General features: G+C 69.3%; 210 protein-coding genes, 5 tRNA genes and 1 riboswitch (2 of these 216 cut by a window edge). Of the genes, 135 read left to right on the top strand and 80 right to left on the bottom strand.

Translation table 11 applies throughout. The annotated features are described in order from the left end of the window. Both Q0937_RS01865 and Q0937_RS01860 read right to left on the bottom strand, forming a co-directional pair. A protein-coding gene (locus Q0937_RS01865) for a response regulator transcription factor (protein ID WP_299299153.1) crosses the window boundary here: on the bottom strand, positions 1-609 show its 5' portion. Its footprint begins 75 nt before the window's first position; 609 of the gene's 684 nt are visible here — the first part of the coding sequence; the start codon lies at positions 607-609; the stop codon falls past the left edge of the window. Continuing rightward, a complete protein-coding gene (locus Q0937_RS01860; RefSeq protein WP_299299151.1) occupies positions 591-1,724 on the bottom strand; it encodes a histidine kinase in 1,134 nt (377 codons plus the stop codon). Before Q0937_RS01860 ends, Q0937_RS01865 begins: the two co-directional genes overlap by 19 nt. A 199-nt stretch (positions 1,725-1,923) precedes the next feature. Between Q0937_RS01860 and Q0937_RS01855 the strand changes: the two genes are divergently transcribed. The 4 genes from Q0937_RS01855 to Q0937_RS01840 all read left to right on the top strand — a co-directional run bounded on the left by Q0937_RS01855 (position 1,924) and on the right by Q0937_RS01840 (position 5,739). Beyond that, positions 1,924-2,928 carry an ABC transporter ATP-binding protein gene (locus Q0937_RS01855; protein WP_299299149.1) on the top strand — a complete coding sequence of 335 codons (1,005 nt, stop codon included), beginning with the start codon at positions 1,924-1,926 and terminating at the stop codon, positions 2,926-2,928. A 92-nt stretch (positions 2,929-3,020) separates the two neighbouring features. Then, positions 3,021-3,755, top strand: a complete 735-nt coding sequence (locus tag Q0937_RS01850) for an ABC transporter permease (RefSeq protein ID WP_299299116.1) — start codon at positions 3,021-3,023, stop codon at positions 3,753-3,755. Between the two features lie 160 nt (positions 3,756-3,915). After that, the gene (locus tag Q0937_RS01845; protein ID WP_299299115.1) at positions 3,916-5,547 is read left to right on the top strand and encodes an alpha/beta hydrolase; all 1,632 of its coding nucleotides are present in this window, start codon (positions 3,916-3,918) and stop codon (positions 5,545-5,547) included. Between the two features lie 119 nt (positions 5,548-5,666). Beyond that, positions 5,667-5,739 (top strand) — tRNA-Thr (locus Q0937_RS01840). 56 nt (positions 5,740-5,795) lie between these two features. Here the strand turns inward: Q0937_RS01840 and Q0937_RS01835 are convergent. Further along, positions 5,796-6,533 carry an SDR family oxidoreductase gene (locus Q0937_RS01835; protein WP_299299113.1) on the bottom strand — a complete coding sequence of 246 codons (738 nt, stop codon included), beginning with the start codon at positions 6,531-6,533 and terminating at the stop codon, positions 5,796-5,798. A gap of 160 nt (positions 6,534-6,693) precedes the next feature. Here Q0937_RS01835 and Q0937_RS01830 point away from each other — a divergent pair, with 160 nt between their 5' ends. From Q0937_RS01830 to Q0937_RS01820, 3 genes are all read left to right on the top strand, one after another. Continuing rightward, positions 6,694-7,467, top strand: a complete 774-nt coding sequence (locus Q0937_RS01830) for an SDR family NAD(P)-dependent oxidoreductase (RefSeq protein ID WP_299299111.1) — start codon at positions 6,694-6,696, stop codon at positions 7,465-7,467. Between the two features lie 168 nt (positions 7,468-7,635). After that, entirely contained in the window at positions 7,636-8,103 is a 468-nt protein-coding gene (locus Q0937_RS01825) for a Fur family transcriptional regulator (RefSeq protein WP_299299109.1), read from the top strand. Positions 8,104-8,196: 93 nt separating this feature from the next. Further along, complete coding sequence (locus Q0937_RS01820; protein WP_299299107.1) at positions 8,197-9,690, top strand: catalase; 1,494 nt, start codon at positions 8,197-8,199, stop codon at positions 9,688-9,690. 281 nt (positions 9,691-9,971) lie between these two features. Here the strand turns inward: Q0937_RS01820 and Q0937_RS01815 are convergent, their stop codons facing one another. Next, positions 9,972-10,355 carry a universal stress protein gene (locus Q0937_RS01815; protein ID WP_299299105.1) on the bottom strand — a complete coding sequence of 128 codons (384 nt, stop codon included), beginning with the start codon at positions 10,353-10,355 and terminating at the stop codon, positions 9,972-9,974. Between the two features lie 188 nt (positions 10,356-10,543). Then, entirely contained in the window at positions 10,544-11,185 is a 642-nt protein-coding gene (locus Q0937_RS01810) for a 1-acyl-sn-glycerol-3-phosphate acyltransferase (RefSeq protein ID WP_299299103.1), read from the bottom strand. A gap of 266 nt (positions 11,186-11,451) precedes the next feature. Here Q0937_RS01810 and Q0937_RS01805 point away from each other — a divergent pair, with 266 nt between their 5' ends. The 4 genes from Q0937_RS01805 to nrdE all read left to right on the top strand — a co-directional run bounded on the left by Q0937_RS01805 (position 11,452) and on the right by nrdE (position 16,454). Continuing rightward, on the top strand, positions 11,452-12,975 hold the full coding sequence (locus Q0937_RS01805; protein ID WP_299299101.1) for a Gfo/Idh/MocA family protein: 1,524 nt from the start codon (positions 11,452-11,454) through the stop codon (positions 12,973-12,975). 667 nt (positions 12,976-13,642) lie between these two features. Beyond that, positions 13,643-13,897: a glutaredoxin-like protein NrdH gene (gene nrdH / locus Q0937_RS01800; RefSeq protein ID WP_299299100.1), complete on the top strand. Its 255-nt coding sequence runs from the start codon at positions 13,643-13,645 to the stop codon at positions 13,895-13,897. A gap of 20 nt (positions 13,898-13,917) precedes the next feature. Further along, a complete protein-coding gene (nrdI, locus tag Q0937_RS01795) occupies positions 13,918-14,316 on the top strand; it encodes a class Ib ribonucleoside-diphosphate reductase assembly flavoprotein NrdI (RefSeq protein ID WP_299299098.1) in 399 nt (132 codons plus the stop codon). A gap of 5 nt (positions 14,317-14,321) precedes the next feature. Next, on the top strand, positions 14,322-16,454 hold the full coding sequence (gene nrdE / locus Q0937_RS01790) for a class 1b ribonucleoside-diphosphate reductase subunit alpha (protein ID WP_299299628.1): 2,133 nt from the start codon (positions 14,322-14,324) through the stop codon (positions 16,452-16,454). A 103-nt stretch (positions 16,455-16,557) separates the two neighbouring features. Here the strand turns inward: nrdE and Q0937_RS01785 are convergent, their stop codons facing one another. Genes Q0937_RS01785 through Q0937_RS01775 form a run of 3 tightly spaced genes read right to left on the bottom strand, consistent with a single transcriptional unit; the run spans position 16,558 to position 17,912 of the window. Continuing rightward, positions 16,558-17,265, bottom strand: coding sequence for a hypothetical protein (locus Q0937_RS01785; RefSeq protein WP_299299096.1), 708 nt, complete (start codon positions 17,263-17,265; stop codon positions 16,558-16,560). After that, positions 17,266-17,580 (bottom strand): permease prefix domain 1-containing protein, encoded by a 315-nt coding sequence (locus Q0937_RS01780; protein ID WP_299299094.1) that lies wholly within the window; start codon positions 17,578-17,580, stop codon positions 17,266-17,268. Continuing rightward, on the bottom strand, positions 17,577-17,912 hold the full coding sequence (locus Q0937_RS01775) for a PadR family transcriptional regulator (protein WP_299299093.1): 336 nt from the start codon (positions 17,910-17,912) through the stop codon (positions 17,577-17,579). The genes Q0937_RS01780 and Q0937_RS01775 overlap by 4 nt, the downstream gene beginning before the upstream one ends. 353 nt (positions 17,913-18,265) lie before the next feature. Here Q0937_RS01775 and Q0937_RS01770 point away from each other — a divergent pair, with 353 nt between their 5' ends. The 5 genes from Q0937_RS01770 (at position 18,266) to Q0937_RS01750 (ending at position 24,182) form a co-directional block, all read left to right on the top strand. Beyond that, entirely contained in the window at positions 18,266-20,137 is a 1,872-nt protein-coding gene (locus tag Q0937_RS01770; protein WP_299299091.1) for a ribonucleoside triphosphate reductase, read from the top strand. Then, positions 20,134-20,898: an anaerobic ribonucleoside-triphosphate reductase activating protein gene (locus Q0937_RS01765; RefSeq protein WP_299299089.1), complete on the top strand. Its 765-nt coding sequence runs from the start codon at positions 20,134-20,136 to the stop codon at positions 20,896-20,898. Before Q0937_RS01770 ends, Q0937_RS01765 begins: the two co-directional genes overlap by 4 nt. Positions 20,899-21,037: 139 nt before the next feature. Then, positions 21,038-22,450, top strand: a complete 1,413-nt coding sequence (locus Q0937_RS01760) for a GntP family permease (protein WP_299299087.1) — start codon at positions 21,038-21,040, stop codon at positions 22,448-22,450. 154 nt (positions 22,451-22,604) lie between these two features. Then, positions 22,605-23,573, top strand: coding sequence for a class 1b ribonucleoside-diphosphate reductase subunit beta (nrdF, locus tag Q0937_RS01755; RefSeq protein ID WP_299299085.1), 969 nt, complete (start codon positions 22,605-22,607; stop codon positions 23,571-23,573). Positions 23,574-23,666: 93 nt separating this feature from the next. Beyond that, the gene (locus Q0937_RS01750; protein WP_299299083.1) at positions 23,667-24,182 is read left to right on the top strand and encodes a 4'-phosphopantetheinyl transferase superfamily protein; all 516 of its coding nucleotides are present in this window, start codon (positions 23,667-23,669) and stop codon (positions 24,180-24,182) included. Positions 24,183-24,239: 57 nt separating this feature from the next. On the opposite strand, the gene Q0937_RS01745 is transcribed toward Q0937_RS01750, so the two are convergent. Next, positions 24,240-25,565, bottom strand: a complete 1,326-nt coding sequence (locus Q0937_RS01745; protein ID WP_299299081.1) for a M1 family metallopeptidase — start codon at positions 25,563-25,565, stop codon at positions 24,240-24,242. Next, positions 25,562-29,479: a Pls/PosA family non-ribosomal peptide synthetase gene (locus Q0937_RS01740; protein WP_299299079.1), complete on the bottom strand. Its 3,918-nt coding sequence runs from the start codon at positions 29,477-29,479 to the stop codon at positions 25,562-25,564. The genes Q0937_RS01745 and Q0937_RS01740 overlap by 4 nt, the downstream gene beginning before the upstream one ends. A gap of 211 nt (positions 29,480-29,690) precedes the next feature. On the opposite strand from Q0937_RS01740, the gene Q0937_RS01735 reads away from it, so the two are divergent. Continuing rightward, positions 29,691-29,975, top strand: a complete 285-nt coding sequence (locus Q0937_RS01735; protein ID WP_299299077.1) for a GlsB/YeaQ/YmgE family stress response membrane protein — start codon at positions 29,691-29,693, stop codon at positions 29,973-29,975. A gap of 133 nt (positions 29,976-30,108) precedes the next feature. Here the strand turns inward: Q0937_RS01735 and Q0937_RS01730 are convergent, their stop codons facing one another. After that, a complete protein-coding gene (locus Q0937_RS01730; protein WP_299299075.1) occupies positions 30,109-30,762 on the bottom strand; it encodes a YigZ family protein in 654 nt (217 codons plus the stop codon). A 98-nt stretch (positions 30,763-30,860) separates the two neighbouring features. On the opposite strand from Q0937_RS01730, the gene Q0937_RS01725 reads away from it, so the two are divergent. Together Q0937_RS01725 and Q0937_RS01720 are read left to right on the top strand one after the other, a co-directional pair. Further along, complete coding sequence (locus Q0937_RS01725; RefSeq protein ID WP_299299073.1) at positions 30,861-31,535, top strand: hypothetical protein; 675 nt, start codon at positions 30,861-30,863, stop codon at positions 31,533-31,535. Next, positions 31,532-31,900: a hypothetical protein gene (locus Q0937_RS01720; RefSeq protein WP_299299071.1), complete on the top strand. Its 369-nt coding sequence runs from the start codon at positions 31,532-31,534 to the stop codon at positions 31,898-31,900. The genes Q0937_RS01725 and Q0937_RS01720 overlap by 4 nt, the downstream gene beginning before the upstream one ends. Before the next feature lie 119 nt (positions 31,901-32,019). Here Q0937_RS01720 and Q0937_RS01715 read toward each other — a convergent pair whose 3' ends face one another. From Q0937_RS01715 to ectA, 3 genes are all read right to left on the bottom strand, one after another. Further along, positions 32,020-32,412 carry an ectoine synthase gene (locus tag Q0937_RS01715; RefSeq protein ID WP_299299069.1) on the bottom strand — a complete coding sequence of 131 codons (393 nt, stop codon included), beginning with the start codon at positions 32,410-32,412 and terminating at the stop codon, positions 32,020-32,022. Between the two features lie 114 nt (positions 32,413-32,526). After that, complete coding sequence (ectB, locus tag Q0937_RS01710) at positions 32,527-33,846, bottom strand: diaminobutyrate--2-oxoglutarate transaminase (RefSeq protein WP_299299068.1); 1,320 nt, start codon at positions 33,844-33,846, stop codon at positions 32,527-32,529. Between the two features lie 93 nt (positions 33,847-33,939). After that, positions 33,940-34,479 carry a diaminobutyrate acetyltransferase gene (gene ectA / locus Q0937_RS01705; protein WP_299299066.1) on the bottom strand — a complete coding sequence of 180 codons (540 nt, stop codon included), beginning with the start codon at positions 34,477-34,479 and terminating at the stop codon, positions 33,940-33,942. 353 nt (positions 34,480-34,832) lie between these two features. On the opposite strand from ectA, the gene Q0937_RS01700 reads away from it, so the two are divergent. The 4 genes from Q0937_RS01700 (at position 34,833) to Q0937_RS01685 (ending at position 37,547) form a co-directional block, all read left to right on the top strand. Beyond that, positions 34,833-36,341, top strand: coding sequence for a sodium:alanine symporter family protein (locus Q0937_RS01700; protein WP_299299064.1), 1,509 nt, complete (start codon positions 34,833-34,835; stop codon positions 36,339-36,341). A 128-nt stretch (positions 36,342-36,469) separates the two neighbouring features. After that, positions 36,470-36,541: transfer RNA gene (locus Q0937_RS01695), tRNA-Lys, on the top strand. A gap of 174 nt (positions 36,542-36,715) precedes the next feature. Beyond that, entirely contained in the window at positions 36,716-37,081 is a 366-nt protein-coding gene (locus tag Q0937_RS01690; RefSeq protein ID WP_299299062.1) for a hypothetical protein, read from the top strand. Positions 37,082-37,232: 151 nt separating this feature from the next. Beyond that, on the top strand, positions 37,233-37,547 hold the full coding sequence (locus tag Q0937_RS01685; protein WP_299299060.1) for a hypothetical protein: 315 nt from the start codon (positions 37,233-37,235) through the stop codon (positions 37,545-37,547). 70 nt (positions 37,548-37,617) lie between these two features. Here Q0937_RS01685 and Q0937_RS01680 read toward each other — a convergent pair whose 3' ends face one another. From Q0937_RS01680 to Q0937_RS01630, 11 genes are all read right to left on the bottom strand, one after another. Then, positions 37,618-38,013: a hypothetical protein gene (locus tag Q0937_RS01680; protein WP_299299058.1), complete on the bottom strand. Its 396-nt coding sequence runs from the start codon at positions 38,011-38,013 to the stop codon at positions 37,618-37,620. A 155-nt stretch (positions 38,014-38,168) separates the two neighbouring features. Further along, the gene (locus Q0937_RS01675; protein ID WP_299299057.1) at positions 38,169-38,810 is read right to left on the bottom strand and encodes a metallophosphoesterase family protein; all 642 of its coding nucleotides are present in this window, start codon (positions 38,808-38,810) and stop codon (positions 38,169-38,171) included. Continuing rightward, the gene (locus Q0937_RS01670) at positions 38,800-39,552 is read right to left on the bottom strand and encodes a hypothetical protein (RefSeq protein ID WP_299299055.1); all 753 of its coding nucleotides are present in this window, start codon (positions 39,550-39,552) and stop codon (positions 38,800-38,802) included. Before Q0937_RS01670 ends, Q0937_RS01675 begins: the two co-directional genes overlap by 11 nt. A gap of 2 nt (positions 39,553-39,554) precedes the next feature. Further along, positions 39,555-40,064, bottom strand: coding sequence for an HD domain-containing protein (locus Q0937_RS01665; protein ID WP_299299053.1), 510 nt, complete (start codon positions 40,062-40,064; stop codon positions 39,555-39,557). Then, positions 40,022-40,519: a hypothetical protein gene (locus Q0937_RS01660; protein ID WP_299299051.1), complete on the bottom strand. Its 498-nt coding sequence runs from the start codon at positions 40,517-40,519 to the stop codon at positions 40,022-40,024. Before Q0937_RS01660 ends, Q0937_RS01665 begins: the two co-directional genes overlap by 43 nt. Positions 40,520-40,607: 88 nt before the next feature. After that, positions 40,608-41,768, bottom strand: a complete 1,161-nt coding sequence (locus Q0937_RS01655; protein ID WP_299299049.1) for a tyrosine-type recombinase/integrase — start codon at positions 41,766-41,768, stop codon at positions 40,608-40,610. Next, a complete protein-coding gene (locus Q0937_RS01650) occupies positions 41,765-41,950 on the bottom strand; it encodes a helix-turn-helix domain-containing protein (RefSeq protein ID WP_053917083.1) in 186 nt (61 codons plus the stop codon). Before Q0937_RS01650 ends, Q0937_RS01655 begins: the two co-directional genes overlap by 4 nt. Next, a complete protein-coding gene (locus Q0937_RS01645; protein ID WP_363323182.1) occupies positions 41,925-43,043 on the bottom strand; it encodes a replication initiator in 1,119 nt (372 codons plus the stop codon). The genes Q0937_RS01650 and Q0937_RS01645 overlap by 26 nt, the downstream gene beginning before the upstream one ends. Beyond that, complete coding sequence (locus Q0937_RS01640; protein ID WP_299299042.1) at positions 43,028-43,399, bottom strand: replication initiator; 372 nt, start codon at positions 43,397-43,399, stop codon at positions 43,028-43,030. Before Q0937_RS01640 ends, Q0937_RS01645 begins: the two co-directional genes overlap by 16 nt. After that, complete coding sequence (locus Q0937_RS01635; RefSeq protein ID WP_299299040.1) at positions 43,396-44,835, bottom strand: FtsK/SpoIIIE domain-containing protein; 1,440 nt, start codon at positions 44,833-44,835, stop codon at positions 43,396-43,398. The genes Q0937_RS01640 and Q0937_RS01635 overlap by 4 nt, the downstream gene beginning before the upstream one ends. Before the next feature lie 107 nt (positions 44,836-44,942). Beyond that, positions 44,943-45,362, bottom strand: a complete 420-nt coding sequence (locus tag Q0937_RS01630; protein WP_299299038.1) for a plasmid replication, integration and excision activator — start codon at positions 45,360-45,362, stop codon at positions 44,943-44,945. Positions 45,363-45,510: 148 nt separating this feature from the next. On the opposite strand from Q0937_RS01630, the gene Q0937_RS01625 reads away from it, so the two are divergent. After that, entirely contained in the window at positions 45,511-46,263 is a 753-nt protein-coding gene (locus Q0937_RS01625) for a GntR family transcriptional regulator (RefSeq protein ID WP_299299036.1), read from the top strand. A 174-nt stretch (positions 46,264-46,437) separates the two neighbouring features. On the opposite strand, the gene Q0937_RS01620 is transcribed toward Q0937_RS01625, so the two are convergent. The 4 genes from Q0937_RS01620 to Q0937_RS01605 all read right to left on the bottom strand — a co-directional run bounded on the left by Q0937_RS01620 (position 46,438) and on the right by Q0937_RS01605 (position 50,794). Then, positions 46,438-48,468: an ATP-binding protein gene (locus Q0937_RS01620; RefSeq protein WP_299299034.1), complete on the bottom strand. Its 2,031-nt coding sequence runs from the start codon at positions 48,466-48,468 to the stop codon at positions 46,438-46,440. 168 nt (positions 48,469-48,636) lie between these two features. Then, entirely contained in the window at positions 48,637-49,575 is a 939-nt protein-coding gene (locus Q0937_RS01615; protein WP_299299032.1) for a hypothetical protein, read from the bottom strand. Positions 49,576-49,661: 86 nt separating this feature from the next. After that, entirely contained in the window at positions 49,662-50,339 is a 678-nt protein-coding gene (locus Q0937_RS01610) for a hypothetical protein (protein WP_299299031.1), read from the bottom strand. Continuing rightward, positions 50,336-50,794, bottom strand: coding sequence for a hypothetical protein (locus Q0937_RS01605; RefSeq protein WP_299299029.1), 459 nt, complete (start codon positions 50,792-50,794; stop codon positions 50,336-50,338). Before Q0937_RS01605 ends, Q0937_RS01610 begins: the two co-directional genes overlap by 4 nt. A gap of 206 nt (positions 50,795-51,000) precedes the next feature. On the opposite strand from Q0937_RS01605, the gene Q0937_RS01600 reads away from it, so the two are divergent. From Q0937_RS01600 to Q0937_RS01585, 4 genes are all read left to right on the top strand, one after another. Then, positions 51,001-51,073: transfer RNA gene (locus Q0937_RS01600), tRNA-Lys, on the top strand. Positions 51,074-51,525: 452 nt separating this feature from the next. Further along, the gene (locus tag Q0937_RS01595) at positions 51,526-52,263 is read left to right on the top strand and encodes a GAF and ANTAR domain-containing protein (protein WP_299299027.1); all 738 of its coding nucleotides are present in this window, start codon (positions 51,526-51,528) and stop codon (positions 52,261-52,263) included. A gap of 274 nt (positions 52,264-52,537) precedes the next feature. Continuing rightward, the gene (locus Q0937_RS01590; protein WP_299299026.1) at positions 52,538-52,729 is read left to right on the top strand and encodes a hypothetical protein; all 192 of its coding nucleotides are present in this window, start codon (positions 52,538-52,540) and stop codon (positions 52,727-52,729) included. Positions 52,730-52,853: 124 nt separating this feature from the next. Beyond that, positions 52,854-54,233: an MFS transporter gene (locus Q0937_RS01585; protein WP_299299024.1), complete on the top strand. Its 1,380-nt coding sequence runs from the start codon at positions 52,854-52,856 to the stop codon at positions 54,231-54,233. On the opposite strand, the gene Q0937_RS01580 is transcribed toward Q0937_RS01585, so the two are convergent. The 7 genes from Q0937_RS01580 to Q0937_RS01550 form a co-directional block, all read right to left on the bottom strand. Beyond that, positions 54,151-55,002 carry an SDR family oxidoreductase gene (locus tag Q0937_RS01580; RefSeq protein WP_299299022.1) on the bottom strand — a complete coding sequence of 284 codons (852 nt, stop codon included), beginning with the start codon at positions 55,000-55,002 and terminating at the stop codon, positions 54,151-54,153. The genes Q0937_RS01585 and Q0937_RS01580 overlap by 83 nt on opposite strands. Before the next feature lie 95 nt (positions 55,003-55,097). After that, positions 55,098-55,922 (bottom strand): hypothetical protein, encoded by an 825-nt coding sequence (locus Q0937_RS01575; RefSeq protein WP_299299020.1) that lies wholly within the window; start codon positions 55,920-55,922, stop codon positions 55,098-55,100. Next, entirely contained in the window at positions 55,919-56,635 is a 717-nt protein-coding gene (locus tag Q0937_RS01570) for an ABC transporter ATP-binding protein (protein WP_299299018.1), read from the bottom strand. Before Q0937_RS01570 ends, Q0937_RS01575 begins: the two co-directional genes overlap by 4 nt. 1 nt (position 56,636) lies before the next feature. Further along, positions 56,637-57,035 (bottom strand): GntR family transcriptional regulator, encoded by a 399-nt coding sequence (locus Q0937_RS01565; protein ID WP_299299016.1) that lies wholly within the window; start codon positions 57,033-57,035, stop codon positions 56,637-56,639. A 185-nt stretch (positions 57,036-57,220) separates the two neighbouring features. Next, on the bottom strand, positions 57,221-57,682 hold the full coding sequence (locus Q0937_RS01560; RefSeq protein ID WP_299299014.1) for a VOC family protein: 462 nt from the start codon (positions 57,680-57,682) through the stop codon (positions 57,221-57,223). Positions 57,683-57,916: 234 nt separating this feature from the next. Continuing rightward, positions 57,917-58,042, bottom strand: coding sequence for a hypothetical protein (locus tag Q0937_RS01555; RefSeq protein WP_299299012.1), 126 nt, complete (start codon positions 58,040-58,042; stop codon positions 57,917-57,919). Positions 58,043-58,185: 143 nt separating this feature from the next. Next, the gene (locus tag Q0937_RS01550) at positions 58,186-58,599 is read right to left on the bottom strand and encodes a cupin domain-containing protein (protein ID WP_299299010.1); all 414 of its coding nucleotides are present in this window, start codon (positions 58,597-58,599) and stop codon (positions 58,186-58,188) included. 347 nt (positions 58,600-58,946) lie between these two features. Between Q0937_RS01550 and Q0937_RS01545 the strand changes: the two genes are divergently transcribed. After that, positions 58,947-61,172 (top strand): Dabb family protein, encoded by a 2,226-nt coding sequence (locus Q0937_RS01545; RefSeq protein WP_299299008.1) that lies wholly within the window; start codon positions 58,947-58,949, stop codon positions 61,170-61,172. A 135-nt stretch (positions 61,173-61,307) separates the two neighbouring features. Here Q0937_RS01545 and Q0937_RS01540 read toward each other — a convergent pair whose 3' ends face one another. From Q0937_RS01540 to Q0937_RS01525, 4 genes are all read right to left on the bottom strand, one after another. Then, positions 61,308-63,035, bottom strand: coding sequence for a glycoside hydrolase family 13 protein (locus Q0937_RS01540; RefSeq protein ID WP_299299006.1), 1,728 nt, complete (start codon positions 63,033-63,035; stop codon positions 61,308-61,310). A gap of 57 nt (positions 63,036-63,092) precedes the next feature. Beyond that, complete coding sequence (locus Q0937_RS01535; protein WP_299299004.1) at positions 63,093-64,025, bottom strand: carbohydrate ABC transporter permease; 933 nt, start codon at positions 64,023-64,025, stop codon at positions 63,093-63,095. Beyond that, on the bottom strand, positions 64,025-64,957 hold the full coding sequence (locus Q0937_RS01530) for a carbohydrate ABC transporter permease (protein ID WP_299299003.1): 933 nt from the start codon (positions 64,955-64,957) through the stop codon (positions 64,025-64,027). The genes Q0937_RS01535 and Q0937_RS01530 overlap by 1 nt, the downstream gene beginning before the upstream one ends. A 76-nt stretch (positions 64,958-65,033) precedes the next feature. Then, positions 65,034-66,308 (bottom strand): ABC transporter substrate-binding protein, encoded by a 1,275-nt coding sequence (locus Q0937_RS01525; RefSeq protein WP_299299001.1) that lies wholly within the window; start codon positions 66,306-66,308, stop codon positions 65,034-65,036. Between the two features lie 117 nt (positions 66,309-66,425). On the opposite strand from Q0937_RS01525, the gene Q0937_RS01520 reads away from it, so the two are divergent. Together Q0937_RS01520 and Q0937_RS01515 are read left to right on the top strand one after the other, a co-directional pair. Next, on the top strand, positions 66,426-67,688 hold the full coding sequence (locus Q0937_RS01520; RefSeq protein WP_299298998.1) for an ROK family protein: 1,263 nt from the start codon (positions 66,426-66,428) through the stop codon (positions 67,686-67,688). A 71-nt stretch (positions 67,689-67,759) separates the two neighbouring features. Then, a complete protein-coding gene (locus tag Q0937_RS01515) occupies positions 67,760-68,866 on the top strand; it encodes a Gfo/Idh/MocA family protein (RefSeq protein WP_299298996.1) in 1,107 nt (368 codons plus the stop codon). Between the two features lie 71 nt (positions 68,867-68,937). Here the strand turns inward: Q0937_RS01515 and Q0937_RS01510 are convergent, their stop codons facing one another. Continuing rightward, entirely contained in the window at positions 68,938-69,687 is a 750-nt protein-coding gene (locus tag Q0937_RS01510; protein WP_299298995.1) for a dienelactone hydrolase family protein, read from the bottom strand. A 146-nt stretch (positions 69,688-69,833) separates the two neighbouring features. Between Q0937_RS01510 and Q0937_RS01505 the strand changes: the two genes are divergently transcribed. Next, positions 69,834-71,537, top strand: coding sequence for an AMP-binding protein (locus Q0937_RS01505; protein WP_299298993.1), 1,704 nt, complete (start codon positions 69,834-69,836; stop codon positions 71,535-71,537). A gap of 27 nt (positions 71,538-71,564) precedes the next feature. On the opposite strand, the gene Q0937_RS01500 is transcribed toward Q0937_RS01505, so the two are convergent. The 4 genes from Q0937_RS01500 to Q0937_RS01485 form a co-directional block, all read right to left on the bottom strand. Further along, positions 71,565-72,779, bottom strand: coding sequence for a calcium:proton antiporter (locus tag Q0937_RS01500; protein WP_299298991.1), 1,215 nt, complete (start codon positions 72,777-72,779; stop codon positions 71,565-71,567). A 165-nt stretch (positions 72,780-72,944) separates the two neighbouring features. Next, the gene (locus Q0937_RS01495; RefSeq protein WP_299298989.1) at positions 72,945-73,340 is read right to left on the bottom strand and encodes a hypothetical protein; all 396 of its coding nucleotides are present in this window, start codon (positions 73,338-73,340) and stop codon (positions 72,945-72,947) included. Between the two features lie 78 nt (positions 73,341-73,418). Continuing rightward, complete coding sequence (locus tag Q0937_RS01490; protein WP_299298987.1) at positions 73,419-73,571, bottom strand: hypothetical protein; 153 nt, start codon at positions 73,569-73,571, stop codon at positions 73,419-73,421. Further along, positions 73,568-73,867, bottom strand: coding sequence for a hypothetical protein (locus tag Q0937_RS01485; protein WP_299298985.1), 300 nt, complete (start codon positions 73,865-73,867; stop codon positions 73,568-73,570). The genes Q0937_RS01490 and Q0937_RS01485 overlap by 4 nt, the downstream gene beginning before the upstream one ends. A gap of 189 nt (positions 73,868-74,056) precedes the next feature. On the opposite strand from Q0937_RS01485, the gene Q0937_RS01480 reads away from it, so the two are divergent. Next, entirely contained in the window at positions 74,057-75,499 is a 1,443-nt protein-coding gene (locus Q0937_RS01480) for a SulP family inorganic anion transporter (protein ID WP_299299626.1), read from the top strand. Positions 75,500-75,530: 31 nt separating this feature from the next. Here the strand turns inward: Q0937_RS01480 and Q0937_RS01475 are convergent, their stop codons facing one another. From Q0937_RS01475 to Q0937_RS01460, 4 genes are all read right to left on the bottom strand, one after another. Beyond that, the gene (locus tag Q0937_RS01475; RefSeq protein ID WP_299298983.1) at positions 75,531-77,576 is read right to left on the bottom strand and encodes a prolyl oligopeptidase family serine peptidase; all 2,046 of its coding nucleotides are present in this window, start codon (positions 77,574-77,576) and stop codon (positions 75,531-75,533) included. Between the two features lie 42 nt (positions 77,577-77,618). Then, positions 77,619-78,524: an NADP-dependent oxidoreductase gene (locus Q0937_RS01470; protein WP_299298981.1), complete on the bottom strand. Its 906-nt coding sequence runs from the start codon at positions 78,522-78,524 to the stop codon at positions 77,619-77,621. A gap of 87 nt (positions 78,525-78,611) precedes the next feature. After that, the gene (locus Q0937_RS01465) at positions 78,612-80,612 is read right to left on the bottom strand and encodes a cation-translocating P-type ATPase (RefSeq protein WP_299298979.1); all 2,001 of its coding nucleotides are present in this window, start codon (positions 80,610-80,612) and stop codon (positions 78,612-78,614) included. Positions 80,613-80,701: 89 nt separating this feature from the next. Next, the gene (locus Q0937_RS01460) at positions 80,702-80,941 is read right to left on the bottom strand and encodes a heavy-metal-associated domain-containing protein (RefSeq protein WP_299298977.1); all 240 of its coding nucleotides are present in this window, start codon (positions 80,939-80,941) and stop codon (positions 80,702-80,704) included. Between the two features lie 152 nt (positions 80,942-81,093). Between Q0937_RS01460 and Q0937_RS01455 the strand changes: the two genes are divergently transcribed. Next, on the top strand, positions 81,094-81,879 hold the full coding sequence (locus Q0937_RS01455; protein ID WP_299298975.1) for a Crp/Fnr family transcriptional regulator: 786 nt from the start codon (positions 81,094-81,096) through the stop codon (positions 81,877-81,879). 53 nt (positions 81,880-81,932) lie between these two features. Here the strand turns inward: Q0937_RS01455 and Q0937_RS01450 are convergent. Next, positions 81,933-82,005, bottom strand: a tRNA-Arg gene (locus Q0937_RS01450). Positions 82,006-82,078: 73 nt separating this feature from the next. On the opposite strand from Q0937_RS01450, the gene Q0937_RS01445 reads away from it, so the two are divergent. Together Q0937_RS01445 and Q0937_RS01440 are read left to right on the top strand one after the other, a co-directional pair. Next, positions 82,079-83,512 carry a nitrilase-related carbon-nitrogen hydrolase gene (locus Q0937_RS01445; RefSeq protein WP_299298973.1) on the top strand — a complete coding sequence of 478 codons (1,434 nt, stop codon included), beginning with the start codon at positions 82,079-82,081 and terminating at the stop codon, positions 83,510-83,512. Between the two features lie 73 nt (positions 83,513-83,585). Then, the gene (locus Q0937_RS01440; protein WP_299298971.1) at positions 83,586-84,329 is read left to right on the top strand and encodes a copper resistance CopC family protein; all 744 of its coding nucleotides are present in this window, start codon (positions 83,586-83,588) and stop codon (positions 84,327-84,329) included. Between the two features lie 104 nt (positions 84,330-84,433). Here Q0937_RS01440 and Q0937_RS01435 read toward each other — a convergent pair whose 3' ends face one another. Further along, positions 84,434-84,631, bottom strand: a complete 198-nt coding sequence (locus Q0937_RS01435; RefSeq protein ID WP_299298969.1) for an antitoxin — start codon at positions 84,629-84,631, stop codon at positions 84,434-84,436. A 162-nt stretch (positions 84,632-84,793) separates the two neighbouring features. On the opposite strand from Q0937_RS01435, the gene Q0937_RS01430 reads away from it, so the two are divergent. The 4 genes from Q0937_RS01430 to proC all read left to right on the top strand — a co-directional run bounded on the left by Q0937_RS01430 (position 84,794) and on the right by proC (position 91,723). Next, complete coding sequence (locus tag Q0937_RS01430) at positions 84,794-85,651, top strand: DeoR/GlpR family DNA-binding transcription regulator (protein ID WP_299298967.1); 858 nt, start codon at positions 84,794-84,796, stop codon at positions 85,649-85,651. A 258-nt stretch (positions 85,652-85,909) separates the two neighbouring features. Continuing rightward, positions 85,910-90,427: a DUF4011 domain-containing protein gene (locus Q0937_RS01425; RefSeq protein WP_299298965.1), complete on the top strand. Its 4,518-nt coding sequence runs from the start codon at positions 85,910-85,912 to the stop codon at positions 90,425-90,427. Further along, positions 90,424-90,741: a hypothetical protein gene (locus Q0937_RS01420; protein WP_299298963.1), complete on the top strand. Its 318-nt coding sequence runs from the start codon at positions 90,424-90,426 to the stop codon at positions 90,739-90,741. Before Q0937_RS01425 ends, Q0937_RS01420 begins: the two co-directional genes overlap by 4 nt. Before the next feature lie 115 nt (positions 90,742-90,856). Next, positions 90,857-91,723 (top strand): pyrroline-5-carboxylate reductase, encoded by an 867-nt coding sequence (gene proC, locus Q0937_RS01415; protein ID WP_299298961.1) that lies wholly within the window; start codon positions 90,857-90,859, stop codon positions 91,721-91,723. A 6-nt stretch (positions 91,724-91,729) separates the two neighbouring features. Here proC and Q0937_RS01410 read toward each other — a convergent pair whose 3' ends face one another. Next, a complete protein-coding gene (locus Q0937_RS01410) occupies positions 91,730-92,395 on the bottom strand; it encodes a TrkA family potassium uptake protein (protein WP_299298959.1) in 666 nt (221 codons plus the stop codon). A 124-nt stretch (positions 92,396-92,519) separates the two neighbouring features. Beyond that, complete coding sequence (locus tag Q0937_RS01405; protein ID WP_299298957.1) at positions 92,520-93,935, bottom strand: TrkH family potassium uptake protein; 1,416 nt, start codon at positions 93,933-93,935, stop codon at positions 92,520-92,522. A 102-nt stretch (positions 93,936-94,037) separates the two neighbouring features. Here Q0937_RS01405 and Q0937_RS01400 point away from each other — a divergent pair, with 102 nt between their 5' ends. The 4 genes from Q0937_RS01400 (at position 94,038) to Q0937_RS01385 (ending at position 99,110) form a co-directional block, all read left to right on the top strand. Then, positions 94,038-95,315 carry an acetoin utilization protein AcuC gene (locus Q0937_RS01400; protein WP_299298955.1) on the top strand — a complete coding sequence of 426 codons (1,278 nt, stop codon included), beginning with the start codon at positions 94,038-94,040 and terminating at the stop codon, positions 95,313-95,315. Between the two features lie 101 nt (positions 95,316-95,416). Continuing rightward, positions 95,417-97,171, top strand: coding sequence for a dynamin family protein (locus Q0937_RS01395; RefSeq protein ID WP_299298953.1), 1,755 nt, complete (start codon positions 95,417-95,419; stop codon positions 97,169-97,171). Continuing rightward, positions 97,168-98,868 carry a GTPase family protein gene (locus Q0937_RS01390; RefSeq protein ID WP_299298951.1) on the top strand — a complete coding sequence of 567 codons (1,701 nt, stop codon included), beginning with the start codon at positions 97,168-97,170 and terminating at the stop codon, positions 98,866-98,868. The genes Q0937_RS01395 and Q0937_RS01390 overlap by 4 nt, the downstream gene beginning before the upstream one ends. Before the next feature lie 143 nt (positions 98,869-99,011). Continuing rightward, positions 99,012-99,110, top strand: a complete 99-nt coding sequence (locus Q0937_RS01385; protein ID WP_019174583.1) for a 30S ribosomal protein bS22 — start codon at positions 99,012-99,014, stop codon at positions 99,108-99,110. Positions 99,111-99,228: 118 nt separating this feature from the next. On the opposite strand, the gene Q0937_RS01380 is transcribed toward Q0937_RS01385, so the two are convergent. Both Q0937_RS01380 and Q0937_RS01375 read right to left on the bottom strand, forming a co-directional pair. After that, positions 99,229-99,534 (bottom strand): glutaredoxin family protein, encoded by a 306-nt coding sequence (locus tag Q0937_RS01380; RefSeq protein ID WP_299298936.1) that lies wholly within the window; start codon positions 99,532-99,534, stop codon positions 99,229-99,231. A 148-nt stretch (positions 99,535-99,682) separates the two neighbouring features. Then, complete coding sequence (locus tag Q0937_RS01375) at positions 99,683-100,213, bottom strand: YceI family protein (protein WP_299298935.1); 531 nt, start codon at positions 100,211-100,213, stop codon at positions 99,683-99,685. A 125-nt stretch (positions 100,214-100,338) separates the two neighbouring features. On the opposite strand from Q0937_RS01375, the gene Q0937_RS01370 reads away from it, so the two are divergent. From Q0937_RS01370 to ccsB, 6 genes are all read left to right on the top strand, one after another. Then, on the top strand, positions 100,339-100,887 hold the full coding sequence (locus tag Q0937_RS01370; protein WP_299298934.1) for a MarR family winged helix-turn-helix transcriptional regulator: 549 nt from the start codon (positions 100,339-100,341) through the stop codon (positions 100,885-100,887). 77 nt (positions 100,888-100,964) lie between these two features. Then, positions 100,965-101,612, top strand: a complete 648-nt coding sequence (locus Q0937_RS01365; protein WP_299298932.1) for a histidine phosphatase family protein — start codon at positions 100,965-100,967, stop codon at positions 101,610-101,612. Then, positions 101,609-102,232, top strand: a complete 624-nt coding sequence (locus Q0937_RS01360; protein ID WP_299298930.1) for a TlpA disulfide reductase family protein — start codon at positions 101,609-101,611, stop codon at positions 102,230-102,232. The genes Q0937_RS01365 and Q0937_RS01360 overlap by 4 nt, the downstream gene beginning before the upstream one ends. Then, on the top strand, positions 102,229-103,035 hold the full coding sequence (locus tag Q0937_RS01355) for a cytochrome c biogenesis CcdA family protein (protein ID WP_299298928.1): 807 nt from the start codon (positions 102,229-102,231) through the stop codon (positions 103,033-103,035). The genes Q0937_RS01360 and Q0937_RS01355 overlap by 4 nt, the downstream gene beginning before the upstream one ends. Further along, positions 103,035-104,786: a cytochrome c biogenesis protein ResB gene (locus Q0937_RS01350; RefSeq protein WP_299298926.1), complete on the top strand. Its 1,752-nt coding sequence runs from the start codon at positions 103,035-103,037 to the stop codon at positions 104,784-104,786. Before Q0937_RS01355 ends, Q0937_RS01350 begins: the two co-directional genes overlap by 1 nt. After that, a complete protein-coding gene (gene ccsB, locus Q0937_RS01345; RefSeq protein WP_299298924.1) occupies positions 104,783-105,853 on the top strand; it encodes a c-type cytochrome biogenesis protein CcsB in 1,071 nt (356 codons plus the stop codon). Before Q0937_RS01350 ends, ccsB begins: the two co-directional genes overlap by 4 nt. A gap of 185 nt (positions 105,854-106,038) precedes the next feature. On the opposite strand, the gene Q0937_RS01340 is transcribed toward ccsB, so the two are convergent. Then, positions 106,039-106,431: a PLD nuclease N-terminal domain-containing protein gene (locus Q0937_RS01340; RefSeq protein ID WP_299298922.1), complete on the bottom strand. Its 393-nt coding sequence runs from the start codon at positions 106,429-106,431 to the stop codon at positions 106,039-106,041. Positions 106,432-106,537: 106 nt separating this feature from the next. On the opposite strand from Q0937_RS01340, the gene Q0937_RS01335 reads away from it, so the two are divergent. Next, positions 106,538-106,963 (top strand): DUF4229 domain-containing protein, encoded by a 426-nt coding sequence (locus Q0937_RS01335; RefSeq protein WP_299298921.1) that lies wholly within the window; start codon positions 106,538-106,540, stop codon positions 106,961-106,963. Here Q0937_RS01335 and Q0937_RS01330 read toward each other — a convergent pair. The 4 genes from Q0937_RS01330 to Q0937_RS01315 all read right to left on the bottom strand — a co-directional run bounded on the left by Q0937_RS01330 (position 106,944) and on the right by Q0937_RS01315 (position 110,914). Then, positions 106,944-107,840, bottom strand: coding sequence for a 1,4-dihydroxy-2-naphthoate polyprenyltransferase (locus Q0937_RS01330; RefSeq protein ID WP_299298919.1), 897 nt, complete (start codon positions 107,838-107,840; stop codon positions 106,944-106,946). The two genes, Q0937_RS01335 and Q0937_RS01330, sit on opposite strands and share 20 nt — an antisense overlap. Before the next feature lie 122 nt (positions 107,841-107,962). Further along, positions 107,963-109,321 (bottom strand): AMP-binding protein, encoded by a 1,359-nt coding sequence (locus Q0937_RS01325; RefSeq protein WP_299298917.1) that lies wholly within the window; start codon positions 109,319-109,321, stop codon positions 107,963-107,965. 16 nt (positions 109,322-109,337) lie between these two features. Beyond that, positions 109,338-110,333 (bottom strand): 1,4-dihydroxy-2-naphthoyl-CoA synthase, encoded by a 996-nt coding sequence (locus Q0937_RS01320; protein WP_299298915.1) that lies wholly within the window; start codon positions 110,331-110,333, stop codon positions 109,338-109,340. Continuing rightward, a complete protein-coding gene (locus tag Q0937_RS01315) occupies positions 110,330-110,914 on the bottom strand; it encodes a GNAT family N-acetyltransferase (RefSeq protein WP_299298913.1) in 585 nt (194 codons plus the stop codon). The genes Q0937_RS01320 and Q0937_RS01315 overlap by 4 nt, the downstream gene beginning before the upstream one ends. A gap of 54 nt (positions 110,915-110,968) precedes the next feature. Between Q0937_RS01315 and Q0937_RS01310 the strand changes: the two genes are divergently transcribed. The 3 genes from Q0937_RS01310 (at position 110,969) to Q0937_RS01300 (ending at position 115,541) form a co-directional block, all read left to right on the top strand. Continuing rightward, positions 110,969-111,946, top strand: a complete 978-nt coding sequence (locus Q0937_RS01310) for an o-succinylbenzoate synthase (protein ID WP_299298911.1) — start codon at positions 110,969-110,971, stop codon at positions 111,944-111,946. A gap of 275 nt (positions 111,947-112,221) precedes the next feature. After that, positions 112,222-114,048, top strand: coding sequence for a 2-succinyl-5-enolpyruvyl-6-hydroxy-3-cyclohexene-1-carboxylic-acid synthase (gene menD, locus Q0937_RS01305; protein ID WP_299298909.1), 1,827 nt, complete (start codon positions 112,222-112,224; stop codon positions 114,046-114,048). Positions 114,049-114,368: 320 nt separating this feature from the next. Then, entirely contained in the window at positions 114,369-115,541 is a 1,173-nt protein-coding gene (locus Q0937_RS01300) for a S1C family serine protease (protein WP_299298907.1), read from the top strand. A gap of 27 nt (positions 115,542-115,568) precedes the next feature. Here the strand turns inward: Q0937_RS01300 and Q0937_RS01295 are convergent, their stop codons facing one another. Then, positions 115,569-116,858, bottom strand: a complete 1,290-nt coding sequence (locus tag Q0937_RS01295) for an isochorismate synthase MenF (protein ID WP_299298905.1) — start codon at positions 116,856-116,858, stop codon at positions 115,569-115,571. A 175-nt stretch (positions 116,859-117,033) separates the two neighbouring features. Here Q0937_RS01295 and Q0937_RS01290 point away from each other — a divergent pair, with 175 nt between their 5' ends. After that, positions 117,034-118,518, top strand: a complete 1,485-nt coding sequence (locus Q0937_RS01290) for a DUF6350 family protein (RefSeq protein ID WP_299298903.1) — start codon at positions 117,034-117,036, stop codon at positions 118,516-118,518. Here Q0937_RS01290 and Q0937_RS01285 read toward each other — a convergent pair. After that, entirely contained in the window at positions 118,496-118,912 is a 417-nt protein-coding gene (locus tag Q0937_RS01285) for a hypothetical protein (RefSeq protein WP_299298901.1), read from the bottom strand. The genes Q0937_RS01290 and Q0937_RS01285 overlap by 23 nt on opposite strands. A gap of 162 nt (positions 118,913-119,074) precedes the next feature. On the opposite strand from Q0937_RS01285, the gene purN reads away from it, so the two are divergent. From purN to ppk2, 3 genes are all read left to right on the top strand, one after another. Next, a complete protein-coding gene (purN, locus tag Q0937_RS01280; protein WP_299298899.1) occupies positions 119,075-119,647 on the top strand; it encodes a phosphoribosylglycinamide formyltransferase in 573 nt (190 codons plus the stop codon). A 135-nt stretch (positions 119,648-119,782) separates the two neighbouring features. After that, positions 119,783-121,471, top strand: a complete 1,689-nt coding sequence (gene purH, locus Q0937_RS01275; protein WP_299298897.1) for a bifunctional phosphoribosylaminoimidazolecarboxamide formyltransferase/IMP cyclohydrolase — start codon at positions 119,783-119,785, stop codon at positions 121,469-121,471. A gap of 102 nt (positions 121,472-121,573) precedes the next feature. Next, entirely contained in the window at positions 121,574-122,479 is a 906-nt protein-coding gene (gene ppk2, locus Q0937_RS01270) for a polyphosphate kinase 2 (protein WP_299298895.1), read from the top strand. Between the two features lie 146 nt (positions 122,480-122,625). Here ppk2 and Q0937_RS01265 read toward each other — a convergent pair whose 3' ends face one another. Continuing rightward, positions 122,626-124,140: an aspartate ammonia-lyase gene (locus Q0937_RS01265; RefSeq protein WP_299298893.1), complete on the bottom strand. Its 1,515-nt coding sequence runs from the start codon at positions 124,138-124,140 to the stop codon at positions 122,626-122,628. 126 nt (positions 124,141-124,266) lie between these two features. On the opposite strand from Q0937_RS01265, the gene Q0937_RS01260 reads away from it, so the two are divergent. The 4 genes from Q0937_RS01260 to galK all read left to right on the top strand — a co-directional run bounded on the left by Q0937_RS01260 (position 124,267) and on the right by galK (position 128,653). Next, a complete protein-coding gene (locus Q0937_RS01260) occupies positions 124,267-124,557 on the top strand; it encodes a DUF3017 domain-containing protein (RefSeq protein ID WP_299298891.1) in 291 nt (96 codons plus the stop codon). 152 nt (positions 124,558-124,709) lie between these two features. After that, positions 124,710-126,206, top strand: a complete 1,497-nt coding sequence (locus Q0937_RS01255) for a threonine/serine exporter ThrE family protein (RefSeq protein WP_299298889.1) — start codon at positions 124,710-124,712, stop codon at positions 126,204-126,206. Continuing rightward, positions 126,203-127,288 carry a beta-propeller fold lactonase family protein gene (locus tag Q0937_RS01250; RefSeq protein ID WP_299298887.1) on the top strand — a complete coding sequence of 362 codons (1,086 nt, stop codon included), beginning with the start codon at positions 126,203-126,205 and terminating at the stop codon, positions 127,286-127,288. Before Q0937_RS01255 ends, Q0937_RS01250 begins: the two co-directional genes overlap by 4 nt. A gap of 111 nt (positions 127,289-127,399) precedes the next feature. Beyond that, positions 127,400-128,653, top strand: coding sequence for a galactokinase (galK, locus tag Q0937_RS01245; RefSeq protein WP_299298884.1), 1,254 nt, complete (start codon positions 127,400-127,402; stop codon positions 128,651-128,653). A 103-nt stretch (positions 128,654-128,756) separates the two neighbouring features. Here galK and Q0937_RS01240 read toward each other — a convergent pair whose 3' ends face one another. Next, positions 128,757-129,803: an adenosine deaminase gene (locus Q0937_RS01240; RefSeq protein WP_299298881.1), complete on the bottom strand. Its 1,047-nt coding sequence runs from the start codon at positions 129,801-129,803 to the stop codon at positions 128,757-128,759. Then, a complete protein-coding gene (locus tag Q0937_RS01235; RefSeq protein WP_299298878.1) occupies positions 129,800-131,044 on the bottom strand; it encodes a pyridoxal phosphate-dependent aminotransferase in 1,245 nt (414 codons plus the stop codon). Before Q0937_RS01235 ends, Q0937_RS01240 begins: the two co-directional genes overlap by 4 nt. A 208-nt stretch (positions 131,045-131,252) precedes the next feature. Here Q0937_RS01235 and Q0937_RS01230 point away from each other — a divergent pair. The 15 genes from Q0937_RS01230 to tuf all read left to right on the top strand — a co-directional run bounded on the left by Q0937_RS01230 (position 131,253) and on the right by tuf (position 156,192). Further along, positions 131,253-131,325, top strand: a tRNA-Trp gene (locus Q0937_RS01230). Positions 131,326-131,388: 63 nt separating this feature from the next. Next, positions 131,389-131,655, top strand: a complete 267-nt coding sequence (gene secE / locus Q0937_RS01225; protein ID WP_299298875.1) for a preprotein translocase subunit SecE — start codon at positions 131,389-131,391, stop codon at positions 131,653-131,655. A gap of 76 nt (positions 131,656-131,731) precedes the next feature. Then, positions 131,732-132,658: a transcription termination/antitermination protein NusG gene (nusG, locus tag Q0937_RS01220; protein ID WP_299298872.1), complete on the top strand. Its 927-nt coding sequence runs from the start codon at positions 131,732-131,734 to the stop codon at positions 132,656-132,658. 182 nt (positions 132,659-132,840) lie between these two features. Next, positions 132,841-133,272: a 50S ribosomal protein L11 gene (rplK, locus tag Q0937_RS01215; RefSeq protein WP_299298869.1), complete on the top strand. Its 432-nt coding sequence runs from the start codon at positions 132,841-132,843 to the stop codon at positions 133,270-133,272. Between the two features lie 5 nt (positions 133,273-133,277). Next, positions 133,278-133,997: a 50S ribosomal protein L1 gene (gene rplA / locus Q0937_RS01210; protein WP_299298866.1), complete on the top strand. Its 720-nt coding sequence runs from the start codon at positions 133,278-133,280 to the stop codon at positions 133,995-133,997. A gap of 642 nt (positions 133,998-134,639) precedes the next feature. Beyond that, positions 134,640-135,155 carry a 50S ribosomal protein L10 gene (gene rplJ, locus Q0937_RS01205; RefSeq protein WP_299298863.1) on the top strand — a complete coding sequence of 172 codons (516 nt, stop codon included), beginning with the start codon at positions 134,640-134,642 and terminating at the stop codon, positions 135,153-135,155. Between the two features lie 142 nt (positions 135,156-135,297). Continuing rightward, positions 135,298-135,684 (top strand): 50S ribosomal protein L7/L12, encoded by a 387-nt coding sequence (gene rplL / locus Q0937_RS01200; RefSeq protein ID WP_299298860.1) that lies wholly within the window; start codon positions 135,298-135,300, stop codon positions 135,682-135,684. A 306-nt stretch (positions 135,685-135,990) separates the two neighbouring features. Further along, positions 135,991-141,237: a S8 family serine peptidase gene (locus Q0937_RS01195; protein WP_299298857.1), complete on the top strand. Its 5,247-nt coding sequence runs from the start codon at positions 135,991-135,993 to the stop codon at positions 141,235-141,237. Positions 141,238-141,825: 588 nt separating this feature from the next. Continuing rightward, entirely contained in the window at positions 141,826-145,314 is a 3,489-nt protein-coding gene (gene rpoB / locus Q0937_RS01190) for a DNA-directed RNA polymerase subunit beta (RefSeq protein ID WP_299298854.1), read from the top strand. A gap of 114 nt (positions 145,315-145,428) precedes the next feature. Then, positions 145,429-149,313: a DNA-directed RNA polymerase subunit beta' gene (locus tag Q0937_RS01185; protein ID WP_299298851.1), complete on the top strand. Its 3,885-nt coding sequence runs from the start codon at positions 145,429-145,431 to the stop codon at positions 149,311-149,313. A gap of 475 nt (positions 149,314-149,788) precedes the next feature. Next, complete coding sequence (locus tag Q0937_RS01180) at positions 149,789-151,087, top strand: resuscitation-promoting factor (RefSeq protein ID WP_299298848.1); 1,299 nt, start codon at positions 149,789-149,791, stop codon at positions 151,085-151,087. 703 nt (positions 151,088-151,790) lie between these two features. Next, on the top strand, positions 151,791-152,165 hold the full coding sequence (gene rpsL, locus Q0937_RS01175; RefSeq protein ID WP_299298845.1) for a 30S ribosomal protein S12: 375 nt from the start codon (positions 151,791-151,793) through the stop codon (positions 152,163-152,165). Then, the gene (gene rpsG / locus Q0937_RS01170) at positions 152,165-152,635 is read left to right on the top strand and encodes a 30S ribosomal protein S7 (RefSeq protein WP_299298842.1); all 471 of its coding nucleotides are present in this window, start codon (positions 152,165-152,167) and stop codon (positions 152,633-152,635) included. Before rpsL ends, rpsG begins: the two co-directional genes overlap by 1 nt. A gap of 90 nt (positions 152,636-152,725) precedes the next feature. Beyond that, complete coding sequence (gene fusA, locus Q0937_RS01165) at positions 152,726-154,873, top strand: elongation factor G (RefSeq protein ID WP_299298839.1); 2,148 nt, start codon at positions 152,726-152,728, stop codon at positions 154,871-154,873. A gap of 131 nt (positions 154,874-155,004) precedes the next feature. Further along, positions 155,005-156,192 (top strand): elongation factor Tu, encoded by a 1,188-nt coding sequence (gene tuf / locus Q0937_RS01160; RefSeq protein WP_299298836.1) that lies wholly within the window; start codon positions 155,005-155,007, stop codon positions 156,190-156,192. Positions 156,193-156,469: 277 nt separating this feature from the next. Here tuf and Q0937_RS01155 read toward each other — a convergent pair whose 3' ends face one another. After that, positions 156,470-157,420, bottom strand: a complete 951-nt coding sequence (locus Q0937_RS01155; RefSeq protein ID WP_299298833.1) for a general stress protein — start codon at positions 157,418-157,420, stop codon at positions 156,470-156,472. A 235-nt stretch (positions 157,421-157,655) separates the two neighbouring features. Here Q0937_RS01155 and ngcE point away from each other — a divergent pair, with 235 nt between their 5' ends. The 14 genes from ngcE (at position 157,656) to rpsQ (ending at position 167,101) form a co-directional block, all read left to right on the top strand. Continuing rightward, complete coding sequence (ngcE, locus tag Q0937_RS01150) at positions 157,656-159,101, top strand: N-acetylglucosamine/diacetylchitobiose ABC transporter substrate-binding protein (RefSeq protein ID WP_299298830.1); 1,446 nt, start codon at positions 157,656-157,658, stop codon at positions 159,099-159,101. After that, positions 159,098-160,129 carry a sugar ABC transporter permease gene (locus Q0937_RS01145; RefSeq protein ID WP_363323179.1) on the top strand — a complete coding sequence of 344 codons (1,032 nt, stop codon included), beginning with the start codon at positions 159,098-159,100 and terminating at the stop codon, positions 160,127-160,129. Before ngcE ends, Q0937_RS01145 begins: the two co-directional genes overlap by 4 nt. Next, the gene (locus Q0937_RS01140) at positions 160,126-161,064 is read left to right on the top strand and encodes a carbohydrate ABC transporter permease (RefSeq protein ID WP_299298827.1); all 939 of its coding nucleotides are present in this window, start codon (positions 160,126-160,128) and stop codon (positions 161,062-161,064) included. Before Q0937_RS01145 ends, Q0937_RS01140 begins: the two co-directional genes overlap by 4 nt. A 339-nt stretch (positions 161,065-161,403) precedes the next feature. Beyond that, positions 161,404-161,712, top strand: a complete 309-nt coding sequence (rpsJ, locus tag Q0937_RS01135) for a 30S ribosomal protein S10 (RefSeq protein ID WP_137770124.1) — start codon at positions 161,404-161,406, stop codon at positions 161,710-161,712. 11 nt (positions 161,713-161,723) lie between these two features. Next, positions 161,724-162,404: a 50S ribosomal protein L3 gene (gene rplC, locus Q0937_RS01130; protein ID WP_299298820.1), complete on the top strand. Its 681-nt coding sequence runs from the start codon at positions 161,724-161,726 to the stop codon at positions 162,402-162,404. A gap of 5 nt (positions 162,405-162,409) precedes the next feature. Next, the gene (gene rplD, locus Q0937_RS01125; protein ID WP_299298817.1) at positions 162,410-163,342 is read left to right on the top strand and encodes a 50S ribosomal protein L4; all 933 of its coding nucleotides are present in this window, start codon (positions 162,410-162,412) and stop codon (positions 163,340-163,342) included. Further along, on the top strand, positions 163,339-163,641 hold the full coding sequence (gene rplW, locus Q0937_RS01120; protein WP_299298814.1) for a 50S ribosomal protein L23: 303 nt from the start codon (positions 163,339-163,341) through the stop codon (positions 163,639-163,641). The genes rplD and rplW overlap by 4 nt, the downstream gene beginning before the upstream one ends. Positions 163,642-163,687: 46 nt before the next feature. Further along, entirely contained in the window at positions 163,688-164,524 is an 837-nt protein-coding gene (gene rplB, locus Q0937_RS01115; protein ID WP_299298811.1) for a 50S ribosomal protein L2, read from the top strand. 18 nt (positions 164,525-164,542) lie between these two features. After that, on the top strand, positions 164,543-164,824 hold the full coding sequence (rpsS, locus tag Q0937_RS01110; protein WP_299298807.1) for a 30S ribosomal protein S19: 282 nt from the start codon (positions 164,543-164,545) through the stop codon (positions 164,822-164,824). 53 nt (positions 164,825-164,877) lie between these two features. Beyond that, positions 164,878-165,231 (top strand): 50S ribosomal protein L22, encoded by a 354-nt coding sequence (rplV, locus tag Q0937_RS01105; RefSeq protein ID WP_299298804.1) that lies wholly within the window; start codon positions 164,878-164,880, stop codon positions 165,229-165,231. A 10-nt stretch (positions 165,232-165,241) separates the two neighbouring features. Then, on the top strand, positions 165,242-166,096 hold the full coding sequence (gene rpsC / locus Q0937_RS01100) for a 30S ribosomal protein S3 (protein ID WP_299298801.1): 855 nt from the start codon (positions 165,242-165,244) through the stop codon (positions 166,094-166,096). A gap of 5 nt (positions 166,097-166,101) precedes the next feature. Further along, complete coding sequence (gene rplP / locus Q0937_RS01095) at positions 166,102-166,521, top strand: 50S ribosomal protein L16 (protein ID WP_299298798.1); 420 nt, start codon at positions 166,102-166,104, stop codon at positions 166,519-166,521. After that, a complete protein-coding gene (rpmC, locus tag Q0937_RS01090; protein ID WP_299298795.1) occupies positions 166,521-166,754 on the top strand; it encodes a 50S ribosomal protein L29 in 234 nt (77 codons plus the stop codon). The genes rplP and rpmC overlap by 1 nt, the downstream gene beginning before the upstream one ends. A gap of 20 nt (positions 166,755-166,774) precedes the next feature. Further along, the gene (gene rpsQ, locus Q0937_RS01085; protein WP_299298792.1) at positions 166,775-167,101 is read left to right on the top strand and encodes a 30S ribosomal protein S17; all 327 of its coding nucleotides are present in this window, start codon (positions 166,775-166,777) and stop codon (positions 167,099-167,101) included. Between the two features lie 314 nt (positions 167,102-167,415). On the opposite strand, the gene Q0937_RS01080 is transcribed toward rpsQ, so the two are convergent. Beyond that, on the bottom strand, positions 167,416-167,826 hold the full coding sequence (locus Q0937_RS01080) for a hypothetical protein (protein WP_299298789.1): 411 nt from the start codon (positions 167,824-167,826) through the stop codon (positions 167,416-167,418). A 464-nt stretch (positions 167,827-168,290) separates the two neighbouring features. On the opposite strand from Q0937_RS01080, the gene rplN reads away from it, so the two are divergent. The 20 genes from rplN to Q0937_RS00980 all read left to right on the top strand — a co-directional run bounded on the left by rplN (position 168,291) and on the right by Q0937_RS00980 (position 181,763). After that, complete coding sequence (gene rplN / locus Q0937_RS01075; protein ID WP_096798618.1) at positions 168,291-168,659, top strand: 50S ribosomal protein L14; 369 nt, start codon at positions 168,291-168,293, stop codon at positions 168,657-168,659. Position 168,660: 1 nt separating this feature from the next. Next, the gene (gene rplX / locus Q0937_RS01070; protein WP_299298779.1) at positions 168,661-169,047 is read left to right on the top strand and encodes a 50S ribosomal protein L24; all 387 of its coding nucleotides are present in this window, start codon (positions 168,661-168,663) and stop codon (positions 169,045-169,047) included. Position 169,048: 1 nt separating this feature from the next. Continuing rightward, positions 169,049-169,618: a 50S ribosomal protein L5 gene (rplE, locus tag Q0937_RS01065; protein ID WP_299298776.1), complete on the top strand. Its 570-nt coding sequence runs from the start codon at positions 169,049-169,051 to the stop codon at positions 169,616-169,618. Between the two features lies 1 nt (position 169,619). Then, positions 169,620-169,805, top strand: coding sequence for a type Z 30S ribosomal protein S14 (locus tag Q0937_RS01060; protein WP_193103395.1), 186 nt, complete (start codon positions 169,620-169,622; stop codon positions 169,803-169,805). A 72-nt stretch (positions 169,806-169,877) separates the two neighbouring features. Next, complete coding sequence (gene rpsH / locus Q0937_RS01055; protein WP_299298766.1) at positions 169,878-170,276, top strand: 30S ribosomal protein S8; 399 nt, start codon at positions 169,878-169,880, stop codon at positions 170,274-170,276. A 22-nt stretch (positions 170,277-170,298) separates the two neighbouring features. Beyond that, entirely contained in the window at positions 170,299-170,841 is a 543-nt protein-coding gene (gene rplF, locus Q0937_RS01050; protein WP_299298763.1) for a 50S ribosomal protein L6, read from the top strand. 2 nt (positions 170,842-170,843) lie between these two features. Further along, positions 170,844-171,230 (top strand): 50S ribosomal protein L18, encoded by a 387-nt coding sequence (gene rplR, locus Q0937_RS01045; RefSeq protein WP_299298760.1) that lies wholly within the window; start codon positions 170,844-170,846, stop codon positions 171,228-171,230. A 37-nt stretch (positions 171,231-171,267) separates the two neighbouring features. Beyond that, the gene (gene rpsE / locus Q0937_RS01040; RefSeq protein ID WP_299298757.1) at positions 171,268-171,957 is read left to right on the top strand and encodes a 30S ribosomal protein S5; all 690 of its coding nucleotides are present in this window, start codon (positions 171,268-171,270) and stop codon (positions 171,955-171,957) included. Beyond that, complete coding sequence (rpmD, locus tag Q0937_RS01035) at positions 171,954-172,136, top strand: 50S ribosomal protein L30 (RefSeq protein WP_299299622.1); 183 nt, start codon at positions 171,954-171,956, stop codon at positions 172,134-172,136. The genes rpsE and rpmD overlap by 4 nt, the downstream gene beginning before the upstream one ends. Before the next feature lies 1 nt (position 172,137). Continuing rightward, complete coding sequence (rplO, locus tag Q0937_RS01030) at positions 172,138-172,596, top strand: 50S ribosomal protein L15 (RefSeq protein WP_299298754.1); 459 nt, start codon at positions 172,138-172,140, stop codon at positions 172,594-172,596. Positions 172,597-172,749: 153 nt separating this feature from the next. Beyond that, positions 172,750-174,054: a preprotein translocase subunit SecY gene (gene secY, locus Q0937_RS01025; protein WP_299298751.1), complete on the top strand. Its 1,305-nt coding sequence runs from the start codon at positions 172,750-172,752 to the stop codon at positions 174,052-174,054. Then, entirely contained in the window at positions 174,051-174,656 is a 606-nt protein-coding gene (locus tag Q0937_RS01020) for an adenylate kinase (protein WP_299298748.1), read from the top strand. The genes secY and Q0937_RS01020 overlap by 4 nt, the downstream gene beginning before the upstream one ends. Next, entirely contained in the window at positions 174,653-175,501 is an 849-nt protein-coding gene (gene map / locus Q0937_RS01015) for a type I methionyl aminopeptidase (protein ID WP_299298745.1), read from the top strand. Before Q0937_RS01020 ends, map begins: the two co-directional genes overlap by 4 nt. Before the next feature lie 360 nt (positions 175,502-175,861). After that, positions 175,862-176,083 carry a translation initiation factor IF-1 gene (gene infA / locus Q0937_RS01010; RefSeq protein WP_299298742.1) on the top strand — a complete coding sequence of 74 codons (222 nt, stop codon included), beginning with the start codon at positions 175,862-175,864 and terminating at the stop codon, positions 176,081-176,083. A 22-nt stretch (positions 176,084-176,105) separates the two neighbouring features. Then, positions 176,106-176,219: a 50S ribosomal protein L36 gene (gene rpmJ / locus Q0937_RS01005; RefSeq protein WP_299298739.1), complete on the top strand. Its 114-nt coding sequence runs from the start codon at positions 176,106-176,108 to the stop codon at positions 176,217-176,219. 216 nt (positions 176,220-176,435) lie between these two features. After that, on the top strand, positions 176,436-176,810 hold the full coding sequence (gene rpsM, locus Q0937_RS01000; RefSeq protein ID WP_299298736.1) for a 30S ribosomal protein S13: 375 nt from the start codon (positions 176,436-176,438) through the stop codon (positions 176,808-176,810). Positions 176,811-176,914: 104 nt separating this feature from the next. Continuing rightward, positions 176,915-177,319 (top strand): 30S ribosomal protein S11, encoded by a 405-nt coding sequence (rpsK, locus tag Q0937_RS00995; protein WP_299298733.1) that lies wholly within the window; start codon positions 176,915-176,917, stop codon positions 177,317-177,319. A gap of 155 nt (positions 177,320-177,474) precedes the next feature. Further along, complete coding sequence (locus tag Q0937_RS00990) at positions 177,475-178,470, top strand: DNA-directed RNA polymerase subunit alpha (protein WP_299298730.1); 996 nt, start codon at positions 177,475-177,477, stop codon at positions 178,468-178,470. A gap of 27 nt (positions 178,471-178,497) precedes the next feature. Beyond that, positions 178,498-179,058, top strand: coding sequence for a 50S ribosomal protein L17 (gene rplQ, locus Q0937_RS00985; protein ID WP_299298728.1), 561 nt, complete (start codon positions 178,498-178,500; stop codon positions 179,056-179,058). Positions 179,059-179,369: 311 nt separating this feature from the next. Beyond that, the gene (locus Q0937_RS00980; protein WP_299298725.1) at positions 179,370-181,763 is read left to right on the top strand and encodes a cell wall-binding repeat-containing protein; all 2,394 of its coding nucleotides are present in this window, start codon (positions 179,370-179,372) and stop codon (positions 181,761-181,763) included. Positions 181,764-181,867: 104 nt separating this feature from the next. Here the strand turns inward: Q0937_RS00980 and purL are convergent, their stop codons facing one another. From purL to Q0937_RS00965, 3 genes are all read right to left on the bottom strand, one after another. Beyond that, positions 181,868-184,195, bottom strand: a complete 2,328-nt coding sequence (gene purL, locus Q0937_RS00975) for a phosphoribosylformylglycinamidine synthase subunit PurL (protein ID WP_299299620.1) — start codon at positions 184,193-184,195, stop codon at positions 181,868-181,870. Between the two features lie 141 nt (positions 184,196-184,336). Further along, on the bottom strand, positions 184,337-186,523 hold the full coding sequence (locus tag Q0937_RS00970) for an acyl-CoA dehydrogenase (protein ID WP_299298722.1): 2,187 nt from the start codon (positions 186,521-186,523) through the stop codon (positions 184,337-184,339). Then, the gene (locus tag Q0937_RS00965; RefSeq protein WP_299298719.1) at positions 186,520-187,212 is read right to left on the bottom strand and encodes a TetR/AcrR family transcriptional regulator; all 693 of its coding nucleotides are present in this window, start codon (positions 187,210-187,212) and stop codon (positions 186,520-186,522) included. Before Q0937_RS00965 ends, Q0937_RS00970 begins: the two co-directional genes overlap by 4 nt. A 211-nt stretch (positions 187,213-187,423) precedes the next feature. On the opposite strand from Q0937_RS00965, the gene Q0937_RS00960 reads away from it, so the two are divergent. Genes Q0937_RS00960 through Q0937_RS00950 form a run of 3 tightly spaced genes read left to right on the top strand, consistent with a single transcriptional unit; the run spans position 187,424 to position 191,159 of the window. Further along, positions 187,424-188,746, top strand: a complete 1,323-nt coding sequence (locus Q0937_RS00960) for an acetyl-CoA C-acetyltransferase (RefSeq protein WP_299298717.1) — start codon at positions 187,424-187,426, stop codon at positions 188,744-188,746. Between the two features lie 56 nt (positions 188,747-188,802). Continuing rightward, the gene (locus Q0937_RS00955; RefSeq protein WP_299298715.1) at positions 188,803-190,143 is read left to right on the top strand and encodes a 3-oxoacyl-ACP reductase; all 1,341 of its coding nucleotides are present in this window, start codon (positions 188,803-188,805) and stop codon (positions 190,141-190,143) included. Beyond that, positions 190,140-191,159: a MaoC/PaaZ C-terminal domain-containing protein gene (locus Q0937_RS00950; RefSeq protein WP_299298712.1), complete on the top strand. Its 1,020-nt coding sequence runs from the start codon at positions 190,140-190,142 to the stop codon at positions 191,157-191,159. The genes Q0937_RS00955 and Q0937_RS00950 overlap by 4 nt, the downstream gene beginning before the upstream one ends. A gap of 309 nt (positions 191,160-191,468) precedes the next feature. Here Q0937_RS00950 and Q0937_RS00945 read toward each other — a convergent pair whose 3' ends face one another. Next, positions 191,469-192,461 carry a nucleoside hydrolase gene (locus tag Q0937_RS00945; protein ID WP_299298709.1) on the bottom strand — a complete coding sequence of 331 codons (993 nt, stop codon included), beginning with the start codon at positions 192,459-192,461 and terminating at the stop codon, positions 191,469-191,471. Positions 192,462-192,650: 189 nt separating this feature from the next. On the opposite strand from Q0937_RS00945, the gene Q0937_RS00940 reads away from it, so the two are divergent. Further along, the gene (locus Q0937_RS00940; protein WP_299298706.1) at positions 192,651-193,046 is read left to right on the top strand and encodes an MmcQ/YjbR family DNA-binding protein; all 396 of its coding nucleotides are present in this window, start codon (positions 192,651-192,653) and stop codon (positions 193,044-193,046) included. 34 nt (positions 193,047-193,080) lie between these two features. Further along, positions 193,081-193,890: a MerR family transcriptional regulator gene (locus Q0937_RS00935; protein ID WP_299298703.1), complete on the top strand. Its 810-nt coding sequence runs from the start codon at positions 193,081-193,083 to the stop codon at positions 193,888-193,890. A gap of 111 nt (positions 193,891-194,001) precedes the next feature. Here the strand turns inward: Q0937_RS00935 and Q0937_RS00930 are convergent, their stop codons facing one another. Next, complete coding sequence (locus Q0937_RS00930) at positions 194,002-195,117, bottom strand: serine hydrolase (RefSeq protein ID WP_299298701.1); 1,116 nt, start codon at positions 195,115-195,117, stop codon at positions 194,002-194,004. A 112-nt stretch (positions 195,118-195,229) separates the two neighbouring features. Here Q0937_RS00930 and Q0937_RS00925 point away from each other — a divergent pair, with 112 nt between their 5' ends. Next, the gene (locus tag Q0937_RS00925) at positions 195,230-196,306 is read left to right on the top strand and encodes a pirin family protein (protein WP_299298698.1); all 1,077 of its coding nucleotides are present in this window, start codon (positions 195,230-195,232) and stop codon (positions 196,304-196,306) included. A 4-nt stretch (positions 196,307-196,310) separates the two neighbouring features. After that, on the top strand, positions 196,311-197,567 hold the full coding sequence (locus Q0937_RS00920; protein ID WP_299298695.1) for a class I SAM-dependent methyltransferase: 1,257 nt from the start codon (positions 196,311-196,313) through the stop codon (positions 197,565-197,567). A gap of 201 nt (positions 197,568-197,768) precedes the next feature. On the opposite strand, the gene purQ is transcribed toward Q0937_RS00920, so the two are convergent. Both purQ and purS read right to left on the bottom strand, forming a co-directional pair. Continuing rightward, on the bottom strand, positions 197,769-198,494 hold the full coding sequence (gene purQ / locus Q0937_RS00915) for a phosphoribosylformylglycinamidine synthase subunit PurQ (RefSeq protein ID WP_299298693.1): 726 nt from the start codon (positions 198,492-198,494) through the stop codon (positions 197,769-197,771). Next, positions 198,494-198,763 carry a phosphoribosylformylglycinamidine synthase subunit PurS gene (purS, locus tag Q0937_RS00910; RefSeq protein WP_299298690.1) on the bottom strand — a complete coding sequence of 90 codons (270 nt, stop codon included), beginning with the start codon at positions 198,761-198,763 and terminating at the stop codon, positions 198,494-198,496. The genes purQ and purS overlap by 1 nt, the downstream gene beginning before the upstream one ends. Positions 198,764-199,012: 249 nt before the next feature. Between purS and Q0937_RS00905 the strand changes: the two genes are divergently transcribed. The 5 genes from Q0937_RS00905 (at position 199,013) to Q0937_RS00885 (ending at position 204,315) form a co-directional block, all read left to right on the top strand. Beyond that, complete coding sequence (locus tag Q0937_RS00905; RefSeq protein ID WP_299298687.1) at positions 199,013-199,738, top strand: MBL fold metallo-hydrolase; 726 nt, start codon at positions 199,013-199,015, stop codon at positions 199,736-199,738. Position 199,739: 1 nt separating this feature from the next. Beyond that, on the top strand, positions 199,740-200,354 hold the full coding sequence (locus Q0937_RS00900) for a protein-L-isoaspartate O-methyltransferase (RefSeq protein WP_299298639.1): 615 nt from the start codon (positions 199,740-199,742) through the stop codon (positions 200,352-200,354). 122 nt (positions 200,355-200,476) lie between these two features. Then, positions 200,477-200,585, top strand: a riboswitch (TPP riboswitch). A gap of 37 nt (positions 200,586-200,622) precedes the next feature. Beyond that, positions 200,623-201,342, top strand: a complete 720-nt coding sequence (locus tag Q0937_RS00895) for a YkoF family thiamine/hydroxymethylpyrimidine-binding protein (protein WP_299298636.1) — start codon at positions 200,623-200,625, stop codon at positions 201,340-201,342. After that, positions 201,339-201,998, top strand: a complete 660-nt coding sequence (locus Q0937_RS00890) for an ECF transporter S component (RefSeq protein ID WP_299298633.1) — start codon at positions 201,339-201,341, stop codon at positions 201,996-201,998. Before Q0937_RS00895 ends, Q0937_RS00890 begins: the two co-directional genes overlap by 4 nt. Continuing rightward, complete coding sequence (locus tag Q0937_RS00885; RefSeq protein WP_299298630.1) at positions 201,988-204,315, top strand: ATP-binding cassette domain-containing protein; 2,328 nt, start codon at positions 201,988-201,990, stop codon at positions 204,313-204,315. Before Q0937_RS00890 ends, Q0937_RS00885 begins: the two co-directional genes overlap by 11 nt. Before the next feature lie 105 nt (positions 204,316-204,420). Here the strand turns inward: Q0937_RS00885 and Q0937_RS00880 are convergent, their stop codons facing one another. Both Q0937_RS00880 and purD read right to left on the bottom strand, forming a co-directional pair. Next, positions 204,421-205,335: a phosphoribosylaminoimidazolesuccinocarboxamide synthase gene (locus Q0937_RS00880; RefSeq protein WP_299298627.1), complete on the bottom strand. Its 915-nt coding sequence runs from the start codon at positions 205,333-205,335 to the stop codon at positions 204,421-204,423. Then, a complete protein-coding gene (gene purD, locus Q0937_RS00875) occupies positions 205,332-206,708 on the bottom strand; it encodes a phosphoribosylamine--glycine ligase (protein ID WP_299298624.1) in 1,377 nt (458 codons plus the stop codon). The genes Q0937_RS00880 and purD overlap by 4 nt, the downstream gene beginning before the upstream one ends. Positions 206,709-206,896: 188 nt before the next feature. Here purD and truA point away from each other — a divergent pair, with 188 nt between their 5' ends. The 4 genes from truA to Q0937_RS00855 all read left to right on the top strand — a co-directional run bounded on the left by truA (position 206,897) and on the right by Q0937_RS00855 (position 210,575). Further along, positions 206,897-207,901: a tRNA pseudouridine(38-40) synthase TruA gene (truA, locus tag Q0937_RS00870; RefSeq protein ID WP_299298621.1), complete on the top strand. Its 1,005-nt coding sequence runs from the start codon at positions 206,897-206,899 to the stop codon at positions 207,899-207,901. Between the two features lie 257 nt (positions 207,902-208,158). Continuing rightward, positions 208,159-208,602 carry a 50S ribosomal protein L13 gene (gene rplM, locus Q0937_RS00865; protein ID WP_299298618.1) on the top strand — a complete coding sequence of 148 codons (444 nt, stop codon included), beginning with the start codon at positions 208,159-208,161 and terminating at the stop codon, positions 208,600-208,602. A gap of 50 nt (positions 208,603-208,652) precedes the next feature. Next, on the top strand, positions 208,653-209,162 hold the full coding sequence (gene rpsI, locus Q0937_RS00860) for a 30S ribosomal protein S9 (protein ID WP_299298616.1): 510 nt from the start codon (positions 208,653-208,655) through the stop codon (positions 209,160-209,162). A 123-nt stretch (positions 209,163-209,285) separates the two neighbouring features. Next, complete coding sequence (locus Q0937_RS00855; protein WP_299298613.1) at positions 209,286-210,575, top strand: CoA transferase; 1,290 nt, start codon at positions 209,286-209,288, stop codon at positions 210,573-210,575. Between the two features lie 29 nt (positions 210,576-210,604). On the opposite strand, the gene Q0937_RS00850 is transcribed toward Q0937_RS00855, so the two are convergent. Beyond that, the gene (locus Q0937_RS00850; protein ID WP_299298610.1) at positions 210,605-213,931 is read right to left on the bottom strand and encodes a DEAD/DEAH box helicase; all 3,327 of its coding nucleotides are present in this window, start codon (positions 213,929-213,931) and stop codon (positions 210,605-210,607) included. 170 nt (positions 213,932-214,101) lie between these two features. On the opposite strand from Q0937_RS00850, the gene glmM reads away from it, so the two are divergent. Next, the gene (glmM, locus tag Q0937_RS00845; protein ID WP_299298607.1) at positions 214,102-215,448 is read left to right on the top strand and encodes a phosphoglucosamine mutase; all 1,347 of its coding nucleotides are present in this window, start codon (positions 214,102-214,104) and stop codon (positions 215,446-215,448) included. Positions 215,449-215,619: 171 nt separating this feature from the next. Here glmM and coaA read toward each other — a convergent pair whose 3' ends face one another. Further along, on the bottom strand, positions 215,620-216,576 hold the full coding sequence (gene coaA, locus Q0937_RS00840) for a type I pantothenate kinase (RefSeq protein ID WP_299298605.1): 957 nt from the start codon (positions 216,574-216,576) through the stop codon (positions 215,620-215,622). A gap of 236 nt (positions 216,577-216,812) precedes the next feature. Between coaA and glmS the strand changes: the two genes are divergently transcribed. From glmS to Q0937_RS00805, 7 genes are read left to right on the top strand one after another with little or no spacing between them, the layout of a single operon-like run. After that, positions 216,813-218,681, top strand: a complete 1,869-nt coding sequence (glmS, locus tag Q0937_RS00835) for a glutamine--fructose-6-phosphate transaminase (isomerizing) (RefSeq protein ID WP_299298602.1) — start codon at positions 216,813-216,815, stop codon at positions 218,679-218,681. 45 nt (positions 218,682-218,726) lie between these two features. After that, complete coding sequence (locus tag Q0937_RS00830; protein ID WP_299298599.1) at positions 218,727-219,209, top strand: holo-ACP synthase; 483 nt, start codon at positions 218,727-218,729, stop codon at positions 219,207-219,209. Then, on the top strand, positions 219,206-220,771 hold the full coding sequence (locus Q0937_RS00825) for an NAD(P)H-hydrate dehydratase (protein WP_299298596.1): 1,566 nt from the start codon (positions 219,206-219,208) through the stop codon (positions 220,769-220,771). The genes Q0937_RS00830 and Q0937_RS00825 overlap by 4 nt, the downstream gene beginning before the upstream one ends. 13 nt (positions 220,772-220,784) lie before the next feature. Continuing rightward, positions 220,785-221,957 carry an alanine racemase gene (gene alr, locus Q0937_RS00820; protein WP_299298593.1) on the top strand — a complete coding sequence of 391 codons (1,173 nt, stop codon included), beginning with the start codon at positions 220,785-220,787 and terminating at the stop codon, positions 221,955-221,957. Next, positions 221,954-222,541, top strand: coding sequence for a tRNA (adenosine(37)-N6)-threonylcarbamoyltransferase complex ATPase subunit type 1 TsaE (tsaE, locus tag Q0937_RS00815; RefSeq protein WP_299298591.1), 588 nt, complete (start codon positions 221,954-221,956; stop codon positions 222,539-222,541). The genes alr and tsaE overlap by 4 nt, the downstream gene beginning before the upstream one ends. Continuing rightward, on the top strand, positions 222,541-223,260 hold the full coding sequence (gene tsaB, locus Q0937_RS00810) for a tRNA (adenosine(37)-N6)-threonylcarbamoyltransferase complex dimerization subunit type 1 TsaB (protein WP_299298588.1): 720 nt from the start codon (positions 222,541-222,543) through the stop codon (positions 223,258-223,260). Before tsaE ends, tsaB begins: the two co-directional genes overlap by 1 nt. A 1-nt stretch (position 223,261) precedes the next feature. Beyond that, entirely contained in the window at positions 223,262-223,840 is a 579-nt protein-coding gene (locus Q0937_RS00805; RefSeq protein ID WP_299298585.1) for an N-acetyltransferase, read from the top strand. A gap of 39 nt (positions 223,841-223,879) precedes the next feature. Here the strand turns inward: Q0937_RS00805 and Q0937_RS00800 are convergent, their stop codons facing one another. Beyond that, the gene (locus Q0937_RS00800; RefSeq protein WP_299298582.1) at positions 223,880-225,592 is read right to left on the bottom strand and encodes a hypothetical protein; all 1,713 of its coding nucleotides are present in this window, start codon (positions 225,590-225,592) and stop codon (positions 223,880-223,882) included. Next, a protein-coding gene (locus tag Q0937_RS00795; protein WP_299298579.1) for an ABC transporter ATP-binding protein crosses the window boundary here: on the bottom strand, positions 225,577-226,121 show its 3' portion. Its footprint extends 388 nt past the window's final position; 545 of the gene's 933 nt are visible here — the last part of the coding sequence; the start codon falls outside the window, past its right edge; the stop codon is at positions 225,577-225,579. The genes Q0937_RS00800 and Q0937_RS00795 overlap by 16 nt, the downstream gene beginning before the upstream one ends.

Here is a 226,121-nt window from a genome sequence, read left to right as displayed (position 1 = left end):
GTTGAGCTTCGCGAAGATCTTCGAGACATGCGCTTTCACGGTGGCCTCGCTCATGAACAGCCGCATCCCGATCTGGGCGTTGGAGAGGCCTGCGCCGACCGCACCGAGCACCTCGGTCTCGCGTTCGGTGAGCTGGTGGAGTCCCGGGTGCTGCTCCTGGCGCGAGCCCGGGTTGGCGTCGGAGAAGTGCGAGAGCATCCGCCGGGTCACGGTCGGGGAGAGCATGGCCTCGCCGCCGGCGACCACGTGGACCGCACGGGCGAGGTCCTGGGGCGGGGTGTCCTTGAGCAGGAAGCCGCTGGCTCCGGCCTCGAGGGCCTGGAAGACGTACTCATCCATGTCGAAGGTCGTGAGCATGATGATCTTGGGCGGGTTCGGCAGGGCGCTGACCGCGCGGGTCGCGGCGATCCCGTCGAGCTTCGGCATGCGCACGTCCATCAGCAGCACGTCCGGGCGATGCTTCTGCACGAGCGTCACCGCCTCCGCGCCGTCGCTGCCCTGACCCACCACCTCGATGGCCGGGTCAGCGCTCAGGATCATCGCCAGTCCGGCGCGCACCAGGGAGTCGTCGTCGATCAGTCCTACACGAGTCACGTCGCCGTCGGCCACGGGATCACCGCCCTCACTTCGAAGCGTCCGTCGTCGGTGGGGCCCGACGTGATGGTGCCGCCCGCGTGCGTGACGCGGGTTTCGATGCCCGACAGGCCCATGCGGGCCCCGGGCAGATCCGTCGTGAACCCTTTGGGGAGAACATTACTGACCTCGATCACCAGCTCCGTGCCGGGCTCGCCGATCAGCGCCACCCGTGCCTTGGTGTGCAGGGCGTGCTTGTGGATGTTGGTCAGCCCTTCCTGCACCACCCGGTAGGCGGTGCGGGCGAGCTGATCGGGCACCGGATCGTCGATGAAGTCGAAGAGGTCCACGGAGATGCCCGCCTCCTGGGAGGTGACCACCAGGCGCCGCACGTCCTCCCAAGTCGGCTGCGGGGCCAGGGGCGCTTCCTCCCCGTCGCCGCGCAGCACCCCGAGCACCTCCCGCAGCTCCGAGAGCGCCGTCGTGGCGGTCTGCCGGATCAGCCCGGCGGATTGCTGCACCTGGGAGCGCTCGAGGTTCGGGTTCACCTCGAGGGCTCCGGCCTGCAGGGCGACCAGCGAGATCTTGTGGGCGACGATGTCGTGCATTTCGCGGGCGATGCGGGTGCGCTCGGCACGACGGGCCTGCTCCTCGGCGGCTTCGCGACCGGACTCCGCCTGCTCGGCCCGCTGCTGGAGCTGGCTGAGCAGAGCGCGCCGGGCCGAGGTGTACATCCCGGTCGCGACCGAGGCGGCGACGATCAGTGTGCTCACCACCACCCCGGTGATGCCCACGTACAGGCCGGTCCCGACCCAGAAGAGCGAGGGCACAGCTCCTGAGGCCACGGCCAGCACAGCGATCAGCAGGGTCAGCAGCCGATGATGGCTGCGGGTCGCGAAGCAGTAGACGACCACGATCAGCACCGAGAGTGACATCGCTGCGGCGTTCAGCACCAGCAGCACCGGCAGCAGCCAGCGCCAGTGCCGATGGCGCAGCAGCAGGGCACCGCCGAGCACGAGCGTCAGTCCGGAGCGCCACAGCTCGACCGACGAGGTCGCGAGGACCACCCCCGCAATCGCCTCGGCCGCGACGACGGCGAGGAGGAGCGCCTCCTGCCAGCGCTGCCGCCTCGGGGCACCCAGTTCATCCACGCCGCCACTGTAATCGTGCAGCCCTCGACGCCCTGCCTGGACCGGCACCGTCCGCTCGGTCCTCGCCCCAGGTCGGGGGCGGGATCGACGGAGGTCGCCCCCGCCCGGGCCGCAGGCCACCTGCGGCCCGACCTTCGTCGCCGCTCGCCTGGACCCGGGGCGCTGTGCCGGTCGCGGGCTGGGGGAGGACTCTCGTGCCATGAGCACCACGACCCCTCCCGCATCCTCCAGCCCCACTCTCGAGGTGCGCGGCGTGACCAAGCGCTACGGCGAGCGCGCCGCCGTCGACGACCTCAGCTTCGTGTGCCGTCCCGGCAGCGTGACTGGCTTCCTCGGCCCCAACGGCGCCGGCAAGTCCACCACCCTGCGCATCCTCACCGGGCTCGCGCAGGCCGACGCCGGCGAGGCGCTCGTCGGCGGGGAGCCCTACCGTCGGCTCTCCCATCCCGCGCGCACCATCGGGGTGATGCTCGATGCGCGTGCCCTGCATGGCGGTCGCACCGGCCTGGAGACCCTGCGCCTGACCGCCCGCACGGTCGGCATGCCCGCCTCCCGGGCCGACGAGGTGCTCGAGCAGGTGGGCCTCCAGGATGCCGGCGGCAAGCGGGTGGGCGGCTACTCCTACGGCATGCGTCAGCGGCTCGGCATCGGGGTGGCGCTGATCGGTGATCCCTCCGTGCTGGTCCTCGACGAGCCCGCGAACGGCCTGGACCCCGAGGGGATCCGCTGGATGCGCCGACTGCTGCGGTCCTTCGCCGACGCCGGCGGCACGGTGCTGCTCTCGAGCCACCAGCTGCGCGAGGTCGAAGCGACGGTGGACCGCCTGGTGGTCATCTCCCAGGGTCGCCTGGTGCGCGAGGGCACTCTCGAGGAGCTGACCACCGACTCGGGCGCCGGCACCCGCGTCACCGCACTGGATCCGGCCGCGCTCCTGAAGGCCCTGGACAGGCACGGGATCGCCTTCGAGCAGCGGCTCGGCGGCGAGCTCGAGGTGAGCCTCGTCCCCGAGGACATGGGACGCCTGGCGCTGCGGGAGCAGCTGGTCCTGACCTCCTTGGGCGCGACCACCCGGGGCGGGCTCGAGGACCTCTTCTTCGCCCTCACCGGCGGGACCGAGCAGCCCGCTGGCGCGGATCCCGGGAACGCCGTCGCGTTGGTGGCGACCGCCTCGGCCCCCGAACCCGCCCCGGCACCGCTGCGCTGATCCGGTTCCGCCCACCTGCACCGCCCGATCTGCATCGCCCGACCCGCCCCGCATCGACCCGCCCCGCATCGACCCGACTGAGGAGTCACCCCATGAGACCCGCCATCGACCTGCGCAGCTTCCTCGACACCCGTGGAGCCGCCATCCTGCTGACCCTGTCCGTGCTGGCCATCGCCGGCTTCGCCGCCCTCGGCGGGCTGATCCAGCCCGCCGTCATGCCGGGCGGCACCTCCGATGTGGAGTTCACGTTCATCGTCCTCGCCCTCCCGTTGAGTCTGATCATCCCCGTGATCACGGTGATGATGGTGGCGGGGGAGTGGTCCGACAAGTCCATCCAGAACACGCTGCTGCAGCGCCCGGGCCGCCTCGCGGTGCTCACCTCGAAGGTGCTCGCCGCCGCCGTGGTGTTCCTGGTACTGATGGTGCTGTCGATCGCGCTTGCGGCCGCCGCCACCTGGGTGGGCGGGGAGCTGCTCGGAGAGGGCGCGATCTTCTCCAGCATCGACAGGGTGCTGACCACCCAGCTGGCGGTGATGGTGGCAACGCTGCTGTTCTCCCTGGCGATGGCGATCCTGCTGCAGTCCACGGTGATCGGCCTGGTCACCGCGATCGGCGTGCCATTCGTGATCTCCACTGCCGGGGCCCTCGCGATGGTGTTCGGCTCCGAGGTGATCAGCGACCTCATCCGCGCGGTCGACCTGCAGACGGCCGCCGCCCTCCTAGGCGGCGGGGAGGCGACCGCCTTCGAGCTGCTGCCGCTGCTGCTGCTCGTGATCGTTCCGACCGTCTTCGGAATCCGGCGCTGGAACCAGCGCGAGGTGGGCTGAACAGTCAGGGAACAGGAGCTGCGCGGGGCCTAGGATGGCCGGGCCCCGCGCCACCGCGCCACCGCGCCACCGCGCCCCGCACCCGCACTCTGCGCCAGCTGCGCAGTGCGGATCCCCGCCCTCCCCTCCAGCCCGCTTTCCGTACGGACAAGGAACCCGCATGACTCTCGCCGCCCGCCCTCGCCGCCTCTCCCGTCTCGCCGCCGCGGCGGCGGCGACCATCCTGCTGATGGCCGGCTGCACCGGGCCCGACGCAGCACAGGACGACGGTGACGGGGCGAGCGACGGCGGCGGCAGCTCAGCAGCGCCGGGGCCTGCGCCGGACGGGCCTGCGCTCGAGGAGCTCGGCACGTCCGCCGCCGTCGGCCTTCCTGCGGACCCCGCCGAGGATCCCGCCTATGCCGACTACTACGGCCAGGAGATCGAGTGGGGCCCCTGCGAGGACGTCGAGGGACCGGATGTCGAGTGCGGCACGATCGACGTGCCGCTGGTCTGGAACGACCCCGAGGCCGGGGACATCCAGATCGCGGTGGGCCGGATCGCGGCGTCAGGAGAGCGGATCGGTGCCCTGGTCACGAACCCCGGCGGGCCCGGGGGCTCGGGCGTGAACTACCTCGAGAGCATGCCCTACCTGGTCTCGCCCGAGGTGCGCAGCGCCTATGACCTGGTCGGCTTCGATCCGCGCGGGGTCAACCGCTCCGCCGGCATCGAATGCCTCGGCGACGAGGAGACCGACGACTACCTCGCCGCCGGCGGCGGATCCGACCCCGAAGCGGCCGCGCAGCTCGCCGAGGAATGGGGCACCCGGGTCGCCGAGGCGTGCGAGGCGAACTCCGGGGATGTCCTGCCCTATCTCGACACCTATTCCGCCGCCCGCGACATGGACGTGCTGCGTGCGGCGGTCGGCTCCGAGCAGCTCGACTACCTGGGCTACTCCTACGGGACCTACCTCGGCGCCAGCTATGCCGAGCTGTATCCCTCACGGGTGGGTCGCTTCGTGCTGGATGGTGGGGTCGACCCCACGTCGACGAGGAACGAGTTCGCCGCCGGTCAGGCGGAAGGATTCGAGCGGGCCACCGAGGCGTTCCTCGCGGACTGCCTGGAGGCGGGGGAGGGCTGCCCCTTCAAGGGCAGCGAGGAGGACGCCAAGCAGCAGCTGCTCGCCTTCTTCGCCAGCGTGGACTCCCACCCGCTGGACAGCGGGGATCCGCAGCGACCGCTCACCGGAAGCCTTGCGCGCTCGGCCGTGCTGCTGCTGATGTACGACGACGGGCTGTGGAGCTACGGCCGTGACGCGCTCTCCGCCGCGATGAGCGGGGACGGCTCGCTGCTGCTCTCGATCTCCGACATGTCCTCCGAACGCTCCGCGGAGGGCACCTATCGCACCAACGGGACCTACGCGATCACCGCGGTGAACTGCCTGGACCGCCCGGGCATCGCCGAGGAGGAATGGGTCGCACAGGAGGCGGAACGCCTGGCCGAGGAGTTCCCGACCTTCGGCCCGAGCCTCGGGGGGAACGGCTGCGCCCAGTGGCCGGTCCCTCCGCTGCGTGAGCCGGCCCCGATCGCGGCCGCGGGCGCCGACCCGATCGTGGTCATCGGCACCACCGGCGACCCGGCGACCCCGTACCAGTGGTCGCAGAGCCTCGCCGAGCAGCTCGAGAGCGGGGTGCTGCTGACCTTCGAGGGGAACGGGCACACCGCCTACGGACGCTCCGGCGGCTGCATCGAGGAGCAGGTCGACGCCTATCTGCTCGAGGGCACCGTGCCGGAGGACGGGTCGACCTGCTGAGCCCCGCGGGGCCGACGGGGTGGACGTCCGACAGGGTGACACGGATCGCCCTGTCCTGCTTTGCGCGAGGCCCTGCAGGTCACGTACAGTGAACCGGTCCGCCGTGCACCGGTGACGACGCCGCCTTAGCTCAGTCGGTAGAGCGATTCACTCGTAATGAATAGGTCAGGAGTTCGATTCTCCTAGGCGGCTCCGCAGGCAGAAGGGCCCCGTTCCTGTGACACACAGGAACGGGGCCCTTCTGTCGTTCAGGCTGCCGTTCCGGCGGCAGGCTTGGCGGGACTGAGGACGAGCTCGTCGATCACCACATGCGGGGGACTGGTCAGCACGAAGGACACCGCGCGTCCGACGTCCTCGGGGCTGAGCATCACGGCCCGGTCGGCTGCGCCCGGCACCTCGGGTCGCTGGTTCAGGAAGTCGCTGTCGACGTCTCCCGGGCACAGGTGGCAGGCCCGGACGCCGTGCTGGTTCTCCTGAGCGTTCAGGGTCGCCGCGAGCGGTCCGAGCGCTGTCTTCGAGGCGCTGTAGGCCGCGCCGGCATCGGGCGAGAAGCGCCAGGCCGAGTACGAGGAGATCAGCACGATCGTGCCCGCGCCGCGCTCCCGCATCCCGGGCAGCACCGCATCGATCACCGAGACCGGGCCCAGCAGGTTGGTGTCGGTGATGGCCGCGAACTCCTCGAGGTCCTGGTCACGCCAGTAGCGGCGGGGCGAGTTCAGCCCGGCCGACAGCACCAGCGCCTCGATGCTCCCCAGCTCCTCCTCGATCCGCAGGGCCGCCGCCTTCACGGCCGCACGATCAGCGACATCCAGCGGCACCACGAGCGCGGTCCCGCCCGCGGCGCGGATCTCCGCGGCGACCTCCTCGAGCGCCCCGGCGCGCCGACCGGACAGCGCGATTGCTCGTCCGTCCTGCGCCGCGATGAGCGCGGAGGCCCGTCCCATCCCCGATCCCGCGCCGGTCACCCATACGGTGCGTGCATCCATCGCTGCCCTCTCCTCCCGGTCCACTCGGCCCAGCTCCTTGACCATGCCCGGAGCAGGGACGACAGTGGTATCCGATGTCAGTGGACCCGAGATCGGGTCCAGCCCAGCGTAGAGCGCACGCGAGCGTCCGCGCCCGTGAACCCATGATCCGAGGAGAAGCATGCAGATCGACATGTCAGGGCGGGTCGTGCTCGTCACCGGTGCCGCGCGGGGGATCGGCCGCACCATCGCGCAGACCTTCGCCCGCGAGGGAGCGAGCGTGGTGGGACTCGATCTCGACCCGGGCGCCCTCGCCGAGCTACGCGAGGAGGGTCTCGCAGAGACGGTCCTGACCTGTGACATCACCGATCCCGACGCCGTGCGGGCGGCGATCGCGACGATCGAGGAGCAGCACGGCCGGCTCGACGTGCTGGTCAACAACGCCGGCATCAACGCCGAGGGACCGCTGGAGACCTTCGACCCCGCGCTGTGGGATCGGGTCTTCGCCGTCAACGTGCGCGGTGTGCTGAACACCTGCCAGGCGGTCATCCCGATGATGAAGCGGCAGCAGTCGGGGCGGATCATCAACGCCGCGTCGTTCGCGGCGATCATCCCCAGCGTCGAGGCGGCGGCGTATGGCGCCTCCAAGGCCGCCGTGGTGCAGATGACCCGGGTGCTCGCCAGCGAGCTCGGACCCTGGGGGATCACCGTGAACGCCTATGCGCCCGGCATGATCCCGACCGCGATGAACGGATTCTCCGACCTCGACGAGTCCGCAGCAGCCACGAAGCTGGACCAGCTGAGCATCCGCCGCTGGGGGCTGCCGGAGGATGTCGCGAACCTCTGCCTCTTCCTGGCCGGCGACCTCTCCGGCTATATCACCGGCGCACTGCTCGACGTGAGCGGCGGCAAGTTCGCCACCCAGGACCCGGGGGCGGCCCGGCGCATGCCGTGACGGACGCCAGCGACCCGCAGCTCGATCCTGGCGTTCAAGGAATGCTCTGAGGGCTGACCACAGGAGCGAGCGGGACTGAGCGGCGGAAGGGGGCAGGCGAGGGTGCCAGGTCTCTCTGGGCCGAGACGCTTTCTTGAGATAGTCCAGATAGGGGCGTAGGGTGGGGGCATGTCGACCACCGCTCACACCTCCGCCCTCCGGGGCGCGGGCCTGCGCGTGACCGCTCCGCGGCTCGCGACGCTGGCAGCGGTCGAGGCGAACCCGCACGCCGATGCGGAGACGATCGCCCGATCTGTCCGCGAGAGCCTGGGGACCGTGTCCCGTCAGGCGGTCTACGACGTGCTCAACGCCCTCTCCGATGCAGATCTGCTGCGCCGGGTGTCGGTGGGCGGGCGCAGCATGCAGTACGAGCTGCATCGCCACGACAATCACCACCACCTGGTCTGCCGCGAATGCGGTCGGCTCGAGGACATCCCGTGCGCGGTCGGGGAGGCTCCCTGTCTGACTCCGCACGACGCCCACGGCTTCGACATCGAGATCGCGGACGTCGTCTACCGGGGTGTCTGCTCGGAGTGCCGGGCTGCGGCGTCGGCGGCCTCGAGCCCAGCCGCGCCCGCATCGACCCCCGCTCCCTGAACCGGGCCCGTTGAGCCCCGGAAACCCCACCGGGCCCGTATCCGAACTTTTTCTCACAGCTTGTCAGAATCCCCCACCACACAGGAGATGCAGATGACCGACTTCGATCCCACGATCCCGAGCACCACGGAGTCCGGCGCTCCCCGCGAGTCCGATGCGCACTCGCTGAGCATCGGCGCCGACGGCCCCCTGATGCTCCACGACGTCGCCCTGGTCGAGAAGCTCGCCCGCTTCGACCGCGAGCGCGTCCCGGAGCGCAGCCCCCACGCCAAGGGCTCCGGCGCCTTCGGCGAGCTCGAGGTCACCGAGGATGTCTCGAAGTACACCAAGGCGGACCTCTTCCAGCCCGGTCGCAAGACCCCGATGCTGGCCCGCTTCTCCACCGTCGCCGGTGAGCTCGGCTCGCCCGATACCTGGCGCGACGTGCGCGGCTTCGCGCTGAAGTTCTACACGCAGCAGGGCAACTTCGACATCGTCGGCAACAACACGCCGATCTTCTTCCTGCGCGACCCGATGAAGTTCCCGGACTTCATCCACTCCCAGAAGCGCACCCCGGACTCCGGCCTGCGCTCCAACCAGATGCAATGGGACTTCTGGTCCAACTCGCCCGAGTCCGCCCACCAGGTGACCTACCTGATGGGTGAGCGCGGCCTGCCGAGGTCCTGGCGCCACATGAACGGCTACGGCTCGCACACCTACATGTGGGTCAACGAGTCCGGTGAGAAGTTCTGGATCAAGTACCACTTCCACACCGATCAGGGCCTGGAGTTCCTCAGCAACGAGGAGGCCGAGAAGCTCGCCGGTTCCGATTCCGACTATCACCGGCGGGACCTGTTCGACGCGATCAGCCGCGGAGAGCACCCCAGCTGGACCATGTCCGTGCAGGTCATCCCCTACGAGGATGCGAAGACCTACCGGTTCAACATCTTCGACCTCACCAAGACGGTCCCGCACGCGGACTACCCGCTGATCAAGGTCGGCACGTTCACCTTGAACAAGAACCCGCTGAACCACTACGCGCAGATCGAGCAGGCTGCCTTCAGTCCCTCGAACACCGTGCCGGGCACGGGCGTCTCCCCGGACAAGATGCTGCTCGGCCGCGTCTTCTCCTACCCGGACGCGCAGCGTCACCGCATCGGCACCAACTTCAACCAGCTGCCGGTGAACCAGCCGATCGTGCCCGTGAACTCCTACGACAAGGAGGGGCACATGCAGTTCCTGCACAGCGGGGACGCACCGGTGTACGCGCCGAACTCCTACGGTCGCGCCTACCAGGACGAGCAGGGACCCGTCGACAACGGCTGGGAGGCCGACGGAGAGATGGTGCGCGCCGCCTACACCCTGCATGCGGAGGACGGCGACTTCGTCCAGCCCGGCATCCTGGTGCGCGAGGTGTACAACGACGCCCAGCGCGACCAGTTCGTCGGGACCGTCTCCGGTGCGCTGAGCACGGTCGAGGAACCGGTGCTGAGCAAGGCACTCCAGTACTGGAAGAACGTCGACGCCACCATCGGTGAGCGCATCGCGCTGGCCGTGAACACCAGCAAGGGTGACGAGCAGCCGGGCGGGGATCCGCTGAACGCCTGATCCTGATCAGACAGGGCCGGGCCGGGGCACCACGCCCCGGCCCGGCCCTGCTTCGTGGTCCTGCTGTCCGGCTCCTGCCGCTCGCGGGCTCGCAGCCTCGCAGCACGTCACTCAGGCTCGGCCTGTTGTCTGGCTCCTGCCGCTCGCGGGCTCGCGGGCTCGCAGCACGTCGCTCAGGCTCTGTCTGCTGTCGGGCTCCTGCCGCTCGCAGGCTCGCAGCACGTCGCTCAGGCTCTGCCTGCTGTCGGGCTCCTGCCGCTCGCAGGCTCGCAGCACGTCGCTCAGACGACGAGGACCTCGCAGTCGGCGGAGAGCAGGAGCTTCTGGACCGTGAGGCCCAGCAGATGGCGGGCGAGCTCGCGGTGACGGCGCACGCCCAGCACCAGCAGCTCAGCCTTCTCCTCCTCCTGCACCCTCAGCAGCACATCGGCGATGTCGTCGTCGGTGGTCTCCTGGCGGAACTCCACCCGGACATTGGCGCCGCGCATCTGATCGCGGGCGATCTCACGATGCTGCTCGTCGGCGTGGCGGGGATCGTCGCCGACCCCCTCGCGCAGCACGTTGACCACGATCAGCGGCCCACCCCGCTGCTCCGCTTCGTCGCGGGCTGCGGCCAGCGCCTTGAAACCCACCTCAGTGGGGATGAATCCGACGACGACGGCCATCTGCTCTCCTCGGGTGCGGTCCGGGCGGCGGCCGCCTCTCGGTGTGCGCGGCCTGGCCAGATCCTACTTGTCTCAGGACGGTGGGCGGCGGGACTGCGGTGGATCGAGGTCCGGGGACCGGCGAGACCGCGCGGGATGCATGGCGTCGATGCGGAGGGTGATGCGGGGGAGGCCCGGGGTTCCGGTGCCTATGCGCGACGCTGGCCGGAGAGCTTCTGGATCTCGTCCATGATCCGGGCGTTGAGCAGCCGGCGCCGCACGCCCTTGGACGCGGTGGGGTCGATGTCCTCGAGCTGGATCGGGGCGCCGATCCGCACGGTGATGGCGCCGCGGTGGGGAAGCAGGCGGGAGAACATGTGCTGGGTGCCCTTGAGCCCGACGGGGATCACGGGGCAGCCGGACTCGACGGCGAGCCAGGCCGCACCCTGCTTCCCGGGGTGCAGCAGACCGTCCCGGGAGCGGGTGCCCTCGGGATAGATCGCGAAGCCGTCGCCATCGCGGAGGATGCTGAGGCCGGCCTGAAGGGCGCCCTTCCCGGAGGACATGGCCTCGCGATCCACCGGCACCGCCTCGACGGCCTCGAAGAACCAGTGCAGGATGCGCCCGCGGATCCCCTTCTGGGTCCACAGGGTGTCCTTGGCGACGAAGCGGATCTGCCGAGGCAGCACGACGGGCAGCACGAAGCTGTCGATGTTCGCGAGATGGTTGGAGGCGATCACGAAGCCGCCCTCGCGCGGGACGTTCTCGAGCCCGGAGACCCGAGGGTTCCACAGGAGCTTGACGAAGGGCCGCGAGATGCCGCGGGCACCGAAGTAGAAGCGTCGTGCCACCAGATCCTCCTGAGACGTGCTGAGTCGCGTCCTACGATAGACCTGGTCCGACAGCTCCTGCGACGACCACCGCGTGAGCTCTGTCCCTGCTCCTGGCCCTGCGCCGCAGGTCGCGCCGGGGGTGCGGCTCGGCCCGGCATCACCGGGGTGTGGTAGAACAGGCGTGCGCTGCCTGCCGTCCGGGGCGCGCTGTCGGAACGGCCCGGCGCCCGCCGAGGAGCCCGCGGAGCTGCCGCCGACCCCGTCCGAGCCCGAGGAGCCAGTCGATGCCCAAGACCCTGAACATTGCCGTGATCGGCGCCGGAACCATGGCCCAGGCCGTGCACCTTCCGGTGCTGCGCAGGCGGTGGGACCGTTTCACGGTCGCCGCGCTGGTGGACCACTCGCCGCGTCGTCGCCGCGAGTCCTCCGAAGTGTGGGGGATCGAGGAGGACAAGCGCTACGAGACCGTCGCGGATCTGATCTCGGCGGTGCGCGCCAAGACCCTCACGATCGATGCCGCCCTGCTGTCCACCGACGGTCTGCATGTGGAGGACCTGCTGACGCTCATGCGCCGCGGCATCCCGGTGCTGGTGGAGCCCCCGGTGGGCTTCTCCGCCGACGAGGTCGAGCAGGTCGCCGGCTTCGAGCGGATGACGGGTCGGCGCCTGCTGATGATGGCCTATCCGCAGCAGTACGACGACTCCGTGACCCGCATGTCCGAGCACATCCCCGCCAAGGATCTGCGGATGGTGGACCACGAGGTGCTGATGCCCGCGAGCCAGCCGCTGTTCGGCAGCGCCCACGTGACCACGGCCTCGTACGATCTGCCCACCGAGGTGCGCTCGCAGCGTCGCAAGGCCCTCCAGGCCGCGGTCGAAGCCGGAGCGGGTGGCGGCGCCACCCAGCGCGACCGCGACCTCTACGTCAAGGGTCTGCTGACGGGCGTGGCCCATCAGATGGCGGTGATCGAGGCGGCCTACGGCCCGATCGCGCGCCTGGTCGCGGTGCGGCACTGGCCCAAGGGAGTGATCCCCGGATCGATCGAGCTGCTCGGCGAGCTGGACGGCGGGGCCCAGGTGCGCCTGGTGTGGCATTACCTGCCGTTCTCTCCGGAGTACTCCGAGAGCGTGCAGGTGCTCTCCGCGAGGCGGCGGATGCGCGTGGAGCTGCCCGCCCCCTCGCACAGCGACGTCCGTTCGACGGTCTCCCTGCGGGAGAAGAAGTCGGGCGTGGTCCAGGAGACCTCGACCACGGCACCCAAGGGGGCGGTGGAGCTCATGTGGGAGGCCTTCCACGCCTTCGTGGACAAGGGCACGCAGCCGGTCTCGGGTGCTGCCGAGGCGGCTGCCCAGGTGAAGCTGCTGCGCGAGGTGCTCTCGAGCATCGTCGGCGCGGACGGCCGCAGCCTCGAGGCGGACGAGGACGCCGATGACGAGGCACCGGAAGGCGAAGGGCCCGAGCTGGCTGTCGCCGGCGGCGCAGCCGCCGAGGGTGAACCCGAGCTGATCGTGGAGATCACCGATCCCGCAGCGGAGCCTCCGGCGGCCGGCACGGCTGAGGACGATCCGGCGACGGCCGACATCGACGTGGAGTCGAGTGCGCCCGACGAGGTGGCAGAGCCCCTGGCGGACGCGCAGGGCGGGGAGATCGTCGATGTGTGGCGCCTCAGCGAGGATCCGTCGGCCGACGGCACCGCGGCTGACGGTCCTGCGACGGGCATTCCCGCGACGGACGGTCCTGTGACGGACAGTCCTGCGGTCGACGCCCCGACATCGACGGCTCCCACCTCGGAGGGGCCGCGACCCTGACCGCGAACGAGAGCTGAGAACCCCTGCCGCCCACTGGGCCGCGGGGGTTCTCGCATCCGGGGCCAGAACGTCAGCGGGGCCGTCCGGCTGCCGCGGGTGACGACACGCGGAGGCGGAGCGCCCGGACCCGCCGCCGACACGCCGAGCCCGCCGTCTCCACACGCCGAGCCCGTCTCCACGACACGCCGAGCCCGCCGTCACGACACGCCGACGACACGCCCACCTCACCCCTCGGCTCACCCGGGAGCTAGCTCACGTCAGTGCCCTGCGAAGGGCCCCGGGCCGCGGCGTCATCCACCGCGGGAACGGGCTGTCAGCCCCCTCGTCCACACTGCACTGTGCACGCATCCTCGGCTTTCGTGCGTGGCCGCACCGCTCCGTCCCCAACCCTGTCGATCTGTCCACAGTCCATCAACAGTCGATTGTGGATGACAGTGTTGTAACTCAGTACATCTTGTGGTCGTCGCGCCGAGACACCACTAGGTGTAGTGTTGACGTAGTCGCACCGCACCGGGTCTCCGGGAGTCGGGCGGCGCACCGGAAGTCACCGTTGCGCCCCTGATCCACAGTTCCGGAGCGTGGCGGCCTGGTCCTTCGGACCTCCCCCGGACAACCCGTGAAGCTCCAGTCCTGCGCCGCGGCGCGGCGCTCGTGAAAGGCCCCTCCCTTGGACATCACCGTGTACTCGAAGCCCCTCTGCGTCCAGTGCGATGCGACCAAGCGCGCCCTGAACAAGGCGGGCGTCGCCTACGACGTCGTCGACATCACCGAGGATGCCGAGGCGCTGGCGAAGGTCAAGTCGCTGGGCTACGTCCAGGCGCCGGTCGTCATCACCGCGCAGGACCACTGGTCCGGCTTCCGCCCCGACAAGATCAAGACCCTCGTGAGCGCTGGCGCGCAGCGCCAGGCCACCGCCATCTGATCGGGCCCGGAGGCGTCGGCGTGTCGAATCTCGTCTACTTCTCCTCGGTGTCCGGCAACACCAAGCGCTTCGTCGAGAAGCTCGGGATGCCGGCGCGCCGGGTCCCGCTCTATCCCCGGGATGAGCACCTCGTCGTCGACGAGGACTTCGTCCTGGTGGTCCCGACCTACGGAGGGGGCAACGGACACGGTGCCGTCCCCAAGCAGGTCATCAAGTTCCTCAACGACGAACGCAATCGGAAGCACATCCGTGGCGTGATCGGTGCGGGGAACACCAACTTCGGGGAGGCCTACTGCGTGGCCGGCGACATCATCGCCCGCAAGTGCGGGGTCCCCCATATGTACAAGTTCGAACTGTTCGGCACTCCGCGCGATGTGACGCGGGTCCACGACGGATTGGAAGAGTTTTGGCGACACTGACCGAGATCCCCCCGGTCGAGCACAACAGGCGGCTCGACTACCACGCGCTGAACGCGATGCTGAACCTGTACGGACCGGATGGGAAGATCCAGTTCGACAAGGACCGTGAGGCGGCGCGGGAGTACTTCCTGCAGCACGTGAACCCCAACACCGTCTTCTTCCACTCGCTGCGCGAGAAGATGGACTATCTGGTCGAGAACAAGTACTACGAGCCCGAGGTCCTCGAGCAGTACGACTTCTCGTTCATCGAGTCGCTCTCGGAGCAGGCCTTCGCCAAGAAGTTCCGCTTCCCGACCTTCCTCGGTGCCTTCAAGTACTACACCTCGTACACCCTGAAGACGTTCGACGGCGAACGGTACCTCGAGCGCTTCGAGGACCGTGTGGTGATGGTCGCCCTGGGTCTGGCCCGTGGTGACGAGCAGCTCGCCCGTAACCTGGTCGACGAGATCCTCGACGGACGCTTCCAGCCGGCGACCCCCACCTTCCTCAACGCCGGCAAGGCACAGCGCGGAGAGCTCGTCTCCTGCTTCCTGCTGCGCATCGAGGACAACATGGAGTCGATCGGCCGCTCGATCAACTCCGCCCTGCAGCTGTCCAAGCGCGGCGGCGGCGTGGCCCTGCTGCTCTCGAACCTGCGGGAGTACGGTGCGCCGATCAAGCACATCGAGAACCAGTCCAGCGGCGTGATCCCCGTGATGAAGCTGCTCGAGGACTCCTTCTCCTACGCGAACCAGCTCGGAGCCCGCCAGGGCGCCGGTGCGGTGTACCTCAACGCCCACCACCCGGACATCCTGCGGTTCCTGGACACCAAGCGCGAGAACGCCGACGAGAAGATCCGCATCAAGACCCTCTCCCTCGGTGTGGTCATCCCCGACATCACCTTCGAGCTCGCCAAGAAGAACGAGCCGATGTACCTGTTCTCCCCGTATGACGTGGAGCGCGAGTACGGCAAGCCCTTCGCGGACGTCAACGTCTCCGAGGTCTACCGGGAGATGGTCGACAACCCGAACATCTCCAAGAAGAAGATCCAGGCGCGTGACTTCTTCCAGGTCCTGGCGGAGATCCAGTTCGAGTCCGGCTACCCGTACATCATGTTCGAGGACACCGTGAACCGGGCAAACCCCATCGCCGGCAAGGTCACGCACTCCAACCTGTGCTCGGAGATCCTGCAGGTCTCGACCCCGTCGACCATGAACGTGGATCTGACGTACGAGGAGATGGGCCGGGACATCTCCTGCAACCTGGGCTCGCTGAACATCGCCAAGGCGATGGACTCGCCGAACTTCGCCCAGACCATCGAGACGGCCATCCGTGGCCTCACCGCGGTCTCGGACACCTCGGACATCGACTCCGTGCCGACCATCGCCGAGGGCAACCGCAAGTCCCACGCCATCGGCCTGGGACAGATGAACCTGCACGGCTACCTGGCGCGCGAGCGGATCTTCTACGGCTCTGACGAGGGCCTGGACTTCACCAACATGTACTTCTACTCGGTCACGTACCACGCCATCAAGGCGTCGATGCGGATCGCGAAGGAGCGCGGGGTGAAGTTCTACGACTTCGAGAACTCCAAGTACGCCACCGGCGAGTACTTCTCCAAGTACATCGACAAGGCGTGGGAGCCCCGCACGGAGAAGGTGCGGGCGCTGTTCGCCGAGTCCAACGCCCACCTGCCCTCGCAGGAGGACTGGAAGCAGCTGCGTGACGAGGTCGCGGAGCACGGCATGTACAACGCCTACCTGCAGGCCGTCCCGCCGACCGGTTCGATCTCGTACATCAACAACTCCACGAGCTCGATCCACCCCATCGCCTCCCAGATCGAGATCCGCAAGGAGGGGAAGATCGGCCGGGTGTACTACCCCGCCCCCTACCTCACCAACGACAATCTCGAGTACTTCCAGGATGCGTACGAGATCGGCTACGAGAAGATCGTCGACACCTACGCCGAGGCCACCCAGCACGTGGACCAGGGCCTGTCGCTGACGCTGTTCTTCAAGGACACCGCCACCACGCGCGACATCAACAAGGCGCAGATCTACGCCTGGCGCAAGGGCATCAAGACCCTCTACTACATCCGCCTGCGGCAGATGGCGCTCGAGGGCACCGAGGTCGAGGGCTGCGTCAGCTGCATGCTCTGATCTCGTGAGCGGCACCCGCTGAGGTGCCACCACAGACGCCGACGGGCGGGTCTCCCCTGGGGGAGGCCCGCCCGTCGGCGTCGTGGTGAGTGCGGCGCCGGGCTCAGCGGCTCCTGTGCTGCTGCCGGGAGCCCTCGTCCCCGCGCAGCGCGACGCTGAGCCCGGAGAGGGCGCCGTACAGCACCCCGGCCACCGGCCAGATCACCCAGCTGATCCCCCAGTCTCCGGACAGGAAGCTCCACGCCAGATAGATCGCGAACATGACCGGCCAGTAGACCACGGCCACCACGCGGACCACCGGGCTCTCGCTGTGCTCAAGGGAGTTGTCCGCATCCTTCTCCTGGAGCAGCGTGTTGGTCGCGGCGTCGGCCCAGCCCGCACGGGCGATGATCGCAAGGCCCAGCGCCACGATCACCAGCGTCCCGCTCACCCCGTACAGCACGGCGGAGGAGTCTCCGTCGATGAGCAGTGCGGTGAGAAGGGTGGGCAGAGCGCTGAGGATCCACAGGGTGATCGCGACGGCGGCGGCGAGGATCGTGGCACGGCGGCGCTCGCGCCTGACCTCCCGGGCGTAGCTGCGCACCTGCGCGGTGAGGGCGAAGTCCCCTTCGTCGATGTCCTCGAAGTCGCTGAGTCGTGCATCTCGCGCCATCATCAGCAGCAGGCCCAGGCTCACCATCACCAGCACTGCCGTGAGGCCGATGCCGATCGCCCAACCACCAGGCTCACCCTGGGAACCGGGGGTGGCGGCGATGAGCAGCAGCAGCGGCGCCGCGCAGAGCACGAACATGGCCAGGCCGGTGGCGGGCATCTACTGGGAACCGCGCACAGCGCTGACATAGGCGCGGGCGCGATCGAGGTCGAGCGGTGCAGCCGGTGGTGCGGCGGGTGCGGCGGCGGCGCGGCCCAGCTCGGCGTCGATGCCGAGCACCGGGGCGACCTCCTCGAGGGTGCCGAACTCGGCGATCACCTGCCCGACGGCCTGGGACTCGGTGAGGCCGTCCTCGATCAGGCCCTGCTGCTTGTCCTCCATCATGGCGCGCAGCTCAGTCCTGGCCTCCCGCAGGCGGGTGGATGTGGGGTAGGGGGCGAAGAGGGTGTCCAGATAGGAGTCGATGACGTTCACGAGGCGTCCTTTCCTTCCGTGAAGTGGTCCACGAGTGCTCGGGTGCTGCGCCATTCCTCGCGCTTGACGCCGAGCTGGTCGAGGCCGTCGGGGGTGAGCCTGTAGTAGGTGCGCGGCTTGCCGCTGGGGGAGGCGTCCTCATAGCTGTCGAGGAGGCCCTGGGACTGCAGCCGCTTGACCGCGGTGTAGAGGGTGGTCTGTTTGATGACGTACTCGCCGCGGGAGCGACCGGTGATCGTCTTGGAGATCTCGTAGGCGTACGAAGGCTGCGTCTCCAGGATCGCGAGCAGGATCAGATCGATGTGCCCGCGGATGGCGTCGGCTCCGATCACCTCGGCTCCTCTCGTTTTGGGGGTGGTGCGCGGCGGGCCGGTGACGGGTGCGGACGGGTGCACCTCCCCAGACGTCGACGGCAGGCCGGCTCGCCGCGTTACTGCGCATACCGTACTACGGCAGGCGTAGTACGACAAGGGGAGTATGGCGGGTCTTCGGTCGGGACTTCGGTCCCGAAGGGTGTGGTGACGGGGTGGGGAATTCACTAGCCCTTGTGTCGTCGGCGCGTCGCGACCACTAGATGTTGTGGTTCTTTCCTAGCGTGAGCTCACCGCCTTCACCAGCGACCGCCTCCCGGCTCCAGCCCCGAGGTCTCTCCCCGCCCCACCCCTCACCTCTCAGGAGAGAACCCATGACCGCGACCGCACCCACACCCACGTCCCCCGGAGCTTCTGCTGCGTCCCTCCCCGTCGAGGTGCCGGCGCGGCATCTCGTCGACCCCGTCGCGACCGTCACCGAGTACGTGGAGCGCTCGGACTGGCGGGTCAACGCGAATGCGAACCAGGGATACTCCGTGGGCGGGCTGATCCTCAACGCCGCCGGCAAGGTGATGGCCAACCACTGGCTGGATGAGGTCTTCAGCCCGGAGGCCGGCCGTGCCCACCGTGAGGGGGACCTGCACATCCACGACCTCGACATGCTCACCGGCTACTGCGCCGGCTGGTCGCTGCGGGCTCTGCTCGAGGAGGGCTTCAACGGGGTCGCGGGCGCGATCGGCTCGCGCCCGCCACGGCACTTCTCCTCGGCCTGTGGGCAGATCGTGAACTTCCTGGGCACCCTGCAGAACGAATGGGCGGGGGCCCAGGCGTTCAGCTCCTTCGACACCTATATGGCGCCCTTCGTGCGCCTGGACTCGATGTCCTACGAGCAGGTGCGACAGCACATGCAGGAGCTGATCCACAACCTCAACGTCCCCAGCCGCTGGGGCTCCCAGTGCCCCTTCACCAACCTCACCTTCGACTGGACCTGCCCCACGGATCTGTGCGAGCAGCGCCCGCTGATAGGCGGCGAGGTCCAGGACTTCACCTACGGCGAGCTGGGAGCCGAGATGGATCTGATCAACCGCGCCTATCTCGACGTGATGACCGAGGGGGACGCGGACGGCCGCGCCTTCACGTTCCCGATCCCGACCTACAACATCACCGAGGACTTCGACTGGGACTCGGACAACGCCGAGGCGCTGTTCGTGATGACCGCGAAGTACGGGCTGCCCTACTTCCAGAACTTCCTGAACTCGGACCTCGACCCCGGCATGATCCGTTCGATGTGCTGCCGGCTCCAGCTGGATCTGCGCGAGCTGCTCAAGCGCGGCAATGGCCTGTTCGGCTCCGCGGAGCTCACCGGATCGATCGGGGTGGTCACCGTGAACATGGCCCGGCTCGGCCACCTCCACGCCGGGGACGAGCCGGCGCTGATCGCGGCGCTGGACCACCTGCTGGACCTGGGACAGGACACTCTGGAGCGGCGCCGTGCCACCGTGCAGGAGCTGATGGACTCCGGGCTCTACCCGTACACCAAGCGGTACATGGGCCACCTCGGCAACCACTTCTCGACCCTCGGCGTGAACGGCATGAACGAGATGCTCCGGAACTTCACCGGCGACCGCCTCGACCTCATGACGGAGGAGGGGCAGGCGATGTGCCTGCGGATCCTCGATCACGTGCGCGAGCGGATGGTCGAGTTCCAGGAGGCCACCGGGAATCTCTACAACCTCGAGGCGACCCCCGCCGAGGGCGCCACCTACCGCTTCGCGAAGGAGGACCGTGCCCGCTTCCCGGGGATCCTCACCGCGGGCACGGCGCAGAACCCGTATTACACGAACTCCTCGCAGATCCCCGTCGGCGCGACCGAGGATCCCTTCGAGGCGCTCGAGCTGCAGGAGGAGCTGCAGGCGAAGTACACCGGCGGCACCGTGCTGCACCTCTACATGAACGAGGCGATGAGCTCCGCAGAGACCTGCAAGGAGCTGGTGCGACGGGCGCTGACCCGCTTCCGCCTGCCGTATCTCACCGTCACCCCGACCTTCTCGATCTGCCCCACCCACGGGTATCTCTCGGGGGAGCACCTCGAGTGCGGGCGCTGCGGTCAGGTCTGCGAGGTGTGGACGCGGGTGATGGGCTATTTCCGTCCCGTGACGTCCTTCAACATCGGCAAGAAGGGCGAGTACGCCGAGCGCACCTTCTTCACCGAGCAGGCCGCGACGGTGGGGAGCAGCCTCGCGTGAGCACCGCTCAGCTCGGGGCACCGGACCTGCAGATCGCCGGTCTGGTGCCTCTGTCCACCGTTGACTGGCCCGGACGTCTGGTGGCGACCGTGTTCTGCCAGGGCTGTCCCTGGGCCTGCACCTACTGCCACAACAGGGCGATCCTCGATCCCGCGACCCCCGGGAGGGTGGCCTGGTCCCAGCTCGACACCCTGCTCTCCCGCCGCCACGGCCTGCTGGACGCCGTGGTGTTCAGCGGGGGAGAGGCGACCTCTCAGCATGCCCTGGTCCCGGCAGCGGCCCGGGTGCGGGAGGTCGGCTACGCGGTGGGTCTGCACACCGGCGGCGCCTATCCGTCACGGCTGCGCACCCTGCTGGGCCTCGACCGCGACGGGAACCGGGTCTCGGCGCCGCTCGTGGACTGGGTCGGCTTCGATGTGAAGGCCGCTCCCGGCGGCTACGACGCCCTCGTGCGCCGGGGTGGGGCCTGGCGGAAGGCAGAGCAGTCCCTGGGCATGCTGCTGGCCTCCGGTGTCGACCACGAGCTGCGCATGACCGTCACCCCCGCGCTGCAGGCCCAGGTGCCGCAGGTGGTGCGAGCCGTCGCGCGGGCCGGCGGTGGTGCGCTCGTGCTGCAGCGGGCACGACCTGACGGCACCGACGCCGACTTCGCCGCACAGCTGGGACACGTCACCGACTGGGTGGAGCGCTTCGAGCTGACCGCCCGGGCCGCCCTGCGCCGGGGTGAGGTCGAGGGGGTGCTGATCACCACCCGCGCCTGAGCCCTCGCTCGTGCAGGTGCCCTGGCGGGCATCTGCACGAGCGAGGAGGCTCGCCTACGATGTGAAAGCGAGCACCGCTCGACGTCGCCGCTGCACCCCGGGCGCGACACCCTTCCCCTTCCTCCCCAAGGAGTCCCTCATGGATGAGTTGAACCTCGTCATGAACTGGGAGCTCGGCACCGGCGGGCTGCTGATCCTGGCCACCGCCGCCGTCGCCGTGCTGCTGGTCATGATCATGGCGTTCAAGATCCACGCCTTCCTGGCCCTGATGATCACCTCGATCGGCACGGCGCTCATCGCCGGCATCGCCCCCGGCAGCCTCATGGATGCCCTCGGCTTCGGATTCAACTCCACGCTCGGCAACGTGATGCTGCTGGTCGCGCTCGGCGCGATGCTGGGGCGGATGATCGAGACCTCCGGCGGTGCACAGCTGCTCGCCGACCGGATGATCGACCTGGTCGGAGAGAAGCGGGCCGGCCTCGGCCTGTCGCTCGCCAGCCTGCTGATGGGCTTCCCCATCTTCTTCGACGCCGGCCTCGTGGTGATGCTGCCGATCATCTACGCCGTCGCCCGCCGCGTCGGCGGATCATTCCTGGCCATCGCCCTGCCCTCGGCGGTCGCCTTCAGCGCGATGCACATCTTCGCCCCGCCCCACCCCGGCCCGGTGGCCGCCTCCACCATCGTCGGCGCCGACATCGGCCTGGTGATGCTCGTCGGAATCGTGTTCGCCGTGATCATCTGGTACCTGGTCGGCACCCTGCTGGCCCCGCGACTGGGCATGCGCCTGGACGTCCCGATCCCCACGATCCTCGACAGCACGTCGGAGAAGACCGGCTTCGAGTCGAACCCGCGGGTGAGCACGATCATCAGCCTGCTGATCCTGCCTCTGCTGCTGATCCTGCTCAACACCGGGCTGAACACCGTCGGCGCCGCACGTCCCGATTCGGAAGCGTTCCTCGCCGACCCGGTCGTCTCCGGACTGCGCCTGGTGGGTGAGACTCCGGTCGCGCTGCTGATCACCGTGGTGGTCTCGATGTTCGTCCTCGGCTGGGGAGCGGGCAAGAAGGGCAACCTGATCGAGAAGATCACCGACTCCGCCCTGGGGCCGATCTGCTCGGTCGTGCTGGTCACCGGTGCCGGAGGCATGTTCGGCGGTGTGCTGCGCGTGACCGGGATCGGTGATGCGGTCGCCGGATCGCTCAACGACATCGGACTGCCGGTGATCGTGGCCGCCTTCCTGATCGCCCAGATCGTCCGCATCGCCCAGGGCTCGGCCACCGTGGCGCTGACCACGGCGGCATCGCTGATGGTGGGCGTGATCGCCGCCAGCGACTTCTCCCAGCTCCAGATCGTCGCGATCGTGATGGCGATGTCCGCCGGCTCGGTGGGCTTCTCGCACGTCAACGACTCGGGCTTCTGGCTGGTCAGCCGATTCTTCGGGATGGACATGAAGCAGACCCTGTCCACCTGGACCCTGATCCAGGGCGCGATGGCGATCGTCGGCTTCGGCCTGTCGCTGGTGCTCTTCGGCATCGCCTCCGCGATCGCCTGAGATCACGTCACGCCGCACCTCGCCATCGCCACCCCAGAATCCGATGTGGTGTCCCTTCCCACCGATGCCGGGGACTGTCGGGGCCCCGTCAGCGGCTCCCACTGCCTAGACTGGCCGGGACTGAACCCCCGAGATTTCTGACAGTGAGGCTGCGGTGAAAGACCACCTGAACGCGACGATCCAGGCCATCAACTGGAACCGGATCCCCGATCCCAAGGATCAGGAGGTCTGGGACCGCCTGACCGGCAACTTCTGGCTGCCCGAGAAGGTCCCGCTGTCCAACGACATCCAGTCCTGGAGCCGACGTTCCTCCGACGAGCAGACGATGGCCATGCACGTGTTCACGGGGCTGACCCTGCTGGACACGGTGCAGGGCACCGTCGGCGCGATCTCCCTGATCCCGGATGCGGTCACCCCTCACGAGGAAGCGGTGTACACGAACATCGCGTTCATGGAGTCGGTGCACGCGAAGTCCTACAGCCAGATCTTCTCGACCCTCGCCAGCACCAAGCAGATCGACGAGGCCTTCGAGTGGGGCGCGACCAACCCGCAGCTCCAGAAGAAGGCTCAGATCATCATGGGCTACTACGAGGGCGATGATCCGGAGAAGCGGAAGATCGCCTCGGTGCTGCTGGAGTCGTTCCTGTTCTACTCCGGCTTCTACCTGCCGATGCGCTATTCGAGCCACGGCGAGCTGACCAACACCGCCGACATCATCCGCCTGATCATCCGTGACGAAGCAGTCCACGGCTACTACATCGGGTACAAGTACCAGAAGGCCATCGAGAAGTTCTCCGCCGAGCGCAAGGCCGAGCTGAAGGACTACACCTTCTCGCTGCTGCTGGAGCTCTACGAGAACGAAGAGGTCTACACCGAGGATCTCTATGACGCCGTCGGCTGGACCGAGGACGTCAAGGTCTTCCTGCGCTACAACGCCAACAAGGCGCTGATGAACCTCGGCTACGAGGGTCTGTTCCCGCAGGACGCGGTCCAGGTGAACCCGGCGATCCTCTCCGCGCTGTCCCCGAATGCCGACGAGAACCACGACTTCTTCTCCGGCTCGGGCTCCAGCTACGTGATGGGCAAGGCTGTCGAGACCGAGGACGACGACTGGGACTTCTGAGTCCCTCAAAACAGGACGGGCCGGGCGATCACGCCCGGCCCGTCCTGCATGTTGATGTTTCCGAAGGCAGGCGCATTCGCAGGAGGGCGTGGCATGAACGCACAGCTCGACGCCGCCGGGCTCGCCCATCTCCACCGCGCGGAGGAGGATGCGGACGCGATCCTGCGCGACCGCGTCGCCGCCCTGCTCGAGCTCCCGCCGACGGACATCCTGGTGGGCCGCTCCTGCCCGCGCTGCGGCTCCTCCGAGCACGGCCGCCCCTGGGCGCGGGCGCGCGGTCGGCGGGACGAGGTGCCGGTGAGCCTCACCCGCTGCGGGGAGCACCTGATGACGGCAGTGGATGCGCCGGGCACCGGACGGCTCGGCATCGACCTTGAAGCGGTCGCCGCCGTCTCGCGTGGCTGGGACCCCGCGCTGGTGCTGCATCCGAGCGAGCCCGACCCTCACGCCCCGGAGGAGCGGGCCGCGGTCTGGGCCCGCAAGGAGGCGGTGCTCAAGGCGCTCGGAACCGGCCTGGCCACCGAGATGAGTGCGCTCCGCCTGGGCGACTTCGCGGTCAGGGATCTGCGTGCACCGCCCGGCCACGTCGCCGCCCTCGCCCGCCACTGAACGCCCCGACACTGGACGCCCCGACACTGGACGCGCCGGACACCGCGCGCTCCCGCCTCACGCGCTCGCAGGCACCGGGCATGCGGGCAGCTCGGTCTCGAACAGCCACGGCGTCAGCAGTGCGGCGGCCTCTTGACCGGCTGCACGTCGCACGTGCGCGAGGAACATCTCGGTGGTCACGTTGCCGCCGCGGTGCTCCGCGAGCCAGTCGGAGACCAACGCGAAGAAGCGCTCCTCCCCGAGATGCAGGCGCAGAGCATGCACGGTCAGCGCCCCGCGCTTGTAGATGCGGTCATCGAACATCAGGTCCGGGCCCGGGTCGGAGAGCAGCAGATCGTCCTGGGGGAGCTCTGCCAGCAGTGCGTGATGCTTGTCCACCTCGGCCTGCACGCTCGACACGCCTGACTCCTCGGCCCACAGCCACTCGCAGTAGCAGGCGAATCCCTCGTGGAGCCAGATGTCCTGCCAGCGCTGGAGCGTGACCGAGTTGCCGAACCACTGATGGGACAGCTCGTGCGCGATCAGCCGCACGCTCTCCCACTCGGTGTCCACGAAGTTGCTGCCGAAGGTCGAGAGCCCCTGGGACTCCAGCGGTATCTCGAGCTCGTCCGCGGTGATCACCGCGGTGTAGGAGGAGAAGGGGTAGTCCCCGAACAGTCCGGCGAAGAAGGTGAGCATCTCGGGCTGCGCGTCGAACGAGCCCTGGAGATCGGCGGCGCTCAGCTGCGGCGGGGCGATGGTGCGCACCGGCACCGGGGCACCGGCATGCTCGAGCGTCCGGTAGCGGCCGATCTGGACGGTGGCGAGGTAGGTCGCCATCGGCACCGTCTGCTCGTAGGACCAGGTGACGGCGTTGCCCTTGCGGCTCTTGCCCTGCAGCTCCCCGGAGACGGCGACGGTGTAGTCCGGCGGCGCCGAGAGCGCGATCGTGTAGGTCGCCTTGTTGTCGGGGCGGTCGTTGCAGGGGAACCAGGTGGGGGCGCCATGCGGCTGCGCGGCGACGATCACCCCGTCCTCCAGCTCCTCCCAGCCGGCGGACCCGAGGTGCCGGGTGGAGACCGGGCTCGGTGTGCCGGAGTACTTCACCCGCACCGTGAGCTCCGCACCAGGGGCGAGGGGGAGCTTCACCGCGAGCCGTCCGCGCAGGTGGGTGAAGCGCTGCGCACGACCGTCGACGAACACCTTCTGGGGATGCAGGCCGTAGAGGTCCAGGTGGAGAACGTCGGTCTCCTCCAGGACGCGGCAGGACAGGGTCGCGTCCCCCTCCAGCCGATTGCCCTCGACCTTGTAGGCGATCTTCAGGTCGTAGTGGAGCACCTCGAAGCTCTCGTCCCCGTGCCGCGGGACGTACGGATCGCTGCCTGCGTGGAGTGCTGCGCTCATGCGTCGTCCTCGTCTTCCCAGGGGCCGATGGGGTTGCCCGTCCAGCGGGTGCCGGGCGGGACTCGTTCGCCCCGCATCACCAGGGAGACGGGGCCGACGGTCGCGTGCCGGTCGATCGACGCGGCAGGCAGGATCACACCGCCGGGACCCAGGGTCGCACCCTCGCCCAGCGTCACGGTGTCCATGCTCAGCACCCGGTCCTGGAAGAGATGGGTCTGGACCACGCAGCCGCGGTTGATGGTGGCCCCCGCGCCGAGGGTGACGAGGTCCGTCTCCGGAAGCCAGTACGGATCGCACCAGACGCCCGGGCCGATCTTCGCCCCGAGCAGCCGCAGCCACAGGTTCAGAGCCACGGTGCCGGAGGTGACGTTCGCGAACCAGGGCGCGGCGAGCACCTCGGTGAAGGTGTCGGCCAGCTCGGAGCGCCACACGTAGGGCGTGAACAGGGCGTGCTCGCCCGGGCGATGCGTGCCGATGATCAGCCACTTCGCCACGACCGTGATGCCGGCGGCCAGCACTCCGGCCGCGAGCAGCACCGGACCGCCGAGGATCAGCGCGGCCACCACGCCCCAGGTGCCCTGCAGCAGCAGGGCGAACAGCGCCGCGCCGACCGCGACCGGGAGCAGCAGAGCCAGCAGCAGGGGCACGATGCGGCCGGTCTCGACCAGCCCGCGCTGGACCAGCAGCCGGCGCGGCGGATCGTAGGTGAGGGAGGAGTCGTGATCGTCCTCGGTGCGGCGCAGCTTGCGCGGCGGGCTGCCCAACCATGACGTGCCGGCCTTCGCGGTCTTCCGCCGCGGCGCGGCCGAGAGCACCGCGACCAGGGACTGCTTGGGGACCTTGCGTCCGGCGGCGAGCATCCCGGAGTTGCCGACGAAGGCGCGCTTGCCGACCTTCACGTGCTCCACCCGGATCCAGCCGCCGCCCAGCTCGTAGGCGCCCACCAGGGTGTCGTCGGCCAGGAAGGAGTACTCGCCCACCTGCACCAGGGACGGGATCAGCAGCACGGTGGAGACCTCCGCACCCTTGCCCACCTTGGCCCCCAGCAGGCGCAGCCAGAGCGGGGTGAGTGCCCCGGCATAGATCGGGAACAGCCAGGTTCGGGCCTCGTCGAGCAGGCGCAGCGTGCCCCAGATGGACACCCCGGCCGCGGAGCGGACGGGATGGTGGCCAGGCCGGATCGCGAGCGCCATCAGCCTGGTCAGCACCACGACCATCACCATCAGCGCACCGAATCCTGCCAGTGCCGCGAGCGGCAGCCAGGGCAGAGCGGCCAGCACCGCCGCGCCGAAGCTGTCGGTGCCGTGCACGGCCGGCAGCAGCACCGCCGCACCGATCAGCATCGCCACCACCGGCAGCGCGGCGATCAGGAGGGAGAGCGCGGCGAAGCTCAGCAGCCAGAGCGGGCGGCGCCGGGGCGCGTCGGTGGACCAGGGCCCGCGGGCCTTCGCCTGACGCTCGGCGGGGGAACCGGACCAGAACTCGCCGGCCGGCACGGTGCCGAGCACGGCGGAGCCGGGTGCGATCTCCGCCTCCCGCCCGATCGACGCGCCGGGGCCGAGCATGCTGCGGGCGCCGATCCGGGCCCGCTTGCCGATCTGGACCTGTCCGATCCGCAGCCGGTCGCCGTCGATCCAGTAGCCGGCCAGATCGACTTCGGGCTCGATCGAGGCACCGCTGCCGATCTCCAGCATCCCGGTGAGGGGCGGCAGGGTGTGCAGGTCCACGTCCTGGCCGAGGCGTGCCCCGAGCAGACGGGCGTACAGCGGGAACCAGGCGGCACCGGCGAGATTCGTCGCCCCGAGCTCCTCCTGGATCTTCTCCGCCAGCCACAGCCGCAGGTGGACACGGCCGCCGCGGGGATAGCTCCCCGGTCGCACCTCGCGCAGCAGCAGCCGGGCCAGCAGTGCGGCGAGCAGCATCCGGCCGGGCGGCAGCAGCATCACCACGGCCAGCGGGATCACCAGCCACAGCGGGAAGGCGACCAGCCAGGGCAGGTCGGTGAAGGCCGCGCCCACGGTGGAGGCGAGCATCAGCCAGGTGCTCCAGCGCAGCGCCGCGAGCGCCCGCAGCGGCACCAGCGCGAGCAGCTGGGCGATCTGGGTGCGCCGGCGCACGGGCGCGACAGTGCGGTCGCTCGCGACCGTTGATGCGCCCATCCCGTCGAGATGAGCGGCGAGCCCGGCGAGGGTGGAATGGGCGTAGACATCGCCGACGGTGAGCGCGGAATGCTTCTCCCGCAGCCGGCTGACGACCTGCGCGGCGGTGAGCGAGCCACCGCCGAAGTCGAAGAAATCGTCCTTGCCGGAGGTGGCCTCGGCGCCGAGCACCTCGCCCCAGATCTCCGCGATCCAGGCGGCGGTGCCGGACAGCGCCGCCGAGGGCTCGCCGCGGCGGGCGAGCGGCCAGGGCAGCGCGTCGCGGTCGATCTTGCCGGAGGTGCGGGTGGGCAGCTCGTCGACCACGGCGAGACGCGGCACCAGAGCGGCGGGCATCCGCTGGCGCAGCAGGCCCTTCGCGATCTCGGCGTCATAGCCCGCATCGATGGTGAGATAGCCGACCAGGAGCTTGTTCCCGGACTTCGTGGAACGCACGGCCGCGGCGGCACCGATCACGCCGGGCACTCGCAGCAGCTGGTCGTCGATCTCGCCGAGCTCGATGCGGCGCCCGCCGAGCTTGATCTGATCGTCGGCGCGGCCCGCGAACAGCAGCCCCGCGGGGTCATTGCGCACGATGTCGCCGGAGCGGTAGGCGCGATCCCAGCCGAGCGTCGGCATCGCGGCGTACTTCTCGGCATCCTTCTCGGGGTCGAGATAGCGGGCCAGGCCCACCCCGCCGATGATCAGCTCGCCGGACTCTCCCACGGCGACCGGAGTGCCCTCGGCGTCGACGACCGCGAGATCCCAGCCGTCCAACGGCAACCCGATCCGCACCGGATCGGTGCCGTCGAGCAGCGCTCCGCAGGCCACGACGGTCGCCTCGGTGGGACCGTAGGTGTTCCACACCTCGCGGCCGGGGGCCTGCAGGCGGACGGCGAGCTCGGGCGGGCAGGCCTCCCCGCCCATGATCAGCAGCCGCACCTCGGTCAGCGCGCTGTCCGGCCACAGGGAGACCAGGGTGGGCACAGTGGAGACGATGCTGATCCGGTTGGCGGCGAGCCAGGGGCCGACGTCCACGCCCGAGCGGACCAGCGAGCGCGGTGCGGGCACCAGGCAGGCACCGTACGCCCAGGCCAGCCACATCTCCTCGCAGCTGGCGTCGAAGGCGACGGAGAGCCCGGCCATCACCCGGTCTCCGGGAGCGATCGGTGCGTCCTGGAGGAACATCCGCGACTCGGCCTCCACGAAGGCCGCCGCGCCGCGGTGTGAGACCGCGACCCCCTTGGGCTTCCCGGTGGAGCCGGAGGTGAAGATGACCCACGCGTCGTCCCCGGGCTCGACCTCGCGCTGCGGTGCGGGCTCCGTCGTGGCAGCGGGGGCGTCCTCCGCCCGAGCACCGGTGGGAGTGATGACCAGGTCGTTGCCGATCACGGCGACTGAGGCGGACTCTTCGAACACCACGCGGGCGCGCTCGTCGGGATCGTCCGCGTCGACCGGGACATAGGCGGCGCCGGCGACCAGGATGCCGAGGATCGCGACGTACAGATCGGTGGTGCCGGACTTGATCCGCACCCCCACCTTGTCTCCGGGGCCCACCCCGTGCTCGGCGAGTCGGGCGGCGACCTCGGTCGCCGCCTCGTCCAGCTCGGTGTAGGTCAGGGTCTCCAGGCCGCTGTCCACCGCCGGGGCGTCACCGTTGGTGGCGACGACGTGCCGGAAGATCCCCACGAGGGTGTTGGGGGCGGGGGCGCGCTCGCCGGCGAGCAGCTCGGGCAGCAGGGCAGGGGAATCGGTCACCGGACGATCATTCCCCATCGAGGTGACCAGCAGGGGGCCGGGGAGCGACGAACACGGGGGGACTCACTGCGCGAACCCCTCAGCGTCGAGACCCTTAATCGACACGCACGGACCACATGGTCGCTCCTGTGACCTGGACATATGCGCAGCCTCCACGGAAATGCTCGGAATGTGCTCCACAATGGGTGGGCAAGCACCCTTCTCTTCCCCAAAGAATGGACTGACACTCATGGGCCTCATCGGACTCATCATCTCCTGGATCATCATCGGCGCGATCATCGGCCTCCTCGCACGGGCCGTCATGCCTGGCAAGCAGGCCATGAGCCTCGGCATGTCCATCGTGCTCGGCGTCATCGGCGCGATCGTCGGCGGCTTCATCGGTGCACTGCTGGGTGGCGACGGCATCAGCGGCATCATGAGCAACCCCTGGAGCATCGGCACCATCCTGCTGGGCATCGTCGGCGCGATCATCGTCATGGCCATCTACGGCCTCGCGACCAAGGGCCGCGCCTGATCTCCTGACGTGTGCGCCTGAGCGCCACCTCGTCGACGGCGCCATCCCGGGTATCCCGGGGTGGCGCCGTTGTCATGCGTCTGCCCGGCCTCGCAGCCCCCGCGGCGCCCGCTGCGCCCCGCATGCCCAGTGGTCAGAGCGGGACGTCGGCCGCGCGCCGACCCGCGTCCTCGACGGCGCGTCGCCCGGAGGACCAGCGGGCGGTGTCCGCGGTGAGCTCGTCGAAGTCCTCCGGGGCGACCAGCACCGTCAGCAGCGCGCTGCGTGCGGAGTACTGCGTCGGCTCGACCGCAGCGCCCCGGGCGGCGGCCCATATCCGCACGGCGTTCTCCGCGATCCCGACCTCCGCCGGAGGCACCTCGATCTGCGCGACCACCAGCTCGGTGCGGCGCAGCAGGGTCGCCGCCATGACCGCCTGCTCGACGCCGGCGGTGTAGGCGCGCACCAGCCCGCCCGCACCGAGCTTCACCCCGCCGAAGTAGCGGATCACGATTGCGAAGGTGTCCACCAGTCGTGCATGCAGCAGGGACTGCAGCATCGGCATCCCCGCCGTCCCGGCCGGCTCGCCGTCGTCGTTCGAACGGTGCATCTCCGCCCGCTGCGCCGTCTCGCCCAGCACCAGGGCGGTGCAATGGTGGCGCGCATCAGGGTGCTGTGCCCGAGCCGCTCGCAGCAGGGCATCGGCCTGCTCGACCTCCTCGACACGGTGCAGCCGGGTGAGGAATCGGGAGCGCTTCTCGACCAGCTCGGTCTCGACATCGGCGGCGAGGACGAGGGGATCAGGCATGGTGATCAGTCTAGGCGGCGGGGGAGAAGCCTTGCGGAGCTCTGCCGGGCGGGCGATAGCCTGATCCCGTCGCCCCCGAGACCGCCCAGGAGCTCCTCATGACCCAGCCTCCCTCGCAGCAGCCGTCACCCGGCCCGCTGTCCCCCCGGCACGGTGTCCCCGCGCAGGGCGGCATACCCTCCCCGGGCGCGCCCGGACCCCAGGGCTCCGGCCCTCAAGGCGGCTTCTCCGCACGCCAGGGCGGCTCCACCGCCCCGGCCAAGAAGCCATCCAGAGTGCCGAAGGTCCTGATCATCCTCGGCTCGGTGATCCTCGCCCTCAGTGTGATCATCGGCCTGGTGCTGGCGATCATCGGCATCGGCGGCGCTGCGGGCAGTGCGGGGGCGCTCACGCACTTCGACGACGGAGTCGCCCACATGGAGATCGAGGCCGACGAGACGCTCCAGATCTATGTCGAGGAGGGCACGGCCGTACCGAGCTGCACCATCGAGGGCCCCTCCGAGGATGCCGTCGGCGAAGGCAGCTCGCAGAACAGCAGGATCGGCACCGGAGACGCGAACTGGGTCTCGGTGGATTCCTTCACCGCGAACGAGGCCGGCGAGTACTCGATCGACTGCGGCGGCACGCCGATCGCGGTCGGACCTCCCGTCTCGATCGGCGGCATCTTCGCCGGCATCGGAGGGATCTTCCTGGGCATCGGTGGTGGGGCGCTCGGCTTCCTGCTGCTGGCGATCGGTGTGGTCCTGCTGATCATGCGCAGGAGCAGGGCATGAGCACCCAGGATCACGCCGTCCTCCCTTTCCCCCTCGCGGCTGGTGAGTCACTCGTGCGCAGCGGCGGCGCGAACATGCAGCGCGGCGCCGAGACGGCCGGTGGGAAGCTGTTCCTCACGACGGAGCGTCTGGTGTTCGTCGGCCATGCGTTCAACGTCCGGTCGGGTCCCTCGGAGGTGCCGCTCGCGCTGATCGCCGAGGTGGGCACCGCCTGGACGAAGCTGCTCGGGGTGATCCCGCTGATGCCGAACTCGATCGCGGTCACCTTGCGCGACGGCACGGTGCTGAGTTATGTGGTCACCGGTCGCACGTCGTGGATCGAGGCGATCGCGCAGGCCCGTGGCGGGGGAGTGCACGCCGGCTGAACCATCACGCCCGCACGACTGGGCACCGCCCGCACGACGGGGCATCGCCCGCACGACAAAACGGGGCCCGGCAGGATCGATGATCCTGCCGGGCCCCGTCCTCGTGCGAGGCGCTGAGCTCAGGCGTCCTCGGTGATCAGCGGGTACACGCCGTTCTCGTCGTGGACCTCGCGGCCGGTGACCGGCGGGTTGAACACGCACACGCAGCGGATCTCCTTGCGGACCCGCACCTTGTGCTTGTCGTGGTCGTTGAGCAGGTACAGGGTGCCCGGCGCGAGCTGGTGCACCTCACCGGTGGCCAGGTCCTCGATCTCGCCCTCACCATGGGTGATGAAGACGGCCTCGATGTGGTTGGCGTACCAGAAGTAGCTCTCGGTGCCCTCGTAGAGGGTGGTCTCGTGGACGGAGAAGCCCACGCCCTCCTTGGCCAGGATGATGCGCTTGGAGCGCCAGGTGTCCGACTGGATGTCGGCGTCGGTGCCTTCGACCTCGGCGAGCGAGCGAACGAGCATGGTGGTGTCCTTCCGGTGGATGGTCCAGGGGCAGGGGTTCTGCGCCGGCGCGTGGTGCCCGGCGCAGGCCGTCGGCCCGCCCTCAGGTGCAGGCGGGCCGACGGAAGAGCGGTCTCAGGCGGCGAGCGCCTCGTCGACGGCGGACTCGATGATGTCGAGGCCCTTGGCGAGCAGCTCATCGGGGATGGTCAGCGCCGGCAGCAGCTTGACGACCTCGTCGGAGGGGCCGGAGGTCTCCACCAGCAGGCCCTCCTCGAAGGCGCGGGCCGCGATCTTCCCGGCGATCTCACCATCGGGCATCTGCAGGCCGCGGGCGAGGCCGCGACCCTTGACGATCAGCTCATGATCGATGTGCTTGGCGGCGATGCGGTTGAAGCGGCTCTCCACGTAGGCGCCCTTGGCGATGGTCGACTGCTCGAGCTCGTCATCGCTCCAGAACAGATCGATCGCCTTGGTGGCGGTCGCGAAGGCGGGGCCGAAGCCGCGGAAGGTGCCGTTGTGCTCGCCGGGCTCCCAGATGTCGAGCTCGGGCTTGATCAGGGTGAGCGCGAGCGGGTGGCCGTAACCGCTGATCGACTTCGAGAGCGTCACCATGTCCGGCTCGATCCCGGCCTCCTCGAAGCTGAAGAACCCTCCGGTGCGGCCGCAGCCCATCTGGATGTCATCGACGATCAGCAGGATCTCGTGCTTCTTGCACAGCTCGGAGAGGCCGCGCAGCCAGTCCGCGCGGGCGGCGTTGATGCCGCCCTCGCCCTGGACGGTCTCGACGATCACGGCGGCGGGCTTGTTCAGGCCGCTGCCGTCGTCGGTGAGCAGGGCCTCGAGGTACATGAAGTCAGGGACGACCTGGCCGAAGTAGTCGTCGAACGGCATCGGGGTGGCGTGCACCAGGGGGATCCCGGCGCCTCCGCGCTTCATCGAGTTGCCGGTGACGGACAGAGCGCCGAGCGTCATGCCGTGGAAGGCGTTGGTGAAGCTGATGACGGACTCGCGCCCGGTGACCTTGCGGGCCAGCTTCAGCGCGGCTTCGACGGCGTTGGTGCCGCCGGGGCCGGGGAAGGAGACCTTGTAGTCGAGCCCGCGGGGCTTCAGGATCTTCTCATCGAAGGTCTGCAGGAACTCGCGGCGGACGTCGGTGAACATGTCCAGGCCATGCACGACCCGGTCCTCGAGGTAGTGGTCGATGACGACCTTCTTGAGCTCGGGGTGGTTGTGCCCGTAGTTCATCGTGCCGGCACCGGCGAAGAAGTCGATGTACTCGCGGCCGTCCTCACTGGTGAGCACGGAGCCCTTGGCGTGGGTGAACACGGCGGGCCAGCCGCGCGAGTAGCTGCGGACGCCGGACTCGAGCTCAGTCGGGTCGACGGTGGGGGCGCTGACCTCGTCGGTCAGCTCGGGCTTCGCGGTGGTCTCGGTCGGTGCAGTCATGGTCATGACATCTCCCTGGGTGGTGGTTCGATGGTCTGTGGATGGCGCGAGGGCGTACGGAAGCGCCCGCGCCGACGGGTGGTTCGGAGGAGCCCGGGTTCAGGTCCCGGCGTGCAGTCCGCTGATCACATGCAGCAGCTCGGCGCCGTGGCCGGGGTCCGGGAAGTGGGCTTCTGCGAAGAGCGACTCGATCGCGTGCTCGGCGCCATGGCGCTCGGCGAAGGAGGCGAACAGCCGCTGGGACGCGGCGTTGTCCGCCGTGATGGTGGTCTCGAGCGTTGCGACCTGCGGGAGGTCCGCCAGCAGGGCGTCGAGCAGGCGGGCGGCGAGGCGCTGCCCGCGCTGGGACTCGTCCACGGCGATCTGCCAGATGAACAGGGTCTGCGGCGCTGAAGGTCGCAGGTAGCCGAGCACGAACCCGACAGCTTCTCCCTCACGCACCGCCAGGCGGGTGGTCGCCGCGAAGTCGCGGGCCATCAGCAGGTAGGCGTAGGAGGTGTTCAGGTCGAGCGTGCCGCTGTCGCGGGCGATCCGCCACATGGCGGCGCCCTCCTCCGTGGTGGGAGGGCGGAATTCCAGGTCGGAACCCGGTTCGGTCGTCTGCTCGGAGGTGGACGGGTGGTCTGCGCTGTGCGTCATCAACGGGCCCATATCGCCGTCAACGGTATCGAGAGCAGCGACGCTTGGGGAGCCCCCCGGGGGCCTTCGGAGGGGTCTCCCCGGAGTGTCGTGATGCAACTGTAACCGCCCGTCGTCCGGGAATCGGATTGTCGGACAACCGGGTTCTATTCATAGCGACCTGGGACGATGTCGTCTGCCAACAGGGAATTTGCGCGCCCGGAGCGGCGCAGCTGTGGGGTGCGTCACGTGGCCGCGATGCGGGACACACCCTCGCGTACACGTACACGCGCGGGTACGACACTGTCGCCGAGAGTGATCGCGGAGGGTGCAGGCAGGGCCCCTCCGCGAGCCACCTCGCTACTCTCGTGCGCATGAACCCCCTCGAAACACTCAACGAGTTCCTCGGAAATGCTGAGGGCTGGCTCTGGACCTGGGCAGGGATGCCCGTGGTCGTGGTGCTCGGTCTCTACTTCACGATCCGCACCGGTGCGGTGCAGCTGCGGATGATTCCCGCGATGCTCGGCGCCATCACTCAGAAGGCCCAGCGCGAGCCGGTGGGCAGCGGGCGTAAGCGCACCGAACGCACCAAGTCCCTCAGCGCCTTCCAGGCCTTCTCGGTCTCCGCCGCCGCCCGCGTGGGCACCGGGAACATCTCCGGCGTGGCCGGGGCGATCTTCCTCGGCGGGCCAGGTGCGCTGCTGTGGATGTGGATCATGTGCATCGTCGGCGGCGCGGCGAGCTTCATCGAGTCCACCCTCGCGCAGCTGTGGAAGACCCGCTCTGCGGACACCTACAAGGGCGGTCCCGCGTTCTACATCCACCGCGGGCTGGGCAGTCGCGGCTTCGGCGCGTTCTTCGCGATCCTGTTCATCTTCTGCTTCGCCTTCGCGTTCACCTCGCTGCAGGCCAACACCATCGTCGATGCCGTCTCCGGCGCCGTCGCGCTCTACACCGATCCTGAGGGCCTGTCCTGGCTCCCGATCGTGCTGGGCGTGGTGCTCGCGCTGCTCACCGCCGGGATCATCTTCGGCGGCATGCGCCGGGTGGCGTCAGTCGCGCAGAGGATGGTGCCGATCATGGCGCTGATCTACCTGATCATCGGCATCGTCATCGTCGGCATGAACCTCGGCGAGGTGCCCCGGGTGCTGGGCCAGATCGTCACCGAGGCATTCAACCCGCAGGCCGTCATCGGCGGCGGCATCGGTGCCGCCATCGTCAACGGCGTCCAGCGCGGCATGCTCTCCAACGAGGCCGGCATGGGCTCGGTCCCCAACGTCGCCGCCACCGCCTCGGTGAGCCACCCGGTCAAGCAGGGCCTGGTGCAGACCCTCGGCGTCTACTTCGACACCCTGCTGATCTGCTCGATCACCGGGTTCATCGTGCTGGTCTCCTTCCCCGACGTCTCCGTCGGCGGAGAGGGCCTGATGATGGTGCAGGAGTCCTTGGCCTCCAACCTCGGCTCCTGGGCCGCGGTGCTGCTCGCCGTGATCATGTTCCTGCTCGCCTTCACCTCGGTGCTGGGGAACTTCTCCTACGGCGAGGCGAATATGCACTTCCTGACCGCCAAGCGCGGCTGGCATGTTGCCTTCGGCATCGCCGTGGTGGCGCTGGTGTTCCTCGGCTCCGTGATTGCGGTGGACCTCGCCTGGACCATCGCCGGGGTGTCCATGGTGTTCATCGCCCTCATCAACCTGGTGGTGATCGCGATCCTCACGCCCACGGCGGTCACGCTGCTGAAGCACTACAACGCCCAGCGCGCCCAGGGCCTGGACCCCATCTTCCTGGCCTCCGACCTGCCGGAGATCAAGAACGTCGAGGTCTGGGAGGATGTGGACGTCAGCGACTACGTGCGCGAGCGCGAGGCGGCCAGCGCTCGCTGAGCCGTCCGGGGGTTCGCTGCGCCGGTGGTGCACCGCCCGACGCCGGGGAGCTGGGCCACGCCCGGCTCCCCGGCGTCCTCGGCACCGCTCGCGCGCCGCTAAGATGATCTGGCCCGCTCGGCGGGCACGGGCCTGTAGCTCAGTGGTAGAGCATCGGACTTTTAATCCGCGGGTCGTGGGTTCGATCCCCACCGGGCCCACTGCAGGTCAGGTCAGAGAAGTTTCCCCTAGGGGAAAGCCTCCGGATCGGGGTTGACAGCAGCTTTGACAGCAACGCGGCTGTGTGTGCTGCGCTGGACGGGCATGACAGCAGCCGGGTCGAAACGGACCGTTTATGGCGCAAGCTGCAGATTGCACTCGGATAGCCTGGATGGATGACCATCACCATCTCGATCGATTCGCGGAAGCTCGACATCCTCGGCATCATGTCAACCACCGCAGGAGGTCTCGGCGTCGCACTTACGGTCTGGGCGCAGCTGGCGCGGCAAGAGCTGTACTCGTTCTATGTGTTCAACGGGCATGGGACGGCGGACAGCCTCTTGCTGATCCCGTTCATTCCAGGGCTGATCTGCGCGATTCTCGCCCTTTGGCTTGGCGTAGTCAGTCTGCGTCGCCGGTACAACGGGAGAATGTGGGCAATATTGGGCCTCGTGGCGGGCACCATCGCGGTCGCCTTCATGGTGTCTGGCGTACCCGTCGCTTTGTTCCCTGACCCCCGGATCCCCCAGGGGCCCCTGTGAAGTTCAACGCTGCCCGCGCCATACCGCCACCTTGCCCGCGCAACCCCCAGCCGACCGGCGGTGTTGCTTCGACGCTATGACACCTCTATCTGGCAAGACCTTCCAGCCTTCGTCCCCTGTGCTCACATCCTCGAAGCAAGGAGATCTGTAAATGGGTCCCAGCGACCGGCCAGGAGTGGTTTGTCTCTGTGGCTCCCTCCGCTTTCAGGACCTCTTCGAGTCGGAGCGGCGGCGTCTCACCGCGCTTGGGAAGATCGTGCTCGCGCCCGAAGCGATCGATGAAGAACTGACGCCAGCACGACGTGAGGCCCTGGGCGAACTGCATCTACGACGTATCGACATCTCGGACGAGGTTCGAGTGGTGAGCGAAGGTGGATACCTCGGATCGGCGACACGGCGCGAGATCGCCTACGCGAGGGAGAAGGGCAAAAGTGTCAGCTCTACAGACTCTGGCCTCGAGCTCTGATGCAGTCAGACACTCGCCAGTCAGCTCATCGTCAAGGGACAGCTGAGCCGACCGCGACGGGCTAACTGAGCTACGGAACGAAGCGCTCCGGTCCACCCGAGGCCATTGCCGTCGGGATGATCTGGAACGCGTACAGCCCCGCTGACACGCCGACGGCGATCAGCACCAGCAACAGGCCGTTTGTGCGGTATGCCTTGAAACCTACCGGTAGCAGTGCGAGGTGATAGACCGCTCCCACAAAGAGGACCGGCACGACGCCGAGGAACCAGCCCGAGCCGCCGGTGCTCGAGAAGTTTGCATCAGTACCGTTGTACTGACTTGAGTAGGCGGCAGAGATCCAGAGCCATCCGACCACCAGCCCTACGGCCGAGCCGGCGAGCATGACCCAGAAGCTCTCTCGCGACGACTTCAGGGAAGACGCAGAGCGCGGCGGTGCGTCCTGCGGTAGAGGCGCGGCGCGATTCATGCACAGCATGCTCGCATACGCACTCGCGGCGCGGACCTAATCGAGGCAACGGAAGAGCTATCGTCGGCCCGTGCGCTCGCGAGGCACTGACCGCATCGAGGTACTCCGGGGCCAGTGAGCGAGTAGGCATCGCATGATCTGTGGTTCAGCGGGCGTCAAGAGCTCGAGTTGCGTCTCATGAGGCTGAGGATCTCGGCCTCGCTGACCGGCCTCCGCCAGGCGTCCCACCCCACATGAATCTGTCGAGGGAGCTCGGAGTGCACCGCCGCGTGCGAGTGGGTGTGCCCGTGGAGGAGCCATTCGCCGCAAGCCTCGAGTTGCCATGCGATGAATCGGAGGTCCACCTGGCCGGCTGTTCTGTAGGGGAAGTGGGAGAGCATCACCGGGATCCGGCCCGAGTTTCCTCCCGGAACCGTGACCCGCGCTGCCGTGCAGACGTACTCGATCCCGTTGCGCAGCAGCTCTTGCTGAGCGGAGATGGCCCGTTCGCGGAAGTGGGGATGCGCACGGTCATGGTTGCCCAGGACGAGGCGGATGCGACCGTTGAGGCGTCGGAGGAGGCTCGCGATCTCGGTGGTGTGCTTGAGGGTGAGATCGCCGAGGTGCCAGATGACGTCCTCAGCGCTCACCACGCTGTTCCACGAGGCGACGATGTCTTCGTCGTGAGCGCGCACGTGCTCGAGTGTGACGTCGTCCCGGGAATCCGCGCCGGGGGCATGTCCGCGCTGAAGGGCCATCAGTCGGTGGCCGAAGTGGGTATCGGCGGTGAAGAACGTCCTGATGCTGTCAGCACCCATCGCGACCTTCCTTCATCTTCGAGCGTTCCTCGTCCGGGCAGCCGTCCCAGCGGTCGCTGAAGTCCTTGGCGATGGCCAGGGCGACGGGGAGCTCGTAGCTGGCGTCGACGCTCACGTTGACTCGAAGTGCCGCTGTCTCGAGTGCCATCCGGAAGTAGTGACAGACCGTCCGCAGGCCCCACAGCTCCTTCAGGATGGCGGCGATGTCGCTGTGTCTGAGGCGGTGTGGCACCGGTACCGCGACGACCTCTTCGGCGATTGCCATCCGCAGCTCGACGGTGAGCGGGCGATGGCCGCAGTCCGACCACTCGAGGCCTTCGGATTCTTGCTTCCAGACGTCGGCGACGCTCACGTACTCCGGAGAGGGGGCGTCATCGACCAGCGGGAGGCGGCGCCACGCGTCGTCGGCGAGGGGAGGGACTCGCGTGGGGTCGAGACCGAAGTCGGAGCTGGTCCGCTTCTCGGCATCGGGCTGGAGTCGCCGTGAGCGGAGCACCTTCGCTCCAAAGCCCTGGTTCCAGATCGGTCGACTCTGACCGATGCGTTCGTACACTTCCTCAGTCCCGATGCGAACGCGGTCATAGTTCTCGTCGCCGAAGAGGGCGACGGTCCCCGCGAACGGCTCCCGGTGCCACAGCCCGGTGTTGGCCACGTACGCGTACTCCGACACCCCGTCGTCGGCGACGATGATGCCGTTCTCGTCGGGGTGGCGGTCGTGGAAGACGCGGTAGAAGTCGACCATCGTCAGTCGTCGCCGAGCAGCAGCGCCCAGGATTCTGCGTACTTGTCCGCGAGCCGGCTCCTGGTCGTTCCGTCGAGCAGCGCGGCGCGCTTCGGATCGGTGTTGTCGATGAGGTCTGCGGTCTTCACGACTCGAGCCACTGCATGGGCGCGGATGGCCGCGAAGTAGTCGGTTCGTGCGACGTCGGGCATCTTCGTCAGCCGGTCCACCGCCTCGAGCACGAGCTGAGGGAATCCTTGCTCGCGCAGATCCTCGAGGGTCACGTCGGTGTCTTCGACGACGTCATGGAGCCAGGCTGCCGCGATGCACTCGGTGCGCAGATCGGCCGGAGCGATGAGCGCTGCGCGCTCTGCGACGCGACGGGGATGGTCGATGTAGTCCAGGCCAGATTTGTCGGTTTGCCCGGCATGGGCTCGGTGCGCGATGGCTTCGGCGCGGTTGATGGGATCCAGGGGAACCTCCTGAGGTTCTATGTGCGGGGGATCTGGTCGACGTCCCAGGGAGTGATCCACTCGGGCGTGCCGTCGGACCGTTCATTGTGGAGCTGAGCATCGACAACGAGGGAGTGCTCGTCCGTGCCGATGTCAGCGTTGAACTTGGTGATGGACGCAGCGCGGAAGATGAACGATCCGCGAGTGTGGATGCCTCTGCGGGCGAGACGGATGAACTCCCGAGCTTCGTCGACCTTCTGGAAGAAGACTCCCTGAGACGCGCCCTTCAGGGAGCGCCAAGCGGCGATGTAGCCCACCTCAATTTGGCTGTCGTCAGTGTGACGCCGCCTCGGCATCCGATCGACGTACAGGATCGGCCCCGGAAGTCCGGGGGTGGCATAGGTCGGACTCCCGGAGCTGTGCGGCGCTGTGCGGTCCTCGCGCTCCGGGTTGCTGCCAAAGAACGAGTGCTCGGACAAGTCGCTCACGGCGATGGCCCCGAGGACCTCGAGGGAGGGAACGAGCGGGTGTCGCATAGTGATTCTCCTTGTCGATTCAGTCGGTGGAAACGTAAGTGGATCAGCGCGAAAATGCAAGGTGACCTGGGGAATCGTAGTTTCGTACTTACCGAAACTCGTAGTCTCGTAGATTCGTATTCTCGGCTCCGAAGAGCGCGTCCATTCGCTTCGCGGATTCGTCCTGGAGGGCCGGGATGACGTGCGAGTAGGTGTTCATCGTGACTGCGATTGCGGAGTGCCCGAGCAGCTCCATGACCACGCGCGGGGCGACCCCTTCCGCGAGAAGCAGTGAGGCGCAAGTGTGGCGGAGGTCGTGCAGTTTCACCCGGCGCAGCTTGGCCTTCTTCAGCAGTGCCTCGAAGGCGCGGTTCACGTTTCGGGGCTCGATCGCGGTGCCGGCCTGAGAGGTGAACGCGAGCGTTGCCTGGTCAATGGGCAGCCCGAGCGAAGCAAGCTTCTCTCGCTCGGAGGTGCGGTGCCGGATGAGTGCGTCGATGCAGAACCCGGGGAGCACGACGCGACGCCGGGAGGTGTCGGTCTTGGGACTCTTCAGCCGCAGCTCACCCCGTGACCGCTGGAGGGACTGCACGACGTTGAGGTAGCCGTTGTCGAGGTCGATGTCTCCCCAACGCAGTCCCAGCGCCTCGCCGCGACGGAGGCCGAGACCCACGTACAGCGTCCACAGCGCCTCCCAGGAGGTCCCCTGCGCAGTCCGGAGGAGAGTGCGGGCTTCGTCGGGAGTCAGCGGCTCGACGTCCTGCTTCGGAGGGGTCGGAACCACGACGAGCTTCGCGACATTGCGGGGCACCAGATCCTCGCGCATCGCGTGCTGAAGCGCCGACCGCAGGATGGCGTGCATCTGCTTGACGGTGGCAGGGCTCTTCCCTTCGCGAGCCTTGAGCGCGAGGAACGCGCGGACATCCGCTGCCGTGAGCTGGCCGAGCCGCTTTGCCCCCAGCACGGGGACCAGATGATTGCGGATGTACCCCTCGTAGGTCTGGAAGGTCGCAGGACTCAGCCTTGCCTCCTGGACGTCCCGCATCCAGGTCTCGAGGAACGCCTTGACCGTCAGCCGGCCCGGAGTGGCGGCGATGCCGGCTCGAGACTTCTCCTGAAGCGCGGCGAGCTTGTCGTAGGCCTCCTTCCGCGTCTTCCCGTAGACGGCCTTGCGCTTGCGCGTGCCCTCCGGGGTGAGGACATAGGCAGCACCCGTCCACCGACCGTCCTGGCGACGGTAGACGCTGCCCTCTCCGTTCGAGCGGCTCATGCCACGACGGGGGCCGGCTCGAGGTTCTCGACGTACGCGAGAAGATCAGCGGCCTTGATCAGTCGGGAGCGGCCGAGCTTGACGCTGGGCAGCTCACCGCAGCGCATCAGGTCGTACACCCGGGTCTTGGAGACGCTGAGCCGATCAGCGACCTCCTCAGCGGTGAAGCAGAGCTTGTCCATGGTTCTTTCCTTTCTCGTGGGGTTGGCGTGCAGCGCGTCGGGCGTCCTTCCACTCGCGTGCTGCGTCAGCGGCGGATCGGGCGAGTTCGGCATCACCGGGGGTGAGCCAGCCCTGTCCGACGAAGCGGAACTCGTTGAGCACGACGATGTGCTCGGCGGCGTCGAGTGGATCGTCCGTCGACGCTTGGTCTGTGTGTGTCTCGAGCTGCTCACGGTCGCGGTGGTACTTGCGCCGTGCATCGCGGAGCGTGCCGAGGGTGGTCGAGAACCGCCGGGACTTGCTGGCGAAGTGACCGCGGAAGCCGAGGGCGTCGGCCCACTTGCCGAGAAGCGCGTAGGGGCTCGAGAACCCTTCGTGCAGGAGCGCGCGACCGCACAGCTCAAGGCAGGTCTCCCGGAGCTGCTTCAGGTGGCGATTCGGAGTGCCGTCGACAGCGACATCACCGGCTGCCTTCGTCGCGTACTTGGCGAGGTAGCCCGACACCATCTCGGGGGAGACGTCCCCGTCATCGTCGGAGTGGCGCCGGACGGGTCGAGCGTCGACCTGGCGACCGAAGCGGAGCACGCGGGTGCCGTCGGAGCCATCGACCGGAGGAGCATCGACCTCGATGTCGCTCGCAGCCTCGAGGCAGCGCTCGGCGAGCCACGAGGCGGGCACATCGACGGCAGGAGAGGGGAAGGGGTCGTCGTCTGACGGGGCGCCGTCGAGGCGAACGAGGGCGTGCAGGTGGATCGCGCCGCGCTTCTGGTACTCGCCGACCTTGGCGAACTGCACGCGGAGGAGGTCCCGCGAGGCCTTCTCACTCATGCTGAGGTGAGCGGCGACGAGGCGGCGCAGGCGGATCGTGAACCGCCTCCACAGTTCGGGGCAGTGCCACTGCCAGACCGCCTGGCCCTCGTAGTCGTAGCAGTCCGGGCACAGCGCCTGACCGACCTGAGAATCGTCGACGTCGTGGTGCTCCGTGCACCGACGAGGGCGGCCGTGCTCGCACAGTCCCGGCGGCGCGTTGACGGTGCAAGGCCGAGGCTGGGCACCAGGGCGAGTCGAGGAGTGCACGGCGCCGAACGAGGGGGCGGTCAGCGTGAGGAACACCAGCGGGTGCGCGGAGACGCTCTCCGGGACCCCTTGTCCCCGCCGGAGACCCCTGCGGAGAGGAGGTGCCACATGTCGCCCTGGTACTCATGGGAGCACGAGGGGCAGCGGGAGGCACGGCGATTGCCGCAGCGGACGTAGAGGACGCTGTCGGGCGGGCTGCGACTGTCGAAGGTGCTCAGGTGCTGTCCCGACCTGCGATCGAAGGTGCGCGCCTGTCCGAAGAGGCGGACGGGGCGGGAGCAGAATCCCGTCGAGGCGACCTGCTTTGACCAGTCTTCGAAGCCGTCGGAGAGCATTCGCGTGAGTGCAGTGGGCTCTTCCACGTCGAGGGAGTAGAGATCGCTGGCGCTCACGATGCCGTTCCTTCCGTGTCGGGCTTGGTCCGGGTGCGTGCCCGAGAGCTGCGCGGCTTCTCCGTCGGCTCCGGGATCACCACGGGGATCTTCGACGGGGCGGGGAACCGTTCGGCCGCGGCACGGATCAGGTCGTCGTAGACGAAGGCGGCGCGCACGCGGACGGGTTCGGAGCCGTCCTCGGGAACCACGTAGCCGATGCCCGGCGAGGCGAGCGGGATCTTGTGGCAGAGGGCTCCCGAAGCGATAGCGCCGTCACCGAGGACCATGGAGGTCTCCTCCCGATCACGCAGACGAAGCCCGACCATCTGGGTGAACAGGCCACGGTTAGGGATCGTCTCCTTCCGGGGATCCTGGAGGCAGGCGACCACGGTGTAGCCGACGGCACGGCCCTGCGAGCAGAGCAGCGACATTGCGGTGCGGGCTCGGTTCTTGAGGTCGCGGTCTTCGATGTATGACGTGAGCGCGGCGACCTCGTCGATCAGGACGACGACAAGCGGCTCATCGGCACTTGCGATGTGCTGGCGGGTGTTCCCGGCCATCCGCTCGAGGCGAGCGCTCATCGCTTCGACGGCGTCCTCGAGGACCACCACGGCCTCAGCGGGAGTGACCGCATAGCGGGTGAACAGGTCCTTGCCCATGCCCAGCTCGACGCCGCCCTTGAGGTCGATCCCGTGTACCTGTGCTTCGCCGCGTGCGATGGCGGGAGCGAGGCCGATGGTGACGCCCCAGACGAGCGATGCCTTGCCGGAGCCGGAGGAGCCGGCGACGAGGGTGTGGGTGCCCGCGATACGGAGCCGCCAGTCGTCGTCCGTCGTGTCGATCCCCATCCACACCGAGCGACCGTCCCACGGTTCATCGTGGTCGGGGAGCCCTCGGTTCACGGTCTCGGCGAGGGCATTGCCGAAACTGAAGGTGAGGGTGGGGGAGAGTTCTCCGGTCACGCGGAGATGGGTTGCGCCGACGGTGGTTCGCAGCCGATCGGCGACGTCCTGGAAGTCCTCGACGGTCTGTCCAGTGAGGAGCGAGGGGAAGAGAACGAGTTGGTTGCGATCCCAGTGCTTGCTGGCGATCGAGGGAACCCGTGTGTGCTTCTCTCCCGCTCGATCGATGACGACCCTGGAAAGACCGCACTCTTCCATCAGCAGCGGCCAGGTTTCGAGCAGATCCAGCCAGAGCTCGCGGCGCGCGAGCGGGCGGGAGACGGCTCGGTAGTAGGTATCTGAGTAGAACCGGGCCCAGAGCGCGAAGTACAGCGCGATGGCTCCGACGATGGTGAAGGGCTTCCAGCTGCCCAGGATGTCGGCTGCGAGCCAGGTGAACATCGCGACGACGAACCAGAACCGGTGGAACCAGCGCACGTGACCCCATAGAGCGGCAGCGATCCACCGCAGTTCGGCGAGGCCGAAGCGGAAGGCGAGGGAGGCGGTGTGCATTGCTCACGCACCCCCGAACGCCAGCTGCCAGCCGAGCGGGATGACCTGCCAGAGCAGGATCCCGATCGCTGCGACGTTGAGCAGACGCATCGCCTTCCGCTCCATGATCACGCCGCCTCGGTGCTCGAGGTACGGGCGGAGGTCTTGGCCTCGGCGAAGCCCGTGGCCCTCAGCGAGTACGCGATCTTCGGGAAGTTCCCGTTGGTGTCGACGTACGGCGTGAGGGTGAGCCCCTCGAAGGCGACAGCGCGGAAGGGGCCGGTGGTCGGCCCCTTGGGCGGCACCGGCTGGTGGTCGGAGGAGACCTTCACGGTCGCCTCGGCCTGTCCCTTCCGGCTCTCCGGGTCGGGATCGAGCACTCGGACCTGCCAGACACGCTGGCCCGAGATCTTGTCTCGCAGCTGAGGGTCGACCTCGCCGGCCCTCTTCCTGTCGAAGTCATCGGCGGCCACGACCTCGCCGATCATGTACGCACCCTGGGGGAACACGTCCTCCATCTGGACGGGGAACCGAGTCTGGACTGCCATGTCTACTCCTAGTGGTTGAGCATCCTGGGTAGTTATCCCTAGTGATAACTACTGCTCTGAGACTGGCAAGCCGACGGGTCGCTGTCAACTAGGGATAGGATCGAGGTCCCAGTTATCCCTAGGTGAGGTTCGTATGGTCGCCAAGTTCGTGCAGATCGCCGACGAGCTGCGTGCTCGCGTGCGCGATGGGCAGTACGCCGAAGGCGCCGTGCTGCCCCGACAGTCGGAGCTGGCCACTGAGTTCGACGTCAACGTCAACACCGTGTCTGCTGCGCTGAAGCTGCTCGAGCGCGAGGGACTCGTGCAGTCGAGGCGCAGTCAGGGCACGGTCGTGCTGCCTCAGATCCCGCTGCGCAAGGTGGGGATGGATCGCTACTCGCGACGCCGATGGGAGAGTCCCTCAGGCGACGAGGACGGAGCGCCCTACCTTGACGAGCGCGGGTGGCAGCCGGCGGCTCAGTCCACCGAAATCTCGATCGAGCCCGCCACTGAGGAGATGGCTGGCCGGCTAGAGATCGACGAGGGAGAGGACGTCGTTCGGAGAGCGCGGGTGATCCGGGACGCTCGAGGCACCGTTACGCACACCCTCGTGAGCTACTACCCGTATCGCATCGCCAAGGGCACGCTGCTCATGAGTGAAGAGCAGGGGCCAGCAGGACATGGGGGAGCGTTCCGAGTCCTGACTGATCTAGGGCACGAACCGCACAGCATCAACGAGAGGCTGCACGCCCGCTTGCCTGACGGCGACGAGGCCCAGTCGCTCGAGATGGGCATCGGCGAACCGGTAGTCGAGATGCGTCGGCGCACGTACGACGGCGGTGGCGTCCCCATCGAGTACGCGATCGGCCTGCACCGCGCGAGCCGGTTCCAGTGGAACTACACTTTCGACGTTCCGGAGTGACAGTACACAGCCTTGGCCAGTATCGGCGGAAGCGCGACGAAGCGTTAGAGCCCACCAACCTGGACAAGTCGCCCATCGGAAGGTTCGCCGTAGGGCGAACCCGGGATGTAAACGCTCTAGCCAGAGACGGTGAGCTTGTCTACGCGATTGAAGACCCCAAACTCACCCGGCGTTTTAGCCACCTAGCTGCGATGCCACAGAAGCTGACTCAACCGCGCGCGACGGATGGGGAGTCGTTAATTCTTGAATGAACCGCTTCGACTCCTCGCTTTGCGCGTCAAAGACTATTGCCCGAACGAGGTCGACTATCCGAAACAGTTCGCCATTGTCAGCTATTTCTTCGGCAACAAGAACTGAACTTCCGAACAGTCTTGCAAGTCGCCTCTTTGCTCGGCCCTGTGCCCTGTCGCGCTTACCCTTGTCAAGGGCGTCCCATTCGATATTCCCCTCGGTCGCGGAAGCTGCATGGACCGCCTGGGCGCAAAGATCCGGAAGATCGATGTAATCCCATTCTAGCGCGGAATCGAGTCGTGCTAGAAATTCCCTCTCGAAGTTCGCAATGTCCGAGTAAGCGCAAATTACCTCATCTCGAGGGATATAATTCTCCAGCTCGCGCTTGTCGAGCACGTGCACAACGGAATGTTCGTTCGATCCGCGAATTAGTGCAAGCACTTCTTTTTTCAATCCGGCACTCGAGCGCTCTCTATCGCTGTCGACGACATAGACGATTTTGCGGTTCAGTGCTCCGAGCATTTCATCCCAAAGCGTCGCGCTAGCGCCACCTCCGAGGGAAATGAGCGAGGCTTTTCCGTCGCGCTTCATCTGGGAGAATGAGTAAGTGGGGTCGTCGAGCTGCAGGGCCACCTCGTCGCTGAATGCGGTGAAGCTCTCAATGTCGCGGATACCTTCAATTAGTAGGAAGCATCGCACATTATGATCCGAAAGTATTCCGAGAGAGTAGTTTAGCTCGCGAATAAGCCGCGCGCCGTCTTCGTCAGTTCGAGCGTCGATAACCTCGCGAGAAGAAGCGTTTCGTCGGATGTAGCGAATGGACTGAAATGGTACGTCCTTCACCAGGTTCGGGCTATGCGTGGTTATAAGGACCTGTCGATGCTCGTGGGAGGCGAGTTCGGTCAATGCTCCAAGGGTTTCGAGTTGGAGGTCGGCGTGGAGCGCCGTTTCGGGCTCTTCTACAGCCGTTATGATCCCTCGGTGATAACCATTGTTCTCAGAGAATTGTGAATCTTCGGCATTTGCCCGAAAAAAGCTAAAAAGCACCAACCGCCGAGTTCCAGAGCCGCGCTTAGAGAGTGGGATTCCGTTATCGTCAACAAACTCTAGAGCAGAGTATGCCTTAGACCAATTTGGCTTCATGTTGGCGGGAGAAAGTGCATCAGCCAAGTCTGGTGCCACCTCTCCAAGCTTAGCAACTACTTCACCGAGAAGCCTTGAAATTTCTCCGTGCATCGTCGCAGAGAGTTCGTCGAGTGTCTCTTGATGCTGCGAGAGGACATCTTGAATCACGGCTTTAGCTGGATCCTGCGCGAGGTCATCCTTCTCGGTCCCCACTCGATCAGATTTGAATAGCTGGTAGATAGGAAGTGCGAGGTTAAGCTGCTCTCCGACCTTCTTGGCGTCGACTGCCTCCAATGGTACTTGGCGCAATGTAAGTTCAGCACGCCCACTATGGAGTGTGGAGTCCCAGACCGCTTTTCGGTACGCGGAATTGGTTCGCTTATCAGAAACTGTGTCAGAGTCTACTTCGAGACTGTTCGCAACCTTGATCAGGTTAGCTTTACTTAGGGTTATAAGCTCATCGCCAGTATCAAGTTCGGGGTGGTTGGCTATTACGAAAAGCGACGGAGTGCCCGCCTTGGATCGAGTCCACTCTTTCCCGAAGGATAGAAGGCCGTTATCATTCAGTAGGTACTCGTCCGCAAGACTTGTTTCGTACGAAGTGTCCAAGATGAGCTCTTGAGGGAGGGTGTCAAATTCGCAAACGATCCGTATTGGCGACTCACCCCCGATGGAAAAGTCGGACACTTCGGGCTTCGAGTTGCCGAAGTATATGTCCAGCGCCTCCAAGACTGTTGATTTTCCCGCATCATTCTTTCCTACTAGTGCAGTGAAGCTCTCGTCGATGCTTATTGATGTGGGTTCAGCGTATCCGCGGAATCCGCTAATCTCAACATTTCGTAAACGCACGGTGATCTCCGGGGTGGTGGTGTGTGGCGCGGTGGACCAGTCAGATGGAAGCGTGAGAACTTTCCCTACTCCTTCAAGGCGGCTACGCCGCGCGCAAGGAGGGCCGGCCGGTGTCCTCGCTTCGCTGCGAGCCCGGCCGGCTCTCCTTGCCTCACCTACGGAGCGAATCTAGCTTGCCTCAGGTTTCCGCTTTTTGGCATCCTCCAAGGCTTTGTGTGCGAGCTCGTATCTGTCCCGAAGGTCCTTGATTGCCGTCTCAATCACCGCTTCACGTTCTGTCTTCCAGTGTGGTCCGTCTGCGATGTACGCATGTTCGATGCGACGAAGGATATCGTGCGCCATGGAAACGTTAGCCGCGAGCATAAGCTCTCCGCCATCGAGGATTCCTGGTATATAGGTTTCGCTTCGTTTAATCTTGAAACCCCCGTCTAGGAAAATGACGGCAGTGTAATGTTCGTTTCCATGTGCTCGGCTAATCGTCATGTTGAGGTCGACAGGCCCTAAGGTGTCGCCTTCGGCCACCGAGGTCAAGAAGTTTGAACGGTCGAAATCGATGCCTGAACGCAGTTCAGCGGTCCTTGCTGCCGAATCAGTTCCGGAGATGCCCGATATGTGAGTAAGCGTAATCTGTGGGTCGAGTTTGCCTCCCGCTATCGACCGGGACGCGAGCCATAGAAATATGTCGGCATCGGAAAAGCGATGATGGTCACTGTCCATCGAGATGACGTCTCGCCATCGCTTAGCATCCGGGTCTATTATTTTTGCGAGCGACTCCAGCACTCCGCCCTTCTTGTTTAGAAACGCGGGAGTGCGGGTGGATAGCAGGATTGAAAGAGATGTGTCGGAAGTTTTACTGAGGGCGACGTCTATGGCGTTCAGTCGATATGTACTATCGGGGTCCCCGACAATCTCTGAGAGCGCCTCGGAGACCTTATCCCAGAAGTAGAAGCGAGCTATGAGTAGCTCGGGCAACGGTGGCTTGGCGTCCCGTATTTCGGGTGCGCTTTCGGGTGGTTTTGCGCCGTAGGAGCCGAGCTGTACGTTTTCCTCGCTGAGGCTTGCCCACCCGCCAGCCCGTGTCTCGAAATTAGGCTTAACTGAAGTCATTCGGTCGAGAATTTGCTTTAGCGTAAGTCTTGTAGCCGCCGACGCGGAACGCAAGCTGCTGGTAGGCTGATTGAAAATGGGCATACTCAGATCCTTTCGATGTGGAAGGTTTTCGCGTTTGTGTTGACGCGGACAATGGTATTCAGAAGCCGTTCCCCCGTGCGGCTTGGGTGTTCGAAGCGATGCGAAAGTTGGAATCGTGTCTCGCCGGATATGTTACCGGTGAGCTCCCAGGTCACCTGCCCCCAGATCCAGTTTCCTTCGCGCGGCAACGGAATGTTTGCGTTGACATACATTCCGGCCCCATCCTCGTGAGGCTCGATTCGCTGCTCCGAACTCGGCTCGTAGTAGATGATGTCGATCTGTTCAGGGGCCGTCCCGAAAGTAATAGCGAGTCTCGGCTGGTACTTTAGTAGCAGCCGCCTCGCAACCCAGTTTGCGGCAACACTTGTCGCTGCTGGCTGAATGGATAGATCAAACTTTTGAGACAGGTTAGTTCTCTTTTTGTGTCGAGCGACGAGTGCGTTAATTGGTGTATTCTCGCGCTCGTCTCTCCATTCAATGTTTATTCGAGGCATGCCAATGAAAAGATGAGATAGCACCACGATGAGCGTGGCGGCGATAATTGCCGCAACGAGATAGTGAAAGGCCTCCGGCGCCCAGCTAAACATCGCCTCAACCGATGGCTCTATCCATGTAACGGCAAAGATTCCGACGCTTATCTTGATGGATTCGCCGACAATCCGCATGGGGCTGATGTTCATTTTAGCCTCAGTTCGCGCCATGCTTTGGTCATGAACATCTGGGCGCTTGCCGTCGCTTGGGTGGAGACGAAGCCGTTTTTCTTGATGTCAAGTACTGCCCCATCGAGATTGTGGCGAATCTTTATGCCGACAATGGTGAGGTTCGGAAATTCGTCTTCGAGCTGAGCAATAAGCTCGGATTGTCCATAAGAGCGCAAGGTTGCGAGCAGTTCATCGTTGGTTAGCTCTTGATCCTCTGGGGGTAGCAGTCCGAACGAACTGTCGAAGAGTAAGAATGAGAGAACGGAAAATTCATTGGTGATAGCGAACGAAGCGAGGCGAATGAGATCGAGATGCCCGAGGAGCAGCGGTTTGCCAGCCGACGTTTCCGAGTCGCGGGCGTCGCTCCTCTTGACCAGTCTCAGGTCCTCGGTGCGGGCGGCACTGGATGTCACCGTCGCGATCAGTAGGGGCATGGTGACATCATCGCGCATGGTGCAGACGGATGGGTACGTGTTCCGTAACTGAACCGCATCAGGACAGCTTCACGGCTTATCGAGCTTGTCCTCGGTCTGGTGGCGGCTATCAGTAGTCGGCTACCCGCACTTTGACAGCAACCCTGACAGCAACGCGATGGCGTCCGGCAGGCACTATCTGGCGGCGAGAGCGTTTTGACCTGCTTGACCGCGCTCGGCTACGAGCGTTCTGACGGACTTTTAATCCGCGGGTCGAGGGTTCGATCCCCTCCGGGCCCACCCGATGACGGGCAAGCTGACATGACCGGCCTTTCCCCGGTGAGCGCGGGGGATCCTGTCCTGGTCAGCGCTCCGGCCCGGCGGGTGGGGGCGACAACGCGCGGCGACGACAACCTAGCGATCGCCGAGATCCTCGACTCCGTGCGCTCTCACGCGTGCTGAGCATCGTCGCGCCCCACGCTCCGCCGAGAGTGCGGGGACACGTCTGTCGTCTGCTGGCACGACCAATCCAGCCGCCGCCCCGCACCGAACTCCAGGTGCTCCCTCTCTAGCAGCGGGAGGGTACGCCAGCAGCGCCCCCGCCCTCGGCCTGACGGCCGGCGAGCGGGGGTGTTCGGGCGACGGGCTGCTGCGGCGCGGGGCGGGAAGGGCCCGTTCCGCTCAGGTGCGGGGATACAGTGGGACGAACGCGAGCTCGGCGTATGTCCGGACTCCGACTGAGGGGTGGATCTGTGAACTCGACGAACACCACCGGCCCGCACACCGACGAGGACCTGCACGACCTCCTGCTGAACAGCGACGACATCACCACGTTCCTGCAGGAGTTCCTCTCCCTGCTCGCCGACAGGATCCCCGAGAGTGCGCAGCCGCTGTGGTGCGCGGTCAGTCTGCTCCGCAAGAGGAAAGCTGGCACCGCCGCGGCCTCGAGTGTGCAGGCCGAAGCGCTCGACGAACTTCAGAACAGCTTCACCGATGGGCCATGCATGACCGCGATGCGCGAGCACACGGTGATTCGCGTCGGCGATGTGCTGGACGACCCGCGCTGGCCTGACTATCTCCCCGTCGCCGCGGAGCAAGGCGTCCGGTCGGTGCTCGGCATCCCCTTCGAGCTGCATGGAGAGGCCCGGGCCGCCCTGAACGTCTACTCGGCCTCGCCGCACGACTTCACTCCCGAGGTCATCGAGCTGATCCGTCACGAGGTGCTCCAGGGATCGAGCGCCCTGCGTCTTGCGGTGCGTCTGGCCAGGCACCGCGATGCGGAGGAGGATCTGCGCACGGCCATGTCCTCGCGCACCGTGATCAATCTGGCTGCGGGGATCATCATGGGCCAGAACCGGTGCAGCCAGGAGAAGGCGATGGGCATCCTGAGGGACGCGTCGAACCACCGCAACATGAAACTTCGCGACGTCGCCCAGGAAATGGTCTCTCCGCTTGACGGCGCTCACGCCACGACGTACTTCGAGCAGTAGCTCGCTGCGCGGCTGAGGGCGAGCAGCATCGCGCGTGAGCGCAATGGAGGGGGAGCGCGTCGAAGCGCTCCGCTCCCTCGCAGGAGAGCGGAGCGCCCGGGCCGCTGTCGGGGAACCTCCCCTTTGCTGGAGAGGATTTCGACCCTCCGCCCACCCTAGGGAGCGGCTCCGTGCCCAGTCACTGGAAATGACCGTTCGGTCCCGCACGGGATGGCACCCTCGCCTGCCGGTCCCAGGCGCTAGAGTCTCCCCACCGTCGACCGGAGGAGCGAGCATGGACCGCGACAGCCTGATCAGTTATATCCACGCGACGATCGCCAGCGGGGACGCGCAGACCTCGGCGCAGGGGTACGACGTCGACGCGATCGCCGACGACCTCGAAGAGCACGCCGAGGGTGGCGAGATCCAGGAGATCGAGGTGCCGGTGTTCTGGGCGACCGTGAGCAGGCATCAGAAGCTCGCCTGAGCGGTCCTCCGCGCGCTGGTAGGCAGCCTGTCGGAGTGGACGCACCTTCTACGATGCGAGCTGTGTCCCCAGCGGGACGGCGTCGGCGCTGCGCCGCACGGATCAGGGCTCGGCAGGGGAGAGCATGGTGAGAGCATCGGCGGCCGACGGATCGCGGGGGACTGCGGCCGTTCCCCATGACCCGCAGCAGCGCCGCACCCTGGTGGTGCTCGTGCTCGCACAGATCCTCGGCACGATCGCTCTCGGCGTCACCCCCTCGATCGGAATCCTCCTGGCCGGGGAGGTCGCCGACAATGAGGCCTGGGCGGGTCTTGCCCGCACCTCCTCGACCCTGGGCGCCGCGCTGCTCGGGATCCCGTTGGGCAACCTCGCCGCCCGCCGCGGCCGACGCATTGCGCTGACCACCGGCTGGTGGGTCGCGGCCGCGGGCGCCGCGCTGCTGGTCGCGGCGGCGCAAAGGGAGCTCGTCGTCCCGCTGTTCCTGGGGCTCCTGATGACCGGCGCCGGAACCGCCGCGAGCCTGCAGTCCCGCTTCGCCGCGACCGACCTCGCCGCCCCCTCGACCCGCGCCCGCTCCCTCTCCCTGGTGGTGTGGATGGGCGCGATCGGCAACGTGCTGGGCCCGAACCTCGGAATTCCGGGGGAGGCGCTCGGCGCCATGACCGGACTGTCTGTCTACGCCGCGGCATTCCTCCTCGCGGCAGTGGCCTCTCTGCTGGCCGGCACCCTCGTGCTCGTGCTGCTGCGGCCGGATCCGCTGCAGGTCCTCGCCGGTCGGCTGGCGGCGCTCGAGAGCGAGCAGGCCCTGGTGGCCGGTGTCCCGAAGGCCCCCGTCGGCAGTGTCCCCGTCGGCTGCAGCCCCCTCGCCGACGTCCGTGCCGGCCGCGCCGCACGCTTCCGGGCGATGGTCGCCGAGCTCCGCGCGGACCGCCGCGCCCGCACCGCCCTGGTGGCGCTGCTGACCTCGCAGGTCGTGATGGTCTCGCTGATGACGATGACGCCGGTGCACATCGCACACCAGGGCGGCTCGCTCACCCTCGTCGGCCTGACCATCAGCCTTCACGTGGTCGGGATGTACGGCCTCTCCCCGGTGGTGGGGATCCTGGTGGACCGCGCCGGCCACCGCGCCACCGTCGGCCTCGGCATCCTGCTGTTCGCCCTGTCGCTCCTCGCCGCGATCTTCGCCTCCGGGACCACCGGTGGGGTCCTTTTCTGCCTCGTGCTGCTGGGCCTGGGCTGGTCGTTCATGAACGTCGCCGCGTCCGCACTGTTCAGCACGGTGGTCCAGGACCGCTCACGGGCCTCCGCCCAGGGCGGGGCCGACGCCTTGTCGAACCTGCTGGGCGCGATCGTCGCCTTCGCCGCCGGCCCGCTCATGGTCGCCACCAGCTTCTCCGTGCTCGGCATCCTCGCCGCCGTGATCATGGTGCCGGTCGTGCTGCTCGCCCTGAACCCTGCGCACTGGGCGGACTCCGCCCCACGAACCCGTCCATCGAGTGGTTGATGCCCAGCAGATCCAGGCCGCGATCGAACAGCCGCACCGGCAGGATCCGGGCTGCGGGGAGCAGCCGGGCGAGCCACGGGGTGATGATCTGCTCGGTCCCGCGCTCGATCGCCGTGATCGCCCGGCGTGCCACCTCCTGCTCCTTCAGGATCGGCAGCAGACGGGGGAACGTCGTGGCTGCCCCCTCGAACATGCCGGTGTCGATGTAGAAGGGGGCCATCACGAAGGTGCCGACGCCGCGGGAGTCCGTGCGCAGCTCTGCGCGCAGCGATTCGGTGAATCCGATCGCTGCCCACTTGCTCGCGGAGTAGTCCGTCTGCCGGGCGACCCAGGCCAGCCCCGCGGCGCTCGCGATGGTGGCGACGGTCCCGCGATCGCGCTCGAGCATCCCGGGCAGGAAGGCGCGCGTCACCCAGAACAGGGCGAGGGTGTTCAGCGCGAACGTGCGCTCGATGTCCTCATCGCTCGCCTCCAGCAGCCGCTTGCCGGTGACGATGCCGGCGTTGTTGATCACCACATCCTGCGCGCCCGCCTCCAGCGCGGCGGCGGCGACCTGCCCACGGTCGGTGACGTCCACCCGGGCGGCCGACGCGGTGGCGCCCAGGGCGGTGAGCTCGGCGACGACGGCCTCGCTGCGCTCCAGGTCGAGATCCCAGATCGTCACCGCCGCCCCGCGCCGTGCGGCCTCCAGGGCCATGCTGCGGCCGAGCCCCCGAGCGCCGCCGGTGATGAGCACGCGAGCCTCGCGCAGGGGTGTGCCGTGGTACATCGTGGTGCTCCTCGGGACGCGGGGCTGGTGCTCCCGAGCGTAGTCGGAGGGCCACCCCCGGGTCTGGGCGGCCCTCCGTATCATGATCCTCGACCTCACACGAGGCTGACCTTGCTCCTCCAGGAGTGGACGGTGCGCATGAGGCACGCCAGGGTCACCAGCAGGATCACCGGCACGAACCCGATCGGCATTATGTCGTTCGTGCTGGCGGACCCCGCCGCCATCTCGGCGAACACGGACCATTGCACCACCCCGAGCTGCCCGTCGGTCATCCCGATCCCCCAGGGGAGGGCGGCGATCCCGAGGAACGTCAGGACCTGGCTGGCGAGGTAGAGGCCGAGGAAGACCACCACGGGACCTCCGAGGCCGAGCCGGTTCAGCGGAGTCTCGCTGCCCACCGAGGCGGCGAAGAAGTACTGGATCGGCCAGACCAGGATCATGCCCACGAAGAGCACGATGCCGGCGAGCAGGAGCGGGGTCGAGGCGACCGCCGCGCCGGAGCTCCACATCTGCTGGATGATCGAGAAGGGGTTGCGCTCGGCACCCAGCTGCCCGGCGAGCACGGGCCAGGCGGCCAGCAGCAGGCCGACGGATGCCAGCAGGCCGGCGAACGAGATCAGCAGCGCCCACAGCAGCTTGGCCGCATAGATCGTCGGCCCGCGCACGGGGAGGGACTGGGTGAAGTACCCGGTGCGGCTGTAGCTGGACTGCCAGTAGTGGATCGTCAGTGCTATCTGTGCCGCGGGGACCAGAGCGACGAGCGGGACCACCACCATCAGCATCCCGATCAGGGAGATCCCGGGCCAGCCGGTGGCGGTCAGCGCGGTGCCTGCAGCGACCAGCACCAGGACGATCGCGCCGATGGTGCCGAGCAGACCGCGCGTGCGCAGCCATTCGTGCTTCATGAGTGTGGTGATCATCGGTACGTCTCCTTGAAGATGTCATCGAGGCTGGCCCTGTGCGCGGCGCGGAGGTCGTCGGCCTCGCCGGCGAGGACCACGGAGCCGTGCCGCATCATGACCACCGAGTCGAGGATCGGCTCGAGATCGTGGATCAGGTGGGTGGAGATGAGCAGCAGCGAGTCCTCCTCGAGGGTGCCCAGGATCCCGTCGAGGATGATCTGGCGGGCGGCGGGGTCCACGCCGCTGATCGGTTCGTCGAGCAGGAACACCTCGGCCCTGCGGGACATCGCCAGCGCGATCTGGACCTTCTCCCGCATGCCCTTGGACATCGCCTTCAGGCGCATCGACTCGTCGAGCCCGAAGAACCGCAGCAGCTCATGGGCCTTGGCGGCGTCGAAGTCCTCGAAGAAGTCGCTGTACAGATCCACGCAGTAGCGCGCTCGAGCCCCGTCGGGCAGGAAGCTCGTGTCGGGGAGGAAGGAGACCTTCGCCTTCGACGCCGGGCCCGGGACCAGGCCGGCGATCCGTGCCTCTCCCTGGTAGTCGCTGATCACGCCGGCGAGGATCTTCATCAGCGTGGTCTTGCCGCATCCGTTCTCACCCAGCAGGCCGACGATCCGACCTCCGTCGAGCTCGAGATCCAGCGAATCGATCGCGGTGACCTGCCCGAAGGTCTTGGTCAGCCCGCGGGTGGAGATCAGAGGGTGCCGCTTCTGCGCGGGGGTGGTCATCTCAGGCTCCCTCGGTCTGGGGTCTGCCGTTGCTGTCGTGGTCATGGTGCTTCCATCTCTCGGTGAGGAGCTGCTGGGCCTGCGATCGCCCCATGCCGAAGCCTCGGGCGTGCTGGATGAAGTCGTCCGCGGCCTCTTCGGCGAGGTCGGCTCGCAGTCGGTCGATCCGGTCCGTGTCCTCGGTGACGAAGCGGCCGGAGGTGCGTTCGGAGCGGCAGAGCCCCTCGCGCTCGAGCTCGGACAGAGCCCGTTGGATCGTGTTCGGGTTGACGCCGAGTTCGGCGGCGAGTGCCCGCACACCCGGAATCCTGGCTCCCGCGGGCCACTGACCGACGACGATCCGTCGGGAGAATTCCGTGACCAGCTGCATCCAGATCGGGAGTGAGCTGTCGAACTGCATCAGCGACCCCCTGTCTCAATGTATTAGGTGACTAGTACAGTAGTACGGTCGCCGGGCGCGGTCAAGACCCGGATCGGGGGCGTCCAGTCCGGGTGGCATGGTGGCGGCTCAGGCGGCTCAGGCGGCTCAGGCGGCTCAGGTGGCTCGGGCGGCTCAGGTGGCTCGGGCGGTTCGGTCGAGCCGGGTCAGTCGAGGCAGAACTCGTTGCCCTCAGGGTCGGCCATCACGAGGAAGCCGACGCTCGTCGGCGCTTCCGGGTCGTGGCGCTCCAGCCGCGTGGCCCCGAGCGCGACCAGTTGTGCGCTGCGGGCCTCGAGCGCGGCCATCCGCTCGTCCCCGCGCAGCTCGGACGCTGTGCGCACATCGAGATGCAGCCGATTCTTGGCGACCTTGTCCTCCGGAACCTGCTGGAAGAAGATCCGAGGCCTGGCTCCTTCGGGGTCCTCGAGGGCGGAGGCGCTGTTGCGCCGCTCCTCGGGGACGCCGCTCGCTGCCAGGAACTCGTCCCACGCCGCCAGTGGATCGGCACTCGGGGAGAGGTCGACGCCAGGAGGACCCGGGTGCACATAGCCGAGCACCTCCTTCCAGAACAGCGAGAGTGCACGCGGGTCGTGGGCATCGAACGTGATCTGGACGGTGGCGCTCATGGGGGGCTCTCTCGAGGTGTCATTCCGTGGGGTGCTCGGATGGCGGTCGGGTCGGCGGACGCGGCATCGCGCCGCCGTGCCTCCATCGTCCGGCGACGAGCGGACAGCAGCTGTCCGCAGAGTCTGCGGCGGTGACGCGGGGGTCCGGCACCCGGCACAGCAAGCAGGGCACCGGCGATGCCGATGCCCTGTTCACGGGGGAAACTCTGCTCAGACTGACTGAGCACGTGCGGATCAGAGCACGAGCAGCAGGATGATGATGATCAGGAGCAGGGTGGTGAGGCTGATGGGAAGGACGGCCTTGCGCATGGCGATCTCCTTCGGTAGATGAAGCCCGCAGGAGTCTCCGGCGGGGATCACTAACGTAGACGACGGCCTCCCGGAGAGGGTGCTCCGGGTGCTCGCCGGTAGCGCCATGAGGGATGTTCTTGCAGGTCACGACCGGGACGGACCGGATGGTCGACAAATGTTCCCGGTGTGAGATTCGCGGGGGTCGGCAGGGATCAGGCGCCGACGGCGTTAGTCGCGCGGGCGAACTCCGCATCGCTCACCGGCTCGAGCCAGATCACGGTCTCGTCGTTCTCGTCGGCCTCCTGCACCGCGATGTGGGACATCGGTGAGGCGCTGAGCGCGCCGTGCCAGTGCTCCTCCCGCGGGGGGATCCAGATGGTGCGGCCCGGCTCGAGCGTGAGCACCTCCCCGGTGCGGGTGACCACCACCCCGATCCCGTCGGTCCCGTAGAGCGTCTGGCCCACCGGATGCCAGTGCCAGTGGGTCCGGGAGCCCGGAGTGAAATGCACATGGTTCATCGCGGCCCGCGACTCACCGCGTGGGCCGCGGATCGCGTCCATCAGGACCTCGCCGGTGAACGAGGTCTCCGGGCCGGTGGCTGTCGGTGCGCGGTCTAGCTTCTCCATCGGATCCTCCTGCGAATGGGGGAGTGGTGGGGTCTGAGGCCATCAGATACCCGCGCGGCGCGCAGTGCAAGGCCTTGCGGGGTGGAGAGGCGAGAGGGCGGGCTGGTGGGTGGCGAGAATTGCGACCGTTCCTCCACAGTGGCCACTTATCCACATATTCATCCCCAATTGCTCTGGTGCGGTGTCGGTGTTCTCGGCCCCGCCGGACGTGAAGGCATGGGTCGCGCATCGATGCAGGCTGGGAGCCGTCGGGGTCCGAGGGTGTGGTGTTTCTGGGGTGGGATGGAAGTTATCCACATTTCTCGCACGGGGTTTCGATTCCGGGACGGGCCGGGAAGAATGGAGGCATGACGACAGCGAACATCCAGGAGCCCTCGCAGGAGCATCCCGCTCCCGAGGCGCTCCTCGCTGCGCTGCGCGAGACGGGCCCCACGGGCCTCGCGGAGCTGATCGGGGACACCGACTTCCTGCTCTCCGCGCTTGCGGCCACTCCGAGGAAGATGTTCGAGCCCGGTGCGCGGCCGCGCGGTGCGTTTAAGAACCTGCTCGACACGATCCACGACGCGCGCAGCTCGCTCGATGCCCTCGAAGCGCGGGCCGTGGTCGCACTCGCCGAGGCGACCACCCGTGACCAGGTGCAGGCCGCGCGCGATGACGCTGCCCACGAGAACGCCTACCTCCCACCTCTGGATCGGCTCATCCGGCAGGCCGATGCCAGGACCGGACGGGACTTCTCTCTCGCGACCAGGCGTTCGCCGTCGACGACGAAGAGGACCCTGACGTCGGCGCGACGCCTCGTCGGGTCGATGCCCCGCATGCTCCAGGCGCTCGCCGGCGGGAAGATCACGGCCACGGTCGCCTACGCCGCCGCCTCTGCGACAGGCCCGCTCGATGACCGGCAGCGACGCCAGGTCGACGCGAGCCTCTTCGAACGGCTGCCGCGGATGGACGGCGCCGGGGTGAAGCGATGGCAGAAAGCTGTCGCTGAGGCCATCGCTGAGCTCGATCCACATGGCGCTGCCAGCCGGCACCAGAGGGCGCGCAAGGACCGGCACGTGAACTTCACCCCGGGAGAGCACGGCATGGCCACGGTGAGCGCCTATCTGCCCGCCCTCGACGCGAAGCTGGTCCACAGACGACTCTCCCTCGAGGCAGAACGCCGACGGGCCGACGGTGCACGGCAGGGCCACGGCGCCCTGATGGCGGACGCCTTCGTCGACACGCTGCTCGGGCGGGACGGCGGCATGGAGCCGGTGACCCTCGAGCTCGGGATCATGATGACCGACCGTGGGCTGCTCTCCCCGGATCACGGCGACGTCGCCCACATCGAGGGCTACGGTCCGGTTCCGGTCGAGGCCCTGCGAGAAGAGCTGCGCAACGCGCTCGCCGAGCCCGAGAATCCGGCCGAGGACCGCTATGGCCCGGACGGGCCGCAGCTGCGGGTCGTCCTGCGCCGTCTGTTCCTGCATCCCACCACTGGGGAGCTGGTCGCTGTGGAGTCTCGGGCCCGCGAGTTCCCTGCTGCCCTGAAACGCTTCCTGAACTGGCGTGATGGCTCCTGCCGTGCCCCGTACTGCGACGCGCCCCTGCGCCACCACGACCACATCGTGCCGGCGAGCAACGGTGGCCCCACCAGCCTGGACAACGGCCAGGGTGCCTGCGCGTACTGCAACCTCGCCAGGGAAGAGGACACTGCCCGGGTCGAGCGCCTCGAGGATCCGGAGCTCCCCGGCCACGTGGTGGCCTGGACCGGACACGGCGGCACCACGATCATCACCACCGCCCCGCCGCTCGGACCGGTCGCGCCAGTGGATGACAGCCACGTCGACAACCCCGGGAGCAGCGATGAGGATGGGACCCAGGGCCCGGACCAGGAACACACCCTGGGCCAGCATCAGGAAGAGGCCCAGGGCTGGGACCAGGACGAGGCCGGTGAGGTCACCGGCAGTACCGATGTCGCACCGTGCACGGGCACGGAACTGTCGATCACCTGCCGGATACCGAAGGGCGACGTCCCACAGGAGATCGGACATCCCGTCGGACAGCCCAGCGTGGCCGGACCTCCTCGGGGGCACCCGGTCAGGGCCGAACTCTCAGCATGCTCCCCACTGTCGACGGGGACCCGCGCGCCGCGACATCGCGCGCCTCGACTCTGCACGCTTCGACACGGCACGCCTCGACACTGCGCGCCTCCACATCACTCGCCAGGACATCACCGCGTCCCACGCCGCCACCCTCCGGTCCTCTCAGCGGGGGACTCGAACTACTGTGACCGGATGATCCGCCACACCGTCTCCTTCACCCTCGTGCACGCCTCGGACTCCGCAGCAGAGCGGGACTTCCTCACCCGGGCACCTGCACTGCTCCGCGAGATCGACGGAGTCGAGGATTTCGCCGTCTCGCGACAGGTCAGCCCAAAATCGACCTACCGATTCCAGTTCGCGATGACCTTCGCGGATGAGGCGACCTTTGCCGCTTACGACGCGCACCCCGACCACCAGCAGTTCGTCGCGACCCGTTGGCAGAACGAGGTCAGCGCCTTCGAGGAGCTCGACTTCATCGCCTATCCCTGAGGGCTCCTCGCCACCGCGATGGCCGCAACAGAGGGTGCCCCGGACATCGACCGCAGAGGTCGACATCCGGGGCATCGCCGTCGGCTCGGGGAGCAGAGCCTGAGAGGTCAGGGGTCAGGGGTCAGACCCGGAAGATCAGGCTCCCATGCGTCGCAGCCAGACAGTGGTCGCGCCGGGCAGCTGCTGACCACCGGTGCTGACACCACCGGCGCCGCCGTCGTCGGAAGCGAGCGGAGTGCTCGCGAGCAGCACCTCGCCCTCCGGCAGCGCGACCGGTGCGTCACCGAAGTTCGTCACGGACAGCCAGCCGCCGGGACGCTCGAAGGCGAGCACGTCACCGGTGGAGAGCTTCTCGTCCCAGGTCAGCGACTCCTCGCTCTGCAGCTGACTGCGCAGGCGCAGCGCCTCGCGGTACATCTCGAGGGTCGAGCCCGCCACGCCGTCCTCGGCCTCGACCGAGAAGTCCGCGAACCACGCCGGCTGGGGCAGGTGCGCGCCGCCGGTGCCGAAGCCGAACGACTCGCCCTCGCGGGTCCAGGGCAGCGGCACTCGGCAGCCGTCGCGGCCCAGGCCATCGAAGCCGCGGTCCTCCGCGGTGGTGCGCCAGAAGGCAGGATCCTGCCGCTGCGCATCAGGGATCTCGGCGACCTCGTGCAGGCCCAGCTCCTCGCCCTGGTAGAGGTAGGCGCTGCCGGGCAGGGCCAGCTCGAACATCGTCGCCGCACGTGCCCGGCGCAGGCCCAGCTCCTTGTCGATGCCGTCCTCGGGGCCGCCGGCGAGCACCCACTCCGCGCCGTGCTTCACCGCCTGGCCGTTCCGTGGGGGCAGGCCGTAGCGGGTCGCGTGGCGGATCCCGTCGTGGTTGGAGAACACCCAGGTGGTGGACGAGCCCGTCACCGCTGACTGCGCCAGGTTGTCCGTGACGATGTCGCGGAAGTGAGTGGCGTCGAAATCCGCCTCCATCAGGTCGAAGTTGAACGCCTGGCCCAGACCCTCGGGGCTCGCGTACTTCGCACGGCGTTCCGGGGTCTCCACCCAGGCCTCCGCCACGGCGGTGCGTGCTGGGGTGTACTCGTTGAAGACCGCGCGCCACTCGGCGTAGATCTCATGGACCTCATCGCGGTCCCACAGCGGATGGGTGCCGTCCTTGGGCATCGCCTTCAGCTCCGCCCTGCTCGGCAGCACCTCGTCGAGATCCTTGGCCAGGCCGTGCGCCACGTCGATGCGGAAGCCGTCGACCCCGCGGTCCGACCAGAACCGGAGCGTGCGCTTGAAGTCCTCGTGGACCTCGGGGTGCTTCCAGTTGAAGTCGGGCTGCTCGGTGGCGAAGGAGTGCAGGTACCACTGTCCGTCCGGGACCCGGGTCCAGGCCGGACCGCCGAAGATCGAGGTCCAGTCCGCCGGGGGCAGCTCCCCGTTCTCGCCCATGCCGTCACGGAAGATGTACCGCGCCCGGGCGTTCGAACCCTTCGGAGAGGCCAGCGCCTCGCGGAACCACTCGTGGCGGTCCGAGGAATGGTTGGGGACCAGGTCCACGATCAGCTTGATGCCGGCGCCATGGAGCGCGGCGACCATCTCGTCGAACTCCGCCAGGGTGCCGATCTTCGGGTCGACGTCCCGGAAGTCGTCCACGTCGTAGCCGCCGTCGGCCAGTGCCGAGGGGTAGAACGGGCTCAGCCATACGGCGTCGAGTCCGAGCTGCTGCAGGTAAGGGACGCGGGAGATGATCCCGCCCAGGTCGCCGATGCCGTCGCCGTTGCTGTCCGCGAAGGAGCGCGGGTAGATCTGGTAGACGGCCGCCTGGCGCCACCAGTCGGCATCGGCCTGCTGGCCAGCGGAAACGGTCAGAGGAGCAGTGGTCACGTTCGGAGAACCTCCGGGTATCGAGGGTGGTGGGTGAAATTCTGGAGTGAGTGGGGGTTACTTGATGGCGCCCTGGGTCAGGCCGGACATCACCCAGCGCTGTGCGAAAAGGTAGACGATGATAGCCGGTGCCATCGCCATCAGGTAGGAGGCGAAGGCGACGTTGTAGCTGTTGCTGAACTGGGTCTGGAACATGTTCTGCAGCACCGGGATGGTCTGCAGGGTCGGGTCCGAGATGATCAGCGACGGCATCATGAAGTCGTTCCAGGAGGCGATGAAGGCGAAGATGCCCACGGTCGCGCACATCGGCCCCAGCAGCGGCAGGATCAGCTTCCAGAACACCTGCCAGGTGCCGGCGCCGTCCATCCGCATCGACTCCTCCAGCTCGAGCGGGATGGTGCGCAGGAACGCGGTGAACAGCAGTGTGTTGAACGCCAGGGCGAAGGCGATGTGCAGGATCGCGACGCCGAGCGGATTGTCCAGCCCGAGCATGCCGGTCAGCTGGATCTGCGGCAGCGCCACCACCGGGAACGGGATGAACATCGCCGCCAGCAGGTAGAAGAACGACCAGCGGAACAGCCTGTGGTCCCAGTTGCGCACGATCGCGTACGCCGCGAGGGCAGAGATCACGATCTCGCCGATCACCGCGATGGTGGTGATGAAGATCGAGATCGCGAAGCCGCGCGGGAAGTTCGTGAGGTTCCACGCCTCCACGAAGCTCGAGAAGGTCAGCGGATCCGGCAGGCCGAACGCATTGCCGTCGACCGCCTGCTCGGTGGTCTTCAGCGACATGTTCACCGTGACGAACAGCGGCACCAGCACGGCCAGCGCCCCCACCAGGAGCAGCACGGTCACGGGCCAGTTGATGCGCTCGCGTCCTACCTTGCCGCGGCGCCGACGGCGCGCCGGCTGCGTGGTCGCGGAGGAGCGGGAGGGATCGGGGGTGGAGCCGGCAGGGGCCGCAGAGGCAGCAGGAGTCGTGGTGCTCATCAGATGACCGTCCTTCCTCGGGTGATGCGGAGCTGGAGGAGTGCGAGGGCGATCGAGATCAGGAAGAAGACCATCGCATTGGCCATCTGGTAGGCGTAGTCGCCACCCTCGAAGCCGCGGAAGATCGACATCGCCACGGAGCGGGTGGCGACGCCCGGACCGCCGTCGGTCAGGCCCACGATGATGTCGTAGGCGTTGAGATAGTTCTTGAAGCCGAGGATCGTGTTGATGACGATGAACCCGGAGACCAGCGGCAGCGTGATGTGCCGGATGCTCTGCCAGCCGGTCGCCCCATCGATCGATCCCGCTTCGTACACCTCGCCGGGGATGGTGACCAGCCCGGCGATGTAGATGAGCATCGTGCCGGGGATCGACTGCCAGGCGGTGACGATCACGATGGACAGCCAGGCCCAGTCCGGATCGGCGAGGATCGAGGTGGACAGCGCGTCCGAGCCGATCGACTGTCCGATGCCCGGGACGGTGTTCGCGAACAGGTACTGGAACACGAAGGCGATGACGATGCCGGAGATGACCATCGGGATCACGTAGATCGTGCGCAGCACCGCGGTGAAGCGGATCCTCGAGGTCAGCCCGAGCGCCAGCGCGAACGCGATGACGTTCACCAGGATCACGGTGATCAGGGAGAAGCCGAGGGTGAAGGTGTACGACCCCAGGATCCCCTGATCGCGGAACATCGCGATGTAGTTGCGGACGCCGATGAACTCCCAGTCGCCGAAGCCGATGGAGTTGGTGAAGCTGTAGCCGAAGCCCAGCACCGCCGGCAGCGTGACCGCGAGGCTGAACAGGGCGAGTGAGGGGAACAGGAACAGGTAGTAGAGGGGATCGATCCGTCGCTTGTGGTGGACGATCGGGGAGCGGGGCCGGCCGGCGCCGTCCGTGTCGGTGGTGCGAGAGGGTGTCGTCGTCGACATCGACGCTCCTTGCTGGTGGGTCCCTTGCTGGTGGGTCCCTTGCTGGTGAGTACCTTGTGGGTCAGTCATGGCGTGATCACTCCCGGAAGGCCAGGCGGGCCCAGTCGGCATCCAATCGCGCCAGGGTCTGCTCGGCGTCGGCGCCGCCGGCGATCGACTGGATGTAGTTCTGGGCCGGGATCGAGTTCGGGATGAACTGGGAGGCACCCATGTAGAAGCGGCCCTCGTCGTAGTACTGCTGCATCTCCGCGATCCGGTCATCGGTCACCGCCGGAGCGTCCTTGGTGGTGCCGAAGGCGAGGAACTCCGCGTTGTACGGGTCCTGCACCTCGGGCCGCATGAGGTACTGCAGCAGCTCCCGTGCTCCCTCCTGCTCGTTCGCGGCTTCCGGGATCCACAGGGAGAGGTCGATGTTCACGCGGACCTTCAGATCAGCTGGATCGTCGGTCATCGGCAGCGGGAAGGTGCCGAGATCCAGATCGGAGCCGGCCTTCTCGATCTCCCCGAAGGCCCAGGGCCCCTGGAAGTACATGGCCGCTCGTTCCTGGGCCATCGCGGTGTTGCCGTCGCCGTAGGCGCGGCTGGGGGCATCGGAGTTGAAGTAGGGGACCAGCTCCATCATCCGCTGGACGGGTTCGAGCAGGGTGCTCTGGAAGGAGACCTCGGAGTCGGGGCCGACGTCCTCGCCGATCTCGTCCATCTGCTGGTAGAAGCTGCGCACATCGACCATCCCGCCGACGGTGTAGTCGAACAGGCCCTGGGCGATCGTCCAGGGATCCAGGAAGGTCCCGTAGATCGGGATGACGTCCGCCGCCTGGAGCGTCTCGCAGACGGTCAGGAGCTCCTCCCAGGTGGTGGGGACCTCCAGTCCGTGCTCCTCGAAGAGGCGCCGGTTGTAGATCACCGACGCGGCGGTGACCGAATAGGGGAGCACGCTGGTGCGGCCCTCATAGGTGGGATACCAGTCGGCGAGATCGGCGACGTCCTCCCGGATCATCGCGGCCTCGGGCAGGTCGGACAGATCCGAGAGGGCCCCGCGCTCCATGAAGCGGCCCATCTCGAGGTTGTAGTTCAGGCAGCCGAGGTCCGGCGGGCTGTTGCGCACGAAGCTCGCCGAGAGGTTCGTGGCGATGTCGTGCTGGACGGAGAAGCGTTCCTGGGAGGCGGAGAAATCCGCGGCGAGCTGGCCGAAGTACGGGATCGCCTCCGGTTTGGACTGGTAGAGCGTCAGCTGGGAGGAGCCGCTCGCGCTGCCGCAGGCGGCCAGGGCTGCCGCGGAGAGCGCGCCGCCGGCACCTGCCAGCAGGGTTCGTCGGGTGAGGGGCCCGCGCGGGCCGTTCGAGGATGACAACGCCGTCTCCTTCGCGGAAGGGGGCTTCTGAGCCCCGCTGTCTGATGCGGTCATAGATATGACAGGTGTTATATTTACTTTACGACCTATCGAAAGTATGGGGGTGTGGGGCAGACGATGTCAACAGGCCGCGATCGGGGTGCCAGCTCCCCGCAGCTGATGCGCCGCGCCAACCGGCAGGCGCTGATGCAGCACGCCCTGCGGGCGGAGGCCTTCACCGCGGCCGACGCGATGGCCGCGACCGGGCTCACCCGGGCCACGGTGCTCGGTGTCTGCGCCGAGCTCGAGCAGGCGGGGTGGCTCCGCGAGGTCTCCGGCGGCCGTGACGAGGGCGTCGTGCAGCGGGGCCGTCCGGCCCGGCACTATGAGCTGCGTGCCGATGCCGCGGTGCTGATCGGCGTGGATGCAGGTCAGCACACCCTCACCGCGCGCGCGGTGGACCTCCGCGGCCGCGAACTCGCCGCAGTCCGGCGCGCGATCGAAGGCAGCCTCGAGCCCTCCTCGGGGGGTGACGGAGCAGGTGACGAGAGCGCCGGCCGGGCTCGGGTCCAGGCGGTGCGCGGCCTCGTCGAGCAGGTGCTCGAGCAGGCCGGGGCGCAGGATCGGCACCGGCTGCTGACGGTGGTCGGCGTCCCCGCCCCGGTGGACGCCTCCGGTCACTCGCCCCGCGGCGACCAGGGCTATTGGCCCGCCATGAACCCGGGCTTCGTCGATGTGCTGGATGGCAGGGTCCTGGTCGAGAACGACGCGAACCTCGCCGTCCTCGCCGAGCAGGCGCTCGGTGACGCACCCGCAGGGCGCGGGCCCGACCACCTCGCGGCGCTGCTGATGGGTGAGCGCTTCGGTGCCGGACTCATCGTCGACGGACACCTGTTGCGCGGAGCCGACGGCGGGGCCGGGGAGATGCGCTTCCTGGACGGCGTGCTCGGTGACTCGCGCGGGGCCGACGGCGTCGCCGCCCTCGCCCGGCGCTGGACCCTCGAAGCCCTCGCCGCGGAGGAGGCCTCGACCTCGCTCGCGAAGATCCCCCGCGCGGACCTCAGCGCGGTGGACGTCTTCACCGCCGGCCGGGAGGGGGATCTGCTCGCTCAGGGCGTGCTCGACCGGATCGGCGACCGACTCGCCCACATCGCTGCGATCCTCTCCAGCCTGCTCGGTGTCGAGACGGTGGTGGTGGCCGGAGCGATCGCTGAAGCCATCGGCCCGGTGCTCGAGCGCTCCCACCACGTGCTGCCGCAGATCTCCACCCCGCCCTATCCTGCGCTGCGAGCGAGCACGCTGGGCAGGGACGTCGTGGTGTGCGGGGCGATCGAGCTCGCCCTCACCCGACTTCGAGCAGACCCCCTGGATCTGCTCTCCACTGACCGACTGACCGACTGACCGACTGACCGACTGACCGACGGACCAACTCACGAGCCGACCGAATGATCGATCGAAGGGAATCACGCACTATGACCGTTGCAGCACCGGAGGGCGCCCAGCGAAAGCTGCGCGCCGGAGTGATCGGCCTGGGCTGGGCCGGCCAGCAGCATGTGGCCGCCTACGCCGCCGACCCCACCGTCGATCTCGTCGCACTGTCCGCGATGGAGGAGCACCTGCTGGAGCAGTTCGGGCAGGAGCACGATGTTCCCGGCCGCTACCAGGACTGGAAGCAGATGATCGCGGAGGCCGAGCTCGACGTCGTCTCCATCGCCACCCCCACCTTCCTGCACGAGCCGATGGCGGTGCACGCCCTCGAGGCGGGCGTGCATGTGCTCACCGAGAAGCCGATGGCCCAGACCGGCGAGGCCGCCGCCCGCATGGTCGAGGCCGCGGCCCGCGCGGGCCGGGTGCTCGAGGTGTCCTTCAACCACCGCCAGCGCGGGGATGTCGCGGCGCTGAAGGCCGTGGTCGACTCCGGCGTGCTCGGGAACCTCTACTACGCCAAGGCCGGCTGGATCCGTCGCCGGGGCATCCCGGGCCTCGGCACCTGGTTCACCAAGGCGGCGAGCTCGGGCGGCGGCGCGATGATGGACATCGGCATCCACATGCTCGACATGGCCCTGCACCTGATGGGCGAGCCCGAGGTCACCGCGGCATCCGCCGCCACGCACGCCGAGTTCGGCCCGCTGGGCCGCGGGGGCTCCGGCTTCGGCATCTCGCAGGTCGAGGAGGGGGTCCCCTTCGAGGTCGAGGACCTCGCGACCGCCTTCCTGCGCCTGGGCGGCGGGGGCACGATGCTGCTGGAGTCCAGCTGGGCCCAGTGGATCCCGCACGACCTCTGCTACGTCACCCTCTATGGGGCCGACGGCGGCGCGACGATCGAGTGGGGCGGCGATCCCACCCACCCGCACCAGGAGCTGAAGGTCTGGACCGAGGTCGCCGGCATCCCCGCCGAGCTGCAGCCCGTGGTCGGCGAGGACGGCCGGCACGCTGCGGCGATCGCCGAGTTCCTCCAGAAGGTCCAGTCCGGCGACTGGGCCGCGCATGACGGCTCTCTCGCGCTGCGCCGAGCCCGCGTGATCGATGCCTGCTACGCCTCGGCGAAGGCCGGGGCCGAGGTGACTGTCACCGGTTGAGCGCCGCCGAATGCCGAGAGGGGCCGATCGTGACAGCTCACGATCGGCCCCTCATCGCCTGTGGGGTCAGCTCAGCCGCGTGAGGGCAGCCTCTCGGCGAGGAAGCCGACGGTCTGCTGCCACGCGGACTCGGCCGCGTCGGCGTGATGGAGTCCCGGATGGGGATTGTCGAACGCATGACCAGCGCCCTCATGCAGCTCGAAGCGCACCTGCTCACGGGCGCCGCCCATGGTGACCGCCTCGCGGATCTGCTCGACCTGCTCCGCCGGGATGAACGCATCGGCGGTCCCGAAGTGGTGCAGGCTCGGGGCCCCCACCAGGGCGGCGCGTCCCAGCAGCGTCGGCAGGGCGGAGCCGTAGTAGCTGACCAGCACCGACGGCGGGCGCTGCTCCTCGGCGGCGGAAGCGGCCGCGGCGAACGCGAGACCACCGCCGTAGCAGAAGCCGAACAGGCCCACCTGCTCGGAGTCCACGGCGCCGTGCGCACGCAGCGCACCCAGCGCCGCGATCGCGTCGGCCTCTGCGCGCTCCCAGGGCAGCTGCCCGGTCAGCGTGACGCCCTCGGCGAGCCAGGAGTCGAAGTCCTCCCAGTCCTCGAGCCCCACCAGCGGCGGGTCCAGGCGGGCGAACAGCTGCGGAGCGAGCACCGCATAGCCCAATGCGGCGAGGTCCGCGCAGCGCTGCTGCATGTACTCGGACAGGCCGAAGATCTCCTGCAGCACCACGAGGCCGGGCACCGGCTCCTCGAGGCTCTCGGGCAGCCAGAGCAGGCCCGGCAGGTCACCGGCGTCGGTCGGGATCGGAAGCATCGTCGCACTCACGCTGTGACTGTATCCCGCTCCCGAGCGCCGGGGGCGGCAGAACACGAGTCCCACAGGACCACCGCCGGCGACTCGCAGGAAGGTGACTCGCAGGATTCGGGCCTACTCTGATCTCGACCCGCTCCCATCACCGCTGAGGACCGACCATGACCGCTCTCGAGGATGGCTGGACCGCCGCCTACGCCCCTGGGGTGCGCCGCCATCTGGACTATCCCGCCGGTTCCCTGGTCGACGAGTTCGATGCGTTCACGGTGACCTATGCGGAGCAGGCGGCGCTGGACTTCTTCGGCCGACGCACGAGCTATGCCGAGCTCGCCGCCCAGGTGCGGGCCGTGGCCGGGAACCTGCACCGCCTGGGCGTAGGGCCGGGATCGACCGTGGCGCTGCTGATGCCCACCTGCCCCCAGCACGTCGTAGCCTTCTACGCCGCGCTGCGGTGCGGCGCGACCGTCGTCGAGCACAACCCGCTATACCCGGCCCACGAGCTCGCGCCGATGTTCGCCGACCACCGCGCGGAGGTCGCGATCGTGTGGAACGCCGCGGCCGGGACCCTGCAGGAGCTGCCGGAAGAGGTGCGCCCGGGCGCGATCATCGCGGTGGATCTCATCGAGGAGATGCCCCGCGGGAAGCGCGCCCTGCTGCGGCTGCCGCTGAAGAAGGCCCGTGCCTCACGGAACCAGCTCTCCCGGCCCGCGCCGGCCGGCACTCTTCCCTTCTCCGGGCTGCGCCGCGAGGCCGCCCCGGCACCCGCCGCCTCCCGTCCGGCGCGCGAGGACACCGCCTTGCTGCTGTACACCTCGGGCACCACCGGCGCCCCGAAGGGTGTACCGCTCAGTCATGCCAACCTGATCGCCTCCACCACTCAGGCCCGCGAATGGGTCACGCCCCTGGTCCCGGGCAAGGAGGTGTTCATGGCCTGCCTGCCGCTCTTCCATGTGTTCGGCTGTTCGCTGTCGATGAACGCGGGCCTGAGCGTCGGGGCGATGCTGCACCTGATCCCCAAGCCCGAGACCGGACTGATCCTCGATGCGATCAAGCGGCGGCGACCGACGACGATGATCGCGGTGCCACCGCTGTTCGATCGCGTCGTCACCGGCGCGAAGGAGCGGGGCGTCTCGCTCGAGGGGATCCGCACCGGGATCGCTGGAGCGATGCCGCTGCGATCCGAACTCATCGAGGCCTGGGAGACGGCGACCGGTGGCCTGCTGATCGAGGGCTACGGGCTCTCGGAGTGCTCGCCGATCGTCTGCGGCAACCCCGTGGACAGCACCCGCACCCCGGGCTCGATCGGCATCCCCTTCCCCGACACCCAGGTACGCCTGGTCGACCCCGAGGACCTCGGCCGGGATGTGGAGCCCGGTGAGCCGGGGGAGATCCTGGTGCGGGGCCCGCAGGTGTTCTCCGGATATCGCGACCGCCCCGAGGAGACCGCCGAGGCGTTCCATGACGGCTGGTTCCGCACCGGCGACATCGCCCAGGTCGATGAGCGTGGGTTCCTCAGGATCGTCGACCGGCTCAAGGAGATGGTGATCACCGGCGGCTTCAACGTCTACCCCTCCGAGGTCGAGGACGCGATCCGGGGGGAACATGGCATCGAGGACATCGCCGTGGTGGGCCTGGTCGATGGACTGGGCACCGAGGAGGTGGTCGCCGCGATCGTCACGCCCGATGGGCTGCTCCCCGATGTCGAGGACCTGCGCCGTCGGCTCAAGGAACGGCTGACCGCCTACAAGGTGCCGCGCCGCTTCCACGTGGTGACCGAGCTCCCGCGCAACGAGATGGGCAAGGTCCTGCGCCGTGAGGTTCGCGACCGCCTCCAGGAGCTCGACCGTCGGCGCCCCCGGCGCTGAGCGAGGCAGTGCTGAGCAGGGAAGTGCTCAGGAGAAGAGCATGAGGGCGTAGACGCCGAACAGCAGCAGGTGCACCGCGCCATGCACGGCGGTGGTCCGCGGGGCGCTCGCCGAGATCGCGGCGACCGCCAGGGTCACGCCGAGCAGCAGCAGGTTCTTCGGTGATTCCGCGAGCACCACCTCGGTGCCGGTGGCCAGCCCGATCACCAGCACCGTGGGGATGGTGAGCGCGAGGGTCGAGACCAGCGCGCCATGGCACAGGTTCACCACCCGCTGCATCTCCCCGTTCAGCGCCGCCCGCACCGCGGTGATCGATTCCGGGGTGAACACGATCGCCGCGATCAGCACCCCGCCGAGCGCGACCGGGGCCCCGAGCCGCGCCAGGCCGTCATCGAGCAGGCCCGCCATATCGTGCGAGAGCAGCACGATCGGCAGCACGGTCGCGATCAGCACGGCGGCGCGGCCCAGCAGCTCTGAGCGGTGCACGGAGAGGACCTCCCCCAGTGCGGGGCGGTTCCTGGCGCTCTGCTGGGGGGCGGCGGGGTCCGGTCCGGGCGCGGGATCGGGAGTTCCGGCGACGCCGACGGGTCGCTCGACCTCCTGGAACTCACCCGCCTGGGCTCCCACCTGGCGCCAGAGGAAGAAGGCGTACACCGCCATCGTGAGCCCGCCGATCACCAGCGCCTGGCCCGGGGCGTAGCTGCCCCCGTCGCCGATCGTCGCGGGCAGCGCGAAGGTGAGCGCGGCCAGCGCGGTGAGCATCACCAGGTAGGCGGAGGTTCCCACCCGGTGCGGAGCGAGGGAGCCGTGCCGCAGGCCGCCCGCCAGCAGGCAGAGGCCGAGCGCGAGGTTCATGATGATCATCGAGACCGCCATCACCGAGTCCCGGGCGATCACGGCGTGCTCGCCGGGGCCGAGCATCACCGCGGCGATCAGCGCCACCTCGATCACCACGATCGACAGCGTCAGCACGAGCGTGCCGTACGGGTCGCCGAGCCGGCGCGCGAGCGCCTCGGCCTGGTGGACCACGCCGCCGGCGGCGACCACGATCACGGCGACGATCGCTGCCAGCACCAGGGTGAGCACGGGGGAGGGCAGGGGAGCGGCCAGCAGCGGGGCGGCGAGCGTCAGCACGCCGACGGCGGCCCAGCCGAGCACCAGGCGGAGGACCGCGCCGGGGGTGAGGATGGTGCGGATCGTGCTGCGGCCGTCCGGGGCGGGCGCGGGGGAGTGCGACGGCATGTCGGGAGAGTCCTCCTGTGAGGCCGTCCTCAGGCGGATCCGTCGCCCGGGTCGTCCCGGCCGCGGCGTCGGCGGGAATCGCCCGACGCCCCTGACACGATAGCCGTGCCCGGGTAGATCGAGCCACTGCCGGTGAGCGACCTGACCGTGCTCGGTCCAGGGGCGTCAGTCATCGCTCGTGCGATCGATCCCCACCAGCAGACCGTGGTCGTTGTCCAGATAGGTGCCGGGCGCGAGCACCAGGTCCCAGGTGGTGCTGTCGGCGGTCCTCGCCTCGCAGTCCAGGGTGCTCGCTGCCACGTCGTCGGCGCTGAGCGCGTCCATTCCGTCGACGGAGCCGAAGCCCAGGCCGGTCAGGGCGACGTTCTCGTTCAGCAGGTCATCCGCTTCCTGGGGCAGCTCGGTGCCGGTGGAGAACAGCACCGCGACGCTCGAGCCGTTCTGGAAGCCGGACCCGGACGGGACCATGACCGCATGAGCGATCCACTCCTGGTTCGGTTCGATGCGGTCTGTGCTCGCGGGGCCGAGGCAGCCGACGGCCGCGGCTCCCGGCTCGAGCACCAGCTCGGCTTCGCACTCGGCGGTGCCGTCGTTGTCGGACGCCAGGTAGTCCTCGCCGGTCGGATCCGTCTCCTGCGCTCAGCCGTCGTCGGAGCTCGTGGAGGGTGCGGCAGAGGTCTCCTCGGGGCCGTCCCCGGCGTCGGTGTCGCAGGCGCCGAGGCCCAGCAGGGCCGTGCCGGCGGCGAGCGCCAGGGCGGAGCGGGTGCGTCGTGCGATGCTCGCGGTCCTCATGAGGGGTCCTGGCCCGGCGATGATCCGGAGTCGCGGCGCCGCGGGATCGGATCCCCATGCTCGCGGCGGTACTGCTCATCGGCGGCATCCTCCGCGTCCACTCCGCCGCCCGAGCGTCGGGGGTCGCGGAATCCGAGGGCGATGCCGAGAGCGGCGCCGAGGGCGAAGCCGATCATGGCGCCGAAGACGACGTTGTCGATCACCCTGAGACCCATGCCGATCCCCACGGTGAATCCGATCATCATGCCGAAGGGCAGCCAGGTGGCGTCGAAGCGGCGGCGGGTGCGTGGAGTCATGGATCCTCTGTCCGATCAGAACCGTCGGCAGGGCCGACGGGGTGGGATCCACCAGCGTAGACCCGGCCGCTGTGACCCCGTGCGCCGAGAAGCGGACCGCACCTGCGAGGGACGTGCGACGCCGATAGCATCACGGGCGTGACACCGACCCCGACACCGGCTTCGACCTCGACGTCGAGCCCCACCACGATGCAGGCCCTGCGGAACCCGCGGCTCCTCACCACCGAGGCGCTCGCCGGAGCGGTCACCACGCTCGCGCTGATCCCCGAGGTGATCTCGTTCTCGGTGATCGCGGGCGTGGACCCGAAGGTCAGCCTCATCGCTTCGGTGGTGCTCGCGATCTCGATGTCGATCCTCGGTGGCCGCCCCGCCATGATCACGGCCGCCGCGGGCGCCGTCGCCCTCGTGGTCGCACCGCTGGTGCGCACCCACGGTGTCGAATACCTGCTGCCGACGGTGATCCTCGCCGGCATCATCCAGATCCTCTTCGGGGTGCTGGGGCTCGCCAGGATCATGCGGTTCATCCCGCGCTCGGTGATGATCGGCTTCGTCAACGCCCTGGGCATCCTCATCTTCGCCGCCCAGCTGCAGCACGTGCTCGACGTGCCGGTCATGGTCTATCCGCTGTTCGCGCTGACCCTGCTGGTGGTGCTGCTGCTGCCGCGGTTCACCAAGGCTGTGCCCGCCCCGCTGGTCGCGATCGTGCTGGTCACCGCGATCGCAATGTTCGCGAACCTCTCCGTCCCCACTGTCGGGGACCAGGGCGATGTCTCCGGCGGGCTGCCCGGGATCACCCCGCTGCTCGTCCCGCTGGACCTCGACACCCTGCGCCTGATCCTCCCCACCGCCCTCAGCGTCGCCTTCGTGGGCCTGATGGAGACCCTGCTGACCGCCAAGCTGGTCGACGACATCACCGACACCCGCTCCCACAAGAGCCGCGAATCCTGGGCGCTCGGCGTCGCCAACATCCTCGCCGGCTGCTGGGGCGGCATCGCTGGCTGCGCGATGATCGGGCAGACCGTGGTCAACGTGAAGCTCGGCCGGGCCCGCACCCGGTTGTCCACCTTCTTCGCCGGGGTGATGCTGCTGATCCTGGTCACCGTGCTCTCGGACCTCATGGAGGCGATCCCGATGGCCGCGCTCGCCGCGGTGATGATGGTCGTGGCCGTCTCCACCGTGGACTTCCACAGCGTGCGCCCCGCGACCCTCAAGCGGATGCCGTGGTCGGAGACCCTGGTGATGGTCACGACCGTGGTGGTCGTCGTGGCCACGAACAACCTGGCGATCGGCGTCGCCGCCGGGGCGCTGCTGGCGATGGTGCTGTTCGCCCGCCGGATCGCGCACGTGACCAGCGTGCACCGCCTGGTCACCGACGGGGAGGCGACGTACACCGTGCGCGGGCCCCTCTTCTTCGGCAGCAGCAACGACCTCGTCGAGCAGTTCACCTACGCCCAGGACCCCCCGCAGGTCACCATCGACTTCTCCGCAGCCCAGATCTGGGACGCCTCGACCGTCGCCGTGCTCGACTCCGTGCAGACCAAGTACGCCGACCACGGCATCGAAGTGCGCTTCACCGGGCTGGACGAGCACTCCACCCAGTTCCGCGACAGGCTCACCGGCACACTGAACTGACGCTGTCCAGCAGCAGCAGTCAGCTCCGCGGTCACCAGGGCAGCACCTCCGGGATCGGCTCGGCGCCGAGGACGTGCTGATCGCAGAACGCCAGCACCGCATGGTTCCAGGCGAGCGCATTGGACGGGGTGAGCACCCAGTGGTTCTCGCTGGTCAGCTGCAGGAAGCGGTGCGGCATGTCCTGCGGCTCGCCATCCCAGGTGGAGACCAGGTCCCACCACAGCCGCAGCGCCTCGCTGATCGGCACCCGATAGTCGCGGTTGCCGTGGGTGATCAGCATCGGGGTGGTGATCGCGTCGATCTCGTGATGCGGGGAGAAGGCCCGGTACCAGTCCGGGTCCTCGTTCTCGTGGCGGTGCACGCGCATCTTCGACGCCGCGGCGTCGGTGGTGCGGTGCTGCTGGTCCAGCGCCCACAGCCCCGCATGGGTGACGATCGCATCGAAGCGCGTGGTGTGTCCGGCGATCCAGTTCGCCATGAAGCCGCCGAACGACGCCCCGAGCATCGCCGTGCGGGAGCCGTCGAGGTCCGGGCGCTCGAGCACCGCATCGAAGAGGGTCTCGCACTCGTGGAACACCACGTCCGGACGACGCGGCCAGCCGCGGTTCAGCCCCGCATCCCCGTAGCCCGTGGACATCGCCGGGTCGGGCATCAGCACCGCATAGCCGCGCTCGACGGCGAGCCACGGGCACCAGCGCCAGCTCCAGGCGTTGTAGGAACCGTGGGGCCCGCCATGGATCCACAGCATGACGGGCGCCGGGGTCTCGTCGGATGCTCCCGCAGGGACGCACAGCCAGCCGCCCACGGTGAGTCCGTCGACGTCCGTCTCGACCCATTCCAGGGTGCCCGGCAGTGCGCTAACGGCTCCTGGAGCAGACAGCTCGGCGGTGCTGCCGTCGGCACCGATCCGGACCGGCCGGGCCGGGGTCGCCACGTCGTTGCGGAGTGCGAACAGGGCGCCGTCCGCCGTGGCGGTGAGCGACGAGAACACCCCGTCGCCGACCACCGTGCGAGCCTCACCGGTGGCCGGATCGACCCGCAGCACCGCGCCGGAGGAATGCAGGTCTCCGGCCACCAGCAGCGTGCCATCCGCAGCCCATTCGAGGTCGGTGATGCTCAGATCGCCGAGCTGCGCGGTGATCGGTTCGCCGCCGCCGAGGGGGTGGATCTCCAGGCGGCTGTAACTGGTGTCGGTGGGGGACGAGGCGGTCGAGCGGATCACGGCCAGGCTCTGGCCGTCGCGGGAGAACAGCGGGGAGCCGTACTGGGCGGACTCGTCCGCCTCCAGCAGCACGCTGCGGCGCAAGGTCGCGGTGTCGATCAGCACGAGCGAGCTGCGGGTCTCGCCGCCGCGCACCCGCTGGGTCCAGGAGGTCGCGACCGTGGAACCGTCGGGGGAGAGGTCCGCGGAGGCGGCGTAGAGGGTCACAGTGCCGACGCCCGGGGTGAGATCGGTGAGGTCGCCGTCGGCGGAGACCAGCACCAGCCGGCGGCTCTCGTCGCCGATCTCGTGGTCCCACATCCGGATCGGCATCCCGGTGTGCCAGATGGTGGTCTGCTTCGCGTCCTTGCGGACCTTCCGGCGCTCGGCATCTTCCTCGAGGCTGCTGCCCGGCAGCACGCTGGTGGCCGCGAGCATGGTCCCGTCCGCGGCGACCGAGAGCAGGGACAGGCCCGCGGCAGCGGAGGCCACCACTTGCGCCTCGCCGGTGCGCGGCAGGCGCCAGATCGCGGTGACCTCCTCCTCGGTGCCCCCCTCGGGATCCGGCCGGGAGGAGCTGAACAGCAGCGAGCCGTCGGGGGCGAACCGGGGCGAGCTCTCGCCCTTGGCGGAGAAGGTCAGCCGACGGGCGGGCTGCTCCCCGGCCGGGTCGAGCTCCCAGAGCGAGGAGACGAGTTTCGCGCCGGGCTCGTCGGCCTCCTGGATCGCGGCGATCACCCTCCCGTCGTCACTCGCAGCCACGGAGGCCAGGCGGGGGATTCGCAGGAAGCCGTCGATGTCAGTGAAATCAGTGAAGTCAGTGAAGTCAGCGGACGGGCTCGAAGCAGCGGCGGGGTCAGTGGTGGAGGAGGTCATCCGCGTCACGTTACCGGAGCCGCGGATGGCACCGACGGCAGGTCAGGGGATGATCACGATCTTCCCGTGAGCGTGGCCCGACTCCACCATGGCGATTGCCTCAGCGGCCTGACTCAGGGGGAAGGTCTCCACCACATGCGGGTCCACGAGACCGTACTGGACGACTCCGGTGATCTTGCCCAGCACTCCCTCGGACTGCTCACGGCCGGCGCCGCCGAGCTCGACGGCGGTGGTTGCGTCGGCCGCGGAGACGATCAGCGAAGGGTCCTTCGCCAGCGGTGCCAGCTCCCGCAGCGCGTCACCGCCCACGAGATCGGCCAGCACGTCCACGCCGTCGGGGGCGAGGGCCCGCATGCGCTCGGCGACTCCCTCCCCGGAGGGCACGAAGGTCGCGCCGCTGGCCTCGATCAGCTCCCGCTTGGACTCCGAGGCGACCCCGATGGCCGCCAGCTCGTGGACCGCTGCGATCTGCAGGGCCATGCGGCCCACGCCGCCGCCCGCGCCGAGGACCAGCAGCGTCTGGCCGGCCTCGATCTCGACCTGGTGGGTGAGGTCGTAGGCGGTGGTGCCGGCGACCGGGATCGCGGCGGCATCGGTGAAGGAGATCTCCTCGGGCTTGGCGACCGTCGCCGAGGCGTCCAGGACGGTGTGCTCGGCGAAGGCGCCGAGCCCGCGGGCCGGAGCGCCGAGCACCTCGTCCCCGATGGCGAAATCCTCGACTCCCTCCCCGACGGCGGTGACGACCCCGGCGGCCTCGAGCCCCATCGCGGCCGGCAGGCGGCCACGGGTGCCGAAGGCGCCTTCGCGACGCTTCCAGTCGGCGGGGTTCACGCCGGCGGCGCGTACCTCGATGGCGATCTCGCCGGCCCGGGGGGCGGGGGCCTCACGCTCGATGAGCTGCTGGCCCTCCGGGCCGCCGTAGGTGGTGAAGACGAACACTGCGGACATCTCGGGACTCCTTCGAGTGTGGTGCACGAGCGGTGCGGGGACCGCCCGAGGGGCGGTGGGGGTGCATATCAGAGCGGGAGGTGCTGCTCAGACAATCTGCTCCTCGACGACGTCCTGCGCGGTGCGGGGCGAGGCCGGGGTGGTAGGGCGATGGGTGCTCTGCTGTTCGCGGCGGCGCAGCAGCCGCATCGCGTTGACGATCACCAGCAGCACCGAACCCTCGTGGACCAGCATGCCGATCGCCATCGTGACCCCACCGGCGAACACGCCCACCAGGAGCGCGATCACCGTGATCAGCGCGATCGCGATGTTCTGTCGCATCACAGAGACCGTGCTGCGGGCAAGGCCGATCGCCTGCGGGAGCCTCAGCAGATCGTCCTTCATCAGGGCGATGTCAGCGGTCTCGATGGCGACCCCGGAGCCGGCCGCACCCATCGCCACACCGATATCGGCAGTGGCCAGGGCCGGGGCGTCGTTGACGCCATCGCCGACCATCGCCACGGTATAGCCCTCGCTCTGCAGCTGCTGGACGACGGTGAGCTTGTCCTCGGGCAGCAGCTGAGCCCGCACCTCGTCGACCCCGACCTCGGCGGCGACCGCCTCGGCGACCCGCCGGTTGTCACCGGTGAGCATGACGACCTGCGTGACCCCGGCCGCGTGGAGCCGGGCGATCATCTCCTTCGCATCGGTGCGGATCCGGTCGGCGACTGCGACCACGCCGATCACGCGGCCGTCGAGGGTGACGACCATCGGGGTGCGGCCGAGTCCGGCGAGCCGGTCGACCTCCGCGGCCGCGCCGCGATCCTCGGAGATGTCCTCGGCCGCCAGCAGCGGCAGGTTGCCGACGGCGACGCGTCGACCCTCGAGGGTGGCGACGATGCCCTTGCCGGGAACCGGCTCGGTGTGCTCGGGCAGGCCATGGGTGGGCAGGCCCTCGGACGCCGCGGCGTCGATCAGGGGACGTGCCAGCGGATGCTCGGAACCGGCCTCGGCGCGTGCCGCCCAGCCGAGCACGTCGGCCCGATCCAGCGCAGGGTCCAGGACGGTCACGTCGGTGAGGTAGGGCTTGCCCTCGGTGAGGGTGCCGGTCTTGTCCAGGGCGACGGCGGTGATCTTCGCGCTGGTCTCCAGGTACTCGCCGCCCTTGATGAGGATGCCGTCCTTGGCGCCGCGGCCGATGCCGGCCACGATCGAGACGGGGATGGAGATGACCAGCGCTCCGGGGCAGCCGATCACCAGCAGGGTCAGGGCGAGCACGACGTTCCCGGTGAGGAGCCCCGTGATCAGGGCCAGCAGGATGATGCCGGGGGTGTACCAGGTGGAGAACCTCTCCATGAAGGTCTGGGTGCGCGCCTTGGCGTCCTGCGCTTCCTCGACGCGATGGATGATGCGGGCCAGGGTGGTGTCGGCGCCGATGCCGGTGGCGCGCACCTGCAGGAAGCCACCGCCGGAGATGGTGCCGGCGAACACCTGGTCGCCCTCGCCCTTCTCGACGGGGATGGACTCGCCGGTGATGGAGGCCTCATCCAGGGCGCCGGTGCCGCCGATGACGATGCCGTCGACGGGGACCTTGGCGCCGTTCTTGACCAGAACGGTCTCATCGGGCCGGACCTGGGCGGCGGAGATCTCCACCTGCTCGCCCTCCCGCATCACCACGGCGACATCAGGGGCGACGGCCACGAGCTCGGCGAGCGCGGAGCGGGTGCGGTTCATGGTGCCGGCCTCGAGGGCGTGGCCGATGGCGAACAGGAACGTGACGGCAGCCGCTTCCCAGTACTGGCCGATGATCAGCGCACCGACCGCGGCGATGGCCACCAGCAGATCGATGGCGATGACCTTGACCATCAGGGCACGGACGGCCTTGAGGATGATCGGGATGCCGGCGACCAGCGCCGCGGCGATCATGAAGAGAGCGGAGGCGACCAGGGGAGCGGGGCCCTCGAGCTCGACACCGAGGCCGTGCTGATGGCCGGAGCCGAAGGGGTTCACCCCGACGGTGAGCGAGAGGATCGCGGCGACGACGATGAGGAGACCCGAGATGATCGGGGTTCCCCAAGGACCGCGCAGCCAACGGGTCAGAGCAGACATGAGGTGGTGCCTTTCAAGTCGGGTGCAGCGCAGGACGCGGAGCAGGATCTGGGCAGGACGGCCGGGCCATGGGGCCCGGCCGCCAGGGGTCAGAAGGCCGAGAGGACGGACGTGTAGCCGGCCTTGTCGATCGCGGCGACGATCTCATCGGTGGTGGTCACGGAGGCGTCGTGGTCGACTTCGACGCGGCCGGAGGCGAACTTCACGCTGACGTTCTGCACGCCCTTGAGGCGGCCCACCTGTTTCTCGATCTTGGCGACGCAGGAAGGGCAGCTGAAGCCCTCGGCGCGGAAGATGGAGTGGGTGCTGGTGGCGGGGGTGGCAGTCATGGTGAGCCTTCCTTCTGGAGCGTGGTCCTCGAGGGGCTTTCCCTCGATGTGCTCTCAACCTAGAAGGGTTCTTGTGGAAGCGACATGACAGGGATCAATCAACTGCACTCCACTTCTGACCAGGCCGGATGGGAGAGGGTTAGAGTCGAGCCATGACCATCCAGGAGCCACCCGCCGGGCCCGCCGCGCAGGGCCGACGCACGATCCCACTCACGGAGATCACCCTGCCCCACCAGTGCCCACGGCCCGTGCGGCTGTACGTGCTGGCCCGCGCGCCCTACTTCCTCGGGCTGGGTGAGTCGGAGCTGGATCGCATCGATGCCCGGATGCGCACCCTGACCTTCACCCCGGACGCCCCGATCTACCGCGCCGGCGAACCGGCGGAAGCCCTCTACGTGGTCGCCGAGGGCCGGGTGAAGCTGTCCCAGGTCACCGCAGGCGGGACCGAGACAGTCACCGATCTGCTGGTCCCCGGGGAGCTGTTCGGGACCATGAGCACCCTCGGCGAGCCGATCCACCACCAGACCGCCTCGGCGCTCGTGGGCACCTGCGTGCTGCGCATCCACCAGGACGACTTCCGCTCTGTCCTCGCTGAGCAGCCGCGCATCGCGCTGCGGGTCCTCGACGACGTCGCCGCCCGCCTCTCGCGTGCTGAGTCCGACATCGGCTCCCAGGGCTCCGCCACGGTCGAGCAGCGGGTCGCGAGCACCCTGCTGCGCCTGGCGGACAAGCTCGGGGAGGACCGCGGGAGCGACGGAATCATGCTCGAGGTGCCGCTGTCCCGCGCGGATCTCGCGGGCCTGGCCCGCTCCACCCCGGAATCCGTCTCCCGCGTGATGAGCCGCTGGAAGAAAGAGGGCCTGATCGACTCGGGGCGGCGCTGGACCGCGGTGAAGGATCGGGCCCGGCTCGAGGCGCTGCGCGATGCGCAGGAGTGAGCAGAGCGGGTGAGCTGAGCTGACGGCGCTGTGCAGCTCGGTCCTCTGGTGCGTGCCCCCGAGACGATTCGAACGTCCGACACCCGCTTTAGGAGAGCGGTGCTCTATCCCCTGAGCTACGGGGGCGATCCGGCCCGTCCCCGGAAGAATCCGGGACGTGGGCCTCGAACATGGTAGCGCTCCATGGCAGGATCTGAGCATGTCCAGCGAGCTGCCCGAGACCTCCGCCACCGTCGCCGCCGTGATCCTGGCCGGTGGTGCGTCCTCGCGCCTGGGCGGCACCGACAAGACCCGCCTGCCGATCGCCGGTGCGACCGCCCTGGAGCGGGTGCTGCGCGCCGCCCCGCACGGGCGCCGCATCGTGGTCGGCCCCAGCGGGGAAGACGGCGGTGACCTCGCCATCCGTCACGGAGCGCGCTTCGTGCTCGAGGACCCGCCGCGCTCGGGTCCGCTGGCCGCTCTGGCCCGCGGCGTCGCCGACTTCTCCGAGGGATCCGACGACGCCACCGTGCTGGTGCTCGGCGGAGATATGCCGATGCTGCGGCCCGAGACCCTGCGCAGCCTCGCCGCCCGCAGCGCCGAGAGCGGACGGGTGGTGGCGCTCGAGGCCGAGGATGGTCACCTCCAGTTCCTCGGCGCGGCCTGGCCGCTGGGCCGGCTGCGGGAGGCGCTGGCCGCGGTCGAGCACGAGGATGGCGGCTGGGCCGACCTGAGCCTGCGCCGGCTCTACGCCGAGCTCGGCCCGGGGGAACTCGGAACCCTGCGCGCACTCGGCGCGGAAGGGGCGGACATCGACACCCCCGACGCCCTGGCCCAGGTGCGCCGCGCCGCCGGCCCCCGCATCGCCCTGGCGCAGATCGAGGTCTCCGAGGACCTCGAGACCACCTTCGAGATCGTCCGGCTGGCCGTCGCGGAGGCCGCCGAGGAGGGCGCGCACCTGGTGCTGCTGCCCGAGGCGACGCTCACCCCCTTCGGCACCGATCTGCGAGCGGCAGCGCTCACCCACCACGATGCCTTCGCCCAGCTGCTCCAGGAGCTCGCCGAGGAGCACGCCCTGGTGGTCGTCGGGGGCTCCTTCACCCCCACCGAGGACGGCCGCGTGCACAACACCGTGATCGTGCGCGGCCCGAACGGGGATCCCCATCTCGAGTACCGCAAGATCCATCTCTTCGATGCCTTCGGCGCCGACGAGTCGCGCACCGTCGCCCCGGGCGACGAGCTGGTGACCTTCGATCTGCACGGCACCCGCTTCGGGATCACCACCTGCTACGACGTGCGCTTCCCGGAGCAGTTCACGGCGCTGGCCCGCCGGGGTGCGCAGGCGATCCTGCTGCCACTGGCCTGGGCCGAGGGGCCGGGCAAGCAGGAGCAGCTGCAGCTGCTGCTGCGGGCCCGCGCGCTCGACTCCACCACGGTGGTGCTCGCCGCCGATCAGGCCCCGCCGCCGGACTACGCCGGGAAGGCGGCTCGCGGCATCGGTCGCAGTGCCGCCGTCGGCCCGCTGGGTGCCATCCGCCAGGAGCTCGGCCGTGAGCCGGGGCTGCTGCTGGTGGATATCGATCTCGAGGAGATCGACGCCGCCCGTGCCTCGCTCCCGGTGCTCGAGCACCACGTGGACCTTCCGAACGGCTGACTCTCGCGACTGCGTTCAGCGGAGGTGATCGGCGCCACGGCGGAGCGCGGTCATGCTGGCGTAGCCTGCAGGAATGATGTCTCCGATCGACCGCTCCAGCTCTGGTCGCACCGCGCCGGCCCGCACTGTGGCGGCCCGCACCGCGCCGACCCGCACCCTGCCAGCCCGTACTGTTCCTGCCCGCCTGGTCACGCTGCTCGCGCTGTGCAGCGCGATGCTGCTCGCAGTGCTGCTGGCGATGCCCAGCCCGGCGCAGGCGCATGACACCCTGCTGAGCGCGGATCCGGAGGATGGCGCGACCCTGGAGACCTCTCCCGACGAACTGACCTTCACGTTCTCGGCGGATGTGCTCGAGGTGAGCCCGCTGGTGCGGATCACTGACGAGTCCGGCACCGAGCTCGCCGAGATCGTCCCGACCGTCGAGGGCCCCGTCGCCACCGCGACGCTCGAGGAGCCTCTCCCGGCCGGCACCCACACCATCCAGTGGCGCGTGGTCTCCAGCGACGGCCACCCCATCGAGGGCACCCAGACCCTCACCGTCGAGCAGGGCCCGGCCGAGCCGGCTGCACCCAGCGACGGCGGCGGCGCTGCAGACGAGCCCGGCGCAGAGGAGTCCGACGCCGCGGCGAGCGATGCCGGGGGAGCGGAGAGCTCGGAGGCCGCAGGCACCGGGGGCACCCCGCAGGAGCAGGCCTCCTCGGCGCCCGCCGCGGACGAGGAGGGTGGCATCTCGATGGGCGTCCTGATCGGGATCCTCGCGGTGATCCTCGTCGGCGCCGCCGCCGCCGTCTTTTTCATCGTGCGCCGCCGCGACTGACCGCCGCGACTGACCTGCGCGCACTGGCACGCACAGACACGCACAGAGGGGCCCCGACGCCGATGGCGTCGGGGCCCCTCGTCATGTGGTCGGGAGGACCGGGCTCAGTTGCCCTGGTTCTCGTCCCCGCCGAGACCGAACTTGTCGCGGGCTGCATCCAGACCGGAGTCGACCTGCCCATCGACGTTGTCGGGGGTGCGCTCCTTGATCTGGTCGCCGGCGGCGTCCAGGAGCTGCTCAGCCTGCTCCGGGTTCTCGGAGGCAAGATTCTTGGCCTTGTTCAGCGCGTCATCGAAACCCATGTGGATGTCCTTCCGTTCGCGGAACCGCCCCGTGCAGGGCGACGGTGCAAACCTATGCCGAGGGGAGCGCGTGACTCAAACGTGACCGTGATGATCCCGCGGAACTGCTGTGTTCTGCACGGTTCTCCGGCCAGTCGACGGTGAACGCGCAATACTGGCTGCGTGACTCTGCGTAATTCTGGATCTGACGAAAAAGGTGCGCGGCGCGCGGACGACACTCGGACCCCTCCCGCGGACCGCAGCGCCCGCTGGGACCACGTGCTCACGCTGCTGGCGACCACCAAGCGACTGAGCGTCGCCGCGGTGGCCGTGGAGCTCGGGGTCAGCGAGTCGACCGTGCGCCGCGACTTCATGGAGATGGAGCGTGCACAGCTCGCTCGGCGCACCCACGGCGGCATCGTCGCGGTCGACGTCGCCTACTCCTTGGCGACCGTGCCGCGCAGCGCCGACGAGGGCTCTGCGCAGCGCGAACGGGTCGCCGACAAGGCGGCGGCGATGGTCGAGCCCGGTCAGATCATCGGCTTCAACGGGGGGCGCACCACCACCTCGACCGCGCGCCGCGCCGTGTCTCGGCCGGATATCGACTCGCGGGACGGGAAGCCGGGGCTCACCGTCGTCTGCGCGGCGCTGAACATCGCCACCGAGGCGGTGCTCCGACCTTCCGTGCGCACTGTGGTGCTGGGCGGCGTCGCCGAGCCGTACTCCTTCGAGCTGACCGGTCCGCTCGCCACGGCGACCATGCGCGATCTGTGGCTCGACACGATGTTCGTGGGCACCGTCGGGATCGACCTCAACGCGGGCCTGACCTGCAATTCCGACGCCGAGGCGGGTGTCACCCGGATCATGATCGGTCATGCCCGCCGGGTGGTGGGCTTGGCGACTGCTGACAAGATCGGGCACCGGGCTCTGGCCGGGATCTGCCCGGTCTCGGTGCTCACCGACCTGGTCATCGCCGGACCCGTTCCCGAGGCGCTGCGCGAGCATCTCGCAGAGGCCTCGGTGCGCCTGCACGAGGTGTGAGCCGTGCAGGCGGGCTGCGCGCCCGGGCTTCGCATGATGTGAGCAGGCCGGGTGAGGATCTGCGGCACGCCTGCACCGGCGTGCGCCCCGACCCCGGTAGCGTGAGCGACCATGTGGAGTTTCCTGCGCGGGAAGAAGCGATCAGAGCGATCGGACGAGGACGCGACCCCTCGGGACGATGCCCTTTCAGCGATGGCCCGTGAGCGCCGAGGTGCCTCGGGGGCACGGTCCGGCAGGTCTGAGGGTTCTGAGAGTTCCGTGGGCTCCGGGACCGACCGCACCACGGTCCCCGCGAAGGACGGCACGGCGGCGAAGGAGGCGAGCGGCTACGACGTGGTGGTCGACCGGCACCTCGACGAGGTCGGCGCCGGCATCGCTCCCGAGCAGGAGGAGGACGATCTGCCCGTCACCCCGCGCGAGCACCGTCCGCTCAGCCGCGAGGACCGGGTCGCCGATGCCCTGGATCGCTGGACCCAGCAGCTCACCGGCGGTGTTGCGGCACCTTCCTTCCTCACCCAGATCCGCGCCGGCGGAGTGGTGCTGGATCTGACCCACTCGCACCCCTCAGGGCTCGCCCAGCTGCTCGCGGGCCGTGGTCCCACGCGGCTGTCGTCCCTGGTGCGCGAGGTGGGAGCGCTGGCCGATGCCCGTGCGCACGCCCGCTCGATCCGGGAGATCGCCGAGCGGCATGCGGAGGAGGTGGGTCTGACCACCTGCCATCTCGGCATCGGAGAGGCGATCTGGTATCCCGAGGACGGCTCCGAGCCGATCCATGCCCCGGTGCTGGTGCGCCCGATCACGCTGCGTCTGCGCGGCAATGCCCGTGAGGACGTGGACCTCGAGGTCGACACGACCGCCGACCTGAACCCCGTGCTGCTGCGCTCGCTGCGCGAGGCCGGCGTCGCCGTCGATGCCCGCGCGCTGCTGGCCACCACCGACAGCACCCACGGCTTCGACCCCACCCCGGTGCTCGACGCCTTCCGCTCCCTGGGCCAGCCGCTGCCCGGCTTCCGGGTGGTGCACGCCCTGGTGGTCGGCAACCTGATGGACGCGACCGGTTCGGTCGCCGACGATCTCGCCGCGGACCGTTCCGACTGGTCCTCCTCCCCGCTGGTCGCTGCCCTCGCCGGGGACGAGGGGGCGAAGGCCGTGGTGCGCGCGGAGGACTCCGCCGCCGTCTCCGAGGTGCCGGAGGCAGAGCTGGTCGCCGCCGTCGACCCCGGCCACCGCGACGTGCTCGCCCGAGTGCTGGCGGGGCAGGACCTCGCCGTCGTCACCCCGCCCGGCACCACCAGCCTCGGCCTGGTGGTCGATCTCGCCGAGGAGCTCAACGCCCGCGGCCGCTCCGTGCTGATCGTCTCCCAGCGTCGCCGCAACCTCGCACAGCTGGTCGAGATCGCGCAGCACCGGGGACTCGACGAGCTCGTCTTCGACCTCTCCCCGGACCCCTCCCTGCAGCGCAATGCCTCCGCGGCGCTGCTGCGGAGTCTGCGACGCGCCGGATCCCACGGGCTGGGACCGGACGACGGCCTCCCGGAGGAGCTCGGCGCGAGCCGGGACATCCTGATGGGACACGTCGAGGCGATGCACCGGGTCCAGCAGCCCTGGGACGCCTCCGCGCACGACGCGATCTCTGCGCTCGCCGCCCTGACCAGGCTGAGCCCGGCCCCCCGTACTCAGGTGCGGCTGCGCGCCGATGTCGCGGCGCAGATGATCGGCGAGCATCGCGACCGCTACGCCGCGGTGCTGCGGGAGGCCGCCGAGGTCGGCGTGCTCACCACGGGACCGGAGCTGACCAGCTGGTACGGCTCGCCCATCAGCAGCGACACCCAGGCTGCACGGGCCGAGGAACTCGTGGACCAGCTGCGCGAGGAGATCCTGCCGCAGCTGCGCCGGGCCTGTGCCCGCGCCGGCGGTGAGCTCGGGCTCACCGAGCCGACCACCCTGGCCCAGCTGGACGAGCGCCTGGCCCTGCTGGACCGGGTGCGCGTCCTGCTGGGCACCTTCCAGGCGGCGGTGTTCGGCGCGCCGCTCGCGGATCTCGTCGCCGCCACCGCGGACAAGCGCTGGCGCGAGGACCACGGGGTCACGATGGGCTTCGGTCTGCGTCGGCGCCTGCGCCGCGAGGCCGCCGCCCTGCAGCGTCCGGCCGCGCTCTCCCCGGATCTCCATCAGGACCTGGGAGAGGCCCGCAGGGTCGCCGAGGCCTGGCGTCGGGCCGCGATCGAGCCCGAGCAGGCCACCGCCGGGGGCCGGGCCGAGCCATCCCGCCCGACGCTGCCGGACGACCTCGAGTCGGTCCGTCGTGCCGCGGCCCGTTCCGAGAAGGCCCTGGACGAGCTCTCCGTGCTGCTGGACGGCACCCCCGCCGGCGCCGACCTCACCCGCACCGACCTCGCGGAGCTCGAGCAGCGGATCGATGCCCTCGCCGCCGACCGCTCGGACCTCGAGACCCTCCCGCGCCGCACCGAGCTGCTGCGCCGCCTCAGCTTCGACGGTCTCGGCGGTCTGGTCGAGGACCTCCGTCTCCGCCGAGTGCCCACCGAGCAGGTCGGGGCGGAGCTCGAGCTGAGCTGGTGGAACAGCGTGCTCGAGCTGATCGCCGGCGCGGAGCCCACCATCTCGCAGTACGACGGGACCTCGCTGTCCCAGGTCGCCGAGCGGTTCCGCAGGCTCGATGCGGGATATCTCGCCGACGCCGCCGTCCGGGTGCACGCCGCGGCCGACGAGAACCGCGTGGAGACCATGAAGTCCTACCCGGACACCTCCCGCTCGGCGATCGCGGAGCTCGCCCGCTCCTCGACCGTCTCCATCCGGGACCTGGCCGCGAAGTACGAGGACATCCTCTTCGCCGCCCGTCCCGCCTGGCTCGCCTCGCCGTACCTGGTCCCGCAGGTGATCCCGCGCGGCCGCCACTTCGACGTGGTGATCGTGTCCGATGGCGGGCGGTTGCCCACCGCCGCCGCACTGCCCTCGATCGTCCGCGCCGAGCAGACCGTGGTGGTCGGAGATCCTCTCGAGTACGGCGGGGACTCCGCGCCCAGCCTGCTCGATGACATGCTGCGCATCGCTCCGCACGTCGAGATCCTGCGCGACCCCCACCCCGCCACCGACGGGCTGCGCGGCTTCGCGCAGCGCCGAGCACTGGTCGGAGAGGTGGTCGCGGTGCCGAGCCCGGTCGCTCCCGAGCAGGACCGGCTGGTGATGGTCGAGAACGGGCGGGGCCCGGTCACCGAGGGCATGGAGTACGTCGAGAGCACCGAGGCCGAGCTGCGCCGGGTCACCGATCTGGTGATCGAGCACGCCCGCAGCCGCCCCGAGCGGTCGCTCGCGGTGCTCACCTTCACCGAGGACCATGCCCGTCGGCTGATGGAGCGGATCATGAACACCGTCTCCGTGATCCCCGCGCTGCGCGACTACTTCGACCCCGCGGCCAAGGAGGTCTTCACCGTCCTGCCCGCCGACCAGGCCACTGCGGTGGTGCGCGACGACATCATCGTCTCGGTCGGCTTCGGGAAGACGCCGCACAGCAGACTGCTGCATCGCTTCGGCCCGCTCTCCGAGGCCGGCGGACGCAAGGCGCTGGCCACGGTGATCACGCGGGCCCGGGGTCGGACCACTGTGGTCTCCTCGATCGGGGTCCAGGATCTCGAGCACGCCCGGCTGCGCTCGGACGGCGCGCGAGACCTGCGCGCCATTCTGTGGGTGCTGCAGGGCGGGCCGGACGTCCCCGTCGTCCCGCACGTCGCCTCCCTCACCGGCAGCGATGAGGAGATCGACCCCCCAGCCCTGCAGGAGCCGCGGCTCTCCCCGGCGGCGCCGATCCAGGAGGGGAACCCGGCGGCAGCGCCGCGCACCGCAGAAGCGGCCGCTGTGGACGCAGAGCTGTCGGACGCGGAGCTGTCGGACGAGGACCTGGACGCCGCGATCGAAGCGGCATTGACCAGGAAATCCGCCGGGTCCCCGCAGAGCGCCGCGCCGGTGGAGGCCCCCGGGAACCAGACCGAGAGCGAGACCGCTGCCGAGACGGACAGTTCCGCAGCGGTGGACGACGCCGCGGGCGCCTACTCCGCGGCCGGCGATCAGACCGACCAGAAGCAGGCGGCCGATGAACCGGCTGCCGAATCCGGCGCCGGGCCCGCAGAGCCCGCTCCGGAGCTCCGTGCTCCCCGGGAGCTCGAGACCGATGCCCTGGTGCAGGACCTCGCGGATCGGCTCTTCCGGCTCGGCCTGCTGGTCGAGCGGGACTTCGGGCTCTCGGCCGATCGGATCGAGCTCGCGCTCGGCCACCCCGAGATGCCGGGCCGCCTGCTGCTCGCGGTGGATACCGACGGCTCCCACTACGTCGACACCCCCAGCCAGCGTGAGCGCGACCGGTTGCGCGCCGAGCGGCTCGAAGCCGCCGGCTGGGCGACCGAGCGGGTCTGGTCCTGGGCCCTGTTCATCGACCCCGATGGCGAGGCCGAGCGGATCCGGCGTGCCGTGGACCGGGCGCTGCGCCTGGTCCAGGCCGAGGAGAGCTCCGACTCACCCTCGGGTGTGGGCACCATCCGCCACCGCCTGCCACGGCCGCAGATCCCCGCCGGGCACCAGCTGTCGTTCTACTCGAGCGACGACTTCGATGCCGTGGTGGAGTACATCTGCTCGGACGGTCGCGCTCGGCTCGAGGAGCATCTGGCCACCGAGGTGCGCAGCTTCCTCGGCTTCGAGCAGCGCTCGGTGCTGCTGGACGTCTCCGTCTCCAGCGCGATCCGCCGCTACCAGGAGCGCCAGTGAGCACCGACGCAGGAGCAGGCCCAGAAGAGCGCGGAGCCGCTGAGCGCGGAGTCGCTGAGCGGGGAGCGGACGCAGGACGACCGGAAGGTCGCGAGGCGCGCCCCGCGCGGCGCGTGGTCATCTCCTCGGTGACCGGCAAGCCGATCCCGTGGGAGGAGCCCGAGTCCCCGTCGCCGCAGGGGAGGGCCGCGCAGGGGCGTCGGCCGATCCCCCCCGATCGCGTCGCCGAGGACGCCCCGGAGCCCGGGGTCGACGAGTCCAACGATGCCCGCATCGCCGGGGACGTGCCCCCGCACTGGGGCCGCGGCCGCTGATCGGGCCGCCCCGCCCGGCACGGACCTCTCCGCGCAGCAGGCCCTCGTTCCCGTGTGTCCGGACCGCTCGACGCGCGGGCCCGCACCTCGGCTCGGCCCGCACTACGCTGGGAAGATGAACGCCACCGCCTCTTCCGCAGACTCCGCTCCTGCCGCCGCCAACGGCCCCGACCTAGGTGCCCTCCAGGTCGTCGTGATCGGTGCCGGCAATATGGGCGGGCCGGTCGCCCGCACGATGCTCGACGCCGGGGTGCGGCCCGACCGCCTGCGGATCGCCAACACCAGTCCCGAGAGCAGCCGCCGTGCGGCGGAGGCGCTCGGGGCCGCCGCCGCGGAGTCCCGCGGGGACGCGCTCGCGGAGGCCGACGTGGTGGTGCTCGGCGTGAAGCCGTATCAGATCCTCGACCTGGCCGCCGAGCTGCGGGAGCAGATCCCCGCCGACGCGGTCGTGATCTCCCTGGCCGCCGGGATCACCCTCGCGCAGCTCGAGGAGGCCCTCCCGGAGGGCCGCGCGGTGGTCCGGGCGATGCCGAACACCCCGATCTCGGTCGGGGAGGGCGCGGTGGGCCTGATGCGCGGCAGCGCCGTGACCGACGAGCAGCACCGGCTGGTCCATGCGCTGTTCTCCCGTGCAGGGGTCGCCGTCGACATCACCGAGGAGCAGGTCCACGCCTTCATCGGCGCCGCCGGCTCGCTCTCCGCCTTCGTCTTCGCGATCATCGAGGCGATGACCGATGAGGCCGTGCGGCTGGGCCTGAAGCGCGACCTGGCGTCCACGCTGATCCAGCAGACGGTGCGCGGCGCGGCGACCATGCTCAGCGAGAACGGGATCCATCCCGCGGTCGCGAAGAACGGCGTCTCCAGCCCCGGCGGCACCACCGTCGAGGGTCTCGCCGCGCTCGAGCGCGCCGGGATGCGGGCCGGGGTCGCCGCCGCGATGTCTGCCGCCGCCCAGAAGTCCCGGGAGATGACCCAGGACTGACCCGGCTCAGGCCCGGTGGGAGAACTTCTCGATCAGCCCGGTGCGGCCGGAGACGATCAGCAGATCATGCGCGGCGACCATGGTCTCGGGCACCGCATAGGTGAAGTCCTTGCCCGGTGACTTCACCCCCACCACGGTCACGCCGTGACGCTGGCGGATATCTGATTCCGCGAGGGTCATGCCCTGCACCTCGTGCGGGGGACGCATCTTCACGATCGCGAAGTCGTCGTCGAACTCGATGAAGTCCATCAGCCGGCCGTTGACCAGGTGGGCGACCCGCTTGCCGGCGTCGGCCTCCGGATAGACCACGTGGTGCGCGCCGATGCGCTGGAGGATCCTGCCGTGCGCGGCGGAGATCGCCTTCGTCCAGATCACCGGCTTGCCGAGGTCCACCAGGTTCGCGGTGATCAGCACGCTGGCCTCGATGGTGGTGCCCACGCCCACCACGGCGATCGAGAAGTCGCCGGCACCGATCTGCTCGAGCACCTCGGGCTGGGTGGCATCGGCCCGCACCACGTGCGTGAGCTGACCGGAGTACTTCTGGACCAGTCCCTCGTCGGTGTCGATCGCAAGCACCTCCGTGCCCAGCTTCTCGAGCGTCAGGGCGATCGAGGCGCCGAAGCGGCCGAGCCCGATCACCAGCACTCCCTCGTCGCGCGTGCTGCGTGGCATGTCTGCTCCTCTCGGACGGGCCCGCGGCGATGCCGCGAGCTGAGCGGGCACAGTCTAGGGCCTTGTCCGCCGGGCACTTGTGCTGGGCTCCTCCGTGCCCGGCTGGTCCGTGCCCGGCTCAGGGTCAGCCGACGATCGGGCGTTCGTAGGGGAGCTGGATCATCCGCACCCGGCTGCGGACGGCGAGCGCGGCACCGAGGGTCATCGGACCCAGACGCCCTATGTACATGCACAGGATCAGCACCCATTTCGCCTCCTCGGGCAGGGCGGTGGTGATCCCGGTGGACAGCCCCACGGTGCCGAAGGCGGACAGCGTCTCGAACAGCGTCTGGTCCAGTGTGTACGGGGTCATCCGCAGCAGCAGGAAGGTCGCCAGGAACACCACCGAGGCGCTCATGACCAGCACACCGATGGCCTGGCGGATCGTCTCATGAGGGATGCGGCGGTTGAAGACCTCCACATCCGGGTTGCCCCGGACCTCCGCCCAGATCGCGAGCATCAGCAGCGCGAAGGTGGTGACCCGGATCCCGCCCGCGGTGGAACCGGAGCCGCCGCCGATGAACATCAGCAGATCGGTCAGCAGGCGGGACTCGGCGGTCAGCTGCCCCACGTCGATCGTGGAGAACCCGCCCGAGCGAGGCATCACCGCCGCGAACGCCGCCCCGAGCAGCTTCGTGCCCAGCGGGCGGTCTCCGAGGGTCGCGGGGTTCGACCATTCGAGACCCAGGAAGCCGAGGAAGGCGACCAGGAACAGCAGCGCCGTGGTGCTCAGCGTGAGCTTCGCGTGCACGCTCCACTTCCGGGGCGTGCGCAGCTTCCGCACCACCACCAGGATGACGGGGAAGCCGAGCGAGCCCACCAGCACCGCCAGGGCGATGGGGATGGTGAAGAAGGGGTCGCCGACGTACTGCGCGGTCCCCGTCGCCTCCGGGACGAAACCGGCGTTGTTGAAGGCGCTGATGGCGTAGAACAGGCCCAGGAACAACGACTCCCCGACCCCGTGCTCGGTGATGAACATGTACGGAGTCAGCGCCACGAAGGTCGCGACCTCGAAGACGGTCGAGGTGATGAGGATGATCTTCAGGACCCCGCCGACCTCGGCGAGCCGCTCGGCTCGGGTCTCCTGGGCAGTGATCACCCGCTGGGCGAGGCCCAGGCGGTGCATCACCGACAGGCTCAGCAGCGAGGCGACGGTCATCAGTCCCAGTCCGCCGAGCTTGATCGCGACCATGATCACGGTGAGGCCGAAGGTGGACCAGTGGGTGCCGGTCTCGACCGTGTACAGCCCGGTCACGCAGATCGCGGAAACCGCGGTGAACAGCGCGTCGGTGAAGCTGGTGCGCACTCCGTCGGTGGTCGCCACGGGGAGCGACAGGAGTACGGTGAACGCCCCGATCAGCGCCGTGAACACGCCGAGCGCGATCCGTGCCGGGGTGGCGCGGGTGAGCGAGTTCAGCGCGAGGCGCCACTCGGGGGGACGCTTCCGGGCGCCGAGCGGCCGGTTGCGCGGCGGGGCGGCGCGTCTGCCGGGTGTGCTCATGCTGCTCCTCGTCCACGGGCCGTGACCGGTGGTCGCGGTCCGCGGCAGTCTACGACCGTTGACGGCAGGCGAAGATCCGGAACGCTGGGTACGCTTCGCCTCATGCTCGATGCTGCGCTGCCCTCGTCCGCTGTCGACCCGGTCGACGGTGTCGATCCGCCGGTCCCCACCGGGATCGTGTGGGATGACGCGCTCGGCGAGTACGACTTCGGTCCCTTCCACCCGATGGCCCCGATCCGGCTCACGCTCACCCGGGAGCTCGCCCGCTGCGCCGGGCTGCTCGACCGTCCCGGGGTGCAGACCCTGGCGGCGCCCGTGGCCACCGAGGAGCAGCTGTCCCGGGTCCACGATCGCGACTACATCGCGGCGGTCAAGCAGGCCTCCCGGCCGATGGAGGAGATGACGGCGGAGGAGCTCGACGAGCTGATCCGCTTCGGACTCGGAGGGGATGACGTCCCTCCCTTTCCCGGCATGCACACCGCCTCCGCCCGCATCGCCGGCGGGTCGATCGCCGCGGTCGATGCGATCCTCTCGGGCCGGGTGCGGCGCGCCGTGAACTTCGCCGGGGGCCTGCATCACGCCAAATCCGCCACGGCCTCGGGTTTCTGCATCTACAACGATGCGGCGCTCGCCCTCCGCCACGCCCTGGACGCCGGGGAGGAGCGCGTGATGTACGTCGACGTCGACGTCCATCACGGCGACGGCGTGGAGCGCGCGATGTGGGACGAGCCGCGCGCGATCACCCTCTCCGTCCACGAGACCGGGGAGCGGCTGTTCCCCGGCACCGGCTTCGTGCAGGACTCCGGCGGGGCCGGCGCTGCGGGAGCTGCGATCAACGTGCCGCTGCCCTCGCGCACCACGGCCGACGGCTGGGTGCGCGCGATCCGCGCGACCGTCCCCGCCCTGGTCCGGGCCGTGAAGCCCACGCTGCTGGTCACCCAGCACGGGGCCGATACCCACCGGCTGGACCCGCTGGCGGACCTCACGGTCTCCCTCGAGGCGCAGCGCGAGGTGATGCTCCTGATGCGGGAGCTGGCCGACGAGGTCTGCGACGGACGCTGGCTCGCGCTCGGCGGCGGCGGATATGCGGTGATCGACGTGGTGCCCCGCTCCTGGGCGCACCTGATCGCGATCGCGACCGGCGAGGCGATCGACGCCACCGCCCCGCTGCCGGCCGAGTACATCGCGCTCGCCGATGCGGCCCGCGCCGCCCATGGGCTCTCCCCGGAGCCGGGGCTGATCACCTTCGGGGACGGGCGGCCCCTGACCGTTCGGGACTGGGAGCAGGGATTCGATCCCGAGGACGGCCTGGACCGCGCGGTCCAGGCGGCGCGGCGGTTCATCTTCCCCGAGTGGGGCCTGGATCCGTTCCTGGACTGAGCAGGACCAGCATCGGAGGAACTGCTCTGAACGCCGTCGTGATGGCACGAGCCTGCCACAATGACGCCGTCACCACTCGTGTCCAGACCCCAGGGGGATCGATGACGAACCGGACCACCGCCGTGCTCGACGCCTTCGCCGAGCATCTGCGCGGCCTCGAGCTCCCGCTGCCTGTCGAGGGTGTCGAGCAGGCCCGTGCCGCGACCGGGGCCGCCCGCTCCCAGCTCGGCGACCATGTGATCCCGCGCCTCGAGTCGCTCGACGCCCCGCTGCTGGTGGTCATCGGCGGCTCGACCGGTGCCGGCAAGTCCACCCTGGTCAATGCGCTGGTGGGGCATCCGGTCACCCGGTCCGGTGCGATCCGTCCCACCACCCGTCGGCCGGTGCTGCTGCACCACCCGGCCGATGAGCCCTGGTTCACCGGCACCCGCATCCTGCCGGGCCTCGCCCGGGTCCACGCGGGCCAGCGGCGCGATCCCGAGGCGCCGGGCACCGGCGACACCACCGGCGACATCGATCCCGCGACCTCCCTCGAGCTTCGGGGGGAGGAGCGGGTGCCGCAGGGCCTCGCCCTGCTGGACGCACCGGACATCGACTCCGTCGCGGTCGGCAACCGCGAGCTCGCCCGACAGCTGCTGCGCGCCGCGGATCTGTGGCTGTTCGTCACCACCGCCAACCGCTACGCCGACGCCGTGCCATGGGACGTGCTGCGCACCGCCGCCGAGCGCGACGTCACCGTCGACGTGGTGATGAACCGGATCCCACCGCGCGAGGGCGTCTCCGAGGAGCTCGCCGAAGACCTGCGCGGCATGCTCGAGCGCAACGGCATCGAGGTGGACCGCCTGTTCCTGGTCCCCGAGACGGACATCGACGAGGAGGGCATGCTGCCGCCCGCGGTGATCGCCGAGCTGCAGGAGCACCTCAGCACCCTTGCGGCCGACGGCGAGGCCCGCAGCCGCATCGCCCGCCGCACCCTCGCCGGTGCCCTCGACGGCCTGGCGGGCTCTGCCCGGACGATCGCCGAGCACGCCGCCGTGCAGGACGCCGAGCGTCAGCAGCTGCGGGAGCAGGCGATCGCCGCCTTCTCCGGCGCGCGCGAGCGGATCGATGATGCCCTCGGCGACGGCTCGCTGCTGCGCGGCGAGGTGCTCGCCCGCTGGCAGGACGTGGTGGGCACCGGGGAGTTCTTCCGGGGTGTGGAGTCCCTGGTGACCCGTGCCCGGGACCGGATCGGCCAGGTGCTCAGCGGGAAGCCCGCCCCGGCCGTCGCCGCCGAGCAGGCGCTGGGGACAGGCCTGGTGCACGTGGTCATCGACGAGACCGCCCGCGGCGCGGAACGGGCCGAGAACGCCTGGCGCTCCTCTGCCGCGGGGCGCCACCTCGTGGAGGGCCAGGACCTCTCCCGCCTGCCCGACGGCTACGCCGAGGAGGTCTCGAGCGCGATCCGGGCCTGGCAGGGGGATGTGCTCGAGCTGGTCCGCTCCGAGGGCGCCGATCGCCGTACCAAGGCCCGCATCCTCTCGCTCGGCGTCAACGTCGTCGGCGTCGCACTGATGGTCGTCGTGTTCGCCTCGACCGCCTTCATCCCCACCGGCCTCGAGGTCGGTGCGGGGGCCGCCACCGCGGTCGTCGGCCAGAAGCTGCTCGAGACGATCTTCGGCGACGACGCCGTGCGCCGCATGGCTGCGATCGCCCGCCAGCGCCTCACCTCCCGGCTGGACGCGCTGGTCGCCGAGCGCTCCGGGCCCTTCCTCGACCGGCTCGACGCCCTCGGAGAGGTCGGCACCGGCGCGCTCCTGGGCGCCGACGCCGAGGCCCTCACCCAGCTCGCCCGCGACATCCGGGAGGACGCATGAGCCCGCTGCTGAGCCGCTCCGCGAAGGGCCCCGCCCCGCTCGCCGAGCGGATCGACGCCCTGGAGAGCGCCCTTGAGGCGCTCGACGGGGTCGCCGCCGACGGACCGCTCGCGACGGTGACGGAGCTGCTGGGCCGCGTCGACCGGCGCCGCGCGCTCTCCGCCGAACACACGGTGATCGGGCTCTTCGGAGCCACCGGCTCCGGAAAGTCCTCACTGGTCAATGCACTGGTCGGGGCCGATGTCTCCCGCGCCGCGGTGCGCCGGCCGACCACCTCGAAGCCGGTCGCCGCGGTGCTCGGCGCACCGGGCAGTGATGCGCTGCTGGACTGGCTCGAGGTCGAGGACCGCCACCATCTCGACGGGACCGACGCCGCGCTCGCCGCGAGCGCCGCCCAGCCGCCCGCGGGCCGCCGCGCCCGCCGGGAGCAGGCCGCCGGCACGTCTGGAACCCCCGGCATCGTTCTGCTGGACCTGCCCGATCTCGATTCGGTCGAGAGCGCGAACCGTGCCGTCGCCGAGCGGATGACGGGCCTGGTCGACGTGCTGGTGTGGGTCACCGACCCGCAGAAGTATGCCGACGCGGTGCTCCATCAGGAGTTCGTGCGCCCCTTCGCCGGTCATGATGCCGTCACCGTGCTGGTGCTCAACCAGATCGACCGGATCCGTGAGGGCGAGCGCGAGGCCGTGCTCGCGTCCCTCGCCTCCCTCGCCCGGACCGACGGGCTCGAACAGGCTCCGGTGTTCGCCACCTCGGCGAGCACCGGGGAGGGGATCGAGGAGCTGCGCGTTCATCTGCTCCAGATCGCCCGGGGCCGCGAGGCCATCGCCTCCCGGCATCGTGCCGATGTGCGCGGCGCCGCCGAGACCCTGCGGGACGCCGCTGATCCCGCCGGGCTGCCGGCGAACGCGACCCCGGCCGAGATCGACGACCTGGTCGAGGACCTCGCCACCGCGGCCCGGGTCGAGCCGGTGTCCCGCGCCGTCGGCGCCTCCTACCGCTATCGCGCGGCCGGGAAGGTGGGCTGGCCTCCGCTGCGCTGGCTGCGTACGGCGCGGCCCGACCCGCTGCGCCGCCTCGGCATCGGCCATGCCCGGGACGGTGAAGGGCTCGAGCGCACCTCCCTGCCCGAGCCCGACGCCGCCGCCCGCGCCCGCGCCGCCGGTGGGGTGCGACGCTTCGCCGATGCCGCCTCCGCCGGCGGGAGCGATCCCTGGCGCGCCGCGGTGCGGGCAGCGGCACGCTCCCACGAGGAGGAGCTGCCCGATGCGCTCGACCAGGCGATCGCCCGGGCCGATCTGCGGGCGACGAGGACCTCCTGGTGGTGGCCGGTGCTCGATGTGCTCCAGTGGCTGGCTCTGCTCACCTGGGTGGTGGGGCTGGGCTGGCTCGGCCTGAACGCGCTGCTGGCATTCCTCGGCGTCCCGCCGCCGCCGATGCCGATGGTCGAGGAGCTCTGGATCCCGATCCCGCTGCCCACGGTGCTGGTGGTGCTCGGGATCGCCGCCGGCATCCTGATCGGTGTGGCCGGGGGAGTGGTCGCCGCCCTGACCGCCGGCTGGCATCGCCGCCGGGCACGACGCGTGCTCACGGCCCGAGTGCGGGAGGTCGCCCACGACCTCGTCGTCGACGAGGTCGACGCCGAGCTGGAGCTCGCCGCGAACGCTGCGAGGGATCTCGCACTCGCCCGCGGCTGAGGACGCAGGGTCGTTGTGTAGAATTACTGGTCGACCGTGGCGTCGGGCCCGCACGAGGAGCTCCTCCGTGCAGTCTCCGCGGGCCGCGCATACCTGATCCGCTGCACCACCGCAGGCACTGACCTGCAGAACTGAGGTTCCCTATGGGTTCAGTCGTCAAGAAGCGACGCAAGCGCATGTCCAAGAAGAAGCACCGCAAGCTGCTTCGCAAGACGCGCCACCAGCGTCGTAACAAGAAGTGATCGCCGCACGGTGATACCTGCGTGACGCACATCGGCCCCCGCCATCAGGCGGGGGCCGACGCATGTCACAGGGCGCTCGGGCGAGGGGAGCGGGCGCTCGAGCGATTCCCGCGAGCGCTCACGCCCGGCCGGTGAGGCGGCGCCACCAGGGCCGTGTGGCCAGCGCCGCGCGGAGCTGCCCGGCATCGACCCGGTACTTCGCGTGGACCTTCCCGTCCACGATGATGACCGGCACGTCGTAGTCCCAGTCCGCGCGCAGCTGCTCCTCGGCGTCGATGTCACGCACCTCCACGGTGGAGCCGACGCGGTCGGCCTCGGCCCGCACCACCGGCAGCGCCTCCTCGCACAGGTGGCACCCCTCGCGAGTGAGGTACAGGACGCGAGCGTCCGGATCAGTGGGCGAGGGGATGCGCTGTGCGGTCATGGATGAACCCTATCGAGGTGGGAGCGGGGGCCGAGCTTCGAGGTGGGCCGCGATGCGGAGCCGGCGCAGCAACGAGGACGGGCCGCCCGCGCGATGCGGACGGCCCGTCGGACTCCTATGACGCAGAGCGCCGGGGGAGCGGGGAGGCTCAGGCGGAGGCCGGAGCGGTGAACTCGGCCTCGATGATGATCTTGACGTTGTCGCCGACCATCACGCCACCGGCCTCGAGGGCCGCGTTCCAGGTGAGACCGAACTCCTTGCGGGAGATCGTGGTCTCACCGGTGAAGCCCGCACGGTAGACGCCGAAGGGATCGGTGGCCGCGCCCTCGTAGGTGAAGTCCAGCTCGACCGACTTGGTGATGTCGCGAATGGTGAGGTCGCCGACGAGCTTGTCGCCCTCGACCTTGGTGGAGACGAAGGTGATCTCCGGGAACTTCTCTGCATCGAAGAAGTCGCCGCTGCGCAGGTGGTTGTCCCGATCCGGCTGGGCGGTGTTGATCGAGGAGGTCTTCAGGGTGGTGGTGAAGGCGAGGTTCTCCCCACCCTGGCCGACCTCGAGGGAGCCCTCGACGTCGTGGAACTGGCCGCGGGCCTTGGAGATGCCGGCGTGACGCACGGTGAACGCTGCGGAGGTGTGGGCGGGGTCGAGGGTCCAGGTGCCGGGGGTCAGATCGTTCATGGGGAGTCTCCTTGAGATTGAATGGACACTGATGATCGGGAGGCGATCACCAGGAGCTTGCTTGAAATATAAACTAATCTGGGGGAAGATGGCAACCATCGGATCCCAGGAAAGAGGAGAATGTGATGGACGACACGATAGCGGCTGGTGGGGGGCGGGCGTCGACCCCGGAGGAGCTGTGGCTGACTCCGCAGGAGCAGGCGGCGTGGCGCACCTTCCTGTATGCGACGACTCTGCTGACAGATCGCTTCAGCGAGGCGCTCCAGGCGGACGCCGAGATCGACCTGACCCTCGGCGAGTACGAGATCCTGGTGCGGCTCTCCGAGGCGGAGAACAAGTTCCTGCGAATGTCCGAGCTGGCGGACAAGGTGGTGCACTCCCGTTCCCGTCTGACCCACACCATCACTCGCATGGAGAAGCGGGGACTGGTGGAGCGGGTGCGCTGCACGGATGACGGTCGTGGCCGGCAGGCCCAGCTGACCGCCGCGGGCGAGCGGATGCTCGAGACGGCTGCTCCCACCCACGTGCGCTCCGTGCGGGAGCAGCTGCTGGATGTCGTCGGCCATGACGACCTGCTCGAGCTGGGCCGCATCCTCGGAAAGACGCTCGACGAGGACGCCCCCATCGCCATCGGATGTCCGGCACCTCACGACGGACCCGTCACTCCCCGCTGATCCGGAGGTTCGGTTGGTACTGTGAGGCCGCTCGGACGTGAGCCCGCAGCGCGACAGCGAAAGAGGATTCCCCACCCATGACCACCACCACGGTCCACCTCGTCCGGCATGGCGAGGTGCACAACCCCGAGCGCATCCTGTATGGCCGCCTGCCCGGGTACCGGCTCAGCGATCGTGGTGAGCAGATGGCAGGCCTGGTCGGTCAGCATCTGGCCGAGGCGGATATCGCGGTGGTCCGCTCCTCCCCGCTGCTGCGTGCTCAGCAGACCGCCGCTCCGATCGCCGCCCCGCACGGCCTGGAGATCACCTCCGACCAGCGGCTCATCGAGTCCGGTAATCATTTCGAGGGCCATCGGATGGGCCATGGCGAGGCAAAGCTGAGCGATCCGCGCAACTGGCGCTGGTTCCTGAACCCCTTCCGTCCCTCCTGGGGCGAGCCCTACCGGGCGCAGGTGGCGCGAGTGATCTCGGCCGTGCACGACGCGCGGGCCGCCGCCGAAGGGCGTGAGGCCGTGCTCGTGCTCCACCAGCTCCCGATCTGGGTGACGCGCCGAAGCGCCGAGGGCAGACCCCTCTTCCATGATCCGCGTCGCCGCCAATGCGGACTGTGCTCGGTCACCAGCCTCCGCTTCGTGGGCCCGCACCTCGCGGACGTGGGCTACGCCGAACCCGCCGCCGCGCTGTATGCCGGAGCGGTCGACGCCACCGGGGGCAAGCTCACGTGAGCATCAGGACGTCATCGTCGCGCGCAACGCGCCTCTCCCGCCTGTCCCGCCGCGATCTGCTGGGGGTCGCCGGCGGAGCCTCCGCCGCGCTGCTGCTGGCCGCCTGCGGCACCGACACCGGTGACCGCTATGCCTCCGGGGATTCCGGATATGTCTCCGGCGACGGCGTGGCCACCGAGATCCCGCCGACAGATCGCAGTGAGCCGCTCGAGTTCTCCGGCACCTCCTACGACGACGAGCAGATCTCGGCCGCCGACCGGCGCGGCGAGGTGCTGGTGCTCAACGTCTGGTACGCCTCCTGCCCGCCCTGCCGCAAGGAGGCTCCGGACCTGCAGGAGATCCATGAGGAGTACGCCGAGCAGGGCGTGTCCTTCCTGGGGATCAACGTGCGCGATGCCGCCGGTCCGGCACAGGCGTTCGAAGAGAGCTACGGGATCACCTATCCCTCGCTGCCTGACCCGGATGCCGAGATCATGTACTCGCTGCGGGGGCAGGTCGCCCCCAACGCGGTGCCCTCCACCCTGGTGATCGACCGTGAAGGACGGGTCGCCGCCCGCATCTCCGGTGCCGCGGATCCTTCGGTGCTGCGCGCGATGATCGATGTGGTGATGGCCGAATGATCGTCGCCGAGGTCGGGGCCGCGTTCCAGGCCACCGCGCTGTCGGGCTCGCTGCTGCTGGCCGTGGCCGTGGCCGCCGCCGCGGGCCTGGTCGCCTTCCTCTCGCCCTGCGTGCTGCCGGTGGTGCCCGGATACCTCGGCTACGTCTCCGGGCTCGCCGGGCAGAGCGCGGTGGGGCCCGGCACGGGCGTCGGCACGAAGCGTGCCCGGCCACGGACCGGACGCATGCTCGCCGGCAGCGCACTGTTCGTCGCCGGCTTCGCCGTCGTGTTCATGGTCCTTGGCGGATTCGCCGGCGCGCTGGGCTACCTGCTCCAGGAATACAGCGTGTGGATCAACCGCATCGCCGGCGCGATCGTGATCATCATGGGCCTGCTGTTCATGGGGGTGTTCCCCGGGCTGTCCGCCACCCGACCGGTCTCCTCGAAGCGCCCCGATGCCGGTCTGCTCGGTGCTCCGCTGATGGGCTTGATCTTCGGGCTCAGCTGGACCCCCTGCATCGGCCCCACCTACGCGGCCATCGTCGCCCTCTCCCTCGACGGCGGGGGTGACGGCGCAGCCCTGCGCGGTGCCGTGCTGGCGCTGGCCTACTCGCTGGGCCTGGGCATCCCCTTCGTCGTCTTCGCGCTGCTCTTCGAGCGCGCACTGGGCCTGAGCAAGAAGCTCGCCGCCCATCGCCGCACCATCGGGCTGCTCTCCGGGGCGCTGCTGATCGCGATCGGGGTGCTGCTGATGACCGGGGTGTGGACGACCTGGATGAGCGGGCTGCAGGGCCTGATCACGACCTTCGAGCCGGTGGTGTGATGAACGAGAAGAAGCACGGGAACGCCCCGGGTGCTGACACCCCAGGCACCCCAGACACTGACACCCCCGGCACTGACATCCCCGGCGCGAGCAGCTCCTGGAGCAGCAAGCCCGAGGTCGACGGCGCCCAGGCCACCATGCCGGGCCTCGGCCTGCGCGGCACCCTGCTGTTCCTCTGGCGGCAGCTGACCAGCATGCAGACCGCGCTGATCCTGCTGATGCTGCTGGCGGTCGCCGCTGTGCCCGGCTCGCTGTACCCGCAGCGCAGCGTCAACCCTTCGCTGACGGACCAGTTCCTCGAGGAGAACGGGAAGTGGGGGGAGTTCCTCGACGCGCTGGGCTTCTTCGAGGTCTTCTCCTCTCCCTGGTTCTCCGCGATCTACTTGCTGCTGTTCCTCTCCCTGATCGGCTGCATCGTGCCGCGCGTGGGTGTGCACCTGCGGCAGCTGCGCGCGAAACCGCCGCGCACTCCCTCGCGCCTGACTCGATTCGTCGGCCATACCAGGATCGAGCTTCCCGGCGCCGACGCCGATGCGGTGCTCGAGCAGGCGCACCGGGCGCTGCGTCGTTCGCGCTATCGCACAGTGGTGCGGGAGGAGACGAGCTCCCGCTCGGTCAGCGCCGAGCGCGGCCTGCTGAGGGAGACCGGCAACCTGGCCTTCCACATCGCCCTGGTCGGGGTGCTGGTCTGCATCGCCGGCGGGCAGATGACCAGTTACCGGGGCCAGGTCACGGTGATCGAGGGCTCCGGGTTCTCGAACTCCCTGACCCAGTACGACTCCTTCGAGTCCGGGGCCTGGTTCGACGAGCAGGACATGCCGCCCTTCCGCTTCACTCTCGAGGACTTCCGCGCCACCTACGTCCAGCCCGGGGAGTCGGGGAGCGTCGGCGAGCCTCGTTCCTTCGAGGCCGACGTCGCCGTGACCACCCCCGGGGATCCCGAGTTCTCGCAGACGGTGCAGGTCAACAAGCCGCTTCACATCGATGGCGCATCGATGTACCTGCTGGGCAACGGCTATGCTCCCGAGGTCACGGTCACCGATCCTGAGGGGACCGTGGTCGCCGAAGGCCCGATCATCACTGTGCCCTTGGGGGATGTCGGCTACACCTCCCAGCTGGTGATCAAGGCGCCGGATGCTCAGCCCGAGCAGACCGCCGTGGTCGGATACTTCCTGCCCACCGGCACCATCGACGAGCAGGGCCCTCGCTCGCTGTACCCGGATTCCCTGGACCCCCAGCTCGCGCTGACCGTCCACCAGGGCGATCTGGGTCTCGACTCCGGGATCCCGCAGAACGCCTACGAGGTCGATGTCTCCACCCTCACCCCGGTGGCGGGGGAGGACGGCAACCCGGTGCTGATCCGCCTCTATCCCGGCCAGGAGTTCGAGCTGCCCGACGGCACGACCGTCAGCTTCGACGGGCTGCGGAGGTTCGCAGCCTTCGACATCGCCCACAACCCCTTCGAGCGCTGGGTGCTGGTCAGCGCGTTGGTCGCCGTCGGCGGGCTGATCCTGTCGCTGTTCGTGCCCCGCCGTCGGGTGTGGGTGCGAGTGCGCAGCACGGCCGACGGCGCCCTGTTCGAGGTGGCGGGGCTGGCCCGCAGCGATGATCCGTCTCTCGAAGCAGACGTGCACGCCCTGGCATCGAAGCTCTCCACGGCGCAGGATGGACCCCTGGCCGGGAACGGCACCAGTGATGACGAACGGCTCCCGAGAGCCGCGAAAGACTCCTCCGAAGGAAGTGCACAGTGATCAATGAGCAGCTCGCAGAGCTCTCGAACCTCGCGGTCGTGGTGGCGATCGTCCTCTACGTGCTCGCCCTGATCGGCTTCTCCGCCGATCTCGCCTCGACCTCGCAGCGTCGCAGCGATGCGCGCCTCGCAGCCCTGGACGAGCAGGAAGGGGCTCGAGTGCTGCAGACCGCGTCGGTCGCCTCCGAGGGCGGTGCCCCGGTCGCAGCAGCGCACTCCCGTGATGGTGGCGAGGACCCGGCCGCCGACGTGACCACGGCGCCGGCACCCGGGGCCATGACCGCGCAGAAGTTCGCATTCCTCCTCTCCATGGCCGCGACGCTGCTGCACGTGCTGGGAGTGCTGGCCCGTGCGGCCGCCACCCAGCGCGTGCCCTGGGCGAACATGTACGAGTTCGCGACCACCAGCTCCGCCCTGGTGATGGTCGCCTTCCTGGTGTTCAGCATCAAGCGTGCCGAGCTGCGGGCGCTGGGCACCTTCGTGGTCGGCCCGGTGCTGCTGGTGCTGCTGCTCGCCCAGACGTTCTGGATCGTCCCCGCCGCCGCGCTCACCCCGAGCCTCCAGAACTCGCACTGGCTGATCATCCACATCGGCATCGCGATCATCGCCACCGCCCTGTCGATCCTCGGCGCGGTGGTCGCGTCCCTGCAGCTGCTGAAGGGCCGTCACGAGCACGCGCTGGCGGAGAAGACGGCCGCCGGCGAGGACCTGCCCGAGCATTGGGGCCGCGCCGGCCACGTGCTGGACCGTCTTCCCTCCTCGACGGCGCTGGAGTCGCTGAGCTTCCGCATCCACTCGATCGCCTTCGTGTGCTGGACCTTCACCCTGATGTTCGGCGCGATCTGGGCCCGTGAGGCGTGGGGCCGCTTCTGGGGCTGGGACCCGAAGGAGGTGTGGACCTTCATCATCTGGGTGATCTATGCGGCCTACCTGCACGCCCGGGCCACCGGCGGCTTCCGTGGCAGCCGCGCCGCGGGCCTCGCCCTGGCAGGTTTTGTGGCCGTGGTGTTCAACTACACCATCGTCAATACGGTGATCAACGGATTGCACTCCTACTCGGGTCTCTGAGCAGGAGCGGACGGCATTCGGCCCGGGACGGATCCTCCGTCCCGGGCCGTTGTGCGTCCTCGGGTGTTCGTCCTCGGTGCTGCGGCGGTGCTCCGGCACTGCGCTGTGCTCCGGCACTGCGCTGTGCTCCGGCACTGCGCTGTGCTCACATTCTGCTCACATTCTGCGCGGCGCTCAGAACCTGGTCAGGCCCCGCGCTCGTCCTCACCCGCAGCGGGGTCGGTCCCGCCGTCCCTGCCGGGGCCGTCCTCGCCCTGCGCGCCGTGGTCATCCTGACCGCGCTGCTTCTGCTCGCGACGCTCGCGGCGGATGTCCTCGTCGAGCTTGCGCAGGAAGTCCGGGTCCTCATCAGGGGCCAGCGGACCCTGCCGACGCGGGCGCCCGCCCCCACCGGAGCTGCTGCGATCCTTGCCCACGAACAGCCAGGTGATCGGCCCCACCCAAGGGATCAGCACGATCAGCACGATCCACGCCCACTTCGGCAGCCCGCGAATCTTCGCGTCCTCGGTCTGCACGCAGTCGGCGAGCGCGAAGACGGTCAGGGCGATGGAGAGAACTGCAATGATTCCGCGGGCCATGGCCGGAGTCTAGGCAACGGACCTGATCGTGGGGTGGGGGCGGGGACTCCGAGAGCGCGGACCCGGAGCTGCGAACGGACTCAGGCAGGAGAACTACCCTGGGCCCATGCGTCATTTCCTCCTCTACGCCGTCATCCGCCTGGGCCTGTGGGCCGTGATCTGGTGGGTGCTGACCCTGCTCGACATCGGGGTGATGCTGGCCGGGGTGCTGGCGGCGCTGATCGCGATGCTGCTCTCGATCCTGTTCCTGGACCGGCTGCGCAATGCCGCCGCGATGCGGTGGAAGGCCGCCGACGAGCGCCGGGCGGAGCGTCGGAGCGGCGAGGTCGACGAGGACGCCGAGTACGAGGACGCCATGCTCGACACCGGGTCGGAGGACGACTCCGCAGGAGCCGACGCGGCCGGTGACGCAGAGGCTTCCTCTGCGGCGCCTGCCACGCTGCCGGACCTCGAGGAGCCCGGTCCCGACGCGCTCGGCACCGAGGCGTCCGACCCCGATGAACCGAGAGCGGTCAGAGGATCAGACCGATGAGCAGCAGCAGCGAGTAGACCAGCTCGAGCCGACCGGTCGCTCCGAGCACCGGGATCAGGTCACGTCCCCGCGCCCCGCCCAGCACCGTGCGGGCCGGGCCGATCGCGAGCGGCAGGGCGAGCAGCACCAGCGCCACCGGCCACTGCTCCACGATCACCGGCACCATCAGCACGAAGGGCACCAGCAGCATCGCGGTGTACAGCCCGCGCGTGCCCCGCTGGCCGAGGCGCACCGCGAGGGTCCGCTTGCCGGCCACCTCGTCGGTGGGGATGTCCCGCAGGTTGTTGGTGAGCATGAGCGCGACGGCGAGCAGCCCGATCGCGACGGAGGCGAGCAGCGCCACCCAGGTGGGCTGCTGGGTGATCGCGTAGGCCGTGCCGTTGACGGCGACCAGCCCGAAGAACACGAACACGAACAGCTCTCCGAGCCCCAGGTAGCCATAGGGCTTCTTCCCTCCGGTGTAGAACCAGGCGGCGGCGATGGCGGCGGCGCCCACCACCAGGGCCCACCAGATCTGGGCCAGCGCGATCAGCGCCAGCCCGAACAGACCGCCGAGGGCCAGCGCGAGGATCGCCGCACGCTTCACGGTGGCGGGGGCAGCGGCCCCGGAGCCGGTTAGGCGAAAAGGCCCCACCCGGTCGTCGTCGGTACCGCGGATCCCGTCGGAATAGTCGTTGGCATAGTTCACGCCGATCTGCAGGGAGAACGAGACGGCGAGGGCGAGCAGCGCCCGAGAGATCACGAGCGACCAGTCCACGTCGCCCGGCAGGCTCTGCAGCTGCCAGACGGCGGCGCCGGTGCCGGCGGCGACGGGGGCCAGTGCGGCGGGGAGGGTGCGGGGACGGGCGCCCTGCACCCACTGCGACAAGCTGGCCATCGTGCTCCTCGAGGATGCGGGCAAAAGCGCTGGCCGCCGGTCGACGGCCCCCACGAGGATACGCCGCGGTCAGATCCCGGAACCGGCCCCAGCATCGAATCACACCCCGTGGGAGCTGAGGATCAAGTGGTGGGGTGAGCGCTGGCGAGGCGACGGGCCGCGGCCCGGTCCACCTTGCCGATGCCCAGCATCGGCAGCTGCTCCACGACGTGGACCCGCTTGGGGATCATGTGCGCCGGCACCTCGGAGGTCCGCAGGGCCGAGCGCACCAGGGAGGTGGCTTCTGCGGGATCGATCCCCTGCTCGAGGGTCACCAGAGCTTCGATGCGCTGTCCCCACTCCGGGTCCGCGACACCCACCACCACGTTCCCGCGCACCATCCCGCGCAGCATCAGCGAGCGGTCGATGGCGCGCTCGACGTCCTGCGGCAGGACCTTGCGGCCACCGGTGTTGATCACGTCGTCGGCCCGGCCCAGCACGGTCAGCGCCCCGTCGGCGCCGAGCTCGGCGAGGTCTGAGGTGAGGAACGATCGCGTCGCTCGCGCGCCCGCGCTCTCACCAGCACCAGCACCAGCACCAGCACCAGCACCAGCACCAGCACCAGCGGTGAAGGGGGTGGTGTCCACGCCGCCGTCGGCGGTGAGATACCCGAGCGCGAGGGTGGGGGAGGAGATCTCGAGCCGGCCGGCCCCGGCGGCATCGGGCTCCGCGACACGCAGCTGCACGCCCGGCAGGGGTCGACGGTCGTAGACGCAGCCGCCGGACGTCTCCGAGGAGCCGTAGGTCGAGCGCACCGCGATCTTCTGGGCGCGAGATCGGGCGAGGACGTCGGCGCTGATCGCGGCACCGCCGACGAGCACGGCGGCGAAGCGCTTGAGCAGGGACCGCGCGCGGACGTCGGCCCCGGTGGTCCCGGTGACGATCCGGCTCAGCTGGGTGGGCACGAGCGAGGTGATCGCGGGCAGCCCCCTCCGCTCGGCCTGGGCAAGAGCGGGCTCGGCGAGCTCGACGAACGCCGCGGCATCGAAATGGCCTCGCAGATCCGGCAGCGGATGAGGGAGTGCGGGAGCATCCAGGCCGAGCACCTGCGCGGTGCGAAGGGCGCGCGCGATGACCTGCACCCCGGCGATATGAGTGGGAGGGAGCAGGGGCAGCCAGAAACCGTGGCCCTGGGTGTCCGGCGCGGTGCCGTCGGCCGCGAAGAGCTGCGCGGTCGCCTCCTGGGAGGCCAGCAGGGCCTTGCGGGTCAGGGCGACGGCCTTGGCGGTGCCGGTCGAGCCGGAGGTGGGGACCACCAGTGCAGTGTCCTCGAAGCCGCGCGGCAGACGCGAGGGAGCGGCGAACGGACCCCGCCACAGCCGGGCGCGCCCCGCCATGGCCTCGCCGATCGCCTCGACGTGGACGGCGAGCGAGGCGGCGGAGGCATCGTAGGCGGGCGGGACCAGCCAGGGCAGGGAGCCCGCGGCGGAGGGAACGCTCATCTCAGCCCGACTCATCTCAGCCCTGCGGGTGCGGGAAGCGCGACCAGTCCGGGTCGCGCTTCTCGAGGAAGGCATCGCGGCCCTCGGCGGCCTCGTCGGTCATGTACGCCAGGCGCGTCGCCTCTCCGGCGAAGACCTGCTGGCCCATCAGCCCGTCATCAGCGAGGTTGAAGGCGAACTTGAGCATCCGGATCGCCTGCGGGGACTTGGTGGCGATGGTCGCGGCCATCTCCAGGGCCACGTTCTCGATCTCTGCGTGCTCGACCACGCGGTTGACCGCGCCCCACTCGTAGGCGTCCTGGGCGGAGTACTCCTCGGCGAGGAAGAAGATCTCCCGGGCCCGCTTCTGACCCACCTGCTTGGCGAGATAGGCGGAGCCGTAGCCGCCGTCGAAAGAGCCGACGTTCGCATCGGTCTGCTTGAACCGGGCGTGCTCGCGCGAGGCGATCGAGAGGTCCGAGACCACGTGCAGGGAGTGCCCACCGCCGGCGGCCCAGCCGTTCACCAGTGAGATCACCACCTTGCCCATGGTGCGCATCAGACGCTGCACCTCGAGGATGTGGAGCCGCCCGGAGGAACCGGTGCGCACCTGCGCGGTGTCGTCGTACTCCTCCTCCGCCGCGTACTCGTAGCCGGCCCGGCCTCGGATCCGCTGGTCCCCGCCGGAGCAGAAGGAGTGGCCGCCGTCCTTGGGAGAGGGACCGTTGCCGGTGAGCAGGATGACGCCCACGCCGGTGTCCAGTCGTGCATGATCCAGCGCCCGGTACAGCTCATCGACGGTGTGCGGGCGGAAGGCGTTGCGCACCTCGGGGCGGTCGAAGGCGATCCGCACCGTGGGCAGGTCCCGCTCGGTGCGCTCGCCGTCGGCGGACTCGATCCGCTGAACCGCGCGGTGGTAGGTGAGATCGGTGAGCGCGGGCCCGCCGTGCTCGCTCGCGGGCACCTCCCGCCAGAGGTGCGGATCGAAGGTGTCGGAGACCCGACGGGGCAGCGGAGCAGGCGGGGTGGTCATGGAAGCCAGGGTAGTCCGGTCGCCGTCGGCCGTGGATCATCCGCGAGCCGGCCGTAGGTCAGCACGTCCAGGCGCTCGCCGTCCACGAGGAATTTCCCCCGCTCGGTGCCCTCGTGCACGAATCCCGCCGCCCGCGCCACGGCGCCGGAGGCCGGATTGTTCGCGCGGTGGCCGAGCTCGAGGCGGCCCAGCCCCCAGCCTCCGGCAGCCGCCGGGGACAGTGCGCGATCGGCGACCGCTGTCGCCGCCCGGGCGGCCAGCCCCTGCCCGCGATGTGCGGCATGCAGCCAGTAGAAGAACCAGCCGTTCCGGTTCTGCTCGTCGATGCTGAGCGCGACCAGGCCGACGAGGGTGTCGTTCTCATCGACGATCGCCGTGGCCCGACGCTCCGTCGACAGCAGCCACGCCACCTGTTCGCTCGCCTGCTCGAGTGTGGTCACGGTGCCCTGCCGGGCCATGTCCGGCGCGGAGCTGTAGGCCTCCAGGAGCGCGGGAGCGTCGGCCTCGCGCACGGGGCGCAGCCGGTAGTCGTCCACCGCCCCCGGGGGAGGGGAAGACGCCGGGGAGAGGGGGGAGATCACGGCGCCATCCCGCCCGCTTGGTCTGGGTGCCGCCAGGTCATTACCCTCGAGGGCATGCGTATCCCCTCCGCCCTGCGCGAGCGCGGCATCGATCGCGTCCACGCGTGGACGATCCCCATGACCACTCGCTTCCGCGACATCACCGAGCGTGACGGTCTGCTGCTGCACGGCCCGGCCGGTTGGTCCGAGTTCTCTCCGTTCTGGGACTACGACGCGCAGGAGTCCGCCGCGTGGTTGCACGCCGCGCTCGCCGACGCCACCGCGGAGCGCCCCACGCCGCTGCGCGACCAGATCGAGGTCAACGCGACCATCCCGGTGGTGCCGGCGGCGCTCGCGCACCGCATCGCGACCGTCGGCGGGGCCAGCACCGCGAAGATCAAGGTCGCCGATCCGGGCTCGAGCCTCGCCGAGGATGCGGAGCGGCTCGAAGCGGTGCGGGACGCGATGGGCCCCGCTGCCCGGCTGAGGATCGATGCCAACGCCGCCTGGACCCTCGACGAGGCCCTCGCTGCCCTGCCCGTGCTGGAACGCGCCGCCGGCGGCCTCGAGTACGCCGAGCAGCCCTGTGCGGAACTGGAAGATCTGGCCGCCCTGCGCCGCGCCCTCGGCATCCCCATCGCCGCGGACGAGTCCGTGCGCCGCGCCGAGGACCCGCTGCTCGTCGCCCGCGCCGAGGCAGCCGACCTGCTGGTGATGAAGGTCCAGCCGCTCGGCGGGGTGCAGCGCTGCCTGGAGCTGGCCGAGCAGGCCGGACTGCCGGTGGTGGTCTCCTCGGCCCTCGAGAGCAGCGTGGGGCTCAGCGCCGGCCTCGCCCTCGCCGCCGCGCTGCCCGAGCTGCCCTACGCCTGCGGCCTCGGCACTGCCACGCTGCTCACCGGCGACCTGGTCGACGTGCCGCTCCGTGCGGCACAGGGCGTCCTGCCCGTGGACCGTCCAGCGCCCGCGCCCGAGCTGCTGGAGCGCCACGCGGCGGGCACCGAGCTGACCTCCCGCTGGGAGCAGCGTCTCGAGGCCTGCGCCGCGCAGCTCTGACCCGCCGCGCGCCCCGGCTCCGTCCCTGCGCCCCGTACGGCGCCGTCCCGGCACCCCGCACGGCGCCGTCCCGACGCTCTGTATGGCTCCGTCCCGGGGCTTTGTGAGGAGTTCTGCGACGCCACGACCGATGCGAACGAGCACATGAGTCGTCAGGGGAGCAGAACTTGTAGCTGCCGCTGCCGCGGCCGACGCTGCCGATCCCGATGCCCGCTGCCGGTGCCCGCAGCCCGGTGGTCGGGGACACGACCCTGCGCGCGCATTACGCTGACGGGGTGCTTGAGCAAACCTCCCTGACCACTCCGCCGGCGTGGATCGACGCCCCGCTGCCCACCGGCTCCGGGGCGGTCGACCAGTCCGTCGCGCTCTGGAGCGCGCTGGCCGCGCTCGGCGTGCGGGAGGCGGTGCTCGCCCCCGGCTCCCGCTCGGCCCCCCTGGTCTACGCCCTGGCTGAGGAGGGGAACGCGCAGCGGATCCGCGCCCATGTGCGGATCGACGAACGGGCGGCGGCCTTCACCGCACTCGGGCTGAGCCGTCAGGACCCCGCGCACCCGGCGGCGGTGGTCACCACCTCGGGCACCGCCACCGCACATCTGCATGCCGCCGTGATGGAGGCCCACCACTCCCGGATCCCGCTGCTGGTGCTCACCGCGGACCGTCCCGCCGAGCTGCGGGAGGTGGGCGCCAACCAGACCACCCGGCAGGCTGGGATGTTCCGCTCCCTGGTGCGCCTGGCCGTGGACCTGCCGGCCCCCACCGCCGCGCAGGCGAGTCCCCTCGAGCTGCGCACCGCCGTCTCCACCGCCGCGCGAGCCCTGGCCGCGGCGACGGCGGAGCATCCGGGCCCGGTGCACCTGAACCTCTCCTTCCGGGACCCGCTGGTACCGCGCCCGCAGCCCGACGACACGCGGCACGACGCCACGCGGCACGACGACGCGGCCCCAAGCATCTCCACGCCCTCCCGCGAACGGATCGTGCTCACTCATCGCACCCGTCCCGCGGCGCCCTCTGCGGAGCCGGTGCCGGTGGACGACCGCACCGTGGTCGTCGCAGGCGACGGTGCAGGCCCCGCCGCCGCCGAGTTCGCCGCCGGGCACCAGCTGCCGCTCCTGGCCGAGCCCAGCTCCGGTGCGCTCCGCGGGGCGAGTCTGGTGCCCCGCTATCCCGCGCTGCTGCGTGAGGTGATGGCAGATCCGGGGCACCCGCTGCGGCCGCAGCGGGCGATCGTGTTCGGTCATCCCACGCTCTCCCGGCCGGTCGTCGGCGCGCTGCTCGGGGCCGAGGACGTCGAGGTGATCGTGGTGGATCCGCACCTGGACTGGCCCGACGTCGCTCGCCGTGCGCGGCTCGTGGTGCCCGGGGCAGTGGGGCAGGAGGCGTTCCCCGTGGACGAGGAGGGGCGCACGGACCGGCTGGCGGCCTGGGCGAAGGCGGCCGACGGCGCCGCCGGAGCACTGCCCCGGACCTGGCAGCAGCACGCTGCGCTCGCCGTCTGGGAGTCCTGCGCGACGGGGGATGTGCTCGTGCTCGGCTCCTCGAGCCTGATCCGCGACCTCGAGCAGCATGGCGGTCCGACTGCGGCCCGGGTGATCGCCAATCGAGGACTGGCCGGCATCGACGGCACCACCGCGATGGCCGGAGGCATCGCCCTGGCGCTCCAGGCCCAGCGGGTCCAGCAGGTCGAGCAGGTCGAGCAGGTCGAGCAGGCCCAGCGGGTGCAGCAGGCCCAGCAGTCCCAGGACATCCACAGCAACCCCGGGCGCGTGCGGGTGCTGGTCGGAGATCTCACGGCCCTGCACGACCTCACCGGGCTGATCATCGGCCCGGAGGAGGAGACCCCGGAGCTCGACCTGGTCGTGGTCGATGACGGCGGCGGCCGGATCTTCTCCGGGCTCGAGCATGCCGCGGCTCCCCCCGCGCTGCTGCGACGCTTCTTCACGACTCCGCACGGAGTCGACATCACCGCTGCGGCAGCGGCGCTCGGGGCGACGGCGCAGCAGGTCACTCCTCAATCCCTCCCGGCCGCGCTGGCCGAGCCGTCGCGCGGCCTGCGCGTGCTGGTCGTCCAGGAGATGTCCAGCGGCATCCCGAGGAATTCTTGAGCAGGGATGCTGAGGTGGATCCCATGAGCGACGAGCACACACCGCACCAGGACGACTACTTCACCGCCCCCCGGCAGCCCCGGCAGTGGGAGCCCCCGGCGCCCGAGCACCAGAGCGCACAGGGACTGTTTCCCTCCGGTACTCCGGCCCCTGCAGCTACTTCGGTCCCTGCAGGTACTCCGGCCCCTGCAGGTACTCCGGACCTCGCAGGCACCCCGGCCCCGTCGGCCCCTGCCGATGCTCCGGCCCTCGCCGGTACTCCGTACCTCATGGCCTCGCCGGACCCCACAGCCCCGACCGCTGCGACATCCCCTGCCAACGTGACCTCGCTCGCCGCGGCGTCCTCCGCCGTCAGTCCTGCCCCTCCGGCCTCGTCGCGTCGCGGGCCGGGCTGGGGCGGGGTGACCGGGCTGGTCGCGCTGGGGATGCTGCTCTCGAGCGGTGCGACCCTCGGGGGAGTGGTGGCCTACGACCAGCTCGCCGGCTCCGACCTCGCTCCCACCGTGCAGGAGGCCCCCGCCTCGAGCACCGAGGCCCGACCCGCCGCCGTCACCAGCGGCGAGGACGTCGACTGGGCGATGATCGCCGAGCAGGTCGGGCCCAGCGCGGTGGCGATCCAGGTCTCCACCGGCAGCGGCACCAGCCAGGGCACCGGCGTGATCCTCGACGAGCGGGGCACGATCCTGACCAACAACCATGTGGTCGACGCGGCTCAGGGTGTGGAGGTCACCACGAGCGACGGGCTCAGCTACCCGGCCTCGATCGTCGGCACGGACCCCACCACCGATCTCGCCGTGATCCGTCTGGACTCCGCGCCGTCGGGCCTCCAGCCCTCCACCTTCGCCGACTCCACGACGGTCGAGGTGGGGCAGCCGGTGATGGCGCTCGGCACCCCGCTGGGTCTGCAGAACACCGTCACCACCGGCATCGTCTCGGCGCTGGACCGTCCGGTCTCCGCCTCCGGGGAGGAAGCCGACGGGTCCGACACCACCTACTCCTCCGCGATCCAGACCGACGCCGCGATCAACCCGGGCAACTCCGGCGGTCCGCTGGTGGACGCCGCCGGACAGGTGATCGGGATCAACACCGCGATCGCCGGTATCCCGAACGCCTCCGGTCAGGCGGGCAGCATCGGGCTGGGCTTCGCGATCCCCTCGAACACGGCTGCGATGATCGCCGATCAGCTCCAGGAGGATGGCACCGCCGAGCATGCCTTCCTGGGGGTCACCAGCACGGATGGATCCTCCTCGGAGGGCGGGGCGACCCACCGCGGTGCCGAGGTGGTGAGCATCGAGCCGCAGAGTCCCGCCTCCGATGCCGATCTGCAGGAGGGGGACCTCATCATCGGGATCGACGACATCCCGGTCGGCGGCGCCGCAGCGCTCACGGGCGTGGTGCGCGGACTCGAGATCGGTGCGACCCACCAGTTCGAGGTGGTGCGGGCAGGGACCGTGGAGACGATCGACGTGACCCTCGGGGCGCGCCCCTCCTGAGCCGCTGAGGCCTGGAGGCCTGGAGCCTCAGGCGGGGGAGTCGCCGCGCAGGGCACGCAGCATCGGACGGCACTTCGCGAGCGCCTCGGCATGCTCGGAGACGGGATCCGAGGCGGCGACCAGGCCTCCACCGGCCTGCAGCACCACCGTCCGGTCATCGACCAGGTGCGCCATCCGCAGAGCGATCGCCCACTGCCCGTCGCCGTGAGCATCCATCCAGCCCACGGGCGAGGCGTAGCCGCCGCGATCCTGAGGCTCCAGCCGCGCGATGATCTCGTCGGCCTCCTCCTGCGGCGTGCCGGACACGGCCGCCGAAGGGTGCAGGCGCGAGGCGACATCGAGGCTCGTGGTCCCATTGCGCAGCCGGGCCGTGACGTCGGAGGCGAGGTGCTCGAGGCCCGGCAGGCGCAGCACGAAGGGCTCGGGGGAGACCTCGAGCTCCTCGGCCAGTCCGGCCAGCCGGTCCACCACGGAGTCGACGGCGAAGGCGTGCTCGGAACGCTCCTTGGCATCGGCGCGGAAGGCGCGACGGTCCACCTCGTCGAGCTCGCCGTCGTCGGCCACCGGGCGGGAGCCTGCCAGCACCCGCGAGAAGACCCTGCCGTCCTCGGTCTGGGCGAGCATCTCGGGGCTCGCGCCCACCACATCCTCGAGGTGATACACCCAGGTGCTCGGATAGGCACGGGCGAGCCGGGTCAGCATCACTGCAGGCTCGAGGGGGACGGGGCTGCGCACGGTGGTCCGCTCGGAGAGCACCACCTTCGCAGCCCGGCCCGCGCGGATCTCGAGCACAGCCTCCTGCACCAGCGCCTGGTACTCATCCGGGGTGTGATCTGCCTCGAGCTCGAGCTCGTCAGTCCTTGTCGCGGGCACCGGGGGAGAGGGGAAGAGGTCACGCCAGGAGGTGGGCAGCTGAGGCTCCTCATCGACGCCGACGACGGTGAGGAAGGCCTCGCCGTCATGCACGCCGAGCAGGGCGCGCGGCACCATCAGCGTCGAGGGACGCTCCGAGGCGTCGGCATAGGAGAAGCTGCCCAGTGCGATCAGCCCGCTGGTGCGCACCCGCACCTCGTCATCGATCCGGGCCCGGTCGGCCACCTCACGGAAGGCGGCGCTGGCGGCGGCGAAGCGGTGCGGACCGGTGGTCTGCACGGACCAGGCCGTGCCCAGGGCCACCATCCCCTGGCCGTGGCGGATCCAGGCACCGCTGACCTCGGCCGGGACATGCTCCAGCAGGTCGACCGGATCCTCGATCCGCTGGGTGCGCACGAACAGGATCGCCGAGGTGGCGTCGGGGGCAGGGAGCGGGGCAGACATCCCCGCCATTATGCGACACCCGGGCCCTCCCGGGCCGTGACCCGCGTCCCGTGTCCAGATGCGCCGAGCTGCTGCCGTGAGGTGCGACCATGGACCGGCAACCCCGCCCCAGGGACAGGCGGAGCCGCTGCCGGCCCCGCGTCCCCGTCCCCGTACTTCCCGAAGGAGCGAGCGCGTGAGCAGCACGGCCGACAGCATCGCGACACCCCTGGTCCGCGGTGTCCTCGGGGCGCTCACCTCGCTCGGCATCGCCATCGCCGCCGTGGTGGTGCCGGCGCTGGCCGCACAGGTCGCCGGGACCGCCTCGACGGCGACCGCGCTCGACGCGATCATCATCTCCCTGAACCTGCTGATCCTCGGGCACGGCGGCGGGATCATGCTGAGCACCGGGGTGATCGACGGCGCGGTGACTCTGACCCCCTTCGGCCTGCTGGCCCTGCTCATGCTGCTGTCCGCCGTCGCCATGCGAAAGGTGGGCCGGGCGCTGCGACCGGTGCGGGATGACGGGCTGCTGCGCACCGGCGCGCTGCGCGACGTCGGCTCGGCGCTGGGCATGTACACGCTGGTCTATGCGATCGGGCTGGCGGTGCTGGCGAGCATCGGTCGCAGCGCGGACTCCTCACCCATGGTCACCTCGGCGGTGGTCTCCGGGGCGATGGTCGCGGTGACCGGCGGCCTGATCGGGCTGCTGTGGTCCGTGCGCCGGGAGCCGACGGAGACGGTGCCCGGGGTACGGGTCCTGGATCTGCTGCCCGCGCCCTACGGCGACATCGCCCGCTCCGCGCTGATCGCGGTCACCGGCCTGCTGGGGGTCGGAGTGGCGATCGTGGTGGTGACGCTCCTCCTCTCCGTGCCGGCGCAGTCCGCCTTGTTCGACGCCCTCGCCCCCGGTCCCGTCGGAGGGCTCGTGCTCACCCTGGTCCAGCTCGCCCTGCTGCCGCTGCTCGCCGTCTGGGCGCTGACGGTCGTGCTCGGCGGCACCGTGGGCGTCGGCACAGCCACCGGCATCTCCCTCACCGGCGCCGAGACCGGGGTGCTGCCCGCACTGCCGATGCTCGGCGCGCTGCCCAGCCCTGGGCCCTTCCCCGGCTGGGCCTGGGCGCTGATGATCCTGCCGGCGATCCCGGTGGCGCTCGGGGCGGTCCGACTGGTGCGGGATGTCGCCGACCTCGCGCAGCGAGACCGGATCACCGCCTGGGTGGCCTACCCGGTGGTCGTCATCGTGTCCCTGCTGCTCCTGGCCGGCCTGTCCACCGGCGGCATCGGCGACGGGCGCCTGGTGCACCTCGGCCCGCAGATGAGCACGCTCGCGCTGCCCGCGATCGGGATCGTGGTGCTCACCACCGCCCTCGTGCTCGGGGTGCTCGCCACCCCGCTGATCCCCAGGACCCGCGATGCGTACCGGTCCGTGCGGGAACGGATCGAGGCGGCGGAGCGCACCGAACGCGGAGGGGACGTCGCAGACAGCGCGGACCTCCCGGACAGCGCGGGCTCAGCGGCGACCGACGCAGAGGACGCCGACGCAGAAGCAGCCGGTGAAGACGTCGCCGAGGAAGACGTCGAGGGAGCTCTGGAGCCCGATGCCTGGGCGCTCGACGTCGAGGACACCGCGGACTCCTCGGAGCCCGGCTCGGGATTCAGCCGCCGAACAGACCGCTGACCCACTCGGCCATGGAGCCCTGGACGGCGTCGTCGCACTGGACCCGGGCCTGCTGGGTGATCGCCGTCGAGAGACACTCCTGGTGCTCTGCCGTCGGCCCGTAGAACAGGGCGCTGAAGGCCGAGGTCGCGATGATCAGCAGCGTCGCGGGGACACCCAGCAGCGTGCCGATCACCGCCATCGAATAGCGCCGCTCCCTGATCGACATCACGATCAGCGGGATCAGCAGCACCAGGGCCACGAGCCCTGTGATCCCGGACAGCAGCGAATAGGGCAGCGGGGAGATCATCAGCAACCAGGAGGCCAGCATCGCCAGGGTCAGTCCGCCCACCAGGCGGGGGCGGCGCCGGGAGGCCTGGTCCTGCGTCGGGGCGGGGGAGGAGTCGCTGTTCATCGAGTCCATTGTGCCCGGTCGGCCACGCGGGCATCGCCACCCCCGTTGTCGTCACCGACTCGTCACCTCCCGCCCCGTCTGGCGGGACCGGCGACCGAGTGCGCGGCCTGTGCAGGAGGGCTCAGGGCGCGGCGAGAGGCCGACGGTGACTAGTCTGGAGCGGTGAACCGCCTCCCCGTCGTCGTCCTCATCTCCGGTACCGGCTCCAACCTCGCCGCACTGCTCGACGCCGCGCGCGGCGAGGACTGCCCCTTCGAGGTGGTGGCCGTCATCGCCGATCGCGACGCCGCGGGCCTCGAGCATGCCCGGGCCGCAGCCATCCCCACCCAGGTGGTGGCCCTGTCCGAGCATCCGGACCGCGATGCCTGGGATCAGGCGCTCACCGCCGCCGTGGCGGTGCACAGACCCCACCTGGTGGTGCTGGCCGGGTTCATGAAGCTCGTGGGGCCGCCGCTGCTGAACGCCTTCGGCGGGCGGATCATCAACACCCACCCCGCCCTGCTGCCTTCCTTCCCCGGAGCCCACGGAGTGCGGGATGCGCTCGCGCACGGGGTCAAGGTCACCGGCTGCAGCGTGATCGAGGTCGACGCCGGGGTGGACACCGGGAAGATCCTCGCCCAGACCGCTGTGGAGGTCCTCGACGAGGACACCGAGGAGACCCTCCATGAACGGATCAAAGCCGTCGAGCAGCCGCTGCTGGTCGAGGTCGTGCGGCGTCTCACCGCGGCTGGCTGAGCCGGAGCTTCCCGCGGGCCCCGACTAGGATGGCGCCACACGACTGGCGAAGGTGGGGGACCACCGGGGAGTGACAACAGTGGACATCGACCGCCTGGGTGTCCGCCGCAGCAGACCCGAACAGGAGCACGCCCCGTGAGCACCGCAGAACGCCGCCCCCTCCACCGAGCCCTCATCTCCGTCTTCGACAAGACCGGCATCGTCGACCTCGCCCGCACCCTCGCCGAGAACGGTGTCGAGATCGTCTCCACCGGCTCCACCGGCAGCACCCTCCGCGACGCAGGCATCGCCGTGACGGAGGTGGAGAGCGTGACCGGCTTCCCCGAGATGCTCGACGGTCGGGTCAAGACCCTCCATCCGCGCATCCACGGCGGGATCCTCGCCGATCAGCGGCTCGACAGCCATCGCGCACAGCTGGTCGACCACGACATCGCCCCCTTCGACCTGGTCGTGGTGAACCTGTACCCGTTCAGCGAGACGGTCGCCGCCGGTGGCACCTTCGACGAGATCATCGAGAAGATCGACGTGGGCGGCCCCACCATGGTCCGCGCCGCAGCGAAGAACTTCGCCTCCCTCGCGGTGGTCGTCGACCCGGAGGTCTACCCGATCGCCGCTGAGGCCGCCGAGGCCGGCGGGTTCACCCTCGCCGAGCGCCAGGAGCTCGCGACCATCGCCTTCACCCGCACCGCCGAGTACGACGACGCGATCAGCGATTGGATGCTCGAGCATCTCGACGGCCCTGCTGACGCCGACGACGCCGACGATGCCGGCGCCGTCGAGACCGGCCAGGAGGACGACGCCTTCGGGGAGGACGAGGACATCTCGATCCTCGATCTCTCTGACGCGGACGCCGCCGAGCTCGGCATCACCGCGACTCTGCGCTATGGCGAGAACCCGCACCAGCGGGCCCGCCTGGCCGTGACCGACGAGAGCGCCCCGGGCCTCGCCGGCGCCGAGCAGCTCGGCGGCAAGGAGATGAGCTACAACAACTACGTCGACGCCGACGCCGCCGTGCGCGCGGCCTTTGACCACGACCGACCCTGCGTCGCCGTGGTCAAGCACAACAACCCCTGCGGGATCGCCGTGGCCGACGAGGCCGAGGACATCGCGCTCGCCCATGCCCGCGCCCACGGCACCGATCCGGTCTCGGCCTACGGCGGCGTCATCGCGACCAACCGGACGGTCACCCTCGCGATGGCCCAGCAGGTCAAGCCGGTCTTCACCGAGGTCATCCTCGCTCCCGGCTATGAGGACGAGGCGCTCGAGCTGCTGCGCTCCAAGAAGAATCTGCGGATCCTGCGCCTGGCGGGGGAGTACTCCCGCAGCGTCGAGATGCGGGAGATCTGGGGCGGGATGCTGATCCAGGACGCGGACACCATCGCCGCCGAGGGTGATGATCCCTCGCAGTGGACCCTCGCCGCCGGTGACGCGGCGGACGCCGCCACCCTCGCGGACCTCGCCTTCGCCTGGCGCTCGGTGCGGGCCGTGAAGTCCAACGCGATCCTGCTGGCCAAGGACTCCGCCGCGGTCGGCATCGGGATGGGCCAGGTCAACCGCCTGGACTCCTGCCGCCTGGCCGTCGCCCGCGCGAACAGCCTGGGCCAGACGACCGAGGGCGGTGCGGTCCCCGATCGGGCCCGCGGGGCGGTCGCCGCATCGGACGCGTTCTTCCCCTTCGCCGATGGCGCGCAGATCCTGCTCGACGCCGGGGTGCGGGCGATCGTCCAGCCGGGCGGTTCGATCCGTGATGAGGAGGTCATCGAGGCCTGCCGGGCAGCCGGCGTGACCATGTACCTCACCGGTACGCGCCACTTCGCGCACTGACCGCACTGCCCATCGGGGCATGTCCGAGGGCCGTCCGTTCACCGAACGGACATGCAGGCCCTCTAGAGTTGGACCCATACACCAGCGTGCGAAGGAGCGACCGTGAAGATCCCTGACAACCAGAGCCTGCGAGAGTACATCGAGCATCTGCGCGAAGAGGGGTACTCGGTCCAGGATGGACACACGCCGGACCCGGACCTCATCGACCCCCAGGGCAACCCGGTCTACACCTGGCAGGAGGGGTACCCGTACGAGACCCGCATGGACCGGGACGAGTACGAGCGCGAGAAGTACAAGCTTCAGGTGGAGCTGCTGAAGTACCAGTACTGGCTCGAGGACAACGACCAGAAGTCGATCATCATCTTCGAGGGCCGGGACGCGGCCGGCAAGGGCGGCACCATCAAGCGCTTCACCGAGCACCTGAACCCGCGCACCGCCCGCGTGGTCGCGCTGAACAAGCCCAGCGACCGCGAGCGCGGCCAGTGGTACTTCCAGCGCTACGTCCAGCACCTTCCCACCGACGGCGAGATGGTGCTGTTCGACCGCTCCTGGTACAACCGGGCCGGGGTCGAGCGGGTGATGGGCTTCGCGACGCCCGAGCAGTACGAGACGTTCATGAACCAGGTGCCCTACTTCGAGCGGATGCTCGTGGATTCCGGCATCTTCGTCACGAAGTTCTGGTTCTCGGTGTCCCAGAAGGAGCAGCGCACCCGATTCGCGATCCGTCAGCTGGATCCCGTGCGCCGGTGGAAGCTGTCCCCGATGGACCTCGAGTCGCTGGACCGCTGGGAGTCCTACACCGAGGCGAAGGAGGAGATGTTCCGCCGTACGGACAAGAAGTACGCGCCGTGGACCATCATCCGCTCCAACGACAAGAAGCGCGCCCGGCTGAACGCGATGCGCTACTTCCTCTCCCAGTTCGAGTACGACGGCAAGGACCACGAGGTCATCGGCATCCCCGATCCCAAGCTGGTCATGCGCGGCAAGATGGAAGAGGCCGACGAGTGAGCTGAGGCCCTCGGGTCACGCCGCCTGTCCCTCCCGCCACGCCCGACGGCACCGACACGCCGACCCAGTGCACCGATAGCTTCCGCTCAGGGAAGCGACCGGTGTTCTCGGTCGGCGTGTCGCGTTCGTCGGGGCGGGGAGGAGGGTCAGCCCTCCGTGATCGGCTCCTCCGGCAGGCGGGCGATCTCCCCGGAGTCCAGCCATCCCTCCGAGACCACGGGCATGGTGCCGGTGGGGGTGGCGCGGTGCGGGCGGGTCATCGAGGCCGGGGACAGCAGCGTCTTCAGCCGCGCCTCGTCCAGCAGGCCCCGCTCGAGCACCAGCTCGGCGACCGGTCGCCCGGTGTCCAGGGCGGTGGCCGCCACATCGGTCGCGGCGGCGTAGCCGATCACCGGCACGAGCGCGGTGACCACGCCGATCGAGCGGCGCAGGTGGTCCTCGAGGATGTCTCTGTTGAGGGTGATGCCGGAGATGCAGCGATCGGCGAGAGTGTTCATCGCCCGGGTCATGATGCGCGTGGACTCGAGGATGTTGTAGGCGATCACCGGTTCGAAGGCGTTCAGCTGCAGCTGTCCGCCCTCGGCGGCGAAGGCCACCGTGAGGTCGTTGCCGATCACCTCGAAGGCGACCTGGTTCACGACCTCCGGGATCACCGGATTCACCTTGCCCGGCATGATCGAGCTGCCCGGCTGCACCGCCGGCAGGTTGATCTCGTGGAAGCCCGCGCGCGGGCCCGAGGACAGCAAGCGCAGGTCGTTGCAGATCTTGGAGATCTTCACCGCGATGCGACGCAGGATCCCGGAGAAGGTCACGAACGCGCCGGTGTCGCTGGTGGCCTCCACGAGGTCGATCGAGACCATGAAGTCGATGCCGGTGAGGGACGAGAGCTCCTCGGTGGCGCGCTCCGCGTAGCGCGGGTCCGTGGTGATGCCGGTCCCGATCGCGGTGGCCCCGAGGTTGATCTCTTGGAACGCCGACGCGGTGCGGGAGAGGCGCTCGACGTCCTCCTCGATCGTGGTGGCCCAGGCGTTGAACTCCTGGCCCACCGTCATCGGGACCGCGTCCTGCATCTGGGTGCGGCCCATCTTCAGGACCTCGGAGTACTCCGCACCCTTGGCGCGCAGGGTGGAGATCAGATGCTCCATCGAATCCACCAGAGCCGGGAAGGTCAGCAGGATCGCCAGCCGCAGCGACGTGGGATACACATCGTTCGTGGACTGTGAGAGGTTGACGTGGTTGTTCGGGTGCAGGTGCTCGTACTCGCCCTTGGCGTGGCCGAGGATCTCCAGCGCACGGTTCGCGATCACCTCGTTCGCGTTCATGTTCGTGCTGGTGCCGGCACCGCCCTGGATCATGTCCACCACGAAGTGCTCGTGGAGCTCACCACCGGCGATCTCCGTGCAGGCCTGCTCGATCGCAGCTGCTCGCTCGTCATCGAGCGCTCCGAGGCCGTGGTTCGCTCGGGCGGTGGCCCGTTTGACCTGCGCGAGCGCCTCGATCAGCCGGGGGAAATGGCTCAGCCGCACATCGGTGATGTGGAAATTCTCCTGCGCACGCAGGGTCTGGACACCGTAGTAGGCATCGGCGGGGACTTCGCGATCGCCGAGCAGATCATGCTCCGTGCGGGTCGCAGTACCGGTTGTCGCACCGGGGATTGTCATGTGAAGGAGTCCTCCAGGTCGCTCTGTGGTCGACGGCGCTGCCGACCACGGCCAGGGTAGCCGCGTCGGGGCCGGCATGAGGACCGTGCATCGCTCCAGATGCGGCGCGGACCGTACGATGAGCTCGTGCTCGAACGTTGTTCCCCCACCACCCTCGCCGCCGCCTTCCAGCGGCAGGCGGTGCTGACCCTCGCCCTGTGTGCGCTGGGTGTGATCATGGTGATCGCCGTGCTCGCCTCCGTCCCGCTCGCCGGGCTGCTGCTGGCCGCGCTGCTGGCGGTGCTGGCCGTGCTGCGGGCGGTGCTGCCGGTCCGAGCGGTCGGCGCGCTCGCGGTCCGGTCCCGTGGACTGGACGTGGTGGTGCTGCTGATGCTCGCCGTCTCCCTCGCCGTGCTGTCCGCCTCGCCCAACCTCTGACGCCACCGCATGGTGGGGATGCCGCGCAGCGAAGATCGCCAGTGACGGACGGTACCGCGCGGCGGAAGCCCTGGGCGGAACTGCCGGCGCTGTGAGGCGTCCGGCGGTCTGCGGAGTGTTCCGGGCCCCGACGCGTATGGCACGATCGGTGCGTGCCCACCGACTCCACCCGGCTCCATGCCGTGTTCGACCTCGCCATGAGGATCGGCGAAGGGCTGCTCACCAACGGCGCCGCGGCCTCCGAGGTCACGGCGACGGTGCTGCGGGTGACCAGCTCCTCCGGTCTGCGCAACGTCTCCGTGCAGGTGACGTTCAACGAGGTCACGATCTCCTATCTGGCGGACGAATCCGCGACACCCTTCACCAGGGTGCGCTCCGCGAGCGAGCGGGTGCAGGACTTCGCCCGTCTGGCCGCCTTCGAGGACATCTCCCACGGCTACCTCTCCGGCGAGCTGCCGCTGGATGAGGCACGTCGCCAGGCCTCCGCCATCCCGCAGCGCCAGGCCCTGTACCGCATCCCCCTGGTGGTCGCCGGCTTCGCCGTCATGAGCGGGGCTGCGGCGCTCTTCTTCGGAGCGGGCAGTCTCGTCGTGCTCGCCGCGACCCTCTCCGCCGGGCTGCTCATCGCGATCGGCGAGCTGCTGGCCCGATGGAACATCCCGCCCTTCTACAGCCAGGTGCTGGGCGGCTTCATCGCCGTGGGCGGCGCAGTCCTCGTCGCCCTCATCGACCCGGGGGTGAACTCGTCGATCGTGGTGGTCTCCTGCCTCATCGTGCAGCTGGCGGGGCTGTCCTCGATCAGCGCCGTCCAGGACGCGGTCACCGGTTGGTATGTCACCGCAGCCGGACGCATGCTCGAGGCGCTGATGCTCACCGTCGGCCTCGTGGCCGGTGTGCGTGGAGGCATGCTGCTGGCCGACCTGGTCGGCGCGGACATCTCCGTCAGCGCCGCGCTTCCGCTCACCCTCACCACCGCGGTGGTCGTGATCATCTCCGGGCTCGGCATGGGGCTCGGCTACGGGGTCGGCACGCAGGTGCCCGCCCGACTGCTGCTCTCCGCGGCGCTGGTCGCCGCCGGCTCCGGGATCATCGCGCATCTGCTCTCCAGCCTGCTGCTGGACCGCACCTTCGCCGTCGCCCTGGCAGCCTTCGGCACCGGCATGGTCGCCACCGCGCTCGCGGACCGGCTGCGCGCCCCGTCCCTCGCGTTCGTGATGGCCGGGGTGATCCCGCTGGTCCCCGGCAGCATCATCTACCGCGGCCTGCTGGGACTGGGTGATGACCTCGGCACCGGCGTCGCAGATCTGCTGGGAGCCGCCGAGATCGCGGTCTCGATCGCGGCGGGCGTGGTGCTGGGGCAGCTGCTCGCCTCGCGCCTGATGCCGTACTTCCGCCGCAGCGGGATCGCCTACACCCCGGCGATCTCCTCACCGTTCACCACCTTGCGCCGCCGCCGACTCTCCCTCGGCTCGCGCCGGCAGCGGCGTCGCCATGGCGCACCGGTGATCGAGCCGTCTACGATGACGGGCGAGATGACAGCGCTGTCGTCCACGATGTTCGAGGACCCCTCCTTCCTGGCAGACCTCGATCCGCCCTCGGACCTCGAGGACTATTCGCGGCGGCGCACCGACCCCGAGGAGTCCTCATGAGCACCACCGCACTGATCGCCGTCGGCGGCTACTCGCGCAGCGGCACCGGTCGCGGCCCCGGCCTGACCCTGCTGAAGTTCACCCTCGAAAACCCCCGCACCGCTCCGGTGGCGGAGCAGCTGGCGGTGGTGGATCTGGCCGACCCCTCGTTCGTGCTCTGGAGCCCGGACGGCTCTCTGCTGTACGCGCTGCTCGAAGGGGACCCCACGCGGGTGGTCGCCGTACGGGTGAGCGCGGAGGGGCACAGGGCGGAGGTGATCGGAGAGCTCGCCGTGGACGGCTCCGGAGGCTGTCATCTGAGCTTCGGGACGGACCGGTCCACGCTGGTCATCGCGCAGTACGGGTCAGGCGGCGTGGTCACCGTGCGGCTGGATGCGGACGGCGTGCCCCTCGAGCAGATCGATCTGGACGACCATCGTGACCACAGCGACGGAGAGGACCCGCACCCGCACCAGGTGGTCCCGCTGCCCGGCACCGAGGTGCTCGCCGTGCCGGATCTCGGCCTGGACCGGGTGCTGCTCTACCGTCAGGGCGCGGCGGGGATGATCGACCTCAGCGGAGAGATTCCGCTGCCGCGGGGAAGCGGGCCTCGCCATCTCGCGGCAGACCACGAATCGGAGCACCTCCACATCGCCTGCGAGCTCTCCGGGGTGGTCGCCACCGCCTCTCGTGACCAGCCCGCATCACAGCTCACCCGAGGCGCCGCCGGTCGCGGACCGGGCCAGGGCTCACGGGCCGGGCACGGCTGGAGCGTGCGCTCCACAACTCCGGCCAGCGGCCAGGAGGGTCCCAACGCGCTCTCCCACATCGAGCTCGCCGCAGAGGAATCGCTGCTGGTGGTGGCCAACCGCGGCCCGGACACCCTCTCCCTGCTCTCGCTGGCCATGATGCGCCCGCAGCTGGTGGCCGAGCTCGAGGTCGGGGCACACCCCCGGCACTTCACCCAGTGGGGCGATCTGATCCTGGTCGCCGCGCAGAACGGGGATCGCATCGATGTGCTCCGGCGGGTGGGGGAGCGGCTCGAGGTGGCGGGGGAGCCGATCGCTGCTCCGTCGGCGGCGTGCCTCGCGGTGCGTCCCTGAATGTCGCCGGACTGCTCTTGTCGGGATGACGGTTAGACTCTCGAACGCCGGGCCGGACAGGGCGCGCCTCCGATTGCGCCGACGGCTCTTCACCGTTTCGGAAGGAAACCCATGATCTCTGCCGCCTCTCCCGCCGCCGCAGTGCGCCTCGGAGCAGATCCGGTCGCGGTCGAGCTGTCCGCCGCCCCGGACCGCTCGGAGGCCGCGGACCGCGCCGCACAGCAGTTCACCGACTCCTTCGGCTATGAGCCCGACGGAGTGTGGTCCGCACCCGGCCGTGTCAACATCATCGGCGAGCACGTCGACTACCAGGACGGGCTGTGCCTGCCGATGGCGATCTCCCACCGTTGCTTCGCGGCAGCGGCGCGCACCCCCACCGATCGGCTGCGGGTGCGCTCGGCACAGGACGAGACGGTCCTGGACATCGACGCGCGCGAGCTCACGCCCGAGGCCGTCACCGGCTGGCCGGCCTACGTGGCGGGTGTGCTGTGGGCGCTGCGCTCCCGGATCTCGGGGGCCTCGACCCGGGGCATGGACATCATGATCGACGGTCAGGTGCCGCTGGGCGCCGGGCTCTCCAGCTCCGCGGCACTCGAATGCGCCGCCGCCGAGGCCATCGAGGCGCTGCTGAGCCTCGGCACCGAGCCGCTGGATCGGGTGCGCGCAGCGATCACCGCGGAGACCGACTTCGCCGGCGCCTCCACCGGAGGCCTGGACCAGTCCGCCTCGGTGCTCTCGCGCGAGGGTCACGCCCTGTACCTCGACTGCCGTGACTTCTCCACTCGCGCAGTTCCGTGGGACCTCGCCTCGCAGGGTCTGGCACTGCTGATCACCGACACCCGCGCCGAGCACTCCCATGTGGACGGCGAGTACACGGCGCGTCGCGCGGACAGCGAGCGCGCGGCGCAGGCCCTGGGCGTGCCGACGCTGCGGGACGCCGATCCCGTCCAGCTGGACGCGCTGCTCGCCCGGATCGACGACGAGGTGGTGCGCCGTCGCGCCCATCACGTGATCACCGAGATCCAGCGAGTGCGGGAGTTCGATGCGCTGCTGGCCGCAGGCACCGTGCGCGAGCACGTGGCGGAGCTCGGCGCCCTGCTGAACGCCTCCCACGACTCCCTGCGCGAGGACTACGAGGTCACCGTCCCCCAGCTCGACGTCGCCGTCGAGGCCGCCCGGGCGGCCGGAGCCCACGGTGCGCGGATGACCGGTGGCGGTTTCGGCGGCTCGACCATCGCCCTGGTCGAGGCCGGGCAGGCCGAGCAGGTCGCCTCCGCGATCGCTGCGGCTTTCGCCGAGCAGGGCTTCGACGCCCCGGTGTTCTTCCTGGCCCTCCCCTCGGAAGGCGCCGGCCAGGACCGCTGACGCGGGCCGCGTCGGCTGAGGCCGGCCGCGGTAGCTGAAGTCGGCAGCGTCACCTGAGGCCGGCCGCGGAGCTGCTCGCGAGCACGCCGAGCGGGCGGAGGACTCAGCCCAGCCAGTCCTGCACACCCGCCAGCAGACGCTGCGTGACGTCTTCGGGGGCGGAGGAGATCCGGATCGAGGAGGCGGCGAGGTCCGCGATCTCGGCATCGTCGAAGCCGATCTCCCGGGCGGTCTCGTACTGGTCCAGCAGGCGAGAGCCGAACAGCAGCGGGTCATCGGCGCCCAGCGCGATCTGAGCCCCGGCATCCACCAGGCGCCGCAGAGGCACGTCGGTCGCCCGCTCCGCCACCCCCAGCGAGGCGTTGGAGGCGGGGCACACCTCCAGACCGATCCCTGCCTCGACCACCCGCTCCAGCAGCGCTCGATCCTCCGCGGCGCGCACCCCGTGGCCCAGGCGCTGCGGGTGCAGATGCTCCACCACCTCCTCCAGATGCTCGGGTCCCAGCAGCTCCCCGCCGTGCGGCACCGACAGCAGCCCGGCCTCGCGCGCGATCCGGAAGGCCGGCGCGAAGTCTGCCGTGGTTCCGCGCCGTTCGTCATTGGAAAGGCCGAAGCCGACTACCGGGCCGGCATGACGCGCCGCCAGCCGCGCGAGCGTCCGCGCGTCCAGGGGGTGGCGGGTGCGGGAGGCCGCGATCACGATCCCGATGCTCACGCCCGTCTCGAGTTCCGAACGGGCGGCCTGGTCCAGCACGATCTCGATCGCCGGGGTCAGACCACCCACGAAGGGCGCATAGCTGGTGGGATCCACCTGCAGCTCGAGGCGGCCCGAACCCTCCGCGGCGTCATCCTGCGCCGCCTCGTGCAGGATCCTGCGCATGGCCGCTTCGGAATCGACTACCGTTCGCGCCGTGTCGTACTGGCGCTGGAACCGGAACCAGCCACGGCGCGTCGGCTCGACCTGCAGCGCGACGTCGTCGGTGAGCGAGCGGGGCAGCCGGATGCCCCGCTCGTCCGCCAGCTCCACGAGCGTCTGCTGGCGCATCGACCCTGTGAAATGGAGGTGCAGGTGGGCCTTGGGCAGCGCCGCGAGATCGCGCCCTTCCCCAGCTTCTGGAGTCACGCGGCCCGCGCCGCCGTCCGAGCTCATCCGGCCAGGAGCGCTGCCACCCGGTCGATGCCCTCCGCGATGTCCTCATCGGCCAGGGCGTAGGAGAAGCGCAGATGGCCGGGGGCGCCGAAGGCCTCGCCCGGCACTGCGGCGACCTCCGCCTCCTCGAGGATCACGGTCGCCAGCTCGGCCGAGGTGGTGACCTTCCGCCCCCGGATCTCACGGCCGAGCACCCCGGAGACATCCGGGAACACATAGAACGCGCCGGTGGGGGTGGGGACCGTGAACCCGGGCACGGCGGAGAGCCTCTCCACGATCAGGCGGCGTCGCCGATCGAACGCCTCGCGCATCTGCTCGACGGGCTCGGTGGGTCCCGTGAGCGCCGCCAGGGCCGCCCGCTGGGCAATGTTGTTGACATGCGAGGTGAGGTGGGACTGCAGGTTGGTCGCCGCCTTGATGATGTCGGCGGGGCCGACCATCCAGCCCACGCGCCAGCCGGTCATCGCAAAGGACTTCGCCACCCCGCCCAGCAGCACCGTGGTCTCGGCGAGCTCCGGCACCGCCTGCAGGACCGAGGTGAACGGCATCCCGTCGTAGGTGAGGGACTGGTAGATCTCGTCGGTGACCACCCAGATCCCGTGCTCGAGCGCCCAGCGCCCGATCTCGGTGACCTGCTCGGGGCTCAGGACCACGCCGGTGGGGTTCGAGGGGGAGCAGAGCACCAGCGCGCGAGTGCGCTCGGTGCGCGCGGCCTCGAGCTGGTCGACGGTGGGCACATAGTTCTGGTCCACCCCGGCCAGGACCGGCACCTCGACGGCTCCGGTCTGCCGGATCGCCTCGGGGTAGGTGGTCCAGTAGGGGGCCGGCAGCAGCACCTCGTCGCCCGGGTCCAGCAAGGTCGCGAAGGTCTGGAACACGGCCTGCTTGCCACCGTTGGTGACGAGCACCTGAGACGGCTCGATGGCCAGGCCGGTGGTACCCGAGAAGGACTCGGCCAGCGCCTCGCGCAGCTCGGGCAGACCCCCGGTGGCGGAGTAGCGGTGATTGCGGGGATCCTGCGCGGCCTCGACGGCGGCGTCGACGATGTGCTGCGGAGTGGGGAAGTCCGGTTCGCCGGCTCCGAAGCCGATCACCGGGCGACCGGCGGCTTTGAGCGCCTTCGCGGTCGCATCGACGGCAAGGGTCGCCGACGGCTGGATCGCTCCGACCCGCTGCGAGACGCGGGGATGCTGGGAGGTGTGCGGGCTGGTCGCGGAGATGCTGGCATCGTCGTGGGTCACCCGCCTATCGTGGCAGAGCACGCGGCGGGTCGCCAGGTCCGATCCCATTCGGACACTCGGGGAGCGGAGTCGGGAGCGCGGATGTGATGTGATCTGACGCCGGTCGATTCGCACGAGGTCCCCGCGGCTTGTATGCTGGTCGCTGGTCAGAATCATGGAGCTCTTCCGAGAGTCCGTGCGAAGACCTCATGAGGCCTGGTCCTCGTGAAGGGCAGTGGCGCAATTGGTAGCGCAGCGGTCTCCAAAACCGCAGGTTGCAGGTTCGAGCCCTGTCTGCCCTGCCGGTCCGGTCGGGGTTACCCGACCGGACGCGGATGACCTCGACGAGATCGGACAGCCCAGACGTGAATTCCCGCCAGAACGCCCCGTCGACGCCCACCGGTGCCGACGCCCAGGGCTCCGGGTCGAAGAACCCGTTCCTGGCCATCGGACTGTTCATCCGCCAGATGATCGCGGAGCTCCGCAAGGTGGTCGTCCCGACCCGTCGGGAGCTGGTCCTGTACTCGATCACCGTTCTGCTGTTCGTCGTCTTCATGATCCTTCTGATCTTCGGTCTCGATTCCGTGTTCAGCTGGCTCTCCAGGATCGCCTTCACGGTTCCCGACGTGTGAGCCGCGGGCCGGCCCGCACCACGCAACGCACCGTGACCGATCAGTTCCACGCAGCCAGGAAGGCAGGTTCCCGCCGATGAGCGACCAGACCTCTACCCCCGAAGAGTCCTCGACCCCCGACGAGTCCTACCAGGGCGTCGACGACTCCCTCTCCTTCTCCGCCTCCTCGCAGCCGCAGACCGCAGCGCCCCAGGAGGATGCCGACGAGCAGCTCGCTGAGGAGTCCGCCGACGAGCAGCCTGCCGACGAGCAGCCTGCCGACGAGGCGCAGGAGGCTGACGGTCCCTCCGTGCCGGACGAGCCGACCGAGGGTGTTGCGGAGCCCGCCGAGCAGTCGGAGGACGAGCAGGCCGGACCCGACGAGCTTGCGGAGTCTGCCGAGGAGCCCGAGGAGGAGGACCCGCTGGTGCAGCTCAAGATGCACCTGCGCTCCTCCTTCGGCGAGTGGTATGTCGTCCACTCCTACTCCGGTCACGAGAACCGCGTGAAGACCCAGCTGGCCACGCGTACCGAGACCCAGGACATGGAGGACTTCATCTTCGAGGTCCAGGTCCCGATGGAGGACGCGACCGAGGTCAAGAACGGCCAGAAGAAGATCGTCCGTCGCGTGCGCGTGCCCGGCTATGTGCTGGTGCGCATGGATCTGACCACCGAGTCCTGGCGCGTGGTGCGCGACACCCCCGGCGTGACCGGTTTCGTGGGCAACGCGACCGATCCGACCCCGCTGAGCTTCGACGAGATCTATTCGCTGCTGGCGCCCTCCGTCGGGCTGCCGGAGAAGAAGCGCTCCTCGGGCGGCACTCCGGCCAAGGCCTCCGCCGCGCAGAAGATGCCCGACTTCCATGTCGGAGAGTCCGTGACGGTCATGGACGGTCCCTTCGAGACCATGCCGGCCACGATCTCCGAGATCCACACCGAGGCCCAGAAGCTCCAGGTCCTGGTGACCATCTTCGGCCGCGAGACCCCGGTCGAGCTCGGCTTCGACCAGGTCACCAAGATCTGAGCGGCACGCGGCAGCAGCCGCGTCAGTACGACCAGGATCACTCCCGATACCGGTCGACGCCGCCGCGACGTGCAGGTAACGTCGCACCTCGGACCCTTTCCCGCGTCATGCGGGCGCGGGTCCAGCCGTGGGAGGAGCGCATGATGAGCTCCGCCCGGACCACACCACAGTAAGGAAGAGCAATGGCTCCCAAGAAGAAGATCGCGAGCGTCATCAAGCTCCAGATCCAGGCCGGCGCGGCCACCCCTGCGCCGCCCGTGGGTCCCGCGCTCGGCGCTGCCGGCGTGAACATGATGGAGTTCGTGAAGGCCTACAACGATCGCACCGCAGACATGCGTGGCAACATCGTTCCGGTCGAGATCACGGTCTACGAGGATCGCTCGTTCACCTTCATCACGAAGACCCCGCCGGCTGCCGAGCTCATCAAGAAGGCCGCTGGCCTTTCGAAGGGTTCCGCGACGCCGCACACCGACAAGGTGGGCAAGGTCACCCAGGCACAGGTCCGCGAGATCGCGGAGACCAAGATGCCTGATCTGAACGCGAACGACATCGAGGCCGCTGCGAAGATCGTCGCCGGCACCGCTCGTTCCATGGGCATCACGGTGGAGGGCTGACGATAATGGGATTCCGTAGCAAGGCTTACAAGAACGGTGCGGCGCTGATCGAAGAGGGTCGCGCCTACTCCCCGCTGGACGCGCTGCGTCTGGCCCAGAAGTCCTCTCCGGCCAAGTTCGATGCCTCCGTCGAGGTCGCGGTGCGCCTGGGTGTCGATCCCCGCAAGGCGGACCAGATGGTGCGCGGCACCGTCAACCTGCCCAACGGCACCGGCAAGACCGCCCGCGTCATCGTCTTCGCGACCGGTGCGCAGGCCGACGCCGCCCGCGAGGCCGGCGCCGACGAGGTCGGCGACGACGAGCTGATCGAGAAGGTCGCCGGCGGCTGGACCGACTTCGACGCGGCTGTGGCCACGCCGAACCTGATGGGCAAGGTCGGCAAGCTGGGCCGCGTGCTCGGCCCCCGTGGCCTCATGCCGAACCCCAAGACCGGCACTGTCACCATGGACGTGACCAAGGCCGTGTCCGACATCAAGGGCGGCAAGATCGAGTTCCGCACCGACCGTGCGGCGAACCTGCACTACCTGGTCGGCAAGGTCTCCTTCTCCGACCAGCAGCTGGTGGAGAACTACGTCGCGGCGCTGGACGAGATCCTGCGTCTGAAGCCGTCCGCCTCCAAGGGCCGCTACATCACCAAGATCACCGTGTCCACCACCATGGGCCCGGGCATCCCGGTCGACGTGAACCGCACCCGCAACCTCCTCGAGGACACCGACGAGGCCTGATCCTCTCCGGTCACCTCGACGGTGCATCTCGACGCCCCGCCCACCTCTCGGTGGGCGGGGCGTCGTCGTCGGGCGCGGGACGATGGAGGGTGACGACGCCCTGCTCGTCACTGTCCCCGCAGCAGTGCCGTCCGCGCAGCAGCAGTGCGCGACCGGCACCTGTCGTGAGTTCCAGGGCGACGCGCCGCTCGAAACCACCGCTCACTGCCGTTCCCGGGGGAAGGCGGTGTTCTCGACGATTCGGGCCGGGCGCGGTGGCGGAGCGGACGAGCGGACCGGGCGGACGAGCGGACTGACCGGGCGAGCGGGCGAGCGGACCGGCTAGGGGAGCGGACCGGCCGACGATGTGATGCAGAACGCGGTCCTCGCCATGGCGTGGCGCACCGGTCTGGTCTAGTCTGGTTCTACCGAAGACCGCCGGTTGTCGTGCTCGACCCCGAGGACGACCGAAGAGATCCCGACAGGGATGGCCTGCGCAGGTGAAGAAGCGACTTTCGCACAGTTGCGCCCATCCAGCCCCGGCTGGAGCCCTTCGTGGCACGGGTGCCCACAGCGTTCGAGGCCTCGACACTTGCGTGTCGAGGCCTTTCCTGTGTCCAGGACTTCTTCACCCGGTGGCGAGAGACCTCTGGAAGGAGGGCCATGGCTAACCCCGAAAAGGTTGATGCCGTCTCGGAGATCGCGGAGCTCTTCCGCGAGTCCGACGCCGCTGTCATCACCGAGTATCGCGGGCTCAGCGTGGGGGATCTCAAGGAGCTTCGCCGCTCCCTGGGTTCCGAGACCACTTACGCCGTGGTGAAGAACACGCTCACGGAGATCGCCGCCCGCGAGGCCGGCATCAACGCCTTCGATGGCACGCTCAGCGGTCCCACCGCTATCGCGTTCATCAAGGGTGAGCCGGTGGGGCCCGCGAAGGCCCTGCGTGACTTCGCCAAGACCCACGATCAGCTCGTGATCAAGTCCGGCTTCTTCGAGGGCAATGTGCTCTCGCAGGAAGACGTCCAGAAGCTCGCGGACCTCGAGTCCCGCGAGGTCCTGCTGGCCAAGGCAGCCGGCGCCATGAAGGCGTCGATGTCCAAGGCCGCCGCCACGTTTGCGGCGCCGCTGTCGAAGGCAGCACGCACCGTGGACGCGCTGCGGGCCAAGCAAGAAGCCTGAGGATCCGAGGCTCCGGCCTCGCCCTCACAGCCTCAGCGCTGTCCCCGGAAGCCCTCATGGGTGACCGGACTGCTAGACCAGGCGCGTGTGCGCCACCGATACCGCAGGGACGCAGGTCCCGCCCATAGGAAGGAATGCCACCATGGCAAAGCTCAGCAACGACGAGCTCATCGAAGCTTTCAAGGAAATGTCCCTCATCGAGCTCTCTGAGTTCGTGAAGACCTTCGAGGACGTCTTCGACGTCACCGCTGCTGCCCCCGTGGCCGTCGCCGCTGCCGGTGGCGCCGCCGGTGGCGAGGCCGCTGCCGAGGAGGAGCAGACCGAGTTCGACGTCATCCTCGAGTCGGCCGGCTCCGCGAAGATCGCCGTCATCAAGGAGGTGCGCGCCCTCACCTCCCTCGGTCTGAAGGAGGCCAAGGCGCTCGTCGACGAGGCCCCCAAGGCTGTCCTCGAGGGTGTCAAGAAGGAAGACGCCGACGCCGCCAAGGCCAAGCTCGAAGAGGCCGGCGCGTCCGCTTCCGTCAAGTGATCCGTGGCGTGCGCTCCGGCGTACGCACGATCTGACGGCAGTCGTACTGCTTCCGAAGGGCCGTCCCGCGATGCGGGGCGGCCCTTCTGCACGCCCGGGGACGCTGCCGCACCGGGGGAGCATCAGCGCGCCGTCACCGTTTCGTGACCTTCGGATGTGAACGAGCAGCGGAATGTTCACCGGATGCTCCATAGGCTGAGCACGCCTATGTCGTGAATCACTCCGGGAGTCCCTGTGCCATTACGGCCGCTTCGTCGTCTCGCCGCTCTGTCCGGCGCACTGCTGATCGGGACCCTCGGTCTCGGCATGAGCACCGCGGTCGCGACCCCGGAGGCGCCGACGCCACCGGCCGCACCCAGCCCGGTCGAGGGGATTCCCAGCCTCCCGGACGATGTCACCTCCGATCCGGTGGACGTCGTGGTGCTCCTGAAGGGCAAGGCCTCGACGCTCTCGATGTCACAGGAGAGCTCACGGCTGCAGGCCCAGCAGTCCCTGATCGACACCTGGTCCCAGCGGCACGGGCTCGTCGTCGACCGGCAGTTCGGTTACCTGGTCAACGGGTTCTCCGCCTCCGTGCCGGGGGACCGGCTCGCCGCCCTCTCGCTCGAGCCGGAGGTGCTCTCGGTCCGTCGGGAGCGGGTGTACGAGCGCACCGAGCACACCGCGCGCGACCTGCAGGGCGTGCCCGCAGCGTTCGACAGCCACGGAGTGGACGGCACCGGAATGGTCATCTCGATCATCGACTCCGGTCTGGATCCGAGCCACCCCGCCATGGAGCTCGACGACTGCGGCGCCGCCGCGATCTCGGAGATCAATCCGGCTGCCGAGGCCGGATTCACCTGCAAGATCCCCGACGGCTACAACTATGCCGACGAGAACTTCGTGATCAAGGACGGCGTGGTCGATGCGCACGGCCAGCACGTCGGCGGCATCGCCGCGGCCAACGGCTCAGAGGGCGACCACCCCGAAGATTTCGAGCGGACCGGGGAGCTGGACGGCGCGGCCCCCAATGCGCAGCTGCTCGCGATGAAGGTGTTCTCGAACTCCGGCGGCGGCGCCACCGACTCCGACATCGTCGCCGCGATCGAGGACTCGGTGAAGCAGGGCGCCGTCGTGATCAACCTGTCGCTCGGGTCCTCCAACGGGCAGAAGAATGCCTCCGACGCCAGCTCCCTCGCGATCGAATCCGCCCGTGACGCGGGAGTCGTCTCGGTGATCGCCGCCGGCAACGACGGCCAGAACTTCTCGCCCGGCGGGGTCGCCGACGATCTCTACGGGCTCCATGACGACGGCACTGTCGGCGCGCCGGGCACCCTGGGTTCCGCGCTGACCGTCGCCTCCATCGACAACTCGGTCCTCACCCAGCTGATGGCCTACGTGAACGATGAGACCGAAGGCGTTCCCTACTCGCCCGCCACCGGAACCCTCGACGACCAGTCGCACCGTCTGGTCGACCTGGGCCTCGCCACCGCGGCGGACATCGACGGCTTGGATCTGGACGGCGCCTACGCGCTCATCTCCCGCGGTGAGATCTCCTTCGCCGAGAAGTACGAGAACGCGATCACGGCCAACGCCGGAGGCGTGGTCGTCTTCAACACGGAGGACGCAGCCTTCGCAATGGCCGGGGTGGAGAGCTTCACCCTGCCCGGCATCACCGTCAGCAACTCTGTCGGCCTCGAGCTGAGGACTGCCATCGCGGCCGGGGAGACCACGCTGCGCATCACCGACGAGGTCGATGTGCGTGCGAGCGCGAGTTCCCTGGACCCCTCGAGCTTCACCTCATGGGGTTCGACCCCGACGCTCGACTTCGAGCCCGAGATCGCCGGTATCGGCGGCAACGTGTACTCCACGTTCAACGACGGCACCTACGGCATGAACTCCGGCACCTCGATGGCTTCCCCGAACGTCGCCGGGATGACTGCGCTGGTGCTCCAGCATCTCGAGCAGACCCGTCCCGACGTGACCGGAGCCGCACGGGTGGATCTCGCGAAGATCATGCTGATGAACACGGCGATGATCCCTGTCGAGGAGGGCTCGGACGTCCCGTCGGCCTCTCCGCGTCAGGTCGGTGCAGGCCTGGCCCAGATCGATCGGGCGCTGGACTCCCAGGTCATCGCCACCGTCGACGGTGAGGGCGCCGCCGCGCTGCGCGAGATCACCGGACCCGCCACCTTCTCCGTGACGCTCACCAACAGCGGCGACGCCGCCGCGGAGTTCACCCTCCCGAGCACCATCCTGCTGGCTGAGACCAATGGCGTCGGCGGCACCACCGAGGTGCGCAGCTCCGCCGGCTCCGTGACGACGCCGGACTCGGTGACCGTCCCTGCCGAGGGCACCGCATCCGTCCAGGTCACCGTCACCCCCGAGAGCGGTGCAGATCACTTCACCGGCGGCTGGGTGCGATTCACCTCGACCGACGCGGCCCAGTCTGACCTCTCCGTGCCCTTCCTCGGCTTCGCCGGCGACTGGAATGCCGAGCCGATCGTGCTCCCTGTGGGTGAGCAGCTCGAGGGCGTCGGCGTGCAGAGCGAGCTGATCACGACCTGGGGCGGCTCCACCCTCCCGCTGGTCAGCGCCATCGGCGAGTTCTGGCTCTCGCCCAACGGCGACGGCGATATGGACACCATCGCTCCGAACCTGGTGACGATGCGCAACGCTTCGGACATCCGCTACACCGTGCTGGACGCCTCGGGAACGCAGGTGAAGGTACTCGGCCAGGAGCAGGCGGTCTATCGCAACCTGCTCGGCGACTGGGGACTGGTCGCCGATCCCCGCGAGCTCCAGTGGACCGGTGCCGCCTTCGACGGCACGCTCTATGACCCGCAGGCGGTGGACTACGCCGCGCTGCCGGACGGGCAGTACACCTATCGGGTCCAGGCCCGGCTCGGTGCGGAGCAGGAGTGGCAGAGCACCGACTTCTCCTTCGGGATCGACGCCACCGCGCCCGAGGTGGAGTTCGGTCCCTATGAGGCCGGACTGCTCACCTTCTCGGTCCTCGAGGACGGCTCCGGCATCCTCGCCCCGCCCACCGTGACCGGCGCCGCCGGCGAGGACATCCCGGTGACCGAGGCGCCTGATGGCAGCTACTCGATCGAGATCGACCCGCAGGAGGTCCCCTTCGTCACCGTCTCGGTGCTCGATGCGGGCTTCAACCTCGGCGTCGGGACGAAGGTCTTCGAGTCCTCGACGATGCTGATCGCGAACGCCTCGCAGCTCGAGCAGGGCGTTCTCGGCCCGCAGTCGCTGCTGGTGCAGGACGGGTCGCTGCTGCTGAGCGGCTATGTCTCCTCCGACATCGTCGCAGTGCGCGTCGGCGACCAGACGGTGGAAGCCCCCGAGGGGCGCTTCCGTCACTCCCTCCCGCTGGTCGAGGGTGCGCAGGAGTTCCTCGTCGAAGGCCTCGGCGCCGACGGGTCCGTGCTGCAGGAGCAGAGCGTCCCGGTCACCTATGACTCGCTCGCTCCCGAGCTCACCATCACCGCGATGGAGGCCGACGCGCAGGGCCACGCGGTGATCGGTGAGGACGGCACCCTCACGGTGTCCGGCACGGTCGTCGATGAGCGCGAGGGTGCCGAGCTCAGCGTCGCCTCGGGTGAGGCCACGGCTCCGGTCGCCGAGGATGGCAGCTTCGAGATCACGGTGACTCCGGGCGCGAGCGCGGCAGTGTTCACCCTCTCCGCCTCGGACGGCGTGAACACCAGCTCGCAGTCGGTCACGATCTCCGGGCGGGCTCCCGAGGCGACCTGGGCGATGCCCGAGATCACCAACGCCGACTGCGTGCTCGAGCAGGCGGCCTGCTTCGTCCCCGCGGACACACCGGACGTGAACGCCGACGGCAGCGTCTTCACCCTGCGCGGTGACTTCCCGGCAGGGGGCACGATCTCCCTGACCCCGGGCAGCCGAGTGGGCGAGGACGGACAGCACACCGACCCGGAGCCGATCGCGGCCCAGATCGCGGAGGACGGCGGCTTCGCCATCGAGCTCCCCGTCGCCACCGGAGAGAACCACTTCCGCATGGTCGTCGAGGACGCGGAGGGCACGCTCCGCTATGACCGCGGGGTGCGTCTCTACTTCGATGTCACGGCGCCCACCCTGCAGATCGACGAACCCCTGCTGGTGGGCGGCACCCTCTACGCGAACACCGAGCAGGTGACCGTGGCCGGCACCGCCTCCGATGACGGCTGGGGCTACGGGCTGCGGCTGAACGATTCGACCGTCATCGAACGGTTCGACATCGGGAGCCCGGGGGAGCAGTCCAACCTCCGCGACTTCTCCACCGAGATCTCCGTGGCCGACGGCGACACGCTGCTGGTCGAGTTCATGGACTCCAACGGCAATGTGCTGCTGGGCCTGATCCCCGTCATCCTCGACCAGGACGTCCCTCGGATCGCCGTGGCGAACCTGGCCGACGGCGAGGTCATCGATGATGCCCGCGAGATCGAGGTCTCCGCAGAGGACGAGAACCTGGCCGGGATGCAGGTGCTGCTGGACGGCGAGGTGGTCCATGACGCCTCCACCGACCTGGCCACCGAGGAGCACACGCTCGAGGACGCGCTGTTCGATCTGCGCGAGCTGCAGGGCGAGGTCACGACCTTCGGCGCCAGCACCCGTGCCGCGCAGGCCGAGCTGGACGCCCAGGTGCCCACTGCCGAGCTCGAGGAGGGGACGCACACCCTCACGGTGCTCGCCACCGACCTCGCCGGCAACACGAGCACCGAGGAGCGGGTCTTCGAGGTCGTCGCCGCCGAGGCCGAACTGGGGATCAGCGGTCCCGAGACCGTGGAGCTGAGCATCCACCGCGAGGAGCTGGGCGATCAGGCCGCGCTGGCCCGGGCGGCGCTCGCGAGCTTCCGGGTGACGCTCGACGGTGACGCCGAGGCCGCGGCGGCGGCGGGATACTCCCTGCGCCTCGCTCCGGGAACGGTGCTGCTCGACGGTGAACAGCCGGTGCGAGTCCTCGTGGTCGACGCGGCCGGCGACCCGGTCCTCAGCACCGACGGCGAGGCGATCGAGCTCGAGATCACCGTGACGGTGGCCCTGCAGCAGGTGACCCTCACCGCGGGCGACGTGAGCGCGACGGCGACATTCCGCAGCGATGACTCGCTGACCGCCACCAGCGACGCCGCCGAGGAAGGCACCGGCCGAGTGGTGACGCTCGCCAACGCCTATGGCTCCCTGGAATCCGTCATCGCCGTGCCCGGTGCGGAGGGCGAGCGCGTCATCCGGCTGCTGGCGGACGGAACTCGCCTGCCGGTGACCTCCACCTGGGCTGACGGGAGGCTGACCTTCTCGGGACCCTCGCAGGCCTCCTATCTGATCCTGCCGGCCGTGGCACCCGGTGGCGGTGACGGCGGTGACGGCGGCGGTGAGGACGGCTCCGGAGGCGGAGCCGGCAGCGGTGGGGGACAGGGCCCCGGCCCGGCAGAGGGTTCCGGCAAGGGCTCGGGCGATCCGCTCGCCCGCACCGGCACCGACGCCCTCGCACCGCTCGGGGCTGCGGCGGCGCTCCTGCTGGCCGGCGGGGCGCTGATCGCGCTGAGGCGCCGAAGCTGAGCACGGTGTGCTCGGAGCTCCGGCCCTGAGCTCCGGCCCTGAATCCCGGTGCAGGACAGGGACGGTGAGGCAGATCATGCGGGGCCGTATCTCCTGGGGGAGATGCGGCCCCGCATGCTGTGCGGGGCCGGGCCCGCGCGCGGTGCCCGGCTGACCTCGCGGTGCGGAGCGGCGCCGGGTCCGCGCCGTCGGCACGGAGCGATGAAAGTGTCCAAAGGTGCCCTGACGTGCCCCGACACTCCGGGCGGGGCCCTGCCTGCTTGACTCTGGGGAGATTACCGTTCATGCTTTTTCCCGTACGGAGCTGTTCCTGCTGCGCGTGCCCGGTGTGTCGACACCGCCGGGCCGGTCGAGACAGACGGGCAGGAAGCACCGACAGAACCTCTGCGCCAGGCATATAGCGGCCGACGTGGATGGACCGGTCGCGTTGCGGCACTTGTGTCCATCCGCGAATTTCTGTATGCTCGGTCCTTGCGCTGCGCGTCGCCCGTCGGTTCTGCCGCTCTGTTCACCACATTGTCTGCTCCACCGCCAGACGGGTGTTCGCCGCGCCTGGGATTCCGTCATCGGCCTGTGGAAGGACCCCCCTTGGCTGCCTCGAGCACCGATCGCACCACTGACATCGCACTTCGTACCGCCTCACCTCGCGTCACCTTCGCGAAGCTGGGCGACCCGATCGAGGTACCGGATCTGCTGAGTCTGCAGACCACCTCGTTCGACTGGTTGCTCGGCAACGACCGCTGGCAGGAGCGTGCCCAGGAAGCCGCTTCTGAAGGTCGGGAGGACGTCCCGCAGACCTCAGGTCTCGCGGACATCCTCGAGGAGATCTCTCCGATCGAGGACTTCGCCGGCAATATGTCGCTGTCCTTCCGCGACCACACCTTCGACGACCCGAAGTACACGGTCGACGAATGCAAGGACAAGGATCTCACCTACGGGGCTCCGCTGTACGTCATCGCGGAGTTCATGAACAACGAGACCGGTGAGATCAAGACCCAGACGGTCTTCATGGGCGAATTCCCGCTCATGACCCCCAAGGGCACCTTCATCATCAACGGCACCGAGCGTGTCGTCGTCTCGCAGCTGGTCCGCTCCCCGGGTGTGTACTTCGAGGAGTCCATCGACAAGACCAGCGACAAGCACATCTTCTCCGCGAAGATGATCCCCTCGCGCGGCGCCTGGCTCGAGTTCGAGATCGACAAGCGCGATCAGGTCGGTGTCCGCATCGACCGCAAGCGCAAGCAGTCCGTCACGACCCTGCTCCAGGCCCTGGGTCTGTCGCACTCGGACATCCTCGAGGAGTTCGGCGAGTTCGAGTCCATGCGCTCGACGCTGGAGAAGGACCGCATCGCCTCCCAGGACGAGGCGCTCATCGACATCTACCGCAAGCAGCGTCCGGGCGAGCCGCCCACACGCGATGCGGGCGAGGCGATGCTGAACAACCTCTACTTCAACAACAAGCGCTACGACCTCGCGAAGGTCGGCCGCTACAAGATCGACAAGAAGCTCGGCCTCAACGGCAGCCTCTCCGAGTCGACCCTGCGACTGCAGGACATCGTCTCGACCATCAAGTACATCGTGGCTCTGCACGACGGGGTCAGCGAGTACACCAGCACCGACGACAAGCCGGTCCGGGTCGAGACCGACGACATCGACCACTTCGGCAACCGTCGCATCCGCGCGGTGGGCGAGCTGATCCAGAACCAGGTCCGCACCGGTCTGTCCCGCATGGAGCGCGTCGTCCGCGAGCGCATGACCACGCAGGACGTCGAGGCGATCACGCCCCTGACCCTGATCAACATCCGTCCGGTCACCGCCGCGATCAAGGAGTTCTTCGGAACCTCCCAGCTCTCGCAGTTCATGGACCAGAACAACCCGCTGTCGGGTCTGACGCACAAGCGTCGTCTCTCGGCACTGGGCCCGGGCGGTCTCTCCCGCGACCGCGCCGGCATGGAGGTCCGTGACGTCCACCCGTCGCACTACGGCCGCATGTGCCCGATCGAGACCCCTGAGGGCCCGAACATCGGTCTGATCGGCTCGCTGGCGACCTTCGCCCGCATCAACCCCTTCGGCTTCATCGAGACCCCGTACCGCAAGGTCGTCGAGGGCCACGTCACCGACGAGGTCGTCTACCTCACCGCGGATGACGAGGATCGCCACATCATCGCGCAGGCCAACGCCAAGATCGATGAGAAGGGCCGCTTCCTGGAGGAAGAGGTCCTGGTGCGTCTTCCCGGCGGCGAGCCCGACCTGGTCGCCGTGGCGGATGTCGGCTACATGGACGTCTCCGCCCGGCAGATGGTCTCCGTCGCCACGGCGATGATCCCCTTCCTCGAGCACGATGACGCCAACCGCGCGCTCATGGGCTCGAACATGCAGCGCCAGGCCGTGCCGCTGCTCCGTTCCGAGATGCCGCTGGTCGGCACCGGCATGGAGCGTCGCGCCGCGGTCGACGCCGGCGATGTGATCACTGCCCTGAAGGGCGGTGTCATCGAGGAGCTCTCCGCAGACCTGGTCGTGGTGATGGCAGACGACGGCACCCGCCAGACCTACCCGATCGGGAAGTTCCAGCGCTCCAACGCCGGCAACTCCTACAACCAGCGGGTGCTCTTCGACGAGGGTGACCGCGTCGAGGCGGGCTCCATCCTGGCCGACGGTCCCTCGACCGATCAGGGCGAGCTCGCGATCGGCAAGAACCTCCTGGTCGCCTTCATGTCCTGGGAGGGGCACAACTACGAGGACGGCATCATCCTGTCCTCGCGGATGGTCCAGGACGACGTCCTCACCTCGATCCACATCGAGGAGCACGAGGTCGACGCCCGCGACACCAAGCTGGGCAAGGAAGAGATCACCCGGGACATCCCGAACGTCGGCGACGACGTGCTGGCCGATCTCGACGAGCGCGGCATCATCCGCATCGGTGCCGAGGTCGAGCCGGGAGACATCCTGGTCGGCAAGGTCACCCCCAAGGGCGAGACCGAGCTGACCCCGGAGGAGCGCCTGCTGCGCGCCATCTTCGGCGAGAAGGCCCGCGAGGTGCGCGACACCTCCCTGCGCGTCCCCCACGGTGAGTCCGGCACCATCATCGGTGTGCAGGTCTTCAACGACGACGAGGACGGGGACATCCTCCCCACCGGCGTCAACGAGATGGTCCGCGTGTACGTGGCCCAGAAGCGCAAGATCACCGATGGTGACAAGCTCGCCGGCCGTCACGGCAACAAGGGCGTCATCGCGAAGATCCTGCCGGTCGAGGACATGCCCTTCCTGGAGGACGGCACCCCGGTCGACATCATCCTGAACCCGATGGGCGTGCCCGGCCGAATGAACATCGGTCAGGTCATGGAGACCCACCTCGGCTGGGTCGCCAAGGCGGGCTGGGATCTGGATCCGTCCGACGCCACCGCCGCGGATCTGCCCGAGGCGGCTCTGCATGGTGAGCCCGGCACTCCGGTCGCGGTCCCCGTCTTCGACGGCCTCACCGCCGACGAGGTCACGGGCCTGATCGCCAACCACCGTCCCAACCGGGACGGCGAGCGGATGGTCAAGGAGAACGGCAAGGCGCGTCTGTTCGACGGCCGCTCCGGCGAGCCGTTCCCGGAGCCGGTCTCCGTGGGCTACATGTACATGCTCAAGCTCCATCACCTGGTGGACGACAAGCTGCACGCGCGCTCCACGGGTCCGTACTCGATGATCACGCAGCAGCCGCTGGGCGGTAAGGCCCAGTTCGGCGGCCAGCGCTTCGGCGAGATGGAGGTCTGGGCCCTGGAGGCCTATGGCGCCGCCTACGCCCTGCAGGAGCTGCTGACCATCAAGTCCGATGACATCGCCGGCCGCGTCAAGGTCTACGAGGCGATCGTCAAGGGCGAGAACATCCCCGAGCCCGGCATCCCGGAATCCTTCCGCGTGCTCCTCAAGGAGATGCAGTCCCTCTGCCTGAACGTCGAGGTGCTGTCCAGCGATGGCACCGCACAGGACGTCAAGGAGAGCGACGAGGAGGTCTTCCGCGCCGCGGAGGAGCTCGGCATCGACCTGTCCCGCCGGCCCCACGAGGGCGTCGGCTCCATCGAAGAGGTCTGAGGGACGCGGGCTCAGGCCCGTGGGGGAGCGGCGTGATGCCGCTCCCGCCCCCTGAGCCCCGCCCTCGACCCCGTTCCCTCAGACACCACTCTTCCGATCGAGAGAAGGACACCTGTGATCGACGTCAATACCTTCGACGAGCTGCGCATCGGTCTTGCGACGCCCGAAGACATCCGCGGCTGGTCCCACGGCGAGGTCAAGAAGCCGGAGACCATCAACTACCGCACCCTGAAGCCAGAGATGGACGGCCTCTTCTGCGAGCGCATCTTCGGCCCCACCAGGGACTGGGAGTGCTACTGCGGCAAGTACAAGCGCGTCCGCTTCAAGGGCATCATCTGCGAGCGCTGCGGCGTGGAGGTCACCAAGTCCTCCGTGCGCCGTGAGCGCATGGGGCACGTGGAGCTCGCCGCTCCCGTCACCCACATCTGGTACTTCAAGGGCGTGCCCAGCCGCCTGGGCTACCTGCTGGACCTCGCGCCGAAGGATCTCGAGAAGATCATCTACTTCGCCGCCTACATGATCACGGCAGTGGATGATCAGGCACGTCACGACGACATGCCGGATCTCCAGGCCCGCTTCGATCTCGAGGTCAAGGAGCTCGAGAACGAGCGCGATTCCGCGATCAACAACCGTGCGCTCTCGGCGGAGAAGGACCTCGCCCAGCTCGAGGAGGAGGGTGCCAAGGCCGACGCGAAGCGCAAGGTCCGCGACTCCGGTGAGCGTGAGCAGGCCCAGATCCGCAAGAAGTACGACGCGGAGATCGACCGCATCACCCGCATCTGGGAGCGCTTCAAGACCCTCAAGGTCGCTGACCTCGAGGGTGACGAGCAGCTCTACCGTGCGATGAAGCTGCGCTACGGCACCTACTTCGAGGGCGGCATGGGCGCCGAGGCGATCCAGCGTCGTCTGGCCGACTTCGACCTCGAAGCCGAGTCGGTGCTGCTGCGCGAGATCATCGCCACCGGCAAGGGGCAGAAGAAGGCCCGCGCGCTCAAGCGTCTCAAGGTCGTCTCCGCCTTCCTCACCACCACCAATTCGCCCGTGGGCATGGTGCTGGATGCCGTCCCGGTGATCCCGCCGGATCTGCGTCCGATGGTGCAGCTGGACGGCGGCCGCTTCGCGACCTCCGATCTCAACGACCTGTACCGTCGCGTGATCAACCGCAACAACCGCCTCAAGCGGCTGCTGGATCTCGGTGCCCCCGAGATCATCGTGAACAACGAGAAGCGGATGCTGCAGGAGTCGGTCGACTCGCTGTTCGACAACGGCCGTCGCGGCCGTCCGGTCACCGGACCGGGCAACCGCCCGCTGAAGTCGCTCTCGGACATGCTCAAGGGCAAGCAGGGTCGATTCCGTCAGAACCTGCTCGGCAAGCGCGTGGACTACTCCGCCCGCTCCGTCATCGTGAACGGCCCCCAGCTGCATCTGCACCAGTGCGGCCTGCCCAAGGGCATGGCGCTCGAGCTCTTCAAGCCCTTCGTGATGAAGCGCCTGGTCGAGCTCAGCCACGCCCAGAACGTCAAGGCCGCCAAGCGGATGGTCGAGCGGGCACGCCCCGAGGTGTGGGATGTCCTCGAAGAGGTCATCACCGAGCACCCCGTGCTGCTGAACCGCGCGCCCACCCTGCACCGTCTGGGCATCCAGGCGTTCGAGCCGCAGCTGGTCGAGGGCAAGGCCATCCACCTCCACCCGCTGGTCTGCGCTGCGTTCAACGCGGACTTCGACGGTGACCAGATGGCCGTGCACCTGCCGCTGTCCGCAGAGGCCCAGGCCGAGGCCCGCATCCTGATGCTGTCCAGCAACAACATCCTCAAGCCGTCCGACGGCCGCCCCGTGACCATGCCCGCACAGGACATGATCATCGGTCTGTACCACCTCACCACGGTGCGCGAGGACGTCCCCGGCATCGGTCGTCGCTTCGCCTCCGAGGCCGAGGCGATCATGGCCTACGACCGCGGCGAGCTGGATCTCAACGCGTCCGTCGACATCCGCTTCACGGACATCGTGCCGCCGAGCGATTGGGAGGCCCCCGAGGGCTGGACCGAGGGCGACCCGATCGTCCTCACCACCACCCTGGGCGCCGTCCACTTCAACGAGACGCTGCCCGAGGGCTTCCCCTTCGTCGAGGGCCAGGTCGGGAAGAAGCGTCTGGGCGGCATCGTCAACGCTCTGGCCGAGCGCTACGACAAGGGTCAGGTCGCTGCATCGCTGGATGCGCTGAAGTCCTACGGCTTCACCTGGTCGACCCGCTCGGGCGCGTCCTTCGCACTGTCCGACGTGGTCACCCCGCCCAGCAAGCCGGAGATCATCGCGAAGTACGAGGCCAAGGCCGCGCAGGTCCAGGAGAACCGTGACCTCGGTCTGGTCTCCGAGGTCGAGCGCAATGCCGAGCTGATCGACATCTGGACCGAGGCGACCAATGAGGTCGACCAGGCGATGCGTGAGAACTTCGACTCGACCAACGCGATCTTCCGGATGGTCCACTCGGGTGCCCGAGGCAACTGGATGCAGGTCCGTCAGATCGCCGGTATGCGCGGTCTGGTGACCAACCCGAAGGGCGAGATCATCCCGCGCCCGATCCTCTCCAACTACAAGGAGGGGCTCTCGGTCCTGGAGTACTTCATCGCCTCGCACGGCTCCCGCAAGGGCCTGGCGGACACCGCGCTGAAGACCGCGCAGTCGGGCTACCTGACCCGTCGTCTGGTCGACGTCTCGCAGGACGTCATCATCCGTGAGGACAACTGCGGGACGACCAAGGGCCTGGTGCTTCCGATCGCGGTCGAGGAGGGCGGCGCGCTCCGTCCCCACGAGCACGCGGAATCCACCGTCTACGGACGCGTCCTGGCCACCGCGGCCATCGGCGGCGACGGCACCGAGGCGGCTCCGGCCGGCACCGAGCTCGGCGATGTGCGCATCGAGCAGCTCGTCGAGGCGGGTGTGCGCGAGGTCAAGATCCGCTCCGTGCTGACCTGTGACTCCGCCGTGGGCACGTGTGTCCAGTGCTACGGCAAGTCGCTCGCGACCGGCCAGCTGGTCGACATCGGCGAGGCCGTCGGCATCGTCGCGGCCCAGTCGATCGGCGAGCCCGGCACCCAGCTGACCATGCGTACCTTCCACTCCGGTGGTGTGGCCAGCGCCGAGGGCGACATCACGCACGGTCTGCCGCGTGTGCAGGAGCTCTTCGAGGCCCGTACCCCGGCCGGCTTCGCGCCGATCTCCGAATTCTCGGGCCGGGTCGAGGTCGAGGAGAACGACAAGCAGCGACGGATCACGGTCACTCCGGACGACGGTTCGGAGCCGGTGTCCTACACCGTCTCCAAGCGCGTGTCCCTGCTGATCTCCGACGGCGACCACATCGAGGTCGGCCAGAAGCTCACGCTGGGCTCGGTGGACCCGAAGCAGGTTCTGCGGATCCTCGGCCCGCGCGCTGTCCAGCAGCACCTGGTCGACGAGGTGCAGAAGGTCTACATCAGCCAGGGCGTGGACATCCATGCCAAGCACATCGAGGTCATCGTGCGTCAGATGCTCCGTCGCGTGACGGTCATCGAGTCCGGTGACACCGGTCTGCTGCCCGGTGACTTCGCCGAGCGGGTCAACTTCGAGCGGGAGAACCGTCGGGTCCTCTCCGAGGGCGGTCAGCCGGCCTCGGGTCGTCCGGAGCTGATGGGCATCACGAAGGCCTCGCTCGCGACCGAGTCGTGGCTCTCGGCGGCCTCCTTCCAGGAGACCACCCGAGTGCTGACCGAGGCTGCCCTGAACCGCAAGAGCGACAAGCTCATGGGGCTCAAGGAGAACGTCATCATCGGTAAGCTCATCCCGGCCGGCACCGGCCTGTCGCGGTTCCGCCACATCGCGGTCGAGCCCACCGACGAGGCCAAGGCACAGATGTACCAGGTGCCCGGCTATGACGAGCTGGACTTCTCCGGCTTCGGCCAGACCGGTGCCGTCAACCTCGACGACATCGACTACGCCGATCCGTTCCGCACGGACTTCCGCTGAGTCTCTGAACGCGTCCGGTCCACCGCTGTCATGGCGGGGGAGCCGAGCCGCCATCCGCCGCGGGGCGGTCCCACATCTGTGGGGCCGCCCCGCGGCGTCGTGCAGGGAGCCTAGTTCCCGTGGCGCGGACGCCGCCGTGGAGGGCAGCGGTGGGGCAGCTGCGCCGACGCGCAGGGCAGATGTGCCCGGAGCGATGTGCTCCAGGTCGCTGCGCAGGGGCCGGGAACGCCCTGGGGAGTGACCTGTCGTACCTGGAAGTTCACGGGAGGGTAAAGAACTCTCGGGCCCTTGCCCAAGGTCTCGCCGTTCCCCTTTCGTCGTCACGGCAAAAAGGAAACGATGGCGTCTGGCAGTTCCCGTGCGACCTTCCCTCGCGCCTCCGTCGGATGGTGCGCTCGTGCCGGAGCTGCAGGCCCCGCCCTCGGGGCCCGGAGCTCAAGGAACACGAACGCCGCCAGCGGCGAGGAAAACAGGTGTGACAGTGAAGAAGACCCCGTGGATCATCGGAGCCGCGACCGTCTGCGTCGTCGCGATCGGCGGCGGAGGCACCGCCTTCGCGATGTCGAACGAGGCACAGCTCAGCGTGTACGGCGAGAACTCCTCGGTGCGCACCTTCTCGCAGCCCACCGTCGGGGATCTGCTCTCTGCCCAGGGCATCGAGGTCAAGGACACCGACCTGGTGATGCCGGGCCTCGAGGAAGCCGTCACCGACGGCATGGCCATCCAGGTCATCCAGCGCACCCCGGTCACCGTCACCATCGACGGGGCCGCCCAGGAGCTGCTCACCACCGGGGACACCGTGGCCGATGCTCTCGAGGAGACCGAGTTCGCGGCTGAGGGCGCACGGATCACCCCCGCGCCCACCTCCTCGCTCGATGCCGCGAACGGCGAGGTCGAGGTCATCACCAGCAAGACCGTCACCTTCGTCGGCCAGAAGGGCCAGGACACCTTCGACGTCACCGCCCTGACCGTCGGCGAGGCGATGGAGAAGGTGCTCGGCGACATCGAGGACACCGACACCGCCGACGTCCCCCGCGACACCCTGCTCGAGGACGGCGCGACCCACACGGTGCAGCGCGTCCGCGAGGGTGAGCGCACCGAGACGGTGGAGATCCCGTTCGAGACGAAGACCGTCGAGGATGACTCCCTGCTCGAGGGCAAGACCAAGACCACCACCGAGGGCAAGGCGGGCTCCACCGAGAAGGTCTTCGCGGAGAAGACCGTCGACGGCGAGGTCACCGAGTCGGAGCTGGTGTCCGAGACCGTCGTCACCGAGCCGGTCACCGAGGTCGTCGCCAAGGGCACCAAGCCCGCCCCGAAGCCGGAGCCCGTTCAGGAGGCGCCCGCGGCCTCCGAGAAGCCCTCCAGCGAGAAGCCCTCCAGCGAGAAGCCCTCCAGCGAGAAGCCCTCCAGCGAGAAGCCCTCCAGCGAGAAGCGCAGCAGCGACAGCAAGTCCACTCGCAGCTCTGAGCGCAGCTCCTCCGAGTCCTCCGGCAGCACCGGTGCCTCGGCGCCGACTGCTCCGTCGGGCTCCGTGTGGGATCGCCTCGCCCAGTGCGAGTCCGGTGGCAACTGGTCCATCAACACCGGCAACGGCTACCACGGCGGCCTGCAGTTCTCGAAGTCGACCTGGCTGGCCTACGGCGGAGGCAAGTACGCCCCCCAGGCCAACCTCGCGTCCCGCGCGCAGCAGATCGACATCGCCAAGAAGACCCAGGCCTCGCAGGGCTGGGGAGCCTGGCCCTCCTGCACCTCCCAGCTCGGCATCCGCTGAGCGAGGTCCACGCAGTGGGCGCCCGGCGGGAGGATCTCCCGCGAGCGACCTGCTGAGGACGTGATCCTCCACGGGACCCCGAGCTCCTGGCTCGGGGTCCCGTCCTGCGCGGGCGCTCCGTCCTCCAGACTGCACTCCGTCCCCCAGGCTGCACTCCGACCTCCAGACTGCGCTCCGTCCCCCAGGCTGCGCGGTGCCCTCCAGGATGCGTGGTGCCCTCCAGGTTGTGCAGTCCGGTGCCCACGTGGCTGACCTGCGGAGACGCTCGCGACAACCGATCGCCCCGCTGCGGCGCGAGCCGGCGGTCATGTGGCGTCATGTGATCTGCGTCGGAACCTCCGAGAAGCTTTGACCGCATCCCGCGCATCTCAGTAGACTGCGTATGCGTCCGGAGTGCCCTCTGGTCGTGACCCGGGACTGACCCGCTGGCCTTTCGGGGTCGCGGGGGACGTCCCCCGCGAGGAGCGGATCCTTGCGGTGTGCCCGAATGTGGGAAGGGTGGCCATGCCCGGCCTCCTGCCCGTGGGCACCGATCACGGTCCTCCTGGACGTCCGGCGGGTGCCATCACCTGTCGGGCGGGCCGATCCGCGAAGCCTCCCGGGCCATGGGGGCGGCGGACATCGGGTCGCCGACCGTGCAAGCGGTCGAAGATGTTGATCCTTCGGTGCCAACAGCTCCGAGGGCTGACAAGGAAGAGAAACTGTGCCCACGATTCAGCAGTTGGTGCGCAAGGGGCGGGACGCTCGTTCGTCCTCCTCCAAGACGCCCGCGCTCCAGGGTTCGCCCCAGCGCCGCGGTGTCTGCACCCGCGTCTACACCCAGACCCCCAAGAAGCCGAACTCCGCGCTGCGCAAGATCGCGCGTGTGCGGCTGTCGACCGGCATCGAGGTCAGCGCCTACATCCCCGGCGAGGGCCACAACCTCCAGGAGCACTCGATCGTGCTCGTCCGCGGCGGTCGTGTGAAGGACCTCCCCGGTGTGCGCTACAAGATCGTTCGCGGCGCGCTGGACACCCAGTCCGTCAAGGGCCGCCAGCAGGCGCGCTCCCTCTACGGCGCCAAGAAGGAGAAGAAGTAATGCCTCGTAAGGGCCCCGCTCCCAAGCGCCCGCTGGCCGTCGACCCCGTCTTCGGGTCGCCGATCGTCACGCAGCTCATCAACAAGATCCTCCTGGACGGCAAGAAGACCGTCGCCGAGGGCATCGTCTACGGCGCCCTCGAGGGCGCTCGTGAGAAGAACGGCCAGGATCCGGTCGTCACCCTGAAGAAGGCTCTGGACAACATCCGGCCTTCCCTCGAGGTCCGCTCCCGCCGAGTCGGCGGCGCGACCTACCAGGTGCCGATCGAGGTCAAGCCCGGCCGCTCCACCACGCTGGCGCTGCGCTGGCTGGTCAGCTACTCCCGCGCCCGTCGTGAGAACACCATGACCGAGCGTCTGATGAACGAGATCCTCGACGCCTCCAACGGCCTCGGTGCAGCTGTCAAGCGCCGCGAGGACACCCACAAGATGGCCGAGTCCAACCGCGCCTTCGCTCACTACCGCTGGTGATCCTGCGGTGGGGTCCGCCTCTAGGGGCGGACCCCACCGACTGTCCTTCGGCAGCTCCACCAGCATCCGTTCTCCAGAAAGGCACAGCCCGTGGCACTTGACGTGCTCAGCGACCTGAACAAGGTCCGCAATATCGGCATCATGGCTCACATCGATGCTGGCAAGACCACCACGACCGAGCGCATCCTCTTCTACACCGGCGTGAACTACAAGATGGGCGAGACCCACGACGGCGCCGGCACGATGGACTGGATGGAGCAGGAGAAGGAGCGCGGCATCACGATCACGTCGGCCGCGACGACCTGCTACTGGCACGACAGCCAGATCAACATCATCGACACCCCCGGCCACGTCGACTTCACCGTCGAGGTGGAGCGTTCGCTGCGCGTGCTGGACGGCGCTGTCGCAGTGTTCGACGGCAAGGAGGGCGTGGAGCCCCAGTCGGAGACCGTCTGGCGCCAGGCCGACAAGTACGACGTGCCCCGCATCTGCTTCGTCAACAAGATGGACAAGCTCGGCGCCGACTTCTTCTTCACCATCAAGACCATCGTGGACCGCCTCGGAGCGAAGCCGCTGGTCATGCAGATCCCGATCGGTTCGGAGCACGAGTTCACCGGCATCGTCGACCTCGTCGAGATGAAGGCCTACGACTGGCCCGAGACCCTCGAAGAGGACATGCCGGCGATCAACTCGAAGAAGGGTGATCCCTCGCTCGGCCAGTGGCAGCGCGAGATCCCGATCCCCGCGGAGCTCCAGGACACGGTCGACGAGTACCGCGCCAAGCTGGTCGAGGACGTCGCCGAGAGCTCCGAGGAGCTCATGGAGAAGTACCTCGAGGACACCGACCTCACGATCGACGAGCTCAAGGCCGGCATCCGTGCCATGACCGTCAACTCCGAGGCCTACCCGGTCTTCTGCGGCACCGCCTTCAAGAACAAGGGCGTCCAGCTCATGCTCAACGGTGTGGTGGACTACCTGCCCTCTCCGCTCGACGTGCCCCCGATGGTGGGTCACAAGCCGGGCGACGAGGAGACCGAGATCATCCGCAAGCCCGACTGGAACGAGCCCTTCTCGGCGCTCGCCTTCAAGGTCGCTGCGCATCCGTTCTTCGGTTCGCTGACCTATGTGCGCGTCTACTCCGGTCAGGTGAAGCAGGGCGATCAGATCCTGAACACCACGACCGGCAAGAAGGAGCGCGTCGGCAAGCTCTTCCAGATGCACTCCAACAAGGAGAACCCGGTGGAGGAGGCCTTCGCGGGCCACATCTACGCCTTCATCGGCCTCAAGGACACCACGACGGGCGACACGCTCGCTGATCCGGCGAACCCGGTCCAGCTGGAGTCCATGAGCTTCCCGGAGCCGGTCATCTCGGTCGCCATCGAGCCGAAGACCAAGAGCGACCAGGAGAAGCTGGGTGTGGCCATCCAGAAGCTCGCCAAGGAGGATCCGACCTTCCAGGTGGAGCAGGACGAGGAGACCGGCCAGACCGTCATCAAGGGCATGGGCGAGCTGCACCTCGACATCCTCGTGGACCGTATGCGTCGCGAGTTCAACGTCGAGGCCAACATCGGCAAGCCGCAGGTGGCCTACCGCGAGACGATCAAGCGGACGGTGGAGAAGTACGACTTCACCCACAAGAAGCAGACCGGCGGCTCCGGCCAGTTCGCGAAGATCCAGGTGACCTTCGCGCCGCTGACCGATGCCGAGGACGGCGTGTTCTACGAGTTCGAGAACAAGGTCACCGGCGGCCGCATCCCGCGCGAGTACATCCCGAGCGTGGACGCGGGCATCCAGAGCGCCCTGGGCTCCGGCATCCTGGCCGGCTACCCGGTCGTGAACGTCAAGGCCTCCCTGCTCGACGGCGCATACCACGACGTCGACTCCTCGGAGATGGCGTTCAAGATCGCCGGTTCCATGGCGGCCAAGGAGGCCCTGCGCAAGGCGCAGCCGGTCCTCCTCGAGCCCCTCATGGACGTCGAGGTCCGTACTCCTGAGGAGTACATGGGAGATGTCATCGGCGATCTGAACTCCCGGCGAGGTCAGATCCAGTCGATGGAGGACGCGAGCGGGGTCAAGATCGTCCGTGCTCTCGTCCCGCTGTCGGAGATGTTCGGCTATGTCGGCGACCTGCGGTCCAAGACCCAGGGTCGTGCGATGTACACCATGCAGTTCGACAGCTACTCGGAGGTCCCGTCCAGCATCGCGGACGAGATCATCGCAAAGACCCGGGGCGAGTGAGGAGTCGGGGGAAGCAGGTAGGCTCCTTCTCCTGCTTCCCCCACCGCTTCCTTCGGAGCTCCGCCTCGCCGAGGCGGGATCCGATCCCGATCCAGAAGTACCACGATTAGAAGTCCTAGGAGGACACCATCATGGCGAAGGCCAAGTTCGAGCGGACCAAGCCGCACGTCAACATCGGCACCATCGGTCACGTCGACCACGGCAAGACCACGCTGAGTGCTGCGATCTCGAAGGTTCTGTACGACAAGTTCCCCGAGGTCAACCAGAAGCGTGACTTCGACACGATCGACAACGCGCCCGAGGAGAAGCAGCGCGGCATCACGATCAACGTCTCGCACATCGAGTACGAGACCGACAAGCGTCACTACGCGCACGTCGACGCCCCCGGGCACGCCGACTACGTGAAGAACATGATCACCGGCGCCGCTCAGATGGACGGTGCGATCCTCGTGGTCGCCGCCACCGACGGCCCGATGGCTCAGACCCGTGAGCACGTCCTGCTCGCCAAGCAGGTCGGCGTTCCCTACCTGCTCGCCGCTCTCAACAAGTCCGACATGGTCGACGACGAGGAGATCCTCGAGCTCGTCGAGATGGAGGTCCGCGAGATGCTGGGCGCTCAGGGCTTCGATGAGGACGCGCCGGTCATCCAGGTCTCCGCTCTCAAGGCCCTCGAGGGTGACGAGAAGTGGGTCAAGAAGATCGAAGAGCTCATGGAGGCCGTGGATGAGTCCATCCCGGACCCCGTCCGCGATCTCGACCAGGCCTTCCTGATGCCGATCGAGGACGTCTTCACGATCCAGGGTCGTGGCACCGTCGTCACCGGCAAGGTCGACCGCGGCAAGCTCTCGATCAACTCCGAGGTCGAGATCCTCGGCATCCGTGACCCGCAGAAGACGATCGTCACGGGTATCGAGATGTTCCACAAGCAGATGGACGAAGCATGGGCCGGCGAGAACTGCGGTCTGCTGCTGCGTGGCACCAAGCGTGAGGACGTCGAGCGCGGCCAGGTCGTCGCCAAGCCCGGCACCATCACCCCCCACACGAACTTCGAGGCGCAGGTCTACATCCTGTCCAAGGACGAGGGCGGGCGTCACAACCCGTTCTACTCGAACTACCGCCCGCAGTTCTACTTCCGCACCACCGACGTCACCGGCGTCATCACGCTGCCCGAGGGCACCGAGATGGTCATGCCCGGCGACAACACCGAGATGACGGTCGAGCTGATCCAGCCGATCGCCATGGAGGAGGGCCTCGGCTTCGCCATCCGTGAGGGTGGCCGCACCGTGGGCTCCGGCCGCGTCACCAAGATCACCAAGTGATCGCCGCGGGGGAGACCCCGCAGCCGTGAGGCATTCGCTCCGCGTGAGCTGAGCGACGAGGACCCCGCACCGGGGTGACCGGTGCGGGGTCCTTCGTCGTGTCCGTGCAGCCCCCGCGAGCCGGCGGTGGCCGGAGGTGCCGTGAGGTGCACGCCGCGGGATGGCTGCGGCGCCGCCGGGCGGAGGGGCCTGCCCGGGCAGCCCCGGGCAGAGGAAGGCCCCCGCACCATGCATGGACTTCATGCGGGTGCGGGGGCCTTCCTCGAGCCGGACCCGGTCAGCGCGGAGCGTCACCGTCCCGGTCGCTCTCCTGCGGGCGGGCGGTCTGCTCCGCACTGCCCTGAGGACCGCCGGACGCAGGGGACTGCTGTCCTTCGCCCGGACCGGGGGTCGGGGCCGTCGCTCCGAAGCTGCCGGAGGCGGGGGCGGAGTGCGGGGTCGGCGGCGTGGACGACTGCTCGTGCAGGGGCGTGCCGGCCGGCTTCCCGAAGCTTGGGCGGGGGCTGCGAGCTTCTCCCTGGGCGGGCGATGCCCCCGAGGCAGGCTGTCCGTAGCTGGGCCGAGCGGGGGCTCCAGGCACGTGCGCACCGGGCTGCGGAGCGTGGGCACCGGGCTGCGGAGCGCGCGCTCCGAACTGCTGGCCACCGCTCGAGGGGGCGCCCGTGTGGGGGAGCGGAGAATGCCCGTGCGTCGGAGCCATCACCGAGAGGGAGGCATCGGTGGGAACGGGGCCCGCTCCGGAGTCAGCCAGGATCTGGCGGGCCTGCGCGGCATGCTTGTGCTCGACCAGCAGCTCGTACTGCATCGGGATGGTCGAGGTCATCGAGGTGAAGTCTCGCTTGCCGCCAGTCGTCGCATAGCCGATCACGGACCAGACGGTGAAGAACACCATGCCCATCAGGACGCTGGTCAGCACGATCATGAGGTTGCCCGGGTTCAGCAGCATCAGGAGCAGCCCCAGGAACAGGCCCATCCACAAGCCCGACAGCACTCCCTGCCCGATCACCCGGGGCCAGGTCTTCCGGCCGGTGACGCGCTCCATCAGCTTCAGATCCGTGCCCACGATCAGCGTGCTCTGGACCGGGAACTGATTGTCGGCCAGGGTGTCCACGACGGACTGCACCTCTTGATAGGTGTTGTACACCCCGAGGGAGCGTGGGTACTCGAGATCGTAGAGGCGCGCCGTCAGCGGAGAGGCGGACTGTCGGGACTGCAGGGGCTGGCTCATGGGGACACCGTAATCCAGCCCTCCGCACGTCTGCTGGATGACGCCCGGAAGCTTCCAGGACGCGGCGTGAGGACACCGCGAGAAAGATCCGGAGCAGGTATATGGAAACGTGACATGAAGAAGACATCAGATGTCCGAGAACTCGCTCCTGAGGACGTAGTCTGACGCCTACCACCCGTCGGGAGTGCACGCCGCGTGGCGTCCCCCGGCCCTTTCAAGGATGAAAGAGGTCCCCATGGGCACGTCCCCAGATGACATGACCCCGCTCGAGCGCCTCGGCGCCTCCCGTCGCAGCTTCCTGGCTCTCGCCGGGGCGGGTGCCGGCGCCTCCGTGCTGGCCGCCTGCGCGGGCGGCGGCGGGGGAGGAGATGCCGCCGAAGGCGGCGGTTCCGTGACCGGCGAGGGCGAGGTCACCGATGAGAACCCGCTCGGCGTCGACGTCGCCGCTCCGGTGGTGGCCGTGATCTTCGACGGCGGCTACGGGACCGAGTACGCCGAGGAGACCGGCAAGAAGTACATGGAGATCTACCCCGACGCCGATGTGCAGGTCGAGGGCACCGTGAACATCCAGCAGGATCTGCAGCCGCAGTTCGCCGGCGGCACCCCTCCGGATGTCTTCGACAACTCCGGCGCCCAGAAGCTCGCGGTCGATGGCCTGGTGCCTCAGCTCGCGGACCTCAGCGATCTGCTGGCCGCACCGATGCTCGATGCCGAGGGCACGGTCGAGGAGAACCTCCTGCCCGGCGTCACCTCGCCCGGCATGTTCGACGACAAGTTCCTCGGGATGAACTACGTCTACACCGTGTTCGCCCTGTGGTATTCCGCCGCGGAGTTCGAGGAGAAGGGCTGGACCGTCCCGGAGACCTGGGAGGACCTGATGGCTCTCGGCGAAGAGGTCAAGGGGGAGGGACGCTACCTCTTCTCCTATGGCGGCCAGAACGCGTCGAACTACTACCAGGAGATGGCGCTGTCCATGGCCGCGAAGCTCGGTGGTGCGGAGGTGCTCACCTCGATCGACAACCTCGAGGAAGGCGCCTTCGAGCAGGATGCCGTGGTCCAGGCGTATGACGCGATGGGCGCCGCGGTCGAGGCCGGCTACTTCGAGCCCGGAGGTGAGGGGATCAAGCACACCGACGCCCAGACCAGCTGGGTCTCCGGGAAGTCCGTGTTCTACCCCTCCGGCTCGTGGATCGAGAACGAGCAGGCGGATGTGACGCCTGAGGGGTACGACATGACCGGAGCCCCGGTGCCGTCCCTGCCCGAGGGGGCGCTACCCCACGAAGCGTTCCACGGCACCGCGGCGGAGCAGTACTTCGTGCCCTCCGGTGGGGAGAACCCGACCGGCGGCGCCGAGTTCCTGCGCATCATGCTCTCCAAGGAGCAGGCGGAGAAGTTCGCCGAGCTCACCAAGGCGCCCTCGGTCGTCAAGGACACGGTGCCCGAGGATGGCTTCGGCTCGACGGCGCTGGCCTCGGTGAACACCATGATCACGGCGGCGGGTGAGAACACCTTCACCTACAACTTCTCCGACTGGTACGGGCTCGGTGCAGATTCCATCACCAGCTGGACGAGCTTCCTCAAGGGCGACATCGATGCGGCCGGCCTGCGTGAGCAGGAGCAGGCGATGATCGACCGGGTTCGGGAGGATGACTCGATCACCAAGTTCAAGGCTGGTTCGTGACCGTTTCCGGCGTCGACGTCGGAGTGCACGAGGCGGCGGCGCCGACCCCTGTGGTCGTGCGCCGCCGTCGGCGCGTGCCGACTCCCCAGCGGATGCTCTTCTTCCTGATCTTCCTGGGGCTCCCGCTCGTCGTCTACCTGATGTTCGTCGTCTCGCCGTTCCTGCAGTCGTTCTACTACTCGTTGACGGACTGGACCGGGCTCAGCCCGTCGATGGAGTTCATCGGCATCGAGAACTACCTGCGGATCTTCGACGATGCGGTGTTCTGGAAGTCGCTGCGCAACAACCTGGTCCTGCTGATCACCCTCCCGACGATCACGATCATCCTCGCCTTCGCGCTCGCGGTGATGGTGACCATCGGCGGCAGCACCCATGGCGGCGTACGCGGCGTGCGGGGTGCGGGCTTCTACCGTGTGGTGAGCTTCTTCCCCTACGCGATCCCGGCCGTGATCACCGGCATCCTGTTCAACTTCATCTACCACCCCGGTGGCGGGCTGCTCAACGGGTTCCTCAACCTGCTGCGGGCACCGCTGAACGGCGTGCGGGGGCTGTTCGGTGCAGATCCTCTGAACGACATCGGCACCGCCTGGCTCGGAGACCAGCGATTCGCTCTGGCCGCCGTCGGCTTCGCGATCATCTGGACCTTCGTGGGCTTCTACATGGTCCTCTTCGTCGCGGGAATCAAGTCGATCCCGCAGGAGGTGCTCGAAGCGGCACGCATCGACGGCGCCGGCCGGTTCCGCAGCGCGGTGCAGATCGCCGCCCCGATGGTCCGCGACAACATCTCCACCGCCCTGGTCTACATGGGGATCTTCGCCCTGGACGCCTTCACCTTCGTCTCGGTGATGACCCCCAACGGCGGCACCGACAACAGCACCAAGGTGGTGTCCCTGCACCTCTACCAGACCGCCTTCCGAGACGGTCGCTTCGGTGAGGCGAGTGCGATGGGCGTGATCATGGCCGTGGTGACCATGCTGGTGGCCGTGCTGGTCATCGGTCTGGGCCGCAGCAGGAAGGACAAGCGTTGAGCACCGCGAGCACCACGGAGAAGAGCACCCATGCCGGAGAGCTCGGGAGAGGCATGAAGCGTGGACGGGCGTCGCGCCCCGGCAGGGGAGAGCGGGGCAGCGACGGTGCAGGATTCTCCGTGCTCCACCACATCGTCCTGACCCTGTGGGCGCTGCTGGTCATCCTCCCGCTGCTGTGGACGGTCTACACCTCGTTCAAGACCTCGCGGGAGATCCTCACCGATCCGTTCGGGCTGCCGGAGCACATGCAGTGGAGCAACTACTCCCGGGCCTGGCAGGAAGCGAAGATCGGGGAGTACTTCCTCAATACCGTGATCGTGGTGGGTGCGGGTCTGGTCATCGTGATGCTGCTGGGGGCGATGTGCGCCTATGTGCTCGCCCGCTTCCGCTTCCCCGGGAACCGGATCATCTACTTCGGCATGGTCGCCGGCCTGACGTTCCCGATCTTCCTGGCCGTGGTGCCGCTGTTCTTCGTGCTGAAGAACATGGGGCTGCTCGACGGGCGGATGGGACTGGTCGGGGTGATCATGGCCTATGTGGCCTTCGCCCTGCCGTTCACGGTCTTCTTCCTGCACTCGTTCTTCGCGGGCCTGCCGGATGAGATCAGCGAGGCGGCGGCGATCGACGGCGCCGGAGACTTCAGGACCTTCTTCCAGGTGATGCTCCCGATGGCCAAGCCCGGCCTGGCCTCGGTGGCGATCTTCAACTTCCTGGGCATGTGGAACCAGTACCTGCTGCCGCTCGTGCTGAACACCGAGCGCAGCAACTACGTGCTCGCGCAGGGCCTGGTGAACCTGCAGGCCCAGCAGGGCTACCAGGTCGACTGGGGCGGGATGTTCGCCTCGGTGGTGATCACCGTGATCCCGGTGCTGATCATCTACGTCATCTTCCAGCGTCAGCTGCAGGGCGGGGTGGGGCCCAGCGCCGACAAGTGACGGGAGCGCGTGATCTGTGACCGGGTGCACCTGCCTCTCCCTTGTGGGGGCGGACCGATCTCTGGCACACTGTTCAAGTTGTCTGCGTGGGCCGACATGCCCGGTTCCGTTCTCCGAGGGTTGCACCTCGGCGAATGATCACCGGATGAGGCCCGTCCCGAGGATGCGAACCTTGCCCCTGGCATCGATCGCGCATCGAACGAGGGAATCGACGCAGCGGCAGCCGACTCTCGGCGGTTCTGTGCTGGGCTCCTATGCCCTGCAGAGGCCGACACGCCCGTCCTCGGGTACCGGGAGACGGCTGCTTCCATGCCAGACCTAGAAGAGAGACAGGACGCCATGGCGGGACAGAAGATCCGCATCCGGCTCAAGTCGTACGACCACGAGGTGATCGACAGCTCGGCGCGCAAGATCGTCGACACGGTCACCAACGCTGGCGCGACTGTGGTGGGCCCGGTGCCGCTGCCGACCGAGAAGAACGTGTTCTGCGTGATCCGTTCTCCCCACAAGTACAAGGACTCCCGTGAGCATTTCGAGATGCGCACGCACAAGCGACTGATCGACATCGTCGATCCCACGCCCAAGGCTGTGGACTCGCTCATGCGTCTCGACCTGCCGGCGGACGTCAACATCGAGATCAAGCTCTGAGGGTGGTGGAGATGAGCAACGAACTGACCGGCCAGAAGGCCCGTCCGGTGTCCGGCGTGCTCGGCACCAAGCTCGGCATGACCCAGGTCTGGGATGAGAACGGAAAGCTCGTTCCTGTGACCGTCGTGCAGACCGGTGCGAACGTCGTCACCCAGATCCGGTCCATCGAGACCGACGGCTACGACGCCGTGCAGATCGCCTACGGCCAGATCGACCCCCGCAAGGTGTCGGCACCGCTGAAGGGCCACTTCGAGAAGGCCGGCGTGACCCCGCGCCGTCACCTCGTCGAGCTGCGCACCGTCGATGCCGCTGACTACACCATCGGCCAGGAGATCAACGCCTCCGTGTTCGAGTCCGGCCAGAAGGTCGACGTCGTCGGCACCTCCAAGGGCAAGGGCACCGCTGGCGTCATGAAGCGCCACGGATTCTCCGGTGTCGGTGCCTCCCATGGTGCGCACCGCAACCACCGCAAGCCCGGTTCCATCGGTGGCGCATCCACCCCCGGTCGCGTGTTCAAGGGTCAGCGCATGGCTGGCCGTATGGGCGGCGACCGCACCAGTGTCCAGAACCTGACCGTTCACGCGGTCGACGTCGAGAAGGGCCTCGTGCTCGTCAAGGGTGCCGTTCCCGGCCCCAAGGGCGGCCTCGTGCTCGTCCGCTCGGCTGTCAAGAGCCCCGCGAAGGAGGCCTGAGCCCGATGGCAGCGAACCTCACTGTCGACGTGCTCGATCCGGCCGGCAAGAAGTCCGGCTCCGTCGAGCTGCCTGCGTCGATCTTCGACGTGCAGACCAACGTGCCCCTGATCCACCAGGTGGTCGTCGCCCAGCAGGCGGCCGCTCGTCAGGGCACGCACAAGACCAAGACCCGCGCCGAGGTGCGTGGTGGCGGTAAGAAGCCCTGGAAGCAGAAGGGCACCGGTCGTGCCCGTCAGGGCTCCCTCCGCGCGCCTCAGTTCGCCGGCGGTGGCGTCGTCCACGGCCCCGTGCCGCGTGACTACAGCCAGCGGACCCCGAAGAAGATGAAGGCCGCCGCCCTGCGCGGAGCCCTCTCGGACCGCGCTCGCAACGGCCGCATCCACGTCATCTCCTCGCTGCTCGAGGGTGACGTCGCGTCCACCAAGGCCGCTCGCCAGACCCTGGCGAACGTCTCCGACCGTCGCCACCTGCTGGTGGTCGTTCGTCGGGACGACGACCTCGGTGCGCTGAGCTCGCGCAACCTGCCTGCCACCCACGTCCTGTACGCGGACCAGGTGAACACCTACGACGTCATGCGTTCCGACGACGTGGTCTTCACTGTCACCGGGTTCGAGGACTTCGTGGCCCAGGCACTCCTGACCCTGCCCACCTCGAACTTCGCTGCTGCGAAGGCTGCGCCGGCTGCTGCCGCCGCTGCCCCGGCCGCTGCGCAGGAAGCTCCCTTCGGTGAGGGATCGGCGGCCGCTCTGGCCGACGACTCCGCTCCTGAGGGCTTCACGATCAAGGGCAATCAGGGCTCGATGAAGTTCCATACCCCGGACTCCCCGTGGTACGGCCGTACCAAGGCCGAGGTCTGGTTCGCGACGGAGGAGGCCGCCAAGGCCGCCGGGTTCGTGAACGCAGTCAAGGAGTCCACCGAGGAGGAGTCGAAGTGACCTCGCTGAACAAGGACCCCCGCGACATCCTGCTGGCCCCGGTCGTCTCCGAGAAGAGCTACGGCCTGATGGACGAGGGCAAGTACACCTTCCTGGTGGATGTCGACGCCAACAAGACCGAGATCAAGATCGCCGTCGAGAAGGTCTTCGACGTCACGGTCTCCTCGGTGAACACGATCAACCGTCAGGGCAAGTCGCGCCGCACGCGCTTCGGGACCGGCAAGCGCAAGGACACCAAGCGCGCCATCGTCACCCTGACTGACGGAGCCATCGACATCTTCGGAGGGTCGGTCGCCTGAGGCGGCCGATATCCGAGGAGCCGAAGAGAGTCTGAGGGAATCCCACATGGCAATTCGTAAGAGCAAGCCGACCACGCCCGGTCGTCGTTTCTCGAGTGGCGCCGACTTCGTCGAGCTCACCCGCTCGACGCCGGAGAAGTCGCTGGTCCGTCCGCTGTCCAAGTCCGGCGGTCGTAACAACAACGGTCGTATCACCTCCCGTCACCGGGGCGGTGGCCACAAGCGCGCCTACCGCGTGATCGACTTCCGTCGTCACGACAAGGACGGCGTCAACGCCAAGGTCGCTCACATCGAGTACGACCCCAACCGCACCGCGCGCATTGCGCTGCTGCACTACCTGGACGGCGAGAAGCGTTACATCCTCGCGCCGGCCAAGCTGCGTCAGGGCGACTGGATCGAGAACGGTCCGGGCGCGGACATCAAGCCCGGCAACAACCTGCCGCTGCGCAACATCCCGCTGGGCACCGTGATCCACGCGATCGAGCTTCGGCCCGGTGGCGGTGCCAAGATCGCCCGCAGCGCCGGCGCCTCCGTGCAGCTGGTCGCCAAGGAAGGGCCGTATGCGCAGCTGCGCATGCCGTCCGGCGAGATCCGCAACGTCGATGCGCGCTGCCGCGCGACCATCGGTGAGGTCGGCAATGCCGAGCAGTCCAACATCAACTGGGGCAAGGCCGGCCGCATGCGCTGGAAGGGCAAGCGCCCTCACGTGCGTGGCGTGGTCATGAACCCCCACGATCACCCTCATGGTGGCGGCGAAGGCCGTACCTCCGGTGGTCGTCATCCGGTGTCGCCCTGGGGTCAGCCCGAGGGCCGTACCCGTCGGCCGGGCAAGGAGAGCGACAAGCTCATCGTGCGCCGTCGTCGGACCGGCAAGAAGCGCTGATAGGGAGAACCAGGAACAATGCCTCGCAGTATCGCCAAGGGCCCCTTCGTGGACGACCACCTTCAGAAGAAGGTGGATGTCCAGAACGAAAAGGGCACCAAGAACCTCATCAAGACCTGGTCGCGTCGTTCGGTGGTCACCCCGGACTTCCTCGGCCACACCTTCGCAGTGCACGACGGTCGCAAGCACGTCTCGGTGTTCATCACCGAGTCGATGGTCGGCCACAAGCTCGGCGAGTTCGCTCCCACGCGGACTTTCAAGGGCCACGAGAAGGACGACAGAAAGGGCCGTCGTCGCTGACCTCGCGTCAGCACGGCAGCACGTCCCGACACCCAGAAGAAAGCAGGACAGCAATGGAAGCCAAGGCGCAGGTGCGGCATCTCCGCATGTCGCCCATGAAGGCTCGCCGCGTTGTGGACCTGATTCGTGGCAAGAGCACGGCCGAGGCCCTGGACATTCTGCGGTTCGCCCCGCAGGCCGCCAGTGAGCCCGTCCTCAAGCTCGTCGAGTCCGCGATCGCCAACGCGCGGGTGAAGGCTGATCAGGCAGGGGAGCGCTTTGACGAGCGCGACCTGGCCGTCGCCGCCGCCTTCGTCGATGAGGGTCCGACCCAGAAGCGGTTCCAGCCGCGTGCTCAGGGTCGAGCCTTCCAGATCAAGAAGCGCACCAGCCACGTCACCGTGGTCGTCGCTCCCGTGAACAAGTAAGGAGTCCCGAATGGGCCAGAAGGTCAATCCGAACGGGTTCCGTCTCGGGATCACGACGGAGCACAGCAGCCGTTGGTTCGCTGATTCCTCCAAGGAGGGTCAGCGCTACCGCGACTACGTCAAGGAAGATGTCGCGATCCGCAACCTCATGTCCAAGGGCATGGAGCGGGCCGGCATCTCGAAGATCGAGATCGAGCGCACCCGTGACCGTGTGCGCGTCGACCTCCACACCGCACGCCCGGGCATCGTCATCGGGCGTCGTGGCGCAGAGGCAGAGCGCCTGCGCGGTGAGCTCGAGAAGCTCACCGGCAAGCAGATCCAGCTGAACATCCTCGAGGTCAAGAACCCCGAGGCCGATTCCCAGCTGGTCGCTCAGGGCATCGCCGAGCAGCTCGCCGCCCGTGTCTCCTTCCGCCGTGCGATGCGCAAGGGCATGCAGTCCGCGCAGCGCGCCGGTGCCAAGGGCATCCGGGTGGCCGTCTCCGGTCGCCTCGGCGGCGCCGAGATGAGCCGTAACGAGTTCTACCGCGAAGGGCGCGTGCCGCTGCACACCCTCCGCGCGAACATCGACTACGGCTTCTACGAGGCCCGCACCGCCTTCGGCCGCATCGGCGTGAAGGTGTGGATCTACAAGGGCGACGTCACCGCCAAGGAGCTCGCGGCCCAGCAGGCCGCCTCGCAGGGTCCCCGCTCCGGCGGACGTGGAGCCCCGCGTGCAGAGCGCCCGCGCGGTCGTCGTAACGAGCGCAACGCCACCGCGCGTCGGGATGGCGGCACGGAGGGTGCAGCTCAGGCTGCCGCTCCCGCCGCAGCTCCCGTCGAGCAGGCCGCCGCTCCCGCACAGCAGCCCGGAACGGAGGCCTGAGCGTCATGCTGATCCCTCGCAGGACCAAGCACCGCAAGCAGTACCGACCGCACCGCAGTGGCATGGCCAAGGGCGGCACCGATCTCGCGTTCGGCGACTACGGCATCCAGGCTCTCGAGCCCGCCTACGTCACCAACCGTCAGATCGAGGCCGCACGTATCGCCATGACGCGCTACATGAAGCGTGGCGGCAAGGTGTTCATCAACATCTACCCCGATCGTCCGCTCACCAAGAAGCCTGCCGAGGTCCGCATGGGCTCCGGTAAGGGTTCTGTGGAGTGGTGGATCGCCAACATCAAGCCGGGTCGAGTCATGTTCGAGCTCGCCGGCGTCGAGGAGGAGGTGGCTCGCGAGGCACTCCGCCTGGCGCAGCACAAGCTCCCCATGAAGAGCCGCATCCTGAGCCGAGAGAGTGGTGACATCTGATGGCAGCGACCAAGCTCACCGCCGATGAACTCGACAAGCTGGACGACGCAAAGCTGGTGGAAGAACTTGCCAAGGGCAAGGACGAGCTGTTCAAGCTCCGCTTCCAGTCCGCGACCGGTCAGCTCGAGAACTCCGGCCGTCTGCGGTCCGTCAAGAAGGACATCGCACGGATCTACACGATCCTGCGCGAGCGAGAGCTGGGCATCCGTCAGGCCCCCGGCTCCGCCGAGTGACCGCGAAGCGAGGAACAGAGATGACTGACAACACCCAGGCCGAGACCCCGGCCGTCGAGGAGCTCGGCAAGGAGGGCGCGCACGCGTCCTCCCACGAGCGCCCCTACCGCAAGACCCAGCGTGGCTACGTGGTCTCGAACAAGATGGACAAGACCATCGTGATCGAGGTCGAGGAGCGTGTGAAGCACGCCCGTTACGGCAAGGTCACGACCAAGACGAGCCGGTTCAAGGCTCATGACGAGGAGAACAGCGCCGGCATCGGCGACCGTGTCGTCGTCATGGAGACTCGTCCCACCTCCGCCACCAAGCGGTGGCGTCTGGTCGAGATCGTCGAGCGCGCCAAGTGATCGGGCGGTCCCAGTGACCGCCCCGTGACCTCGAGAAGGGCCGGTCCTCCCCACAGGGAGGGCCGGCCCTTCTCGGCGTCCCTCCGGCTGGGCACGGAGCGCGCGCTCGCCCTGGACGGACGACATACCGGGCGGGGCGTTCTTCCTGCTCGGCCGACATGCCGGGGCGCGACGCCCATTTCGCCGATCGCTTCCGTACTTGGCAGATATCGGTGGATTCGGTGAGCGTGTCAGGGCTGGGGCTGGGGCTGGGGCTGGGGCTGGGGCTGGGGCTGGGGCTCGGGCTTGGGCTCGGACATTCCCGCGGGGGTCCCTCAGCGGGTCGCGAGATGGATCAGCAGCGCTCCGGCAAGGGCGTCCTCCGCCTGCGGGGCGGGCACCTCGCGTGCTGCCCCGTCTGTGTCGACGAGTGTCACGGTGAATCTGCCGTCCTCGGACCGTCGCAGCGCGACGAACGCTGCGCCCAGCGCCTCGCGGAGCTGATCCTCCCGGGGGATCCACACCGCTTCGTGCTGCTCTACGGAGTCCAACGCCCACTCGGTGGTGCCGTTGAAGCGGAAGAGCGGCACCCCCGTGCGGCCCTGACCCCGCTCGATCACCATCGAGGAGAGCATGAATGCCTCGTCGCGCAGCTCTCCGATGTCGATCACGAAGAGGTCGCCGTCGGCCGGCGTCCAGACCAGGCCGGCCTCCTGCAGTTTTCGGGCCACATCGATGTCGATCATGGGACGACGCTACCCCTCCTCCCTGATCCTGCACCATCCCTGATGTCCGGGGCGAGCGCCGAGGAGCGAGCCCGGAGAAGGTGAGCGCGAGAGCAAGCACACATGGTCGTGCCATGAGGAGGGGGTGACAGGCAGTGAGCGGGAGCGTAGTCTTGAACGGTTGCCGGAGAACTGTGCGCCGTGCCCTCGCGGGTGTCGGAGTCCAGCGCTCCGCGACAGGATCCTGATCACCAGATCCATCCTCGCCGGAGACCTCGTACGAGAGGCGAACGCCCCGCGTTCACCACGCCAGTGCCTGAGTCCGGCAGAGGGTTTTTTGGTGCCCGGGGCCGGTCGACGGCAGCGCCTGCGGTCCATGCTGTGACCAGGGGCGACGTCGTGCATGGTCCATATTCCGTTCCGCCAGGCTCGGCCTGCCCGCCCCCGCGGGTGGGAAGAGAACCGGTGAGACGATAGGAGAACGAGTGATTCAGCAGGAGTCGCGACTGAAGGTCGCCGACAACACGGGTGCCAAGGAGATTCTCTGCATCCGTGTTCTCGGTGGCTCCGGTCGCCGTTACGCCAGCATCGGGGACACCATCGTGGCGACCGTCAAGGACGCCATCCCCGGTGGCAACGTCAAGAAGGGCGACGTCGTCAAGGCGGTCGTCGTCCGCACGTCCAAGGAGGTCCGTCGCATCGACGGCTCCTACATCCGCTTCGACGAGAACGCAGCGGTGATCCTCAAGACCGATGGGGAGCCGCGCGGAACTCGCATCTTCGGCCCCGTCGGGCGCGAGCTGCGCGACAAGCGCTTCATGAAGATCGTCTCGCTGGCACCGGAGGTGGTGTGACATGGCAAAGATGAAGATCAAGAAGGGCGACCTCGTCCAGGTGATCACCGGTCGCACCAGCGACAGCGACGCCGCCGCAGCACGCGGCCTCGAGGTCGGCGACAAGGGCAAGCAGGGCCGTGTCCTACAGGTGTTCCCCGATTCCCAGCGTGTGCTGGTCGAGGGCATCAACCGCCGCACGCACCACGTCAAGCCCAACCAGGCTGGCGGCGCGGGCGGCATCGAGCAGCGCGAGGCCTCGATCCACGTCTCGAACGTGGCTCTGGTCGACCCGGAGGACAACAAGCCGACCAAGATCGGTTACCGCGTCGAGACCCTCGAGCTCGAGAACGGCCGCACCAAGCAGGTGCGTGTCCGCTTCGCCAAGCGCTCCGGGAAGGACATCTGAGATGAGCGAGACTGCCACCCAGGCGACCACCCCGCGCCTCAAGACCAAGTACAACGAGACCATCAAGGCTCAGCTGACCGAGCAGTTCGGTTACGGCAACGTCATGCTGGTCCCCGGTCTGACCAAGATCGTCGTGAACATGGGCGTCGGCGACGCCGCTCGCGACTCCAAGGTCATCGACGGTGCCATCCGCGACCTCGCGGACATCACCGGTCAGAAGCCCCAGGTCACCAAGGCTCGCAAGTCCATCGCGCAGTTCAAGCTGCGCGAGGGCATGCCGATCGGTGCCCACGTCACCCTGCGCAACGCCCGTATGTGGGAGTTCCTGGACCGCCTGCTGTCCACCGCGCTGCCCCGTATCCGTGACTTCCGCGGCCTGTCCCCGAAGCACTTCGACGGCAACGGGAACTACACCTTCGGTCTCACGGAACAGGTGATGTTCCACGAGATCGATCAGGACAAGATCGACCGCGTCCGCGGTATGGACATCACGGTCGTGACCACCGCGAAGACCGACGACGAGGGACGCGCGCTGCTCAAGCTGCTCGGCTTCCCCTTCAAGGAGAACTGATATGGCGAAGACAGCCCTGATCAAGAAGTCGGAGCGCAAGCCCAAGTTCGCTGTGCGCGGCTACACCCGGTGCCAGCGCTGCGGGCGTCCGCACTCCGTGTACCGCAAGTTCGGGCTCTGCCGAGTCTGCCTTCGCGAGATGGCTCACCGCGGTGAGCTCCCCGGCGTCACCAAGAGCAGCTGGTAAGGACTACCGCCAGAGGTCCCTCGTCGCATACATGGCGACCGAGGGAAACCAGGTGAGGAAGAAGCAACAGACATGACCATGACCGACCCGATCGCGGACATGCTGACGCGGATCCGTAACGCCTCAGGGGCGTACCACGAGACCGCGTCCATGCCGTATTCGAAGTTGAAGGCCCGCATCGCGGACATCCTGAAGGCAGAGGGCTACATCCTCGGCTGGACCGAGGAAGAGGCCGAGGTGGGCAGCAAGCTCGTCCTCGAGCTCAAGTACTCGGACAGCCGTGAGCGTGCCATCTCCGGGATCCGTCGTATTTCGAAGCCCGGCCTTCGCGTGTACGCAAAGTCCACCAATCTGCCCAAGGTCCTCGGCGGACTGGGCGTGGCGATCCTGTCCACGTCCTCCGGCCTTCTGACCGACCGGCAGGCAGCCAAGAAGGGTGTGGGTGGGGAAGTCCTCGCCTACATCTGGTGAGCGGGAGAGGAGACAAACAGCTATGTCCCGCATCGGACGCCTGCCGGTCGCAGTGCCGGCCTCAGTCCATAACGTCACCATCGAGGACCGCACCGTCACGGTGACCGGCCCCAAGGGCGAGCTCAAGCACGTCGTGCCTGCTCCCCTCACCGTCGAGCGCGGTGAGGACGGCACCATCGTGGTGAACCGCCCCGACGAGGAGCGCGAGAACAAGGCCCTCCACGGCCTGACCCGCACGCTCATCAACAACATCGTCCTCGGTGTCACCGAGGGCTACTCCAAGAAGCTGGAAATCGTGGGCACGGGCTACCGTGTGACCGCGAAGGGCACGGACCTCGAGTTCGCCCTCGGCTTCTCCCACCCCGTCACGGTGAAGGCGCCCCAGGGCATCACCTTCGTCGTCGAGTCGCCGGCCAAGTTCTCGGTCAACGGCATCGACAAGCAGCAGGTGGGCGAGGTCGCAGCGAACATCCGCAAGCTGCGCAAGCCCGAGCCCTACAAGGGCAAGGGTGTGCGCTACGCCGACGAGGTCGTGCTCCGCAAGGCCGGAAAGGCTGGTAAGTGATCATGGGTTACGCACTCAAGCACACCAAGGGCAACCGCGGCAGCAAGCTGCGCTCGCGCGGCCGTCGTCACCTGCGGGTCCGTCGTCGTGTCATCGGCACCGCCCAGCGTCCCCGCCTGGTGGTCACCCGCTCGGCGCGCCACGTCTTCGTCCAGGTCGTCGACGACGCCCTCGGCAAGACCATCGCGTCGGCATCGACCATGGAAGCCGACCTGCGCGGCACCGAGGCAGCGAAGACCGACAAGGCCCGCACCGTCGGCACCCTCGTCGCCGAGCGTGCCAAGGCTGCCGGGATCGACTCCGTCGTGTTCGACCGCGGCGGCAACAAGTACCACGGCCGTGTGGCCGCCGTCGCAGACGGTGCCCGCGAGGCTGGCCTGGCGCTGTGATCGCCGCCCGGACACAGGACGAGAAGAGGATCTGAATATGGCTGCACAGCAGCGTAGCAACGGTCCCGCGGCCTCCGGCCGTGGGAACGACAACACGAACACCAGCAACGATCGCGGCGCCCGTCAGGGCGGCAACGACCGCGGTGGGCGTCAGGGTGGCCGCGGCCGCGGACAGGAGGCCGAGAAGTCGGCATTCCTCGAGCGCGTCGTGAGCATCAACCGCGTGTCCAAGGTCGTCAAGGGCGGCCGTCGCTTCTCCTTCACCGCTCTCGTGGTGGTGGGTGACGGCGACGGCACCGTCGGAGTCGGCTACGGCAAGGCCAAGGAGGTGCCCGCGGCGATCGCCAAGGGCGTCGAGGAGGCGAAGAAGAACTTCTTCCGCGTCCCTCGCATCCAGGGCACCGTCGTGCACCCGGTCCAGGGCGAGGATGCAGCGGGCGTCGTCCTGCTGCGCCCGGCCGCTCCCGGCACCGGTGTGATCGCCGGCGGCCCGGTCCGCGCCGTTCTCGAGTGCGCCGGGGTGCACGACGTGCTCTCCAAGTCGCTCGGCTCGACCAACGCGATCAACATCGTGCGGGCGACTGTCGCCGCGCTCAAGATGCTCGAGGAGCCGGAGGCCGTGGCAGCACGTCGTGGCCTCACGGTCGAGCAGGTCACGCCGGCACCGCTCCTGCGGGCCCAGGCCGCGGGTCGTGCTGCGGCTCGTGCGCAGAAGGTGGGTGCCTGATGCAGATCAAGGTGACCCAGACCCGTTCTGACATCGGCGGCACCAAGAGCCAGCGAGCCACCCTGCGCGGCCTCGGCCTCAAGCGCATCGGTGACACCGTGGTGAAGGAAGACCGCCCTGAGATCCGCGGCATGATCCGCACCGTCACCCATCTGGTGACGTTCGAAGAGGTGGACTGACATGACTGATTCCAACCAGAGCCCTCTGAAGCTTCACGACCTGCGCCCCGCGCCGGGTTCCAAGACCGCACGCACCCGCGTCGGTCGTGGTGAGGCTTCCAAGGGCAAGACGGCCGGACGTGGCACCAAGGGCACCAAGGCCCGCAACACGGTGCGCATCGGCTTCGAGGGCGGGCAGATGCCGCTGCACATGCGGCTGCCGAAGCTTCGCGGCTTCACCAACCCGTTCCGCGTCGAGTACCAGGCAGTGAACCTCTCGACCCTGCAGGAGCTGTTCCCCGAGGGCGGCACTGTGACGGTCGAGGATCTCGTCGCCAAGGGCGCCGTGCGCAAGAACCAGCCCGTCAAGGTGCTGGGCGCCGGCGACGTGAGCGTCAAGCTCGACGTCACCGCCCAGAAGTTCTCCGCCTCGGCGGAGCAGAAGATCGCGGCGGCTGGCGGGTCCGTCACCACCGCGTGAGTCTCTTTTGACGGGGCACCGTGGCACAGAATAATCTGTGCGACGGTGCCCTGTCGTCATATCGGGGCCGGTCCGATGGCCGCGCAATCCCGCGGCACCCGGACGGACCGTGACACCCTTGGTCCCGTCCCCGGACCTCCAGGAGGGAAACAGGTGAACTCGTTCGTGCGCGCGCTGCGCACCCCCGAGCTGAGAGCGAAGATCCTCTTCACACTCGGACTGATCGCGATCTATCGCGCTGGTGTCTACATCCCCACTCCGGGATTCGACGCCACCAACGTGATGTTCTGTGCAGATCAGGCCGCCTCGGCCGGTGGCTCCAACGTGATGGGCATGATCAACATGTTCTCCGGTGGCGCCCTGTTGCAGCTCTCCATCTTTGCCCTGGGCGTGATGCCCTACATCACCGCGTCGATCATCGTGCAGCTGCTGCGCGTGGTGATCCCACGGTTCGAGGCCCTCCATAAGGAAGGGGCCTCCGGCACCGCGAAGCTCACCCAGTACACCCGGTACCTCACCATCGGTCTGGGCATCCTCCAGTCGACCACCATCATCACGCTGGTGCGCTCGGGCAACTTCTTCGTCGGCTGTCAGCTCGAGCTGGTCCCCGACCAGTCGATCCCCGTTCTGCTGTCCATGGTCATGACCATGACCGTCGGCACCGTGCTGATCATGTTCATGGGCGAGATGATCACCGAGCGCGGCATCGGCAACGGCATGTCGCTGATGATCTTCACGTCGATCGCCTCCTCCTTCCCGGGGTCCTTCTCCCAGGTGTGGCAGTTGCAGGGCTGGCTGACCTTCTCCCTGGTCATACTCGTGGCGCTGGTCGTCATGGTCGGCATGGTGTTCGTCGAGCAGTCTCAGCGGCGCATCCCTGTGCAGTACGCCAAGCGCATGGTGGGCCGGCGCATGTACGGCGGCACCTCCACCTACATCCCGGTGAAGGTCAACCAGGCCGGCGTCATCCCCGTCATCTTCGCCAGCTCGATCCTCGCCCTGCCGCAGATGGCCTCCTCCTTCGGTGATCCGGAAGCAGGATGGGTGCAATGGGTCAACACGCACCTGGTGCTCGGCTTCTCCTTCTCCTGGATCTACGCCGTGGTGTACGTGACCCTGATCGTCTTCTTCGCGTTCTTCTACACCTCGATCACCTTCAATGCGGAGGAGATCGCGGACAACATGAAGAAGTACGGCGGATTCATCCCCAACGTCCGCGCCGGTAAGCCCACCGAGAACTACCTGCGCTACGTGATCAATCGGATCCAGTCCGCAGGCGCCGTCTATCTCGCGGTGATCTGCCTGATCCCGCTGGTCGCTCTCGTCTATCTCGGAACCTCGCAGGACTTCCCGCTCGGTGGCGTGTCCCTGCTGATCATCATCGGCGTCGGTCTCGACACCGTGAAGCAGATCGATGCGAAGCTCCAGCAGCACCACTACGAAGGGATTCTTCGGTGAACACCTCCACCTCCGCCGCCTCGCCCGTCCAGGCCCGCCGCCTGCTGATCGTGGGCCCTCCCGGTGCGGGCAAGGGCACCCAGGCCGTGCGCCTCGCCGAGGAGCTCTCCATCCCGGCGATCTCCACCGGCGACATCTTCCGGGCGAACGTGTCCGGCGAGACCGAGCTCGGCGTGCTCGCGAAGTCCTACATGGACAAGGGCGAGTACGTCCCCGACTCGGTCACCAACGACATGGTCCGCTCCCGGCTCGGCGAGGCCGATGCCCAGGACGGATTCCTGCTCGACGGCTACCCCCGCACCCTCGACCAGGTGGAGGCCCTTGACGGGATGCTCACCGAGCTGGGCACGACGCTCGACGCCGTGCTGCTGCTCGTGGTGGAGACCGAGGAGGTCGTCGGTCGCCTCGTCGAGCGCGGCAAGCAGCAGGGCCGCAGCGACGACACCGAGGAGACCATCCGCCACCGGCTCGAGGTCTATTCGGAGCAGACCGCACCGCTGATCGATGTCTACGAGAAGCGGGACCTGGTGCGCCGGGTCGACGGCATGGCGGCGATCGACGACGTCACCACCTCGTTGCGCGAGGCTCTCGCCGGCCGATGAGCATCCTGCCGGAGCGCGTGCAGCTCAAGACCCCGGAGCAGATCCTCATGATGCGCCGCAGCGGGAAGCTGCTGCACCGTGTCCACGAGATGCTCGCCGCGGAGATCCGTCCCGGCATCACCACCGACGAGCTGGACACCCTCGCCCACGACATGATCCGCGATGGGGGCGCGACCCCGAACTTCCTGGGCTACCAGGGGTACCCGGCGACGCTGTGCATCAGCGTCAACGAGGTCGTGGTCCATGGGATCCCTGACGACCGACTGCTCGTCGAGGGCGACATCGTCTCGATCGACGGCGGCCTGATCATCGAGGGCTGGCATTCGGACGCGGCGCGCACGCACATCGTGGGCTCGCCGCGCTCCGTGGCCGACGAGGACCTGGTGGCCACCACTCGTGAAGCGCTCTGGGCCGGCATCGCCGCACTCGCCGCCGCGGACCGGGTGGGACAGGTCAGCGCTGCGATCGAGGACTTCGTCAGCGAGCGGGCGGGGGAGTCGCTCTCGCATCTCGAGGGCTTCGGCGGCCATGGGATCGGCACGGCGATGCACGAGGCTCCCGACGTCATGAACTACCGCACCCGCTCCCGGGGCCCCAGGGTGCGCCCGGGGATGTGCCTGGCGATCGAGCCGATGCTGATCCAGGGCCCCGGCAACTGGACGCTCGAGGACGACGACTGGACCGTGCGGGCCACCGCCGGGGGGCGTGCCGCCCACTCCGAGCACTCCGTCGCCGTGACCGAGCAGGGTCTGCTGGTGCTCACCGAGGGCGACGGCGGCGTCGCCGAGCTCGCGCTGCGAGGCATCGTGGCGGCACCGGATCCGCTGGCCGACCCTGCGGCGTGAGCCGGCTGCCGAGCTGGCTGCAGGGCGCTGAGCTGGCTGCGGGGCAGGGCGACCCGCGGGGGAGACCCCCGCGTGACGTGACCGGTGTCATCACTCTCGCCCCTCGCCTGATCCGTGAGGCGCGTGTAGGCTGATCCATCGGGTGTGCTCCGTGCACGTCGTCCTCATCGCAGGTCGTGCAGTCCCGTCGCGCCGATCGATCCAGCGGCTCAGCCGTGACGATCAGCGAGGCCGACGACACGCGCAGCGCGCACCCATGTCGACCACCGTACCGTCACCTGACGGTCGGTGAGCACAGCCTGAGAATTCAGGAACGCGGAACTCGGCACCGGCTTGCCGGGGGCGAGAGATTGGGGAGGCATGGCGAAGAAGGACGGCGTGATCGAGGTCGAGGGCTTGGTGACGGAGGCGCTCGCGAATGCGCGTTTCCGTGTTGAGCTCGACAACGGGCACAAAGTGCTCGCGCACATCTCCGGGAAGATGCGCCAGCACTACATCCGCATCCTTCCCGAGGACCGTGTGGTCGTCGAGCTGAGCCCCTACGATCTCGACCGTGGCCGCATCGTGTACCGCTACAAGTGATCGTCCCGGGAGAAGGAAAGCTATGAAGGTCAATCCGAGCGTCAAGCCCATCTGTGACAACTGCAAGGTGATCCGTCGCCACTCGCGCGTCATGGTGATCTGCTCGAACCCCCGTCACAAGCAGCGCCAGGGCTGAGCGGAGCACTCCGCACATCCCGGCTCCTGCCGTGACAGCCGCCCTCGAGGCGGCAGCCCTGAAGGGCACCGTCCGATCCGTCGGGCACACATAAAAGAAGAGACGATACCACCGGCCCTCGGGCCGGCCACCCGCAGCGCGGAGGCTGCGGCGTCCAGGGGAAAGACCCGGGCGAGGTGTCGGATCAGGCCTCCGAGACAGTAGGAGAATTTGCACATGGCACGTCTGGTGGGAGTAGACCTTCCGCGCGAAAAGCGCCTCGAAGTCGCCCTGACGTACATCTTCGGCGTGGGCCGCACCCGCGCCCTGGAGACCCTGGCCGCGACCGGCGTCTCCGGTGACCTGCGCGTGCGCGAGGTCAGCGACGAGGACCTCGTCAAGCTTCGCGATCACATCGAAGAGAACTACATGGTCGAGGGTGACCTGCGCCGCGAGGTCGCCGGTGACATCCGCCGCAAGGTCGAGATCGGCAGCTACCAGGGTCTGCGCCACCGCCGTGGTCTTCCGGTGCACGGCCAGCGCACCAAGACCAACGCGCGCACCCGCAAGGGCCCCAAGCGCACGGTCGCCGGCAAGAAGAAGACCCGCTGATCCACGGCTCCTGCCGTCGGACCGCGGGAGTCTTCGGACCCGTCGTCACTTCGCGCCGCTGAGGGACCCGGCGCACCCGAAACCCACCAGAGGAGTACTGCCGTATGGCATCCAAGACCCAGCAGGCCGCTGCGCGCAAGCCGCGCCGCAAGGACAAGAAGAACATTGTCAACGGCCAGGCTCATATCAAGAGCACATTCAACAACACGATCGTGTCCATCACGGACCCGAACGGCGCCGTCATCGCCTGGTCCTCCGCGGGCCAGGTCGGCTTCAAGGGCTCGCGCAAGTCGACCCCCTACGCCGCGCAGATGGCCGCCGAGGCCGCAGCTCGCCGTGCCCAGGAGCATGGCATGAAGAAGGTCGACGTCTTCGTCAAGGGCCCGGGCTCCGGCCGCGAGACCGCGATCCGCTCGCTCACCGCGACCGGCCTCGAGGTCGGTTCGATCCAGGACGTCACCCCGCAGCCGCACAACGGCACCCGCCCGGCCAAGCGCCGCCGCGTCTGACCTCTGCGGTCGTGGCGGGGGCGCTGCTCCCCGCCGGACCGTTCCGTGCCGGGCGGGGCTTCTGCCGCGCCCGGCACCCTGGACACCACTCACCTTCTAGGCCCATCGCCCCCTTCTGAGCGTCATATGGCGGACGCTCGCTGAAAGGATCCACAGTGCTCATTGCACAGCGCCCCACGCTGACCGAAGAGGTCGTGTCGGACAACCGCTCACGGTTCATCATCGAGCCGCTCGAGCCGGGCTTCGGCTACACCCTCGGCAACTCCCTGCGTCGCACCCTGCTGTCCTCGATCCCCGGAGCTGCGGTCACCTCGATCCGCATCGACGGTGTGCTCCACGAGTTCAGCACCGTTCCCGGCGTCAAGGAGGACATCACCGAGGTCATCCTCAACGTCAAGAACCTGGTCGTCTCCTCCGAGAACGACGAGCCGGTCGTGATGTACCTGCGTCGTGAGGAAGCCGGTCGCGTCACCGCCGCCGACATCACCCCGCCCGCCGGTGTGGAGATCCACAACCCCGACCTCCACATCGCGACTCTCAACGAGAAGGGCCGCCTGGAGATCGAACTGATCGTCGAGCGCGGTCGCGGCTACGTCTCTGCTTCGCAGAACAAGGGCGTCGACGGAGAGATCGGCCGGGTTCCGGTCGACTCGATCTACTCGCCCGTGCTCAAGGTGACCTACAAGGTCGAGGCGACCCGTGTCGAGCAGCGCACCGACTTCGACAAGCTGATCGTCGACGTCGAGACCAAGCCCGCCATCTCCCCGCGTGATGCGGTCGCGTCGGCAGGCAAGACCCTGGTCGAGCTGTTCGGTCTGGCACACGAGCTGAATCAGGAGGCGGAGGGCATCGAGATCGGCCCGTCGCCCACCGACCAGGCTCTGGCCGCCGATCTGGCGCTTCCGATCAACGATCTGAACCTCACGGTCCGGTCGTACAACTGCCTGATGCGCGAGGGTGTCCACACCGTCGGCGAGCTGACCGCCCGTTCCGAGGCCGATCTGCTCGACATCCGCAACTTCGGCCAGAAGTCCATCGACGAGGTCAAGGCGAAGCTCGTCGACCTCGGTCTGTCGCTGAAGGATTCCCCGGCCGGATTCGATCCGTCGGCCCTGGACTCCTACTCCGACGGCTTCGGCGACCAGTACTGACCTTTTTAGTCTTCAAGGAGAACGACCATGCCTACCCCCACCAAGGGTGCGCGCCTCGGCGGATCCCCCGCGCACGAGCGGATGATCCTCGCCAGCCTCGCCACCGAGCTGTTCCGCCACAAGGCGATCACCACCACCGAGACCAAGGCCAAGCGCCTGCGTCCCCATGCGGAGCGCCTCATCACCCAGGCGAAGAAGGGCGATCTCGCCTCTCGTCGTCGCGTCATGGAGACCGTCCGTGACAAGGGCGTCGTCTACACCCTGTTCGAGGAGATCGCCCCGAGCTTCGCGGAGCGTCCCGGCGGCTACACCCGCATCACCAAGGTGGCTCCCCGTCGCGGCGACAACGCCCCGATGGCCGTCATCGAGCTGGTCACCGAGGAGTTCTCGGCCAAGCAGTCCGTGGTGAAGGAGGCTGAGGGCGCCGCCAAGAACGACGCCAAGGCTGCCGACACCGCTGCTGCTGAGGACATCGCTCCGGTCGAGCCCGCCGAGGGCGCCGAGCAGCCCGGTGAGGACACCGGCATCGAGCGCGTCACGCCGGAGGAGCCCGCCGAGGGCGCCGAGGACACGACCGACACCAAGTGAGCGCACGGCTCTGAGCAGAGCCATCGCCCCACACCGAGGGCGCGACTCCTGATCGGATCGTCCTGCGCCGGAGGCCTCGCCACTACCGTGGCGAGGCCTCCGGCGTTTCCATGGGGGTTCTCTCTGCACCTAGCGTCACCTATTCGCGCCTGAGATCGCACGTGAGGCCGACTCCTTCTCTGCGCGAGCTCTTGGCGCCGGTCTGCGGGACGCAACGGGAAGTCATGCGATCGTGATCGGTCGGCCACCTTTTCTCCACCGGGACTGGAGACAATTCATTACAGCTCCCGAGAAGAATGGACTGCTTCCCTATGCGCCTGCGTATCGTTCCTGCACTTATGTCAGCACTTGCCGTGCTAGCGCTTGCCATGACCGGGGCGGTGGCAGATCCGGGCGAGCCGGAAGATGGGCCGGCTCGATCGGGAACGCACCCCGATGAAGTTGATGCCGCTTCCTCTCCCACGATGGTGGGAAATGCACGTGAGGATACGCCGGACGTGGTGTCCCGGGCCGCGGGCCTCGGCGAAGAGGCCGAGTCGGTGGCTCCGGAGGATTCCGACGCCGGCATGCCTGGCGAACGCCACGATGACATCGTCGAGCCGATTCTCGAAGGTGTGCCCAGCAAGAAGGTGAGCACTGACGGTGCTGATCTCGTGGGCGTGATCTGGGACCTTGGTCAAACGCCGGATCGTGTAGAAATTAGAGCGCTGAGCGCCGAGGGGTGGGGTGACTGGACCCACGCTCCGGCGGCAGAATCTGAAGAGAGCGAGACCGTCGGCACCGATCCGTTCTGGATCGGCGACGCCATTGAGGTCGAGGTTCGCGCGATCGACGGAGATCACACCGCGACCGATCACCTGCGGGTGGAGCTCATCGATACCGAGGCAGTCGCCGCGGATGACACGACAGCGGCGGAGGCGGAGTCCACTGAGGGCTCCGACGTCGTCGCCGAGGATGACGGCACAGCCGTGGCAAGTGCTTCCGGGACCGGTTCCGGTGTCGCATCCGCGGGGGTGCCGGTGCTCCGCCCGACGACTTCGGGCGCCGGTTTTTCACGGGCTGCGCCATCGACCTCTGTGCCGGGGACAAGCGCCCCGGTGATTATTTCCCGCGCGGGCTGGGGAGCGAACGAGTCGTGGCGTGGAGGCTCGGCCTCCTATGCGGGCGAGACTGAGGCCGCCGTGCTGCACCACACCGCGGGCTCCAACTCGTACACACGGTCACAGTCCGCGTCGATCGTGCGCGGGATCTACAGCTACCACACCCGCACGTTGGGGTGGAACGACATCGGATACAACGTGCTCGTCGACAAGTACGGTCAGATCTTCGAGGGCCGGGCCGGCGGTCTGCACCGGAATGTCATCGGCGCCCACGCGCTCGGGTCCAATACCGGTACCTTCGGCGTCTCCATCATGGGTAACCATTCGAACGCTGTGCCCTCGTCGTCCGCGCAGAACGCCGTCGTGAGAATCGTTGCCTGGAAGCTGGGCAGCTCCTACATCTTCGACGTCAATGATCGTGTGACCGTGGACAATAAGGCCCAGCTGCGGTTGTTCGGTCACCGCGATGCACGCCAGGGGGCTACCGCCTGCCCCGGTGCCCGGGCGTACGCACTGATGCCTGACCTCCGCAGTCGTGTACAAGAGGCCCTCGGCGGTTACAGGACCGCTTCGCACCACAGATGGGTTGATGCCGGCGGTCGCAGCGTTCTCGGAGCTGTCGTGGAGAGTGAGGCCGTCGTCGACGGTCAGCGGACCACCCGCTACAGCTCGGGCATGGAGATCGTGCACAGCAACGAAGGCGCGGTGATCACCGACCCGACTCTCGACCTCTCCTTCGACCGCATCGGCGGCAGCGATCGCTATGAAGTGTCGGCGAACGCTTCCCAGAAGGCTTTCCCTCGCGGGGCGGCTCACGTGATGATCGCCTCCGGTGAGCTGTACTCCGATGCTCTGGCATCAGCGCCGATGGCAGCTCGCGTCGGCGGGCCGCTGCTCCTGGTGCGCGAGAACGTGATCCCTTCATCTGTGCTTGCGGAGCTCCGCCGACTGTCCCCGGACCGGATCACCATCGCAGGTGGCGCACCGACGGTGTCCGCGCAGGTGGAGCGCCAGCTGAGCAGCGTGACCGGCGCGACGGTCGACCGCGTCGGCGGCAAGGACCGCTACGAGGTCTCCGCCGGCATGGTGCAGGACGGCAAGCCGATCTTCGTCGCGTCGGGCGAGCTGTACTCCGACGCGCTCAGCGCCGGCTCCGCGGCCGCCCTCACCGGTGGCTCTGTCGTATTGACCCAGAAGAACTCGCTCCCGGCTCCGGTCGCTGCAGCGATCGCCCGGAACAAGAACCAGAATGTTTACATCGTCGGAGGTACGCCCACGGTGACCGAGAAGGTGGAGCGCGAGATCCGTGACCTTGGGGTCGCTCCGTTGCGCGTCGGTGGAAAGGACCGATATGCCGTCTCCGCGAACCTTATTGACACCGTGAAGCCTGGCGGTTCCAAGACGGTGTACGTCGCTTCAGGGATGGTCTTCTCCGACGCGCTGTCCGCGGTGTCGATCGCGTCAGTGTCTTCGAGCCCGGTGATGCTTGCGCTACCTCAAACGATGCTCATCGACACTCGGCTGTATCTGCGCGAAGGGCCGACGTCTCGTGCGGTCCTGGTGGGCGGGGAGCCGACGTTGTACCGGTCGATCACTCTGGGGTGAGGTGGGGCTTGAAGCTCCGCGCACGAGCACGAGGCCCCGTCCATCGCGGCGGGGCCTCGTGCTCATTCGGGACGTGCCGCGTGTCGAAGCGCGCGCGGAGAGCCTCAGCCGAAGTAGCGCGGCAGGGTCCCCTCGCGCAGCTCCCGCAGCTCGCCCACGGTGAAGGAGCCCACGCCGTCGAGCTCGAGCGCATGGCCACCGGTGACGCCGAGGCGCAGCAGCGGCACCCCGTGCTCGGCGGCCAGCGCCGTGAGCCGCGCCTCCTGCTCGGCAGGAACGGCGACCAGGGCACGGCCCTGCGATTCGGAGAACAGGGCGCTGGCAAGATCCACGCCGTCCCGCTCCGTCAGGCCTGCCAGATCCACCTGGGCACCGCTGCCGAAGCGGGTCACCGATTCCACCAGAGCCTGGGCCAGGCCGCCCTCGGAGAGATCATGCGCCGCAGTGGCGAGCCCCTCCTCGGCGGAGGTGATCAGCACACGGGCCAGCGAGCGCTCGGCCTCGAGATCGACCTGCGGCGGCATACCGCCCAGGTGCTGGTGGACGACGTCCGCCCAGGCCGAACCCGAGAGCTCCTCACGGGTGGTGCCCAGCAGCAGCACGGTCAGGCCGTCCGTCTGCCAGCCGGAGGGGACGCGGCGGGCGACGTCCTCGAACACGCCGAGCACACCGACCACCGGTGTGGGGTGGATCGCGGAGTCGATGAGCCCCGGCTCGCCGGTGGAGTTGTACAGGGAGACGTTGCCGCCGGTGACCGGGACCTCGAGGGTCTCGCACGCCTCGGCGAGCCCGCCGATCGCCTCGACCAGCTGCCACATCGGGCCCGGGTCCTCGGGGGAGCCGAAGTTCAGGCAGTCCGTGATCGCGAGCGGCACCGCGCCGGAGGTCGCGACATTGCGGTAGGCCTCGGACAGCGCCAGCTGCGCCCCGGTGCGGGGATCGAGCTTGGTGTACCGGCCGTTGGCGTCGGTCGCGAGGGCGATGCCGCGGCCCGTGGCCTCGTCGATCCGGAGCACGCCCGCATCATCGGGCATCGAGAGCGCGGTGTTGCCGCCCACGTAGCGGTCGAACTGGTCGGTGACCCAGTTCTTGGAGGCGAGGTTCGGGGAGGCGATCAGGGTGCGCAGCGTGGCCGCGAGCTCCTCGGCGGTGCCGGGGCGGGGGAGGAGCTCCGCGGCGTCGGCCTGCAGGGCGTCCTGCCAGTCGGGCCGGGCGAAGGGGCGATCGTAGACCGGGCTGTCGATCGCGACCGTCGCCGGGTCCACGTCGACGATGCGGTGTCCGTGGTGGTCGATGGTGAGGCGGCCGTCACCGGTGACCTCGCCGATCACCGCGGCTTCGACGTCCCACTTCGCGGCGATCGCCTGGAACTCCTCGAGCTTCTCGGGGCTCACCACGGCCATCATGCGCTCCTGGGACTCGCTCATCAGGATCTCGCCGGCGTTCAGGGTGGGGTCGCGCAGCAGCACCTCCTCGAGGTGGATGTGCATGCCCGAGGCGCCGTTGGCGGCCAGCTCGCTGGTCGCGCAGGAGATGCCGGCGGCGCCGAGGTCCTGGATGCCCTCGACGGTGCCGGCGGCGAACAGCTCGAGGCAGCACTCGATGAGCACCTTCTCCATGAAGGGGTCGCCCACCTGGACGCTGGGGCGCTTGAGGGGGCCGTCCTCCTCGAAGGTCTCCGAGGCGAGGATGGAGGCGCCGCCGATGCCGTCACCGCCGGTGCGGGCGCCGAACAGCACCACCTGGTTGCCGGGGCCGGTGGCGGAGGCGAGGTGGATGTCCTCGTGGCGCATCACGCCGAGCGCGAGCGCGTTGACCAGGGGGTTGGTCTGGTAGGCGGCATCGAACACGGTCTCGCCGCCGATGTTGGGCAGGCCGAGGGAGTTGCCGTAGCCGCCCACGCCGGAGACGACGCCGTGGACCACTCGGGCGGTGTCCGGATGATCGATCGCGCCGAAGCGCAGCTGGTCCATGACCGCGACCGGCCGGGCACCCATCGAGATGATGTCGCGGACGATGCCGCCGACGCCGGTGGCCGCGCCCTGGTAGGGCTCGACATAGGAGGGATGGTTGTGGGACTCGACCTTGAAGGTCACCGCCCAGCCGTCGCCGATGTCGACCACGCCGGCGTTCTCGCCCATGCCCACCAGCAGCTTCTCGCGCATCTTCTCGGTGGTGTGCTTGCCGAAGGTGCTCAGGTGCTTCTTGGAGGACTTGTACGAGCAGTGCTCGGACCACATCACCGAATACATGGCGAGCTCGGCGTTGGTGGGACGGCGGCCGAGGATCTCGCGGATGTTCGCGTACTCGTCCTCCTTGAGCCCGAGATCCGCGTACGGCTGGGCCTGGTCGGGGGTGGAGGCGGCATGCTCGACCGTGTCGACGTCCGCGGGCGTGCCGTGCGGGGTGGAGGGGGCGAGGTCGGCGGTCATCGCGGTTTCGGGTCCGTTCATCACGAGGGCTGGGGTGCGGGCGGGCCGTGAGGGCCCGGATCCGGCGACCCCAGTCTACGATCGCGGCGCCCGAGAGGGCGGACCGGGGCAGGTGCTGAGACCCGGGCCGCCCCGCAACGGTCAGCGGGTGCCGACGGCGCGGGCGCCTGCCGCTCGCTTCGCCTTCTTCGCCTGGTCCCGGAGCGTCTTCTCGCTGACCGGCGAGGACGTGCTGGCACGCTGCGCACGGAAGTAGGCGGCGGCCTCGTCCTGGCGCGCCTGCTCCCCGCCCAGCGCGATCGGTGCCCGCACATGACCGGGCCGCACATCGAAGGCGGCGACCAGGTCGAGCACGTGCGGGCGCAGCCGCCACAGCAGCCGACGCAGATCGTTGTCGATCTGGCGGCCGCGCTGGGTGGAGATCATCCCGCCCAGCAGGAACCAGGCCAGGTCATCATTGATCGCGGTGAGCCCGAACAGGTCGCGCACATCGGTGAGCACCGCCCGGGAGCCCTCAGCTCCGGGGCCTTCGAGTGCCTCGATCCCCGCGGTGAAAGCACGCCAGCGCACCAGATCGGCGTGGGCGCGAGCGGCGTCCAGCATCTCCACCTGGTGCTTGTTGACCTCGGAGGCGGCGTCGGCCGGGCTCATCTTCCCGGCCCCGCGCAGCGCGAGGGCGACCTCCTCGACCTTGATCCGGGCACGGTCGGCGAGCATCTCCTCCTGGAACTCCGCCTGGCGCATGGAGTCGAAGGCGCGTCGAGAGTTGCCGCGATCGGCGACGCTCTGGCCGAGGCGTGCCCAGGGGGTGTGCCGTTTGGCGAGCACCTCGGCACGCTGCGCGATGAAGCGACCGATCCCGGCACGGTCCACGCTGCGCAGCTCGGAGGTGTAGTCGGACAGCAGACGCTTGGCGACCAGCTGCAGCAGGACAGTGTTGTCGCCCTCGAACGTCGCATAGACGTCCAGGTCCTGGTGGAGCCCCACCAGCTGGTTCTCCGCCATGAAGCCGGCGCCGCCGCAGGCCTCGCGACACTCCTGGACGGTGTCCAGCGCGAGCCGGGTCGAGGTGGGCTTGAGGGCCGCGGCGAGGGTCTCGAGGTCCTCGCGCGACTCGGGATCGTCGGCCCGGCCGGAGAACACGTCGTCGAAGGCCTGCAGCAGCTGCTCGTGCGCGAAGGCGCCGGCATAGGTCGCGGCGAGCTTCGGCAGCAGGCGGTGCAGGTGTGCCTGGTAGTCCATCAGCACCGTCTCCTGCGTGGGATCCGCGGCGCTGAACTGGCGGCGCTGGGTCGCGTAGGTGATCGCGATGTGCAGGGCGAGCTGGCTGGCCCGGATCGCGGAGCCGTCCAGGGAGACCCTGCCCTGGACCAGGGTGCCGAGCATCGTGAAGAACCGGCGGCCGGGGGACTCGATGGGGGAGGTGTAGGTGCCGTCAGGGGCGACGTCGCCGTAACGGTTCAGCAGGTGGGTGCGGGGGATGCGCACCTGGTCGAAGGCCAGGCGGCCGTTGTCGATGCCGTTCAGTCCGCCCTTCTCCCCGTCGTCCTCGCTCGAGACGCCGGGCAGGAGCTCGCCGTCGGCGTCCCGGACCGGGACGTAGAAGCAGTGCACGCCGTGGTCCACGCCGTTCGTGATCAGGCGTGCGAACAGCGTCGCCGCCTTCGCGTGGATCGCGGCGTTGCCCAGGTAGTCCTTCCAGGCAGCGCGGAACGGGGTATGGATCACCCATTCCCCATCGGTCCCGCCGGCGGGGTCGAAGGTGGCGGTGGTCGCCAGCGCCTGCACGTCGGAGCCGTGGCCGATCTCGGTCATGGCGAAGGCACCGGGGGTGGTCAGGTCCATCGCATCGGGCACCCAGGCGTGCTGCTGCTCCTCATTGCCCAGCTGGATGATCGCCGAGGTGTACAGGCCCCACTGCACTCCGGCCTTGATCTGCAGGGAAGGGTCGGCGACGACCAGCTCCTCGAAGGAGGCGACGTTGCCTCCGTTGTCGTTGGGGCCGCCGAGGTGCTCGGGCAGCATCCGGCGGGAGACGTCGTCCTTCACGAGGAGCTGGAGCTGCTCGTAGACGCGCTCGCGGTGCTCGGCGACGGAGGCGTCGAGCGGTCGGTGCAGCTCGGGGCGGGCGGCGCGCTCGCGGGCCTCGAGGCGGGCGTCGGCCCACTTGCCCAGCAGGGCCTCGGAGACCTGCGCGATGTCGAGCCGGGGGCTCCCGCCGGGCGGGATCGAGAGGGGTCCGGTGGGATTGGCGGTGGTCGTCACGTCGGAGATCTCCGCGGTGGCGGGGGCAGTGGTGGTGGGTGCGGTGCGGGAATCGGTGGTCATGCGTGCAGTCCCTTCATGAGCCAGGTGACCAGGTGGGTCACGAGCTGATCGGAGGTGAGTGGGGTGGTGCGCTGGGCTGCGTTGCCCGGGTCGGTCGGGTCGGCTGAGGCGTGTGACGCGTCAGCGGTCTCCGCGGTCTCAGGGGTCTCAGGGGTGTCGTGATCGGTCATCCAGACGTCGACGGCGCGTTCGACGAAGCCGACGGAGCCGTGGGCCCAGACCTGCGGCGCCGGGATCTCGGCGGGCAGGAAGGTCGCGACCAGTCGCGAGACCGAGGACAGGAAGTGGTTCAGCCCGTCGCTGGGCCGGGTGACGAAGCGGTACACGCCGGGGGAGCGCTGGGCCGTCTCGACGTAGGCGCGGATCATGGCGTGGATCCGCTCGTCGGCCTCCGGTTCGCGGCCGACGCGAGCCTCGAGGGCTCGCATCTCCTCCAGCAGCTTGCCGTGCATCGTGGACAGGATGCTGCGCCCCAGTGCGCGCTGGAGCTGGGCCTTGTCCTCGAAGTAGCGGTAGACGATGGACTTGGAGGTGCCGGAGGCTGCGGCGATGTCCTCCATCGTCACATCGGGACCCTGCTCATGGATGAGGTGCCGGGCCACGTCGAGCAGCTCGGTACGTCTCTCTTCCCGGTGGCGGGCCCAACGGGCCGATCGGCCGTCCACGGGGGCTTGCGTCGTCGCGTTCACGAGACCTAGGGTATCAAGTACCGTCGGTTCTATGTAAAGTGCTCTGGAGAAGATCCTCCGGCGAGTTCCTGCGGGAGCGAGAGCGCATCGGCAGCCCGGGCTCCCGCGGCCCAGGATCTCCACGAACCCCGGCAGTGACCACGAAGACCGCAGTGACCATGAAGACCGCAGTGACCACGAAGACCGCAGTGACCACGAAGAGGTGCACCCAGTGACCCAGCACGACTCCCCGCGCGACGCCCTGATCCTCGGCGGCAACAGGATCCCCTTCGCCCGTTCCGGCGGCCCCTACGCCGGCATCTCCAACCAGGACCTGCTCACCGCGGCGCTCGACGGCCTCGTGGCTCGCTTCGGGCTGCAGGGTGAGAAGCTCGGCGAGATCGCCGGCGGCGCTGTGCTCAAGCTGGCCGGTGACCTCAACCTCACCCGCGAGAGTGCGCTGGGCACGCCCCTGGACCCGCGCACCCCGACGATCGATATGTCCAAGGCGTGCGCCACCAGCCTCGAGACCGTGATCCACGTGTCCAACCGGATCCGGCTGGGCCAGATCGACTCGGGCATCGCCTGCGGCGTCGACTCCGCCTCGGACTCCCCGATCGAGGTCACCCCGCGCCTGCGGCGCATCCTCCACCGCGCCTTCGCGGCGAAGACCACCGGTCAGCGTCTCAAGGCCTTCAGCGCGATCCGCCCCGCCGACCTCGCCCCGGTCCCGCCCCGCAACGGAGAGCCCCGCACCGGGTTGTCGATGGGGGAGCACCAGGCGCTGACCACCGCCGAGTGGGGTGTGACCCGTCAGGAGCAGGACGAGCTCGCGCTCGCCTCGCACCAGAACCTCGCCGCAGCATTCGATGCCGGCTTCTTCGACGACCTGGTCACCGGCTATCGCGGACTCTCCCGCGACCAGAACCTGCGCGCCGACTCCACGCTCGAGAAGCTCGGCTCCCTCAAGCCCGTCTTCGGTGTGAAGTCCCCGCAGGTCGCCGAGCCGAGCATGACCGCCGGCAACTCGACCCCGCTCTCCGACGGCGCCTCCTCGGTGCTGATGGGCAGCGCCGAGTGGGCCGCAGAGCGCGGCCTCAGGCCGCTCGCGCGGGTGGTCGACGCCCGCAGCGCCGCCGTCGACTACGTGCACGGCGACGAGGGCCTGCTGATGGCCCCTGCCTACGCCGTGCCGGAGCTGCTGGACGCGAACCACCTCTCCCTCCAAGATCTGGACTTCTACGAGATCCACGAGGCCTTCGCCTCGACCGTGCTGAGCACCCTGAAGGCCTGGGAGTCCGAGGAGTTCTGCCGCGAGCGGCTGGGCCGTGACGGGGTGCTGGGAAGCATCGACCGCGCCAAGCTCAACGTCGCGGGCTCCTCGCTCGCGGCAGGCCATCCCTTCGCGGCCACCGGCGGGCGCCTCGTCGCGACCCTCGCCAAGCTCCTGCACGAGCGGGCCGAGGAGACCGGCCGCGTCCAGCGCGGACTGATCTCGGTGTGCGCCGCAGCGGGTCAGGGCACCGTCGTGCTGCTCGAGTCCGTCTCGGACTGAGCCCGAGATGAACCGCTCCACCGCCCCGCGCCCGCAGCTCTGAACCGGAGGTTCCCATGACCGACGCCTACACCCGTTTCACCCGTTCCGCCCCCGGTGGTGCCCTCGCCAAGCAGCTGGGCCTGCCGCGTCCCTCGAAGCTCCCGCGCCGCGCGGACCGGCCGGAGCCCGTGCTCGGCCCGGTCGTGGTGCTGGGGGGCTCCGCGGGGGCCGACGAGATCGCGCGGCTGCTCCTGCACTGGGGCGCCGACGTGCGCCGCCGCTTCGATGAGCTGCGGAAGATCGGCTCCGTGATCGTGGTGGCCGACGAGATCAACTCCCCGTCCGATCTCGGCCCGCTGGTGCTCCCGCTGGGCAGTGCCATGCGCAGCCTTGCCCCCGGTGCCCGCGTGATCACCCTGTCCCGTCCCGCGCGCGGCGAGGATCCGGCACAGGATGCCGCGCGCGGTGGGGTCGAGGGCTTCCTGCGCTCCCTCGCCCACGAGATGCGCGGCGGGGCGACCGCCAACGGCGTCCTGGTCGAAGACGGTGTGAAGCTGGACGCTCCCGGCGTGATCGGGGCGCTGCGCTTCTTCCTCTCCGCCCGCAGCGCCTTCGTCACCGGGCAGCTGCTCACCGTCTCCACCGATGCCGGCAGCCGCACCGAGGACGACACCCTGCCGCTGGCCGGGCGCACCGCTCTGGTCACCGGCGCCGCCCGCGGCATCGGCGCGGCGATCGCGCGCACGCTCGCCGCGGACGGTGCGAAGCTCGTGGTCCTCGATGTCCCGGGCGCGGGCACCGAGCTGGCACGGCTCGCCAACGAGCTGCGTGCAGTGCCGATCCAGCTCGACGTCACCTCCGCGGGCGCGGGGGAGCGGCTGGTCGGCGTCCTCCGGGAACGGGGACTGACCCTCGATGTGATCGTCCTCAACGCCGGTATCACCCGCGACAAGCTGCTGGCCAACATGACCGCCGACCGCTGGGACCCCGTGCTCGCGGTCAACATCACCAGCCAGATCACCCTCACCGAGGCGCTGATCGAGGCGGGTGACGTGCTCGGCGAGCGGCCCCGGGTGGTGTCCCTGGCCTCGACCAGCGGCATCGCCGGGAACCGCGGCCAGACGAACTACGCCGCCTCGAAGGCAGGCGTGATCGCCTTCGTCGACGCGCTCGCCGGAAGGCTCGAGCCGCTGGGCGGCACCGCCAACGCTGTCGCCCCCGGATTCATCGAGACCGAGATGACCGCCCGGATGCCGGCCCTCACCCGCGAGGTCGCCCGCCGGGTCAACTCGCTCCAGCAGGGCGGGCTGCCCATCGACGTCGCCGAGACGATCTCCTTCCTCTCCTCCGATGAGGCCGGCGGGATCCGCGGTGAGACGCTGCGGGTGTGCGGCCAGAACATGGTCGGGAAGTGAGCGCCGTGCAGAGCTCCTCGCCGCAGAACGCTCCTGAGCGGATGCCCGAGCGGATGAAGGACCTCACCGACGTCCCCTCCTTCCCCGCCGTCTACGCCGCCGCGCTCGACCCCCGGGGTGGCCGTACCCGCGGTGAACCGGTGCTCCCGAGCACCGCCTACCGGGTGAGCTCCGTGCGGATCGATGCCGAGCGCGCCCGGGACTTCGACCACCTGATGGGCGGACCCGCCACTGACCTGGTCCACCCGGGCGTGCTACACGTGCTCGCCTTCCCGGTCTCCCTCGCCCTCATGGCACGGCGGGACTTCCCCTTCCCCCTGCTGGGCCTGGTGCACCTGCGCAACCAGATCCTCCAGCACCGCCCGGTGCGGGTGGGGGAGCTGGTGGACGTCGAATGCCGGGTGCGGGACCTGCGCCCGCACCGCAAGGGGCGCACCTTCGAGGCGGTCTCCACGATCCTCGGCGAGGACGGGGAGATCATCGCCACCGATGTGTCGACCTACTTGACCAGGGGCGGCGCGGCGTCCCCCACGCTGTCGGCGTCTCCTGCGCTGTCGGCGTCCGCCGAGCAGTCGCCGGCCTCCGAGCGGGCGGCGCGCGACACGTCCTCGGCCGACGGCGGTCGCGCCGGGCGTCGTGCCTTCGAGGCGCCGACGCCGACGGGCCGCTGGTCCCTGCCGGCCGATGCCGGTCGGCGCTACGCGGCGGTCTCCGGCGACGTGAACCCGATCCACATGTCGGCCCTCAGTGCGAAGGCCTTCGGCTTCCCGAGAGCGATCGCTCACGGGATGTACACCGCCTCCCGCGCGTTCACCGAGGCGCGCGTGGACCTCTCCCGGCCCCTGCGCTGGGACGTCTCCTTCGACGCTCCCGTCTCCCTGCCCGGCACGGTCCTGGTCGCCTTCGAGGACGACAAGGACGCCGGCACGGTCACCTGCATCGGCTGGCGCGCCGGACGCGGGGACCAGAGCCCCCGCCAGTGCTTCACCGTCGAGGTGACCACGCTGGGCGGGTGAGGCGGTGGGGCGGTGAGGCGGTGGGCCGGTGGGCCTGTGGGCCGGTGAGTCGCCGATGGCACTGAGCCACCGATCGCACTGAGCCCCCAGCAGCCCCGAGCGACGGGCATCCCTGAGAAGCGGGCGGCCCCGCGCGACCGGCGAGATCGAGAACGACCTTCGGTACACCTTCCCCGCCGGAAGGTGTACCAAAGGTCGTTCTCGCGATGGAGAGTGAGGAGAGCGGGCGGTGGGGACGGGCGGTGGGGACAGAGCTGGTGGACGGAGCGGTGGCGCCGGAGCTGGGGGACGGAGCGGCTCTCGCAGCGTTCAGCCGCCGACGGGTCGGCCTGGTCGGACGCGCCGGCCCAGTCCGGTCTCCAGAGTCTCCAGCAGATGGTCGATGAACTCCGCGGGCCGCACGTCGGTGAGCACGTCGACGTTCGGCTCCCGGCCCCAGCGGCCCAGCTCATCGCCCACCGTCTGCCCTCGGGTCAGGGTGCCGGCCAGCTCCACGTCCACAGCGAGCGGGCGGGTGGTGGCGAAGCCGCCGGTGACTGCGTGGGCGGTGACCAGCGGGTCGTGCACATGCGCAGACCAGCCGAACCCGTCGGCCTCATGGAACTCGAAGTAGAAGCGCAGCGCATCGACCAGGATCTGCGCCACCGGATGGCCGGTGCGCTCGGCGAGTTCGCTGAAGCGATCCAGCTCGCACTGCGCGAAGCGGACGCTCTCCGTCGCCTCGAGAGATCCCAGCACCGGACGGCGCGGCGCGGAGGAGAAGGCGGAGAGGACACGCTGGGCCGCCTCCGGATCCACCGCGATGTTCCACTCGCTGGTGGGCTCGGTGTTGCCGCGATGGTTGATCGCCCCGCCCATGATGTGCAGGCGCTTCAGCAGCCGTGGCAGCTCCGGTTCGATGTCCAGGGCGAGGGCGAGGTTGGTGTGCGGCCCGAGCACCAGGCCCACCAGCTCCCCGGGATGGGCACGGGCGACGTCGACCCACAGCTGCGCGCCGCTGCGAGGATCCTCGGGGCGAGTCGTGGGTGGGAGCGTGGCGTGGCCGAGCCCGCCCGGACCGTGGGTGTCGTCGGCGTACATCGGCTCCTGCACCAGCGGCTGCTCCGCGCCCAGGGCGATCGGGGCGGTGAACCCGAGCAGTTCGGCGAGGGTCAGAATGTTGCGGTGCACGGCATGGACATCGACGTTGCCGCCGGTGGAGACCAGGCCCGCAACCTCGACCTCGGGACGGCCCGCGAGATAGGCCAGGGCGATCGCATCATCGATGCCGGGGTCGCAGTCGACCAGCAGGGGAAAGCTCATCCACCCAGCGTACGGCGATGGTGCAGCATCCCGGGCAGCAACATCGCAGGCACCGCAGGCTGGGGATCAGGGGATCAGGGGATCAGGGGATCAGGTGATCAGGTGATCAGGTGATCAGGGGATCATGGGAGCAGAGAAGCAGGGAGCAGGGTGCTGGTCCGAGGGCGGGGTCTGCGGGAGGATGTCGGCATGGCCCACGCGCAGATGTTCGACGAGGATGATCCGATGCTCGAGACGGTGCGGGAGATCGCGCTGGCCCTGCCCGAGGCGCGCGAGAAGATCAGTCACGGCCGCCCCGCCTTCCACACGGTGAAGGTCCACTGCTACTACGGCGCCTCCCAGAAGGTCGACGGGCTGTGGGTGCAGCATCCGCAGAGCATCGTGGTGCACCTGTCGGCGGCGGAGACCGCTGCCCTGAGCGCGGATCCGCGGTCGTTCGTCCCCGCCTACCTGGGCCCCTCGGGATGGCTCGGGATCGATCTCGACGAGCGCACCGACCACGACGAGCTCGCCGAGCTGATCGATGAGTCGTATCGGATGGTCGCCCCGCAGCGGCTGGTGGCGCAGCTCGATCGTCCGGCTTGACCCTCACGCGACGTCAGGCCCGAAGGTGGTTCCCATGACCGAGACACAGCACGAGGACCTCACCGTCGGCCGCGTCGCCGACCTGGTCGGCGTCAGCGTCCGCACCCTGCACCACTGGGACAGCGTCGGCCTGGCGCGCCCCAGCGGACGCAGCTGGTCGGGATATCGCCTCTACGACGCCGCGGACGTGGCCCGGATCCACCGGGTCCTCGTCTACCGGGAGCTCGGTCTGGCGCTCGCGCAGATCGGCCGGATCCTCGATGATCCGGCCATCGATCCGCGGGAGCACCTCCAGCGCCAACGGGCCCTCCTCGCGGAGCGGATCCAGCGGCTCGAGAAGACGGCACGCGCCGTCGACGAGATGATCGAGAGGACCGACATGAACGACAGCACCCCCATTCTCAGCCCCGAGGAGCAGGCCCGCATCTTCGGCACCGACTGGGACCCCGCCTACCAGGACGAGGCTCGCGAGCGCTGGGGGGAGTCCGAGGCCTGGAAGCAGTCCGCCTCGCGCACCCGGAACTGGGACGCCGCGCAGTGGCAGAAGGTCAAGGTCGAGCTCGACGCGACCGAGGCCGCGCTCGCCGAGGCCCTGGTCCGCGGAGTCGAGCCCGGCAGCGACGAGGCGAACCGCCTCGCCGAACGCCACCGCGCCACGGTCGACCGCCACTACGACTGCACGCATTCCATGCACGTCGTCCTGTCGCGGATGTACACCGAGGACCCCCGGTTCGCCGCGCACTACGACCAGCAGGCCGACGGCCTCGCCGCGTGGCTGCGCCGGGTGATCGAGGAGAACGCCCGCGCACACGGCGTGGAGCCGGAGACCGCCACCTGGGAATGAGGCCCCCCTGCCATGGCGAGAAAGATGCCACAGAACTGGCACTTTTTTCGTCATGGCAGCCCTCGTGCGCCGAGATCACTGGCTCCACACCTGGCGCGCGGTATGCACTCACTACACCGGCGGGGAGAGCTCGCCGAAGGCCTCCAGCAGGGGCATGACTCGCGGCCCCAGCTCCACCTGGGTGAGCAGCAGCCCCAGCGTCCCGTCGGGGTCGACGAAGAAGTCCGTGCCCGCGCCGCCGGACCATCCCCAGCGGCCGCGGTGCGGGCCGTCGGCGACCACGCTCACCCCGAAGCCCCAACCGGTCCGTGCCCAGAAGCCGGGGAAGAACGAGCCCGGTTGCTTCGCGCTCGCGGGCACCTGATCGCTGCGCAGCATCGCCAGGTGCTCGGCGCCCAGCAGCTCGCCGTCACGCAGCGCGCGCAGGAAGCGCAGGTAGTCGGGTGCTGTCGAGAGCAGCTCGCCGTGGCTCATGTCCTGCGGAGGCGGGCCGATATGGGGGCCGCCGCCGAGGCCCTCGAGCTCGACCAGCTGCCCGTCGGACTCCGTGTACAGAGCGGGCAGTCGCTCACGCGCCGCCGCGGGCACGAAGTATCCGGTGTCGACCATGCCCAGCGGGCTGAGCAGGGTGCGCTCGAGGTGCTCACCGGCGCTCATCCCGGTGAGACGGGACAGCAGAATCCCCAGCAGCCCGAACGAATGGTGATAGCGCCACACCGTGCCGGGCTGTCCCACCAGAGGCAGGGAGCTGAGCGCCGTGAGCCAGTCGTCGGCCCCGAGGCTCGGCGGCAGCAGCCCGGCCTCGGTCTCGTTCGCCGCCATGGCGTGCTGCAGCGGCGAGTCGGCGAGGATCATCCCGTATCCGGACATGTTCGTCAGCAGGTGGCGCAGGGTGATCGGCCGCTCGGCAGGAACGGTGTCGGTGAGCGGGGCGTCGGGGGAGGTGAGCACGCGGGGTGTGTCGACCTCGAGGAGCCAGGTCGCGACCGGGTCGTCGAGCGCGAGCGCGCCCTGCTCGATGAGTCGCAGCGCCGCCACGGTCGTGACCAGCTTGGTCATCGACTGAATGCGGACGATCGCGTCCGCCCGCATCGGTGGGCCGTCCACAGCCGAGGCTCCGATCGCCACCGGCTCCGGGTCGTGGCCCACCGCGAGCACGGCTCCGGGCACCGTGCCGTCCTCGACGGCGCGGAGCAGGAATGCGGGCGGCGAGGCCTGCGATGACATGCGCACAGCCTACGAGCGCGGCGCGGGCGGAGATAGGGCCGAGTCAGCGAACCCGCGGAGAGCAGATCCCGCCCGCACGGCCCGGCAGAGGTTCCTTCTCTACACTCGCCCCATGAGCAGCTTCGAGGATTTCGTCCGGCTCGAGCCCCGGGCGGTGCCGCTCGGCGGTCCCCGGGGGATGACGGTCCACCGCACCCTGCCCGCCCGCCAGACCTCCCTGATCGGCGCCTGGTGCTTCGTGGATCATTTCGGTCCCGATGACGTCTCCGTCAGTGACGGCATGCAGGTGGCACGCCACCCCCACACGGGCCTGGCGACCGTCTCCTGGCTGTTCGACGGTGCGATCACCCACCGTGACTCGATCGGCAGCCACGCACTGGTCCGGCCCGGAGAGGTGGACATCATGGTGGCCGGCTCCGGCATCACCCATTCGGAGTTCTCCGCCAACGACACCACGATCCTGCACGGCGTCCAGCTCTGGTACGCCCTGCCCGATCGGGCCCGGTTCCGGGAGTCGCATTTCGAGGTCTACACCCCGCCGGTGATCGCGAACGAACAGGCGCGGGCGCGTGTGGGCCTGGGCTCCTTCCGCGCCACTACCGAGGACGGCACCGTGCTCGAGGACCGCAGTCGCGTGGAGACCGACACCGCGCTGAGCATGGTCGAGCTCGAGCTGAGCGCCGGCAGCACCGTGCGCATCGACCTCGACCCCACTCACGAGTACGGACTGCTGGTGGACCGCGGCGCCGCACGGATGCGCACGGCGGACCGCCGCCACGGCGAAGCCCATGACGGAGGGCGCGAGTCCGAGGCCGGGAGCCGCGAGCTTCTCGTGATGCCGGACCGGGCTGCCGAGCTCGAGCTCAGCGCCGAGGAGGGGGAGGACCTGCGCGTGATGCTGCTGGGAGGTGAACCGCTCGGCGAGGACATCCTGATGTGGTGGAACTTCGTGGGCCGCAGCCATGAGGAGATCGAGCAGTTCCGGGCCCGTTACCAGGCAGAGATCGGTGCGGAGGGTACGCTCGCCGAGGCCCCGATCTCTTCGGAGGCCCGCTCGCGGGGCGGCCTGGCGGCCGATGCCGAGCAATTCGGCCCCTTCGCCCCGTACACCCCCGCGGCTCTGCCCGCCCCCGCGCTTCCCCACGGCCGGCTGCGCTCGCGCGGCCGCGTCGGCCTTCTGAAGGACTGAACCCTTGCCCAAGAACCCCGCCGCAGACCCCTTCGACGACGACGCCTTCGGGGAGGACCTCTTCGACGAGGAACCCCGTGACGCGCAGCCTGCCGCCTCCGCGCCCCAGGGCCCGGACCAGACCGACCGCGTGATCATCGCCGCGGCAGAGGAGCTCGGGACCGGCTGCCCCTGCGACATGATCGTGGTGGATGACGCGACCGGGGAGCTGACCGCCTTCGCACTCGCGTCCGTCGCCGAGCACGAGGACGCCGTGGTGCTCAGCTGGACCTCGTCCCTCACTCTCGCCATGACACTGCAGGAGCGCTTCGCCGCGCAGATCGACGCCGGACGACTGCGGCTGCCTGCCGGTCCGGAGACGGTGCCGCTCGAGGAGGCGGCCGCCGGGGTCGAGGGTCATCTGCTGGTGCTGATGCGGCTGCCCAAGGCCGTGCACGCCCTCGAGGACCGGGCCCGCCGCCTCACCGAGGCGGTGCGTGCGAGCGGTCAGAATGGTCTCTCGATCATCGCCGGCGGCCGCGTCAAGCACATGACCAGGGCGCAGAACGACGTGCTGGCCACGCTCTTCACCGAGGTCCGCGCGAGCCGCGGGATCGGCAAGTCCCGCGCCCTGATCGGCAGCGAGCTGCGAGAGGTCGTGCCGGCGCCGGCCATCGCCGAGGGCACCGCACGCGTCGCCGTGCGCGGCCAGCGGCGCGAGCTCGCGCTGCGCGGCATCGGCGCCGTGTTCGGCGGAGCCGGCGCCGACGCGGGCAGCCGGCTGCTGCTGGACGCCCTGGACCGGGCTGTCGCCGCCGGAGAGCTGGGGACGTCGGAGGCCCCGGTGGGCTCTGCGGTGGATCTCGGCTGCGGGAACGGCCTGATGACCGCCTACCTCGCCGCCGCACTGCCCGAGGCGGCAGTGACGGGCAGCGACGCTGATGCCGATGCCGTCGGCTCCACCCGCGCAACACTCGCCGCCAACCGGCTCGACCGCGAGGGCGTCGAGGTGACCTGGGACGATGTCCTGTCGCGAGTGGACGACGCGAGCGTGGACCTCGTGCTGCTGAACCCGCCCTTCCACGATGGCACCGCGGTCGACGCGACCCTCGTGCAGGGGCTGCTCGACGCGGCCGCACGGGTGCTGCGCCCGGGCGGGCAGCTGTGGTTCGTCCACAACTCCTACCTGCGCTACCGCACCGAGGTGGAGCGTCGTGTGGGCCCGGTGCGCCAGCGTTCCCGTGACCGCCGCTTCACGGTGCTCAGCGCGACCCGCAGCTGAGCCCGGCGCCGCGCCCGCTCCGGCGCCGCACTGCCGACGCCGGCACAGTTGCCGGCACAGATGTCGGCACAGACGAAAAAGTCCGATTCTGAGCCAGATCCAGGGCAGATCTGGCTCAGAACCGGACAATCTCGTGTTGCGCGGCGTTGCGCAGGGCGAGCTGGGTGTGCGGCGCGTCGCGGGAGCGAGTGCGACGGGTGGTCAGGCGACCATGCTGCGCAGCACCGAGGTGAACATCGCCAGTCCGTCGGTGCCGGAGCGGGTGCCCTCACCGGGCTGGTCCGGGCCGAAGCCCGCTTCGACCGCGTGCTCGGGATGCGGCATCAGGCCCACCACGTTGCCGGCGGCGTTGGTGATCCCGGCGATGTCGTGGCGAGAGCCGTTGGGGTTCGCCTCGAAACCGGCCGGGCCGTGGGTGGCGCCGGCGGCGTAGCGGAACACGATCCGGCCCTCGTCCTCGAGCTCGGCGAGCGTGCGCTCGTCGGCGACGTACTGGCCGTCCTGATTCTTCAGCGGGATGCGGATGACCTGACCCGCCTCATAGCCGGAGGTCCAGGCGGTGCGGGTGTTCTCGACCGTCAGGGGTTGGTCGCGGCAGAGGAAGGCGCGGTGCGCGTTCTTGATCATCGCACCGGGCAGCAGGTGCGTCTCGCAGAGGATCTGGAAGCCGTTGCAGATGCCGAGCACGGGCATCCCGCCCTTGGCCGCATCGACGACCTTCTCCATCACCGGGGCGAACCGGCTGATCGCGCCGGCGCGCAGGTAGTCGCCGTAGGAGAAGCCGCCGGGCAGCACGATCGCCTCGACGTCCTGCAGATCATCCTCGCCGTGCCAGAGCGTGACCGGCTCGGCGCCGGCGATCCGCACCGCGCGCAGCGCATCCCGGTCATCCAGCGTGCCCGGGAAGGTCACCACACCGATGCGCATCAGGCCTGCGCCCCGTCGGCCGCGTCCTCGACATCGATCGAGACGACGTCCTCGATGACGGGGTTGGACAGCAGCGTGGTGGCGGCCTCGCGGAGGGAGACGAGCACCTGGTCGGTGATCTCGCCCTCGACCTCGAGCTCGAACCGCTTGCCCTGACGGACCGAGGCGATGCCCTCGAAGCCCAGTCGCGGCAGTGCGGCGGCGACGGCCTTGCCCTGCGGGTCGAGGATCTCCGGCTTGGGCATGACGTGGACCACGACACGTGGCATGGGTGCTCTCCTGGGGGACGACGGCCGCGGGCGGGCCTGGCGGGTGGATCTGCGGCGCGGGTGCGGGTCGGCGCTGGGGCGGCCGACGGAGCGGACCCGACGCCGTCATGGTACCGAGAAGACGCACCGTCGCGGCGGTCTGCCCACGGCGGGCACGGACCCGCTGCACCGCTGGACCGGATGCCCTGGGCAGATGGCTCGCCGGGAGATAGGTTCGAGGCCACGAGATCCACATCCCGGGAGGCCGCCATGAAGATCCATCACCTCGTCCACTCCTGCCTGCTCGTGGAGGTGGCCGGGCGCCGCCTGCTGATCGATCCCGGTGGCTTCAGCGGCGAAGCGGTGCGCGCCCTGGGCGGTGAGGTGCTGAGCGGCATCGACGGGGTCGCGATCACCCACCAGCATCCAGACCACCTCGACCGTGCTCTGCTCGGTCAGGTGCTCGCCGCGAGCCCCGGAGCGATCGTGATCGCAGAGCCGGAGACCGCGGAGCAGCTCTCCGAGCCCGCGGAGGGCGCCCCGGCGCTGACCGCGGACCAGCTGGTGGCCCTGCGTCCCGGCGAGAACCATGAGCTGCCGGCGCTCGAAGGGCAGGAGGCGCTGCGCATCGGCGCGGTGGGCGGTCGCCACGCGGTGATCCATCCCGACATCCCGCGCGTGGGCAACTGCGGGCTGGTGATCACCGCTGGTGAAGGCCCCCGACTCGGCATCACCGGGGACTCCCTCGAACCGGTGCAGGAGTTCCACGGCATCGACGTGCTCGCCTTCGCGGTGGTGGCACCCTGGTCGAAGATGGCTGAGACGATCGACTTCCTGCGTACGGTGAACCCCGTGCTCGCCCTGCCGGTGCATGATGCCGTCGCCAGCGACGTCGGACGCCCCATCTACCTGCGCCAGGCCACGAACCTGGCCCCTGCCGGCACCGAGGTGCGCGACTGGGGGGCCGACGGGCTGGTCGAGATCAGCGGGAGCTGAGGTGACCGGGGCGTTCCACGGCAGCGGCGCTGACCACGGCAGCGGCGGGGACCGGGTCGCGGAGGCCTTCCGCGCCGTGCCGCGCGCTCCCTTCCTGCCCGTCGGTCTCCGGCGCAGAGCCGGGCAGGACGAGCCGCTGCCGATCGGGGAGGGACAGACCAACTCGCAGCCCACGACGGTGTGGAACATGCTGCACCTGCTCGGGGTGCGCGAAGGTGATCGCGTGCTCGACGTCGGCGCCGGTTCCGGATGGACCACTGCGCTGCTCGCGCAGCTCGTCGGCCCGACGGGGACGGTGCTCGGCATCGAGCGGCAGGCGAGCCTGCTGGGCCCGGCGCGCGGCGCGCTCGAGGCGGCGGTGCCCGACGGGCGCGCGGAGATCCGTGAGGCCAGGCCCGGAGTGCTCGGCGCCCCTGCGGACGCACCCTTCGACAGGATCCTCGTCTCCGCCGGCGCCCATCAGCGTCCCCCGGAGCTGGTCGCCCAGCTCGGCGAGGACGGGGTGATGGTGATCCCGATCCGCGGGGTCATGCATCGTCTGGTGCGACGGGGGGACACCGTTCTCGACACCCAGCACGGCCGGTATCTCTTCGTGCCGCTGGTCGAGGACGGCTGATCGGGGTCCTCCGAACGGTTCCGCCGCTCTGCCGCTCTGCCGCTCCGCAGCTCTGCCGCTCTGCCACTCCGCCGCTCCGGGGCGGACGGGCCCGCCCCGCACCCGCGTCGGCGTCTACAGTGGGGCCCGTGCACGGGAGTCCGGTAGGCCGGGCTGAGAGGGAGTTCTCCAACTCCGACCGTAGAACCTGATCCGGATCATGCCGGCGCAGGAAGCTCCGCCAGGCGACAGCCGCCGCGCGCCCGTGCCCTCGTGAAAGGCACGGACCGTGATCCACTCACCTGTCGACACCACCGCACCCGCCAGCACCCTCGACGGCGCAGCCCCGACATCCCCCGGCCAGGCCCCTGATCCCACCGCGACGCCGCTCGGCTTCGGCGTCGGCGCGCGGATCACCGCAGCCGTCATGACCGACGACTACGCCCGGGTGCTCATCGGCATCCTCTCCCGGCTCGACCTCACCGGGCTGGTGCGCGAGACCGGGGACGTCTCCACCTATCTCGGCGGTCACGAGACCCACCTGCAGCGGTCCCTCATCGACCTCGCCGAGGACCTCGCCCGCACCGAGCACCACGCCACCCTCTCCGTGACCCTCTCCCGCGGCTGCCCCGGAGAGGTCACCTGCGCACTGCCCGGTGGCGCCGGCCCGCGCGGCGTCGAGGTCCCCGAGCCCCGCCGCACCGGCCGCTTCGCCTCCGCGGAATGGGCGCTGTACCCGCTGGCGGACCAGGTCGCCGCCGACGGCACTGCGCCGGATCACATGCGCGACATCTACGCCGCGATCGACCACGCCCGGGAACTGGGCACCTTCCGCGGCTCCGAGCATTTCGTGACCCGCCTCGAAGGCGATGCCGGCGACGTGATCGCCACCGCCGTGTCCGGCTGGCTGCAGGTGGGCCGCAGCGTCCAGCACGTCACCAGCCATCTCACGCTCTCCCTGAACAGCCCCTCCCACGAGGCACGCGAGCTCGGCGAGGAGACGCGATGACCCCCGCACAGCGCTCCGCGCAGACCCCCGCGCAGACCGTCCCCACCGCCCGCCGTTCGCGGCTCACTCTGCGCGAGATCGTGCTGGTGGTCGTGCTCGGCGTGGTGTTCGGCTTCCTGTACTGGGTGTTCGTCCAGGCCTGGAACGGGCTCGCGATCGCGATGGGCCCCGCCGGGGATCTCGCGCAGCACGTCCTGTTCGGCTCCTGGCTGCTGGTCGGGCCGATCGCGCTCGCGATCCTGCGCCGCCCCGGCGTGGGCATACTCGCCGAGATGCTCGCCGCGATCATCGAGGTGGTCTTCCTCGGCAGCCCCGTCGGCCCGCTGCTGGTGCTCGCGGCCGCACTGCAAGGCATCGGCAGCGAGCTGCCCTTCGCCCTGACCCGCTACCGCCGCTTCGGCTGGGGAGTGTTCGCCGCCTCCGGCGCGCTCGGCGCGGGCCTGGTGTTCTTCTGGACCGCGTACCGGATGGGCTGGTACGGCCAGGACCTGCTCGCGCTGCGGCTCGGGGTCCAGGTGCTCTCCGGGATCGTGCTCGGCGGGCTCGCGGCGAAGGTGATCGTCCGCGCCCTGGCACGCACCGGTGTGCTCGAGAACTTCGCGATCGGCGCCGCGACGGACAGCGGCGACGGCATCCCCGAGCGCCGTGTCCACTGAGACCGGGACCGTCCCGCTGCGGGGGCACGACGGGGAGCGGTCCCCGGGCCTCGTCATCGAAGCCACTGACCTCGAGGTGGTGCTGCCCTCCGGGGACGGCGTCGGCCCCTGGACCGGGAGCATCCGAGCGGGGGAGCAGGTGCTGCTGCTGGGCCCCAGCGGGAGCGGCAAATCCACGCTGCTGCGCGCACTCGCCGGCGCGATCCCCGCTCACCAGCGGGGCCGCGTCACCGGGAGGCTGCGGGTGGGCGGCATCGACCCGATCGCCGGCGGGGTCCTCGCCACCTCCGCGGTCGTCGGCTTCCTCGGCCAGGACCCGGTGGACGGAGTCTGCCTCCCCGAGGTCGCCGACGACGTCGCGCTGCCGCTCGAGAGTCGCTGCACTCCGCCCGTCCAGATCGGCGGGCGGGTGCACCGGGCCCTCGTGGAGGCCGGGATCGGCGCGCTCGGGGACCGTGCCGCGGCGACGCTCTCCGGCGGGCAGCTGCAACGGGCCGGACTCGCCGCGGCATTGGTCGCCCGGCCCCGGTTGCTGCTCCTTGACGAGCCCACCGCGATGCTGGACGCCGAGGGTGTGGCTCGGGTGCGGGCGGGGGTGGAGCAGGCCGCACGCACCGGCGAGGTCGCGATCCTGCTCGTCGAGCACCGCCTCGATGACTGGGCGGGGGAGCGCGGCACGGCGGGTCTGCCGCCGCGCACCATCGCGCTGGACGCCGCCGGGCGGGTGCTCGCCGATGGGCCGACGGGCGCCGTGCTCGACCGCCATGGCGCGGCCCTGCGCGAGGCGGGGTGCTGGCTGCCCCGGGAGCTCGAGGAACGGCTCGGGGGCGGCGCGGCGGCAGCGGGCCCCGCCGCGGCGACGGTGGACGCAGCACCGCTGCTCCGGGTGCGCCGCGCCGACCTCGGACCTGCAGGGCGCGCCGTCCTGACCGGGGTGGATCTCCCGGTGCACGCCGGACAGCTGCTCGCCGTCGTCGGCCGCAACGGCGCCGGGAAGTCCACGCTGCTGGGGGCGCTCTCCCGACTGGACGAGCCCCTCGCGGGAGTGGTCGAGGGCGCCGCGGCGGGACTCGCGTTCCAGCGCCCCGAGGCGCAGTTCGTGGCCGACACCGTCCTGGGCGAGCTCTCCGCCTCCGGCGCGGACGCCGTCCAGGTCACAGCGATGCTCGCGCGGCTGGGTCTGCTCGAGAAGCGGGACGCGAGCCCGTTCACCCTCTCCGGCGGTCAGCAGCGTCGCCTCTCGCTCGGGGCGACGCTGCTGACCCAGCGGCCCGTGCTGCTGGCCGACGAACCCGGCTACGGCCTGGACCGGGCCGCACAGGGCACGGTCCTGGGCCTGCTGCGTGAGGCGGCCGATGCCGGGCGCGGAGTGGTCATGACCACCCATGACCTGCGCATGGTGGAGGCGGCCGACGCCGTCGCCGTGATCGCCGACGGTCGCCTGCTCGGCCCGATGCCCCCGCAGGAGCTGCTGCAGGACCCGGCGCTGCTGCGACGGGCGGGGCTCCTCGACGTACCCGAGAAGGCAGCCACGGAGCACCCGCCCGAGCCGAGCGGCGCACCCCTCACGGAGCTCCGCTCCCGGGGGCCGCTCTCGCGGCGCAACCCCACGGTGCTGCTGGCATTGCTGACAGCGCTGAGCATCGTGTGCATCGCCCTCACCGACCCGCTGCCGCTGATGCTGCTGTATGTGCTGCTCAGCGCCGGTGCCATGGCAGGCTGCCGCCTCGGCCCGCTGCGGCTGCTGCGCGCACAGCTGCCCTTCGCGGTGTTCGCGAGCGGGGTGCTGATGGTCAACGTGCTGAGCCGCCCCGGCCACGAACCCTGGCCCGACCTGCCGATCCGGATCACCGAGGAGGGGATGGTGCTGGGCGCCGCACTGGCACTGCGCGCGCTCGTGATCGGGCTCGGCGCGCTGATCGTCGCCCGAGCCGCCGATCCCAGGCGCACCATGGTGAGCCTGCTGCAGCATGCCCGGCTGCCCGCCCGGTACGCCTATGCCCTGCTCGCCGGGCGCAGGCTGCTCGATGACCTGCCGCGGCGCTGGGAGACCATCACCCGCGCCCATCGGGTGCGGCTGCCGCTGACCGCGGAGGGGGCGGTGGCACGGCTGCGTGCACGTCAGCTGCTGCGCTGTGCCTTCTCGCTGCTGGTCGACTCGGTGCGCAGCGCCGACAGGATCTCCTTCGCCCTCGAATCGCGCGGGCTCGGGGACGGTGAACGGACCCTCTGGCGCCCGGTCCGGCTCACCCGTGCTGATGCGCTGCTGACGCTCGGCGTCGCCCTGGTGGTCGCCGCCGTGCTGATGCTCTCCTGAACGATCCCCCGAGCGCCGTGAGAAATGCGAGTGCCATGAGAAAGGCCCCGAGGCGGCAGCTGCTGCCTCGGGGCACATCTCATAGGTCGGGCGCGCGGAGTCCGCTCAGAACTCCTGGCCGGTCAGGCGCTCATAGGCCTGGACGTACCGGGCGCGGGTCTGCTCGACCACCTCGGCGGGCAGCGCGGGCGGAGCGAGGCTCGAACCCTTGGACCAGCCGGAGGCGGGGGAGGTCAGCCAGTCCCGCACGAACTGCTTGTCCAGGCTGGGAGGGGTACGGCCCGGGGTGTACGTGTCCGCGGACCAGAACCGGCTGGAATCGGGGGTGAGCACCTCGTCGCCGAGCATCAGCGTGCCGTCGACCCGGGAATGGCCGAACTCGAGCTTGGTGTCGGCCAGGATGATGCCCTGCTCGCCGGCGATCCGCCGGGCCCGCTCGAAGACCTTCAGCGTGAGCGACTCGAGCTCGGCGGCGAGCTCCTCCCCCAGCAGCTCCCGCGACTGGGCGACGGTGATGTTCTCATCGTGCTCCCCGGCCTCGGCCTTCGTGGAGGGGGTGAAGATCGCCGGCTCCAGCCGGGAGGCCTCGACCAGCCCGGCCGGCAGCACATGCCCGCCCACCGAACCACCGGCCCGGTAGTCGGCCAGTCCCGAGCCGGTGAGATGTCCGCGGGCGATGCACTCCAGCGCCACCATGTCCAGGCCGCGGCAGCGGACCGCGCGCCCGGCGACTGCCTCCGGCACGTCGGTCCCGGAGAGCACATGGTGCGGGACGATGTCCGCCAGCTGCTCGAACCAGAACAGGCTGATGCCGGTCAGCAGCCGGCCCTTGTCCGGGATGCCCGGCTGCAGGGAATGGTCGTAGGCGCTGATGCGGTCGGTCGCGACCACCAGCACCTCCGCAGCGGCCGACGGGTCCTGACCCTCCGGCACGTACAGCTCACGGACCTTGCCGGAGATCACGTGGTCCCAGCCCGGCAGCTGCGGGGCGTCGACCAGCGGGGTGGCGACGAGACTCATGCGCGATCCTCCGTCACGGTGTCGGTGTCGGTGTCGGTGTCGGTGTCGGTGTCGGTGTCGGTGTCGGCAGCCGCAGCGGCAGCGCCGGTCCCGGTGCTGCCGGCTCGTGCGTCGGCCGCGGCCTGACGGGCGATGTCGGTGCGGTGGTGGCTGCCTTCCAGGCTGATCGCCTCGGCGCCCGCCAGCGCGAGTGCGCGGACCGTCTCGAGGTCCTCACCGGTGGCGACCACCGAGAGCACCCGCCCACCGGCGCTGACGAGGGTGTCGCCCTCGACTCCGGTGCCGGCATGGATCACATGGGTGCCGAGCGCCTCCGCAGCGTCGATGCCAGAGATCGGATCGCCCGTGCGCACCGCCACCGGGTAGCCGGCGGCGGCGAGCACCACAGTCACGGCGCTGTCCTCGCTCCATGTCAGCTCCGTGTCCTCGGCCAGCTCACCGCGGGCGGCCGCGAGCAGCAGCGGGGCCAGCGGTGAGGTGAGCCGCTCGAGCACCACCTGGGTCTCCGGATCGCCGAAGCGGGCGTTGAACTCGATCACCCGCAGCCCGCGGGAGGTCAGTGCCAGTCCGCAGTACAGGACCCCGACGAAGGGGATGCCGCGGGCGGCGAGCTCGGCGATCGTGGGGCGGGCGACGGTGGCCAGCACGTCCTCGACCAGGCCCTCGGGCGCCCAGGGCAGCGGGGAATAGGCGCCCATCCCGCCGGTGTTCGGGCCCTCGTCGTCGTCGAGGGCGCGCTTGAAGTCCTGGGCGGGAGCCAGCGGCACCACCCGGGTGCCATCGCTCACGCAGAACAGGGACACCTCGGGGCCGTCGAGGAACTCCTCGAGCACCACCGACCCGCCCGCGGCCAGCACCTCCTCGGCGTGGGCCACCGCGGCCCGCCGGTCCTCGGTGACCACCACGCCCTTACCGGCCGCGAGGCCGTCGGCCTTGACCACGAAGGGCACGTCGCGCAGCGGGTTGACGCGGTCCAGCCCGGCCTCGAGCTGGGAGAGCGCGGTGACCGTCACCGACGCGGCGGTCGGCACACCGGCGGCGGCCATGACCTCCTTCGCCCAGGACTTCGAACCCTCGAGGTGGGCGGCCGAGGCAGACGGACCGAAGACCGCGAACCCGGCCTCCCGCAGGCGATCCGCGGCGCCGGCGACCAGAGGTGCCTCAGGGCCGATCACGACCAGATCGGGCTGCAGCTCCTCGGCCAGGCGGACCTGCGCGTCGAGGTCGCTCACCGGGACGTCGTGACAGGTGGCGAGCTGTGCGATGCCGGGGTTCCCGGGAGCGGCGTGCAGCTCGGGAATGGGGGTGTCTAGGGCGAGCCGGCGGAGGATCGCGTGTTCGCGGCCGCCGCTGCCGATGATGAGGATCTTCACTCGGGCAGGGTACCCAGACCCGGACTGCCGTCGGAGAAGTGCCCGCGGAGCGGCCCTTGCGGCTCGCCCTGCGGAGCGCGCTCCGGGCGCTGGGCAGGCGCTGCACCCCTGCTGCGCCGGTACTTGGACAGCACTGGGCCGGTGCTGTGCCGGTGCCCCACCGGGGCTGCGCCGTTACGATCGGACCCATGCCCGCCGAGCTCCACCGCCCCGATCCCGCCGTGACCGACGCCGCCGCGCCGCCCCGCGCCCGCGCCGTCACCCGGCTGCGGCTGGACCTCTCCTATGACGGCACCGACTTCCACGGCTGGGCCGCCCAGCCCGGCCAGCGCACGGTCCAGGGAGAGCTCGAGGAGGCCCTCGGCCGGATCACCCGGGTCCCGGCCCGGGTGACCGTCGCCGGACGCACCGACACCGGGGTCCATGCCCGGGGACAGGTCTGCCACCTCGAACTGCCCGATGACGTGCTGGCCACCCTGCCCGGGCGCTCGCGCCGCAGTCCCGCCGAGGCGCTGGTCACCCGGCTTGCGGGAGTGCTGCCGGAAGACATCGTGGTCCATGTCGCTCGGGCGGTGCCGAGTGACTTCGATGCGCGCTTCGGGGCGCTGTGGCGTCGTTACCGCTACCGGATCTCCGACGGGCCCGCCGCCCACGACCCGGTGCGCCGGGACGTGCTTCGTCACCGTCGGCCCCTGGACGTCGAGGCGATGGCACGGGCGAGCGCCCCGCTGCTCGGCGAGCACGACTTCCTCTCCTTCTGCCGCCCCCGCGACGGCGCGACCACTCTCCGTGAGCTGCGCGAGCTGACCTGGGAACGACCGGAGGAAGGGCGCGCGGATGCGGGGCTGATCGTCGCCACCGTGGTCGCCGACGCCTTCTGCCACCACATGGTGCGCTCCCTCGTCGGCGCCCTGATCGGGGTGGGGGAGGGCCGCCGGGACGTCGGCTGGCCGGCGCAGGTGCTCGCGGCGCGAACCCGCGTCTCTCCCACCCGCGATGGCGCCGGCGCCGCCCCGCTCTGCCCGCCCCAGGGACTCACCCTGGACCACGTCGCCTACCCGCCCGACGAGGAGCTCGCGGCCTGGGCTGCGCGCACCCGCACCCTGCGCCAGCCGCCGTCCCAGGAGCCGCCTGCAGAAACGTTCGCAGAGTCGGGCGCAGATCACACCCCTGAGAGGGGTCTTCTGCGTTGACGCTCGGGTGCGACAGTGCGTATTGTTGAGCGCTGTTGTGCCTTGATGTGTGCCCGACTCCGCAGCCGTTCTCTGATGCCCGGCGCGAAAGGGAATCTCACCCACATCCAGGACCGCCGTCGCGTCGTGAGCGGAGCGGGCCGGGTACAGCCATAGGGGCCATGCTTTTACCCGAAGGAAGCGTGCCCACGGTCCATCGAACCGTGTCTGGTCGGCGTCTTGCCGCCCGGGCACCACGACGAGAGAAGAAGGCACGAGTGCGTACGTTCACCCCGAAGCCCGGCGATGTCGAGCGTTCCTGGCACGTCATCGACGCAACGGATGTCGTCCTCGGCCGGCTCGCTTCCCAGGTTGCACAGCTCCTGAGGGGAAAGCACAAGCCGGTCTTCGCACCCCATGTGGATGCAGGCGACTTCGTGATCATCATCAACGCTGAAAAGGTCGCGCTGACCGGGAACAAGCGGGAGGCCAAGCTGGCCTACCGCCACTCCGGTTACCCCGGCGGCCTCCGCAGCACCCCTTACTCCGAGCTGCTCGAGAAGAATCCCGAGCGCGCAGTGGAGAAGGCCATCCGGGGCATGCTCCCCAAGAACAAGCTTGCTGATCAGCAGATCAAGAAGCTCAAGGTCTACAAGGGCTCCGAGCACCCGCATGCCGCTCAGATGCCCGTCCCCTTCACCATCGATCAGGTGGCGCAGTAAGCGGGTGTCCCGCCACTCCGCCCTGCCGCACGGACGAACCAAGGAGAACCGTGACTGAGACCACCCCCGATACCACCGAAGACCTCGAGACCGTGACCGACGAGTCGGCACCCTCGAGCTTCACCACCGAGTCGACCGGCGAGTCCGCCGTCGGCGCCGGTCAGTCCGCGATCGCACCGGGCTACGGCACCGGTCGTCGCAAGCGCGCGATCGCTCGCGTGCGCCTGACCCCCGGCTCCGGCCAGTGGATCATCAATGGCCGCACCATTGAGAACTACTTCCCGAACAAGCTCCACCAGCAGGAGGTCAACGACCCGTTCACGGCCCTCGACCTCCAGGGACGCTTCGACGTGTGGGTCCGCCTCCACGGCGGCGGCCCGTCCGGACAGGCCGGCGCCGTGCGCCTCGGTGTGTCCCGCGCGCTGAACGAGATCGACGAAGACGCGAACCGCGCGATCCTCAAGAAGGCAGGCTTCCTGCGCCGCGATGCACGCGTCATCGAGCGTAAGAAGGCTGGTCTGAAGAAGGCCCGCAAGGCCCCGCAGTACTCCAAGCGCTGATCGGGCGCGGGGCACTGCCCCGCACCTTTCACGCTGCATGCACGATGCCCTCGCCCTCCGGGTCGGGGGCATCGTCGCGTGGTGGACCATGCAGCGATGAACGGGCCCCGCTAGGCTCCGGGCATGGTCGCCACCGGTGCCAGGGCATTCACCCCACGCCGCTGGTGGACCGGTCCGTTCGATGTGGAACAGCTGGCCTGGTCGGCAGTGACGCGGGCGCGGGATGCCGCCGCCGAGCTCGCGGCGGCTCGCGGCCTCGCTCTCACCGTCGACACCACTGCGGACCTCGTCGCAGCGTCCTTCTCGGCGATCGAGCACCTGCGGATCGACGGGCGGGTCCCGCAGGCGTGGGGTGAGCTCTCCGGCTTCGTCGAAGCACGTGACGGCTGGGTGCGCCTGCATGGGAACTACCCCCACCACGCCGAGGTGCTCCGCCGCGTCTTCGGGGTGCACGACCGGTCCAGCCTCCAGCGCGAGGTCGCTCGGCGCGACGCTGCGGAGATCGAGGACGAGGTCACCGCGGCCGGCGGCATCGCGGCGAGGGTCCGCACCTGTCAGGAGTGGGCCGCGCACCCGCAGGACCGGGCGCAGCAGGACGCGGAATGGGTGAACATCACCCAGCGCGGGCAGCGCCCAGCGCTTCCACCAGCGGCCAGTTCCTCGACGAACTCTGCGCCGAACCTGTTGGCCGGGGTGCGCGTGCTGGACCTGACCCGCGTGATCGCGGGACCCAGTGGAACCCAGCTGCTCGCCTGCCTCGGCGCGGACGTGCTCCGCATCGATCCGCCCCACCGGCCAGAGCTCGCTGACCAGCACCTCTCCGCCGGGATGGGCAAGCGCAGCGCACTGCTGGACCTGCGCCGGGACCCGGACCAGTTCCAGACGCTCGCCGCCGGGGCCGACGTGATCGTCTGCGGCTACCGTCCCGGCGCACTCGATGCGCTGGGTCTCGGCATCGAGGTGCTCGAGCAGCTGGCGCCGCGGGCCGTGATCGTCTCCCTCTCCGCCTGGGGCGAGACGGGACCCTGGGGGCACCGCGCAGGATTCGACTCGATCGTCCAGGCCGCGACCGGCATCGCCACTGAGTGCGGTGCCGACGGCCGCCCCGGCGCACTCCCGGTGCAGGCGCTGGACCATGCGACAGGCCAGCTGCTCGCAGCGCATGTGTTGGAGTCCCTGGCCCGTGCCCGGGCGAGCACGCAGCGGCTCAGCCTGCTCGGCGCGGCCCGTGCCCTGCTGGCGATGCCCTCGCCGCCGGTGGAGGCTCCGGAGACGCTGGAGGTGCCCCGCGCGCGAGTGACGGCGGCCGGGAAGGTGCTCGATGCCGTCCCGCCCCCGCTGAGGGTGGAGGGCGTGAGCATCGAACGGCCTGTCGGCGAGTACGGCGCAGCCGAACTGTGCTGGCAGCTCTGAGCGGGCGCCGTCAGCTCTGAGCGGCGCCGTCAGCTCAGCAGCTCGCGCAGGTCCTCCGCCGTCACTGCGGAACGGAACGCCTCCCCGCCGTCGGTGAGGGCGTCGAACAGCTCGGCCTTGCGGCGCTGCAGCGCGAGCACCTTCTCCTCGATGGTGTCCTCCGCGATCATGCGGTACACCATCACCTGGCGCTCCTGGCCGATGCGGTGGGCGCGGTCCACGGCCTGGTTCTCCGCGGCCGGGTTCCACCACGGGTCCAGCAGGAACACATAGTCCGCCTCCGTGAGGGTGAGGCCGAAGCCGCCCGCCTTCAGCGAGATCAGGAACACCGGCGCATCGCCCTCGCGGAAGCCGGTCACCGCCGCATCGCGGTCGCGGGTGGAGCCGTCCAGGTGCGAGTAGCGCACCTCGCGCCGGTCCAGCTCGGCGGCGACCCGGTCCAGGTAGGAGGTGAACTGGCTGAACAGCAGCACCCGGTGCCCGTCGCCGATCACCTCCTCGAGCCTGTCGAACAGCGCCTCGAGCTTCGAGCTGGGCACGTCCGCGTACTCCTCGGCGTCGACGAGCGCCGGATCCAGCGCCAGCATGCGCAGCAGGGTCAGGGAGCGGAACACGATGAAGCGGCTGCGGTCCAGGTCCGTGTCGATCAGGCCCAGCACCTTCTTGCGCTCCCGCTGCAGCACCGAGTCGTAGACCGCGCGATGCTCGGGCGAGAGGGTCACCATGAGCACCTCCTCGTGCTTCTCGGGCAGCTCCGCGGCGACCAGCTCCTTGGTGCGGCGCAGCAGGAAGGGACGCACCCGGCGGCGCAGCAGCGCCATCCGGCCGGGGTGGTCGCCGGTCTCGATCGGGAGCGTGTACTGCTTGCGGAATCCGATCGCGGTGCCCAGCAGGCCCGGGGCGACCAGATCGAGGATCGCCCACAGGTCGTCCAGCGAGTTCTCCATCGGGGTGCCGGTGATCGCGAGCCGGAAGTCCGCGCGCACGCCCTTGGCGGCGCGGTGGGTGCGCGAGCGGCGGTTCTTCACGAACTGCGCCTCGTCGAGCACGAAGCCCTGGAAGCGGGAGCTCGCGAACTCCTGCTCGTCGATGCGCAGCACCGAATAGCTGGTCACCAGCAGATCAGCCCCGATCGCTGCGGCGGGCAGGTCGGTGCCGCGGGAGGCGGCGGTGCGGTCCAGCACCCGCACCGTCAGACCAGGGGTGAACCGCTCGGCCTCGCGCCGCCACACCGGCAGCACCGAGGCGGGCGCCACCACCAGGAACGGCGGGGCCGACGGGTCCTGCTCGCGTGCGCGGGCGATCAGGGCCAGGGTCTGGACCGTCTTGCCCAGGCCCATGTCGTCGGCCAGCACCCCGCCGAGCCCGTGGGTGAACAGGAAGTCCAGCCAGGTGAAGCCCTCGTGCTGGTAGGGCCGCAGCTCGGCCTGCAACCCGCGCGGCAGCGGGGGCGGCGGCGTGTTCTCGAGCGAGCGCAGGGACAGCGCGGTGCGGCTCCACTCGCTGCTGGCGACCGTCTCGTCGGCGACCTCCTGGAGGTCGTTCCACATGTCGACCTGGAAGCGGGAGATCTGCTGGCGCTCCGGCTCCCACTCCGCGAGCGCCTCTCCCTCCCGGATCAGCTCGCGCAGCGCGTCGAAGGCCGGATGATCCAGCGAGAAGTAGGTGCGATCCGGCATCAGCAGCTTCGCACTGCCGCGGGCGAGCGCCACGAACAGGCTCGGGAACGGGATCTGCCGGCCGTCGATGGTGATCTCGAAGCCGAGGTCGAACCAGTCGTTCTTCCCGGGCGAGGCCTGCTGGGTGACGCGCACGTTCGGGGCGCTGTCCAGCTCGCGATAGGCGTGGCGGGTGCCGGTGATCTCGACCTCGACATGATCCAACGCGGCCAGCGCATCCAGCACGTGCTCGGTGAAGTGGGCGGTGTCGATGCCGCTGAGCAGTTCGGGGGAGTCCGTCGCCTCCAGCGGCCACAGGGTCATCGCCGCAGCGATCACCTCGTCCTCATGAGCGAGGTCGCGGTGGGCGCCCTGGCGCTGGTCCATCGGCAGGCGCCGGTCCGGGTCGTGATAGCGCCAGGACCAGCGCAGGGACAGGCGGTCTCCGGAGGCGTAGGCGGCGGTGAGGTGCAGGGTGGGCCGGCGCGCCGCGGGCAGCTCCACGCTGCCGTCCAGGCTGGTCATCGTGGTCAGGGTGCGCAGCTGCGGGTAGGCGACCTCGAGGAAGGCCTGGCGGTCCGCCGCCGGGATCACCAGCGGCTCCCGGCGATGCAGCAGGGAGCGCAGGGCCCGCGGCACCGAGGAGCCGAGCGGGGCGAGGCGAGCGGCCAGCAGCTCGTCCTCGGTCGTCTCCACATCCAGCACCCCGGAGGCACCGAGGAGTCGGCCGCGGGTCGCCTTCTGGCCGGCCACGGCGATGCGGGGCCGCACGTACAGCTCTCCGGCAGATTCCCCCGCGGGGCCGTCGGACTGCAGATCCAGTCCCACCTCGCCGCCGGCCACCAGGTCGATGGTGGCCAGCCCGCTGCCGGGCAGGAACTCCACTCCCGCCGCACGGGCATGCTCGAGGGACTGCCACAGCAGCGGGGAGGTGATCGAGTTCAGCCAGAGGTGGTCGATCGCTCCGCTGGAGTAGGAGCGCTCCACCGACGCGGCGGCGAAGATGCGGGTGAGCGCCTCACCCTGGGTCGGGTCGTACTCGCGGCCCGCGAGGCGGAACTCGAAGGTGCGCCAGGACAGGTCTCCCTTGATCCAGGCACCCTTGCGGCCGCGGGTCAGGGGGCGCATCCCCAGCCACAGCTCGGCCCCGGCCTCGACATGGGCGGGGGTCGCGACCTCGCGATGGTGACGGGAGGCGCCGGTGCCGGAAGTCCCTGCCTCGAGGTCGAAGCGCAGGGCCAGCGGTCGAGGCATCGCGGCGTTGCCGATGTCGGTGCTGGGCGTCGAGTTCAGCAGGGGGCGCAGTACGCTGCGCCATTCTGCGGGCGGGCTCTCCCGCACCACCTGCGCTCCGAGGTCGTTGAGCCGGTAGAGGGTCGCGGCGACGTGCACGCACGCCTCGCCGGCGGAGCAGTCGCAGCCGGAGCTGCGCGGACGCCACAGCCCGCCGGGGCCCGGGGTGTGGAAGCGGCGGGAGACGGAGTCATCCTCGTACTCGGCCAGCAGCACCTCGGGATGGCGCAGCGTGCCGTCCTCCTCGGCGACCTCGGCCGACACGGTCGAGCTCGCCACCTCCCAGCGGAGATCCGCGACACGGCCGGCGCGGGCTGCACCGAGGCCCCTGCTCGCGGTGCGATCGCCCACATGATGGCTGATCGCGGAGGGCAGCAGGCGGGGGAGCAGGACGGGATCGGACATCCCTCCAAAGTAACCGGCGCAACCCCTCGGTGACGAGGGATCAGCCCAGCCGGGCTCTTCCCAGCGGGTAGTCTCACAGCGGACCTCCGGCCTGGAACCTGCGTGCGGCACGCCCGCGCGGCAGTGCTCACGGAGGCCCGCAGACCCCGAATCCTCATGAGGAGAATCCTGTGGCACGACTTTTCGGCACCGACGGAGTGCGCGGACGCGCGAACGGTGACATCACGGCGGAGCTCGCGGTCGAGCTGTCCGTGGGCGCTGCCCACGTGCTCGGCACCCTGGGCGCCTTCGGCGGAACCCGGCCCCGCGCGATCGTCGCCCGCGACACCCGCCCCTCCGGCGACTTCCTCTCCGCCGCGGTGAGCGCAGGCCTGGCCGCCGCCGGAGTCGATGTGCTCGACGCCGAGGTCCTGCCCACCCCGGGCCTCGCGTATCTCGTGCAGTCCACCGGCGCGGATCTCGGCGTGATGATCTCCGCCTCGCACAACCCCGCCCCGGACAACGGCATCAAATTCTTCGCCCGCGGCGGCACCAAGCTGCCCGATGAGGTCGAGGACGCCATCGAGGCCCGCCTCGGCGAGGACTGGGACCGCCCCCAGGGCACCGACGTCGGCACCATCTCCCGTTACGAGGGCGCGGTCGAGGCCTACGTCCAGCACCTCGTCTCCACCCTGGACCGTCCGCTGGACGGCCTGACCGTGGTCGCGGACTGCGCCAACGGCGCCGCCTATCTCACAGGCCCCGACGCCCTGCGCCGCGCCGGTGCGACCGTGCACGTGATCGGCGACCGCAGCGACGGCGGCCTGATCAACGATGGCTGCGGCTCCACCCACCTCGAGCCGTTGCAGGCCGCGGTGCTCGAGCACGGCGCAGACCTCGGCGTCGCCTTCGACGGCGACGCCGACCGCTGCCTCGCGGTCGCCGCTGACGGAGAGATCATCGACGGCGACCAGATCATGGCGATCCTCGCGCTGGATCTCAAGGAGCGCGGCAAGCTCCACGACGACACCCTCGTGGTGACCGTCATGAGCAACCTGGGCCTCAAGCTCGCGATGAAGGAGCACGGCATCGTGCTGGGCCAGACGGGCGTGGGCGACCGCTACGTGCTCGAGGAGATGAACCTCGGCAGCTACTCCATCGGCGGCGAGCAGTCCGGGCACGTGATCATCGCCGAGCACGCCACCACCGGCGACGGCGAGCTCACCGCCCTGCACCTGATGCAGCGCATGGCCGAGACCGGCCGCACCGCCCGTGACCTCGCGAACGTCATGACCCGCCTCCCGCAGGCGCTCATCAACGTCAAGAACATCGACAAGGCCAAGGCCACCATCGACCTCGGGGTGTCCCAGGCCATCGCCGCCGTGGAGGCGGAGCTGGGGGAGACCGGCCGCGTGCTGCTGCGTCCCTCCGGCACCGAGCCCGTCGTGCGCGTCATGGTCGAGGCACCGACCGACGAGCAGGCCTCCGAGATGGCCGAGCGCCTCGCCGTCATCGTGCGGGACCGCGTCGGGCTCTGAGACCGGGAGACCGGGCACGGGCGCGCTCGAGCCCGGGAACGGGCGGGAGCGCCCGCATGACGCGGCACCACGCCGAACCCGCCCGTCGAGTCCACCGATCTCTGACAGAAATGGTCGAGATCGGTGGACTCGACGGGCGTGTCGCGTGCGGGCCGCGGCGGAACGGGCGTGTCAGACCTTCCGCAGCAGCACCGAGTGGACGCTGTGCTGGCCGTCCTTGCGCAGCACCAGGTCGGCGCGGCCGCGAGTGGGGACCACATTCTCGGTGAGGTTCGGGCCGTTGATCGAGCGCCAGATCCCCAGTGCCGTCTCCTTGGCCTCCTCGTCGGTGAGGTCCGCGTAGCGGCGGAAGTAGGAGCGGGGGTTGGAGAAGGCGGTGCGCCGCAGCTGCAGGAAGCGGTCCACGTACCAGCGCTGGACGTCCTCCATCCGCGCATCCACGTAGACGGAGAAGTCGAAGAAGTCCGAGACGGCCATCCCGAGCCGGCCGTCGCGGCGCGGACGGGCCGGCTGCAGCACGTTCAGCCCCTCGACGATCAGCACGTCGGGCCGCTCGACCACCACGCGCTCGTCAGGGAGGATGTCGTAGGTCAGGTGCGAGTAGATCGGCGCCTCGACCCGCTCCTGCCCGGCTTTCACATCCGCGACGAAGCGCAGCAGGCGCCGCCGGTCGTAGCTCTCGGGGAAGCCCTTGCGCTGCATGATGCCGCGCGACTCGAGCACGGCGTTGGGATAGAGGAAGCCGTCGGTGGTCACCAGCTGCACCCGCGGGGTCTCGGGCCAGCGAGCCATCAGCTCCCGCAGCAGGCGGGCGGTGGTGGACTTGCCCACCGCCACCGAGCCGGCCACCCCGATCACATAGGGGGTGCGCTGCTGGCGCTGGTCCAGGAAGTCCTCCCGGTTGCGGCGCAGCGCCTGGGAGGCCGCGACCTGGATGTTCAGCAGGCGCGAGATGGGCCGGTAGACGTCGTCGACCTCGCTGAGATCGATCCGGTCGCCGAGGCCGCGCAGCCGGGTGACGTCCTCCTCGGACAGCGGCAGCGGGGTCTGCTGCGAGAGCCGGGCCCAGTCCTCCCGGGGGATCTCCTCGAAGGGAGTCACGGTGCTCGACGTCGACGCAGACTTCATGGGGTGATTGTTCCAGCTGGCGACGCGGTCCCGGTGCACGGGTGTGCCGTGCTGGGACTCGGTGTGATCTCGGGCGACAGACGGTCAGCTCCGCGCAGCCATACCTGCTCATTTCTGCTCACTCCGTGCAGCCGTCGGCCATGGCTGCGCGTCGGGGACCGTCATCGTGAGCAAGGCCTCGCGCAGAATCTGCGTTGATTGTGCCGATCGCCCTCTGGTTCATTAGCGTGAGCGGCATGTGTGGAATCGTCGGATACGCAGGCCCCCGGGCCGCAGCCCCCTCTTCTCGTCCCGTGGACGTCGCCCTTCAGGGCCTCGCCCGCCTCGAATACCGCGGATATGACTCCTCGGGCGTGGCCGTGATCGATGACGGCGCCGTGCACGTCACCAAGCGCGCCGGCAAGCTCGCCAACCTCCGCGAGGCGCTCGAGGACCTCTCCGAGACCACCGGCGGGGTCTCCATCGCCCATACCCGCTGGGCCACCCACGGCGCCCCGACCGACCTCAACGCCCATCCCCACCTGGGTGGCCGCGAAGGCGAGCTCGCCGTGGTGCACAACGGCATCATCGAGAACTTCGCGAAGCTCCGTGCCGAGCTCGAGGCCGACGGCTTCACCTTCACCTCCGAGACCGACTCCGAGGCGGCCGCGCACCTCATCGCGCGCGAGATGGAGCAGGCCGGGGACCTCACCGAGGCGATGCGCCGCAGCGCCGCTTCCCTCGAGGGAGCCTTCACCCTGCTGGCGGTGCACAAGGATGCCCCGGACACCGTGGTCGCCGCTCGCCGCAACTCCCCGCTGGTGGTGGGTCTCGGCGAGGGCGAGAACTTCCTCGGCTCCGACGTCGCCGCCTTCGTGGACTCCACCAAGGAGGCCCTCGAAATCGGTCAGGACCAGGTCGTCACCGTCACCGCGAACTCCGTCGCGATCATCGACTTCGACGGCCACGAGGTCACCGACGCCAAGCGCTACACGATCGAGTGGGATGCCGCCGCCGCGCAGAAGGGCGGCTTCGACTCCTTCATGGCCAAGGAAATCCACGAGCAGGCCAGCGCCGTCGCGGACACCCTGCGCGGCCGCCTCGAGGACGGCTCCCTGACGCTGGACGAGATGGACATCGATCCCTCGGTGCTGCGCAGCATCGACAAGATCGTCGTCGTCGCCTGCGGCACCGCCGCCAACGCCGGTGCCGTCGCGAAGTATGCCATCGAGCACTGGTGCCGCATCCCCACCGAGGTCGAGCTCGCCCATGAGTTCCGCTACCGCGACCCCGTCGTCACCGAGAAGACCCTCGTCGTCGCCATCTCGCAGTCCGGCGAGACCATGGACACCCTGATGGCGGTGCGCCACGCCCGCGAGCAGGGCGCGAAGGTCATCGCCATCTGCAACACCCGCGGCGCGACCATCCCGCGCGAGGCCGATGCGGCGCTGTACCTGCACGTGGGTCCCGAGATCGCCGTCGCCTCCACCAAGGCGTACCTCGGCCAGATCGCCGCCTGCTACCTGCTGGGCCTGTTCCTCGCCCAGGTGCGCGGCAACCTCTACCCCGACGAGATCGCCGCGCTGATGGCCGACCTCGAGCAGATCCCGGACCAGATCCAGCAGGTCCTGGACAACTCCTCCCAGGTCGAGCAGCTCGCCCGTGACATGAAGGACGCCACCAGCGTCCTCTTCCTGGGCCGCCACGTCGGCTACCCGACGGCGATGGAGGGCGCGCTCAAGCTCAAGGAGATCGCCTACATCCATGCCGAGGGCTTCGCCGCCGGTGAGCTCAAGCACGGCCCCATCGCCCTGGTCGAGGAGGGACAGCCGGTGTTCGTCATCGTGCCCTCCCCGAACGGCCGCCACTCGCTGCACTCCAAGGTGGTCTCGAACATCCAGGAGGTGCGCGCCCGCGGCGCCCGCACCCTGGTGATCGCCGAAGAGGGCGACGACGCGGTGCTGCCCTACGCCGATGTGGTGATCCGGGTGCCCGCCACCCGCACCCTCTTCGCGGCGCTGCTGACCGTGATCCCGCTGCAGATCTTCTCCTGCGAGCTGGCGACGGCGAAGGGCCTGGACGTGGATCAGCCCCGCAACCTCGCCAAGTCCGTCACCGTGGAGTGACCAGCGTGAGCAATGGTGCCCAGCCGGAAGTGTGATACTGCCGGGGTGAGCACCTCTGCGACCTCAGCGCCGACGCCCGGCCCCGATCACAGCTTCGGGGGCCGGGCCTTCGCGCCCCGGGATGACGCCGCCATCGCCGGCGTCGGCGTCGACGTCGTCGGGATCGCGCGCCTGACCGCGATGCTCGAGCGGACACCCGCCCTGCTGGACCGGCTGCTGACCCCGTCGGAGCGCGGCCTCTCCGCCGCCTCCCGCGCCGCCCGGGTCGCGGCCAAGGAGGCTGTCGGCAAAGCCCTCGGCGCCCCAGGCGACTTCTCCTGGCAGGACGTCACCGTCGAACGCACCGAGGTGCGCCGCCCCTACCTGCGCCTGCGCGGCGCCACCCTGCGCGCCGCCGAGGCCCAGGGCGTCGCCCACCTGCACCTCTCCCTCTCCCACGACGGGGACGTCGCCACCGCGATCGTCGTCGCCGAGCGCGGCAGCGGCCCGGCCGGCAGGTCTGCTCCGGCCGCCGGTGACCAGCCATGATCAGCGGCCATACCGCCGCGGCGGTCCGTGCGGCCGAGACCCCGCTGCTGGCGGCGGGGGAGCCGCTCATGCTCCGCGCTGCCCGTGCCCTGGCCGACCACGTCGCGTCCCGCCTGCACAGGGCGTCTCCGCACAGCGCCGACGAGGGTGGTCCTGGAGCTCCCCGGGTGCTGGTCCTCGCCGGCGCGGGCGCCAATGGCGGCGACGGCCTCCACGCCGCCGCCCTGCTGCGCGCCGACGGCATCCACGCCGACGCGATCGCCACCGCAGGCCGTCTCCATGAGGAGGGGGCCGCTGCGCTGCGCGAGGAGGGAGGAACGATCCTTCCACTGGCCGACACCTCCGCGGCCATGCTCGAGGAGCATCTGACCCGGACCACGCTGGTGCTCGATGCGATGCTCGGCATCGGCGGCCGCCCCGAGGTTCCCGCTGAGCTCGTCCCGCTGCTGGCGCTGGTGCGCGCGAGCGGACTCCCGGTGATCGCGGTCGATCTGCCCAGCTTCGTCGACGCCACCACCGGGCAGGCCGCCCCCGAGGCCCTGCACGCCACCGAGACGGTCACCTTCGGGGCGGTCAAGGCCGCTCTGCTGCTGCCCGGCGGTGCCGAGCGCGCCGGCACGCTCCACCTCGTGGACCTGGGACTGGCCCCGCACCTGCCCGCCACCCCCGCGGTGCTGCGGCTCGAGGAGGCCGATGCCCGCAGCCTGCTGCCGCAGCCGGACCGGGACGCCACCAAGTACACCCGCGGCGTGGTCGCGCTCGCCGCCGGCAGCGAGCAGTACCCGGGCGCGGCGGTGCTCGCCGTCTCCGGCGCCTCCCGCACCGGCGCCGGAATGGTCCGTTGCCTCGCCCCGCAGACCGTCCTCGACCTGGTGCTGCGCGAGCGGCCGGAGGTCGTCGGGCACCGCGTCGAGCGCGCCCTCGGCGGTCCGGACGCCGTGGATCTCGCCGCCGTCGGCCGCACCGACGCGCTCGTCGTCGGCCCCGGGCTCGCCACCGAGGACCCTCGCGCCGTCGCGGGAGTGAACTGCCTGCGGGCGGGAGACGGCGCAGGGGACGGTGCAGGGGAAGGGACCATCGCGCGCGGCGTGATCGACGCCGGGGCCCTCGGCACCCTCACCCCCGAACACCGCTTCGGCGCCGACGTGGTCCTCACCCCGCACCGCGGTGAAGCCGAACGCCTCGCCCGCCGCCTGGGTGTGGATCCCGATCTGCCCGGCCTGCTGCTCGCCCCCGCCCTCGCCGAGGCCACCGGCGCCACCGTGCTGCTCAAGGGAGCGATCACCCTCATCGCCCCTGGGGCCGGCGGTCCGCTGCGCACCCAGGACGACGCGACCCCGCAGCTCGCGACCGCCGGCACCGGAGACGTGCTCACCGGGGTGCTCGGCACCCTCCTCGCCACGGGGCTTCCCGGCCCCGACGCCGCCGCGCTCGCCGCGATCCTCCACGGCCGCGCCGGCCGCCTCGCCTCCCACGACGGCCTGCACCCGCTGGTCGCCCTCGAGGTGGCCACTCACCTGCCTGCCGCGATCGGGTCTATCCTGGCAGGCGCCCAGCCGTGATCCAAGGAGCCCGATGACCATCCCGATCCCTGCCGAGGACCCCCGGCACGTGCCCAACCGGGCCGTGATCGACCCCTCGGCGATCACGCAGAACACCCGCGCCCTCGGCACCCTGCTCGAGGAGCAGACGGCCCTGATGGCGGTGGTGAAGGCCGATGGCTACGGGCACGGCATGCTCACCGCGGCCCGCGCCGCGATCGAGGGTGGCGCCACCTGGCTCGGCGTCGCCCACCCCGCGAGCGCGCTGGCACTCGCCCGCGCCGGGCTCGATGCGCAGATCCTCACCTGGCTGTACGAGCCGCACACCGCACGGACCGTGCTGCCCGAGGTGCTCAGCTCCGGGGTGGACATCTCCGTCGGCTCCCCGGAGATGCTGGCGCTGGTGGCCGACGCCGCCCGGCAGGCCGACCGCCGCGCCCGCGTGCACCTGAAGATCGACACCGGAATGGGGCGCAACGGCGTGCTGCCCTGGCAGATCCGGGAGATCGGCGCCGCCATGCGGGAGGACGATTTCATCCAGCTCACCGCCGCCTGGACCCACCTCACCACGGCGGATGATCCCTCCGATCCGGCGACCGATCAGCAGGTGGAGCTGTTCGACTCCGCCTGTGCAGCGCTCGCCGAGGAGGTGGGCCCGATCCCGCTGCAGCACATCGCGAACTCGGCCGCGACCCTCACCCGCCCGGACCTGCACCGCGACATCGTGCGGCCCGGCATCGCGCTGTACGGCTACCCGCCGGTGCCCACGGAGGTGCAGCTGCGCCCGGCGATGACGCTGACCAGCCGCCTCGCGCTGGTCAAGGAGGTGCCGGAGGGTCAGAGCATCGGCTATGGCCGCCTCCGCAGCACCGACCATGCCACGTGCCTCGGCCTGGTGCCGATCGGTTACGCCGACGGCCTCCACCGTGCCGCCGGCGACCGCTGCACCGTGATCGTGCGCACCGAGTCCGGCGACCGCCGGGCGCCGCAGGTGGGTCGCATCAGCATGGACCAGATCGTCATCGACCTGGGCCCGGACACGGGCGCCCGCGCCGGGGACGAGGTGTTCGTCTTCGGCGACGCGGGAGGCGCCCCCAACGCCCCCGCCGCCTCGACCGCCGATGACTGGGCGCGGGCTGCCGGCACCATCCCCTACGAGGTTCTCACCTCCGTCTCCGGGCGCGTCACCCGCGAGGTGCGCGCATGAGCGCACTGCCCGTGCGCACCCGCGACGCCGAGGGCACCCGCACGGTGGCCCAGGCCCTGGCCGCGGTGCTCAAGCCCGGTGACCTGCTGGTGCTCGACGGACCGCTGGGCGCCGGCAAGACCACCTTCACCCAGGGACTGGGCGCGGGGCTCGGCGTGCGCGGCCCCGTCGCCTCCCCGACTTTCGTCATCGAACGGGTCCACCCCAACCTCGGCGCGGGCCCAGATCTCGTGCATGTGGATGCCTATCGGCTGGGTGGGGGCGGCGACATCGACGACCTCGACCTCGAAGCAGATCTCGACCGCGCCGTCACGGTCGTGGAGTGGGGTCGCGACCGGGTCGAGCACCTCGTCGACTCGTACCTGATGGTCGAGCTCGAGCGCCCGGACCACGTCGACGATCCGCACGACCCCGACGAACCGCGCACCCTGCGCCTGACCCCGCACGGCCCCCGCTGGGACGAGCCGGCGATCATCCGCCTCGAGGCAGCGCTGGCCACCGTCACGGGCCCCGACGGGATCGCCCTGGCCGCCGAATCCACCGAGTCCACCGGGGTCGCCGATTCCACCGAGGAGAACCGCTGATGCTGCTGGGAATCGACACCTCCGGGGCGGTGAGCGTCGCCGTCGCCCGCGGCGAGCTCACCGGCCCCGCGCCCGAGATCCTGCAGGTCCGGGCCGACGAGCGCTCCCGCCACCATGACGAGGTGCTGCTGTCCCTGATCGACGAGGTGCTGACGGCCGCAGGCGTGGAGCGGTCCGAGCTCACCGGCATCGTCGTGGGCCGTGGTCCGGGGCCCTTCACCGGCCTGCGGGTGGGGCTGGTCTCGGCCCGTTCGATCGCCGCGGTGCTCGGGGTGCCCCTGTACGGGCTCAGCTCCCTCGATGGCCTCGCCCACCAGGCGCTCGCCGGGCTCGGCTCCGCGCAGGAAGGGCCTGCGCACGAGGGTGCTTTCACCGTCGGGGTGGCCCTCGACGCGCGACGCCGCGAGGTCTACCACGCCCGCTATCGCCGGGGGGTGAGCGGTGAGGTCACCCGCATCGCCGACCCCGCGGTCGATGCCCCGGCAGCGGTCGCCGACGAGCTCACCGCCTGCGACATCCTCGTCGGCTCCGGGACCGGGATCTATCCGGAGCTGCTGCCTGCCACCGCGGAGCTGGTGCATGTCGACGCGGGGCATCTGCTGCTCGCCGCCGCCGCGCTGAGCGCGCGGGGCGAGGACCTCAGCAGCACCGAGCCGATGTACCTGCGCGAGCCCGATGCGGCCAAGCCCACCGCACGCAAGAGCGCCCTGGGGCGCTGAGATGAGAGGCCCTGCAGACCCGGTCGACGAAGGGTCGGCCCGTCGGACCGCGGAGTCGGCCCGTCGGCCCGCTGAGCCGGCCGCGGAGCCGGCTGTCGCGCCAGCCGCAGTGCACGCCGGCGACGGCTGGGCGCTGCGCCCGGCGAGCATCGAGGACGTCGAGGAGATCGCGTTCGCCGAGCTCGAGCTGTTCCCCGACGAGGCCTGGAACGTCTTCCAGCTCGCCGCCGAGATCGAGCACCCCGACCGCCGCTATGTGATCGCCGCGACCGGACCGCAGGGGAAGGGCGAGATGCTCGGCTACGCCGGGATCATGCTCGCCGGGGACATCGCCGACCTGCACACCATCGGCACCCGCCGCGAGGGCGCCGGCATCGGTCGGGCGCTGCTGGGCTGGTGCGAGGGGCAGGCGCGGGCGGGCGGCGCCGAGCGGATGCTGCTCGAGGTGCGGGAGGACAACACCCGGGCGCGAGCCTTCTACACGGCGGCCGGGTACCGGGAGATCGACCGCCGGCGCGGCTACTACCGGATCCGCGGCCGACGGATCGACGCGCTGGTCATGGAGCGCGACCTGACCTAGCCCCGTCCATGCCGCACCGGGTCCTCGGGCTCGGGAGCCTTAGACATGGTTGCGGACCTTCTGGAACACATCCGGGTACCGAGCATCCAGCCGCACCACGGCGATCCGCAGACCCACCAGGAACACGATCGCCCCGGCGACCAGCGCGAGCACCCCCGCGAGCAGGGTGAGGGGGAGGCTGCCCGAGACGGCACCCCAGATGCCGATGCCGATCGCCGGGATCAGCGGCACGAACACGCCCACCATCGCCACGGTCATCGCGATCATCGCGTTCGAGCTCGAGGCGGACTTGTCCTTCATCGGGTTGGTGCCGGGAGGTGAGCTCGGATAGGGGAGCAGCACCCTGACCACCATCGAGATGCCCCAGCCGCAGGCCATGGCCCCCAGGGAGATCATCACCGTCATCGGCATCAGCTCCGCCATCCCGTACAGCAGCGGGATCGCGATCGTCGCCACCACCACGCCCGGCACCATCAGCACCGCCTGGGCGGCGATGCGGCCGGTGAGGTTCGCACGGGAGGGCAGCCCGGTGACGATGTTGACCCATCCCGACGGACCGTCGAAACCGACCTCGTTGGACAGGCTGATCCCGCTCATCCCGCACATGAGGATCGTCATCGCGAGCATCATGGGCCGTGATTCCGGGAGCATGAACCCCATCGCCACGAAGAACACGATGATCACCGGATAGATGCCGAGTGCCGCGAGATAGCGGGTGTCGCGGCGCCAGTAACGCAGCGACTTGCCCATCACCGCACCGAAAGCGCTCGGGGCCACGAGACGCGGCACCAGCGGCGAGACCTTGATGTCCCCCGAGGAGGTGTCCCCGGTGAGCGCCGAGGTGAGGGAGGCGTCGATCGAACGACGCCACCAGAGCCACACCACCACGATCGTGACCGCGCCGATCAGCGCACGGACGAGCGCGGTGAGGACCCGGCCCTCCGCGAGGTCCATCGGCACGGCGAAGAGAGCACCGACGGGAGTCCACGCCAGCACCTCGACGACCGTGGGCATCACGCGCTCCAGCAGGGCGAAGTCGAGGTCGGAGACGCGCTGCATGCCCAGCGAGAAGCCGTAGATCACCACGAAGAGGAGCAGGAAGCCGAGGATCCCTCCCACCTCCCGCCCGCTGCGAGAGGAGGCACGGCTCGCCGAATGCGCGAACCAGGCACGCGGCAGCAGCAGGCACAGGGCGAAGGCGGCGAGATTCGCCGGGATCACGGCGAGCGCGGCCAGGATGATCCACACCGCACCCTGGCCGAACACGATCAGCCACAGCAGCTCGAAACCGGTCGCGATCGCGATCGCGATCAGCGTGAGGAGACTCGGCAGGCTCAGCGCCGCGGCGGCGAACATGCCCGGCTGGAGCTCCTTCGCGCTGCGCGGGAACAGGGCGAAGGCACGAGGGTCCAGGGTGTCGTCGAGGCCGAAGGCGACCACGGGGATCAGGAACCACAGCAGCACGGTCAGTGCTCCCAGGCCCCGCACGATCAGCGGGAAGGTCGAGCCCTCTCCCGCCCACAGGGTGGTGCCCAGGAACAGGAACACCAGGCCCACCAGTGCACCGAGGGTGTAGAGCACACCGAAGATGGTGCCGATCAGCTTGCCGATGTTCTTGCGGTAGGACCGCTTCCACAGCGTCCACTTGAGCGCCAGCTGCAGGCGGATGAGGCGCTTCTGCGAGACCTCGCCGTGGTGGACTCCCGCCGCCGAGGCGGTGGCGGCGTGCTCGCTGCTCAGGACTCCAACCACGACAGGCTCCCCTCCGCGACGTCGCCGCCGCCGACCAGGTCGATGAAGGTCTGGACCAGGCTCCCGCCGCGGCGCACCTCGTCGAGCGTGCCATCGGCCAGCAGCTCGCCGTCGGCGATGATCGCGACGTGGCTGCACAGCCCCTCGACCAGCTCCATGACATGGCTGGACAGCACCACGGTGCCGCCGCCGGCGACATAGGCGGTGAGGATCTTGCGGATCACCTGCGCGGAGACCGGATCGACCGCCTCGAGCGGCTCATCCAGCACCAGCAGCCGGGGCGCGTGCAGCAGCGCGCTGGCCAGCAGGATCTTCTTGGTCATGCCGGCGGAGTAGTCGACGACGAGCTTGCCGTCCTCACCGGCGAGATCCAGTGCTGCCAGCAGCGACTCCATCCTCTCCTCGACCACCTCGGCCTTCATCCCTCGCACCAGTCCCACATAGGTGAGCAGCTCCCGACCGGTCAGTCGGTCGAAGGTGCGCAACCCGTCGGCGAGGACCCCGAGCAGGGCCTTGGCCTGCTGTGGCT

Origin of the sequence: uncultured Brachybacterium sp. (assembly GCF_947500705.1) — a bacterium.
In the GTDB taxonomy this organism is placed as follows: Bacteria; Actinomycetota; Actinomycetes; order Actinomycetales; family Dermabacteraceae; genus Brachybacterium.
This window is presented reverse-complemented; position numbering and strand designations above follow the sequence as displayed.

What these genes read in the sequence shown, in the direction of transcription:
- Q0937_RS01655 (WP_299299049.1), bottom strand. Translation starts at nt 41,768, where the DNA reads ATGAGCCGCTCGAACGGAGAGGGCAGCGTCTACCGTCGCCAGGACGGT.
- Q0937_RS01770 (WP_299299091.1), top strand. Translation starts at nt 18,266, where the DNA reads ATGACCGCGACCGCACCCACACCCACGTCCCCCGGAGCTTCTGCTGCG.
- Q0937_RS01380 (WP_299298936.1), bottom strand. Translation starts at nt 99,534, where the DNA reads ATGACCGCACAGCGCATCCCCTCGCCCACTGATCCGGACGCTCGCGTC.
- Q0937_RS01520 (WP_299298998.1), top strand. Translation starts at nt 66,426, where the DNA reads ATGTCAACAGGCCGCGATCGGGGTGCCAGCTCCCCGCAGCTGATGCGC.
- Q0937_RS00805 (WP_299298585.1), top strand. Translation starts at nt 223,262, where the DNA reads ATGAGAGGCCCTGCAGACCCGGTCGACGAAGGGTCGGCCCGTCGGACC.
- Q0937_RS00940 (WP_299298706.1), top strand. Translation starts at nt 192,651, where the DNA reads ATGGCCCACGCGCAGATGTTCGACGAGGATGATCCGATGCTCGAGACG.
- Q0937_RS01400 (WP_299298955.1), top strand. Translation starts at nt 94,038, where the DNA reads ATGCTCGATGCTGCGCTGCCCTCGTCCGCTGTCGACCCGGTCGACGGT.
- Q0937_RS01680 (WP_299299058.1), bottom strand. Translation starts at nt 38,013, where the DNA reads ATGAATCGCGCCGCGCCTCTACCGCAGGACGCACCGCCGCGCTCTGCG.
- rplD (WP_299298817.1), top strand. Translation starts at nt 162,410, where the DNA reads ATGGCAGCGAACCTCACTGTCGACGTGCTCGATCCGGCCGGCAAGAAG.
- Q0937_RS01560 (WP_299299014.1), bottom strand. Translation starts at nt 57,682, where the DNA reads ATGAGCGCCACCGTCCAGATCACGTTCGATGCCCACGACCCGCGTGCA.
- Q0937_RS01545 (WP_299299008.1), top strand. Translation starts at nt 58,947, where the DNA reads ATGACGACAGCGAACATCCAGGAGCCCTCGCAGGAGCATCCCGCTCCC.
- Q0937_RS01440 (WP_299298971.1), top strand. Translation starts at nt 83,586, where the DNA reads ATGATGTCTCCGATCGACCGCTCCAGCTCTGGTCGCACCGCGCCGGCC.
- rplF (WP_299298763.1), top strand. Translation starts at nt 170,299, where the DNA reads ATGTCCCGCATCGGACGCCTGCCGGTCGCAGTGCCGGCCTCAGTCCAT.
- Q0937_RS01460 (WP_299298977.1), bottom strand. Translation starts at nt 80,941, where the DNA reads ATGACTGCCACCCCCGCCACCAGCACCCACTCCATCTTCCGCGCCGAG.
- rpsK (WP_299298733.1), top strand. Translation starts at nt 176,915, where the DNA reads ATGGCATCCAAGACCCAGCAGGCCGCTGCGCGCAAGCCGCGCCGCAAG.
- Q0937_RS00945 (WP_299298709.1), bottom strand. Translation starts at nt 192,461, where the DNA reads ATGAGCTTTCCCCTGCTGGTCGACTGCGACCCCGGCATCGATGATGCG.
- Q0937_RS01805 (WP_299299101.1), top strand. Translation starts at nt 11,452, where the DNA reads ATGCCCAAGACCCTGAACATTGCCGTGATCGGCGCCGGAACCATGGCC.
- Q0937_RS01505 (WP_299298993.1), top strand. Translation starts at nt 69,834, where the DNA reads ATGACCGCTCTCGAGGATGGCTGGACCGCCGCCTACGCCCCTGGGGTG.
- Q0937_RS01285 (WP_299298901.1), bottom strand. Translation starts at nt 118,912, where the DNA reads ATGAACAGCGACTCCTCCCCCGCCCCGACGCAGGACCAGGCCTCCCGG.
- Q0937_RS01815 (WP_299299105.1), bottom strand. Translation starts at nt 10,355, where the DNA reads ATGGCCGTCGTCGTCGGATTCATCCCCACTGAGGTGGGTTTCAAGGCG.
- ectA (WP_299299066.1), bottom strand. Translation starts at nt 34,479, where the DNA reads ATGACGCACAGCGCAGACCACCCGTCCACCTCCGAGCAGACGACCGAA.
- rpsJ (WP_137770124.1), top strand. Translation starts at nt 161,404, where the DNA reads ATGGCGGGACAGAAGATCCGCATCCGGCTCAAGTCGTACGACCACGAG.
- Q0937_RS01350 (WP_299298926.1), top strand. Translation starts at nt 103,035, where the DNA reads ATGAACGAGAAGAAGCACGGGAACGCCCCGGGTGCTGACACCCCAGGC.
- Q0937_RS01455 (WP_299298975.1), top strand. Translation starts at nt 81,094, where the DNA reads ATGACCATCCAGGAGCCACCCGCCGGGCCCGCCGCGCAGGGCCGACGC.
- rplJ (WP_299298863.1), top strand. Translation starts at nt 134,640, where the DNA reads ATGGCTAACCCCGAAAAGGTTGATGCCGTCTCGGAGATCGCGGAGCTC.
- Q0937_RS00930 (WP_299298701.1), bottom strand. Translation starts at nt 195,117, where the DNA reads ATGTCATCGCAGGCCTCGCCGCCCGCATTCCTGCTCCGCGCCGTCGAG.
- Q0937_RS01240 (WP_299298881.1), bottom strand. Translation starts at nt 129,803, where the DNA reads ATGAGCTCGGACGGCGGCGCGGGCCGCGTGACTCCAGAAGCTGGGGAA.
- rpsG (WP_299298842.1), top strand. Translation starts at nt 152,165, where the DNA reads ATGCCTCGTAAGGGCCCCGCTCCCAAGCGCCCGCTGGCCGTCGACCCC.
- Q0937_RS01370 (WP_299298934.1), top strand. Translation starts at nt 100,339, where the DNA reads ATGGACGACACGATAGCGGCTGGTGGGGGGCGGGCGTCGACCCCGGAG.
- Q0937_RS00855 (WP_299298613.1), top strand. Translation starts at nt 209,286, where the DNA reads ATGGTCGCCACCGGTGCCAGGGCATTCACCCCACGCCGCTGGTGGACC.
- Q0937_RS01820 (WP_299299107.1), top strand. Translation starts at nt 8,197, where the DNA reads ATGACCGACTTCGATCCCACGATCCCGAGCACCACGGAGTCCGGCGCT.
- rplP (WP_299298798.1), top strand. Translation starts at nt 166,102, where the DNA reads ATGCTGATCCCTCGCAGGACCAAGCACCGCAAGCAGTACCGACCGCAC.
- rplQ (WP_299298728.1), top strand. Translation starts at nt 178,498, where the DNA reads ATGCCTACCCCCACCAAGGGTGCGCGCCTCGGCGGATCCCCCGCGCAC.
- Q0937_RS00905 (WP_299298687.1), top strand. Translation starts at nt 199,013, where the DNA reads ATGAAGATCCATCACCTCGTCCACTCCTGCCTGCTCGTGGAGGTGGCC.
- Q0937_RS01610 (WP_299299031.1), bottom strand. Translation starts at nt 50,339, where the DNA reads ATGAACATCAGCCCCATGCGGATTGTCGGCGAATCCATCAAGATAAGC.
- Q0937_RS01155 (WP_299298833.1), bottom strand. Translation starts at nt 157,420, where the DNA reads ATGAGCCAGCCCCTGCAGTCCCGACAGTCCGCCTCTCCGCTGACGGCG.
- purS (WP_299298690.1), bottom strand. Translation starts at nt 198,763, where the DNA reads ATGCCACGTGTCGTGGTCCACGTCATGCCCAAGCCGGAGATCCTCGAC.
- glmS (WP_299298602.1), top strand. Translation starts at nt 216,813, where the DNA reads ATGTGTGGAATCGTCGGATACGCAGGCCCCCGGGCCGCAGCCCCCTCT.
- Q0937_RS01575 (WP_299299020.1), bottom strand. Translation starts at nt 55,922, where the DNA reads ATGATCACCACACTCATGAAGCACGAATGGCTGCGCACGCGCGGTCTG.
- rplC (WP_299298820.1), top strand. Translation starts at nt 161,724, where the DNA reads ATGAGCAACGAACTGACCGGCCAGAAGGCCCGTCCGGTGTCCGGCGTG.
- Q0937_RS01835 (WP_299299113.1), bottom strand. Translation starts at nt 6,533, where the DNA reads ATGGATGCACGCACCGTATGGGTGACCGGCGCGGGATCGGGGATGGGA.
- Q0937_RS01410 (WP_299298959.1), bottom strand. Translation starts at nt 92,395, where the DNA reads ATGCCACGCAGCACGCGCGACGAGGGAGTGCTGGTGATCGGGCTCGGC.
- Q0937_RS00935 (WP_299298703.1), top strand. Translation starts at nt 193,081, where the DNA reads ATGACCGAGACACAGCACGAGGACCTCACCGTCGGCCGCGTCGCCGAC.
- Q0937_RS01675 (WP_299299057.1), bottom strand. Translation starts at nt 38,810, where the DNA reads ATGGGTGCTGACAGCATCAGGACGTTCTTCACCGCCGATACCCACTTC.
- Q0937_RS01340 (WP_299298922.1), bottom strand. Translation starts at nt 106,431, where the DNA reads ATGGCCCGCGGAATCATTGCAGTTCTCTCCATCGCCCTGACCGTCTTC.
- Q0937_RS01465 (WP_299298979.1), bottom strand. Translation starts at nt 80,612, where the DNA reads ATGTCTGCTCTGACCCGTTGGCTGCGCGGTCCTTGGGGAACCCCGATC.
- Q0937_RS01760 (WP_299299087.1), top strand. Translation starts at nt 21,038, where the DNA reads ATGGATGAGTTGAACCTCGTCATGAACTGGGAGCTCGGCACCGGCGGG.
- Q0937_RS01195 (WP_299298857.1), top strand. Translation starts at nt 135,991, where the DNA reads ATGAGCACCGCGGTCGCGACCCCGGAGGCGCCGACGCCACCGGCCGCA.
- Q0937_RS01480 (WP_299299626.1), top strand. Translation starts at nt 74,057, where the DNA reads ATGCAGGCCCTGCGGAACCCGCGGCTCCTCACCACCGAGGCGCTCGCC.
- Q0937_RS01320 (WP_299298915.1), bottom strand. Translation starts at nt 110,333, where the DNA reads ATGACCACCCCGCCTGCTCCGCTGCCCCGTCGGGTCTCCGACACCTTC.
- Q0937_RS01550 (WP_299299010.1), bottom strand. Translation starts at nt 58,599, where the DNA reads ATGGAGAAGCTAGACCGCGCACCGACAGCCACCGGCCCGGAGACCTCG.
- Q0937_RS01390 (WP_299298951.1), top strand. Translation starts at nt 97,168, where the DNA reads ATGAGCCCGCTGCTGAGCCGCTCCGCGAAGGGCCCCGCCCCGCTCGCC.
- ngcE (WP_299298830.1), top strand. Translation starts at nt 157,656, where the DNA reads ATGGGCACGTCCCCAGATGACATGACCCCGCTCGAGCGCCTCGGCGCC.
- tuf (WP_299298836.1), top strand. Translation starts at nt 155,005, where the DNA reads ATGGCGAAGGCCAAGTTCGAGCGGACCAAGCCGCACGTCAACATCGGC.
- rpsH (WP_299298766.1), top strand. Translation starts at nt 169,878, where the DNA reads ATGACCATGACCGACCCGATCGCGGACATGCTGACGCGGATCCGTAAC.
- Q0937_RS01740 (WP_299299079.1), bottom strand. Translation starts at nt 29,479, where the DNA reads ATGGGGAATGATCGTCCGGTGACCGATTCCCCTGCCCTGCTGCCCGAG.
- Q0937_RS01745 (WP_299299081.1), bottom strand. Translation starts at nt 25,565, where the DNA reads ATGAGCGCAGCACTCCACGCAGGCAGCGATCCGTACGTCCCGCGGCAC.
- truA (WP_299298621.1), top strand. Translation starts at nt 206,897, where the DNA reads ATGCCCGCCGAGCTCCACCGCCCCGATCCCGCCGTGACCGACGCCGCC.
- rpsQ (WP_299298792.1), top strand. Translation starts at nt 166,775, where the DNA reads ATGACTGACAACACCCAGGCCGAGACCCCGGCCGTCGAGGAGCTCGGC.
- Q0937_RS01385 (WP_019174583.1), top strand. Translation starts at nt 99,012, where the DNA reads ATGGGTTCAGTCGTCAAGAAGCGACGCAAGCGCATGTCCAAGAAGAAG.
- rplO (WP_299298754.1), top strand. Translation starts at nt 172,138, where the DNA reads ATGACTGATTCCAACCAGAGCCCTCTGAAGCTTCACGACCTGCGCCCC.
- Q0937_RS01535 (WP_299299004.1), bottom strand. Translation starts at nt 64,025, where the DNA reads ATGAGCACCACGACTCCTGCTGCCTCTGCGGCCCCTGCCGGCTCCACC.
- Q0937_RS01265 (WP_299298893.1), bottom strand. Translation starts at nt 124,140, where the DNA reads ATGACAATCCCCGGTGCGACAACCGGTACTGCGACCCGCACGGAGCAT.
- Q0937_RS01585 (WP_299299024.1), top strand. Translation starts at nt 52,854, where the DNA reads ATGGTGAGAGCATCGGCGGCCGACGGATCGCGGGGGACTGCGGCCGTT.
- rplA (WP_299298866.1), top strand. Translation starts at nt 133,278, where the DNA reads ATGGGATTCCGTAGCAAGGCTTACAAGAACGGTGCGGCGCTGATCGAA.
- rplV (WP_299298804.1), top strand. Translation starts at nt 164,878, where the DNA reads ATGGAAGCCAAGGCGCAGGTGCGGCATCTCCGCATGTCGCCCATGAAG.
- rpmC (WP_299298795.1), top strand. Translation starts at nt 166,521, where the DNA reads ATGGCAGCGACCAAGCTCACCGCCGATGAACTCGACAAGCTGGACGAC.
- Q0937_RS00850 (WP_299298610.1), bottom strand. Translation starts at nt 213,931, where the DNA reads ATGTCCGATCCCGTCCTGCTCCCCCGCCTGCTGCCCTCCGCGATCAGC.
- Q0937_RS01355 (WP_299298928.1), top strand. Translation starts at nt 102,229, where the DNA reads ATGATCGTCGCCGAGGTCGGGGCCGCGTTCCAGGCCACCGCGCTGTCG.
- Q0937_RS01660 (WP_299299051.1), bottom strand. Translation starts at nt 40,519, where the DNA reads ATGCGACACCCGCTCGTTCCCTCCCTCGAGGTCCTCGGGGCCATCGCC.
- Q0937_RS01690 (WP_299299062.1), top strand. Translation starts at nt 36,716, where the DNA reads ATGACCATCACCATCTCGATCGATTCGCGGAAGCTCGACATCCTCGGC.
- Q0937_RS01310 (WP_299298911.1), top strand. Translation starts at nt 110,969, where the DNA reads ATGCGTATCCCCTCCGCCCTGCGCGAGCGCGGCATCGATCGCGTCCAC.
- Q0937_RS00925 (WP_299298698.1), top strand. Translation starts at nt 195,230, where the DNA reads ATGAGCAGCTTCGAGGATTTCGTCCGGCTCGAGCCCCGGGCGGTGCCG.
- Q0937_RS01375 (WP_299298935.1), bottom strand. Translation starts at nt 100,213, where the DNA reads ATGAACGATCTGACCCCCGGCACCTGGACCCTCGACCCCGCCCACACC.
- Q0937_RS01330 (WP_299298919.1), bottom strand. Translation starts at nt 107,840, where the DNA reads ATGGCCAGCTTGTCGCAGTGGGTGCAGGGCGCCCGTCCCCGCACCCTC.
- rpsS (WP_299298807.1), top strand. Translation starts at nt 164,543, where the DNA reads ATGCCTCGCAGTATCGCCAAGGGCCCCTTCGTGGACGACCACCTTCAG.
- Q0937_RS01825 (WP_299299109.1), top strand. Translation starts at nt 7,636, where the DNA reads ATGTCGACCACCGCTCACACCTCCGCCCTCCGGGGCGCGGGCCTGCGC.
- Q0937_RS00955 (WP_299298715.1), top strand. Translation starts at nt 188,803, where the DNA reads ATGACCGACGCCTACACCCGTTTCACCCGTTCCGCCCCCGGTGGTGCC.
- tsaE (WP_299298591.1), top strand. Translation starts at nt 221,954, where the DNA reads ATGAGCGCACTGCCCGTGCGCACCCGCGACGCCGAGGGCACCCGCACG.
- Q0937_RS01750 (WP_299299083.1), top strand. Translation starts at nt 23,667, where the DNA reads ATGAACGCACAGCTCGACGCCGCCGGGCTCGCCCATCTCCACCGCGCG.
- Q0937_RS01395 (WP_299298953.1), top strand. Translation starts at nt 95,417, where the DNA reads ATGACGAACCGGACCACCGCCGTGCTCGACGCCTTCGCCGAGCATCTG.
- rpsC (WP_299298801.1), top strand. Translation starts at nt 165,242, where the DNA reads ATGGGCCAGAAGGTCAATCCGAACGGGTTCCGTCTCGGGATCACGACG.
- Q0937_RS01470 (WP_299298981.1), bottom strand. Translation starts at nt 78,524, where the DNA reads ATGTCCGCAGTGTTCGTCTTCACCACCTACGGCGGCCCGGAGGGCCAG.
- Q0937_RS01295 (WP_299298905.1), bottom strand. Translation starts at nt 116,858, where the DNA reads ATGTCTGCCCCGCTCCCTGCCCCCGACGCCACCTCGGCGATCCTGTTC.
- Q0937_RS01685 (WP_299299060.1), top strand. Translation starts at nt 37,233, where the DNA reads ATGGGTCCCAGCGACCGGCCAGGAGTGGTTTGTCTCTGTGGCTCCCTC.
- Q0937_RS01435 (WP_299298969.1), bottom strand. Translation starts at nt 84,631, where the DNA reads ATGGGTTTCGATGACGCGCTGAACAAGGCCAAGAATCTTGCCTCCGAG.
- Q0937_RS01605 (WP_299299029.1), bottom strand. Translation starts at nt 50,794, where the DNA reads ATGCCCCTACTGATCGCGACGGTGACATCCAGTGCCGCCCGCACCGAG.
- Q0937_RS01570 (WP_299299018.1), bottom strand. Translation starts at nt 56,635, where the DNA reads ATGACCACCCCCGCGCAGAAGCGGCACCCTCTGATCTCCACCCGCGGG.
- rpsE (WP_299298757.1), top strand. Translation starts at nt 171,268, where the DNA reads ATGGCTGCACAGCAGCGTAGCAACGGTCCCGCGGCCTCCGGCCGTGGG.
- ectB (WP_299299068.1), bottom strand. Translation starts at nt 33,846, where the DNA reads ATGACCATGACTGCACCGACCGAGACCACCGCGAAGCCCGAGCTGACC.
- Q0937_RS01845 (WP_299299115.1), top strand. Translation starts at nt 3,916, where the DNA reads ATGACTCTCGCCGCCCGCCCTCGCCGCCTCTCCCGTCTCGCCGCCGCG.
- Q0937_RS01615 (WP_299299032.1), bottom strand. Translation starts at nt 49,575, where the DNA reads ATGACTTCAGTTAAGCCTAATTTCGAGACACGGGCTGGCGGGTGGGCA.
- Q0937_RS00825 (WP_299298596.1), top strand. Translation starts at nt 219,206, where the DNA reads ATGATCAGCGGCCATACCGCCGCGGCGGTCCGTGCGGCCGAGACCCCG.
- rplE (WP_299298776.1), top strand. Translation starts at nt 169,049, where the DNA reads ATGAGCGAGACTGCCACCCAGGCGACCACCCCGCGCCTCAAGACCAAG.
- purQ (WP_299298693.1), bottom strand. Translation starts at nt 198,494, where the DNA reads ATGCGCATCGGTGTGGTGACCTTCCCGGGCACGCTGGATGACCGGGAT.
- tsaB (WP_299298588.1), top strand. Translation starts at nt 222,541, where the DNA reads ATGCTGCTGGGAATCGACACCTCCGGGGCGGTGAGCGTCGCCGTCGCC.
- Q0937_RS01405 (WP_299298957.1), bottom strand. Translation starts at nt 93,935, where the DNA reads ATGAGCACACCCGGCAGACGCGCCGCCCCGCCGCGCAACCGGCCGCTC.
- Q0937_RS01720 (WP_299299071.1), top strand. Translation starts at nt 31,532, where the DNA reads ATGAGCACCCAGGATCACGCCGTCCTCCCTTTCCCCCTCGCGGCTGGT.
- Q0937_RS00890 (WP_299298633.1), top strand. Translation starts at nt 201,339, where the DNA reads ATGACCCCCGCACAGCGCTCCGCGCAGACCCCCGCGCAGACCGTCCCC.
- Q0937_RS01850 (WP_299299116.1), top strand. Translation starts at nt 3,021, where the DNA reads ATGAGACCCGCCATCGACCTGCGCAGCTTCCTCGACACCCGTGGAGCC.
- Q0937_RS01485 (WP_299298985.1), bottom strand. Translation starts at nt 73,867, where the DNA reads ATGACTCCACGCACCCGCCGCCGCTTCGACGCCACCTGGCTGCCCTTC.
- Q0937_RS01500 (WP_299298991.1), bottom strand. Translation starts at nt 72,779, where the DNA reads ATGCCGTCGCACTCCCCCGCGCCCGCCCCGGACGGCCGCAGCACGATC.
- Q0937_RS01445 (WP_299298973.1), top strand. Translation starts at nt 82,079, where the DNA reads ATGTCCAGCGAGCTGCCCGAGACCTCCGCCACCGTCGCCGCCGTGATC.
- Q0937_RS01630 (WP_299299038.1), bottom strand. Translation starts at nt 45,362, where the DNA reads ATGGCAGTCCAGACTCGGTTCCCCGTCCAGATGGAGGACGTGTTCCCC.
- Q0937_RS01515 (WP_299298996.1), top strand. Translation starts at nt 67,760, where the DNA reads ATGACCGTTGCAGCACCGGAGGGCGCCCAGCGAAAGCTGCGCGCCGGA.
- Q0937_RS01855 (WP_299299149.1), top strand. Translation starts at nt 1,924, where the DNA reads ATGAGCACCACGACCCCTCCCGCATCCTCCAGCCCCACTCTCGAGGTG.
- Q0937_RS01830 (WP_299299111.1), top strand. Translation starts at nt 6,694, where the DNA reads ATGCAGATCGACATGTCAGGGCGGGTCGTGCTCGTCACCGGTGCCGCG.
- rpmJ (WP_299298739.1), top strand. Translation starts at nt 176,106, where the DNA reads ATGAAGGTCAATCCGAGCGTCAAGCCCATCTGTGACAACTGCAAGGTG.
- Q0937_RS01325 (WP_299298917.1), bottom strand. Translation starts at nt 109,321, where the DNA reads ATGAGCGTTCCCTCCGCCGCGGGCTCCCTGCCCTGGCTGGTCCCGCCC.
- rplL (WP_299298860.1), top strand. Translation starts at nt 135,298, where the DNA reads ATGGCAAAGCTCAGCAACGACGAGCTCATCGAAGCTTTCAAGGAAATG.
- Q0937_RS01700 (WP_299299064.1), top strand. Translation starts at nt 34,833, where the DNA reads ATGAACCCCCTCGAAACACTCAACGAGTTCCTCGGAAATGCTGAGGGC.
- Q0937_RS01335 (WP_299298921.1), top strand. Translation starts at nt 106,538, where the DNA reads ATGCGTCATTTCCTCCTCTACGCCGTCATCCGCCTGGGCCTGTGGGCC.
- Q0937_RS01670 (WP_299299055.1), bottom strand. Translation starts at nt 39,552, where the DNA reads ATGGTCGACTTCTACCGCGTCTTCCACGACCGCCACCCCGACGAGAAC.
- Q0937_RS01530 (WP_299299003.1), bottom strand. Translation starts at nt 64,957, where the DNA reads ATGTCGACGACGACACCCTCTCGCACCACCGACACGGACGGCGCCGGC.
- Q0937_RS01080 (WP_299298789.1), bottom strand. Translation starts at nt 167,826, where the DNA reads ATGATCGACATCGATGTGGCCCGAAAACTGCAGGAGGCCGGCCTGGTC.
- rplK (WP_299298869.1), top strand. Translation starts at nt 132,841, where the DNA reads ATGGCTCCCAAGAAGAAGATCGCGAGCGTCATCAAGCTCCAGATCCAG.
- Q0937_RS01475 (WP_299298983.1), bottom strand. Translation starts at nt 77,576, where the DNA reads ATGACCTCCTCCACCACTGACCCCGCCGCTGCTTCGAGCCCGTCCGCT.
- nusG (WP_299298872.1), top strand. Translation starts at nt 131,732, where the DNA reads ATGAGCGACCAGACCTCTACCCCCGAAGAGTCCTCGACCCCCGACGAG.
- rplB (WP_299298811.1), top strand. Translation starts at nt 163,688, where the DNA reads ATGGCAATTCGTAAGAGCAAGCCGACCACGCCCGGTCGTCGTTTCTCG.
- Q0937_RS01580 (WP_299299022.1), bottom strand. Translation starts at nt 55,002, where the DNA reads ATGTACCACGGCACACCCCTGCGCGAGGCTCGCGTGCTCATCACCGGC.
- Q0937_RS01730 (WP_299299075.1), bottom strand. Translation starts at nt 30,762, where the DNA reads ATGCCTGATCCCCTCGTCCTCGCCGCCGATGTCGAGACCGAGCTGGTC.
- Q0937_RS01785 (WP_299299096.1), bottom strand. Translation starts at nt 17,265, where the DNA reads ATGCCCGCCACCGGCCTGGCCATGTTCGTGCTCTGCGCGGCGCCGCTG.
- Q0937_RS00880 (WP_299298627.1), bottom strand. Translation starts at nt 205,335, where the DNA reads ATGAGTCTCGTCGCCACCCCGCTGGTCGACGCCCCGCAGCTGCCGGGC.
- Q0937_RS01715 (WP_299299069.1), bottom strand. Translation starts at nt 32,412, where the DNA reads ATGCTCGTTCGCTCGCTCGCCGAGGTCGAAGGCACCGACGCCGACATC.
- Q0937_RS01650 (WP_053917083.1), bottom strand. Translation starts at nt 41,950, where the DNA reads ATGGACAAGCTCTGCTTCACCGCTGAGGAGGTCGCTGATCGGCTCAGC.
- Q0937_RS01725 (WP_299299073.1), top strand. Translation starts at nt 30,861, where the DNA reads ATGACCCAGCCTCCCTCGCAGCAGCCGTCACCCGGCCCGCTGTCCCCC.
- Q0937_RS00970 (WP_299298722.1), bottom strand. Translation starts at nt 186,523, where the DNA reads ATGACCACCGATTCCCGCACCGCACCCACCACCACTGCCCCCGCCACC.
- Q0937_RS01060 (WP_193103395.1), top strand. Translation starts at nt 169,620, where the DNA reads ATGGCGAAGACAGCCCTGATCAAGAAGTCGGAGCGCAAGCCCAAGTTC.
- Q0937_RS01490 (WP_299298987.1), bottom strand. Translation starts at nt 73,571, where the DNA reads ATGAGGACCGCGAGCATCGCACGACGCACCCGCTCCGCCCTGGCGCTC.
- rpsM (WP_299298736.1), top strand. Translation starts at nt 176,436, where the DNA reads ATGGCACGTCTGGTGGGAGTAGACCTTCCGCGCGAAAAGCGCCTCGAA.
- alr (WP_299298593.1), top strand. Translation starts at nt 220,785, where the DNA reads ATGACCATCCCGATCCCTGCCGAGGACCCCCGGCACGTGCCCAACCGG.
- map (WP_299298745.1), top strand. Translation starts at nt 174,653, where the DNA reads ATGAGCATCCTGCCGGAGCGCGTGCAGCTCAAGACCCCGGAGCAGATC.
- Q0937_RS01565 (WP_299299016.1), bottom strand. Translation starts at nt 57,035, where the DNA reads ATGCAGTTCGACAGCTCACTCCCGATCTGGATGCAGCTGGTCACGGAA.
- Q0937_RS01590 (WP_299299026.1), top strand. Translation starts at nt 52,538, where the DNA reads ATGGACCGCGACAGCCTGATCAGTTATATCCACGCGACGATCGCCAGC.
- Q0937_RS01735 (WP_299299077.1), top strand. Translation starts at nt 29,691, where the DNA reads ATGGGCCTCATCGGACTCATCATCTCCTGGATCATCATCGGCGCGATC.
- Q0937_RS01365 (WP_299298932.1), top strand. Translation starts at nt 100,965, where the DNA reads ATGACCACCACCACGGTCCACCTCGTCCGGCATGGCGAGGTGCACAAC.
- Q0937_RS01635 (WP_299299040.1), bottom strand. Translation starts at nt 44,835, where the DNA reads ATGCACACCGCCTCCCTCGCCTTCCGCTTCGGCCTCGCCGAACTGCGG.
- rplR (WP_299298760.1), top strand. Translation starts at nt 170,844, where the DNA reads ATGGGTTACGCACTCAAGCACACCAAGGGCAACCGCGGCAGCAAGCTG.
- Q0937_RS00980 (WP_299298725.1), top strand. Translation starts at nt 179,370, where the DNA reads ATGCGCCTGCGTATCGTTCCTGCACTTATGTCAGCACTTGCCGTGCTA.
- proC (WP_299298961.1), top strand. Translation starts at nt 90,857, where the DNA reads ATGAACGCCACCGCCTCTTCCGCAGACTCCGCTCCTGCCGCCGCCAAC.
- rplX (WP_299298779.1), top strand. Translation starts at nt 168,661, where the DNA reads ATGGCAAAGATGAAGATCAAGAAGGGCGACCTCGTCCAGGTGATCACC.
- Q0937_RS01250 (WP_299298887.1), top strand. Translation starts at nt 126,203, where the DNA reads ATGAGCACCACCGCACTGATCGCCGTCGGCGGCTACTCGCGCAGCGGC.
- coaA (WP_299298605.1), bottom strand. Translation starts at nt 216,576, where the DNA reads ATGAAGTCTGCGTCGACGTCGAGCACCGTGACTCCCTTCGAGGAGATC.
- infA (WP_299298742.1), top strand. Translation starts at nt 175,862, where the DNA reads ATGGCGAAGAAGGACGGCGTGATCGAGGTCGAGGGCTTGGTGACGGAG.
- galK (WP_299298884.1), top strand. Translation starts at nt 127,400, where the DNA reads ATGATCTCTGCCGCCTCTCCCGCCGCCGCAGTGCGCCTCGGAGCAGAT.
- purL (WP_299299620.1), bottom strand. Translation starts at nt 184,195, where the DNA reads ATGACCGCCGACCTCGCCCCCTCCACCCCGCACGGCACGCCCGCGGAC.